Origin of the sequence: Flavobacterium fructosi (assembly GCF_042787335.1) — a bacterium.
Lineage (GTDB): Bacteria > Bacteroidota > Bacteroidia > Flavobacteriales > Flavobacteriaceae > Flavobacterium > Flavobacterium fructosi.
This window is the reverse complement of the sequence record NZ_JBHZQA010000008.1, coordinates 1-167,919: the sequence shown is the minus strand read 5'-3', so window position 1 is coordinate 167,919 and position 167,919 is coordinate 1. Positions and strand designations below refer to the sequence as shown.

Genomic DNA, 167,919 nt, shown 5'->3' with positions numbered 1-167,919 from the left:
GTGACCCTAACGCAACCAACTTGTTCTCTGCCAACTGGAACTATTACGGTTAGCGCTCCAATAGGTACTGGATTGACATACAGCATCAATGGTATTAATTATCAAAGTACCCTTATCTTCGCTGGTCTTGCAACGGGTAGCTATAACGTAACGGTAAAAAATAGCGCAGGTTGTATCTCTACAGCAACAATAGCGGTGATTCTTAGCGTACCGGCAGCACCGGTAGCGGCAATTGTGACCCTAACGCAACCAACTTGTTCTCTGCCAACTGGAACTATTACGGTTAGCGCTCCAATAGGTACTGGATTGACATACAGCATCAATGGTATTAATTATCAAAGTACCCTTATCTTCGCTGGTCTTGCAACGGGTAGCTATAACGTAACTGTAAAAGATAGCGCAGGTTGTATCTCTACAGCAACAGTAGCGGTGATTCTTAGTGCACCAACAGCACCGATAGCGGCAACAGTGACCCTAACGCAACCAACCTGCCTGTTGGCCACGGGAACCATTACGGTTAGCGCTCCAATAGGTACTGGATTGACATACAGCATCGATGGTATTAATTATCAAAGCACTCTTGTCTTCGCTAATCTTGCAGTGGGCAGCTATAACGTAACGGTAAAAAATAGCGCAGGTTGTATCTCTACAGCAACAGTAGCGGTGATTCTTAGCGTACCGGCAGCACCGATAGCGGCAACAGTGACCCTAACGCAACCCACCTGTCTATTGGCTACGGGAACCATTACGGTTAGCGCTCCAACAGGTACTGGATTGACATACAGCATCAATGGTATTAATTACCAAAGCACCCTTATCTTCGCTAATCTTGCAGTGGGCAGCTATAACGTAACGGTAAAAAATAGCGCAGGTTGTATCTCTACAGCAACAGTAGCGGTGATTCTTAGTGCACCAACAGCACCGATAGCGGCAACAGTGACCCTAACGCAACCCACCTGTCTATTGGCTACGGGAACCATTACGGTTACCGCTCCAACAGGTACTGGATTGACTTTTAGCATCAATGGCAGTACCTATCAAAGTAGCAATATCTTCACTGGTCTTGCAGTGGGCAGCTATAGTGTAACGGTAAATAGTGGTGGATGTATTTCCACAGCCACAGTAGCGGTACTTCTTAGTGCACCGGCACCAAGGGCAGCCATTGTTTATGCAGGAGCGTCATTATGTACTATAGAGACTATGGCAGCCGTAACCTTAACTGGAACGGGAGGTGGAACATTTACTTCTTCACCGGCAGGATTGACAATTAATAGCTCAACGGGATTAATAACACCAAGTGCGAGCGTTGTAGGTACGTATCTAGTAACTTATACCATTGCGGCGAGTAGAGGCTGTCCGGCAGCAGTAGCTACCACATCAGTATCAATTGAATCTTGTGGTGTTGCAGAAGGCTGTACTTTGGGATATTGGAAAAATCACACCGATAGATGGTGTTCAACCTATACCCCTTCAATGTTGTTTGGTAATGTGTTTGTAAATGCACCATCTAGTCTTGCTAATTTAACTTTATTACAGGCTCTAAATTCACGTGGTGGAGGTATTTATAATTTAGCTCGTCAAGGGGTAGCCGCTTTGTTGAATGCTTGTAGTGAAGAGGTTGATTATCCAGCACCTTATTCTAGTAATCCTCAATTAGTGGTAAATGCTGTTAATGTGGCATTTGTAACTGGAAATAATGCACCAGGAACGTTAGCAACTCAATTGGATATTCTTAATAATTCAGGTTGTCCTTTAGGTGGAACTAGTGCAACAACGAAATCTCCTGACATGAAAGTTACTTTAGCTCCAAATCCATCTTCAACTGACTTTGGATTGTATATTAAATCTTTGAGCGATGAACCCATCACTATAAGAATAGTAGATATACACGGAAGACTCATACGTCAATTTAAATCAACTCCTAAACAAACTATTCGTTTTGGAAGTGAGTTAGCTAAAGGATTATATTTTATTGAAGTTATTCAAGGAGATAAACGAGAAGTAGTCAAAGCACAAAAAATATAAAACGATAATTAATTTTTTTTTAGAAAGGGTAACGAGATAAAATCTTGTTACCCTTTTTTATTTAACCTGAATTCAACCATAAACATAATATTTGATAACATTACGAGGACTAAATATTTTAAAAAAAATGATAATAAATCATTCGCTTCTGTCCTCCTATTCTTAGGATAATCACAGAGATTTCTTTATTATAAAACCCGTTTCGAAGCTACTGGTGGTCACATTGGTAGAAGTCTGTCTTTGTATTTACGCTGTATTTTATTCTGCTAAAGTGTTCTTTTCCAATTTTTAACATTCGAAAAACCATAAGGTATTAATGTTTATGAATCACCAGACGGGTAGTTCGAAAGAAGCGGTTTTTTTGTTTTTATCACCCTCCCGAAGCCTGGACTCTCCAAAGGAAAGGAGGGTCGAAAAGGGAAATGAATGAGTTGTATGATTCTTGAATCCATATGGGTTTTGTCTTGCAATTAGACTTCGTAGAGTTGCATTGCGGGGTGTCTCTGCAATAACCATCCAAATTGCTAAAAAATAATTTTTCTGATGAGGAATTTTCAATCGCTTCTTTGGGACTAATTTAAATCAATAATTTTCGACCGTAGCAACTTCACGCCAGGCATCAATATGAATTTTTCCTTTGGCTTCAGGCCAAAAATTTTTCATCTGTGGGATCAAATTCTCCAAGGAAGTTCCAATTCCAAAAAAAATATCGCGCTGTTCTGTAAATCAGCCTTTCGGTTTATAGCCTAGTATTACCATGTATAATTTTAGTTTTTTTTCCATCTTTCAAAGCTACATTTTTTTTAAAATAAACTTTGGCACAGTTCATGAATATATTAAAAAAATAAACTATTAAAATATTTAAATCATGAAAAAGATAATTACCTTTTTAGCCATTGCAGGATTATTCACCTTGCAATCTTGTACTACTTCTGGCAGTTTTGAAATTGATCCTCTTCCAGTTGCGACAAGCGAAGTATTTGAAGTAAACGCTTCATTTAATTCAACTAATAATTATAGTCGATTGGTAACTTTAAATCCGCGCATATATTCTTCGGATGTGGTTTTAGTGTACCGCTTGACTGGTATAACATCACAAGGAAGTGACATTTGGAAATTGTTGCCAGAAACGCATTATTTTGCTGACGGAACATTAGACTTTGGTTTTGACTATGATTATACCACTACTGATGTAAGTATTTTTATGGTGGGTAATAATTTACAAACGGTTTCTACGAATTATAGATTGAATCAGGTTTTAAGGATTGTAATTACTCCAGCTGGTTTTTCTACAACAATAGATAAAAATAACATAAACGCAGTAATGTCGGCTTTAAATGTTGATAAAAGCCAAATTAAGAAAATTGATTTGTAGTTTACATTCTTAAATAAAAAAAGGGAATCGAAAGATTCCCTTTTTTTATGCTTTTTGATCAGTGAAATTTAAAATTTTTACAGCTCAATTATCTTCCTCATTAGTTTCCTTTTTATTTATTTTCAAGGATACTATGATTCCTGCTATTAGTGAAACCGCAATAAAAGCAAGTGATATCCATTCCGGCAATTCGATAAAATCATGAATCAACATTTTTAGACCTACAAAACTTAAGATAGCAATAAGGCTATATTCTAAATAGCTGAATCTTTCCAGCATATTGGCTAAAAAGAAATACATGGAACGCAAACCTAGTATAGCAAAAATATTAGAGCTAAAAACTAAAAAAGGATCACTGGTTATTGCTAAAATTGCAGGAACACTATCGAGTGCAAATACAACATCCATTACTTCAATAACTACTAATGCTACAAAAAGGGGTGTTGCCGCTGTAATATGTCGTCTTTTTACAAAAAAATGTTCTTTGTCTATATGATTGGAAACTGGAACAACTTTCTTTAAACTTTTATAAACGAATGATTTTTTAGGTTCAAATTTTTCATCTTCATTGTCAAACAGCATTCTCATTGCGGTGTAAATTAAAAATGCACCAAAAAGATACGTGGTCCATGCAAATTTATTGATCAACAAAACGCCAAAATAAATCATGGCACCTCTAAAAATGATTGCTCCCAATATTCCCCAAAACAAAACCCGGTGTTGGTATTTTTTTGGTATTTTAAAAGCGGAGAATATAACAGCAATAACAAATATATTATCCACACTCAGCGATAATTCAATAAGATAACCAGTAATGAATTTTATAGCTGCCGTTGCTGGTTTCAAATGATCTGGATTTGCAATGTAATCTGTACCGTAAAGCCAGTAAATAACTCCAGAAAACATAAAAGATAATGCCACCCAAACGGCAGTCCATTTTCCTGCTTCTTTGGAACTAATAATGTGTGGTGTTTTATTGAAAACGCCTAAGTCGAGTGCAAGAAATAGCAGAATAGCAATTAAGAATAATATCCAGACAATCATAAATTAAGTTATTTATTAAAGGTTAAACAAAGATACTTTTTGATTTTTAAGTTCGACCCTTATTTTAAACAAAGTTGGAGTTGGAAATTCATTACTGTCTATTTCTAAAAAAAAAAGTGCCTCCGTTTACGAAGACACTTTTAAAATATAAACAAATCGAGTTGTGAAAAGAGAAACTTATGCTAAAACAGAATCTTCAATTAAAACAGATTTTACAGTTTTTACAATTCGTGCAGCAATTTTGTATGGATCACCATTAGATGCCGGTCTTCTGTCTTCCAACCATCCTTTCCATCCTTTTTGAACGGTAATTAATGGGATTCTGATTGAAGCTCCTCTATCAGAAATCCCATAAGAGAAATCATGGATAGAAGCAGTTTCGTGCTTACCTGTTAAACGTTGGTCATTATACGCACCGTAGACTGCAATGTGTTCTGCAGTTACCGGTCTGAATGCCTCACATATTTTTTCATATATTTCTTGAGAACCACATGTTCTTAATACTTCATTAGAGAAGTTAGCATGCATTCCTGACCCGTTCCAATCGGTATCACCTAATGGTTTTGGGTGGTAATCAATATAGTAACCGTATTTTTCAGTCAAACGATCTAATAAATATCTGGCAATCCAAATTTCGTCACCTGCTTTTTTAGCACCCTGTGCGAATAATTGAAATTCCCATTGTCCACAAGCTACTTCTTGGTTAATTCCTTCAAAGTTAATTCCTGCAGCAATACATAAATCAGCATGTTCTTCTACTAAACTTCTTCCGTGCGTGTTTTTACCACCTACTGAACAATAGTACATACCTTGTGGGGCAGGGTAGCCCCCTATTGGAAATCCTAAAGGCAATAAAGTTTTAGTATCCATAATAAAATATTCTTGTTCGAAACCAAACCAGAAATCACCATCATCATCAATAGTAGCTCTACCATTAGAAGAGTGAGCAGTACCATCAGCATTCATAACTTCAGTCATGACTAAATATCCATTGATACGGGTTGGATCAGGATATATAGCAACAGGAACTAATAGACAATCAGACGAACCACCTTCTGCTTGTTTTGTAGAGGAACCGTCAAAAGACCAGTTCCCTATTTCTTCTATAGTACCTTTAAAATTTTCGTGTTCTTCAACTTTGGTTTTACTTCTTAAGTTTTGAGTTGGTTCATATCCGTCTAACCAAATGTACTCTAATTTTATTTTAGCCATAATAGTATAAATTATTTCGTTTTTCTTATTTGGATGCAAATATAAAATAAATTATTTAGGTGTTATAATTAGGGGGTGTTTTTCATTGTGTCGTATGTTATTTTTCACAGAAGTGTATTTTAGCCGGGGGTAAAAATTCAAAATGATAATTTTAAATAGGAATAAAAACTAATTTCACAATTGCAATAAGCAGCGTTTTTGTTTAATATTGATTATATTTGTCTGTTTATTAAATCTATTATAATAACTTAAAAATTGTAAACATGTCAACATTACGTTTTCAAGCTTTGAGAGAAGCGTCGAACAGAAAACCTGTTCATTTTGAAGAAACTGATAGAAAATCAACTCTTTTTGGTTCAAATGTTTTTAATGATAAAGCAATGAAGCAATTTCTAACTTCGGATGCTTTCAAAGGAGTGCAAGGAGCTGTTCAATATGGAACTAAAATAGACAGAAAATTAGCGGATTATATTGCAATGGGTATGAAGGAGTGGGCCTTGTCTAAAGGAGTTACGCATTATACGCACTGGTTTCAGCCACTTACAGGAACAACCGCTGAAAAACATGATGCTTTTTTTGAAACATCTTATGACGGCAGTGATCCCGTAGAAAAATTTGGAGGTACTCAACTAGTACAACAAGAACCAGATGCTTCCAGTTTCCCAAATGGTGGAATCAGAAACACATTTGAAGCAAGAGGGTATACGGCTTGGGATCCAACATCTCCTGCATTTATATATGGAACTACTTTATGTATTCCAACTGTTTTTATCTCCTACACAGGAGAAGCTTTAGATAATAAAATTCCCTTATTAAGAGCTTTATCTGCAATGGATACTGCTGCAACTGAAGTCTGTAAATATTTTGATAAAAATGTTAAGAAAGTAACGGCAACTTTAGGGTGGGAGCAAGAATATTTCTTAATCGATAAATCATTGGCTGACTCTCGTCCGGATCTTATCATGACTGGAAGAACTTTACTGGGACATACTTCTGCAAAAGGGCAACAATTAGATGACCATTATTTTGGTTCTATTCCAACTCGTGCTTTAACGTACATGAGAGATTTAGAGCAAGAATGTATGTTGCTTGGAATACCGGTAAAAACGCGTCACAATGAAGTAGCTCCAAATCAATTTGAATTGGCGCCTATTTTTGAAGAAACAAATTTAGCCGTAGATCATAACTGTTTGTTGATGGATGTAATGCAAAAAGTGGCGGAACGTCATGATTTGAAAGTATTGTTCCATGAAAAACCTTTCAAAGGTGTAAACGGTTCAGGAAAACACAACAACTGGTCATTGGCAACAGATACCGGAGTTAACTTATTAAGTCCAAGTAAAACGCCAATGAGCAATTTGCAGTTTTTGACTTTCTTTATCAATACTATTAAAGCGGTCAATGATTACGAAGCATTGCTTAGAGGAGCAATTGCAACAGCAAGTAATGACCACAGATTAGGAGCTAATGAAGCGCCACCTGCAATTATCTCTGTCTTTATTGGAGAGCAATTGACTAAAGTGTTGGCGGAATTAGAAGGTGTAACGGCCGGAAAATTATCACCGGAAGAAAAAACCGATTTAAAATTAAACGTAGTTGGGAAAATTCCAGATGTACTTTTAGATAATACAGACAGAAACAGGACTTCACCGTTTGCTTTTACAGGAAATAAATTTGAATTCAGAGCGGTGGGTTCTTCTGCTAACTGTTCTAATTCAATGACCACTTTGAATACTATTGTTGCAAAACAATTGAAAGATTTTAAAATTGAAGTAGATTCATTAATTGAATCTAAAGACATGAAGAAAGATGACGCTATCTTCAACGTATTAAGAGAATATATCAAAGTTTCTAAAAATATACTTTTCGAAGGAGACGGTTACAGTGAAGCTTGGGAAATTGAAGCAGGAAAAAGAGGTTTGAGTAACTTCAAAACAACTCCCGAAGCATTAAAAGCGAGAGCTTCTAAACAAGCATTAGATTTGTTTTCTGAAATGGGTATCATGAACCACATTGAAGTTGAAGCACGTTACGAAATTGAATTGGAGGAGTATACTAAGAAAATTCAAATTGAAGGTCGAGTTTTAGGTGATATTTCTAAAAATCACGTAATTCCTACGGCTATCCGTTATCAAAATACTTTGATTGAAAACGTTAAAGGATTGAAAGATATTTTTGGAGCTGAATTTGAATCAATTGCAAAAGAGCAAATTGTTTTAATCAAAGAAATTTCCGGACATATTGAAGGAATCAATTCTAAAGTGGAAGAGATGACCAATGAAAGAAAGAAAGCAAACATTCTTACTGATGCGCAAGAAATGGCTGAAGCTTACTGTAATGAAGTGAAACCTTATTTTGAAATAATCCGTGAGCACTGCGATAAACTGGAATTATTAGTTGATAATGAGCTTTGGACATTAACTAAATACAGAGAATTGTTGTTTACAAAATAATATTAAAATCTCTTAAATTTTACACCCGATCGGTTTCGAAGCTTGTCGGGTTTTTTTTTACGGTTTTATTTTCTGCCATAATGGATTCGGAATTTTATAATGACAAATGGCCTTTCATAAGACCGAATAACGAACGTGCTATTTTAGAAAGTAAATAATTCCAAAGAAATAAAAATTTTGAATTGAAAGGTTCGGAGCCGATTTTTAACAATAAAATAGGCCTTGCGATAAACACTCAAAGCAAAAAAGAAGTAGAAAAATTCGCTTCTACTCCTTTTGTTTTAATAATTTATTCTTACAAGATTATTTTCAGTGACTTTGCGGTGGCTGATGGACTTTTTTTGTTATTATATTAAAATTAATTTCTATAAATGGGATTTTACAATTATAATTCTCTGCGAAAGGTGCATCTTCTTTTATGGACAACGGTATTAAAATGTTTCCATAAGTTATGAATAGCTAAATTGTCAGCTAATTCGGGAGTTCTGAAGCAATTTATAATTCCTTTTTCTCTGAAAGTTTCGTAATATTCCTTAAAAATAATTGCTGTAACTGCTTTGTTTTGATATTCTGGGAGAACACCAATAAGATAGAAGAGCACATCTTTACTTTGTTTTTTTGCTTTCAGCAAATGCAGGAATCCAAAAGGGAATAATTTTCCTTTCGATTTTTGCAAAGCTTCCGAAAAAGAAGGCATCACGATACTGAAAGCAACAATATTATGGTCTTTATCTTCCACAAATTTGATGAATTCTGGATTGATAAAACTAATATATTTTTTCTTAAAATACTCTTTTTCTGTATCTGAAATAGCTACGAAGGAAGATAAGGAAGCATAAGATTTATTGAATAAATCGAACATTTTATCTACATGAGGCATTACTTCTTTGGTGGTTTTGAAATTGAGCGGACTTAACTGGTATCTTCTTTTTACCAATTCATTCGCTTTTTCAAAAAATTCCGGTTTTACATTTGAAAAAGGAAATTTACTTTCAATATATTCTTTCTCTTTAAAGTAACCCAACTGTTCAAAATGAGTGGCATAATACAGATGATTGTACCACGTAATCATCGTGCCCATTTCTTCAAAACCTTCAGTAAGAACTCCTACCTTATCCAAGTTAGAAAATCCCATTGGACCCTCAACGTATTCTAATTTATTTTTTCGTCCTAATTCGTTGACTTTTTCAAGTAATGCCTTGGTCACTTCAATATCATCTATAACATCAAACCAACCGAAACGCACTTTCTTTTTTTGTTGGTCATTTACTTCCTTCCAATTAATGATAGCAGCAATCCTTCCTACAATTTTGTAGTCTTTGTAAGCGATGTAAAAATAGGCTTCGGCATTTTCGAAAGCAGGGTTTTTTGTTTTGTCAAAACTTTCCAGTTCATCTGCGATTAATGGAGGAACCCAGTTTTTATTATTTTTATATAAAGAAAAAGGGAATTTAATGAAATCCGTTAATTCATTTTTTGTTTTAGCTTCTTTTATTGTAATCATTATAGGATTTTATAGTGTATTTTCTATTTCGTCTTTGCGTTTTTTATTTTTTTTCTCTGCTTTTTTTATTGACTTAGATTTTTTGTTTCCGCCTTTATCAAGGTCCATTCTTACTTCTTGATAATTAGCATCATAGCGCCAAGAAAAGCCAACGCCTCCATAAAGTACTGTTGGTGTATCCTTGAAATTTGTACTTACAGATGCGTCAATTTGCATGTCTTTATTCAATAAATAAGCAGCACCTCCTCTGAGGATTGCATCGCTGTAAAAATCGCTTTTGAATCCTTGATTTTCTATGAACCCAGACCATTTATCATTGAATCCTTTTGTAAAAGTTATCACATAACCATAACTTGGATAGTCAGTTGTTACGTAATCAGCAATGATATTGGTTACGAAAACCCATGTTCCGTCGCCCAAATGATTTTGGGTAATCAACATGATTTTTGGAGAAATATTTGCATCTCGAGAAAAAGAGTATGGATTGTCAGCCATGGTAAAATTGGCACCTGCAAAAACAGAAACTGCAGGAATCAATTGGTGCCAATTGAACGAATGATTCGCTTTCCAGCTGTATACATTTACCTTTTTCTCATAATTTTTGAATGGATCATAGATCAAATATTTTGCTCCCAAAACAGTTTGTTTTAAAGCTGATTTTTTGACACTGCTTAATGGAGTTGTGAATTTTTCATTTTGGTATTGTAAATCGGCTACTAATTCTAATTTTTCAAGAAAGAAGCCATACCTTAAAGTCAAATCCATTCCAATTCCATTCGCATCATAATTCAGTAAACGATGATTTTCTTTTATTCCATATATCCCTGTTTCAACTTGAATTACTTTTTTTCCTACCGCAAAAGCGGACATCGTTTCTCCAGGTCTATTTGAATTAATTTGGTCAGTATGTTGGCCATATTGAACAAACGGAATCATAAAAATAGCAGCGACAAATAAGATTTTGATTTTCATGATATTATTTTTTTGAAGTTAAAAGTAATAACGCATTTCAAATGTACTATATTTTATCATTTATTTAAGAATGATATTTCACTTTTGTCCCGAAGGTTCGGGATGAATTTATTAATTTTGGAAAAAAATATTTTGATTATGCAAACAGCCTCTTTTACAGGTTTTATAGAAACCATCTTTTACATAATAGCTTTCTATTATATTTTTAAATTTTTGGCGAAATTATTTTTGCCTTTATTGGTTAAAAAAGTAGTGCAGAAAGCAGGAGAGAACTTCCAGAAACAGCAACAATACTCGCAAGACAACTCTTGGAACAAAACTAAAAGTAAGGATGAAGTCATTTACGACAATGCAAATTCTAAAAATCCTCGCGAAACCAAAAAAGTAGGAGATTATGTGGATTATGAAGAAATTGATTAAGTTTGCACCAGATAGTTTACTTGGTTGACCAAAATCTGATTTTATTCGGGTTTTCCAAATCAAATGATAAACTTTAAAACTCTAAACTTTTTTAATGAAAATTCTTAATAAGTTCTATCCGCACGCCTTAGCCATACTTGGTTTTGTACTCATTTCTCTTATTTATTTTTATCCTGTTTTACAAGGAAAACAAATTTTTCAGTCGGATATTGTTCAATATACCGGAATGGCTAAAGAGCAGAATGATTTTAGAGCCTCGGATCACATAGAACCCTATTGGACAAACGCTGCTTTTGGAGGAATGCCTACCTATCAATTGGGAGCGAAATACCCACACGATTATATTGGAGTGATTGATGACGCATTGCGTTTTTTGCCGCGTCCTGCCGATTATTTATTCCTCTACTTTCTTGGCTTTTACGGATTGTTACTAGTGATGAAGATTGATCCTTTGAAAGCCTTTTTTGGTGCATTAGCTTTTGGTTTCTCTACCTATTTGATTGTGATTTTGGGTGTAGGACACAATGCCAAAGCGCATGCGATTGCTTATATGCCACTTGTTATTGCAGGATTTATATTGGTTTTTCGAAAAAAGTATGTTTTGGGTGGTTTAATCACCATGTTTGCTGTGGCATTAGAAGTTAATGCCAACCACTTTCAAATGACGTATTATCTGCTAATTTTCTCATTGATACTTTCCGGTTATTTTATTTATCAGGATGTCAAAGAAAAGCAGTATAAATCTATGCTTTACTCTTTTGGCGTTTTAGCGGTGGCAGGTATTTTTGCTATTGGAGCCAATGCTACGAATTTATTGGCAACTACTGAATATGCCAATTTTAGCATACGTGGAAAAAGTGAATTGACCTTCAATCCTGACGGATCAAAAATCATCGGCAATAGCGCCATGAGCAAAGAATATATTACAGAATACAGTTACGGAATAGCCGAAAGTTTTAATCTTATTGCGCCAAGAATTTTTGGAGGTTCTAATAATGAAGCGCTAGGAAAAGACAGTAAGATGTACGATTTCATGATTGGTCAAGGGGTGCCAGAAGGACAGGCAAACGATTTTGTCTCTGGAATGCCAACGTATTGGGGCGATCAGCCTATTGTGGCAGCACCTGCTTACATTGGAGCCGTTGTTTTCTTCTTGGGGATTTTAGCCTTATTTATTGATAAACGAAAAATTAAATATGTATTTCTTTCGGGGGCAGTACTTGCTTTAGTACTTTCTTGGGGTAAAAATTTCCCGACGTTGACGGACTTTTTTATAGATTATATTCCGATGTACGATAAGTTTAGAGCAGTTTCATCTATTCAGGTAGTTTTAGAATTATGTTTTCCAGTTTTAGCGATAATGGGATTGCAATCTTTTATGAAATCTGAAAAAGAAGAACAATTACAAGCTTTATGGCAAACTGCTGCAATAGGTGTTGGAACACTTGTTATTTTGTTTTTATTAAAAGGGATGCTCAGTTTTTCTGGAGGCAGTGACAGCTATTTTCTTAAAAGCTACGGTCCCGGTTTTGTAGATGCGCTTAAAGAAGACAGAAAGAGTTTGTTTAGCGCTGATTTATTGCGTTCTGGTTTCTTTATCTTACTTTCAGCGGGTATTTTATGGATGTTTATAAAGCAAAAATTAGCTCAAAATACAACTGTAATTCTAGTTGGTTTATTGATGATTTTCGACTTGTTTTTTGTCGATAAAAAATATGTTTCAGCTAAAGATTTTGTTTCTGGACGTGAGGTCGAAGTACCTTTTCAGGAAAGCCCTTCGGATACACAAATTCTAAAAGACACTACCAATTATCGCGTTTTTGAAGTAAACGGATTATTAAACGCCAGATCTTCCTATTTTCATAAATCTATTGGAGGGTATAGTGCGGTTCGACCTCGAAGAATGCAACAATTATTCGATTACCAAATTGCCAAAAATAACATGGAAATTCTTAATATGTTGGATGTGAAGTACGTTATTCAAACGGATAAAGAAGGAAAAGAATTTCCAACGTCGAATCCTAATGCCAATGGAAGCGCATGGTTTGTGAGCCAAGTAAAATTAGTGAATTCTGCTGATGAAGAAATGAAAGCTTTGGATAGTTTGGATTCTAAAAATGTAGCGATCGTAAATAGTAAAGACTTTACAGTTAAAAATAAGGCTTTCGCCAAAGATAGTCTGGCTACCATAACTTTGGATTCATACAAACCCAATCATTTAAAATACACTTCCAATAATACCAATGAAGGTTTAGCTGTTTTCTCCGAAATGTATTATGGAAAAGGTTGGAATGCTTCTATCGATGGAAAAAAGATAGATCACATTCGTGTGGATTATGTTTTAAGAGGATTGCAAATTCCAGCAGGAAAACATTTGGTAGAATTCAAATTCGAGCCTCAAGTTATCAAAACAGGAAGTACGATTACTTTAATTAGTTCGATAGGAATGTTGTTGCTTTTGATTGGAGGAATTTATTTTGAAAGGAAGAAAAAGACGTTAACTGTCTAATATTTATTTGTAATTTTGATATGATTTCAAACGGATTCTAAATTTATAAATGTAATGGGCAAAGTCAAATTAAATCACGCACCTCCAATACTAATGGAAGCAAGATATATTGAAGAAATAAGACATTTGACCTATCAACAACGTTTTGAAAAATTGATGGCAATAATAGAACTTTCATGCATACTAAAATCGGCAAAAAAATATTCAAAATCAAAATAATTTGAAATGGATATACACAAACAAATAATAGATGTTTGGAAGTACTTGTCAGAAAATAATGTAAACTATCTTACCATCGGTGGATTTGCAGTCAATATTTATGGCTACGGAAGAAATACAGGAGATATTATTATTTTTATAGAAGATACAATTGCTAATCGTGAAAATTTAAGAAAAGCCATTACACAAATGGGATTAGGCGATTTTGAAAGTATAAAAACGATGCGATTTATTCCAGGTTGGACAGATTTTACTCTAAATATTAATTTTAGATTGGATATTATGACTTCTGTTAAAGGTTTAGAAAATCAGCCTTTTGCAACACTTTTAGAAAAAGCAAATATCATAGAAATAGATGGAATTCCAGTCTTTTTTATTGATTATGATAATTTAATTATTGCGAAAAAAGCAGCCAACAGACTTAAGGACCAACTTGATATTGAAGAGTTGGAGAAACTAAACAATAAAAACATTTAATAGAATTATGAAGGAGTTCTTTCGTTTAAAATCATTTCAAAATATAGTACCTTGGCTTTTTCTTTTAGGGATTATTCTTGGAACTATGAGTGCTTCACATGAAGCTACGATCATTAAATTTAAGATAACTAATTTTATGCTTGTTTTTATGGTGCCTTTATTTTTTACGTTAAGAGGCGTATATAAAAATAGTAGATTGTTTTTAAATGATTTAAAATCAATTAAAACAAATCCTTAAACTTGGAACAAAAACAAATCCTAATCATTACCTACTATTGGCCACCGGCTGGAGGACCTGGCGTGCAACGTTGGCTTAAATTTGTCAAGTACTTGCCGGATTTTGGTATTCAACCTATTGTTTATATTCCAGAGAATCCAACGTATCCTATTGTGGATGAAAATTTAATAAAAGAAGTTTCGAATAAAGCAATTATTCTGAGACATAAAATTTTTGAACCGTATCAACTGGCGTCTTTTCTTTCGAAAAATAAAACGAAGAAAATCAGTTCAGGAATTATTCCAAATCAGAAAAAGCAATCTTTTCTGGACAAAACTTTTCTTTGGATTCGCGGGAATCTTTTTATTCCTGATGCCCGTGTCTTCTGGGTAAAACCATCGGTTTCTTATTTAGAAAAATATATTCAAGAAAATAATATTGATACCATTATCACTTCCGGTCCGCCGCACAGTTTACATCTCATTGGATTAGAATTAAAACAAAAATTAAACGTAAAATGGTTTGCTGATTTCCGCGATCCTTGGACAACTATTGGATATCATAAATCATTACGATTGTCTAATTATGCGGCCAAAAAGCACAAAACGTTAGAGCATCAAGTTTTAAATATTGCTGACACAATTATCGTGACGAGCAAAACCACTAAAACAGAGTTTGAAGCGATCACAGACAAGCCCATTGCGGTAATTACTAATGGTTATGATGATGAGAATGTAGAAAAGCAAATTTTGGATACGAAATTTAGTTTGGCGCACATTGGTTCTTTTCTTTCCGAAAGAAATCCTTGTGTTTTATGGGAAAGTTTAGTCGAATTAATTAATGAAATTCCTGATTTCAAATCGCATTTGGAAATCAAATTGATTGGCGCTGTAAGCCAAGAAGTTTTAGAAACCCTTTCCCAATTTGGATTAAATTCCTATTTGAGTAATCTGGGTTATGTTTCGCATTCTGAAGCAATTGCATATCAAAGAAAATCACAAGTTTTGTTGCTTATTGAAATCGATTCTGAAGTTACGAAAAGCATAATTCCAGGAAAATTATTCGAATACATGGTTTCTAACAGACCTATTATTGCCATTGGGCCAAAGGATTCTGATTTTGCCGACATCATAACGACTACCAATACGGGTGTGTTCTTTAAGTATTCTGAAAAAATGAGATTGAAAAGTGTAATTTTGGACTTTTACAATCAGTTTTTGCAAGGCAAACTTCAGTCAAACGGAGTTGGTTTACAGCGCTATTCCAGAAGAAACCTTACGAAAGAGTTAGCACAATTGATAAATTAAAAGAGTCCGAGTTATTACAACTTTAAACATAAAAACATTAAACTCCTAAAATGGGAATAGTATTAAATCAGTCCTTAAAGAATACCGTAATAACCTATATTGGATTTGGAATTGGCGGAATAAACACTATTTATTTGTATCCTGTTTTTCTTGGAGCAACTTTTTATGGTTTAACTAATTACGTAACTTCTTGCGCGAATGTCATTATGCCATTATTTGCAATTGGAATGCAAAATACCTTAGTAAAATTTTATTCTCAATATCAAACTGAAGAGGAAAAATCCCGTTTTTTATCCTTTACTGTTTTATTCCCTTTATTACTAATAATTCCAATGTTGCTAATTGGTCTTATCTTTTATGATGAGATTTTATTCTTTTTATCCAAAAAGAATGCCATTGTCAAAAGTTATATCTGGTTGATACCATTTATTGGATTATGTATGGCCTACTTTGAAATCTTTTATGCCTGGTTACGAGTACACATGCATTCGGTTTTTGGTAATTTTATTAAGGAAGTAGGTTTGCGATTGTTTTCGTTATTCCTATTGATTGGAGTTTATTACAATTGGCTCACTGTAGAAGGGTTTGTTTATGCAACAGCTGGATTGTATTTTTTGGCATTTCTGGTAACAATGTTCTATGCATTTAGCATCCAAAAACCCACTTTTCAGTTTACAATACCCGTAAACACGAAAGAAATATTGACCTATACTTTTTATATTATATTGTCAGGAAGTGTTGCTAATTTACTTTTGGATGGAGATAAAATGATTCTTAATCAATATATGCATATCGAAAATATTGCTTTTTATTCTGTTGCAACCTATATTGCATTAGTAATATCTGTTCCCAGTAGAGCAATGCATCAAATCGTTTATCCTATTACTGCACGATTAATGCACGAAAATAAGCAAGAGGAACTTAATGATCTTTACAAAAAAACCTCAATTAATCTGCAAGTAGTTGGCGGTTTGGTGATGTTGGGTATTTTTGTTAATATCAATCAATTGTATGAAATGGTTCCCAAGGAGTACAGTGGAGGTATTTTGGTCGTTTTTATGATTGGGATTTCTAAATATTTTGATTTGATATTGGGGAATAATAATGCGATAATTTTTAATACGAAATATTACCGAACGGTTTTGTTTTTGGGCGTAGGTTTAGTAGTGCTAACCGTAGGACTGAATATGATTTTTATCCCAATATATGGTATTATGGGTTCTGCTTTTGCGACTTTGTTATCAATTACTTTATATAGTTTAGCGAAACTGCTTTTTGTGGTGAAGCGCTTGCATTTGTATCCTTTTACCAATCAAACGTTATATTCTATTGTGATTACTTTTATTTTGTTTCTATTATTTTATTTCTGGCAGTTCCCTTTTCATCCTATTATTTCTATTGCAATGAAATCAATTTTAGTAACCATTTTATACGTGTATGTCAATTATAAAATTGCCATTTCCGTCGAAATAAATCAAGTAATAGATAATCTTTTGAAACGATTAAAAATAAAGTAATCTAGGGTTGCTATAACTCAAAATAGACAGAAACAAATCAAAATATAATTTTTTAACTGCAAAACGACTGGGATCTATTTTCTTGAATTAGAAAGTAGATACCAGTCGTTTTTATGTTGTTTTAGTAATTATCTAAAAAGTGTGAATTTTGTAAATCTGTCGGACTATTATGTAATATGTAAGAGCGATTTTAAAAATATATTTGTAATCTAATTTAGTATTAGAAATATTAAATTATTAGACATAATTGAAAAATCACTAAAAGTGGGTATTGTATGAATTATATCGAACCCTTAATTTTGTAATTAATTATTTGTCTAAGTTGATTAAAAAAAATAATTAGCCAATATAAAAATAATAGTTATGAATATTTCCCAAATCACAAGTGAAGATAATTTACAAAAATATTCAAATATTATTGCTAATAAAATTAGCAATGGATTTGTAATTGAAGAAAGGAATGATAAATTACCGTTTGCCGTTTTATCAAAAGATGCTAAAGCAGTAGATCATGGTTTCAATTTTCTAATATGCTGCGTTACGTTAGGATTGTGGACTATACCGTGGATATATCAGACTTATGTTTCTTCGAAAGAACAAAAGATATTAGTTGCTATCGATGAGGATGGAAATACCTTTGAAGAAAACTGTTATATCGGATAGGTTTTTATATTTTTTCTTTAAGGTATTGTCCGGTTACAGATTCCTTTATTTTTACAATTTGTTCAGGAGTTCCCACAGCCAATAATTTCCCACCATTTTCGCCACCTTCTGGGCCTAAATCAATAATCCAATCTGCACATTTTATCAGATCAAGGTTGTGTTCAATTACTATTATTGAATGACCTTTTTCTATCAAAGCATCAAATGAAGCTAATAGTTTCTTGATGTCGTGAAAATGCAATCCTGTTGTAGGTTCGTCAAAAACAAAAAGTGCTTTATCCTTTGTCGCTCCTTTCACCAAGAACGAAGCTAGTTTTATACGCTGGGCTTCTCCACCAGAAAGAGTTGAAGAGGATTGTCCTAATTGCACATATCCCAAGCCAACATCCTGAAGCGGTTGCAATTTTTGAATGATTTTATTTTGCTTATGAGCTGTAAAAAACGCAATAGAATCATCGACAGTCATAGTTAGAATATCGTGTATGTTTTTACCTTCAAAAGCAACTTCCAAAACTTCCTTTTTAAATCGTTTTCCATTACAAGTTTCACAAGGCAGTTGTACATCGGCCATAAAAACCATTTCTACATTTATAGAGCCCTCCCCTTTGCAGGTTTCGCATCTGCCGCCATCAACATTAAAAGAAAAATGTTTCGCTTGATACCCTCTTATTTTCGACAATTTTTCTTTGGCATATAATTCCCTAATATCATCATAAGCCTTGATATAAGTCACTGGATTAGAACGGGAACTTCGTCCTATAGGATTTTGGTCGACATATTCAATATGCTTAATTTGTGAAAATGAACCTGTCATTTCAGTAAATTGTCCTGCTTTTTCTCCTGCATTCTCCAGTTTTTTTTGCATTGCCGGAAACAAAATTTTCTTAACAAGTGTACTTTTTCCGCTTCCTGAAACACCAGTGATTACAGTTAATACATCCAGAGGAAAAGTAACATCTATATTTTGTAGATTATGCTCTCTGGCGCCTTTTATTTTGACAAAATTCTTGAAAGATCTTCGTTTTTTGGGAACGGTAATTTCTAGATCTCCATTTAAATATTTTGCTGTAAGTGAAGTCAACTTTAGGATTTCCTCATAAGTTCCTTGAGCGACTAAATGACCACCTAAAGTTCCCGCTTCCGGGCCAATATCGATAATCATATCAGCTGCTTTCATGATATCTTCATCGTGTTCTACCACAATAACAGTATTGCCTAAATCACGAAGAGATAACAATACTTTTATCAAGCGTTCTGTATCTTTTGGGTGTAAACCAATACTTGGTTCATCCAGGATATACATTGATCCCACTAAACTGCTTCCCAGTGAAGTCGCTAAATTAATGCGTTGTGATTCCCCTCCTGATAGTGTTGCTGAATTTCTGTTTAAAGTAAGGTAATCCAAACCAACTTCCGTTAAAAACGATAAGCGATTATTTATTTCTACCAATAAACGTTTTGCAATTTGCTTCTCGTAAAGATCTAAATCGATGCTATCAAAGAAACGAACGAGATGCTTAATAGGTAAATCAACTAAATCAGAAACCGTTTTAGAATTAATTTTTACGTAAGAGGCCTCTATTCGCAGGCGTTTTCCCTTACAGGAGTAGCATTTGGTTTTTCCTCTATAGCGAGAAAGCATCACTCGGTTTTGTATTTTATAATTTTTTTCTTCCAGTTCTTTAAAGAAACTATTCAGTCCTTGAAAATATTCATTTCCATTCCAAATCAATTCTTTTTGATCTTCTGATAACTGATAGAAAGGCTTGTGAATTGGAAAATCAAACTTGTAAGCATTGTTAACGAATTCATCTCGAAACCAACTCATACTCTCGCCACGCCAAGGAAAAATGGCATTTTCGAATACTGATAAAGTGGTGTTTGGGACTACTAATTCAGCGTCAATTCCTATTATATTTCCGTAACCTTCACATACTGGGCAGGCACCATAAGGATTATTGAAACTAAATAGATGCACATTTGGTTCCAGAAAGGTAATACCATCGAGTTCAAAATTATTGGAATAAGAATATCTTTTATCCGAATTTAATTCCTGTAAATGACAAATTCCCTTTCCTTCAAAAAAGGCAGTCTGTACCGCATCGGCAAGACGATTGTAGAACTCTTCTTCTCCGGAAGTTTCGGGATTGACTACAATTCGGTCAATAATTAAAAAGATTTCTTTTTTATTTAATGCATCTGGCAAATCGTCTAGACGAACCATTTCATTATTAACTAAGATTCGGGAAAATCCTTGTTGTAAAAGCACTTTTAGTTTGTCTTCCAGTTTTCTTCCTTCTTCAAGATGAATAGGAGCGAGGAGTAGCCATTTGCTATCGATTTTGAAGCTCTTTACTTCTGTGACAACATCAGTAACCGTATTTTTTTTGACTTCCTGCCCAGAAACGGGTGAATAGGTTCTGCCAATTCTGGCAAACAACAATTTTATATAATCATAAATTTCAGTCGAAGTTCCTACCGTAGAGCGGGCATTTGTCGTATTTACTTTTTGTTCGATTGCAATGGCTGGAGCAATTCCTTTGATATATTCAACTTTTGGTTTGTCTAATCTTCCAAGGAATTGTCGTGCATAGGAAGATAAACTTTCAACATAACGGCGTTGCCCTTCTGCATATAAAGTATCAAATGCTAAACTTGATTTTCCAGAACCCGAAAGCCCAGTTATAACCACTAATTTATTTCTGGGAATCGCAACATCTACATTCTTTAAGTTATGTACTTGTGCGCCTTTTATGATGATATTTTTTTTTGGATCTAAGGTAGAAAGGTCAACTTGCATAAAATCAATAATTTTACACAAAAGTAATCAATTTTCAACTGAGAAAAGGGATTGAACAAATCACAAATTTTATTTAATAAAAGCATTTTTAGGAATGAAAATAGCATTAAAATGTTCATTTTTTTAAATTGTATGGTTTAAATATTCGCTTTAAAAATAAAAACAATATTTTTAAGATTATTTTTGAAATAAATTAATATCTCTATTCAATTGAAAACGAAATTATATATTTTATTCATTTTACTTTCTACTTCTCTTTTTTCTCAGGAGTTGCCGCCCATTGTAAAATATGCTCCAACAACTTATGCTGCAGGTAATCAAAACTGGATGATTTCGCAAGATCAGCAACACTATGTTTATTTTGCTAATAATGATGGTCTTTTAGAATTCAATGGCTCTACTTGGGAATTGTATGCATCGCCAAACGAAACTATTGTTCGTTCTGTGAAAGTCATAGGTAACAAAGTTTATACTGGCAGTTACATGGAATTTGGTTTTTGGAAAAGACAAACCAATGGGAAATTAAAATATACTTCCTTGAGTAATACCATAAAAAATAAAATTCTTGATGATGAGCAGTTTTGGAACATATTAAGTTACGATCAATGGGTTATTTTCCAATCATTAAACAGAATTTATATTTATGATTCAAAAACTGGAAATTTCAAAATAATTGAAGCTAGCAATAGTATTACCAAGTCTTTTAGGACTAAAAACTCCATTTATTTTCAAACTACTAACGAAGGACTTTTTGAAATTGAAAGCGGAAAAGGAAGATTAGTTTCGAATAATCCTGTGTTAAAAAATAACAGGGTAGTCAATGTTTTTTCTATCGATGAAGGACTGCTAATTCAAACCCAGTTAAACGGTTTTTATAAATTGGTGGGAAATGATTTGTCAAAATTTTCAACAGAGGCGGATTCTCAATTAAATGACAGCAGTGTTTATAGCAGTCAGTTGCTTTCTGATGGGAGTTACGCGCTGGGGACAATTTCTAACGGAATTTTTATTTTAACGAAGGAAGGAAAAATTAAATATCATATTTACCAGAGTAAAGGATTGAGCAACAATACCGCATTGTCCTTGTTTGAGGACGTTGATAAAAATCTGTGGGTTGGTTTAGACAATGGTATTAACTGCCTTAATCTTCAGTCTCCTATTCAAAATTTTGTTGATAACACAGGAAATTTAGGTACAATATATACCTCAAAGTTGTACAATGGGAAATTATATATAGGAACCAATCAAGGATTGTTTTATAAAGAGTATCAGACGGATAATGAATTTAAATTCATCAATGGCACAAAGGGCCAAGTTTGGTCTTTATTTGAATATGACGGAACTTTGTTTTGTGGCCATGACTCTGGAACATTTATTGTTGATAATGGGGCTGCAAGAAATATATTTCTGAAATCAGGGACCTGGAAACTTGAAACTGTACCTAATCAAAAAGACTTGTTGCTTCAAGGAAATTATTATGGAATTTCAGTATTGGAAAAAGTTGATAATCTGTGGCGTTTTAGAAATAAAATAAAAGGATTTGATTATTCCGCCAGATATCTGGAAATTACCAATTCGCTTGAAGTCTATGTAAGCCATGAATACAAAGGAGTTTTTAGATTGCAACTAGATAATAAATTGCTAAAAACGGATGGTTTTACAACTTATGTAACCCCACAAAAAGGGAAAAATGCGAGCTTAACAAAGTTTAATAATGCAATTTATTATGCTTATAAAGAGGGCATTTTTAAATTGAATGCAAAAACGAAACAATTTGAAAAAGATAAATTATTGAGTTCCGTTTTTGAAAAAGATGAATATACATCAGGGAAATTAATAGTTGATAATTCCAATAAAATCTGGTTATTCTCAAAAAATTATATTCATTATTTCTCCTTGAGTAAATTGAGTAATCAGCTTAAGCAAAATGTGATTCCAATTCCTGCATCACTAACGAATTCTATGTTGGGATTTGAAAATATTTCTCAAATTTCAAATTCTGATTACCTGATAGGTACAACCGATGGGTACTATACAATGAATATTAATGACTTGAGTTTTAAAAATTACAATGTTTCAATATCTAATATTGCCACTAATAAGTTGAATGAAACTGTAGAAAATAGATCCATTCAAGAGAATGGAAGCTTTAAATACGATGATAATAATATCACATTCAGTTACACAGTGCCTGAATATAATAAGTATATCAATGCTGAATATCAGTTTCTTTTAGAAGGATTTCAAGACGAATGGAGTGAATGGAGTGCAAAACCCACAGTGAATTTCAAAAATTTACCTTCTGGCGACTATGTGTTTAAAGTAAGAGCAAAATTTGCCAATTCAAGTCTAGAAAATACGGCAATATATTCCTTTAGCATACGTAAACCATGGTATGCAACGACTTTGGCTATTTTTATTTATCTGATTTTGAGTCTCGTTTTAGCACGATTCATTCATAAAACTTATAAAACTTATTACCAAAAGCAAAAAGAAAAACTGATAGAAGAAAATAATCTTTTATTGGAAATTAAAGAGCTTGAAAATGAGCAGGAGATAATGAGAGTGAGGAACGAACAGCTCTCACAAGATGTTGACACCAAAAGCAGAGAATTGGCTGTCTCTACGATGAGTCTAAATAGTAAAAATGAATTGTTAGCTTTTATAAAAGACGATTTGAAAAAAACGACTGATGATGGAAACAGAAGTATTAAATCTGTAATATCTACTATCAATAAAAACATCACGGAGGACGATACTTGGAGCGTTTTTAAAGAAGCTTTTGATAATGCGGATAAAGACTTTTTGAAAAAAATTAAATTAGCACATCCGTTGTTAACACCAAATGACTTAAGATTATGCGCGTACCTTAGATTGAATCTTTCTTCTAAAGAAGTTGCTCCTTTATTAAATATTTCAGTACGTAGCGTCGAAATAAAAAGATACCGTTTACGCAAAAAAATGGATTTATCACACAAACAAGGACTTGTTGAGTACATTTTGGCTGTATAGTTTTCAATTTATTCCATGGTAAGAACTATACATTACCACAACATTAACGTTAATGTTGTGTTTTTTTTTTGTTATGCAAAATTTTGTCGATCTTAATTTCTTCTTAATTTCTTCGTTTTTTTTAAAGTATCCTGAATTAATTGTAGTTTTTTTTGAATTGTATGTTTTTTGTTGTGGTTCTTTTTAATTTATTATTAAGAGTTGCTTCTAAATTTATAATTCACAAAAAACATAAATTATGAAGTCAAACTTTCTATTAATTATTTTTCTATTCCTCTCGGCTTTTGGGTATGCCCAAGGATATGATATTGGAGGAGTTGTAAAAGAGACGGGTTCTGGTTTACCGATAACTAGCGTAAACATACAAATCAAAAACGCAAATAAAGGAACAATATCTGACATTGATGGTAGGTTCACCTTAAAAGGAGTTGCATCAGGATCAATACTTGTTTTCTCTTATTTAGGATTTAAAAATTTTGAATATAAAGTTACTTTTACCACAATGAATCTTAGTATTTCCTTGCAGCAGGATTCTAAAACTTTAGATGAAGTTGTTGTAATTGGTTACGGTAGTCAGAAAAAAAGACAGGTTACCGGGGCGGTTTCAGTGGTGGATAGCAAAACATTAGAAATTCTTAAACCAGTAAAAATAGAACAAGCCTTGCAAGGAACTGTTTCTGGTGTCAATGTGACAACAACATCAGGTGCTCCAGGTGCAGCTTTGGACATACGTATTCGTGGAATTGCTACAAATGGACAAAATGGACCTACAACAATTATAGATGGATATGTTGGTGAATTAGGTTTGTTAAATCCAAATGATGTAGAATCTATTACTGTTTTGAAAGATGCACAAGCTGCTATATATGGAACTATAGGTGCAAACGGAATTATTTTGGTGACAACTAAAACCGGTAAAAAAAATGCTAAAACAAAAATTTCTTTAAATACTTATACGGGATTTCAAGAAACTTCGAGAACGCTGCCAACATTAAACGCAACAGAATACGCGTTGTTATTAAATGAAAGCTATGCTAATGGAGGAAAAGCACTTCCTTATCCAAATGTTAGTGGTTTAGGGAAAGGAACAAATTGGCAAAACGAAGTTTTTAAAACAGGTGTTCCAATAATAAGTCATGATTTGTCCATTTCAGGCGGATCGGATAAAGTTACTTATGCTGTAAGTGGTTCTCACTTGGATCAGGAAGGAATTATTGGTGGAGGTAAATCTGGTTTTTTAAGAAATACAGCAAGAGTATCTTTAGGAGCTGATTTATCAGATAAATTGAAATTAAAAACCAATGTTATTTATACTTCTTTGAATAGAAAGTCATTAAATGAGAATGGATTAGCTTCAGTACTTTTTAATGCACTAAATATCCCTTCAACTTTAACTCCTTATAATAGCAATGGCGATTTTACTTTGGCACCTACAACTGGTTTAGGTATCGAAATTATAAATCCGTTAGCTCAGATTGCTACTACTTACAATGATTATAATTTCAAAAAGCTAAACGGAAATTTTGGTTTAGATTATAAACTTTTCAAAGATTTTGTTTTATCCAGTTCTATGGGTTTTAACACTTCTAACAGCAAATCAAGAAGTTTCGCCAAGCAAGTTAATTATGGTGGAAAAGTATTTGATGTCGCTAGAAGCTCTGTTTCTCAAAATGCAATAAACGATAATGATTATTCTTTTGATATTTACGGTACATATACCAAAAAAGTAGGTGAGGATCACAATTTTGCTGCAACTGTTGGAAATACTATTTACAAACAATGGGGAAATGGTTTGTTTGCAACAGGATATGACGTTCCTAATAATTCATGGGATTTTGCAGATATTTCTTTAACAACAGGAATTTTGAATGCTAAAACTAACGGATCCTACAGTTATGACGAAAGAAGACTTTCTTATTTTGGAAGAGCACAATATGATTACAAAGGAAAATATCTTTTGTCTGCTATGGTAAGACGTGACGCATCGACAAAATTTGGACCAGGAAATAAAATAGGTTATTTCCCTTCTTTTACTGCAGGTTGGGTTATTTCTGATGAAGGATTTTATGGAGAATATAAGTTTATTAATTTCATGAAATTAAGAGGGAGCTACGGAACTTTAGGAAACGACCAAATCCCTAACAATGGTTATATTTCTCAATTAACAGGAGAAGCAACCTATGTTTTTGATGGGGCCTTAGTTAATGGTTCAGCGTCAGGACAAATCCCTAATCCAGATTTGAAATGGGAAGAGGCGAGAAAGTTTGATGTAGGTTTAGATTTGAAATTATTCAACGATAAGATATCAATTGTATCGGATTATTTTATTGATACCAGAGCTGATTTATTAATTCCTAATATACCAGTTTCAGGAATCATTGGCATAAGTGCTCCTGGTGCAAGTGCTCCAACGATCAATGCCGGAACGGTTAGAAATTCGGGACTTGAATTTTCTATTGAGTACAAAAATAAATTTTCTGATAATTTTTCAATGAGTGCAGGGTATAATGTTACTTTCCTTAAAAATAAAGTTTTAGAAGTAAACAATGGAACAGGATTTATTGAAGGAGGTTCTTTTGGTGTGGGACAACCCGCCCCTTCAAGAATGGAAGTAGGGCAACCACTAGGTTATTTCTACGGCTATAAAACAGCTGGTATTTTTCAAAATCAAGCAGAAGTTGACGCGCATCCTTCGCAACTTGCTTTAGGAGCTAATGCCGCTCCTGGTGATATTCGTTATGTAGATGTAAATGGAGATAATGTAATCGACGTTAAGGACAGAACAAATATTGGAGATCCAATTCCAAATGCAACGATGGGTTTCAACTTGCAGTTAAATTATAAAAACCTTGATTTTTCAGCTTATACTTTTGCATCTGTTGGAAATGACATGGTTAGAAATTATGAAAGAGATGTTACAGATGCTAACCATTTTAGATATGTTTTGGACAGATGGACAGGTGAGGGGACAAGTAATTCAGTTCCAAGAGTAACGACAAGCTCAACTGCTAACACTGTTTTTTCTGATTACTTTGTGGAAGACGCTTCTTATTTAAGAATCCAAAATATACAATTAGGATATTCATTGAATCCAAGATTTGCTGAAAAAGCAGGATTAACTAAACTGAGATTATATGCGGGAGTAAATAACCTATACACCTTCACAAAATATAAAGGATATGATCCGGGAGCATCTAACGGAGCGCCAATCGGGGGCGGAATCGATTATGGTTTCTATCCTATTCCGAGAACCTACATGGTGGGTTTAAATATTAATTTTTAATTTATATAACAATGAAAAAGTATATACTTATAACTATAGCAACGATAGCCATTTTCTCGACAACGATTATTTCTTGTTCTGATGAATTTGTGAATCGTGACCCTGTTTATTCTGTGGGTTCTGAAAATTATTTTAATTCAAAAACGGATTATGATAATGCATTAATTGGAGCCTATGATTTGCTGCAATCGACTTTTGTAAATGTTTTGATGGGAGAAATTGCATCCGATAACACACTCGCCGGAGGAGGTAACGCCACTGATGTGCCCGGTTATCAACAAATTGACGATATGATTCATACCCCAGTAAACGCTCAGCTAAAAAGTTTGTGGGATTATATGTTTGCAGGAGTTCAACGATGCAATTATATCCTTGAATTTAAAGATAAAACGGATTTTGTAGGAAAGAATCAAGTAATTGCCGAAGCTCGTTTTCTTAGAGCTTATTACCACTTTGAATTGGTAAAATGGTTTGGAGATATTCCTTTGAATGGTGATAAGAGATTTGCTGTTGGAGACGAAAAATCAATTCCACGTTCTTCAGTTAGGGATGTTTATGCCTCAATCGAAGCAGATCTAATTTTTGCCAAAGATAATTTGTCGTCTACAGCATCGCAAAAAGGAAGAGCGACTAAAGGAGCAGCTTTGGCATTACTAGGGAAAGCATATTTATATCAAAATAAGTTTTCACAGGCAGCAACTACTCTTGAAAGTTTGATTTCGACATCTTCTTATTCCCTCGTGAGCGATTATAATTCAATATTTGAAGATGCAGGAGAAAATGGAACGGAATCTGTTTTTGAAGTACAATACACAGATATTGAAGGCGCAGGTTTTGGTTGTTTCCAATGCAGCGAAGGTAACATTGCAGTAGGATTTAATGGACCAAGAGATTATACGGGGTCTTTATTTACATCTGGTTTTAGTTTTAATGTTCCAACACAAAAAATAGTGAATGCTTTTGAAGCAGGTGATAGAAGAAAAGCAGTGGCAATTTTAGATATCGAAGCATGGGCAGCAAGCACTGGAGCAACATTTAGCAAAGGCAATGAGCATACCGGGTTTTTTAATAGAAAATACATTCCAAGAAAAAGAAGCGCCAATGCACAAGGAGATTTAAACCTGACAAATCCTAATAATTACAGAGCCATACGTTATGCGGATGTTTTACTAATGGCTGCAGAAGCCTACAGTAGAGGTGGAATTGACGATAGCAAAGCAAAAAATTATCTGAATCAAGTACGCAGACGTGCTTTTGGAGATCTGAACCACGATATTACCGCTTCTGGTGCTGCTTTAACTGATTTTATTTTGGCAGAAAGAAGAATAGAATTAGTTGGTGAAGGTCATCGTTTTTTCGATTTAGTACGAACAGGAAAAGCAGCTCAAGAAATTGAGGGATTTAAAGCTGGGAAAAATGAATTATTCCCAATTCCAATCGAAGAAATTCAATTTGCAAACGGAAATTGGCAACAAAACCCTGGATATTAAAAAAAAAACAGCATTATGAAAAAATTAAAATTAATAATAAGTCTTTTTGTTTTAACATTCCTTTTAGGATGCTCTAACGATAGTGGTGATACTAATGTAGATGCAGTAAATGCTCCCACAAATATTTCTGCTCTGACAACCGTAACACAAGATAATTCAGGTAAAGTAACTTTTGTGCCACGTGGAGAAGGAGTAACTCGTTACGAAATTTATTTTGGAGATGTTACCGCTGCTCCAGCATACGTAAATCCGGGCGAAACAACCACGCACAAATATGCTGAAGGAGTGTATAAGGTAAAAATAGTGGGAACCACAATCAATGGCAAGAGAACTGAAGTTGTCCAAGAGGTTGTAGTTTCTTTCAGAGCGCCGGAGAATTTAGTTGCTCTTATTGAAAACGACTTGATAACATCAAAAAAAGTAAATGTTAAAGCAACCGCTGATTTTGCATTATTTTATGATGTTTATTTTGGAGAAGCAGGTAAAATAGACCCGATCTCCGTAAATAATGGGGAATCAATATCTTATGTTTATAAAGAGGCTGGTACGTATACGATCCGAATAGTTTTCAAAAGTGCTGCAATTAAAACGACTCAATATACCGTTGATTTTAAAGTTACTGCAATTAATAAACCCACTACATCTGCACCGGAACCAGGAAATAGAATTGCATCAGATGTGATTTCGATATATAGTGCCAAGTATACCAATGTAGCAGGAACAAATTATTTTCCAGATTGGGGTCAAGGAAGTCAAGGCAGTAGCTGGGCTGAAGCTGATGTAAATGGGGATAAAATGCTGCAATACATTAAATTGAGCTACCAAGGAATTCAGTTGGCTGATGGCGTTACGATAAATGTTTCTGGTATGAAATATCTTCATATGGATGTTTGGACTGCTGATGTAACAAAAATTGAAACTTCTTTGATCAGTAAATCAAATGGTGAAAAACCAGTTACTAAAGATCTTACTTCTAACCAGTGGACTAGTATTGATATTCCAATTTCGGCATTTACAAGTCAAGGATTAACAGTAGCTGATATCATCCAATTAAAATTTGTAGGTAAGCCTTGGGCGGCAGGTACAGTATTTATTGATAATATTTATTTTTATAAAGATCCAACGCAATCAACTGTATTGCCACTTGATTTTGAATCTAGTTTGCTGACCTATCCTTGGATTGGTTTTGGGGACGCAAATTATGCGGGAATTCCTGTAGCTGTAGTTAATAATCCTAAAAAAATGGGAATTAATTTATCTAATAAAGTAGTTGAAATTACAAAAACGGCAGGTGCTCAAGTTTGGGCAGGTGCCAGTTTAAATTTAGATAGCGCGATTGACTTTTCAAAGGGTACAAAAGTCTCTATTAATGTCTGGTCGCTTAAAGTGGGTTCAAAAATAGTTTTGAAAATCGAAAATTCTAAATCACCAAAAGACGGTAACGGAAATCCAACAGTTTTTGTTGAAGTTCAGGCTCTTACAGCCGTGGCTAATGCTTGGCAAACCTTGACATTCGACCTAACCACTTATGGTGCATTCAGTACAAGTATTCCTTATGATAGAGTAATCCTTTTCCCTGATTTTGGTGTTAATGGTACAGGTGAAACTTATTACTTTGATGACATTAAACAATTCAATTAAAAAAACTGAAAATGAAAAAAATAATATTAAATATAGTATCCATTTTTGCCCTTCTTTTGATGGTAAATTGTCAGGAAGATAATTTCTCCTTTGGTACAATAGATACACCTTCAAATCTTAAAGTCACGGCTGAAATTTCAGGCAAAACAGCCCTTGATCCAAACGGTGACGGTTCTGGGAAAATAAAATTCACTACGGTTGCGGATAATGCTATCTCGTACAAATATGTTTTTAGTGACGGAACTTCTGCAAGTGCTCCAAGCGGAATTTTTTTGAAAACATTTACTAAACCAGGTGTAAACATCTATACCGTTACCGTTTTGGCCTCTGGTAAAGGGGGGGTGACTTCTAATACAACTCTTGAAGTTACAGTTTTCAGCAGTTTCAAAGATGAAGAAGCGGTAAAATTTTTAACTGGAGGAACTTCTAAAAAGTGGTATTGGGCACAAACAGAAAAAGGACATTTAGGAGTTGGTCCAAATGTACCTTGGTCTGATCCTGTTTTTGGAACAAAAAATTATTACCCAGATTTTTATGGAGCTGCCGCTAACGAAAAATCGGCTACTTGCTTATACAATAGTGTTATGACTTTTTCTTTGGCAGGTGACCAAATTAAATTTAATTTAGACAATCAAGGCTCTACATTTTATAATGGCTCTATTAAAGGTGGCGATGACGCTTGTTACGCCTTAAATACTGCAGGAGATAAAGTTGTTACATTAAGCCCTTCAGAGTCTTTTGTAACTATGAATCCAGATCATCTGACCCAAACCAGAGGTACAATGATAAATATTACTGATGGTGGTTTTATGGGCTATTTTATAGGAGCAAGTTCGTATGAAATATTATCGATTACGGAGAATCGAATGGTAGTAAGAGCAGTTATGCCTGGAAATACGTTCTTAGCCTGGTACCATATATTTACGACTACTCCGCCAAATCAAGTGCCAGCAACAAATTATACAAAACTAGTTTTTGAAGATAATTTTGATACAGCTGGCGCTCCCGATCCTACAAAGTGGGCATATGACCTAGGTGCTGGAGGCTGGGGTAATGGAGAAGCACAAACCTATACTAATGCAGAAGAAAATATCATTGTCCAAGGTGGGAATTTGAAAATAACTGCTAAAAAAGCGGGTTCGGGTTATACTTCTACGAGATTGAAATCGGAAAATAAATTTGAATTTACTTATGGTAAAATTGAGGTTCGTGCTAAATTACCTACTGGAGGAGGCACATGGCCAGCCATCTGGATGTTGGGTCAGGATTATGCGACAAATACATGGCCAGGTTGCGGGGAAATAGATATTATGGAACATAAAGGGAATCAGCCTAATGTTATTTATGGAACGCTTCACTATCCTGGACATTCTGGAGGAAGTGGTGATGGAAAGACCACAACAATTACGAACGCTTCTGCTGATTTCCATGTGTATAAAGCCATTTGGAGTCCAGCAGCGGTTCAACTATTTGTAGATGACAAACTGTTTCATACTGTCGTAAACAGTAGTTCTTTGCCGTTTAATAAAGATTTCTTTTTAATTTTAAATGTGGCAATGGGAGGGACTTTTGGAGGAGCCATTGACACCGCCTTTACGCAATCCTCTATGGAGATTGATTATGTGAGAGTGTATCAATAGAAAGAATATATAATGTTTTAAATCTAAAAAGGCCGGTTCTTTATCCGGCCTTTATAATTTATTCAAAGAAGACAAATGAGAAATAATTCCCTGTTAGCATTATTCGCTATTGCAACTTTAATTATATCTGGTTGCAGTAAAAAAATCACACAATCTTCTACTGCTTTTTCAAAAGAAAACATATTAGAAAGAAAAGTGGACTCTGTTCTGAAGCTAATGACATTAGCCGAAAAAGTGGGTCAACTTAACCAATACAATGGCTTTTGCGACATAACCGGACCAACTCCTAAAGAAGGTCAAGCTGCAAAAAAATACGACGATCTTAAAAAGGGATTAGTGGGATCTATGCTAAACGTAAAAGGAGTTAAAGATGTAAAGGCATTGCAAAAAATTGCTGTCGAAGAAACGCGATTGGGAATCCCGTTACTCTTTGGGTTTGATGTCATTCATGGATATAAGACCATTAGCCCGATTCCATTAGCTGAATCTGCTAGTTGGGATATGGAAGCCATTAGGAAATCTGCTGCTATTGCAGCCGAGGAGGCAGCATCAGTAGGACTTAATTGGACTTTTGCGCCTATGGTTGATATAGCACGCGATGCCCGTTGGGGTAGAGTTATGGAGGGTGCAGGTGAAGATCCGTATTTAGGAAGTAAAATTGCAGTAGCCCGTGTCAAAGGTTTTCAAGGAGATGATTTAGCCGCTACAAATACTATTTTAGCTTGCGCCAAACATTTCGCTGGTTATGCTTTTGCGGAAGCGGGAAGAGATTACAATTCAGTTGATGTAAGTGAAACTACGTTGCAGAATACTATTTTTCCTCCTTTTAAGGCAGCTGTTGATGCAGGAGTAAGAACATTTATGAATTCCTTTAATGAATTGAACGGAATTCCCGCAACAGGAAACCCATTTTTGCAAAGGCAAATATTAAAAGGTGATTGGAAATTTGACGGTTTTGTAGTTTCGGATTGGGGTTCTATAAACGAAATGATTTCACACGGTTATGCTAAAGATAATAAACAAGCAGCTGAAATAGCAATCAACGCTGGTTCCGATATGGATATGGAATCCAGTGCTTATGTAGAGCACTTGGTAACATTGGTTAGGGAAGACAAAGTAAAAGAAAGTCTAATTGATGATGCCACAAAAAGGATTCTGAAAGTGAAATTCGAGTTGGGTTTATTTGATGATCCTTATAAATACTGTGATGAAACCCGCGAAAAAGAAACAGTTGGAAAAGCTGAATTCCAACAAGGGGTTTTAGATATAGCCAAAAAATCGATTGTGCTTTTGAAAAATGAAAAAGAAGTATTGCCTCTAAAAAAATCAGGACAAAAAATCGCGTTGATTGGTGCATTGGCTAACGATAAAACAAGTCCTTTAGGGAGTTGGAGAATCGCCGCTGATGATAATTCTGCCGTTTCAGTACTGGAAGGATTGCAAAATTATAAAGGAAACCAATTGACTTATGCAAAAGGTGCCGATGTAGCAGTTGGAAGAACGCAATTTATTTGGGAGACTAAAATCAACATGACGGACAAGAGCGGATTTGCAGAAGCAATTGCCGTTGCAAAACAAGCTGATGTGGTGGTTATGGTTTTGGGAGAACATGGATTGCAATCCGGTGAAGGTAGAAGCAGAGCTGATTTAGGTTTGCCTGGAGTACAACAAGAATTGCTTGAAGCCATTTTTAAAGTCAATCCTAATATTGTCTTGGTTTTAAATAATGGTCGTCCATTAGCAATTCCGTGGGCAGAGGAACATATTCCAGGGATTGTTGAAGCTTGGCAATTAGGAACACAAAGTGGTAATGCTATTGCACAAGTGTTGTACGGCGATTATAATCCAAGCGGGAAATTACCAATGACTTTTCCTAGAAATGTGGGACAAGTGCCTATTTATTATAATTATAAAAATACCGGAAGACCAATAACGAATGAACCAGAAAGCGTTTTTTGGTCGCACTATATTGATGAAAAAAATACGCCTCTATATCCATTTGGTTACGGATTGAGTTATTCAAAATTTGAATATTTTGATTTACAATTAAGCAATAGCTCTTTTTCTAAAAGCGGAAAAATTGAAGTTTCAATTAAAGTAAAAAACTCAGGGAGAGTTACAGGGAAAGAAGTGGTTCAATTGTATATAAGAGATTTGATAGGAAGTATAACCAGACCAGTTCAAGAACTTAAAGGTTTTGAAATGATCGAATTGCAACCTAATGAAACAAAAAAAGTTACTTTTACTATTGATGAAAAAACAATTGAGTTCTTTACAGCCAAATTAAAGTGGGAAGCGGAACCAGGCGATTTTAAAGTTTTTATCGGCGGAAGTTCGGCAAAGACTATTCAGGGTAATTTTCAATATTCTAACTAAAGCAAAATGAAGAAAATTTTAATGCTATTATTTATCGGGCATTTATGTTTGGCACAACAAACAAAAAGAAAACTAGTTTGGGAGGAGAATTTCAGTGGAAACACTTTAAACGAAGAAAGCTGGAATATTGAGATTGGTGATGGCTGCCCTAATTGTGGTTGGGGAAATAACGAACGACAATTGTACACGGATACAAATCATAAACTGCTAAACGGAAAACTTGTTATCATAGCCAAAAAGGAAGGAAACATATATACATCAACTCGAATAACGACAAAAAATAAGAAAGAGTTTCAATACGGTCGTTTTGAGGCACGAGCTAAATTACCTGTTGGTCATGGTATTTGGCCAGCTTTTTGGATGTTAGGCTCAAATATTAGTGAAGTTGGTTGGCCTAAATCTGGTGAAATTGATATATTAGAATATATAGGAAGGGAACCTCAGATGGTATTTACAACCTTGCATACGCAAGAAAGTCATGGAAATAGTATTAATACTAAGAAAACAAAAATCTCGGATATTGAAAAAGGTTTTCATGTTTACGCTTTGGATTGGTCAAAAAACAAAATGGATTTTTTTATAGATGATTTAATAGTTTATACTTTTAATCCGGCGATTAAAGACGGGAATACTTGGCCATTTGATCAGCCCTTTTATTTTCTTATTAATTTGGCTATTGGAGGAAATTTTGGTGGGCCAAAAGTCGATGATACTATTTTTCCGCAAAAGTTTTACATTGACTATGTAAGGGTTTATCAATAAGATTTTTAAGAGTTTTTGTTGATGATAAGACTTCATTCTATATTATCATTATATTTCTTGTTAAATAGGTTTTTCCGATATGTTTTTTTACAACTTTTAAATGTTACTTTTAAGAAAAGACATTAATGAGTTCGTAATAACGGTTATAACAACTGTTTAACTTAAAGTAATACTTTAAATTTTAACATATTTATCCTTTAAATGTTAATTTTTCTTAATTTTATTTGCTTCCTAAAAAAAATATTTGCTAAATTTGATGCATACAATAACACTAAACAATATTAGCCTATACTATAACACTACTTTTTAGAGAAATTTCTCCAATTTTAATTAACAACTAAAAGGTATAACTATGGCTAATACACAACTTCCCGATGCTTTATTGGTTCAGGATTATGTTTCCGGTAATGAAAATGCCTTGGCTGCATTAATCAAAAGACACGAATCAAAAATTTATGGTTTTATATATTCTAAAATCTCTGATAGAGATATTTCGAATGATATTTTTCAAGATACTTTTATTAAAGTAATCAGAACTTTAAAATCAAATTCTTATAATGAAGAGGGGAAATTCCTACCTTGGGTAATGCGTATTTCACATAATCTTATAGTTGATCATTATCGAAAAACTAAAAAAATGCCAATGTTTAGAGAAACAGAGGAATTTTCTATTTTTTCAATAATGTCTGATGATTCACTTTCGATAGAAAATAAAATAATTTCAGAACAAGTCGAGATGGATATAAAGCGATTGATTGAAGAATTGCCTGTCGATCAAAAAGAAGTTTTGGTAATGAGGATGTATCAGGATATGAGTTTTAAAGAAATTTCCGAGATAACTGGCGTAAGTATAAATACGGCTTTAGGGAGAATGCGTTATGCATTAATGAATATGAGAAAAGTTATCGATAAGCATCAAATTGTTTTGACTAATTGACAATAAATAGAAACTTGCTCCGTTGTAATATAAAAATAAATTTATTACAATATGGCAAAAATTTACTCTAAAAAATCATTAGTTACGAAGACGATGAAACCTAGTAAAGAAAATATTTCTTTTTTATTGAGTTATTCAAAAGCGTTAAGCATAATAAAAATTAAAGATACAAGTTTCGAAATAATAGCTAATTAAAAACAAACCCACAAATGCGGTGGATAATATTGCATAGAAAAAATTCAAGATTCCTTTTTTTAGGATTTGAATAACCAGATTCCACTAGTTTTATTTTGAAATTAGTGGAATCTCCTATTTAGATGAGGTGTATTTTTTGGTGTAATCTTCTAAAACGGTCTTCCTCCCTATTGTTTTAGTTATAATATCCTTTTCTAAATCCCAGCCGCGAGCTTGCGAATATTCCCTTCCGTACCAAATAATTTGTAGGTGTAAATCATTCCATATTTCCTCTGGAAAAATACGTTTGGCATCTTTTTCTGTTTGAACCACATTTTTCCCATTCGTTAAATTCCATCGATACATCAGTCGGTGTATGTGTGTGTCAACCGGAAAAGCTGGAACTCCAAAAGCCTGAGACATGACGACGCTTGCGGTTTTATGCCCCACAGCGGGTAATTCTTCCAGATATTCAAAACTCTGAGGTACTTCCCCACCATGTTTGTCAATTAAAATATGGGACAAGCCAAGAATTCCTTTCGATTTCATTGGTGATAAGCCACAAGGACGTATGATTTCCTTTATTTCTTCTACCGCCATTTTTATCATATCATACGGATTATCGGCTTTGGCAAAAAGTAAAGGTGTAATTTGGTTGACCCGAACATCCGTACATTGTGCCGAAAGCAAAACTGCAATCAGTAATGTATAAGGATCTTTATGATTAAGGGGGATAGGAATCGTTGGGTATAATTCATTTAACGTATTTATAACAAACGTTACGCGCTCTTGTTTATTCATTATTCATTAAATTTGATCTGTAAAGAAAACAAATTTCAGTCTCATTTGCAAAATTCAAAATTATTCTATTCAAATAAATCAAAAAAAAATGACAACATTAAAAAAAGGAGATAAAGCTCCCGACTTTTCTGGTCCAGACCAAGACGGAAAATTACATCAATTAGCAGATTATAAAGGAAAAAAATTAGTTGTTTTCTTTTATCCAAAGGCAAATACGCCGGGTTGTACCGCCGAGGCATGTGATCTTAGAGATAATTTTGAGCGTTTCAATGCCAATAATTTTGAACTTCTGGGTGTAAGTGCTGATGCACAAAAGGCTCAGGCTAAGTTCAAAGAAAAATATGACTTTCCGTTTCCATTATTGGCTGATGAAGATAAATCTGTAATTCAGGCTTTTGGTGTCTGGGGTCCCAGAAAATTCATGGGAAAGGAATATGACGGAATCCATAGAACTACTTTTGTAATAGATGAAAATGGAATTATTGATGAGGTAATTTCGGATGTAAAAACTAAAGTACATGCTGCTCAAATACTCAAGTAAGTGATAAAAAGCAGTTTTTAGTTTTAAAATTTTAGAATGAAATGACACAAAAAATGCCCAGAAAGGATAGTTTAGTATCATTTTTCTGAGCATTTTTATTAGTATCTGAATTTGGTTTTCCAGTTATTTCCGCACTATCTATCTGATAACTGCGAGTGAGTACGGATAACTATACATTAATTGCTGATTTTTAATAGTTTATTTGGATCATACCCAAAAAGTTGATGTTCCTTTATGATTTCTGCAATTCCAGAAGGAAGCATAGTTTCCCAGCCTGGTTTTCCATGGTTTATCATGTTTAGCACTTCTCGCGAGAATACTTCTAGGATGTCTGGATCATAATCAACAATATCAACAACTTTTCCATTGAACTTGAAGAATTTGTATAGTTCTTTCATTCTAGGATGTACTTTCAAATTGTCTGAGGTAATAATTTCGCCGTTTTCACCAATCATAGGATATAAGAAAACTTTCATATCACGATAAAATAATTTTCCAAAAGCTTCCAGAATTCCACCGCTTAAATGACGATAGTATTTTTCATCAAAAATATCAACCAAGTTATTTACACCCATGGCTAATCCCATTCGTGCTTTGGTATAATTGGCAAAATATTCGACTACTTTATAATATTCCTGGAAATTAGAAATCATTACTGTTTGTCCTAACGAGCAGAGTAATTCAGCTCTATCCATAAAATCTCTCTCATCGATTTCACCGTCTGAACGTAAATTTGATAAGGTGATTTCGAAAATTACAAGCGTATTTTCTTCATCAACTTTATTCTCGTTTAGAAACATTTTTAATGATTTCTCATACATGTCCATGTTCACTTTCGTAACGGGACGAAAGCTACCTCTAAAAGCGAGAATATTTTTTTTATACAATATGGCAGCAGGAAGGATATTTTTCCCATCGGGATTAAACATCACCGCATCCGTCATCCCATTTTTTACTAGCTGTAAACTCATCAAGCGATTGTCTACTTCTGCAAAACGCGGCCCTGAGAAATTGATGGTATCTATTTCCAATTGATCCTTGTCTAGATGGTCATATAAATAACGCAACAATCGTTTTGGGTCGTTGTATTTGTAATAGGCTCCGTAAATAAGATTTACACCAAGAATACCGAGGGTCTCCTGTTGCAATCGAACATCGGTTTCTTTAAAGCGAATATGAATTATAATTTCATTATAATCTTCATCTGGTTCAATTTGATATCGAATACCAACCCATCCGTGTCCTTTAAATTGTTTTGCAAAATCGATAGTTGCTACAGTGTTAGCATAGCTGAAAAACATTTTATTTGGATGTTTCTCTCTACTTAATCGTTCTTCAATTAATTGACCTTCGAAGGTTAACATTTTTTTTAGTCGGCTTTCCGTAACATAACGGCCATCTTTCTCTATTCCGTAAACGGCATCACTAAAATCTTTGTCGTATGCTGACATTGCTTTTGCGATTGTACCCGATGAACCTCCAGCTCTAAAAAAATGTCTGACAGTTTCTTGTCCGGCACCAATTTCGGCAAAAGTTCCGTAGATGTTTTCATTCAGGTTAATACGAAGTGCCTTGTCTTTTGTAGAAGGAATTTGCTCGATGACTTTGTCACCTTTTAGTTTTATTTCAGTACCCATTTTATTTTAAATATGGCTAATATGTTACAAAGTTAGTTAAAATGGTTTTTAATGAAGGAGAAATAAACCTATTTTTGTAAAAAATTATGATACCGTTGAAGATATATTTTTTAGGCACAGGAACATCACAAGGAATACCTGTTATTGGCAGTAATCATTCGGTATGTAAAAGTACTGATTTTAAGGATAAAAGGTTAAGAGTTTCCGTTTGGATTTCTTGGGCCGATCATTCTTTCGTAATCGATTGCGGACCTGATTTCAGACAACAAATGCTTTCGTCAAACTGCCACAAAGTAGACGGAATCCTGTTTACTCATGAACATGCAGACCATACTGCAGGTATAGATGACATTCGTCCTTTTAATTTTAAGCAAGGCGAGATACCTATTTATGCGCATCAACGCGTAATTGAAAACTTGAAAAGACGTTTCGATTATATTTTTGAAACCAAAAATAGATACCCGGGAGCACCTTCTGTGAAAACGATTGAAGTAGTCAATAATCACCCATTTTCTATTGGAGACAAAAAGGCAATTCCTGTAAATGTCATGCATGGAGATCTTCAGGTTTTTGGCTATCGAATTGATGATTTTGCTTATTTGACAGATGTGAAAACAGTTGAAGAAAGTGAAATCCAAAAACTAAAAGGTTTAAAAGTTTTGGTTGTAAATGCTTTACGGGAAGAACCACATAATACACATTTCAATTTGCAGGAAGCCTTAGATTTTATTGCTTTGGTTCAACCTCATAAAACGTATATCACTCATATTAGCCATATTCTTGGGTTTCATGAAGAAGTACAAAAAAAACTGCCTGAAAACGTTTTCTTGGCTTACGATAATTTACAAATTACGATTTAATACCACTCAAAATGAAAAGATCATTAATGCTCTATCTTATTATTCTTATTATCCTGATGAATATCTATACGTATATGTTTCTCAGTAAGGAAGTAGCTTTCGAACAGGATAGATATACAAAATTCACTACGAAGTTGAAAGACAGTTTGAATTCTGTTACCAATAAACTGGCTGATGCTAACTATTTCTCTTTAGCAAAAAATGAAAATGCTCAAAATTATTTTGATACCGGAAGCGGTGAAAAAACGATTCAATATGAAAAATTAATTCCAGTTGTAACGGAGAAATTACTGGACTATAATTCAAATCCAAAAGGGAATCCTTATACCGGTCAAGATCAAATTGGGGCCAATAAATTTATTATCAATAAAGTTAGAATTCTAAATCACCGATGGATTATTGCTGATTTTAGTGATGGAGAAATATGGGGAGAAGTTTTATTGAAATACTTTGTCAATGATGATGAAAGTATTGCTTTTGAAGTAAATCAATCGTTGCTGTATCAAAAGTAAATCTAGTATTTCGTTGCAGTTTTCAGTGTTCAAAAATACCGAAAACTGCAATTCAATTCTGAATGCTAATTTTCAAGAAGCCAATTTTTAAAGTCATAAAAATTTTGTGGTGCTACACCATGACCTACTGGATATTCTTTGTAGGTAGAATTTACTCCTAATTTCTCCAAAAATGGTTTCGTTTTTCGTGCCCATTCGACTGGAATAACCTGATCAACCGTTCCATGTGAATGAAATATTTTTAGTTTCGAAAGATCATTTATCAAGTAATTTTCTTCTAAAATTGGTTCACTTACATAACCGCTTAACGCAACAACTCTTTGTACTTTATCAGGATGCGATAAGGCTATTGCATAACTTAAAATGGAACCTTGGCTGAAGCCAACCAAGGTAACGTTTTTAGAGTCTATGGGATAAGTTTGAATTAATTCATCAATAAATTGAGCTATTAAATCTCTTGAAATTTTTGCCTGTTCATGATCTGAAAATTTATTTTCATCAGCATCAAAATTGATGGAGTACCAAGCATACGCACCATATTGCATGTTGTACGGAGCTCTCGCTGAAACTATATAATATTCATCTGGAAGTTCTGTAGCAAATGAAAATAAATCTTCCTCATTGCTGCCGTAACCGTGAAGTAAAAGCAAAAGAGGATTTTTGTCTAATTTTATTTTTGGTTCTCGTATTTTATATTCTAAAGATAATTTCATTTTATTATGATATGTTTGAAAACCATTTTTGAAAATAAGCCCCTAATAATGGCATTGGTTTTGTCTCTCCTTTTATAGCACTAAAAATTCCGTATGACCATAAAACAGAAACAAAAACCCACATTGGTGCAGAAATTAATAAACTGTCAAAATTGCTGATAATCAATCCTAATGAGATAAATGTTAGTGTAATTCCTAATCCTTGACGAATATGAAAAGAAGCAAAAGTATTTTTGTCTTCTGAGTTCATTGACATTGCTATAAAAACACCAATACCTAAAATATAACTTGTTATGGCTGCTGTTTTTCCTGCCTCGATCGTGTTGTTCATTTTTTTTATGCTAAAATTATTTTTTTTTGATTCACAATTCCATAGACTTTTCCTTTGATTTCCATTCCAAGAAAAGCAGAATTTTTTGATTTTGATAAGATGTTCGATTTGGTAAAAATACTTTTCGGTTCCGGATTGAATAAAGTTAGATTCGCTTGTAAACCTTCGTCGATGGAGTTACTTTCTATACTGAAAATAGCTTTTCCTGCAGTCAATTTTTCGATTATAGTTTCTAATGAGATAACCGTCATTAAAGCGCCAAAAGCACTTTCTAATCCTATTGTTCCATTTTTTGCGGTATCAAATTCCATTTTTTTATGCTCAATATCTATCGGGTTATGGTCTGATGTGATCATGTCAATGGTTTCGTTTTTTATTCCTTCTAGTAATGCATTTCTATCCGTTTCTGTTCGTAATGGTGGCGAAACTTTGTATCTGGTATCAAATCCTTTTAATGTTGAATCGGTTAAAACCAAATGATGCACAGCTACACTACAAGTTACATTCAATCCTTTGGCTTTAGCTTCTTTGATTAATTGCACTGATTTTGCAGTTGAAATGGTTGGGATATGTAATTTTCCTCCCGTATATTCTAGTAAGAACAGATTTCTTGCTATTTGTAATTCTTCGGCAAGATTAGGAATTCCTTTTAGTCCTAATTGAGTAGAAACAATACCTTCGTTAGCGACTCCGCTTCCTTTTATTTTCTCGTCTTGAGCAAATGCGATCACCAATCCATCAAAATCCTGCACATATTGCAACGCTATTTTAAGCAAATTGGCATTGTCCAAGCTTTTCGTATAATCGCCAAAAGCAACAGCACCCGCTTTTTTCATGTCGTATAATTCCGCCATGTCTTTCCCTTCGCTTCCTTTGGTCAAAGCACCAATTGGGAAAAGTTGAGTGGCGAATCCATACGCTTTGTTCAATACAAAATTGACTTGTGACTGGTTGTCAATAATAGGGGAAGAGTTGGGTTGCAATGCAATTGCAGTAAAACCACTTTTTGAAGCGGTATTAAGCCCGTTTTCAATAGTTTCTCTGTCTTCGTAACCAGGTTCTCCAAAGGAAACGCTGCTGTCAAACCAGCCTTGCGAGACATGTAAATTATATAGTTTTATCTCTTCAGCATTTTCTGAATTTGGAAGAGATTTTCCAATTTTTTTTATAAAACCATCAACAATTAAAATATCTAAAGTCTGGTTATGAAAAGGACTTTTTGAATCAATAATTTTTGCTTCTCTGATGATTATTTTCATAAGTATTTTTTAATTATTTGAACTTCGTTTCTATTTTACGAATCTTATAATTGCCATTTCCGCTAGTAGAAATAACAGCGCAAAGATAACAAACCATTTCCAAATTTGATTATCGGTTTTGTTAGTTTGTAAAGTATCAAAAAAGGTTGATGTAGAATCGATTATTTTGTAATCGGAAAGAAGGTTTTCATTGGCTTCAGCCAAATCACTTTCTGTTCTATTGAAATTGAAACTGATGTTTTCCAGCCACTCTTTTTTGTTATATATTTCAAAGTTTCCAGCCTGCTCCGGATAGTCATTGAAATTTATTTTAATCTTATTATTGAGGATTTGTTGAACCGGTATAAATTGTTCTTCGATACCTTTGACGGTCAAAATATCGTCTTTGTTTAATGAAGCGTTAGTTAGATGTGGATTGTTATTTCCTATTATCAAAGCATTTATACTGTTGTTTTGATTGTTTAATGCCATCTTGTAAAAAGTAGGAACAATTAATGGAGATTGCTGGAAATTTGAATTTGTAGTATTAATTGGAGCCGAGAAAATATAAACGCATGAAATAGGATTCTGTATTGCTGTCAAGAAAATACTGAGGTCTTCATAAGACAATGCAGCAGGGCTTGAGCTGGATAATACAAATGATTTTTTTGTTTTTGGATATTGAAAATTGTTTACCTTATTCTCAAAAACGGAGTTGAATAACGGATGACTGAAATTAATTTTAGTGATTAATTTTTCTGTGTTTTCTAAAGAATTGAATTTTACGTTGCCAAAATTCATCAAAAATGCATTCATATTTGCACTTGTGGATGAAGTCGATGGAATTACAATAAGATTACCTCCTTTTTCTACAAATGATTTTAATGTGGTTTGCAATGCTTGCGGGATTTCATCCAATTCATTTAAAACAATGGCATCTTGATCTTGCAGTTTATTGTAATCCAATGAGCCAACAGTGAAGTTGTTATAGACGAATTCGTTATTGGTATATATTCTGGATAAAAAAGTACTTTTTTCAGCTTCTCCAATACTGATGACGTTAATTTTTTTGGTTTTGGAAATGCTGAAATAATACGTGTTGTCATACGCTAAACCATTGTCAACTATTGAAACATAACCGTGAAAAGTTTGTTTGGGTATTGTGAAAAAGATACTTTTTTTCTTAGTTTCAAAGTTTACTGTGGTCTTCGCAATGAGTTTGTTTTGATTGTATAATGCAATTGGAATAGCATTAATGTCTTCACCGTAAGCCTTTAATTCAATGCTAATTTCGTAAAAATCATCAGATGCTCCCTTGATGAAAACACTGTCAATAGAAACATTGTTTTTTTGCTCTGCTTTTGGAATTATAAATTTCAGAGAATTGATTGCGTCACTATTTTTAAGTTGTTTTTGGTTTAAACCAATGGCATCCGTAATTATTACAACATCTTTTTTGAAAGCCGATTTACGAGCTTTTAGCTGTGCCATTATGTTGTCTAATTGAAATGGTATGGCGCTGTATTTAAGTTTCTGTAAGCTATTGTGAATAGATTTTATATCTGTGTTCCAATAATTTCCAGAATTGGTAAGTAAAGAAAAATGCAGATTTTCAGGAGTTTCTTCCAGTAGTTCCTGGACGGCACGTTTTAGTAATTCTCCCTTTTTTCCTTTGGCTTGCATGCTAAAGGAATTGTCCAGAATAATATACATTTCATTGGTGGCATTTTCCTTTTCTTTTGCCTTAAAAGTGGGTTGTGCAAAAGCTATGATGACACAAGAGAGAAGTAATAAACGAGTGCTGAGAAGTAACCATTTTTTTATTTTGGAACTTTTTCTGGTTTGTATGGACAGTTCTTTTAAGAAACGAACATTGGTAAAATATTCTTTTTTGTAACGACGTAATTGAAATAAGTGAACCAAAATTGGTACAATCAATAGCAATAGAAAGTATAAAATTTCGGGATTTTTAAAATACATTCGGATGTTGAGTTTACGTCACTTTATTCGGTTTTTCAATGTGTTTCATTGAATGCTATTAGTCAAAAATACGAATTTGATAACAGTTTTTGGTCAAGTTGTTGTATTTTTTCAAAGGAACATATAAATGAGATTCTTTATAAATAATATTTTGTATTTTTAGCATTCAAATATAATATGTAAACATGAAAAAATATTTTTGCTCTATTCTTTTAATTTTAATAACAGCAACAATTCAAGGCCAAAAAAGCAAAAACAATTTGATTATTGGAACCTATACAAATAGCTGCGAAAGCAAAGGAATGTATGTTTATGATTTTGATTCGAATACTGGAGATTTTAAGTTAAAAAATGCTACGGATAAGGTTAAAAACCCTAGCTATTTAACCGTTTCAAAGGATAATAATTTCGTTTATTCCGTAAATGAAAATGGTGCCGAAAGTTCGGTGAGCTCTTTTGGTTATAATCCGTCCAGCGGAAAATTGAACTTGATCAATAAGCAAAGTTCAAAAGGAGCTGATCCTTGTTATATTATCAATGACGAAAAAAATGTAATTGTAGCTAATTATTCGGGTGGGAATATTGCTGTTTTTGGAAAAAATCCCAACGGAAGTATTACAGAAGCGAAACAGTTAATACAACATTACGGAAAAGGAACAAACGCTAAAAGGCAAGAAGGACCTCATGTACACATGGTTCATTTTTCTCCGGATAAAAAGTTTGTTTTATCGAATGATTTAGGGAATGATAAAGTGTATTCGTATCAATACAATCCCAATTCTCCTACTGAAATATTGAAAATAAAAGATAGTATTTCTGTTAAGTCGGGTAGTGGTCCTAGACATTTGACTTTTAGCAAAGACGGAAGATTTGTTTACCTGTTGCAGGAATTAGATGGGGCATTAACTGTTTTTAGCTATTCCAACGGAATATTGAAAAAAATTGATGAGACGACCATTTTGGCGAAAGATTTCAAAGGAATTTTCAGCTCTGCAGATATCCATATTTCGCCTGACGGGAAATTTTTATATGCAACAAATAGAGGTGAAGCAAATAACATTTCGATTTTTAAAATTCTAAAAAACGGAAAATTACTATCGAAAGGGCAAGTAAGTACTTTAGGAAAAGGACCTAGAAATTTCACGATTGATCCTTCTGGTAAATTTCTTTTGGTGGCACACCAATATACGAATGATGTAGTGATTTTTAAAAGAAATATTAATACGGGATCGCTAACGGACACTGGAAAAAGAATTAATTTATGTTCGCCAGTTTGTTTGGTTTTTACAAAGAATTAGGTCTGCAGGACTAACTAAAAAAGGCTAAAAATGATTGTCATTTTTAGCCTTTTTTAGTTATTTATTTTTATCTTTTCTTTTTTTGTCTCTGGTTTTTAGCATGTTTCTATTTACCGATCCATGTGTTTTCTTCTTGGTGACACCAGGACCGCCTAAATTGACTTTCTTATTCTTTTTGCTTTTCTCTTGAAAAGCACCGTCTCCGTCAAGCTTCTGTTTTTTCATCATAAACTTAATCGGTTGTCTGTCTTTTTCAGGTTCGATTAATTTAGAGGAAACTTCAACGGTTTCTGGAAAAGCTTCGATTGCTAATTCCATGTTCATCAAGACTTCAATTTCGATTTTGGATTCTTCCTCACGAGGCGCGATAAGGCTAATTGCCGTTCCTTTTGCATCGGCACGACCGGTTCTACCAATTCGGTGCATATACAATTCAGGCATTTCGGGCATTTCAAAATTGACAACATGGGTGATACTGGAAATGTCCAAACCCCTCGCCATAATATCAGTAGTGATTAAACCACGTAAATTTCCTTCTTGAAACGAAGCCATTGTACTCAAACGATAATTTTGAGATTTATTCGAGTGAATTACTCCAAATTCTCCTTCAAAATCTTCCTCGATTCTTTCATGAACCATATCAGAAATCTTTTTATTATTCACAAATACCAAAACACGACTCATGTCTTCGTTATTTTGTAATAAATGTTTTAGAAGGTTTATTTTAGTGTTAAAATTGGGAACTTGATAGCTGATTTGTTTGATGTTTTCCAATGGAGTTCCTGATGCAGATAAGGTAACTTCTTCCGGATAATCGAAATAATCATTCAAAATAGCATCTACTTCATCTGTCATGGTTGCCGAAAACAAAATGTTTTGACGTTTTTTTGGCATCATGGCTAAAATAGATGTCAATTGGGTACGGAAACCTAAATTAAGCATCTCATCAAACTCATCGATTACCAATTTTTGCATTTCTTCAAAACGAATCACATTATCCAGCGTTAAATCCATGATTCTTCCTGGAGTTCCCACAAGTATGTCACAACCTTGATAAACGGTTGTTTTTTGAGTATTAATGTTGACACCTCCAAAAATACCAACGGTACGAACCGACATATATTTTGTCAATTTTTCTACCTCTTCCACCACTTGTACTACAAGTTCACGCGTAGGAACCAGAATTACTATTTTAGGAGTATGTCCCGGAGTAAATTTATATAATTTCAATAAAGGCAACAGGTAAGCAAATGTTTTACCAGTACCGGTTTGAGCTATACCCATCATGTCTCTTCCTGACATTATCACAGAAAAAGTTTTTTCCTGAATAGGAGTAGGTGTTGTAAATCCTAAATCGTCTATTGCTTTTTGTACAGATTTAGGAAGATTGAATTGCTCAAAAGTAGTCATTTGCTTAAATTTTTTGCAAAGATAGTCTTTTTGAATGTAATGACAGAATAAGATTTTAAACTAATGATTTATAGTGATTTACGATGTTGAGTCAGTAAATTACAATTACTATTTAATTTTTCAGTATTTTTTACTTGAACTTTAATTCCCAAGATAAATTAAGTGAATAAATCCAAAAGTAATTCCCTGGGTCAAATATTATTTCTTGGTGGGTAACCGCAAATTGTGTTCCCCAAGCATTTTGCTTATTTGACGTAGTGAAATAATATCCAAAATTAAATTTTTGCGACTTTAAATTTAGGATTGAAGCTTCGTTACCACTGAAATTAAACTGATTTATTTCTGGTGAAAATCCAATTCCTAACGCAAGACCTAAATAATTATCAGCATCACTACGGTATTTACGGTACGATAAGGTTCCAGAAGTACTTGTTCCGGCTCCACCAGGCGTAACATAAGGACGAAATGACCAATAACTATTACCAGTGTACCAGCCAATGGAACCTGTATATATGTTAGTTGTTGTGCTGTACTTCAAAGTTCGGAATCCTAAGGAAACTTCAAAACTTTTCGGTAAGGATTTGTACAATTCAGCACCATATCTGACATCTGGAAAAAGAAATGAATTGGACAATCCAATATTAAGATAAGCGTAGAATCCTTTTGAAATTTTTGGATAGACATCTACTTCGTATTGTAAACCATTTTCCTGGAATCTTCTATTGAAATTTACTTTACCTATGATACTTCCGTATTTTGTTTGACGGCTATATTTGAATGTATGATACTGCATAGGGTCAAATAGTGAGGAATATAGATCAACCGTTGAATTAATACCAATGGTATTATGACGTGCGTTTATATTTAAACTTACTTTATAATCTGTGGCTTTTTGGTCTTCTGGATTTTTATCCAATATAAATTGAACTGTATTTAATGCTTCTATTGGGTTGTTTGTGCTTTCTTGCGCCCTAGCTTTTAAATACAAAATTTCAGCATCACCAGGAAAATTTTTCAAAGCTTCGGTTGTCATTTCTAAAGCTGCAAATGACATATCTGCCCATGATTCATTCTTAATTGCGGCTATCCATATGTCTTTACTTTTCGAATTTTTTTCTAAAATATAAGCAAACTCTTTTCTTGCTTTTTTATACTCAGAATCCCAAGAATAGGTGGTCGCCAAAAAAGAACGGATTTCGTGATAATCTGGATATTTAGTCAGGATAGAAAGTAAGGTATCCTGTGCCTGTTTGCGTTGGTTATTAAAAGCTAAAGTACGGGCTGTTTCAAAGGACGTATCTGGATCTCCATTATATTTCTTCTCTTGCCCCGACATTTGTAAGACACCTAAAAATGTACCGATACAAATCAGTTTCATCACTATTTTTGACATCATTTTTTCAAGGATTTTTTAAAAGTTACGTAATTATTATTTTCAGGATAAATTTTTAATATACTGTCAATTGTTTTATTTGTATCCTTAGAATTATTCATCCTTTTGTAAGCCTGAGCTAATTTATAAGCCAATTCAGGATCATTTATTTGATTACTTATTGCTTTTTTGCCAATTTCGACCGCTTTCTTATTTTGGCCTGACCACCAATATACATCCATTAAAGCTAAATAAGAGTCGACATAAAATGGGGTTCTGTTTACCACTTCAAGCAATTCTATTTCAGCATTTTTGTAATCGCCATCCCAGGCTAATGTTCTGCCTTTCAATGTTCTTACATCGCCGTAATTAGGGAGTTTATTCAAAATATAATTACATAGTAAACGTGCTTTTTCACGCTCTTTTTTGAATGCTAAATCCCTGGCCACAAAGAAAATATGATCAGGATCCAATCCTTTTGTTAATTTTTTGATTAGCGCATGTTGCTCGGGTGTAAATGCATACGTAGGTTTTATAAAGCTGGTAGCAACATTGGTAATTTTATTCTTTGTGGTTAAGTAAACATTCAATTTTTTATAATCGTTAAAAGAAGCGGTTATCGTTTCCATCATATCATCGTCCGTCTCATTAATATTAAAATTTTCATCAATTTTAAACAGGCTTCCATCTGAATAAAAATAGTCTTTATAAATATAATCATTGATGCTGCCTTTGTATCTCATCAACGGAATGGTGTGAATATTTCTAAATTCCTTAACGGTGTCCAAACCTTGACCTACCCAAGTGGTTTTTTCCAATTTGTTGAACTTGTAATTGTTCGTCAAAAAAGATACTAAACTTGGCGTTACATCCGTATGTGCAGAAACGGATTTGAATTTAGCGGTTTTCTTCAACATTGGGCTGTAAATGTACAACGGCACGTGAAAGCGGGATAAATTGTCTTTTTGAGGAATCGGAATCAATCGGTGATCTCCTGTAATTACAAAAATGGTATTTGCATAATCCGGTCTTTTAGAATAGGCTTCCATGAACTTTTGGATAGAATTATCAGTGTAAAGAAGAGATGCAAATATGTCCTTGTATTCACTCATCTTATTTTTTTCAAAATAAGATTTTTTGTCTATGATACGCTGCGCCTTTTCTAAGTACACTTTTTTGGAAGGGAATTCAAATGGTTCGTGATTGCTAAGTGTCATTATGATATCCAATCGAGGCTCTTTTTTAGCTTTTAATTCAGATAATGTTTTTCTGAATATCTCAGAATCGGGATATCCCCACGAGAAACCAGCGGCGTTTTTTTTGGTTACAACATATTCAGGGCCAAAGTTATTGATGTCTATTAGGTTATCAATACCATTATATTCTAAAAAACTTCTTTTTCTGTCAAAATTTGAGTCTGCTCCACAGTAATAAGAAGTAGTATAGCCGTTTGATTTTAGAATGCTGATCAATGAATTATGTTTGGGTAGCGGATCCATTTCCATGAAGCCATTTTCTCCAAGCGGTAACGAGCCGAGCAATGAAGGCAATACACCGAATGTTCGACCGGCATTACTTACGAAATTTTCCCAGTAAAGTGATTTCGTAGTCAAGGAGTCTAAGTAAGGGGTGAAGCCTTTATATTCACCATCATCGATAAAATCACTACCGAGCCCTTCAACAATAATAAAAACCACATTTGGTTTCTCCTTGTGAATGTTAAAAAATGGAGCCAATACATCTTTCGTGTTTTCTGATGCTTTTTCCAAAGGGAATTCTTTCTTGAAAGTAAGGTTGCCTTCAGAAGCCATAGCTTTGTCATTTTGAGTTCTTATGATATCACTCAACAAGAAATTTAATTTGTTTAGGGAAGCGGGTTTATTGCTGCGGGCAATTAAATTTAAACTCCCAAAAAAGAATACAACTATAAGTAGAATTTTTGGATTGATTTTATGTCCAAATAAATGGAAAAGCCAATTCAGCCCTAAGTAAAGAAGTACGATAACTATAAATGGCAAGAATAATGTGAAAGAGATAGATACAGAGCTTGTAACGGTATGGTAAATGTCGTCATAAGAATAGCCAACAAGGTCAGCTCCAAGATTGACGTGAGTGGTCAGACTATACCCTATTAAGGCAAGCTGAATGATAACTATAATAGAGAACAGCATCTTAATGACAATTATTCCGAACGAATTTTTTATGTATTTTAATATTAAATACAGTGGGAAAAATACTAATCCAATTAGTATTCCGGTAAAAAAGTCGTTTACCACTTTATAGGCAAATAATTGTATTTCAAAATTTTTGAATACTTCAATCAAACTTAATAAGCAAAAAATAATCATCAATGAAACAGTTGCATAAATATATTCTAAACTGTTTTGGTAAGTAAATTTAATCTTCATTTAAATGTGTTTTTTAACATAGTTTTAAGCTTTGGTTATTCCTTTTCGAGTCATAGCTCCCCATTTCTTTTTTTTGTTGAAATAGTAATCTTTATTTCCAGCTATAGCTGCATACAATATAAAAGGATGTATCACAAAAGGTTCAAGAAAAGCAATCATTATCATTTTGAAACCGGTACCTTTTTTCTTATATTGATGATAGGTAAGCTCTTCAGAAATGATCGCTGTAATAGAAAATAATACTGTAAATAAATACGCTAAAAGAATAAACGCAATGGTATAATCCCATCTTACTTGATTGCGAAAAATAAGATAGGAGAAATATATTACACCTAAAACTTCTACAATAGGCGCCATTCTTTCAAACAAAAACCAATAAGGATAACTTAGCGTCCCCATAGAACTATATTTTCGATTGAATCCAATTTTTCTATGTTTCCGAAGTGTTTCAATAGTTCCTCGCGTCCATCTGTTTCTTTGAGAAATAAATATTTTGTAATTGTCAGGAGCTTCTGTCCAGCAAAGTGGATCTGGAATATAGGCGACTTTATATTTGAGTTTCTTTTCCTCCATATAGCGTCTCATGCGAACAATGATTTCCATATCCTCGCCAACAGTATTTGTGTCATATCCTCCCACTTCAATGGCTATTTTTTTATCAAATAAACCAAAGGCACCAGATATAACTAATAATCCATTTAACCTGCTCCATGCCATTCTACCAAGTAAAAAAGCTCTTAAGTATTCTAGAATTTGCCCTTTTTCCAGCATTTTTTCGGGAAGGTTAACATCAAGTAATTTACCTTGTTTAATGACACAGGAATTGGCAATTCGAATCACACCGCCTGCGGCAATAACATCTCTGTCAGTTGTTTCTAAAAATGGCTTTACTAATTTTAGCAGTGCATCTTCTATTAATAAACAATCTACATCAATACAAGCAACATATTTGTTAGTGCTTATATTAAGACCCATATTCAAGGCATCTGCTTTTCCTCCGTTTTCTTTATCAACAACAATTAATTTTTCGAAGGCAGGGTTTGTTGACTTGTAAATCCCCTTTCTTAGTGGCTGCGTTGGAATTTGTGCATTAATAAGAAAATCTACTGGAATTAAACTATAGGCTAAAATCAGTTTTTCCAGACTGTCATCTTTACTTCCGTCATTTACAATAATTACATCATAATTTGCGTAATGTGAAGAAAGCAATGATCTTACGTTTTCAATAATATTTAAGCTTTCATTATAGGCAGGGGCAATAATTGAAATAGAAGGAGATATATTTGAAGACAGTATTTTATTGTAGTTAACGAATTTATTTTTTTTCATATACTCAACAGTTTCAAATACAGATATAATACCTAATATAATATAGGAACTTATAATCATAAAACTGTACAGAAAAAATAAAAAATGAATAATAAACGTCATGTTCGGTATTTTAGAAGGAGTTAATTTGATTCTATATATTTTACAATTCTAACAAATTCAGGTTCTACTGTCAAATTCTTAAAACGGTTAAACTCTTCAATATTTAAGTTTCTTAAAATTTTAAGTGCTGAGAATTTGATTTCAAAATTTGTATTGTGAATATGTTCTATGACAAAGGGTTTGTCTGTCATTTCATATAGATTTTCCATCATTTCAAAAAAAGCAATTTGTTCTTCTAAAAAAATAATTTTAAAATTATTTTTTAAAATTATTTTTGCATCAATAATATTTAAATAGCTTAAAAGATGAATAACATCAATTCTTATTTTTATATTCTTATGGTCCAAAAGTGCTATTAACTCATCCTTTACGCCATATTGATTGTAGATTTTTGCAAGTTTTAATGCAAAAAACACAACCGATTCATTTGATGATTTTAACCATAAATTGATGCTTGTAACCCGTTGATTAGTGTGTAATTGAAGTACTTCTAATAATTGAATCTGATCCCATTCAGATATTGGGGTTGTAATATTATTTAAAAAATCAAGACCTTCAAAATAAAATAGATTGACTAAGTACAATTGCATGGCACTACGTACTTCTGTTTTGGGATGGTTTATATGGATTTTAACTTGGTCCTGAACTTCTTTTACATGAAAAAGTGTAAGTTCTCTAATTCCGTCTGCTATAATATTCCATTTTCTACTTTTTAATTTAGATAAAGAATAATCTAAAAGTCCGATGTGAATGTATAATTTATGAAGAGATTCAGCCATTTCTCCGGAGATTTCATAACTTAATTTTAGTAATGTTGAGATTAAAATGGTTCTGCTGAAAGTTTCAGATATATTTGATTTTAATTGGTCAATAATTGATTGTTGCTCGGAACTGATTTCAACTGTTTCATCTCCAGCGTACAAATAATTTATTACCAAAGTTTCATATTCTTTTTCTATTTTATTTTTTAATTTTTCATTTGCTCTTAAAAAGTTCCTTAAATATTTCAGATATATAGTTATGATTATAATAAAAAAAATTATTATCACAATAAAGGCCCAAACCGCTTGGATTATTAAAGGTGATTTTTCAATAAAATAATTATATTCTAACATACTATTTAAGAGGACTTTTATATTTAAAAATTAACGTAAAATCTTTTTTACCCTATTGACTAATTCATTAGGACTAAAAGGTTTGCTCATGAAATCTGTAGCTCCTAATTTGAAAGCTTTAAGTACTATTTCTTCCTGTCCAGACGCTGAAAACACAATAATAGGCGTTTGATTGTTTAACTTGTTTCTAACATGACTTATGACTTCTAATCCACTTATATAAGGCATCATAATGTCAGTTAATATTAATTCTGGATTATGTTCTTCAATTAATTCAATAGTTTCTTTTCCATTTTCTGCTATAAGAAGTGTATATCCCTCTTTTTCTAATCTAAATTTAAGTAACATCGAAAGCATTGAATTATCTTCTGCGAGTACAATTTTTTTCATATTACTTATTGTGTAATGATATTCTTTCTATAGGTGCTAACATAAAAATTGTTATTCGAGTTAGACGATGCAAACTGTACACGTACTTTTTTTTCGTAATTTTTTCAATTGTAATGCTATGGATATTGATTGAATTTATATTTTTTTTAATTACTAAAATTTAAAATGGAGCACTTTTTAGGTTCGTTTTTTGCCTAAATTTCGATTTTAATTTTTTTAAATTGCTCCATCTATATTAACTACGTAATAGCATTCATATTGGTTTTGCAAAAATATTTTTTTTAAAATTAGGATGATGTGCAAACCTTTCGAGAGCTATTGATCCGGAAAAATAAATTCCTTTTATGAAATTATAGCTGTTTAAATTATTTTCTTGATAGATGTTTTTTTTTAAAGATCTAATTTGTAAAATAATAATTTGAATGTATTGGTTGTTTTTTTGTTTTGCATTGTTAATAGGGAATGCCATAGTTTCTTTTCCAGTTTTGAAGCTGTTAATTAGCAATTGAAGCTGACTACGCAGAATTGCGATAAAAAGAAAGGGTGCTGTGAAAAAAATATATAGTGCTATTATATTTTTGGTATGAACAGCCTTGTTAAATAGAATAATCCACTGATTATTACTATTTATTTTTGACGTTATTTCATATGTAAAATAAGTACTGTTTCTGTTAGAAATACTTAAGTAGGTTCTCATTATTTAGGGGGCATTTATTTTAATAGTCAAATAATAACTTTAAGATCTTTAAAATCATAAATTCTCATTCAATTAGTAGGGGGGCGAAGGTATACATAATTAGAGACATTACCTATTATTAAGTGTTAAAACCCTTCAAAAACGCCTAGTCCAAAAAGAGCGAAATCGTATTTAACAGGATCGGAAGAATCTAAAATACGTAATTGTAAGTCCAATTCTGCTAGTGCTTTACCATCATTTTGTTTTCTGTTCAGCAGACCTAATTTTCGAGCCACATTGCCGGAATGGACGTCCAAGGGGCAGGATAAGGCTGCAGGTGAAATACCTTTCCAGATTCCTAAATCAACGCCTTTATTATCTTGTCGAATCATCCATCTTAAGAACATGTTGATACGTTTAGCAGCTGAATTATTAAAAGGATCTGAAATATGTTTTTGTGTTCTATACTGATGAGGGATTTCAAAGAATATTTTTTTGAATTGATGAATACTACTTTGGGTTGATGCTGTCTCAATTCCTTGAGATTGATCTTGGGTAAAAATAGTTTCTAGACCACCATGATTTTTATAAATATGTTTTAAACTTCTAATAAAACTGGCAAAATCTTGTCCGTTAAAAGTTCTGTGAACGAAAGTTTCTAGTCGTTGTAAATCATTTTCGGTATGTGACATAACAAAATCATAAGGTGCATTTCCCATCAAATCCATCATTCGATGTGAATTTTTGATAATCATTTTACGATTTCCCCAAGCAATAGTTGCGCTGAGAAAGCCCGCGATTTCAATATCTTCCTTTATAGAAAATAAATGCGGAATTTGTACTGGATCACTTTCTATAAAATCAAAATTATTATATTGAATTACTTTTTCGTCTAGAAAATCTTTTAGTTCAGAAGTATTCATCTTTTTTGTGTCAAGTTTAAGGTTTAAAACGGTTCTTATTTCAAATAAACTTTAAACCTGAAATTTTAAACTTTCTAGTTACTAATCAATCCGTCCACCATTATTAGTTTCCGGTCTGCCATATTTGCTAATTCCTCATTGTGAGTCACGATGACAAAAGTTTGTCCAAATTCATCTCTTAATTTGAAAAATAGCTGATGCAAATTTTCCGCGGATGCAGTATCTAAATTTCCGGAAGGTTCATCGGCGAAAATGATTGCTGGTTTGTTGATCAGTGCTCTTGCAACAGCAACACGTTGTTGTTCTCCTCCCGAAAGCTCGTTAGGCTTGTGATTCATTCGATGGGAAAGGCCAAGATAGGTTAATAGCTTTTCAGCTTCAATCTCCGTTTCTTGTTTGGATTTATTGGCAATGAAAGCAGGAATACAAACATTTTCGAGCGCCGTAAATTCAGGAAGTAATTGATGAAATTGGAAAATAAACCCTAAATTTAAATTTCTGAATTTAGACAAAGTCTTGTCATTCATCGTCAGAATATCTTTATCATTAATTCGTAATTCTATTTCATTTTCAACTGTAGGTTTATCGAGCGTTCCAAGAATTTGCAATAGTGTCGTTTTTCCTGCTCCCGAAGCACCCACGATAGAAACAATTTCTCCTTTTTTTATGTGTAAGTCAACCCCTTTCAAGACATGAAGTTGATCGTAATATTTATGTAAATTTTTGGCATGTATCATTTTGAAACTATTTTCACAAAGAAACAAAGATTTTAGTGATTATTAAATGGATGCAATAGATATTTCCTTTCGACAAATTATAAACTTTAGTTAATATGGAATAATCAGTTTCAAATATTATATTAAATTTGATTTTCAAACTATTTGTATGCAAAGTGATACAGCCACGTCTTTTTGTGAAAAATTAGAAAAACAATAAATATGGAATTACAAAACGAATTAGAAGTTGCCACTTTTGCCGGCGGTTGTTTTTGGTGTACTGAAGCAGTTTTTTTAGAATTAAATGGAGTGAAAACGGTGGTTTCGGGATATATAGGTGGAGATACAATTAATCCAACTTATGCGGCTATTTGCAATGGAGACACTGGTCACGCTGAAGCGATTCAAATTACTTTTGATCCTAGCAAAATAAGTTTTGGTGAACTGTTGGAAATATTTTTCGCAACGCATGATCCCACTACTTTGAACCGCCAAGGAAATGATGTTGGTACACAATACCGAAGCGAAATTTTCTATAATAATGAAAATCAGAAAGATTTAGCCGAAGCATATATTGCTTTAATGACTAGAGAAAATACGTTTGGGGAACCAATTGTTACCGTAGTTTCACCAGCTACATTATTTTATGAAGCCGAGGATTATCATCAAAATTATTACAATCAAAATAAATTACAAGGATATTGCAGTTATGTAATTACGCCAAAAGTAGAAAAATTGAAGAAGATTTTCAAAGACAAAATCAAAAATTAATTGGCATTAGATTTGTATAAATAGTTCTAAAACAGAATAATGAAAAAAGTACAAATTGGCAAAACAGATAATAAAAAAAGAAATTTTTTCCTAGGGATATTATTTGATGCCATAGGAATGTTATCGTTTACTGTTCCATTTGTCGGAGAATTCTCTGATGTGGTTTGGGCTCCCATTGCCGGTTATTTAATGACAACAATGTATAAAGGAATGGTTGGGAAAGTGGGTGGAGTAGTTACTTTTCTGGAAGAAATCTTGCCATTTTCGGATGTTATTCCCACATTTACCTTGACTTGGATTTATAATTATTGGTTAAAAAACAAAAACGCTTCATAATTGAAGCGTTTTTTTATTCTTTAAAAAAAAATCCGAATCCCATTCGTTTTAGCATCTTTTTTTCGAATGCCCAAAAAAATTTGAATTGTCCGAAAACAAATCCGATTAGTACTAAAAGCACTTGGTATATTGGAAAAATCAATAATAGTCTAACGGGAGTGAACCAATAACCTAAGTCTGATTTTGTAATTCCGAGCCAAAAACAAAATGGCTTTGATAACCAGGCTGAAGCCGAACCAGTAATTGCAAAAACAATAAATATAATTGTGAGTTGGAAATTGGTTTCAATTCCCCAACGTTTTTTTAAATCGCTCATCTTTATTTATAATGATTACAAATATAGTGACATTATCTTGAGGGAACAGTACCAAAGAGTCTTTGTTTGTAGGTGTTTTGAAAATAAATAAAGTAATTATAAATCAAATAGTTCACTTCATAACCATAATCAATGTTAGAATCATAGTTGATAGTCATTTCATAAAGATTAGGGTCATATCGTTGTGGTTGTAAAACGCGGCTGTTCCACTCGCTAACGTAAAATTGATTTTTGTTTTCTAAGTAGTTTTGGGAGTGATACCCTCTGGGAAAAGCTCTTGAATAAAGCCAAGTGCTGAAACCAGGGTCGATGATTATGACTTCATATTGGAGTTTATCGTTGGCAATTCTAACAGTGTCACTTTGAGTAGGAATTGTTTTATCTGTTTTTGAAAAAGGGGATGTTGAAGTTTTACAACTATAAAGGGAAACTAAAATAATTGCTAGTATATAAACGCTATTTTTCATGACAGAAATGATTTATAAAGTTACAAAAATAAATCTTTACTGTTGTTTTTGTACTAAAAAATTAATTATCAATTGGTTGGAATTAAAAAACACAAAATGAATCTGCCAACCAAAAAAATAAAATCTATAAAAAAGGGATTCATTGAACAATGTCAATAAATCCCTTTTTACTATTTAATACAAAAATGCTAGCCCAATATACTGATAATTTGTGAAGCTAATTCAGTACCAATTCTATCTTGTGCTTCTCCTGTTGCAGCTCCAATGTGTGGAGTCATTGAGATTTTATGGTTCATCAAAATAGTCATTTCCGGCGTTGGCTCGTTTTCAAAAACATCCAATCCAGCGAACAATACTTTTCCGCTATCTAATGCTTTTACTAATGCTACTTCATCAATAACACCACCACGCGCACAGTTTACAATACCTACGCCGTCTTTCATGATAGCTAATGCTGCCTCCCCAATGATGTAACCATCTTGAGCAGGAACGTGTAATGTTATGAAATCAGCTTCTTTGAATAAAGATTCCAATGATTGAGAAACGATAGATGTTGTGATAGATTGACCGTCAAAAAATTCAACTTTAACGTCAACTTGTGGGATAAACATATCAGCAGCAATCACTTTCATGCCTAAACCTAATGCGATTTTAGCAGTAGCTTGACCAATGCGTCCAATTCCTACAACACCAAGAGTTTTTCCTCTTAACTCGATTCCGTTAGCATATGCTTTTTTCAAACCTTCAAAGTTTGTATCTCCTTCAAGAGGCATATTTCTGTTCGAGTCATGTAAAAAACGTACGCCAGAAAATAAATGTGCAAAAACTAGTTCTGCTACTGATTCTGATGAAGAAGCAGGAGTATTGATTACGTGAATTCCTTTGCTTTTAGCATAGTCCACATCAATATTATCCATACCTACACCACCACGACCAATAATTTTTAATCCTGGGCATGCGTCGATGATATCTTTACGAACTTTGGTAGCACTACGCACCAAAACAACGCTTACATTGTTTTCATTTACAAAGTTAGCCACTTGTTCTTGTGCTACTTTTGTAGTTATAACTTCAAATCCACCTTTTTCTAAAGCTAGAATTCCACTTTTAGAAATTCCGTCATTGGCTAATACTTTCATTTATGTTTTAATTTAAAGATTGAAAAATTAAATGATTTAAAGATTCAATCAGGATTTTATAATTTTAAAGTGTAATTTTAATTGAAAGATTTACTAATTGATTTTTATAATTATTAAATCTTCAATTCTTAAATTATTACATGTTTTTTTCCAATTCTTTCATTACATCAACTAATACTTGAACACTTTCTAATGGAAGCGCATTGTACATGGAAGCTCTGTAACCACCTACTGAACGGTGACCAGGTAATCCTGATATTCCAGCAGCTTTCCACATGGCATCAAATGTTTCTGCGTGAGCAGCATCATTTAATAAGAAAGTAGCATTCATGTTAGAACGATCTTCAACAGCAGCCGCTCCTTTGAATAATGGGTTTCTGTCAATTTCTCCATAAAGTAATGCTGCTTTCGCATTATTTATTTTTTCAATTGCAGCAACACCTCCAAGGTTTTTCAACCATTGTAAAGTCAATAACGATGCGTAAACTGGGAAAACAGGTGGAGTGTTATACATACTTTCTGCTTTGATATGCTTAGTATAATCCAACATGCTTGGGATTACTCTATTATTTTTACCCAAAATTTCTTCTTTAACAACAACTAAGGTAGTTCCTGCCGGACCCATATTTTTTTGAGCTCCTGCATAAATCAAATCAAATTTAGAAAAATCCAATTCTCTTGAAAATATATCAGAACTCATATCGCATACGATTGGCATATCAAGTGATGGAAATTCCTTCATTTGTGTACCAAAAATGGTATTGTTACTAGTACAATGGAAATAATCAGCATCTGCTGGTACTGTATATCCTTTTGGAATATGATTGTAATTTTCTTCTTTTGATGAAGCGACAACAACCGTATCACCAAATAATTTTGCTTCTTTTATAGCTGCTGTTGCCCAAGTTCCTGAATCTAGATAAGCAGATTTCCCGCCTTCTTTCATCAAGTTATAAGGAGCCATTATAAATTCTAAACTAGCTCCGCCAGCAAGAAATAAAGCTTGATATCCTTTTCCTTCAAGGCCTAAAAGTTCAATAACAAGAGCTCTTGCCTCATCCATAACGGCAACGAAGTCTTTGCTTCTGTGAGAAATTTCTAAAATTGATAACCCAGAATTGTTGAAATTTAAAATAGCTTGTGCTGATTTTTCAAAAACTTCTTGTGGTAAAATACAAGGTCCCGCGCTGTAGTTGTGTTTTTTCATGGTGTAGTTTAAGTCCAAAAAATTAAGATGCAAATTTCGGCAATAGGAGTTTAAAAATCGTTAAATAATTCGCAATAATTAAACAATTTTTGACTATGTTGTTAACAAAAACGATATAGTGTCCACGTTATCCGCATAATCCCATAATGCAGGTTTTTGAGTTTGTCCAAAATTAAGGCTGTTTTCTATAACAGAATCACTTATAATGCATTGTATTTGCTGACTTTCTGATTGTAATCGCAGTTGTAAATCATTTATATTTTCATAGTATTCATAGAAAACACTTGAAATAGGCGACGCGTGACTTTTATCTTCTTTCAAGGTCAAAAATCCATTATCTAATAATTTAAAATTGCTCATCAGGAAAACGGCTTTGTTATAATCGTAATTATTGGCATATTTTTCATAATGAACAACATCTTGATATTCGAAAATCGCTTCAAAAAAAGCAACGAAAGAATAGTCTTTCGGGACAAAAAGTTTAGATACATTACGGCATCCTAAACCAAAATATCTAAAAATATCTTCACCAAGCGCTGTAAGTTGTTCTTTGGTTTCCTTTCCAGTCAAGACAGCAACTGAGTTTCTGCTTTTTCGTATTATGGAAGGTTTATCTTTAAAATAATATTCAAAATAACGTGCAGTGTTATTGCTTCCGGTTGCTATGACTGCATCAAAATTTTCTAGTTTTCCATCTACAAAGTGTATATTATTGGCTAATTCAGGTTCAATAGCTATAATATATTTAGCCAAAAAAGGCAATAAATGTTGATCATTCGAGGAAGTTTTAACCAATACTTTATGGCCTGAAATCAATACCGACAAAAAATCATGAAAACCAACTAACGGAATATTTCCTGCAAGGATTAAAGCAATGTTTTTAGATTTATCGATTTTAAAATCATACGCGGATAGCCATTGGTTTAAATTTTCTTCAGTAAGCGCTTCTGACCAGGAATGAATCGAATAATAGACTTGTTCCGGTGTGTACCAGCCATTATGAGATTGCGATAGTTTTATTAAAGCAATAAAATCATCAAAGAAAAAATCGTTAAGTAAAACGGTATTTTTTTTAATAGTATTATCTTCAGAAAATTGACTTAAGAATTTTCCTAATTCAACAAAAACACTTTTTTTTGTTTCTAATGTCATAATGTTTGCTTATGAATAGTTTTGATTGTAATTTTGCACAAAAATAAGCATAATAATGTCGAAAGTCAAAAGTCCTACCGTCAAAAGAATATTTGACATTCGACTTTCGACAGTATGACTTTAAAACTATAAAACGATGGCAATTATAATAACTGATGAATGTATAAATTGTGGTGCTTGTGAACCCGAGTGCCCAAATACAGCAATATACGAAGGAGCGGACGATTGGAGATATAAAGATGGAACCAAGCTTAAAGGAAAAGTAATTTTGCCTGATGGTACAGAAGTTGATTCTGACGAAGCTCAAACGCCAATTTCAGATGAAGTTTATTACATCGTTCCAGGAAAATGTACCGAGTGTAAAGGATTTCATGATGAACCACAATGTGCTGCTGTTTGTCCAGTAGACTGTTGTATTCCAGATGATAATCATGTAGAAACGGAAGAAACGTTGCTTAACAGACAAGTATTTTTACACAACGAATAAATACAACTTGTATTTAAAATATAAAAAAAATCCTGATTTCACTCAGGATTTTTTTATTGAAGGGTATTGTTTCTTAATTATTTGACAATAACATAAGTAGTCACCGTTACTTTATCGGTTTTATCATCGTATGTTTCTAAAACTAGATTTCCATTGGCGTCAAAATAACCATATGAAGTAGCAGTTTTTGTTCTGAAGATGTAGTTGTTATTTGATGTTTTTCTTAGAACTGCCGCTTTTTTACCATCTGGTAAAAACATAGTATAGCCACTTTTGTCAGTAGTTACCTGATATTTTTTTCCGTCTAAATTGTAATAAGCTGATCTGTCAACTTCAATAACTCTTGTGACGCCGTTTGCAGTGACAGCTGTAGTTGCCGTTACTTGGATCGGGCTTTCTTTAATATCCTTATTTAAAACATTTGAATCAGCATCTTTCAATTCAACATTTTGTACTTCTTTGATTTCCTGACTTTTAATTATTTTTTTAGCGCCTTGAAAATCTTTAGTTGTTGTAGTATTGGTTTTAACCTCTGATTTTACATTTGTATTTTGAGCTTGAATATTTAAGGTAAATAAAAAAGCTGCAACACCTAACATTATAGTTTTCATAGTATCTAATTTTAATAATTTGTAAGCTATAAAGATATAGTGTGTTGACTTTAAGTTTGTTGTATAATTCACATGAAAATTTACAATATTCACACACAAAGAATCCTGAGTGTAAATTCAGGATCTTCACTATTTTTTGCAGGCCACAATAACATAGGTATCGTAAGCATATGTTTTTCGATCAATAGTTTTAATTATTTCGAAACCGTTTAAATATAGAAACAATTGCATTTCATTTAAAGTAAATACACGAACAGTAGAGAAGTCATCTGCTATTATTTCTTGTTCGTCATCCTTAACGGTATAATATTGGGCAGTCCACTCTAACATGAAATTTTCTGCTGAAGTTGTTTTCCAGTTGCTGTTTCTGTGGTAATTGATTCCTTCATATTTTGCCTCATGAATAATACCAGGATTCTCTTTAATATAAGGGATAAATCGATTGGCATCTATAAAGTCAAAAATAACAATTCCGCTGCTTTTTAAATTTTTATAAATGGATTCAAAAGTATTGTTGATATCTTCATTTGTAATCATATAACTGGTAGATCTTCCAGTAATTAGTATTGAATCCACAGGGGTTTCAAGTTGGAAATCTCGCATGTCTCCATGAATAAAATGGCAGTTTTCATTTCTTTCTTTGGCAATAGCAATCATACTTTTACTATAGTCTAGTCCTATATATTGCTGATGATTTTCTTGAAATCGTTTCGCTAAATTTCCTGTTCCACTGCCTATTTCCAGAATAGTTTTACAATTGTTTTCTTTGATCAAACTATTGTAAAAATGATGTTCTTCATCATAATCGATGAAGGTTTGGTACATAGCATCAAAAATTGCCGCCATTTTGCCGTTATATAAATTTATCATGATTTTTATATATAGTATAAAATTAAGCAAAAATAGGATGTGAAAATAGGATATAAAAAAAGGACTGTCATAAGACAGTCCTTTTTGAAACTATTCAAAAGATGAATTAGAATTTATAATTCAAAGATAAATTAAACATAGTTCCTAATTGACTAAAATGAAATCCATCATAACTCATTGTGTTGTAACGACCATCAAAAGTGATGTTCATATCCTGAGCGTGAAGCAATGCAGGGTTATTTACAATTGCATTTGCAGATGCAGAACCGTCAGATGTTATTTTGTATTTTGGTATTACATTAAAAATGTTATTAACGTTTAAAGCTAAAGATAAGCTTTTTGTTGCATTAAAATTAACACCTAAATCAGTAACCATTTTTGTTTCAAATTCTGTAGACAATCCTGGATCTGAATAATCAGCATTTTTGAATTTTGTTGGTCCAAAAACAGTATTGTTCAAAGAGAAATTAAATTTACCAATTTCGTAATCTCCTCCAAAAATATATTTGAATTTTGGTCTAGAGGTAAACATTAATGCATCTTGTGTAGCATTGAAGACAGTTTGGTTTCCAGGAAGTGCTGTTACACTTGCAGGGTTTTTTACAGATCCAACTCTTTCGTTCACTAGGGTGTAGTTTCCGGATAAGTTAAGCGCTAATTTTCCAGTTCCCAACATGATATTTCGATATCCGGCAACAAAGTCAAGTCCGGCAGTTCTTGAATCGATTGCATTAACGAAATAAGCTTGCCCGTTTACTAAGTTTCCTAATACAATTCTGTCTTTTACTTTAATGTTATAATAATCTAGAGTAAAGTTGAAATTTTTTGTAGGTTTAAATCCAAATCCTAAAGTTAAATTGTTTGATTTTTCAGCAGTAAGTTTAGGCACTCCAAGAGATCTAGCAGCTGTCGACACATTGCTTATGATTCCCGTAACAGCAATTGCACCACCAGAAAAAGTTGACTGTGATTTTTCAGTATAAATTTGGTGTAAAGATGGCGCTCTAAATCCGGTAGAAAGCGAACCTCTCAACGTAAATTTGTCATCAGCAAATTTGTATCTAGAACTTAATTTCCAAACATTTGCAGCTCCAAAATCGCTATAATCTTCATGACGAACAGTACCGTTTACAAGGAAGTCTTCCGTAAAATCAACCGCGATATCTAAGTAAGCACCTAGGTTGTAACGGTTAAATTTTCCTGAGTTAGCAGGGTCATTTCCTTGAAAAGAATCTGCTCCCATACCATCATAAGATTGTTTGTCGCCGGCAATAACTTCAAAATTTTCTGTTCTAAACTCCGTTCCAAAACCAATACTTACTTTATCTGTTAAAACTTTTGAAATATCTATATTTCCAACAAGATGATTGAAGGATGTTCCCCCAGGACGGAATGTAGTTTGTCCAGTATAAATGTTTGGATTTTGAGCATAAATGAAATTACCATTAGAATCCTTCGATCTGTTTTGAGAATTAGTAACCGTATAAATTTGTTTGTTACCACCAATAGTAACACTGGCATCTGTGTTCCAGCCATTAGTCACATTCTTGTAACCCAAAGTTGCATTGTAGTCATTTAAGTCACCAATAAAAGTAGGAACATAACCTAAATATGATGCAGCAGTTCCATTTCCAAATAAGCTTGCAAGATATGGCATATCTGCAACTGTTCTCCAATAAGGAGCTCTGTAATTTGCAAATGAATTTACTTTTTTATAAACGTATGCCGCATTGTAATAAATTTTTGAATTTTCACTTAAATCGCTTCCACCGTTAACTTCAAATTTAGCTGCTGCTGTTTCTGGAGAACCATTAACGTTTCCTCCGTCTGGTTTTTTAGCCAGAAATGCTTGAGTTGTAGCCAATGGCACACCCCAATAATCAGATTCATCTTGTGCGTTTAATATACCTGGTCTGTTCGCTAATTGAACTTTAGAAAAATCTACAGTATAATTCACAAAACCTTTGTCTCCTACTGTAGAGCCATTGTTGATGCTTATACCGATCATTTCTCCATCACCTTTTCCAGTGATACCTGTCCTTAGTGTTGCAGAACCTCCATTAGTGCTTTTCTTCAAAATAATATTCATTACCCCAGCAATTGCATCAGATCCATATTGAGCAGATGCACCATCGCGAAGAATCTCTACTCTTTCGATAGCGTCTTGAGGTATCGCCGATATATCAGCTCCTGTTTCACCACGTCCCGGAGAGGTTTGTGTGTAAAGCAATGAGCTCATGTTTTTACGTTTACCATTGATAAGAATAAGCGTTCTACTTGGCCCTAAGTTTCTAATTTCGTATGGATCAAGCAATGAAGTTGCATCATTTACAGGCGTTTGAACCGTGTTAAAAGATGGTATTTTATATTGCAATGCTTTATCAAAAGAAGCTTGCCCGGTTGATGCTAAATCTTTTGCAGAGATTACATCAATAGGAAGAGCCGTTGTAGTGTTACTTCTAGGAGCAGTTCTTGTTCCTGTAACCACAATTTCATCTAAAGCTTGTCCACCTTCTTCAGATAAAACAATATTAATTGTTGAGCTTGTTGCTGCTTTTTCCAATTTAGAAAATCCAACATAACTGAATACCAAAGTGGCTCCGTCTTTAACCTTAATTTTGTATGCGCCATCGATATCTGTTGAGACACCGTTGTTTGTTCCTTTTTCGATAATGTTAACGCCTGGTAGCGCCGAGCCAGAATTATCCTTTACAACACCAGAGATATCTTTTTGTGCAAAAAGAAACGTGACGTTTAATAGAAATAATAATAATGCAATTTTTTTCATAATTAGTTGTTTGGTTTGGTTTTTGTTTGAAATCGGGTGCAATATAATTTTTTTTTAACAAAACATTAGCAAATACGCTATTTTTTTATAAAATAGTTATTAAAAAATGGATTAATAATGCTTTTTGGTTTTACGGCATTTATTAAATCTTATATTTGCAAACTTTTAAAGTAAATAGTAAAAACTTTTAACAGGCGACTGTTATCTGAAACAAAAATATCATGAAAGCAGGAATTGTAGGATTACCAAATGTTGGAAAATCAACATTATTCAATTGTTTATCAAATGCAAAGGCGCAAAGTGCTAACTTTCCTTTTTGTACAATCGAACCTAATATAGGTGTAGTTAATGTGCCAGACGCCAGAATCGAAAAATTGGAGGAATTGGTTAAACCGGAACGTGTGCAAATGGCAACCGTAGATATTGTAGATATTGCAGGTTTAGTTAAAGGAGCAAGTAAGGGAGAAGGGCTAGGAAATCAGTTTTTGGGAAATATCAGAGAATGCAATGCAATTATTCACGTTTTGCGTTGTTTTGACAATGATAACATTGTTCACGTTGATGGCAATGTAAACCCAATTCGTGACAAAGAAACCATTGATATTGAGCTGCAGTTGAAAGATTTAGAAAATGTTGAAAAACGTTTAGAAAAAGTAAATCGTGCTGCCAAAACAGGAAATAAAGAAGCACAAACAGAGAAAGCTCTTTTAGATCGAATTAGAGAAACATTACTTCAGGCAAAATCGGCTAGAATAGTTGTTCCTCAAAACAACGACGAAGAGGTTTTAATGGAAGGTTTTCAGTTGATTACAGCAAAACCAGTTTTGTATGTTTGTAATGTTGATGAAAATTCAGCGGTTAACGGAAATAAATATGTTGATCAGGTTCGCGAATTAGTGAAAGATGAAGACGCGGAAGTAATTATTCTTTCGGTTGGCGCTGAAGCTGATATTACGGAGTTAGAGAGCTACGAAGAACGTCAGGTCTTTCTGGAAGATATGGGATTGACGGAGCCAGGAGCTTCTGTATTGATTCGTGCAGCTTACAAATTATTAAAACAACAAACTTATTTTACCGCGGGAGTTAAAGAAGTTCGTGCCTGGACTATAAATATTGGGGCAACTGCGCCACAAGCTGCAGGAGTTATTCACACTGATTTCGAAAAAGGATTCATCCGCGCCGAAGTTATTGCTTACGAAGATTTCGTTCATTATGGTTCAGAAGCAAAATGTAAAGAAGCAGGAAAATTCAAGGTAGAAGGAAAAGAATATATTGTAAAAGATGGCGATGTAATGCATTTTAGATTTAACGTCTAAAGCAGTCATAAAGTCATAAAGTCGAAAGTTAGCCATAACTTTCGACTTTTTTTGTACCTATTCCAGCTTTACACTTCAAGATTTTTCCATCAATCTCTTTTTTCTAAGACAAAAAAGGAGCTTCCTCTGTTCGCACTTTTTTATCAAGAAAAAATAAGATGGATCTAAAAAATGCTTTTCGTTTCAATCTGGGGTAAAATCGCTTTAGTGGAAAATGAAATTGCGTTTTTTCTTATTTGTTTCGTAATCGGTGAATCAGTGGCTAATAGTTTTGTTGCTATTTTATTTTTACTACTTTTAATAAAAACTAATTATCATGAAAATTATTGCCTTTGGCGCAAGCCCCAGTAAAAACTCCATCAACAAAAAATTAGCTACGTATGCAGCATATCTTTTTGAAAATGCGTTAGTTGAAGTATTGGATTTAAATGATTTTCAAATGCCGATTTTTAGTGTAGATATAGAAAAAGAAATTGGGCAGCATGAATTAGCCAAAATATTCCTGGCTAAAATGGCTTCAGCGGACATTTTAGTAGTTTCGATGGTGGAAAATAACGGTAATTATTCTGCGGCTTTTAAGAATATTTTTGATTGGTGTACCAGAATAAATGCGAAAGTTTTTCAGAAAAAACCAATGTTGCTAATGGCTACTTCAACAGGAGCAAAAGGAGGAGCAAGTGTTTTAGGAATCGCTAAAAATGCTTTTCCTTTTTACGGCGGGAATATAAAAGCAACTTTTTCACTACCTAGTTTTGATGCTAATTTTGATGTCGAAAACGGAAAAATTTCAAATCCGGAATTAGATAATCAATTGAAAGAAATTATTAAGAATTTTTCAATCGTTTAATTTTCAATCTTTAAATCTTTCAATTTAGGAATGTCAATATCATTCTTGATAACTTTGAAGGTTTCCTATTTTAAATTTTATTGAATTACACTACATTAGCACCAAATCCACAAAATTTACAATGTCCGATCAAAATCAATATACCGAAGATAATATTCGGTCACTCGACTGGAAAGAACATATTCGCATGCGTCCCGGAATGTACATCGGGAAATTGGGAGATGGTTCTTCGCCAGATGATGGTATTTACATTCTTTTAAAAGAAGTTCTCGACAACTGTATCGATGAATTTGTCATGGGTGCCGGTAAAACAATCGAGGTGACTATTAAAGACAAAACCGTTACTGTTAGAGATTACGGTCGTGGAATTCCATTGGGAAAGGTCATTGATGTAGTGTCCAAAATGAATACGGGTGGAAAATACGATTCTTTGGCATTTAAGAAATCCGTTGGTTTAAATGGAGTAGGAACAAAAGCGGTAAATGCTTTGTCTAATTATTTCCGTGTAGAATCCGTTCGCGATGAGAAACAAAAAGCGGCTGAATTTTCGGCAGGGAACTTAGTTCTCGAAGAAGATATTATTGATACAAGTAAGCGCAAAGGAACTAAAGTAATTTTTACTCCTGACGAAGCGATTTTCAAAAATTACAAATTCAGATATGAATATGTAATCAAAATGCTCAAAAATTATTGTTACTTAAACAATGGTTTAACTATTTTATTTAATGGCGAAAAATATTTTTCTGAAAATGGTCTGAAAGATTTGTTGGAAGAAACCATTCATGCTGATGATTTGGAATATCCAATCATTCATTTGAAAGGCGAGGATATAGAAATTGCGTTAACTCACAGCAAGACACAGTACAGCGAAGAATACCATTCCTTCGTAAACGGACAAAACACAACGCAAGGAGGAACGCACTTAGCGGCGTATCGTGAAGCGATTGTAAAAACCATTAGAGAGTTTTATAATAAAAGTTTCGAAGCTTCAGATGTTCGAAAATCGATTGTTACAGCGATTAGCATCAAAGTAATGGAACCGGTTTTTGAGTCGCAAACGAAGACCAAATTGGGTTCGACAGATATGGGCTCTGATCCGGGGATGCCATCTGTGCGTACTTTTATAAATGATTTTGTAAAAACGAAATTAGATAATTATTTACATAAGAATCCTCCAACTGCAGAAGCATTGTTGAGAAAAATTCTTCAAGCCGAGCGAGAGCGTAAAGAATTATCCGGTATTCGAAAATTAGCGACAGATCGTGCCAAAAAAGCAAATCTGCATAATAAGAAATTAAGGGATTGCCGTGCTCATCTTCCGGATACTAAAAATCCTAAAAATCTGGAAAGTACGCTTTTTATTACGGAGGGAGATTCGGCTTCCGGGTCGATTACCAAATCGCGGGATGTAAATACTCAAGCCGTATTTAGTTTACGTGGTAAGCCTTTGAATTCGTATGGAATGAGTAAGAAAATTGTTTATGAAAATGAAGAATTTAATTTATTGCAAGCTGCACTTGATATTGAAGATGGATTAGAAAAATTGCGGTACAACAACATCGTAATTGCAACTGATGCCGATGTCGATGGAATGCATATTCGATTGTTATTAATTACTTTTTTCCTGCAGTTTTTTCCGGAGTTAATAAAAGAAGGGCATTTGTATATTTTGCAAACGCCACTTTTCAGAGTTCGAAATAAGAAAGAAACAATATATTGTTATTCTGATGAGGAAAGAAAAGCGGCAATCGAAAAATTAAAACCAAAACCGGAAATCACTCGATTTAAAGGATTGGGAGAAATTTCTCCAGATGAATTCAAAAATTTCATTGGAGAAACCATTCGTTTAGATCCGATTATGATGGATAAAAATACTTCGATTGAGCAATTGTTGTCTTTTTATATGGGTAAAAACACTCCGGACCGACAAGAGTTTATCATCAAGAATTTGAAGGTAGATTTGGATGTAATGGAGAAAGTTTAAATCATTATAAAATGCCTACAAAAAACATAATGATTTTTATCGTTATATTATTCGTGATTAGTTTTTTAGTTATCTTTTTTATTACAAGTAGTAATTACTACAAAGAATGTGATAATGTCGTAAATAAAGAGTTAGATAAAAATGGAATTGAGGCTGCAAAAAAAGAGCATGGTTGTAATGAAAAATATTCTTTTTAGAATTTTTAGAACAAAATTAAAATTAATTAGTATTCAATAGAATATATTTAATGAAAGACGAAGAAAATACAGTTCCAGATAATCTTCAAAATAAAGCTTTATTCGCTCAAGTAGTCGCGCTATTGCAAAATGCCCGTCAACAGGTTTTACGCACCGTAAATTCAACAATGGTTTATACTTATTTTGAAATAGGAAGAATGACTGTTGAAGAAGAGCAAAACGGAAAAGAACGTGCGAAATACGGAAAACAACTACTAAAAGGACTTTCTGAAAAGTTGACTATTAAGTTTGGAAAAGGGTTTTCTGTAGAAAATCTTGATCGAATGAGAAAATTTTATAAAACATATTCAATTTCGTCATCACTGATAACGAAATTGAATCTTGAGAAATCCGATACACTGTTGCGGATTTCTAAAAATTCAATTTCACAGTCACTGACTGGGGTTTCTGAAAATCAAAAAGAGCAGTCGCTGATTTCGTTTTTTAAATTGACTTGGACACATTATGTTCTCTTAATGCGAATTGACGATGAGAGAGAAAGACGTTTTTATGAAATAGAATCCGAAAAATACAATTGGAGTGTTCGGGAATTAAAACGACAATATAATTCAGCTCTTTATACTCGATTGGCTTTAAGTCGAGAAAGAGAAATGCGTTTGGAAGACGAAAATAAAACAATAGGAATTGTTCTTTGCCAAAATAAGAGTGATTTGGCTGTAGAATATACTTTACCAGAAAATAATGAGCAATTTTTTGCTAGCAAATACAAAACAATTCTGCCAAGCAGAGAAGATTTAATACAATTAATTTCGGAATCAAGATAATGAAAGACGAAGAAGACGATAACATATTACCAGAAGGTCAAGAAGAAGAAAATACAGTTGGAGAAGATGCTTTTGAAGATATAATTTCTACAGGAGGACAACATTTTTACGATAATCAAGAAGACGGAAACGATACCATTACCAAAGTTACGGGAATGTACAAGGACTGGTTTCTCGATTATGCTTCTTATGTGATTCTGGAACGTGCAGTTCCGGCGATTGAGGACGGTTTTAAGCCGGTTCAGCGCAGAATTATGCACTCTTTAAAGGAATTAGATGACGGTCGTTATAATAAAGTTGCCAATGTTGTAGGACACACCATGCAGTATCATCCTCACGGTGATCAAAGTATTGGTGATGCCATGGTACAAATTGGACAGAAAGAATTGCTGATTGACTGTCAGGGAAACTGGGGAAATATTCTAACGGGAGATGGAGCTGCGGCTTCTCGTTACATTGAAGCACGTTTATCTAAATTTGCTTTGGAAGTTTTATATTCTCCAAAGATTACGGATTGGGGTGTTTCTTACGATGGTCGTCGTGCCGAGCCCAATAATCTGCCTGTAAAGTTTCCATTATTATTGGCTTCTGGAGCTGAGGGAATCGCTGTGGGTCTTTCGACGAAAGTGTTACCTCATAATTTCAATGAGTTAATTGATTCGTCAATAAAAATTCTGAAAGGTAAACTATTTACCTTATATCCTGATTTCTTGACACAAGGTATTGCTGATGTGTCTAATTATAATGATGGATTGCGTGGCGGACGTGTGCGTGTGCGTGCCAAAATTGCACAACTGGACAAAAATACTTTAGTGATTACCCAAATTCCATTTTCAACCAATACTACGACTTTGATTGACAGTATTTTGAAAGCCAATGATAAAGGGAAAATCAAGATCAAGAAAATTGAGGACAATACTGCCGCTGAAGTTGAGATTTTAATCCATCTTTTTCCGGGTGTTTCACCGGATAAAACCATAGATGCATTATTTGCTTTTACAGCTTGCGAAACCTCGGTAGCGCCATTAGGCTGCGTGATTGAAGATAATAAACCGCTCTTTATCGGGGTTTCTGATATGTTGAAAATTTCAACAAACAGAACTGTCCAACTTTTGAAAAGCGAACTGGAAATACAGTTGACGGAATTAGAAGAACAATGGCATTTTCTTTCTTTGGAACGAATTTTTATCGAAAATAAAATCTATCGTGATATTGAAGAAATGACGACTCGAGAAACGGTAATAATGGCCGTTGATGATGGTTTAAAACCACACATAAAACACTTAAAACGAGCCGTTACCGAAGAAGATATTCTCCGTTTGTTGGATATTCGAATCATGCGTATTTCTAAGTTTGACAGTAATAAAGCGCAAGATAAAATTGAAGCGCTTGAGGGTGATATCGAACAGGTAAAACACAATTTAGAACATCTTATCGATTTTGCAATTGCTTATTTTGCCAAGTTAAAGGAGAAGTACGGTAAAGGAAGAGAACGTCAAACAGAACTTCGTATTTTTGATGATATCGAAGCAACGAAAGTAGTTTTAAGAAATACTAAATTATACGTAAATAAGGAAGAAGGTTTCGTTGGTACAAGTTTGAAAAAAGACGAGTACGTAACGGATTGTTCTGATATTGATGATGTCATCGTGTTTCTTCGTGACGGAAAAATGATGATTACAAAAGTAGATGCCAAAACCTTCGTGGGTAAAGACATTATACATATTGCTATTTTTGACAAAAGCGATAAAAGAACGATTTATAACATGATTTATCGTGACGGAAAATCAGGTCCTTCATACATAAAAAGGTTCAATGTTTCTGGTGTAACTAGAGACAAGGCCTATGATTTAACCAATGAAACAGCGGGTTCACAAGTGCTTTATTTTTCTTGTAATCCAAATGGGGAAGCAGAGGTTATCGCGATTATGTTACGTCAGGTAGGAAGTGTCAAAAAACTGAAATTCGATATTGATTTTGCTAGTTTAACCATTAAGGGAAGAGCTTCTAAAGGGAATTTGGTAACCAAATATCCTATCAAAAAAATCGAATTGAAAGAAAAAGGGATTTCCACTTTATTACCTAGAAAAGTTTGGTTTGATGATACCGTTCAACGATTAAACGTAGACGGACGTGGGAATTTGTTAGGCGAATTCAGACCTAGTGATAAGATTCTGATTGTATCGCAACCCGGAAAAATAAAAGTAATTACACCGGAATTGTCTACGCATTTTGATCAAGATATGGTTGTTTTAGAAAAATGGGTTCCTAAAAAACCGATTTCGGCAATTTATTATGACGGTGAAAAAGAGCGTTATTATATCAAACGTTTCTTGGTAGAAATTGAAAATAAAGAGGAGAGTTTTATCACAGAACATTCTAACTCAAGATTAGAAATTGTATCAACAGATTATCGTCCGGTAGCTGAATTAATTTTTATAAAAGTAAAAGGTGTTCAAAAAGATAATATGACGATAGATATAGAATCCTATATCGGCATAAAAGGATTTAAGGCTCTTGGCAATCAATTGACAACAGATAAATTGAAACAAGTAAATCTTTTGGCCCCTTTGCCTTATGAAATTCCAGAGGAGATCATTGTTAAAGAATTGGAAGTCAAAGGAGAAACTGACGGTGATGATGCGGATATCCAACTGGAAGATGATGGGCAGATAACATTAACTTTAGAATAAATAAAAACCTCCGCAATTGCGGAAGTTTTTATTGACTGATATCATTGCCGTGTTTTGTCTCTATGTAAACAGTTGGTTTAGAGTTTTATCTTTTTTTTCTTTCAATTTTGTTAAAATTTTTAAAAAAGCAATTGCAGTGATGTAAGCGTCCCCCATTGCAGTATGCCTATCTTCTTTTGATATATCAAATTTATCCGCAAGTTCGTCTAAACTATAGGTTTCTTTGCGTTGTATTATGTATGATTTCAGCAATGTTTTTTTATAAAGAAAAGCAGTATCTAATGTCTTATTTGTTAATTTCGGCAATCCATTTCTCTCCAGTGCCTTATTAATCATAGTAATGTCAAATATGGTGTGGTGTGCAATTATTATGGAATCTCCTAAAAAGACTAAAAACTGTTGTAAGGCCTCTAATTCTGTAAGGCGGTCTAACGCAAAATCCTTCAGGATTCCATGAATTTTTGCGGTGGCTTTATCGTAATGATCTTGCTGAATATAAACTTCAAAGCTATCGGGAATGGAAATCGTATTGTTTTGTAAAACGACAGCCCCGATACAAAGGATTCGATCAGCAGTATAATCAAAACCAGTGGTTTCTGTGTCCAAGATTACAAAACGTGTTGCATCAATACCGTTTGATTGTTTGTCATCAGTTGATGTTTCAGATTTGTTCCAAAACTTAAATAAACCATCTTTACTTTTTTTAAATAAATTCATCCTTAAAGTATATTAGAAGGATTAAAACGAATGGTAATGAGTTCTTGTAGATCCTTAATAGTTTTGAAAGTTCTTTTTAGCTTTATTTTTTCTAATTTAGAAAGTGTTTCTAAAGAAATAAACTGACCGGAGTCATTATGTAAAAGTCCTTGCTTAGTTCTAAATTTTAATAATGCTTTAAAGGAATACGAACAGGATAAATATAACTCCTTATTTTGCGGTTCTAATTCCGCCAATTTTTCGAATCGCTCAGGGGTATTACTAATGGATTTGACGGAATGAGAAAGGATAAGAACTCGAGCGGCATCCGACAATGGCATTAAAGCACGTCTTTTGATATCAAAGAAATCTTTATGGGCGCCATCCTGCTCTAAAAGAAATTGTCTGAAGAATCCTGTCGGAGAGGGACTTTGTAATGCCCCACTAACTAAATGAATATAGAAAACAGGGTTGGCCTTGATGTTGTCAAAGATATAGTCGGAGAGGTTGTTGACAAGTTCACTATCTCCGTAGGATAAACTATAATCAAAAAATATAAAGGACAATAATACCTCAGTTTTCCCCGGATTTGTGATCCAGTGAGATACTAGACTTTTCCATTGGCTCAGACTGAGACACCATTTAGGATTAGAGGCCATCATTTCTGCCGGACAGTAGTCATAACCGATATCAAAAAGTCCTTTATTAACATAGGTAGCCAGTTCTAGAAAATACGCATTAGTAGTTTCTTTGAGTTCCTCTGAAACATCTTCATAAACGAGCGCATTGTCTTGATCAGTATGAAGCAGCTGCTCGCTTCTTCCCTGGCTTCCTAATGCCAGCCACGCAAACTTCACAGGTGGAGGGCTTTTCATTTTTTTCAGTGCGATTGCAATGACTTGCTTTATGCAGACATCATTCAATTCTGTAATTATTTTAGAAATTAAGGTCATAGGAATATTTTGATCCAAATATCCTTGCAGTAATTGCATAATGTTTGTCCTAATGGGCTTTATTTCTTTAAATTTTTTAGCTCTTTTTACCGCTTTTATTAACACTGCGGGATTATTACCCAACGCCACCATAACATCATGCTTGGAAAGAATTCCTATCGCTTTTGTATTTACAGTTCCATCTTTCGTAATACAAATATGGCTTATATTACTTTTCATCATTGCCATTTGGGCCTGGGTAATGGTCATTTTTTTTGGATACGTAATAACAGGAGTTGTCATTATTAAAGCAGCTGTAGTTGTGATAGGAAATTCTCCTGTTACTATTTTGTTCCTTAGATCCTTATCTGTAATAATACCAATAGGAAGTTTGTCCTCTATGACAAGAATGGCCCCAACATTCTTTTTAGTCATAGTTTGGGCTATGATTTTTGCAGAAGTTGTTGAGAAACAAGTAATTATTTTTTTTGAATATTTGACAGGTTGTAAGTCAAGGATATTTTTATTAGGATCAGGAATTTCTATGTCCTTTAAATCTCCGTATAATTTTCCGCTGTGACTTTTGGAATACGGATTGCGGGTGTTGGAGGCAAAGCTTTCTATTAAAAAATTACCCACAGCTCTATTTTCTAAAGCGTAAGGTTTGAAAATAGCAATGGGAATAGCATAAAGAATACTTTCTTCATAGGTCATGGCTTCCATCTTATAGTTCTCATTGGCTATCAGTGGCCTCAAACCAAAAATATCTCCCTCATCACACATGTCTAAAATGTCATTACTAAGACTATTTCTTAGAATAACGGCTCCTTTATGAACGATGTAAAAACAGTCATGAGTATCTTCATTTTCAGCAAATACAACACTATCTTTTTCTTTGTAAATAATAGATATTTGTTCCGAAAGGGTTTCAATATCTTTTTGATGTAAAAAGTTAAAAGGAGGAAAATTTTTTAAAAAGTCCGCAACTCTATGGGAAATGGTATTTTTCAAGGGGCTTATTTGTGTATAAGATAATTTATAAAAAATAAAATAAAAAGAAAAAAGACCATGTTAGGGTCTTTTTAGTGTTACCCTAATTAACGGGGGATTATATTTTCAGAATAATAAGCAAGTTCGCATAAAGCAGTTTGTTTATCAAAAAATAATTTCATTATTTCTTTTTTGTCATTTTCATATTCAGCACTTCGACTAAAAGTGAGAATGAAATGGCAAAATATAAATATCCTTTTGGTACCGGTGTAACGTGGTTTCCAAAGATTAAGGCATCAGATAAATGAGCACTCTCCGTAAGCAACATAAAACCAATTAGTATCAAAAATGATAAACCCAATATTTGAATAGATGGATGTTTATTTACAAAATTCCCGACAGGTACAGCAAATTGCATCATTATTAACACCGAAATAACCACTGCAGTTATCATTATGTAAATAGCACCTTCGACTCCGTTTGTCATTCCTACCGCTGTAAGAATACTGTCAAAAGAGAAAACTAAATCAATCATAATAATTTGTAGTAAGACATTTTGAAATGATTTTGTTGCTGCCTTACCTAATTCTTTTTCTTCATGTCCTTTCTCGTCGACTTTCTCCCTAATTTCATTCGTACTCTTGTAAATTAAGAATAATCCTCCACCAAGTAAAATAAGACTCTGACCTGTAACTCCAGCCGAAAACCAACTGAAATCGATGTGAAACCAAGGTTCCTTCATTTGAATTAAAAGATTAATACCAAATAAAAGTCCAATTCTCATAAACATGGCAAGGAACATTCCAACTTTGGTTGCTTTTTTTCGTTGCTCAATTGGTAATTTTCCGGTGGCAATCGATATAAAAATAATATTGTCGATTCCCAATACGATCTCTAGAAACGTTAATGTTAACAAGGCGACCCACGCATCGGGATTTAAAAATACTTCCATTTTATTAAGTTATGAATTATGAATCTGAAAAGTTTAATCTGAAATCTTGGTAACGATACCTTTTTGTTTTGTGTCTAAACCGACCATTCCAAATTCAAAGGTATAAGAATTTTTTGAGGTTGTCAAAATTTTCATATCGATTGCTTTTTCTTCTGCTTTATTTTTAGGATGTATTTTGCGCAAAATATATTCGCAATCATTTACCCATCGTATCGAAGCAGTATCTGTTTTACCGTCAAAAGTTTCGATTTCGATACTGTCATTACGTTCAAAAAAAGTTGTTTTTTTGATGCCATTTACTTTGTATTCAAATTTGAATTTCCCAGTTTTAAATGCTGCGCAGTTGCGCTCCACATTATAACATGATAGTAATAGAAATAGTGGGAGGAGAAGTATTATTTTTTTCATTTTTTTTTGGAGCTATTTCCTGCTATCCGTTTCAATCTTTTTTTTGTTCCTCAAAAAAGGATTTTCACTTCTATCAGGGAAGTTTATAATAGTTATTTTAATCGTTTTAATTCTTCATCAGTAAAATTTTTGATGCTTTTTTCTTGAGAAAATTTATCAGCATTATAACTGTTGGATTTATTTTTTGGAATCGACAAACTTTCCCAATCGCTTTTTTTCAGTTGTTTTGCATAAAATACAATTTGTCCAACATGATACGGATAATGGGCTAGTTGTCTGTTGATGGCTTCTATAACAGAATGTCCTTCATTTCTAATATATATATAATCTGAGAAAGTTGCTCGGGTTGAAATCCGTTTAAAGCAGTAAACAAACATTCCCAGGCTTTGTTCCAAAGTGCTAAAACTTCTTCTTTTGACTGCAAATCATTTTCGAATTCCGCATCTCGATTGCGCCATTCTTTTTCGCCATCTGTAGTCAGAAAATCAGTCCATCTGGAACGCATATTTCCTGAAAGATGTTTTACAATAGTGGCAATGCTATTTGTATCGTCATTTACAGCGAAAAAAAGTTGCTCTGGTTCTAGTTGGTCAATAGCTTTTTCTCCCAAAGTTTTATAATAGAGAAATTGCTTTTTTACACTTTCGACATATTGATTATTGATTTCCATGATTAGAGGATTTTAATATCATATTTGTCTAAAAGTCCCGGAATTCCTTGTGTCGAAAACTTGGCTTTCTTCATGGGATTGAATTCGGGATCAATTTTATAATTGTATGCGGTTGTAAAATCGACTTCCTTGAGTTGGGTTTCATTGAAAACAGCATTGTCTAAATTACAATTTTCAAGTACCGAATTCGAAAGAGTCGCACCTGCAAAATTAACTTCTTTCATAGAACAGGAATTGAATTTTGTCTTTGGCATCTTTTTATTAGCAAAAGAGGAATAATCCAAAACACAATCCTGAAAATGAACGCTAAATAAGAAATCAGTACAAGTGTTAAAATGGATTCCCAGCAATTTACAATTTTTAAAACTAACCGTTTTCAGGCTTGTTCCTGCTAAATTAGTCATGGCCAAATTACAATCGATGAACTCGCAATCCATAAAAGTGTTATTTGAAAAATCACTATTAGAGAAATCACAATTCTTGAAAATACAATCCTCAAATTCTCTATAACTTATTTTCTTGCCGATATAAATAATTTTTTCAAATGTTTTTTGAATGTGAATCAAATCTTCCATTAGTCGTTAAATAAGCTTTTCATAATTGTTTTTAATCCTAAATACATCAGAAACATGGCAGCAAGGCAAGCAATGATTCCGATTGCTAAAACCAAATAATGCCAGGCATTTTGTTGATTCATAAACGCATTATAAATCAATGATGGACCAATAAATAGTAGGGGCAAAGCTCCCGCTAAATATCTGATTCCTTTGGATAATAGTTCTTTGTTAGTTGCCATTGATTTAAAAAGAGATTCGCATACCAATTCCGTTTTGATTGGTAATAACATTAATTTTTTCGAAATTAAAACTAGTTTTATTGATTAACAGAGATTCATTGTATCCATCAATTGCCTTCTTTATTTTTTTTGAATGACCAATTATTACTGGAATAGATATAAGTGTAGATGCCAATCCAACATAAGTTAATGCTGTAGGATAGGTTTTATCTTGTGTTAATCCTGTAACCAAATCAGACCCTAAAATGCCTATTCCAAATCCCAAAAGCAATCCGCCTACTGCAGCTTTCGTTCTGCCTTGTTGGTATTGTTCAAGAAGTTGGGGTTGCGAAGCAAGCAATTCTTTTACCGCGGTGTTCGAAAGTTTTTGGTTGTTGAAATCATATATTCTCCCGCTTGATTTCAAAGTAAGTTGTTGAGAAAATGATAGTGCAGAAAACAGTAAAAAAGCAAAGAGTAGGATTTTTGATTTCATATAATTGTTTAATGTTAAGGTTTTTTGTAAAATTAAATAGAAGCGGTTTACTGCCCCATGTAATTATTAACTGCTTTTCTAACGCTTCCGTAATTTTTTAATAATTCGGAAGCTTGTTCGTAGGAAACAGGAATTTCACCCATAATCATTTTTACACCTCGATCAACCAATTTGTTATTGCTCAATTGCATATCGACCATTTTATTGCCTTTTACTTTACCGAGTTGAATCATAGTTGCTGTTGAAATCATATTGAGCACTAATTTTTGTGCTGTTCCTGCTTTCATGCGGGAGCTTCCTGTTACAAATTCAGGTCCTACAACTACTTCGATTGGGAATTTTGCGATTTGGGAAAGTGGACTTCCCGCATTGCAAGAAATGCTTCCTGTAGTGATATTATTTTCGTTACAAGCTTGTAATCCTCCAATAACATAAGGTGTTGTTCCTGAAGCGGCTATTCCCACAACAACATCATTCTCGTTTATATCGAATGCTTTTAAATCAATCCAAGCCTGAGTAGCATTGTCTTCGGCATTTTCTACGGCTCTGCGAATGGCGGCATCGCCACCGGCAATAATCCCAATTACTAAATCGAAAGGAACACCAAAGGTTGGCGGACATTCCGATGCATCAAGAATTCCTAAACGGCCCGAAGTTCCTGCGCCAATGTAGAATAATCGACCACCTAATTTCATTTTAGCAACGATTTCAGTCACTAAAAGTTCTATTTGCGACAACGCTTTTTCTACGGCAAGCGGAACGGTCTTGTCTTCCGCATTGATATTCAATAACAATTCTTGAACCGACATTTTTTCTAAATGTTGGTATTTTGAAGATTGTTCAGTGGTTTTTGTAAAGGTCATTTTTTTTATTTTTTTTGTACGGACAACTCGCAAATTGTCCGTACAATATTTTTTTTTGCGTGAGGGTTAGCAGCGGAAATCCTTTTTATCATGAAGCGGTAGCGGAATGAAAAAAGATTGCAGCGAATAGCCCGACCCTTGCGGTCACGCCCAAATTGTTTAATTATATAAAATACGCCAAGGCAATTCCTATTACGATCATAGAAACTTTGACGATATTAAATTTGTGACCTTCACTGCTTTCGAAAATGATAGTGGATGAAATATGGAATAATATTCCAATTACAACAGCCGTTATTTCGTCATAATATTCATTTAAAACCGGTAGAGAACCCGATAAAAAGGTCCCTAGTGGTGTCATAATTGCAAAGGTAACCATAAAGATAAAAATTGCCTTATTGCTTAGACTTGAATTAATGAAAAATGTTGTAAGAATAATGGCAATTGGTAAATGATGGATGGCAATTCCTAAGGCTAAATCATGATGATGGCTTACGGGAAATCCTTCTAAAAAGGCATGAATGCAAAGGCTGATGAATAAAAGCCATGGAATATGATTCATGTTTGCGTGCCCGTGAACATGCCCGTGTTCTGCACCTTTGGAGAAAAATTCCAGTATGATTTGGAATAAAATTCCCAACATAATAAAAAGGCCGATGTTGCCATTTTTACTTTCATAAACTTCCGGTAATAGGTGCATCACCGTTAATGAAAGCAAAAACGAACCGCTGAAGGCCAATAATAATTTCAGATTGGTTTTGTCGTTTGGCTTCAAAACCAGAGCAATACCGTACCCTAGTAGTACCGAAAGTAATGGTAAAAGATAATTCATGTTTTTTGCTTAACCGTTTGTTTGTCTAACCCAATAACTATTTAAAAATCATGATAAGTCGTTCACTATCTGTTTTGTGGAATTTTTTTAATTTATAATCTCCAAAAATATCCAACAGGTAAATTCCGGCTTCCTCCATTAATTGTTCAAAATCGGGAAGCGCCAAAGCTTTTACTTTTTCGGTAAAATGAAATTTTTGACCTTTGTCTTCAAAGTCAATTTCTTTAAAAATATGACCGTCTTTTAGATAGCGTTTGATGTAAAATTCGATTTCATCTACGGTTTTAGTTTCTTCAGGAACTAAGGTTTCGAGCACATGAGCGACATTCATAAAGTCAATCACGGCAAATCCATATTCGGATAAGCTGTCTTTGATGGCTTTTAAAGTGGTTAGATTGTCCTCGTCATTCTCGAAATAGCCAAAGCTGGTAAACAAATTGAAAATAGCATCGTATTTTTCTTCAAAAGGTTCACGCATATCATGAACTTTGAAATGTAGTGTTTCATTGGTGTTTTTAGAAGCTTCAGCAATACTATTTTCTGATAAATCAGCACCCAGAACGTCAAATCCCAATTGGTTTAAATAAATAGAATGGCGTCCCTTGCCGCAAGCTAAATCTAGTACTTTTGCGTTTTCGGGAAGATTAAGGTAGTGTGTAATATTATCCATAAAAACCTGAGCTTCTCTATAATTCCTTTCTTTATAAAGAATGTGATAATACGGAGTGTCAAACCAAGACGTGTACCAGTTTTCAGATGATTTCAATTGATTTTCAGTTGGTGGATTTTGTGCTGCAGACATTTATTCTTTTTCAATTAATTCGATTCAGGCAAATTTAGTGTATTTTTGCAACGAATACTTGATTTTACAATGGAAAATAATTTTAAAATGGTTGCCAAAACCTTTTTTGGTTTTGAAGAAATATTAGCGAAAGAATTGCAGATGTTGGGCGCGCAAAACGTTGAACAAGGTGTGAGAATGGTAAGTTTTAAAGGGGATAAAGGGTTTATGTACAAAGCGAATTTATCTTTGCGTACGGCTTTGAAAATCTTAAAACCTATTTATTTTTTCAAGGCTAATAACGAACAGGCTTTATACAAAGGCATTTCGGGAGTAAATTGGTCTAAATTACTTAACGCCAATCAGACTTTTGTGATTGACGCTACGGTACATTCGGAATATTTTAATCACTCAGAATTTGTTTCTCAAAAATGTAAAGATGCGATTGTTGATCAATTTAGAGAAAGAACCGGGCAACGTCCCAGTATTGATAAAGTTTTTCCTGATTTGAGAATTAATATCCACATTGACAAAGATCAGGTTTCGGTTGCATTGGATACTTCTGGAAATTCATTGCATCAACGTGGTTATAGGACAGCTACGAATATTGCCCCTATCAACGAAGTTTTGGCAGCAGGAATCTTGTTGCTGTCGGGTTGGGATGGTCAAGGTGATTTCTTGGATCCAATGTGTGGTTCTGGAACTTTTCTGGCGGAAGCAGCTATGATTGCCTGTAATATTCCAGCAAACATTAACCGTAAAGAATTTGCTTTCGAAAAATGGAACGATTGGGACAATGATTTATTTGATAGTATTTCGGACAGCTTATTGAAAAGAGTCAGAGAGTTTCATTACACTATAAAAGGTTACGATAAGGCACCAAGTGCGGTTCAAAAAGCCAAAGACAATATCAAAAATGCCAATCTTGATGAGTACATCACCATCGAGGAAAAGAACTTTTTTGATACCGAAAAAACGTCAAAGGGTAAGTTACACATGGTTTTCAATCCGCCTTATGATGAGCGTTTGGATATCCATATGGAAGAATTCTACAAAAGCATTGGCGATACTTTAAAGAAAAATTATCCTGGTACAAATGCTTGGTTTATTACAGCAAATCTGGAAGCGCTGAAATACGTTGGATTAAAACCTTCCAGAAAAATCAAACTTTTTAACGCGAGTTTAGAAGCTAGATTAGTGAAATACGAAATGTATGAGGGAAGTAAGAGAACGAAGTTTCAAGTTACGGATGACAGTTCTGAAAATTCAGAAAACGTTAATAAGGATGAAATAGTAGAATAGGCTAGTAGCTTCAGATTAAAAGAAATAACTCATAACTCAGCATTTAGTATGACCAAATTACAAGTACGTGCCTTTTTATATCAATTAGGCTCTTTTGCAATATTTTTTATATCCTTTCGATATGTAATGGACCGATATACAGTGTTAACCGGTTTTTGGATTCCCTTTACCGCTTTTGTAATTGGAACAATTTTAGCTCCAAAATTTCAGGCCGTAAAAACGAAAGACGGAGAGAAATTATTTATGAAATGGATTTTTATAAAGGGCATTAAGGAAATAGGGTAGGTCTTTAGGCTTAAATAAGTATAAAAAAATATCGCAAGGAAAACAGTTTTCTCTACGATATTTTTTTTCAGTGAAATTTGTATTTCTTTTTAATTTACTTTTTCGTATCCGATTTTTTAGAAACTTCTACAGGTTTTACTTTCTTCTTGTAAATAGGAACAAAATACGTAACCGTATAATTGTATCCTACTCCAAAATCACCGTTGTAGGTTCGGTTGAATCCTGGAATGTATAAGTTTTCGAAATTATCAGGCCGTTTGTTACTAACTAATCGTTTCAATTGAAGACTAAAGCCCACAAACACATTATTAAAGACTTTTGCTTTTACTCCCGCTACCACTTCAATCCAGCTGGCTGTTAATCCATTGAATTTTTGCCCTGAAGGAATTGGGGGCATTTCTCCAAAATAAGGATTGGCATTGTAGATTTTGTAAGAATTCAATTGTTGGCTAAAAGTACTAAAACCATAGCGAATTCCTACAGAAATTATATTTTCCATATTGAGCCAGTTTTGATAGGCATTGTAGTCAAAACCTCCTTTTAGATAGGAACCCTTTGTCGTTGAATTCAATCGGCTATCATCCGTAGTTTTATTTTCATTTCCGAGCTCGGCAGCCAAAAAGTATTTTTTTGTTAACCTATAATCGCCTACAAATTCAATTCCTTTATAATCTTTGTCATATAATGCTCTTGTCAATTTATATAAATCAACACCAACTCGTACGCCGTAACGATCCGTTTTAGCAGGAACAAGAATAATAGAATCCTTCTTTTTTGCTGATAAATCAACTTTTTTGAAAGGTTCAGGATTTCCCGGAATTATACCATCTGTTTTTGGTGTAGGTTGCTTCGTCATTACGCCTTTTTGGCTCGTTTCTTGTGCTTTTACCAGAGAAATGGACAAAACGAGGCAAAAACTAAAAAAATATTTTAATGTGTGTTTCATTTTCGTTTTCTATATTACTTTTTTCAACTGAGATGTATTTTATCCATTTATCATCGGCAATAGTATGTTTATAAGGATTTGTTGGGTTTAAGGTGAAAATCGTCTTAAAACCGCAAGCTCTGGATACAAAAATATCTTTTTTGGTGTAATCAAACTGTATGTTATCTACGTTGATTAATGCCGGATTAGAATTTCCAGAATTTAAGGTAAAGGTATAACTAGTGGTATTATCGTTTGTTTTTAACGGAATTGAAATGGTATTGCCGTTAGTCAGGTATTTTGAATCACCGGTTGCTGTTGGGTTAAAAATAATTCCATCTTTCATTCCTGCGCCAACGACTTTAAGATTAGTTACATTTTTTAAAACGGAAGGATTTGCAAAATCATAAAACTGAATAACCAGTCTTGGTGTTGTAGCAGTATTGGCATCACAAATATCGTCTTTCTCACAACTGGAGAAAAAAAACGCTAACGCTAATACCAATAAATATATTTTTCTCATAAATTATGTTTTGAATGATAGATGTCAATTAAAAAATGCTGATTTTAGAGTTATAAAATTAAAAATCAGCATTCCCTAATTTGAAATTAAAAATCAATTATCTTCTTTCCAAAAGTACAACATTTTCAACGTGATGTGTTTGCGGGAACATATCCACAGGACGCACACGAGTTACTTTATATTTTTCATCCATCAAAGCCAGATCACGCGCTTGTGTAGCCGAATTACAGCTTACATAAACCACTTTTTCAGGAGCAATTTTCATAATTTGTTCAATTACGTCTTTATGCATTCCGTCTCTTGGTGGATCAGTAATAATCACGTCAGGATGACCGTGTTGATTGATAAAGCTATCGTTAAAAACGACTTTCATATCTCCTACAAAGAACTCGCAATTTGTAATTTCATTGCGTTCTGCATTCAATTTAGCGTCTTTAATTGCTTCAGGAACACTTTCAACACCAATTACTTTTTTGGCATTTTTAGAGACAAACTGTGCAATAGTTCCTGTTCCGGTATACAAGTCATAAACAACTTCGTTTCCAGTTAACCCAGCAAAATCTCTCGTTATTTTATATAATTCATACGCTTGATCAGAGTTGGTTTGGTAAAAAGATTTCGCATTAATGCTAAATTTCAAACCTTCCATTTCTTCCAGAATGTAATCTCTTCCTTTGTATAATTTAATATCGGTATCGTATAAAGTATCGTTGGCTTTACTATTGATAACATATTGTAACGAAGTAATATGAGGGAATTTTTCGTAAATATGATCTAGAAGTAATTCTCTGTTGGCTTTATCGTTTTCAAAAAACTGAATCAAAACCATAATTTCACCAGTCGAAGCCGTACGCAACATCAAAGTTCTTAACAAACCTTCATGCGCTCTTGGGTTAAAGAAAGTTAAACCATGCTCATTTGCAAAAGCACGAACTTCGTTTCTAATCGCATTCGAAGGATCTTCCTGCAAATGACATTTGTTGATGTCTAAGATTTTGTCCCACATTTTCGGAATGTGAAAACCAAGTGCGTTTCTGTTTCCTAAATCTTCTGTGCTGTCAATTTCTTTTTCGGTCAACCAACGGCTGTTCGAAAACGAAAATTCCATTTTATTTCTGTAAAAAAACTGTTTTTCCGAACCTAAAATCGGTTCAAATTCTGGAAGTTCCACTTTTCCTATGCGTTGCAAATGGTTTTTCACCTCATTTTGCTTGTAGTACAACTGTTGGCTGTATTTCATATTTTGCCATTTACAACCTCCACAAACACCAAAATGTTCGCAAATAGGTTCTACACGATGCTCAGAATATTCGTGAAAATGGATCGCTTTTCCTTCATAATACGCTTTACGTTTCTTGAACGTTTGCACATCAACCACATCGCCGGGAACGACATTCGGGATAAAAACCACTTTACCATCGGGAGCCTTTGCTACCGAAACGCCTTTTGCACCAGCATCAAGGACTTTTATTTGATGAAAGACAACTTTGTCTGTATTTTTCTTTGCCATAGCGCAAAAATAAGCGTTTGAATGGTTTTATAAATTCAAATTGTGAAATATTTTCAAAAAGTATTAATTTTTATTTGAGCCCAATCCCGCTTTCCGCTGCAACCCCGACGCTTCGGGGCTCTTCCGAAAGCAGGAACACTAAGCCCGTAAAGGAGCTTCCTTCCGTCGCTCTTTACGGGCAAGAGTTCCAAAGCTTTCGCAACTACGGGTTTTTCGCTATAATTGGGGACAGGTAGTTCGGGGTAAAAATTGGATTAAGTTCTTCACAAGGATTTAAATAAGCGCAATTGTGGTTTATTTTGTAGAAAATTATGAAACAGAAAAATAGTTATGCTGGTAAGAACCAAATACTCTTTTTAAACGTACATGGGTTAAAGAAAAACACTTATTTTAACATTATATTTGGAAAGATTAAAGTATAAGTACGAAATTAATCACTTCTTTTGTTGTTTGTAATTTCGTGTTGTAAAAGGCGAAAATAAAATTTTCTATGCAATTATATAAAAAATTATCCCACATAGGTTTTCTTAAAAATAGTTATGTTTTCAAATTTTTATTTGTTGCATTTATAGGAATTCATATTCCATTGATTGGGCTTTTGTTTTTTGTGCTTTATGGCCATAAAAGTATCTCTCCAGATACCATTTTAATTTTTGCGCTCATAATGACCTTAGTCGCTACCGGAGCTACCCTATTCTTTTTAAAGCTATTAATTAAGCCAATTGAATGGGCTTCTAAGGCCTTAAATGATTACAGAATCGAAAAAATTGTTCCTTCTTTGCCAACTAATTTCTTTGATGAAGCAGGTTTGTTGATGAGTAATATTCAGGAATCAATCGCTGAAAATGAAAAATTCATTACGGAAAAACAAGATTTAGTCTATTTGCTTTCCCATGATTTAAGGAACTTTGTCGGGAATTCTAAATCGGTGGCATTGCTTATTTTAGAGGATGAACCTTCTGAATCTACAACAGAGTTAGCCCAATTAATACTTCAATCAGCAGAACAACAATACAATTATATTGAAAACTTCATCAAGCTACTGAAAGAGCAGGATCAAATTATAGAAAAAAAATCTGAAAATGATATGGTGCAGTTTTCTTCTATTTTTTCGGTTGTATCGAAGCAATTGGATCAGTTGTTAAGTCATAAAAACATTAAACTTGATTTGTCAATTGAAGTCGAAGAAGCACTTTTGAAAATTGATAAAATTTTGTTGATTCGAGTTTTAGTGAACTTGATTGACAACGCTATAAAATTCTCGTTTCCGGATAGTGAAATCAAAGTTCGTGTTTATGTTCAAGACCGTAAATTGTTTTTTACAATAGCGGATAAAGGTTTGGGTTTTGATCAAAAGAAAAACCAGGAATTGTTTGGTAAATTCACTAAAATGAGTAAATTAGGTACATTAAATGAACCTTCAACAGGAATAGGGTTGTATTTGTGTAAAAAAATAATCGAAAGACACGACGGGCAAATTCTAGCGGAAAGTGATGGAATTAATAAAGGCGCTACTTTCTCTATTATTTTTTAGAATATTATATAGAGTATAACGAACTTTAAATTTTCGTTAAAAAAAACTATTTCTAAAACCGTTTTTTTTACAAATGAACTAAATTTGAGAAAATATAAAATTTATAATTATGAAAAGAAATGCAACCGCAGTCTGGAATGGTTCACTCAAAGAAGGAGCCGGAAAACTTACTACACAAAGTACCACATTAAAAGACACACAATATTCGTTCAAATCCCGTTTTGAAGAAGGCGTAGGAACTAATCCAGAAGAATTGATTGCAGCGGCGCACTCAGGTTGTTTTACGATGCAACTTTCGGCTTACATCACTGAAGCTAGTTTTGAAATCGAAAGTATCGAAACTAAATGTGATATCGACTTGGTAGATGGAACAATTATAACGTCACACTTAACGGTAAACGCAAAAGTAAATGGAATTACAGATGATGTTTTTCAACAATTAGTGACTAAGGCTGAGAAAAATTGTCCTATTTCTAAATTATTGAATGCAGCAATTTCGACTACAGCTACTTTAGCATAAAACAAGAATTTATATAAAAAAGGCTCGATTTAACTAAAATCGAGCTTTTTTATGTGATAAAATAGATTACCAAAGTTGGTGCACTTCGGGTTTTATAAAACGCTCATAAATTTCATTCATCGCTGCAATTTTTTCATAGGTCAATTTAGGTAAATCATAAACCGATAAATTAGACCGCACATGACTTTCATTAGAGGCGCCTGGAATAATGCAAGTTACTTCATCAAAACTCAAAATCCATTGCAAAACAATTGGAGCCAAGTTTGTGCTTTCAGGAAATAATGATTTCAGTTCTTCTACGGCTTTTAAGCCCAGTTCGTAGTTAATACCGGAAAATGTTTCGCCTTTGTCAAAAGCTTCGCCATTTCGATTAAAATTGCGGTGATCTTGGGTGTCAAAAGTAGTTTTGGCATTGAATTTTCCTGTCAGAAGTCCGCTAGCTAATGGAACTCTTGCAATAATACCCACATCGCGTTTTAGCGCTTCTTTAAAAAATAGTTCAGATGGACGCTGGCGAAAAAGATTAAAAATAATCTGAACCGAAGATACATTTGGAAATTCAATCGCTTTTAGCCCTTCTTCCACTTTTTCGACGCTAACGCCAAGATTTAAAATTTTCCCTTGCTCTTTCAAGCGCTCAAACATTTCGAATATTTCAGGACGGTAAAATACTTCAGTGGGTGGACAATGCAGTTGTATTAAATCCAGTGTTTCTAATCCAGTTCTTCTCAGGCTGTCTTCTACAAATTTTTGTAATACTTAAGGTTGGTACCCTTCATTTATGTGCGGGTTAATGTGGCGACCGCATTTTGTAGCCACATAAATTCGTTCAGAACGGGAACGAACCACTCGACCTACCGCAGTTTCACTCCATCCGTTTTCATAAACATCGGCTGTATCAATAAAATTTACGCCATTGTCGATAGCGGTATTGATTAACTCGTCTGCGGTTTTATCATTGAAAGGAGAACCCCATTTTCCGCCTACTTGCCATGTGCCAAGAGATATTTCTGAAATTTCAAAACCTGTTTTTCCTAATCTGCGATAGTTCATTTTTTGTTTTTTTTTACTGTGAGAATTTATTTCTGCGATAAAACCTTGGCAATTGCTTTTTCGGCAAGTGGTGCCATTACTTGATACCCTTTTTTATTGGGATGCACTTCATCATTAGAATACAAAGTAGGCAAACCTTTTCGTTTATCGACCATAGCCGAAAAGTAATCAAGATAGAGAATGTCATTAGCGTCAGCGTAATTTTTTATCATTTCATTTAGAGCTATCACTTTTTCAGCCGGATTTTGATTAGGTTTCCAAGAAAAATCATAAGCCGGCAAAACAGAACAAAGAATTACTTTAATGTGGTTTGCTTTTGCCAATTCAGCCATTGAGAAAATATTATTTGCTATCATCTCCAATGTTGCAGGACCTGTATTGCCAGCAATATCGTTTATTCCAGCCAAAATAACAACCGCAGTGGGTTTTAAAGCAATAACATCGGCTCTAAAACGGATTAGCATCTGAGGAGTGGTTTGGCCACTGATACCGCGATTAACATATGGTTTTCCGGAAAAATATTCAGGGTCTGTTGCACTCCAAAATTCGGTTATGGAATCTCCCATAAATACAATTCTTTTTTGTCCTGATGACACGGGTTTAAGATTTGCATTTTCATTCTGGTATTTATTTAAATTTGGCCAGTCTTGAGCCTGTACTTTTCCTCCCATAACGATTGATAAAAATAGAATGCAGTAAATTAATGTGGTGTTTCTCATTTGTAACCATATTATAAAGTGTGAATCAGTTGAACCGATTTTTGATTAAAATAAAAATTGTTTTTTATTGAAATCGAAAAAACCCTCCTTTTTATATCCGAAAGATACAGAAAAGGAAGGTTGTTTTTATAACGTAACAGTAATTTAGTCAAATAAATCCGAAGACAAATAACGATCACCACGGTCACAGATAATAGCTACGATGACTCCTGATTCTAAAGTATTGGCAATTTTTACAGCTGTAGCTACAGAACCACCGCTGCTCATTCCGGCAAAAATACCTTCTTCAAGCGCTAAACGTTTAGTCATTTCGCGGGCTTCTTGTTCAGTTACTTCGATAATAGAATCTACTTTAGAAGCATCAAAAATTTTTGGCAAGTATTCTTGCGGCCACTTTCTAATTCCAGGGATTTGGGAGCCGTCACTTGGTTGTGTTCCTATGATTTGAATGGCTTGGTTTTTCTCTTTCAAATAAGTGGAAGTTCCAATTATGGTGCCTGTTGTTCCCATTGCAGCAACAAAATGGGTTACGGTTCCCTCGGTATCATTCCATATTTCGGGGCCTGTGGTTTTATAATGTGCTTTCCAGTTGTCCTCATTTGCAAATTGATTGAGCATTATATAACCTCCCTGGGCCACTTTTTTATCCGCATAATCTCTAGAACCTATAATTCCTGTACTTGCTGGAGTTTGAATTACAGTAGCGCCATAAGCAAGCATCGTTTGTGTACGTTCCTTGGTTGAGTCATCAGGAAGAACTAACTCAATTTCTATATTAAATAATTGTGCTATCATCGCCAAAGCAATTCCGGTATTTCCACTGGTAGCCTCTATGAGTTTGTCTCCTTTTTTGATTTCGCCTCTTTCCAGTGCGGATTTAATCATGTTGTAGGCAGCCCTATCCTTTACGCTTCCACCGGGATTATTTCCCTCTAGCTTCAATAAAAGTTTTACATTCTTATTTTGTACCAAATTGACCGTTTCCACTAAAGGAGTATTGCCAATAAGGTCTAATAATTTTCTTGGTTTCATATTATTTTATCTCTTTTATTTTTACTTCAGTCGTGGTGGTATTCATTACGATAGATTTTGCAGGAATTGATTTTGTCACCCATGAATTTCCACCAATGATACTGTTTTTACCAATTACTGTCTCGCCCCCCAAAATAGTTGCATTGGCATAAATACAAACATTTTTCTCCACGGTAGGATGTCTTTTAGAATTTTTCATGTCTTTACTTACACTTAACGCACCGAGAGTTACTCCCTGATAAATTTTTACGTTTTTTTCGATGACGGTAGTTTCTCCAATTACGATTCCGGTGGCATGATCAATAAAGATTGGGGATGCAATAGTTGCGCCTGCATGAATATCAGTTCCGGTGATTCGATGCGCATATTCACTCATCAATCTGGAAAACAATAAAAGATCCAAGAGGTACAATTCATGACTCAATCTATAGATTGCAATGGCGTAAAAACCAGGGTAGGTCAAATACACTTCTTCGATGCTGTTTGAAGCAGGGTCATTTTCTAAAAAATAGCTGGCATCTTGATTCAGTTTTTCAAGAACCAAAGGCAAGGATTCGAAAAATTTATTCCACATGGAGTCGCAAAGCGAATACGGTTTTTTGCAGGCAATCGCTGAAATTTCTTTAAATTGTTTTTCAAGTTCCTCAATGCTTTTATTTATTGGGGCATTGGTGTCAAATAAAGTAAAAAATAAAAGCTCGGTAAAAGCCTCTGTTTTTGTTTTGATGCTATAATTAATGGTAAAACCATTTTTTAAAGCACTAATATTTTTGATAATCAGATCTTTTGTCATGATTATAGAATTGAATTGTTAAATGAAAACCGTAAAAGTAAGGCGTTTTTTAGAAAAAGAAGCAAAAATTTGATAAAGAAATTTTAAAGATGTGGCATAAATACAAGGAAATGAAATTGTATTCGATATTTAAATTTAACAGTTGATTTGAATTTTTGGTTAATGAAAAATAAAAGGTTTTAATATGTAAATTAGCAAGAAAAATAATTTGAATGGATACGAATACTATTTTCATAAGCGATATCTCAAAAAATGAATTCCCTGTCGCGGATAAAGTTTCCGGAAAAACAGTCAGGAATCCAATTTTAGCCTTAATCCAGATAGATTATCCAGATTTTAGCAGTGATAATTTTCTTTCTATCAGTGAGTTGAATCTATATCGGGAAAAGTACATTTCAAATTATTTATTAGTCGAAATAGGAGAACTTTCTAATCTGGAAGCTAAGGTTATTGGTTCTTTAGAGGAAGATAAATCTCTGGTAAGTACTGTAGAAGATGAGGTTGGAGCTCGAACTTTTGGGCAAATAGTGGCTGATAAAGTTGCTGCTTTTGGCGGAAGCTGGAAATTTATAATCTTTTTTGGAGTATTTATTCTTTTGTGGATTTTGGCCAATATTTATATTCTAATGAATAAAGGATTCGACCCTTATCCTTTTATTTTGTTGAATTTAATTTTATCCTGTCTAGCCGCTCTTCAAGCTCCGGTGATTATGATGAGTCAAAATCGTCAGGAAGAGAAAGATAGAGAAAGAGCCAAAAAAGATTACATGATTAATCTGAAATCAGAACTAGAAATAAGAATGCTTCATGAAAAACTGGATCATTTGATTATGCACCAACAGGAAGAGTTAATAGGAATTCAAAAAGTTCAAATCGAAATGATGAATGATATTTTGACTCGAATAAGTAAATAGTATTTATTAAAATAAGAAAAAAGTTCTCGTTCAATAGTGTTTGTGCAGGTAACCGACAATCATAAAAAGACCATTAATAATTGCCACACCAATTAGTAGATTTTTGTAATTTGTCTTTTTGTCGAAAAAGTTTAAACTCACAATTCCTAAAAATAATAGCGTAGTGTAAATAGCAGGATACATCTGAAAAGCAGCGACAAAATTTCCTTTCAAAAGCAAGAATAATCCTCTCTGAAATCCGCATCCCAAGCACTCCACTCCGAAGAATGTTTTGCTCAAACAAGGAATCATATATTTTTCTAAATCCAATGGTTTTTATTTTTACAATTTTACGAAAAAATAAGAAAGGGTGGAGATAATAAATTGATGCAATTTAAATTCATTACTTTTGGAAACTGATAGAGAAAGAGATGAAAAAAATTATAATTCCAATAATGGTTTTGGCCATAATTATTGCTTTGTATGAGCAGGTGAGTGCAGAAAAAAATGTGTATATAATGGTAATTGCGATCGTAATTTTTATGATGGGAATGATGCAATTGAGTGCCAAGATACCAAGTAAAAATAAAGATAAAGAAGATGAAAATGTTTAATAAAGGAGACAAAGTTTCAGTACTTGATGAAGCCATAAATGGAGTAGTGTTATCAGTCGAAGATAAACAGGTTTTGATAGAAACAGAGGATGGGTTTTCGATGACATTTTTTGTCAACGAGTTGATTAAGGTAAACGATTCCAGTAACTTAATGGATTCTATTAGAAGAATAAATGTAGATGAAATCGCAAAGGAAAAAGAGATACCTAAACCAAGAAGTTTCGTTAAAGAACGCAAAGACAAGCACGAAATTTCAGCTCCGGAGTTTGATCTGCACATCGAAAAATTGGTTCCTAATAAGCGTGGCATGTCTAATTATGACATTCTGACTTTGCAAACGGATACTGCAAAACGACACATAGAATTTGCGATTCGCAATCGCATTCCGAAGATCGTTTTTATTCATGGTGTTGGTGAAGGAATCTTAAAAGCGGAGCTGGATTTCTTATTAGGACGTTATGATAATATCGCTTTTCAGGAAGGAAATTATCAAAAATACGGTCAAGGCGCAACAGAAGTTTTTATCAAACAAAGCACTACATAATATTGTTTTAGATTATTTTTAACATTAAAAAAACGTCAGGAAGAGTAATTTTCGAACGAAAATACTCTCTTCAACTGACGTTTTTTTATTCCTAAAAATGAAAATTATTAGGGTTTTATTCTGCCTGATAATTGTGCTTAATTGGTGGTGTAAAGATCACCATAAATGTAACTGTCTCCTAGTTTAAAATCATTGCTTCCTTTCTTCAGGGTGACATTTTTAAGCACTATAGTATGTTTAAATCCGGTTCCAAATGCAGTGGTAGTTACTTCTACAATTCCGCTTATATTCGAAACTCCTGCTACGGCATTCCACTCTTCACTTACGACAGGAGTTGAAGGAATAGTTGTGTTACAAAAATAACTTCCTGTAAGTAAACCGGAGAATAATCGATAGGTGAGCTTGTTGTTAGTATCACCAATAATTCCGGTTCTTGGAGTATTTAATGGAGTTGCTGCACTTGCAATCAAAGTACGGTCTATGTCTAAAGTAAGTGATTCGCTGCTGTTGTAATTATAAATTTGGTTAGATGAACTGCATTTTTCCACTGTTTGGTCAAATCCAAAAGGCAATGCGGTTGCTGAAGTAACGTAATCACCAAAAGGGAATGTTTCGTAAACCTGAGTGCCACTGTTTTTGGCAAAAGTGACATTCTTGAAAACGATGTTGTGATTGTAACCAGTAATTCTGGTGCTGTTATCTTTTGCGTTTGTAGTTTTTACAGCAGTGGTGAATATTTGGATTTTACCAGCGGTAGCTGTCCATTGATCCGTCACAGTTGGAGTTGTTGGAGGTATAGTTTCACAAATATTTGCAGTAGAGATAGTTCCGTTATAAAATCGATACACTAATCTGTTAGCGCTGTTAATATCTATTATTGTTGGTACGCCAACCAAACTTGGCTCATTATTAAATGTACTTCTAGGGATTTCAAGAATTAATGATTCTTTATCTTTTAGTTTGTAAATGATATTATTAGTACTGCAGCTTTGTGTGGCAACAGCTTCAAAACTAATATCTTCTTGAATTAAATTACCGTCATCACAACTATTCAGGAACAATGCAACAAACAATAGGCTTACAACTCTTTTCATTTTTATAATATTTGAAACAAAAATAGAATTTTTAATTTGTTCCAATTACATTCCTATTCAAAAACATGGAATTTAACAACATATTAGTTTATTAAATTTCGACAAAAGACTGTTAAAGCTTTATCGAAATGGATGGATTACGGTAATTTAAAGCGAAAACAATTCATTATCTTTGCCACAATTTGTAGCATATATGAGACTTAATAAATACTATTTAGCCGCTTTTTCTGCCTTTTTTATTTGGGGATTTTTTAGTTTAGCATTAAAACCGTTATATAATTACCCTTCTTTGGATATTTTGTTTTACCGCGTTTTTTTTAGTGTAACGACGATGCTATTGATTAATCTTTGTTTTAGAAAAAAAGTGCTAAAAAAAGACTGGAATCAGTTTAAAAAGATGACTGCAAAACAAAAGCGAAGTGTGATAGTGTTGACACTTGGTGGCGGTGTGTTTTTGTCTTCAAACTGGTTTGTTTTTATATATGTAATGAATCATATAAGTGTAAAAGCCGCTTCGTTAGCGTATTTAATATGTCCCATTTTAACTACGATATTGGCTTTTTTTATATTAAAAGAAAAACTGAGTAAATGGCAGTGGTTTGCAGTTATCATAAGTATTTTTAGTTGTGTTTTATTATCATTGAATCATTTTGAAGATATTTTTTATAGTTTGATCACAGCTGCAACTTATGCAATGTATATTATCAGTCAAAGAAAAAACAGTGAAATGGATAAATTTTTGGTGTTGACTATTCAGTTGGTTTTTACTGCACTGATTTTGATCCCTTTTTATCCACACTACAGTGGAGCGTTACCCACAGAATCGCTATTTTATGGCTGTTTGTTCGTTATAATAGTTTGTTTTACAATTATTCCTTTATTTTTAAATTTGTACGCTTTGCAAGGAATTAATTCTTCAGCGGTTGGGATTATGATTTATATAAATCCAATAATTGGTTTTTTGATTGCTATTTTTTATTATAAAGAGCAGGTTACTGCGCTTCAATTGTTTTCTTATTTTCTGATTTTGGTTTCTATTGTGGTGTTTAATGAGAAACTTATTTTTGCAAGAAAATTGAAAATGGCACCATCTGAAATAGAAGGTTTAAAATAATTTTATAATTTTCAAATAATGAAAAAAGTATACCTCGATAATGCCTCTACTACAGCAGTCCGTACTGAAGTGATTCAGGAAATGACCAAAGTAATGACGGAAGATTTCGGAAATCCATCATCAACGCATAGTTTTGGTCGGAATGCCAAAAGCATTTTAGAACTTTCCAGAAAATCTATCGCAAAGCATTTGAATATTACTGCACAAGAAATTATTTTTACCTCTTGCGGAACCGAAGCCAATAATTGGATTCTTCGTTCGGCAGTCAAAGATTTAAAAGTAAAACGTATAATAACTAGTAAAATAGAGCATCATGCTGTTTTGTATACCCTGATGGCGTTGCAAAGTGAGTATAGTATTCAAGTTGATTATGTTGCGGTTAAACCTAATGGTGAAATTGATATCACTGATTTAGTGCAATTGCTTTCACAGGAAACAAAAACTTTGGTTAGCCTGATGCATGTTAACAATGAAACAGGAACTATTTTGGATTTAGAAAGAGTAGGACGTATTTGTAAGCAATATAGTGTATTGTTTCATTCAGATACCGTGCAATCAATAGGGAAAACAAAAATAGATTTACATGCTATTCCTATTGATTTTATTGTGGCAAGCGCACATAAATTTCATGGGCCTAAAGGTGTTGGATTTGCTTTTGTTCGTAAAAATTCGGGTTTGCAACCTATTTTTTATGGTGGCGAACAAGAAAAAGGATTGAGAGCAGGAACCGAAGCTTTACACCAAATCGCTGGAATGGCAAAAGCTTTAGAATATTCGTATACTAACTTAGAAACGGAAAGAGCTTTTATTTTGGATTTAAAAAACTATTTGGTTACGCAACTTGAATTTGAATTTCCAGGATTTTTAATAAACGGAACTGTCGATGGATTCTATAATATGTTGAATGTTTTATTGCCTTTTTCAGAAGATAAAACGGCAATGATTTTATTTCATCTAGATATGAAAGGAATTGCAGTTTCCCGCGGAAGTGCATGCCAATCAGGTACGATAAAACCATCCCATGTTTTAGCTGAAATGCTTTCTCCTGAAGATTTAAAAAAACCAAGTTTGCGTATTTCTTTGAGTCATTATAATACAAAAGAGGATATTGATTTGCTAGTAGAAGCATTGAAAAGTATATAAGAAAATGGACTGAAAATAAGGTTTTTTTGTTGTTGTGAGTACCATGAGGAATTATTATAGTTTTAGATATATGGCAGTCATAAAAATCTATCAGAATTTCTCGATATTTTTTGGTTAGTACAGTGATTTGATCCGATAAATCAGTTATGGCGTGGACTACTTTCTTTCTTTTTTCATTAGGATTTGTAAGTACGGTATAGAAAACGGTTACAATAGGTTTGTTTAAAGTCAGTTTATAATCGCCATATTTCCCACCAAAAAGACCAAACTCATCTTGGATACAAACTAATCCAATATTACTTCTTTCGTTTATTTTTTCAGCAACCAGTTGTAATCATCTAAAAAGAAGAACGTATAATATATTCAACTTCATCACCATATTGAAAATGATGTTCATTATTTTGTAAAGCGCATACTTCAATTGGTGATGTATTGCTAAACACTGTTTTCATTGCATTTACAATATCATTTGAAAAAATTGCTATTCCAACTCTCGAGGTGGATAGGTACTTACTATTAGCATTTTTATTCCTTTTTCAAATTTCATGGCAATTCTTTTTTTTAAGGTTGTTTTTTCAATTCAAGAAGTAATTCATGAATATTCATTTTAGCAACGGCAATATGTTTGTCAGCCGCACCATAGTATATATAGAGGTCCTCTCCAAATAATGAATGACCCGTTGGGAAAACAATATCGTTGACTTCACCTTCTATTTCCCATTGTTTCGTTGGAGAAAAAAGCGGATAGGGCAATCTGGATATCTCCATTTCAGGTTTTTCTAAATGTAATAAAGCAGCCTTCGCATGGTAGATTCTCCCGGTTGTCGTTTCGTGTACCCCATGATAAATTAACAACCATCCATCAGCAGTTTCGATTGGGGGTACCCCGGCTCCAATGTAGCTCATTTCATAAGCATCTTTTGGGTCTAAAATAATATGATCGGTTAAGTTCGTTAGATAGTCTTCCCAAAAAGATAGCGTTAAGTCTTTCCAGTTATCAAACTTTACAATTTGGATACCCGGCCAAATTCTATGCAAAAGAACAAATTGCCCGTTTATTTTTCTGGGGAACAATACCACATCTTTATCACGTAATAAGCGGGTTTCGTCACCTTTCAGCCCTATTTGCGCAAAAAGATTATAGTATTCATGGTATTTTGGATTTAGTTTCGTTGCATTGCAAAAATTTACATGACTTTCATATTCCTCATAGTTAACTTGGGGAGTAATTATTCCATGTTTTTCAAAATGAATTAAATCTTTTGAAGTGGCAAGCGCTCCCATAGCATTGATACCATCATAAGCGGTATAAGTTATGTAGTACGTATCCTCAATTTTTACAATTCGAGGGTCTTCCACTCCCTGTTTTTCATAATCAAATTGCCGGGTAATAATAGGTTCTTCCATTCGTTCGACTATTTTCAGAGGCCCTTCCATCCTTGCATACCCAATGACGGAATAGTTTCCTTTTTGCGCTGCTCGGTATAAAATATGGACTGTATTGCCCTCTTGATAAATACCAGGATTTAAAACCCCTTTATTTTCAAATTCTTTATCAGTGGGGCTCAGAATTATTCCTAGCTTTTCTATTGTAACCATGGTTTATATTCTTTTCTAATTCAATATTAATTTCATGAATCTATTTTTTTTGCTCTTTCAGTTTTGCTTTTTCCTGTTTTTTAAAATAACCCCGAAATAGAAAATTGTGCTTCAAGGCTTCCATATTTTCGTTTAAACGGAAACTAGCTTCTTTAATATGTGTCATGGTTGAATCTATTTTTAAAACTAATTTGGGATCGTTTGATAGATAATTTATGGCTCCTTTTCCTTCCTTAACATTCGTGATCGTCAAGTTGAGATTGCTTACCACTTTATTTATTTCTGCGCTAGATTTGTCTAAATTGTGTACAATTGTTTTAATATTATTGGCCACAGTCGTATCTTTCAAAACACCAATAACATTATTTTTATTGTCTAATGAGCCAATAAGATTATTCAATTTTGTGACGGACTCGGTGGCTAACTTTCCTGTTATTTTTAAGTAATGCATGGTTTTATTTAAATCCTTTGCTAAAGTAGAGTCTCTAATTAATAGACCAATTGTACCTTTTCCGTTGTTTATTTGTGAAGTGATTTCAAGTAAATCTGCCGTTAGATGAGCTGCATTTTTATTAGTAACTCCCAGAGTATTTAGCATCTCATCTGTGCGAACGCGATTTAGGGATTTTATTTCGTCTCCGGGTTCAACTGGAAGCGCTGTTCCTTTACCGGGTGTAATATTTATAATCATACTTCCCACCAAACCATCAGAACCTATGATGGCAACTGCGTCTTTTTTTATATGACTAAAAAGAGTTTTGTCAATGATCATATCTACTTCTATAACGGAATCATTGACCATATTGATTCCTCGCACCGTTCCTGAGTTTACTCCTGAATACCGGACGTTATTGCCTATTTGTAAACCATTTACGTTATTAAAAATAGCTTTTAAATGGTTTGTTTTACCAAACATTTTTTGCTTATCACCAATAAAATAGACGGCTACAATAAAAATTAGTAACCCACTAATTACAAAGATTCCAAGACGTATTTTTTGTGATGCTGTTTGTTTCATTTCTATCCTTATTTAAAAAATGCTTGTACTTTAGGATCCGTTGAAATTGATAGTTCTTCAAAAGTTCCTTCGATATAATTCTTGCCTTCTACCAATAATATCATTCTATTTGAAATTACTCTCGCACAGTCAACATCATGAGTAATTATTATTGATGATGTATTGTATTTTTCCTGAATGGATTTCATTAGCATCAGAATTTCTTTTGCAGTAATAGGATCTAACCCAGTCGTAGGTTCATCATAAAGAATTATTTTGGGTCGAAGGATTAGCGTTCTTGCCAAAGCAATTCTACGTTTCATTCCTCCCGAAAGTTCTTCCGGCATTAAATTTATCGTATTTGCTAAACCTACACTTTGTAGGGCTTCCATCACCAGTGGTGTCGTGTCTTTGATTACTCCAAATTTTTTGGTGTGACGCCGCAACGGAAATTCTAGATTTTCTCTAACCGTCATAGAATCATAGAGCGCGCTTCCCTGAAAAAGAAATCCAACTTCTGTTCGAAGTTCGTCTAATTCCTCCCGTTGGAGCTCACTGATATCCTTTCCCATCACTTGAATAGAGCCGCTGTCATGTTCTTCCAATGCGATGAGACATTTTATCATTACGGATTTTCCGGAGCCGGATTTTCCCATAATAACCAAGTTTTCACCTTCGTACAAGACCATGTTGAAACCATTTAATACGTGATTTTCACCATAGCTCTTCATCAGATCTTTGATTTCTATAATGGGTTTTAAATTTGGAACTGTTGCATCCATATTAATCTATAAATGATAAAAAATATCAGTAACAAAAACCGCGATAAAATCAATAATAAAGAGAAGCATTGAAGTGAATACCACTGCTGAATTTGCAGCTAAACCTACACCTGCCGTTCCTTTTTTGCAATAATATCCTTTAAAACAACCAACTAATCCTATGGCAAAGCCAAAAAAGAAAGTTTTAATTGTTGAGGGTACTAGATCGCCAAATTCCAGCGCATTAAATACCTGATTGAAATATAATAAAAAAGAGACATTTCCTTTTATGTTCTCTACCAAGTAGGAGCCGATAATTGCGATAGCATCTCCAAAAAAAACTAATACGGGAAGCATAAAAGTGGTAGCCAAAATACGGGTGACCACTAAATATTTAAAGGGATTTGTTCCCGAAACTTCCATTGCATCAATCTGTTCTGTTACTCTCATAGAACCTAATTCGGCACCAATTCCTGAACCAATTCTGCCTGCACAAATTAAAGCGGTAATAATAGGGCCAATTTCTCTAATGATGGAGATACTCACCATAGAGGGCATCCAGGAAACAGCACCAAATTCTTGAAGCGTAGGCCGTGATTGTAAGGTAAAAACTAAACCTATTATAAATCCGGTTACAACAACAAGAAGTAAGGAACGATTTCCCATATTAAAACATTGACGAATAAATTCTTTAAATTCTGAAGGAGGCCTAAATGCTTCCTTGAAAAAACGAGCGGCAAAATAGGAGAGTTCACCTATTTCAAGTAGAAAATTTTTGAATAATTCTATTATTTTAAAAATACTATTCATTAGTCTATGAATTAATTTTCAACAGAAAATCGTCACTCAAATATACGATTATTTGTCTGAATATCAGAGCATTTGAATGTTGTTAATCTATTTTTTTGAGGGTTTTGTCGAAAAAAAGCATTTAGAAAAATAGAGATACTTATAAAACGGTTCTTTTTATTATGAGAGAATTTTCACTCTTCAATGGCTCATTGTCGTGAGGGGAAAATATTCTTTGGGAAAAGGTTATCCATTTATAACTTTTTTTTGCTGAAATTGAATAAATAATTAAAAGACGATTGTCGTTTGTTTATTCCTGTTTTTTATCCATTTCTCCAGTTCACCGACCCAAAATACGATACTTGAAACGGCTAAGGTTAATAACAACTCATATTTAGTTAGCGGTTGTGTTTTAAAAATTTCATTAAAGAAAGGGGTGTAAATAATCATAAACTGTAATGCAACAGTAATTAATAAAGCACCGAGCATGGGTTTATTGGAGAATAATCCAATCTTAAAAATGGATTGCTGGGAACGAATTACCATTACGTGACCCAGCTGACTGAAACAAAGTACCGTAAAAGCCATCGTTTGCCAATGTGAGTTCGCAACGTGTATTGCATAGGCTTCCATCGCAATGGTGACAACACCCATTAAAAATCCCACCCACAAAATATGTACTGCCATACCATTTGAAAAAATATTTTCTTGCGAATTTCTGGGTGGTCGTTTCATGATGTTTGATTCGGATGGTTCTGAAGCTAGTGCTAATCCGGGTAAACCATCGGTAACTAAATTAATCCAAAGAATATGTATGGCTAACAACGGAAGTGGCAATGCGAAAAATGGGGCTAAAAATATAGCCCATATTTCTCCAGAATTTCCAGTCATAATATACTTTATGAATTTTAGGATGTTATCAAATATTTTTCTGCCGTGCTTAACCGCAACTACGATCGTGGCAAAATTATCGTCAAGTAAAATCATATGTGAAGCTTCTTTGGAAACTTCTGTGCCGTTTATTCCCATCGCAATACCTATATCGGCATTTTTAAGTGCAGGCGCATCGTTCACACCATCACCTGTCATAGCTACAAAATGTTTTTTGGATTGCAAGGCATTAATAATTCTTAATTTCTGTTCCGGATTTACACGGGCATATACCTTTACTTTTTCGACGATATTTATAAACTCAATCTGCGTTAATCGGGAAAGTTCTGAACCTGTTAGTACGAGATCTTCATTAATAGAAAAGATTCCCAGTTTTTTGGCAATGGCAATGGCCGTGAGCTTATGATCGCCCGTAATCATCACGGGAATAATACCTGCTTCTTTGCACTCGGTGACAGCCTGCCGGGCTTCGTCACGCGGAGGGTCAATCATCCCGGCAAAACCAATAAGGGTAAGATCCGTTTCAATTGCGTTAGCATCCAAATTTTCAGGCAAAAAAGGAATTGTTTTCATGGCATATCCTAACACTCGATAGCCTTTCTCTGCCATTTCGTTGACTTTGTATTCAAATTCGGTAATATGTGATTTTTGATCGGCACTCAGTTTATCAAACAGCACATCAACTGCGCCTTTTGTAATCACTAGGATTTGAGCGTTAGTATTTTGGGTTTGATGTATTGTGGTCATACATTTTCTTTTGGAGTCAAAAGGTAGTTCTGCAATTCGGGGAAATTTTGATTCTAGATCGGCTCGATTTAAATTTTTTTCAAAAGCATACTGCACTAAGGCTACCTCAGTTGAATCTCCAGTCCATTTACCATCTTGTCCCTCTGAAACATCATTATTTAAGGCTATTGCATGCAGCAACGGATTATTTTCCAGAAAAAGGGAATTGATTTCAGTATCTGCTGTTTCAAAAATTTCTTGTACGGTCATCTTATTTAGGGTAAGAGTTCCCGTTTTATCAGAACAGATGTACGTAACGGAACCCAGAGTTTCCACAGCTGGCAATTTGCGAACAAGTGCATTATTTTTTGCTAATTTTTTGGCACCAAGGGCCAATGCGATGGTCACCAATGCTGGTAGGGCTTCAGGAATAGCGGCAACAGCAAGCGAAATCGAAGTAATCAACATTGTTAAAACGGATTCCCCGCGCAACCATCCAATAAAGAAAATTATAACGCAAATTATCAGAATACCTAATGATAATCGTTTGCCAAAAGCACCTAATCTTTTTTGTAAGGGAGTGGTGATTTCATCCGTTTGAATCATTTTTGCAATTTGCCCCAATTCAGTTTTCATTCCCGTTGCGATCACATAAGCAAGTCCTCGTCCGTTAGTTATAAACGTACCTTTATAGCCCATATTGCTGCGGTTGCCAAGTGGATAATCCCCTCCGATAAGTTGTTCTGGGATTTTTTCCACGTTATTCGATTCTCCTGTAAGTGCTGATTCATCCGCTTTTATTAGGTGTGTTTCAAAAAAACGGACATCAGCAGGAATGATATTTCCGGCTTCTAGTATAACGACATCTCCAGGCACTAGATCAAAAGCAGGAATATTAAACTTCTTTCCTTTACGTAAAATCAGCGCATGGCTAGCGGCCATGTTTTTTAAGGCTTCCATTGCTTTTTCGGCACGGTATTCCTGAATTAATCCTACAAAAGCGTTGATTACTACTATAGCGAGAATAATAACCGTATCCGTTATATCACCTATAATTCCCGAAATTATTGCTGCCGCGATCAGAATCAGAATCATAAAATCAGACAACTGAGAAAGAATCATATGTAAAATAGTTTTCTTTTTCGAGTCTTCAATTTGATTTTTCCCATGTTCGGTCAAAAGATGTGAAGCCGTTGTTTGATCAAGACCTAATGGGGTTGTGTTTAATAAGCTAACTATTTCTGAAAGAGGGAGTAAATGCCAGTTCATAACTTTATTTTTTACTTTTTACGGAACATCAAAAATGTTTTTTTGATATATCCATCTCAACTTTCATACAAGCGCAATCTATTTTTGACAGAAATCAACTCGTTTTGTAAGTTATCTATTTTCTGCAATAGATTAAATACCACATCAATTCCTTCAATATTAACAGCTAGCTCTTGATGCATGCGGATCATTTTTTCGATTTCATAAATTGCGTCAGGGTTAATATATTTGGTTTCATCGATCGTAAGAATCTCGATTAATCCAATTTCATTTAAATTAAAAATGAATGACATTTCTACATTATAATGGTTGTATAACGATGATAGTGGGATGAGGTTTTCTATGTTCATGACGTTCTTAACTTAGCAAGTTCCATAAATAATTCTTTTTCTTTTTCAGAAAGATTGATAGGTATTTGAATTTGATAGGTAATATATAAATCTGCAAATTCTCCTTCTTTTTTATATACCGGAAATCCTTTTCCTTTTAGTTTTACTTTTGTACCGTTTTGAGTTCCGGGTTTTACTGTTAGTTTTGCTTTTCCTTCAAAAGTGTCTGCAGTCACCTCACCTCCTAATATAGCGGTATATAATTCCAGAGGCACTGTGGAGTATAAATTGTGCTTGTCTAGCTTAAAATTGGTGTGGTTCTCCACGGTGAAAGTGATGTATAAATCTCCTTTTGGTCCGCCACCAGAACCTTCACCGCCCATACCACTAATTTTTATCTGCTGACCATTCTCTACTCCGGCAGGAATAGTTATTCGGATGTTTTTGCCATTGATGGTTAATGTTCGCTTGTGAGTGGTATACACATCTTTTAAATCAAGGTGCAATTCAGCATTAAAATCCTGTCCTTTAAACTGGGCACTTCGTCCTCCTTGTCTCCCTGATTGACGACCACCAAACATTGATTCAAAAAAATCTGAATAATCGCCACCCCCGCCAAATCCTGAAAATCCCCCACCTTCATAGCCTGATTGTTGTTCGCCTCGCGAATACTGCCCTTGCTGTTTTGCTTTATCATATTGTTCAGCGTGTTGCCAGTTTTCGCCGTATTCATCATACTTTTTGCGATTTTCAACATGGCTCAGTACCTCATTGGCTTCATTGATTTCCTTGAATTTTCTTTCGGCTTCCTTGTCATTTGGGTTTAAGTCGGGATGGTATTTTCTGGCCATTTTACGGTACGCCTTTTTTATTTCGGCTTCCGTTGCTTTTTTATCCACTTCAAGGATTTTGTAATAGTCTATAAATGCCATCGTAGATTAGTTTAATAATTAGCATTATTGCAATTATGAGATTTTATTGGACTGAATTTTTTAGGTTTATTTTTCCCATTTTTTTTCCTCCCAATTTTGTCGTGAAAAAAATAAGCAAGTGTTTTTTAGCTATTGCTTACAATCATAAAACCAACTGAAATCTTTATATGTCCGGTGAATACTTAAATAAAAATAAAGTCCTAAATCAAATAACCACTATGTAATTAACCGTTTTGACTATTGATCTGCGGATTGTTTCTTCCGCATAGTTTCTATTAGGAAGTAATTTTTCTATCATGACTTACTAGGAATTATGAATACGGGTATTTCCGAATGTCGGACAATTTTTTCAGCTACACTACCCATAATCAAATGCGAAATTCCGGTCCTGCCATGCGTGCCCAAGACAATTAGGTCAGCATCCCATTCTTGGGCTACCTTCAAAATTACTTCATGCGGTATCCCTTTTTCGACAAAAGTCCAAACTTTATAGTCCTTAAATACGGTATCAATAAGCATTTGCTGATTTTTTTTATAGTCGTTTATGGTGATATCGGCAAATTCCTTTGGAGTGACGGCACCTTCTGTTATGAGCATTGTTAGATCAACGACGCTTAGTAATGCAATTTCGGCATTTAGTTGACTAGCAAGTTGAAACCCATTTAAAGCAATTTTTTCTAAAGTGGAGTCATTGTCAACTGCTATTAGTATTTTTTTCATGTTGTCCATGTCCTTTGATTTTTATAATTGCTGTTTTATTAATCTTTTCGGCGCTCGGAAGTAAAATATAATACCCTGCTATCAGACTATTTGGACTATCAAATTGAACAATTTTTTATAGTTAAAGCAGGTGTTAATTTTTTGAATATTAGTAAATTTTAAAGCTTTTTTATGGCAATTTAAGAGAATAAATTTGTTCTTTCTACTTCTGTTTTAACCCATAATGAAAAGATTTTTAAATTCCCCTTAGAAGAAATTTATTGTTTTATAAATTCACTGTCTGCCTTAATTTTTACTTCCTCACTAATCATTGGAGGAGGAAATTTTGAACCAATGTTAAAATCGGAACGTTTTATAATTCCACTAAACTGAAATCCGGCGGTAATTGCTTTAGATTGCGGATTTGTTATAGTTCCTCTATACCACATATTGATGGTTGCAGGTTTTGTTATTCCGTGTAGCGTGAGATTCCCCGTTAGTTTGTATTTGCCTTTTTCTTTTCCGATTTTTTTTATAGATGTACTTTTAAAAGTCATTTTAGGATATTTTTCCACATCAAAGAATTCAGCACTCCGTAAATGATTATCCCGCATCTCCACTTCGGTATTGATCGAGGCCACTTCTGTTGAAAGTTCAAAGGACGCATCGCTGAAATCATCTTTTTTGGCTGTAGTAGTTATTTCAAATATTTTGAATAATCCGGCAATATCAGAAATGCCATGATGCACGGTGCTAAATTGTAGCTTTGAATGCATCGGGTCTGCTTTCCATGTGGTTTGTGCCAGTAGAAAAGTAGCAGAAAATAATGTTGCAATAATGAATGTAATCTTTTTCATGGACTGCTTTTTTTAATTTTTCGATAAAGGTTTTAGAAATTTTGTATTCAACAAAATAAATGGTGTAAATGATTGTAATTTTTAGATATTCGTCTATCAAATTTAATCAATTATTTAATGCTTAAATTAAATTAAAGTATTTTATTTCAGATAGCTATGTAATAAAAAAATGGAGCTTAGGTTTCTTATAGATTTCAATAATTTTCCTTAGTCCAGAAGTCGATAAATTGTTATCAAAAGGATAATAGCCACAATTCCGGAATAGATTAATTTAGTATACTTAGCTAACCAATTGGGAAGGTAAATATCAAAATTGTCTTTTGTAGAATTGGAATATTTACGAGCCAAAATAGTCAGGGGGCAAAAAAATTTAAGTGCTACTAAAATAATCCCTTCTATAATTATTAATCCGTATCCTATCCAAAGCCATTTATCGAGTTTATCAGCTATTACGGCATATAGCACATAGAAAATTACTAAATTGAAAAATAGCCAAATCATAGTGTGTACGATTTTAATAAGTATCAGTTTACCTTTCATTACTTTTAATTTTTAGTCAAAAATATTCTGCCTATATAAATTAGAAAAAAGCCCCAAAACGGAGCTTTATGCAGTACTATTTTTTCACACGGGCAGTACTTCCTGTTACATGAGCAGTGGTTGGATCATTTTTGTTTTCTGCTGTTTCTTTTTTAGAGCAATCAATACTGCTTTATAGCCTATAAATTCTAAATCTTTGGCGTTTATTTGCAGTACAAAATTTACTTTTCCTAACAGATGTTCGAGATAATTACTATGGTTAATTTCTTTGTATTCGCGATGTTCGTCTATGCCAAATTTTTTGATGTAATGCATATCTTGCCTCAATTCATTTCGTTTATGAAATGCGACCTGCGGTTTGTCATTTACTACAATGCCAGTTACGGTTTGTCGCATATTGGGCGTCATGAGTTTTGTTTTAGCAGTATTGATATGAAGATTTAAGTTTTCAACTACAGCGGTGATTTTTGATAACAGTTCTTTTTGGTCAAAATCACCGGAGAAGCTCAAATCATCGGCGTAGCGAGTGTATCTTATTTTTCTTTCTATGCAAAAACGGGAAATGACATCATCAGCATCTTTAAAAATAAGATTTGATAAATACGGGCTGGTGGGTGCTCCTTGCGGTAAGGTTCCATCACGCGTACATAATTTAGAAAGTAGTTTTGATACCATTCGCGAATAGCCTACGGTAAGAAACACTTTTTCAATTGCTTTAATCGAAATAGAGGGGAAAAAATTTTCCAAATCCAAAGTAAATACTTTGGGTTGTTTTTTATGAAATTTTAAGTTTTCGATAAGACCTGAATTAGGTTTATACGCTTTAGCAAAAGCGCTTATAGGTATTTTGTAAAGTATATTTTTTAGAACCCAGATTTGTATTTCTTTCAAGCTGGGAAGCGGTTCGGAAATGGCTCTTTTTGACCCGTTCTTTTTTATGATTTCAAAATCCCGATAAAAGTATTTGGGATAAAGGGATGCTTTTTTGAGATATTCTTTTTTGTAGCCTACAAGTGCAGAAAGATGAGAAGTGTTGTAAATTACAGGGACATTATTTGAAAGCAATACGGCGGCATATTCTAAACATCTCTCAATATTATGTTCTGAGAAGCTATTTTTAGCGGCTTCCTGGATAAAAGCTTCTTTGTAATGTGTAAAATTCATGGATACAAATCGTTAATGGAGTAGGGACTATTTTGTCCCTAACCCCAATTAAGAATACCGGTTTAAAAGTTCGGAGCTCTGCGGAGGATCTTTTAAACCTGGTGCTTGAAAAAGCGTTCAAATACAGAACAGTGACTCACGGTTCCGTCACTAGCCAAGGCTGTGTGAGTTCTTTGATAATTCGATTAAAAGAACAATTCCTTTTGATTTGGAACAAAAAATATTTTTTTGTCCATCTTCGGGATTTTATGCTCGAAATCCTTTCGAATCCATTCCTCTTTTTTTTTGTTTTTTATTTTAGGAGGCTTCATTTATTTAATGTCTAATTTAGATTTTTAAATTTTTTAATTATCTTGTTATTAGTGTTTTGCCTGTTTTAATTATAATCTTAAAGTTACAGAATATTAATTTAGCAACAGTGTTAATAATTATAAATTTTAACATTAATTTTCTCTTTTTGCATAAAAAATGGCTTTTTTAAGGTATTATTTGACGACGTCAATTATAGAATCTTCTGTAGGGGGTAAAAGTGACAATTATTTCTATAATTCGGGTGCTATAATAGGAAATCCAATTGGTGAATTTTGCCAATATTGTATTATTGATTGCAAGTGTTTGGGGAGTTATTTTTTGACATTGAGCTATTATTTGATTGAGGTGTGCCTGATACATCTGAGCAAATATGGGCGAATTTATTTCGACGTTCGTTTCGATACTGCCATATGAGCTTAGATTGTTTAAGTTAAAGGATCCAATTGTTGTCCAATAACTATCTATAACAGCCGTTTTTCCGTGCAATATTGAACTATTCCATTCGTACAATTCTATATCGTAACTAAGAAGTTTAGAATAAAGATAACAAGTTGCTCTTCTTGTCATGGGAAGATCTGATATTCCGGATAAAATTAATCTAATTCTAACCTTGTTTTTGGCCGCTTTTTTCAAGGCTTGAGTTATTCTTCTGCCAGGAAGAAAATAACTTCCCATTATTGTTATTTCTTCTTTGGCATTGCTAATTGATTTTATGTAACCATTACTGATTTCGTTTTTTCTTTTTAACCAGTCATTTTGAAGAATGCGAACTAAGGTATCTTCCTGAAGGTGAAAAACAGATTTTATTTTTTGACTTTGCAGGCGTCTCTTTTTGAGAAAAATTGCTTTACATAGTTCCTGTATGGGTTTTGCAATTTCGCCGTTTAATTGTACTGCATAATCAAGCCAAGGCTTTTCGGTTGGGGTTCCATGATATTTATCAGCAATATTAATTCCGCCTATCAGAGCGACCTTAGAATCTGCAACTACTATTTTTTGATGTAATCTTCGACCCAGATAAAAGGTATAAGCGGAAAATAATGGGGCAAAAAAACGAAAGTTAATACCGCTTTGTTTCAAATCATTCCTAATTTTTAAGGGGAATGAAAAGGAACCCAATCCATCTAATATAAGATATATTTTAACTTGACGGGAAGCGGCTTCTTTTAGTGCATTTATGATCCTGTTTCCTGTTGCATCATTTTCAAAAAGGTAAACTTGGATATGAATTTCATATTCTGAATTGTGGATAATACTTTCCAAACGGGAAAAATAATCTTTACCGCTGCGCACAAGCACAATGTTTTCAGATACAACATTGGAATTTTTATTATGCGGCATGGTCTTTTTTCAAATGTACTTCTTTTATCAAAATAAATTCTAAAATATTCTCTGTGTCCAATGTCCCTATGAGTTTGTTGTTTTCCATGATGAGCATCAGGGTTTCTTTGTTTTTGTACATGTCTTCATAGACATTTTCTAATGCCGAATCAGCATCAATAAAAATCAAATTCGGGTCCATTACATTAGCGATTGTTTCGTTTTCTCCATTTTTAGCTAATGCCATTATGATTTGATCCCGGTTTAGTGTACCTACTGGAATTGTATTATCGGTTACTAAAAAATTCTTGTTTTGACTGTCTAAAAGTAAATAAATGGCTGTTTTTAGTTTTTCATGAGCATCAATTTCAAGATATTGTCGCATCAAGACATCTCTAACTTTATAGCCTGTCAATACGTGTTTTGACTCTATAGAATCAGACTCAACTTGGGCTCCTATAATGACAAATATCCCAATGAACACTAAAAAAGGATTGTATAAAAAACCTAAAATAATAAAACCAACCGCTATGAATTGACCTATTCGAGCAGCGATTTTTGTAGCAACATTTCTTTGTAGTTTAAAGGACAACAATGCACGTAAAACTCTGCCTCCATCCATAGGGAAAGCCGGTATCAAATTAAAAAGTGCCAACCAAAAATTGACAATAAAGAAATTGAGAAAAAAATTATCTGCATTTACCCCTTTTGATAGTTCTGCCATTAATTGATTTGAATCACTTGGAATGGTAATAAAAAATCCGGTGATGAACGCCAAAGTTATATTTACAAGTGGACCTGCAAAAGCAACGACTAATTCTTCGGCGGGTTTTTCAGGAATTCTATCGAGTCTGGCTAACCCGCCAATAGGGAGTAGTGTGATGTATTTTGTAACTATATTATATTTTTTAGCGGCTAAAGCATGTCCTAATTCATGCAAAAAAACAGTAACAAATACACTTAAAATAAAAAGTACGGACCATAGAATTTGCGTTAGATTTTGACCATTTTTATAGTTTATAAAAATAATGAATAGAATAAGCAGTGAAAATGTCCAGTGAAGATACAATCCTATTCCCGCTATTTTTCCGAGTTTTAATGATCCTTTCATTTTTTTTATTTTTTATAAAAATGGTTCTGTAATATATTTGGACAAGCACAGTATAATTGTTTTTTTACACTCAAATTTTGAGACAATAGGTATTGATTGTCAATGAATTATAAACTAATTTACGAAAAAAAAACGAATTATTAATATAAATCAAACAGGAAGATTATGCTTGGATTTAGTGGAGAAAAACTAAAAAAGATAGGATTTTTATTATCTGATTTCATTTTTGCAAACGCTATTATAGGCCCATTCATTTAGATTTGCAATTGTTGTGCTTGCAATTCCATGCAGTGCTTCCGCAGTCAAGAAGGATTGATGACCGGTGATTATGACGTTCGGATGAGCATACAGTTTTAGGAATAAATCGTCGTTGATCGGAGTGCCCGTATGATCTTTGAAAAAGATTTCTTTTTCATGTTCATACACGTCTAAACCTGCGGCAGCAATAACTCCATAATTTAAAGCTTTTAATAAATCTGCTGTATTTACGATGCTGCCATGGGCGGTATTAATCAAAATGACTTCTTTGCGCATCACTGCGAAAGCACTTCCTGTTTTTATGGTTCCAATAATGCCCACTGTTTTTCCATGCAAATTAGAACCTATTAAATGATTCCAGTCGATAATCACCCAATTGCATCATTTTTTGACCTAATATCAGTTTTCTGTTCAAAGCCAATAATAGGGCTGTGGCATGTTCGGCAACAGCATTTGCAGAAGGAATAGCTGGGACATTGGCAACCTTAATTCCCAAGGCATGCACTTTGTACAGATCAATATAATCAAAACTTTTGGAGCGCAAAGCAATATATTTTATGTGTAAAGCATGTAATTTTTCCAGCACTACCGCAGCGGCATCATCGGAATTGAAAATTGAGATGGCATCAAAACCTTCAGCCATTTTTACGGTACTTTCATTTAGCGATAGTTCGGTGTAAGTCAAATCGAGGTTTCCATACAAAGCTATCTCGATAAATGGTTTATCAAAACCAGATATACTGTAAATTAATGTTTTCATCGCATCGTTTTTCGGGTTCTAAATTTAAATTGCGGCATCACATATTTCTCAGGATTTATCACAGTTCTATTTGTTTTTCCAACGACTTAATGATGGTAAAATATTTATGGCTTTTTGAATGGTATATATCGGAAGTTTTAATTTCTTCATTTGTGTAGATACGATATCTTTCATGTCTTCTATAGTCATATTTGGTTTTGTGAACATACCATCTTCGTAGCAATATTTGCAATATAAGTCATTCTTCAAACCGTTTTTCTCTTTTCCTTTTATTTCTTCATTGCCAAGCGGCAATCCACAACTTTGACATAATATTATATTTTCCATAATTATTTATTTTGAAGACTGAACCATTAGGTGTTTTATTATTCTCATTTGCGTTAGCTCTTCTCCTCGCTATAAGCAAATGTCTACAACAGTTTCATAAGTTTTAATATTCTTGCTTCAGCAAAATCGACTCTCCCTAACTCAAAAACTGCGTTGAATTTCGGATACTATAATTTCAGAATCAAGTCTTATTGGAGTTTTAATGGCATTCGAGATCAAACACACATTTTTGCTCATTTCCAGAATCTTTTTGACTCTTTCCGGTTTTTGAGAATAGGGGACCACCACTTTTGGTTTTAACATAATTTCAAGCAAGAGGTGTTTTCCACTGATAATTTCAACAGTGCATATCGATTTGCTTTCATAACTTATAAATTCAAGTTTAGAATTATCAGCAATGGTCAAAAAAGTACTCATTAGACAGCTATTTATTTTTGCGATTAATAAGTGCTCAGGTGTCCACATACCTTCCGTTCCATTCGAATATTCTGGAGGTGACTCCATTTCAATTTCTTTTGGCAAAATAGTGGAACTTAAAATTCCTTTTGTTTTACCCGTCCATTTTAGATTCACTTCGTAAGTATGCATGATCCGATAGTTTTAATAAAAATTCAAACAGATAAAAATTATTGAGCTGTAAATCCGCCATCCACCGTCATGGCATGACCGGTCACGAAAGAGGCTTCATCAGAGCACATCCATACGACGGCATTGGCTATTTCTTCCGGAAGGCCAAAACGTCCCATGGGTTCTAAGCCTGTAAATTGCGCTATAGCTTCTTTTGTTTTTCCGGTAAGGCGATCAATCATTGGGGTTTGTATGACACCGGGACAAACCGCATTAACGCGGATTCCAAGTTTGGCGTATTCTAAAGCGGTAGTTTTTGTTAACCCAACGACACCGTGTTTAGACGCTACATAAGCGGGCAAACCAACAAATCCAACCCTTCCAGCTACTGAAGCGCAGTTGACGATTGCTCCTTTTCCTTGTTTCAGTATTTCGGGGATTTCATATTTCATACAAAGCCATATTCCTTTAAGATTTATATTTATGGTTTTGTCCCAATTTTCTTCAGTACAATCAAATGTATTGGCTTGGGTGCCTTCGATTCCTGCATTATTGTAAGCATAATCTAATCTGCCAAATGCTGCAATCGTTTTGTCAACCATTGCTTTTACGTCGTCGGCTTTTGAAACATCGCATTTTATAAAAATTGCCTCACTTCCCAATTCTTTGATCAGGTCTACCTCTTCGTCGTTTTCTTTCCAATCTACAACGACAACTTTGGCTCCTTTTTTTGCGAAAGCGAGGGCGGTGGCTCTGCCAATTCCGGAAGCGCCTCCCGTCACAATTACCACTTTATCTTTAAATGTTATTTCCATGACTTAGTGTGTTTAGCATTTCATTGCGTTTTTCTTCGTGTTTGGCTTCCGCTTTCAAAATATTTTCTATTCCATTTATAAGTGCATCAGGATTAAAGGATATACTATTGATGCCTTTTTCTACTAAAAACTGAGCAAATTCAGGAATATCGCTTGGAGCCTGACCGCACAATCCCACTTTAATTTTGTTTCGCTTGGCAGCGCGAATCGTTTCTGAGATTAAATGTTTGACTGCGGGGTTTTGTTCGCTGAATAAATAGCTTACCAATGAAGAATCGCGGTCGAGTCCTAGTGTAAGTTGAGTCAAGTCATTAGAACCAATAGAAAATCCATCAAATAGTTTTGCGAATTCATTTGCTAATATCACATTACTTGGAATTTCAATCATCACATATACTTCTAACCCGTTTTCTCCTTGGACTAAACCATTTGTTTTCATTTCGTCTAATACTTTTTTACCTTCTTCAATTGTTCTGCAAAAAGGAATCATCAGTTTTACATTTTTAAGTCCCATTTCATTGCGCACTTTTTTCATTGCTTCACATTCTAACGCAAAACCTTTTCGATAAAAATCGCTGTAATAGCGAGAAGCACCCCGAAAGCCAATCATCGGGTTTTCCTCAACGGGTTCAAAGTATTTTCCTCCTATCAGATTAGCATATTCATTACTTTTAAAATCACTCATTCGTACAATTACCTCTTTGGGATAAAAAGCTGCGGCGACAATAGAGAGCGCTTCTGCCAGTTTATCGACAAAATAATTTTTACCATCATTATAGTCTTTCGTTAGTGCTGCGATTTCAGCCTGAACGGATGGATCAGTAATTTTTTCGGGTTCACAAAGTGCTAATGGATGAATTTTGATGGTATTCGAAATAGCAAATTCCACTCGCATTAAACCAATGCCTTTATTGGGATAGTGACTTAATTCAAAAGCTCTTTCAGGGTCGGCAAGAATGAGCATTGGCTCGGTAATAGGCATTGATATTAGGCTAAAATCATGTTCTTTGATTTCCCATTTTAATTCGCCATCGTACACGTTTCCTTCCTTTCCTTCCGCACAGGATACCGTTATTTGCTGACCATTTTTTATGACTGAAGTTGCATTTCCGGATCCTACAACAGCAACAATTCCCAGTTCGCGGGCTACTATTGCCGCATGACTGGTACGTCCACCTTTGTTGGTTACTATAGCTGAAGCTCTTTTCATTATCGGATCCCAATCAGGATTGGTAAAGTCAGTTATTAAAATTTCACCATCAAGTAACTGATTCCCTTCATGGGCATTATTCAGGATTCTAGCTTTGCCTGTAGCAATCTTATCGCCAAGAGCAATTCCTTTGGTCAACAAAGTACCTTTTTCTTTGAGTTGGTAAATTTCTCTTACCAGCTTATTTTCTTTGGCATGAACAGTTTCCGGGCGTGCCTGAACGATATAAAGTTGATTGTTCACAGCGTCTTTTGCCCATTCGATATCCATTGCCTTATCATAGTGTTTTTCTATTTTGTAACACCATTGCGCAAGCTGAATGACTTCTTTATCGGTTAATGAAAATTGGTTCTGCTTTTCCAGCGCGGTTTCCGTATTAATAATTGTATTTTCTGCCGATTCAGCATTTGATTTTTCAGCATAAATCATCGTAAATTCTTTTCTTCCATAATGTCTTTTTATGATGGGATCCAAATTTGCCTTTTCTAAAGTAGGTTTAAAGACCATCCATTCGTCAGGAGTAACGGTTCCTTGCACAATATTTTCACCAAGCCCCCAAATACTGTTTATTATAATCACATTTTGAAATCCCGTATCTGGGTCGATGGTAAAGGTCACGCCAGAAGCCGCTTTGTCACTTCGAACCATTTGTTGTACTCCTATCGAAATCGCAACATCCAGATTTGCAAATCCCATGTCGTGACGGTATTTTATAGCCCGGTCAGTAAAGAGCGAAGCAAAGCAACGATGTATCGCATCCATGACTTGATTTGCACCTCTTATATTCAGAAATGATTGCATTTGCCCTGCAAAACTAGCCGATGGTAAATCTTCTGAAGTAGCGCTGCTGCGCACTGCGACATCAAGATTATCCATTCCGGATTGTTTACTGAGGGATTGATAAGCTTCGCGGATTTCAGCATATATTTCGCTAGGAATTGGTGCCGATAAAATCAGAGCTCTTGCTTTCTCACCAATTGCCGAAAGATTTGAATATTCCTTTTTATCTAATATAAAAAGTAAATCATTGAGCGGTTTTTCTAACATGTTTTGTTTACGAAATAAACGATAGGCTTTAGCAGTCAAAGCAAATCCGTTAGGAATATTGATCCCTATGGGATTGAGTTGATTGTACATTTCACCCAAAGAGGCATTTTTACCACCTACTTTATCAATGGAGGTAATGCTGATTTCGTTGAAAAATAATATGTATTTATACTTTTCCATTCAGATGATATTAAATAATATGAAACCAATATTTTTGATTATATAAGACAACATAAAAAAGATTGGGGACTTTTTTTTGCTTTTAAAAATTTAAAAACAAGTTGTTCAAGCTTACTTTTATATTAAAAGCCGGTTTTGGAGCTAAGACGGTAGAGTAGTAGGATTTCTCTTTTTGATACATCTTATTCTAGTAAATTTAATCAAATAATGTTTTTGTAGGTACAAAATACGATGTTTTTTTTTGGTATTAACTATTTGTTAAACAATCAATTATGGTTTTATTTAAATTTTTTACCGTTGTCGGATTTTTAGGTTCAGTCATCGATTTTTTTTTAATTTATGAAAAAATAAATTCAGATTCTGCGGGTTTTATTTTTATCGCGAGTAATAATTTAATATGACTGTCCGCTTTATGGACAAATTTTGTTTTTTAGGCCACAGATTTAAAGGATTTTCACTGATTTCCTTAATAAATCTAATTCAATCTTCGCTAATCTGTGGAAATTTTTTAAATCTGTGGCCAAAAGTTTTATTTGGAATTAGTTACGGATAATGTTATAATTTATAAGGTAATTCAACTTTTTCTGAATTGAATTTAATATGGGAATTCTGCGTAGTATTTTTTTGAAAAAAAATTAATGTTAATTTGTAGAGAATATCTTGCGCTGCTTTATGTGCATTACATTTCGATTACAATAATATCAGTACTTGCACCCAGCTCTACTAAGTCTTTGCTAATATTTTTTACGAACTCAGTTGGTCCACAGACATAAAAATGCTGCCCGAAGTCGGATATATGATCAATTAGGTAGGAACGATCAATTCTTAGTCCTCTAAAACCCAAAACGTTTTCACGGGTGAACAGTTTGATAAAATTGTCTTTGAGAATTTCTTGCAACTCGTCTTGCATAATGACATCTTCGGAGGTTTTGTTGCTGTATATTAGGATGTTGTTTTCAATTTTATTTTTTTGATACAAATCACGGAAGATTGAAATAAAGGGAGTAATTCCCGCGCCACCGGCAATAAAAACGCCTGGGCCTTTGTATTGAATTGCCCCAAAAACATCATGCAGAATCAATTCGGCACCTGCATTAGTTCGCCCTAACATATTGGTTACGCCTTCATGATCTCTATAAATCTTGATCATAAATTCGAGATAGTCTTGTTCTTTAAGACAGGTAAAAGTAAAAGGCCGTAATTGATTCTTCCATAATGGAAGATTTATGGAAACTTCGGTTGCCTGACCTGATATAAAATCAAAGCCTGCAGGTTTTTCAACTGTAAAGCATTTTACATCGTGGGTAATGTAAATTGCTTTTATCACTTTAACAATATGAGCCTCCATAAGAATTGGTTTAAATTTTATTATTAACCGTGTTTATGGTATATAAATTTTTGTTTGGGTTAAATATTTATTGTGATAAAAACAACCATATAAATTTACTTAAAAAAAACAGAAAAATGATTGTTTTTTTAAATAAGTATTTGTTTTTTAGTTTTTTGGAAATTTGTTTTTAGTTGCGTTTACGACAGTTTTTATAGTACTAGAAATCTAATTTCAGTACCTCAAAAACATATTTATAAAGTACCTAATAATTGGATAATTTTGTTTTCTAAAAATGTTGGGTTTCATATAATAACAAATTGTTATTTCATTGGAAGAAAAACAAGAATAAGATTTTTGTGTGATAGTTTATTGTTTTATCTAATGTTAATTTTAGAGTCGGTAACCCGTAAATTTAAGTTTGATTTTAGTTTTTATCACATAAAATGGGATTATGACTCTAATTATTCAAAAAAAAAATTATTTTTGTACGTACGTCTACTTAAATCGGGAAGTGCTATAAAGTTGTTAGCTAATAATTAAAAGGTATCTAAATGGACTTAAATTCTTATTTAATGAAATTTAAAAGAAAAAGCACCCAAATTAATGAAAAAAATCCCGTTACCTACAAATGAATCTGACCGACTTACTGCTCTTGAAAGCTATTCAATTATGGATACTTTGCCTGAAAAAGAGTATGACGCAATAACACAACTGGCCTCCTATATTTGCGGAACACCAATAGCTTTAGTCAGTTTGTTGGATAAAGAAAGACAATGGTTTAAATCAAGTGTTGGATTAGAAATATCTGAAACACCTAGAGAGATTTCTTTTTGCCAATATGCCATCATGGGAGAAGAAGTGTATGAAGTTACAAATTCATTAGAGAATAAATTATTTACTGATAATCCTCTGGTTAATGGCAACCCTGACATTCGATTCTATGCAGGAGCACCTCTAAAAGATTCAGATGGCTTTAATTTAGGATCGCTGTGCGTTATTGACACAGTGCCTAGGACCTTGAATACAGAACAAAAAAATGCTTTAAAACTATTGGCAAACCAAGTAGTTTTATTATTGCAATTGCGAAAAAAGAATGCGGATTTAAATACTACCCAAAAAGAATTTCAGAATTTTATAGATTTGTCAAAAGATTTGGTTTTCATTGCTAATGTGAACGGCATATTTTGTAAAGTAAATCCTTCTTTTTCGAAAGTATTAGGATATTCAAAAGAAGAATTAGAAGGAACACCTTTTGTTGATTTTGTTCATCATGATGATTTAGAGGCAACTTTTAAAGAAGTGGCAAAATTAGCATTGGGTCAGCAAACAATCAGTTTTGAAAATCGTTATCGTTGTAAAAATGATGAATATAAAATGTTAAGTTGGAATGCATCTCCGGACCCAGTTTCTGGAAATCTATATTGTATCGGTAGGGACATGACTTTAGAATATCAGCAAAAAAAGGAATTAGTTAAAACAAGCAGCGAATTATCAGCAATACTTAATTCTACTGATTTTTCAATTGTATCTTCTGGTCTGGATGGACTCATAAAAGAATTTAACAGGGGTGCTGAGGAATTACTTGGATATAAATCAGAAGAAGTGGTAGGGAAATGTAGTCCATTTATTTTTCACCTGTGGGATGAAGTAGTTAAACGAACAGAAGATTTATCAAAAGAGTTGGGGAAAAATCTGGCTCCCGGGTATGATACATTAGTCCTAAAAGCAAGAGAATTTGGTATTGCTGATTCTAATGAGTGGACTTATGTTAAGAAAGACGGTAGTTTGATTCCAATTGTCTTATCAGTTACGGCGATAAAGAATAGTGAGGGTGAACTAACAGGTTACTTAGGTATATCTAAGAATATCACTAAAGAAAAAGAAATAGAGTTGAATTTAATCAATAGCAATAAATTATTAGTTGAGTCTCAAAGTATTGCTAAAACGGGAAGCTGGAAATTTGATTTAATCACAAAGGATTTAGTTTGGTCAAAAGGGAATTATAAAATCTTTGAATTTGAAGAATTACCTGCAAATAAGTTATATGATGCCTACAGGAAAACACTTCGTCCAGATGTATTAGTGCAGTTGGATATAGCTATTGAAAAAAGCGTCACGACGGGGCAAGATTTTGAGTTTATGAACAGTATCGATTTTCCTGACAACAGATTAAAATATATTTTAACATTGGGTCAGATTATTAAAAATGAATTCGGTGAAGTAATTGGTGCCCAAGGGAGTACTCAGGATATTACTGAAATAAAGCTTGCCGAACAAAATTTAATAGACAGCAACAAGTTATTAGATGAATCTCAAAGTATTGCTAAAATTGGAAGTTGGAAATTTAATTTAATTACAAAAGATCTTATGCTGTCTAAAGGACATTACAGCATTTTTGAATTAGATGGTGTTCCTGATGATCAATTGTATAAATCGTATCGCAATAGAATACATTATGATGATTTAGCGAGATTAGACGAATTTGATGGAATTACAGTAAAAAAAGGGGAAGAATATAAAACTAATTATAGAATTTTATTTGCTGACAAGAGAATAAAATACATATCAGAAATAGGCCAACCTTTTAAAAATGAAAAAGGAGAAGTGATTGGACTTCAGGGATCTATATTGGATGTTACTGAAAAAACTCTTGCAGAGCAAAAGATTGCTGAAAAAGCAAAAGAAATAAATGATATCAGATCCGCATTAGATGAGTCTACAATTGTAACAATTACAGATCAAAAAGGAGTAATCACTTTTGTAAACGATAAGTTTTGCTCGATTTCTAAATATTCAAAAGAAGAACTTATAGGGCAATATCATTATGTTGACAATCCGGAGTATCAATTGAATAAATTCATAAAAAACATCTGGAAAACCATTGCAAATGGAAAAGTTTGGAAGGGAGATATTAAAAATCGAGCAAAAGACGGTTCCTATTATTGGGTAAATTCAACGATTGTCCCATTTTTAGATAATCAAGGAAAACCGTATCAATATATAGCCATAAGCGCTGATGTTACAGAACAAAAATTAGCTAAAGAAAACTTAAATGATGCCTTAACTAATCTTGAAAAAACGAATAAAGAACTTGATCAGTTTGCTTATATTATTTCTCATGATCTTAAAGCGCCATTAAGAGCAATCAATAACCTTGCAGAATGGATTGTTGAAGACATGCCTGAAATGCCGCAGGACGTCAATACGAATTTTGGATTATTGCGCGGACGAATTTTGCGAATGGAGAATTTAATTAATGCCGTTTTAGACTATTCGCGTATTGGTCGGACAAAAATAGAAAAACAAGCAACTGACTTAAAAATAATGTTAAATCAGATTGTTGATTCAATTGTTCCAACGGAAGGATTTGAAATTTACATCGCTGATAACTTTCCTGAAATAAAAATTGCAAGAATATTATTTCAACAGATATTCAGCAATCTTATTAGCAATTCAGTGAAGTATAATGATAAACCAATAGGGAAAATTGATTGTTTATATGAATCTTTGCCTAATTTTCATAAGTTTACAATAAAAGATAATGGACCTGGAATTGCGGAAGAATACCATAAAAAAGTATTTAAAGTTTTTCAAACCATTGAAGCAAGGGACAAAAAAGAAAGTACTGGAATTGGATTATCAATCGTCCAAAAGATAATTGAAGAAGCGGGAGGAAGTATTTGGATAGAATCTGAGACGGATAAAGGCGCTAGTTTTATTTTTATAATTCCTAAAGAAAGCTAAATGGCACAGTCAGCACAAAAATGTCAGGAAGAGCTCTCAGCTCTTAAAAAAGAATATGAAAATTTTGTTTATCTTGTCTCTCATGATATAAAAACACCCATGAGAGCAATTGCTAATATTGCAACATGGATTGAAGATGATTTAGGGCCCGATATAAACATAGATATTTTAAACAATTTTAGTTTATTAAAAAATAGAGTCGGACGTCTTGAAAACATGTTGAACGCATTGTTGGAGCTTTCTAGAATTAATAGAACTGACATGGAAGAGTATGAGGTGAATATTCCTAAACTTGTGAAGGAATGCATGGTAACTTTGGATAATAAAACAAATGTTAAGTTTCATTTAAATTATAATTTGTACAATGAAAACTGTATTACCTTAGGAAAAAAAATGAACAAAGTTATTTTTAATTTGCTAGACAATGCAGTTCGATTTCACGATAAAGAAATCAAAAATGTGTTTGTAGATGTTAGTGAAAATGAAAGCGATTATGAAATAAAAATAAGTGATGATGGTCCCGGCATAGCTGAAGAAGTGAGAAATAAAATTTTCGCTATTTTTTATACCGTCAATTCAAAAGACTTTTTAGATTCGACAGGAGCAGGGTTAACAATTAGCAGCAAAATTGTAGAAATGGTTGGTGGAAAAATTCAATACACACCAGCGGTAATAAATAATGGTTCAGTTTTTCAAATTAATTGGCCAAAAGTAATAAGCTTAAAAAATTAAATATATGATACAAAAATTGGTGAATATCTTATTAGTGGAAGACGATGAGGTTGATGTAATGAATGTAAAGCGTGCCTTTTCGAAAAATAATATCAAAAATGAACTTTTTGTTGCCGGTAATGGTGTGGAAGCATTAGATATGTTACGTAATTCGATTATTCCTTTGCCCAGAATCATTATTTTGGATATAAATATGCCAAAGATGAATGGAATTGAATTCCTTAAAATCGTAAGAGAAGACGAAAATCTTAAAAATATATCCGTTTTCGTAATGACCACTTCTAATGAAGATAGTGACAAGATTAATGCTTATAATCTAAATGTTGCGGGTTATATTTTAAAGCCGCTATCTTTTGAAAAATTTATTACTTCAGTTGCTACACTAAAGAATTTTTGGTCTTTATGTGAGATGTAATTTTTAAATCAATATGATCGATGGTACCCACTAACATTTTAATTGTAGATAACTGTAAAGTTTTCATTGAAAATACAGTAAATGCTTTTTCTCAAATTGGTATTAAATCAACTTTATGTTTTGCCGAAAATGACAACAAAGCATGGTCAATGCTTCACGGTGAAAATAAATTATTGCCACTTCCAAAAATTATGTTGATTGATATTAATGGTGAAGGTATTAACGGAATTGATTTAATAAATAAAATCAGATTTGATTATGAACTAAAATCAATTTTAATATTTGTGGTTAGCAACGTACATGATGTAGAAAAAAAATATGATGCTTTAAATTTGAATATTGCAGGGTACATGCATAAACCATCTGAAAAAGAAGAAATTGTTGTTTTTTTTTCCATTTTGAATGATTATTGGAATAGTATAGAATTTTCGAAGTAAAACAAATAAAAAACATGGCTGTTACTTTAAAAATATTAATTATTGATGACGACAAAGTTGATACGGTCACAATAATACGTTCAATATCACATTCCGGAATTATTGCAGACGTTGAAAATGCTTTTTCGGCTCGAGATGGAATCGAAAAGATTAAGTCAGTTAATTATGATTTGATCTTTTTAGATTATATGATGCCGGATAGTGACGGAATATCATTTCTGAAAAAACTGAGGGATTTAGGTATTGAAACCCCGGTTATTTTTGTGACTTCTCAAGGAGATGAAAAAATTGCTAGCCAAGCTATTTTAGGAGGCGCCTCTGATTATATTCCAAAAACCTTATTAACTCCTGATGGTATTTCTCAAAGTATTAGAAACGCACTTAAACTACACGAAAGTCTTATTCTTCGTAAAAAGACGGAGTTAGCTTTAAAATTAAATGCGAAAAGACTTTTTGAAGCCCAACAACTAGCTAAAATAGGAAGCTGGGAAATTAATCTCAATGATGGTGAAGTATTTATTTCGGATCAATTCTATACTATTTTTGAAATTGAGAATGATAATTGCCCAACTATTGACCTGTTAAAGTCACGGTTGATTAATTCGACTGATGTTCTACTTTTTGAAAAGAACCTTAACTACGTTAAAGAAAATAATTCAGAAGTACAGTTTACCCACAGTTTAATCAGTAAAAACGGTACAATCAAATATATCAACGAATATATAAAATGCTTGAATGGAGAACATAATGAACCACTCAAAATTTTAGGGACTATTCAAGATGTCAGTGATCAAAAGGAAATAGAAAGAGAATTAATAAAAGCAAGAGATTTAGCAGAACAATCAACTCGCGTAAAAGAGCAGTTTCTAACTAATATGAGTCATGAAATTCGTACGCCAATGAATGGAATTCTTGGATTTGCAAAAATTCTGTACGGCACTAATTTAGATGAACAACAAAAGCAAAGTGTCAATGCAATAAAGAGAGCAGGTAAGAATTTAATGATTGTTATTAATGATATCCTTGATTTTTCTAAAATTGAAGCTGATAAAATGATATTTGAAGAAGTAGATTTTTCTTTATCTCAAAATATAAAAGCAGTAATGGAGCTACTTTCTCCAATTGCAAACGAAAAAAAAATAAAATTAATTTTTAACATTGACAATAAAATAGATGATTTTTTGATTGGAGATCCGACAAGATTATCCCAGATTTTAATTAATTTGATTGGAAATGCCTTGAAATTTACGGATAAAGGGTATGTTGAATTAATCGTTTCTCAAGTGAAAGAATCAGATCAGGAAACTTTTTTGGAATTTGCAATAATTGACACCGGAGTAGGTATTCCTGATGATAAAATTGATTCAATTTTTGAAAGTTTTAATCAGGCGTCAAATGAAACGACAAGAAAATTTGGAGGGACAGGTTTAGGACTTACTATAACTCGCAGACTTATTGAATTGCAGGGAGGTTCAATTACAGTTGAAAGTGAAATTGATAAAGGAAGTAAATTTTTATTTATAATTCAATATAAAAAGGCTCAGAAAGGTATTGTTAAAACGGTGAAATTAAAGACAGAGAAAATATCATCTGATTTCCTGAAAAATATTAATATTCTTTTAGTGGAAGATAATGAACTGAACCAACTTTTAGCGGTTAAAGTTTTTGAGAAATTTGATAAAACAATTGATGTTGCTGATAATGGGAAAATTGCTATTGATAAAATTGCGAATAACAATTATGATATTATTTTGATGGATATTCAAATGCCCGAAATGGACGGTATTGAACTGACAAAGTATATACGAACGAACTTTGGACCGAAATCAAAAACACCAATAATTGCATTAACTGCGCATGCCACTTCAATAGAAAAAAAACGTTGCTTAGATAATGGGATGAATGATTATCTATCTAAGCCATTTGATTTTAATGAATTAATTGAAAAAATATATCATAATTTAATGAATGCTAATAATAACAGTTTTATTGACGAACCAAATCAGGAAATAAATATCCCAAAACTTGTAGATTTTACCTATTTAAATGAATTTGCCGAGGGTGACGCCACTTTTATCCAAAAGATGGTAAATTTGTTTATGCAAAATCTCCCTTTGGCTTTAGAAATAATATTGAATTCAAACCAAATGGATGATATTAAAATTTTAAAAGCGGAGATTCATAAATTAAAATCGTCAATCACTTTGTTAGGAATTGTACCTGCATCTAAAAGTATTGAAATTATTGAAAATGAAATCGAAGTAAATCCTTTTGGAGACAAGCGAAAAGAAGAAGTTGAAAAGTTTAATGAGATCTGCCAGCAGGTTTTTGCAGAATTAGAAATTCTATATGGCAATGCTGATAAATAGAATAGATAAGAGAGTGTAAATTGATATTTAAATATAATTTTCTGAGTTTATAATTAAAATTTTTTCTCTTAAAAAAAGAATTATTTTAGGTTACACCCGTTTAATTTTGCTATTAAAAAATAATAATAAAAAATGAAAATACTAATTGCCGAGGATGATGAGATGATGTTAAAAACCATGGAGTTTAAACTAAGTCGCGAAGGATATGAGGTCATTTCATGTAATGATGGCAAAGAAGCATTAGAGAAAATAGTCTCGGAAAATCCAGATTTAATTATTTCCGACATAGAGATGCCGTTTGCTTCAGGTCTTGATATAGTAAATAAAGTGAAAATCGAATTGAAACTAGATATTCCAATCATTATTTTGTCTGCCGTAGGTTTAGAAAAAACGGTATTGAAAGCTTTTGAATTAGGGACAGATGATTTTATCACCAAGCCATTTAGTCCAAACGAATTGTTAGTACGGATTAAGCGATTGTTGATAAGATAAATAATATTGAAATCTGACCAGAAGTTGCCGGTTTGGATGTTCACTAGTTTTAACAAATACTCATTAATATTGATGTGTTTAATAGTAAATGTCTAAAAGAATATTTCTTTTAGAGTTGTCAATTAATTTTTCAATTCGGGAATAATAGATGTCATTTACCATAGGACAACCAAAACTGTAACCTATTGGTTTATCTTGTTCTTCATAAGGCAATTTTTGATTTTTATGCAACACAATGTTTCTTACTTCTGCATTATTGTTTGTGGCATCTAATCCATATAATTTGTAGGCTTTACCGTATTGTCCATAGTAGCTATTTCCTACAGAATATTTGCCTAATGAAGTGCAAAGGGAATTATTTTCATTACTGAATTTTAATTTCCCCTCCGGATCAATTCTTGAACCAAAACCTTGAGCAACTAAACCCTGATCAATTATTTTATCTTTTTGTAAGTCATAGATGAAAAATCTGTTTTTTCCAGACATGATTTCCATGTCGATAAAAAAAGCAATTTTATTATTATAATTTGGATTGGTACGAACTAAATCCTTTATAATATTTACATGTTTTAAAAGCTTTTCTTCTATTGAATTATCTGATTCAGAAATTGTAGAAGTTTTATTCCCCAAACTTTTTGATGAAATTGTTATGCTCAATAATAATGTTCCAATTAAAATTAAAGCAAAATTGATTCTTCTCATTTCGTTGTTTTTTAGATAGATGTCAAATTTTTGTAGGTTAATGTTAACTTCTTGTGGCTGTGATTATTTTGGGGAATATTGGTCGTGTTTTATTACTTTACAAAGATATAAAAAAAGCAATTAATCCAACAAACATGACTTTTTTGGGATGCTATAATTTCAACTAATTTTCAGTTGTTGCTACTACATAGATTGTGATATTAAGTTTGGAAATCAATAATTTTAGGGTAACTGACAGTTGTTTTCTGGCTTTCTTAAAGTGATCGTACTCCAATTACAATTGATATTGTAAACTGTTAAATTTTTATCAAATAAAAATAAAGTAAGAGGAGTATCATAAAAAAATATATTTAAATAATTTAAGGCAAATAGTTTACAGCGACTAACAGAAAAAAAGGAATGACAGCCAAAATTTTAGAACTATATTTGCGGCCTTGGTATTTACGCTGAGATCGATACGATTTTTTTATGATGAGGATTAGTGAAATAGATACTAAGAGTGCAATTAATTCAGAAGAAATTGATAAGTGCATCGCTATTTTGGCACAATTAAATACAAATACAGACCAAATATTTGATATTCCTACAGCGCAAAGAACAGCGTTAATTAAAGAGGCCGGAATGTTTTCCAGACCGGATCGTGAGGAGTTTTCCCGTAGAGTAAAGGATGGAAAATTAGCAGCAAAACGAAAAATGGAAAAACGGGATAAAACAGCTCGTAAGGAAACAGGAATACGCCATGCGCGTGAAGCGAGTGTTTTTGTTGCACCAAAATTGCTGGCCATGAATGATTTGGCTAATAAAGAACAACTAGAATTAGAGACACCCAGAAATTGTTATGTCTGTAAAACGGAGTTTACTAAAATGCATCACTTTTATGATACTATGTGCATGGATTGTGGCGATTTTAATTATGCAAAACGTTTTCAAACGGCTGATGTAAAAGGACAAATTGCGGTTATCACTGGTTCTCGGTTAAAAATAGGATATCATATCACATTAATGCTTTTGCGAGGAGGAGCAACAGTTATTGCAACAACTCGTTTTCCGGTAGACTCGGCATTGCGCTTCGCTAAGGAAGATGATTTCATGGATTGGGGGCATCGACTGAAGATTCATGGATTGGATTTACGTCATATTCCGAGTGTAGAGATTTTTTGCAATTTTATTGAACAAAAATACGAACGTTTGGATATTTTGATTAATAATGCTGCGCAAACCGTGAGACGTCCAGCGGGTTTCTATACACATTTAATGGAAAATGAGGAGTGTCCAATAGTTTCTTTACCAAAATACGCCCAAGATTTATTACAGGATCATACGGACTGTCTACAGGAATTAAAAGTACTAACAGCAGGGGTTTCGTCAAATCAAAATATGCCGGTCACGTGGCATGGCCCAGAACCGGGAATTGGATTAAGTGCATCTGCCAAATTATCTCAGATTCCATACAGTTTTGATAACACGCTTGTAGCCAATGAAGTTTTTCCGGAAGGGGAGTTAGATGCTGATTTGCAGCAGGTAGATTTAAGGAAGACGAATAGCTGGCGATTAAAGCTAGGGCAAATAGAAACAACTGAAATGATTGAAGTACAGCTCGTTAATTCTGTGGCGCCATTTGTATTGTGTAACCGTCTTTCTGAAGTAATGAAGAAAGACAATACGGGGAAAAAGCACATCATTAATGTGTCGGCGATGGAAGGGAAGTTTCATCGCTTTTTTAAAGAAGCCCGTCATCCCCATACCAATATGGCCAAAGCCGCTTTGAATATGCTTACTCATACCGCTGCAGGAGAACTGGCTAAAGCCGGTATATTTATGAATGCGGTGGATACCGGTTGGGTAACCGATGAAGATCCAGCAGAATTAGCTAAAAAGAAACAAGAATTAGAGGATTTTCAACCGCCATTAGATATTGTTGACGGTGCGGCACGGGTTATGGACCCGTTGTTTGACGGAATTAATACTGGAAAACATTGGTGTGGGAAATTCTTAAAAGATTACAATCCTATACCTTGGTAATAATCAAGATTTCCTATAAAAAAATAATGTAACGCAAATAATCGTTTCAACCAATTCAGGACTAAAGGATCGTTTTTTTATTGTAAATTCGTGAGTTATGGTTTAGATGTAAATGTTAGTTCTTTTTTTAAGTAATATTTTTCGATGACAATAATGATTGTAATTCCGGCAATATAAGTTAGTAAATCAATCCATGAGAATGAAGTTCCAAGAACCGTTTTTAGAATTTGTGATTTTTCTAAGCTTAGCTTTTCGACAATATTTAAAAATTGAAGAAATTCAACAGTAAAGGAGATAATCAAAACAAATAGTGCAACGTTTAAAACGGGAAATTTGAAAAATGATTTTAAAAAAGAATACATTAGAATAACAACCAAAATATCTCCAAAATAAGGCCTAATAAAAGTATCATGGATAAAAAAGGCAATTAAAATTTCAATAAAAAAAAATAAAACAGCGAGAGCAAAGTAATCTTTGTTAAATGTCAGCATGATATTTATTTAGTTTTTAAGACACAAAACCATTTTAAATAAATAAAATGGTTTTTGTTATCTTTAGCTAAATCCCTTTTAATGAATAGTTCAAGGTTTATAATTTGATACTTTTCTCGTTACCCAGTTCGGAATATCGAATTGAAAAATCATGTGTTTTAAGATTTGCTTGCAATTGCGCAAATTCGCCATCATTTGTCCAAATTATATTAATTTCCTCATCAGTAGTTTCCTTAAATGCCACAGTTCCTGAAAATGCCTTTGAAGTATTTCTTAATCGAATAATTTCTAACTGTTTGGTCACCACTTCTTTTTTTAGACCATCTTCAATATCTTTTAAACTTAAAGTGGTTCTATTAATTTCTTTATGTCCATCTTTTCCAGCTTTTTCAACTGATTGGTAATCATTTGCTCCAGCAAAAATATCTAAATACCATATTTGAGGAATTCCAGGCATAAACATTTGAATAGCTCTGGCCAAGAGTAGTTTTTGCTCGTTTTCACCTAAAGCACTAAAATAAGTGGCATTGACTTGATAATAAGAAATTTTTTTACCATCTGCTCCATAAAGATTTTTTACTTGACCACCACGTTCTATAATAAGATCCATCATTTCTGAAATTTCCTCATCTTCTAAAAGTCCCTTATGATAAACGCCGTTTATCTCTTTACCTTTTAAATCCAATACTGGAATACCATCATGACATCCAAGCATATTGACCGTTTTGAATCCTTTAGTAATGATTTCTTTTGCCCAAGTTATTAGCGCTTTATTGGTGCCTTTTTCGATTGCATGAATAGTTAGGCCGGGAAGGAAAAAATCATAAATAGCATAACCTTCGTCAGCAACTTGATCATGAAGATGCAATCCGAACTCCGCATGGATTTCCGGAAGTAGTATTAAATTATTTTTTTTTGCTATTTTATTTATTTTTGCCAAATAGTTCCAAGTCCCCGGCTTGTTGAAAAAGTTGGTTTCTCCTATTTCTTTATGTAAATAGGCAAATGCATCCAATCTCAAAATCTGACCGCCATAGCTCGCTACCTTGGACAAAACTTCTTCATAAAATTCCCAGACTAATGGCGATTTTGCATTTACATCCATTTGACCTAAATAGGTGCGATTTCTATTCAGTATTTGCAGTACATCAGCTTTAAACGCGGATTGATCGCCTAAATCTAAAGACTGTAAATCTTGATTTTCGTCAATAGCTCTGTTTACTTTTTCGCAAATCTGAATTGCGTGTTCTGTACTTAAATTTACTATAGATTTTAATTCCGCTGTCGAAATTTTTTGATAGGTGACTTTTTGGTAAAATGTATTCCAATATGGTTTTTCTTTTCCGTCAGGAAATAAAACTTTTAAAATAGGAAGGCCTGATTTGCGCATAAAAAGCTTGTCCAAAAAATCTTTTTTAGGAACAATTACGCCATCTTCGTTAAGGTCCCCGTTACCTTGCCAGAATTCATTCCAGTCGATAAAAAAGTCTTTAAATTTAGATTGATTACCATTTTTAATTAAATCTTTAAATTGCGGTGAAGCAACAGATAAATGATTTAAAACAATGTCAAACTTTAACATAATATTTAATTCACTTAAAGCTAGCAGATCTTTTTTTGAAACTAATTCTTCATTAATGTCATAATTTATAATCGAAAAGCCTCGGTCTAAGTCACTATTAAAAAAAGTAGGTAAAACATAAAACAGCGAAAATGTATTTTTAAACTGTGGCATTTTTAGCATAGTAACGATATCACTCAAATTGGTTCCAATGCTATCTGGATATGCATTTAGCATTACTCCATTACTAATGTTAGAAGCATTTTTCTGATCGGAATTTAATTTTGTCATTTTTTTGATTATGGTTATGGTTTGAAATTTCAGTTTATTTTTTGATGCTGAAGGGGAACGATCTGGCATTAGAAGACGACAGGACTAAATTAATTTTTTTTTTGGTTTGACACTAATTTTTTAAATATAGATCAGCTTTAAGTTGGCTTTAAGTGAAATCATGCTAAACTTCTGTTGCTCTAAACCTTCGGTTTTGGTAATCGGATTTTAACTACTGTGCTGATATAATTAAAAAACTAAGATTTTGTATAGCCCAATTTCTACTATATGGAGTTTTGAATTTAGAGTGCCGCTAAAAAGTATACTCAAAAAAAATGTCTCGTAAAATATCGGGACGATTTTTTTGTATTCTTAAAAGCAATAATGAATTTCAAATATTCGTTTTTGAAACCAGGTTGTTTTTGGGCTTAATACAATTTGTTATTTTTGCTAAATGTTAAAAAGTCCTTTTGATTGTTGCGTTCTATAACGTCTCTTAATTTGATTTAACTGGCGGATTCATCAATAATTTCCCAATCATCTACTATTCCCACAAAATGAATTGGCGCGGTAAAAGTAATGTCGAATTTAAAATTGGATAAAGAGTCGATATAGGTATCTGTAACTGACCAGGTTCATTCATATGTATTTGTTCCTTGAATGGATGTTAATTCATTATTTGATTCAAAATTAAAATTAAAATAAATCGAAATTAATCGTTTCATTACGATTGAAGTCCCAATAAAAAGCTATTTTAAAGTTCCTGCAGTAACACTGATAATAAGATTATTTTGGTTAGCTATTGGTGTTATACCCCTTAAGTAATTACCTGTATTGAAATCATTTGCTCGTGGTCGCCAAGTTGCATTAATTTTAATAATGATTAGTACGGGTTTTAAACTCAATTGTCGGAGTGTTTTCATAGCAAATAAATTAAAGGATTAAATTTAATATATTTTACATAAAAAACCAGTTGTACAAAAGAAATCATCGTCAATAACTAAATCTTTATAGGTTTTCGGCTTGTCAAAATCAATGATGTTTCGCGTATTTTTTGGATGCTCTATTCCGGTATCTCTTTTTACGAAAGTGATTACTTTTAGATAGTCACTGCGATCTAAAAGAAGATTCAATAGTTGTGAACCTATTAAACCGGAGCTGCCTATAAACAATGCCGTTTTCACAGTTATGATTTTTTATTCTTTCCAAAATTAAATTTCACTTTCTCCACTATTTGAACTTTTGAATTTCCTTTTGGATATTGTTTTTTAGAAGTGTTTTTTGTAGCAGGTCTTGATTTTGAAGGTGCTTCGTCGCCTCTTGATTTTTCTTCGTCTCTTGGTTTTGCCTTAAACTCGGGTCTGTCTTTAGCTCCTTCTTTTGCAGGAATTTGAGCTTTGTGTTTAGCTAAAACATCATTTGGGTTTTTAGGATTTTCTTTCGTTCCACGCAAGTGAATTACTAAAGCGTTTAGGAAATTACGCAACACTTGGTCGCCACATTCCATATAATTTTCATGTTTTTCATCACGGAAAAAAGCACCTAATTCTGATTTAGTGATTCTAAAATCTACTAATTCTAATATTTCAACTATTTGATCGTCACGTAACATTAAAGCCACGCGAAGTTTTTTAAAGATATCGTTGTTTGTCATCATATTCTAATTTTTTACAAAGGTACGGTTAAAAAGCAATTGCACCACAATTTTAGATTTAGAATTGGTTTTGGTTCAGAATGTGAATTATTTTATCCAAATCTTCTTTTTTGTGATTGGCAGTAATTACAATTCGATTTAAATCGGTGGTGTCAGTCGGGTATTTAAAATTGGTTACAATAATTTTATTCGAAGTGAAAATTTCATTTATTCCTTCAATTTCAGGATAAATTAAAGGGTAATTTGGATCAAAATTAATTGCTTTATTTTTAATTAAATGAGCTTCTACATAATTCAAATTGTCTTTTAATTTTTGATGTTGTTGCAAATAAATCGCTGCCGCATCAGCCATGGTTTGTACAAATGCCGCATTCATTCCGGCACTGGAAACAAAAGTATCATGGGTTGCCATCTGATTAATAAATTCAAAGTCGCTTGCAATAATTCCTCCCGTGAGTCCAAAGGCTTTACCTAAAGAGGATACCATAATTTTTCTTTTAATATTGGGAAGATCAATATTTGAATAAATGCCACAACCATTCGTCCCTAAAATTCCAAGCGAATGGGATTCGTCTACAACCAAAGTAATTTCTTTATTGGGAGGAATTAAATTTAGGACTGAAAGATCGATTGGTTTTACATGAAAGGAAGGAACAGCATCGGTTAGAATCGTAATTTTTTCAGTTACGTTATCCAGCAAACGAGGATTTAATTCATTTCCAATAAAAAAAGGAATACTATTTACCGCTTTGATGGCAATGTGTGTATCAGGAAAATGAAAAAATAAATCCGTTTCAGGTGTTACTGCTTCAATAACTAATTTTCCTGCTAACATGCCAGAAGAAAGGGTAAGAGCTGCATCCGCTTTGATGAAACTGGTTAAAAATCGTTCGCCGTTTTCGTAGGCGGTCAGTTGAATATTGGCACTTCTCGAACTTCCATAAGCTGTTCCCCATTGTAAAATATTTTTAATGAGCAGTTTTTGGAATTCAGGATGTGTTGGTAAACCCAAATAGGCCGTTCCACCAAAATATAAATAGTCTGTATTGTCGATTTCTATTATTCGATCTGGAAATTGGTTGACTTTCATTTAGAATTAAATTAAAGTTACACCCGTACCATTTAAGTCTGAATAGATTATTTTTCCAAAATCTATGGTTACACCAGTTGCAATATCTTCTGCCAAAAGCAATGCGCCATCCATATCTACATAATCCAATTGCGGCAATAAATGCGCAATTGCCGATATCCCTACTGTAGATTCGGTCATGCAACCCACCATCGTTTTTAAACCTAATTTCTTGGCTTCGTCAATCATTCGTCTTCCGGGAGTTAGTCCGCCACATTTTACTAATTTGACATTTACGCCATGAAAATGATGGTGACATTTGGCCACATCTTCTTCTGTAATACAACTTTCGTCAGCAATTATTGGTAAAACAGAATGTTTAAAAACTTCCTTGTGTCCTTCCCAATTGTCAGCCTTCATGGGTTGTTCCAAAAATTCTACGCCTAGTTTTTTTAACTCGACTGCATTATTTATGGTTTCTTCCACTCCCCAACCACAATTGGCATCGATTCTAAAAATGGCATTAGTGTGTTTTCGTAACTCTTTTACAATGGTAATATCTTCTTTGGTGCCTAGTTTAATTTTATAAATCGGCCAAGGCAATTCATTCATTTTAGAAACCATTTTTTCTATGGAAGCTATCCCAATAGTATAATCGGTCAATGGATTTTTATCGATGGAATAATTCCATAACTCGTACAATTTCTTTCCTTTTTTGCGAGCATACAAATCAGTATACGCCATGTCCAAAGCGCACAAAGCAAACATATTGTCTTTTAAGTAAGGATGAATTTTTGTCCAAAATTCTTCGGGTGTTTCATTTGTCATAATTTCAATTACAGATCGAATTTTTTCTAAATCCTGCATCATCATTGAAACGGTTGTCTTATAATATGGATTAGATGTCGCTTCGCCAAAACCGGAGCATCCGTCACTTTTTAATGTTACAATCAATGAAGGTTGGAAGTCAATCGATTCTCTTGAAATCGTAAAGGTGTGTTTTAATTTAAGGTTGTATTCTCTTAAGATTAGTTCCATCTGAATCTGATTTAGTACTTAAAATTATTTGTATTTATGTTTTACATGAAGAGGAATTAATAACCAAGCCATAAAACTGCTTTCACAAAACCATCGCGCCATAACTTTTCATTGTGTTGTCCTCCTTTTACTATTTTCTTTTCATTCAAATTTAAGCAATTACATCTTTTAGTATTTATCAAATATTCCATTTTATTGAGGTCGCTCACCATAGAATCATCATCTCCTTCTTTATCTCCACAAAGGAAATAATATTTCGTTTTTTGCTTTTTATTTTTTTCTTCTAATTCGAAAATTTCCTTGCGGTTAATCCAAAAAGCGGGTGAAAAAATTCCTGCTTTACCAAATACTTCAGGATATTTTAAAGTAGCGTAAAAGGAAGTCAAACCACCTAAAGAACTTCCCATGATAGTGGTGTTTTTTTTCTCAGATTTTGTTCTGTAAGTTTTATCAATTTGTGGCTTCAACGTTTTTACGATGAATTCCAAATAATCAGTTGCTTTTCCGTCACCATATTTTGCATTTTTATAAGGCGTTAATTCCTCTAAACGTTTGTCATTTCCATGTTCGATTCCTATGACAATGACTTGTGCATTGAGACTATCCAATTTTTCATCAACATTCCATTCACCAGAATAGGAAGTTTTAGCATCAAATAGATTTTGGGCATCGTGCATGTAGATCACGGAGTATTTCTTTTTTGAAGATAAGTAATTTTTAGGTAGATATACCCAGATTTTCTTTGCAGTTTTAAGTTGTGGCGCCTCTATAGTAAAGGTAGAAACCTGTTTTGATGCGGTGCTTTGTTGAGCGAAATTTTTTACTGTCGCAAAAAGTAGTATGATAAGAATTAACTTGAGCTGTTGAATCATTACTGGTATTTTGTGGTTTTATTTAAAAAAAACAATATTTTAGCTAAAAATAATAATTTCATGGATACTTACGAGGAAAAAAGAAGTTTACTTTTAGAGATGATTGCTTTTTCTACTGTTGACGGAAAATTGCATAAAAGAGAATACGATTTTTTGTTTATTGTTGCCAATGAATTAAACATAGTAAAAGGAGGATTCAATGATTTGTTTCATCAGGAACTACCCCAATTACCAATTAAATCAAATTTTCAACGTATTCAACAATTTTATAGACTCGCTTTGTTAATGCATAGTGATGGAGTTATACATAAAAAAGAAACTATCGCTATCCAACAAATAGCCATAGACATGGGACTCAATCCAGAAGCTACAAAACGTATTCTTCAGTTAATGAAGGAAGCACCAAATGTAATTATTGATGCCGAAGTTTTATTGACTGTTTTTCAGGAAGAACAGAATTAAGTTAATTGTCCTTGCAGCGCTTTTATTTCATCACGTAATTTTGCGGCCTGCATAAAGTCCAATTCCTTTGCCGCTTTTTCCATGTTTTTTCGTTTTTCACGAATGCGTTTTTCTATTTCAACTTTTGATAAATATTCAGTAACAGGTTCGGCTGCAGATGAAAGAGTATACCCTAATTCATAATCTGCTAAAGGATTTTTGGTAAAGGCGCTCTCGATTTTTTTATTCAAAGCTTGAGGAACCAAATTATTTGCAGTATTGTAATTCATTTGTTTGGTTCTGCGATAATTGGTTTCATCAATGGTTTTTTGCATACTATTGGTAATTTTATCGGCATACATAATCGCTTTTCCATTCAAATTTCTCGCAGCGCGACCAATTGTTTGTGTAAGCGAACGATGGCTTCGTAAAAAACCTTCTTTGTCTGCATCGAGAATAGCCACTAATGAAACTTCGGGTAAATCCAAACCTTCACGAAGTAAATTTACACCAATCAACACATCAAAGATTCCTTTTCGTAAATCTTGCATGATTTCTATACGTTCCAGTGTGTCTACTTCAGAGTGAATATAACGGCAACGAATATTGACTTTTGTTAAATATTTGGCTAGCTCTTCTGCCATTCTCTTGGTTAAAGTGGTGACCAAAACACGTTCGTCAATTTCAGCCCGAACCTGAATTTCTTCAATAAGATCATCAATTTGGTTTAAACTAGGTCTGATTTCAATGATGGGATCCAATAGTCCTGTAGGACGAATCAGTTGCTCAACAACGACACCCTCCGTTTTTTGTAATTCATAGTCTGCCGGTGTTGCAGAAACATAAATCACTTGGTTCTGCATGGCTTCAAATTCATCAAACTTTAATGGACGATTGTCCATAGCAGCAGGAAGACGGAAACCGTATTCTACTAAGTTTTCTTTTCGGCTTCTGTCTCCACCATACATAGCGCTAACTTGAGATAGTGTCACATGGCTTTCGTCTACTACCATTAAATAATCTTTTGGGAAATAATCCAATAAACAAAAAGGTCTTGTGCCTGGCAAACGTCCATCCAAGTAACGGGAATAATTTTCAATCCCGGAGCAGTAGCCGAGTTCTCGAATCATTTCTAAGTCAAAATTGGTACGTTCTTCCAATCGTTTTGCTTCCAGATGTTTTCCTATTTCTTTGAAATAATCGACTTGTTTTACTAAATCTTGTTGAATTTCCCAAATAGCATTTTGCAAAACATCTGGAGACGTCACAAACATATTGGCGGGGTAAATCGTCAGTTTTTCAAATTTTTCAATTACTTGAGAATTCTTTGTATCGAAACTTTCGATTTCTTCGATTTCTTCTCCAAAAAAATGAACTCGATACGCTTCATCGGCATAACTGGGATAAATATCTACGGTGTCACCTTTTATTCTAAAACTTCCGGGATTAAAATCGGCTTCAGTTCTGGAATATAAACTTTGTACCAGTTGATGCAATAATTTAGTTCGGGAGATGATTTGTCCTTTCTCAATTGGAATCAAGTTTTTCTGAAATTCGATAGGATTTCCAATACCATACAAACACGAAACCGATGCCACTACTAAAATATCTCTTCGTCCAGAAAGCAACGAAGCGGTTGTTGACATTCGCATTTTTTCCAATTCTTCATTGATAGATAAATCTTTTTCAATGAAAACACCCGTTACAGGCATGAATGCTTCGGGCTGGTAATAATCGTAATAAGAAACGAAATATTCCACGGCATTATTTGGAAAAAACTGTTTGAATTCCGAGTACAATTGTGCCGCTAAGGTTTTATTATGTGCCAAAACCAAAGTGGGTCTTTGCACTTCCTGAATCACATTGGCTACCGTAAATGTTTTTCCAGATCCCGTAACTCCCAATAAAGTTTGGAATTTTTCACCATCAATAATCCCTTGGGTCAATTTTTCAATCGCCTGGGGTTGGTCGCCCTTAGGCTGGTAATCAGATACTACTTGGAAATTCATTTAAAAAATGGACAAAGGTTAAGAGGAACAAAGGTACAAAGTTTGAATTCTTTTTTTACCAAAGTTTAAGCCAAAAAAAAACCATCAACTTTTTGTTGATGGCTTTCCATATTCTAAAAATATTTTTCTAAAAACTGAAGCTCAATCTGGCAAAAACAAAACGACCGTTTTGACCAAATTGAGATGTGTTTCTTGAATATACAAATTGATTTGCATTTGATAAATCGATTGTCGATGGAGCAGCTGTATAATCGATAGCTCCTGACACTAATCTAGGTTTGATTGCAGTTTGCGTTCCAAGATTCATATCTGGATAAATATCAAAAATATTATTAGCTCCAATAACAATTTTTGCAGCATTGGTAATTTTGAAACCAACTGACAAATCAGTAATAATTTTTGCTCCCCAGATTGGGTGCTCAATTTCTACTGGTTGACCGTTTACTACAATACCTTCAACTCTTCCATCTCCATTTACGTCTGCTGTATTTGGATCTGTTACTTTACCAAAATAAACGTTTCTCAAGAAGAAATCGAATTTTCTGTAAGAAAGTGAATTTGTTAAATTAGCTTTAACTCTTGGCACTGCTTCTTGAAGATAAATTCTTGAGGATTCTGAATAGTATCTGTTTATCTGACCTGCTGCTTCAAGTATCGGTGATGCGTGTATTGAACCGACTCTTCTTGTATTAGAAATAGTACCAGATAAATCAGTTTTTAAAGATAACCCTTCACCGAAACTTGTTTTATGGCTAATTACAACATCAATTCCTTTTGACTCCGTGTCAATTGCATTTGCAAAGAAAGTTGCTGCAGTTGCTCCTGCGGCATCAAAGTATTGTTTAGTAACAGCATTCGAAGTAAATTGATCTGTAAGAACGACTCTGTCATTTATTTTAACAACATAGGCATCAGCTGTTAAAGTGATATTAGCATCAGGTATTTTTGCAGTAAATCCAATACTGGCACTTTTAGATTCTTCTTGTTTTAATGTTGGAATTCCTAAAGCTTTTGCAACTGGAGAGTCATTGCTAAAAGTTCCAACTTCAAATGGAACACCGCCTACGAATTGAGTAGCTGTTGAATTAAAATAGATTTGATGTAGCGATGGGGCTCTAAATCCAGTTGAAACAGCACCACGCAAATTGATGTTATCCGTTAGTTTGTAACGAGATGCCACTTTGAAATTAGTTGTATTTCCAAAATCAGAATAATTCTCAAAACGAACAGCTCCATTAACTAACCATTTGTCAGTAAGATCTAATTCTAAATCAGTATAAACGGCTACACTATTACGTCCCTTGTCAATGGCATTTGCAGGTCTGAAACCCGGGAATACTTGTGCTCCACCTGGTCTATTAGCACCGTAAAAATCAGTAACTTTAATATTAGCAGGGGTTGTCCCCGTAACTGCTGTTCCATTGATGTCATATAGGTTATATGAATCTGGTTCACCAGCATTGATATTAAAGTTTTCATGTCTGTATTCAGCACCAAACGCAACGTTCAGTCCTTTCATAACATCAAATTTTCTATTCATATCAAAATTGGTTGTATTTTGATAGAAACCTAAACCTCCAGCATTAAACTGAGTTGCAGATTTTTCTCTTAAGGAAGCATTAACCGTGTTTTCGATGTTATAATCAAAAGTATTTTTTCCAAAAGTATTACTTAAATCAAAATTCCAGTTTTCGAATAAAAGACCTCTAAGACCAGCGGCTACAGATACATCGCCAATTGTAGAATGAATTTCTGGTAAGAAGCCGTTTGGATATAATCCGGTATATGATCTGGCTTGATTTGGTTTTCTGTAAAAACCTGCAGCTTCGCCGGTTCTATAGCTAGTTCCGCCAAAAGCATACACTTCTAATTTATCATTGATTGGATAAGCGGCGTTCAAAAAGAATTGGGCGCTTCTCAAAGAAGATTGTCCAACTCTCATATTGAAATCTTTTCTTTCAAGACTTCTGTACGCTAATTCTCCTGCTGTAGCATCAAAGTTTAATGCGGTTTGCATTTGAGAAATAGTTAGAGCACCTGTTATAGCAGTTTGTTGCGACGCTGTAAAATAACCTACTTGCGGAGCAAACTGTTTTATTGTGGTAAGTATTTGTGTTGTATTAGGTGTATTAGTAATGTTTCCAAACAAGGCATTAATGTTTGTTCCAGCTTCAGCAGCTCTTTGTTCAACGGCATTGTAGGCATTAAATAAATTACCGGTCACATCTTTAGCTCGGCTAGTCGCATCTCTAAGTTGAAAACTGGCAGTTGCATTAATAAAGCTTTTCTCTTTACCAAGACCTGTTCCGTAGTTTAAGTCTAATTGGTAATTGCCACCATCAATACCACCAGTATGGTCATTAGCTCCTTTTGAAAGATTTCCTCCTCCAAAAAGGGCAACATCTAATTTATTGGTGTTTTTCTTGACATTAATATTGATAACCCCAGCTATGGCGTCAGATCCATACTGTGCGGAAGCTCCGTCTCTCAACACTTCGATTTTTTCGATAGCAAAAGCAGGAATCGCATTTAAATCTGTTCCTACAGATCCTCTTCCCGGTGAACCATTAATATTTACTAAAGAAGAAGTATGTCTTCTTTTTCCGTTAACCAATACCAATACTTGATCCGGTCCTAAACCTCTTAATTGAGCCGGGTCAATGTGATCCGTTCCATCAGCTACAGTCGTAGTATTTGATGTAAACGATGGCGCAACCATGTTCAAGATTTGGTTTAAGTTAACTTGTGGACCTTGTGAAGCAATCTCTTTCATGCTGATTACATCAATTGGTACAGCAGATTCTGTGACCGTTCTGGTAGGATTACGTGAACCTATTACAACAACATCCTGTAGTGTTTCTCCGCTTCCCATCAAGGTAACGTTTAATGTAATACCTGTTACAGTTACCGATTTAGTTTCCAGTCCCACATATGAAAATTGTAAAACATTCCCTGTTTTAGCAGTAATTGTAAACTTACCGTCCGCATCTGTAGTTGTACCTTTGGTAGTTCCTTTGACAAGTACGGTTGTACCTGGTAAAGTAGCATTAGAGTCGTCAGTTACAACTCCTGAAACTTTAATTTCCTGAGCAGTTAAGCCTGCCGAAAAAAGAAAGGTCAGAATAAAAAATAATTTTTTCATTTTTGGGTTTTTAAGATTGTGACGGCTAAATTACTACTAAAATAACGTTAATTTTTATAAAATAATCAGAAATAGTCCATAAATAATGGATTATCATTATTTATGGACTATTTTATAGAAAAAGTAAAAGGATTTGTTTTTTTTGAAAATACAATAATTATATTATTGTAGACAATTTTTGACAATTAATAAGAATAAGAAGTAATAAAAGTTATTTTTTAAAATTTCCAGGCTTTCTGTTGTGCTTCGCTCAAAAAAGTCCATGCTACAATTCGGCTTGTTTTTTGGCCTTGAGCCATATCAATTGTCTTTATCTCCGCTGTACTTACCTTGTTTAACGTTTTGTAAATACTGGACAGATTATCTCTTTTGGAAATGAGTGTAGTAAACCAAAGACATTGCATTGGATATTTTGCGCTTTCGTAAATCATTTGGGTAACAAAACCTAGTTCGCCACCTTCACACCATAACTCGGCATTATGGCCACCAAAATTCAAAACGGGTTTTGTAGTTTTTGTCGCGAGGCTTCGGGATTCTAAATTGTTTATTTTTCGCACGGAGCTTTTAGTGGCTTCATCTTGGGAAGCATGAAAAGGAGGATTGCAAATAGTAAATGTAAATTTATCTTCTGGAGTGATTATGTTTTTAAAAATAAAACGGGATTCCGTTTGTAATTGCAAACTAATTGGATCAATTAACTTTGGATTTGCTTCAATAATTTTTTTACAATTTTGAATCGCATTTTCGTCAATATCTGTACCAACAAAACTCCAGCCATAAGAAGCGTTTCCTATTATAGGGTAAATACAGTTCGCACCAATGCCGATATCTAAACCTTGTACTGTTTCTCCTTGTGGAATGATTCCGTTATTGCTTGAAGCTAATAAATCAGCTAAATAATGAATGTAATCAGCTCTTCCCGGGATGGGAGGACAAAGATAGTTTTTAGGGATATCCCAATCTTGTATGTCGTAATGACTGATTAATAAACCTTTGTTTAATGCCTTGACAGCATCTGGATTACTAAAATCGATCGTTTCGATATTGTGCTCATTGACAGCAACAAAATTTTTTAATTCAGGATTGTCTTTGATTAATTGTTCAAAATCGTACCCAAATCTATCAAGATTTCTCGGATGTAAATTAGTTTTTTCGGTAATTGTTTTCGCTTTCATTTTCTATAATTCGGATGCAAAGATAGTCAATCTCTTTTTGGCAAGATATAAGAAGCATTTAATAGATTATGCTTGAGTATAAAATTGTTTTTCAAGATCAATCTATGCATTCCATCATTAATAAATCGCCTTCATTGTGTTCTATTGTAACGATACCATCTTTGGTGACGTGATTGCTGCTTCCGGTTCTATACCCAATAGTTAAACTGTCATCTTTTAACGGATAAAATAAATTATCAGAATGAATTCCGTTAACGTGGCCAATGGGAATTAACGAAATGGGTGTATTTGCAGAGTACCATTTTTCGAATTTGTTGGGTAGCAAAAAAATTTTTGAATGGTCGTCCAGAATAACAATTTTCAATAGATTCCTATATCGAACAATATTTGTCAGATTGGTAATCGTATGATCTGCTCTTCTACCAGTTGCCCAAACTACATTTACCGCCGGGATTTTTCTTTGAATTAAATAATCAAATGCTTTTTCTAAATCCGTTTTATCTTGGTCCGGAGTATGAATAATTTCTATAGGGTATTGGGAAGTTTTATATTGTTCGGGATCAAATCCGCGATCGAAATCACCTAAAAGCACATCGACTTTGATATCTAATTGCATGACTCTTTCCATGGCAGAATCTAATACAATTACTAGGGGAGACCATTCTAGTAATTGTCCTAATAATTCCGGATGGCACGCGGCGCCATTAGCAATTATTAAAGCCGGTTCTTGGTCGTCGCGAACGATGTGATGTGAAGACATGGTTAATTATAAGTTATAAATTACAAATTAAAAATTATGAATACAAATATAGTTATTCAATCTTGTAATTCTTAATGTCAACTTCGCTTAGGGAAAAATAACCCAAAGGATAATCCGCTACATTTGTAGTATTAATGATATTTCCTCGAACTGTTGCGGGAGGAGACTGAAATGGACCTCCGCCATTATTTCCGGCAATGCTGACCAGAACACTCATGTAATTATAATAGGTTTTAGAAATGCCGTAATGGATGACTTCTATCTTGTCTCCTACTTTTAAATCATTATTTTGGGAAATACTGAAGAATCTGTTGCCGTTAAAAAACTCGTCTTGATCTACATAAAAATTTGATTTAATTTGATTGGAATAAATGTATTTATACAAATAATAATTAGGTTCACTAGCTGGATCAGTAAAGTAAGACTTAATTTCTATTGTGTTTCCGGTAAATCCACCATTATTGTTTTGAATGATTTCTGTTATTGGGGCAACTGATTTTAAAGATTCTTTGGCATTGTAAGTTGATCCATTACTAATGATTGTTAACGTATAAACTTCATTTAATACCGGAACAAAATTATAGCAGACATAATCTCCTTTTATTGCCGATTCAGTAAAATCGAAAATAGTGTTAGAGCTATTTTTTATGTAAACAGTAGCTCCGGAAACCTTTGGAATTTGATTGCTGTAAAAATCAGTCGTTGTGGTTAATGTGATTTTTTGTTGATTTCCTGATGTTCCTTTTTTCCAGTTTATTGATGCTTCTATGACTAATTTTGGAGTAGCTGTATTTAAATTTACTGGAATAACATCTTCACAGCTATATATAAAGAGTGCCAGAATAATAACTAATAGTGATTTTATTTTGTTCATGATAATTAAAATTTGAAGTTATAACTAACGGCTGGAACTATTCCGAAAATGGAAGTTTTTACCGCCTCATTATTACCGGTATCTGTGTTTTGTCGGAAATTGATGGAAGCCGCATTTTTCCGGTTATACAAATTATAAATGCTGAAAACCCATTCTCCTTTCCAGTTTCTATAGGCATTTTTTCTAGGTGTCAATGTTGCAACAATGTCGAGATGATGATAAGCCGGAAGACGATTTTCATTCCTCAAGCCATAACTTGGTACGTTTATTCCCAAGTATTCATATTGCCCGTTTGGATAAGTTACGGGTTGTCCGGTTTGTAAAGCAAAATTGGCTCCAAAAGACCATTTTTCATTCAAATTATAAGAACTGGTAATAGCAATATTGTGCAATTTATCGTACACTGAATTGTACCATGCTCCATTGTTTATTCCTTTTTCAACAGCTGTTCTTCCCGGAGTTTGCTGCGCAGATTTAGATAATGTATAGGAAATCCAACCGTTAAATCTGCCTTCGTTTTTTCGGAACATTACTTCTAATCCGTACGATCTTAATTGTCCGTTGAGTATCACTTGTTCAATGGCTTTGTTAGCTATCAAATTTGCTCCGTCTATATAATCCAATCTGTTTTTTACTTTCTTGTAATACGTTTCCACTTCAAGTGAATACATTCCGTCTTTAAAATTTTTGAAATAACCCAAAGCCACCTGATCAGCAATTTGTGGTTTTATAAAATTATCACTTGGCGTCCAAACATCAAGCGGAGTAGGAGATGAGGTATTTGAAATTAATTGTAGATATTGAACCATTCTGTTGTAGCTGGCTTTTACAGATTGGTCGTCATTGATTTGATAGGCAAATGAAAAACGGGGTTCCATATTATTAAAGCTTTTCATAACTTTATTCTTCTTATAGAATTTTGTTCCTATGGGCGTCGCTTTTTCATAAATCTGTAAATCCGGATTGAATGTTACCGGATTGTCATTTTCATAAATATTTATGGTTGATTGTCCTAAACGGTAAAACATGCTGTAACGAATTCCGTAAGAAAGTGATATTTTATCCGAAATTTCATGATCAGCATTAATGTATAAGGCAGGTTCGAAAGCGTATTTTTTATCTAATTGGTCAAAATTAATCCCGGAGTCAGCGTCAGACGGTTTGATGGTTCCCGGATTAAAATCGTAGTAAATAGCATTTACACCATAATTTAATTTGAAAGAATCTGAAATGTAATTTTTAAAATCGTATTTAATATTGTAATTTTTGATTCCAGAATCCCATTTAAAACCAACAAAATCAAGATCTAAACCATAATAGTAGTCACTGTAAATCAGCGATAAATTCGAAAATAATTTATCTGAAAATAAATGATTCCAGCGCAGATTTAAAGTGGAGTTTCCATAAATATTGGTAAAACTTTTGTTTAAGCTAAAGACATCTCTCCCGAAATATCCCGATAAATACAAGTTGTTATTTGGATTCACTTTGTAACTCAGTTTGGTATTCAAATCATAGAAATAGGCAGCGTTGTTTTTTTGTTCTTTGGATAGTTTCAAGAATAAATGCGCATAAGAACTTCTGCCACCAATAAGAAAAGAACCCTTGTCTTTTACTAATGGTCCTTCGACCAAAATCCTACTCGAGATTAATCCTATTCCTCCATTAATATGAAATCCTTTGCTGTTGCCATCCTTTTGATAAATGTCTAAAACTGACGAAGCTCTTCCTCCAAAACGAGCTGGAATTCCTCCTTTGTATAATTTTAAATCTTTAATGGCATCCGGATTAAAAACGGAAAAAAAACCAAAAACGTGGGAGGAGTTAAAGATGGTTGCTTCGTCCAATAGAATCAAATTTTGGTCTGCGCCACCACCGCGAACATTGAATCCTGAAGCGCCTTCGCCAGCATTGGTAACACCGGGAAGCATTAAAATAGATTTAAGAACATCAACCTCTCCAAGTACAACTGGCATTTTCTTAATGGTCGAAATAGAGAGTTTATTGACGCTCATTTCCGGTTTTCGAATATCAGTTTTGGTTTTATTATCGGTAATAATAACTTCTTTTAAAGCTGTTTCATTACTGAATAGCTTGAAATTATTTTTTATGTTTTGGTTTAAATTTATGGATTCTTCAATGTTTTGGTATCCCAAATAAGTGATTTGAATTGCATAAATTCCTTGTGGTAAAGTAATGGAGTAAAACCCATATTCATTGGTAGTAACGCCCGTTTTTAACCCCGAGATTACAATGTTTACTCCAATTAAAGTTTCGTTACTGTTAGTATCGGTTATGATTCCGCTTAGCGTAAATTTTTGCTTCGTCAGGTCGCGTATGTTTGTATCTTGTGAAAAAGTAGCCAGAGAAGATAATAAAAGAATAAAAAAGACAATATTTTTCTTAGTAATCATTTCTTAGATTTTGATTTTGCAAATTTGAACTAATGGAAGTTAATTCTTGTTTAACAATTGTTAATGTATTGCTAAGATAAAAAAAAAGACAACCGTTTTGGGTTGTCTTTTGTAAAGTATGGAAAAGATAGATTATGCTAATTTAGCATCTAAATTTTCTTTTATAGCTGCTAAGAAATTCTCAGTAGTCAAGTAATCAGCTTCAGTCAATCCTTCTGGTTTAACTAGCATTGCTAAATCTTTAGTCATTTTACCGCTTTCAACAGTGTCAATACAAACTTGTTCTAAGGCATGACAGAAATCAATTAATGGTTGATTTTCGTCTAATTTACCTCTGTGTTCCAATCCTCTTGTCCAGGCAAAGATAGATGCAATTGGATTGGTAGAAGTTGCTCTTCCTTGTTGGTGTTGTCTAAAGTGTCTTGTAACAGTTCCGTGAGCTGCTTCCGCTTCTACCGTTTTTCCGTCAGGTGTAACTAATACAGAAGCCATTAATCCTAATGAACCAAATCCTTGTGCAACAGTATCGGATTGTACATCACCATCATAATTTTTACAAGCCCAAACAAAACCACCACTCCATTTCATTACCGAAGCAACCATGTCATCGATTAAACGGTGCTCATAAGTAATTCCTGCTTCAACGAATTGAGTTTTGTACTCTTTTTGATAAACTTCTTCAAAAATATCTTTGAAACGCCCATCATAAGCTTTCAAGATTGTGTTTTTTGTAGAAAGGTATAATGGCCATTTTTTTGTCAAAGCCATTTGGAAAGATGAATGCGCAAAACCATAAATGCTTTCGTCCGTATTGTACATTGCCATAGCAACTCCATCACCTTCATAATCGTAAACTTCCCAAGTTTTTGTTTCTCCTTCTTCAGGAACAAAGGTCATGGTTAATTTTCCTTTTCCTTTTATAACGGTATCGGTTGCTTTATATTGATCTCCAAAAGCGTGGCGACCAATAACAATTGGTTGTGTCCAACCTTGTACGTAACGAGGAACATTTTTCATGATAATTGGTTCACGGAAAACAGTACCACCTACAATGTTACGGATCGTTCCGTTTGGTGATTTCCACATTTTCTTTAAACCAAATTCTTTTACACGATCTTCATCAGGAGTAATGGTAGCACATTTAATCCCTACATTGTATTTTTTAATTGCTTCTGCAGAATCAATAGTGATTTGATCATTGGTTGCATCTCTATTTTCAATCCCTAAATCGTAATATTTAATGTCTAAATCTAAATAAGGAAGAATTAGTTTTTCTTTAATAAAAGACCAAATAATTCGTGTCATTTCATCTCCATCCAATTCAACCACTGGATTGGCTACTTTAATTTTTGTCATAATGTATTGATGTGTAATTTATTTATTTTAAAAACGTGGCTACAAATATAATAAAACGGTATCGTAAAAGGAAATACGTTTGTGTTAAGTTTAATATGGAATAAATTGAATTACGTAATTATTGTTTTTGTACGTTTTAAAAGAGAATATGAAAAATTTAATATTCTTTTTTTGTCAAATAAAAACTCAAGAAAACGCGTAAATAATGTAAATGGAAATATTTGAATTTATATCAAAAAAAAATCCCCAATAATGTTGGGGATTTTTATGGTAAAGAGATAGCGGACTATCTTCTTTTGTCTTTAATTTTAGCTTTTTTACCAGTAAGTTCTCTGAAGTAGAAAATTCTAGCTCTACGAACTGCACCTTTTTTGTTGATTTCAATTTTTTGCAAAGCAGGCAAGTTAACTGGAAAGATACGCTCTACTCCAACAGCACCTGACATTTTACGAATAGTAAAAGTTTCTGTGTTAGCAGAACCTCTTCTTTGAATAACAACTCCTTTAAAAAACTGTGTTCTAGTTTTTTCACCCTCTCTAATTTCGTAGTAAACGGTAATAGTGTCTCCAGCTGCAAAAACTGGGAAATCTTTTCTTGTTACGAATTCGTCTTGAACGAATTTCATTAAATCTGCCATGATATATTTAATTATGGTTTTTATATCAAATCAACATTCGCGGATCTCGCCAGAGGTTAATCTGAATTTGGGTGCAAAGATAAAAAAAATGTTTAAAGTTTAAAGTTTTTCTTGTTTAAAGTTTAGAAGTTGTTTAACACTAACTTTAAACCTGAAAATTTAAACTCTTTACTCCTCCAGCAAATCCGGTCTTCTATTTTTTGTATGTTCATACGCCATATCTTCTCGCCATTTATCAATTTTGGCAAAATTCCCGCTTGTTAAAACTTCAGGAACTTTCCAACCGTTGTAATCGGCAGGGCGGGTGTAAATTGGACCGGATAATAATCCATCCTGAAAACTATCCGTCAATGCTGAGGTTTCATCACTCAAAACACCCGGAATCAATCGGATTAATGCATCAGATAATACTAAAGCTCCTAATTCACCTCCGCTCAATACATAATCACCAATTGATATTTCTTTGGTAATAAAATGATCGCGCACGCGTTGATCTACGCCTTTATAATGGCCGCAAAGGATAATAATGTTTTCGTACATCGACATGGTATTCGCTATTTTTTGGTTCAAAGTTTCCCCGTCCGGTGACATATAAATGATTTCGTCGTAGGTTCTTTCGCTTTTCAAATGCGTGATACAAGCATCAATAGGTTGTACCGTCATTACCATTCCTGCACCACCACCATAAGGATAATCATCTACACTTTTTTGTCTGTTCGTGGTGTAATCCCGTAAGTTGTGAAAATGAACTTCTACCAATCCTTTATCGATGGCACGTTTCATAATCGAGGCCTCAAAAGGACTTCGCAATAATTCAGGTAAAACGGTAACAATATCAATACGCATAATTTTACATCTTAATTTTAAAGGTGCAAAGGTACAAAGTTTTAAAGAGTCAAAATTTAAAGATTTAAAGATTGAAATTAAATTATTCAATTGTACTATTTAACTATAAGCTTATTTCAACTACTTTTATCGCTACAAATAATTTAATCTTAAACAATGATTTCAAAAATAACCAAAGCTAGTATAATACTTGTTTTTATTGCTTCCCTGCAAAATCAAGCGCTTCACGCTCAAAATAATTCTATTAAAATGACTAACCCACTTTTGCAAAAAAGCGCGTTGCAGTATCAAGCACCGCCTTTTAATTTAATTAAAGACGAGAATTTTAAGCCTGCTTTCGAATATGCCTTAAAAAGCCATGATCAGGAAATAAACAAAATAGCAACTAATCCTGCTAAACCAACGTTCAAAAATACGGTGTTGGCACTCGAAATTTGCGGGGTCGATTTAGTTAGGGCTACAGGAGTTTTTTATAATCTAACGGGTTCAAATACTAATCCCACTTTGCAAGCGATTGAAGCAGAATATGCTCCGATTTTTTCCGCTCACAATGACAAAATATATTTGAACAGCCAGTTATACAAACGTTTCAAAGCGTTAAACTTGGCTACTCTAAAAGGAGAAGACAAGAGATTGACGCAATATTACTTGCAATTGTTTGAATTGGCGGGTGCAAATTTATCGCCTGCTGATAAAGAAAAGATGAAGAAAATAAACGAAGAGTTGGCCAGTTTGGGTACACTCTTTGGCAACAAATTATTGATTGCCCGTAAAAACGGCGCTGTTTTATTTGATAACGTAAACGATTTAACCGGTTTGAGTTCAGATGAAATAGCCGCTGCAAAGGCAAAAGCTACGGAGGCGGGTCAAGATGGTAAATATTTGATCGGATTATTGAATACAACACAACAACCCTTGTTGTCCAGTCTTAAAAATAGAGCTACAAGAGAAAAAATATTCAAGTCTTCTTGGACTCGTGCCGAGAAAAATGACGATGGTGATACTCGCGAAGTATTAGAAAAAATGGCTAAATTACGTTTGAAAAAAGCGAATTTAATGGGTAAGAAAAGTTTTGCTGAATGGAGATTACAAGACCAAATGGCAAAATTACCAAGTACTGCGATGGATCTTTTAGCAAAAATTGCAAAACCAGCTGTCGCAAAAGCGAAGGTGGAAGCCAAGGAAATTCAAGACCTAATCGATGCTCAAAACGGAGGATTTAAACTCGAGCCTTGGGATTGGGATTTTTATTCAGAACAAGTGCGTAAAGCGAAATATGATTTAGACGAAAGTCAGGTAAAACCTTATTTTGAGTTAACGACTGTTTTAGAAAAAGGAGTATTTTTTGCAGCAAAACAAATGTATGGCATCAACTTCAAAGAAAGAAAAGATTTGCCAGTCTACAATCCAGATGTCGTGGCTTACGAAGTATTTGACAATGATGGGAAATCAATGGCGATTTATTATTTGGATTTTTACACCAGAGATAATAAAAACGGAGGTGCCTGGATGAATAATTTTGTGACTCAGTCTCATTATTTAAAACAAAAACCCGTTATTGTCAATGTTTATAATTTTTCTAAACCTGTCAAAGGAAATCCGTCATTAATCAGCTTTGATGATGTGACAACACTGTTCCATGAGTTCGGACATACGTTGCATGGTTTGTTTGCCAATCAAAATTATCCAAGTATTTCAGGAACAGCTGTACCGCGTGATTACGTGGAATTCCCATCTCAAATTAACGAGCATGCCGCATTGGATCCTGCCGTTTTAAAAAATTATGCCATTCATTACCAAACAAAAGAAGTGATTCCGCAAGCGTTAATTGATAAAATTAAAAAAGCAGAGACATTCAACAAAGGATATGTAGTGACCGAATTATTAGCCGCTTCAACGCTTGATATGGCTTGGCACAGTGTAGAAAAGGAAGCAGATTTCAAACCAACTTTGGTTTTTGAGAAAGAAGCACTTCAAAAATATGGTTTGTTGGTTAATGAAGTTCCAACTAGGTATCACACACCTTATTTTGCTCATATTTGGAGTGGCGGTTATTCAGCGGGTTATTACGCATACACATGGTCAAAAACCCTGGATTATAATGCTTTCGATTGGATGCAAGCCAATGGCGGTATGACCAGAGCGAATTGTGAACGTTTTAGAAAATATATTTTATCAGTAGGGAATAGTGTCGATTTAAATAAAGCTTTCAAAGATTTTATCGGACATGACATGCAAATAGAACCGTATTTGAAAAACGCGGGACTTTTAGAGAAATAATCCTTTTTTAATTCACTGCAAAAAATGGCATTCGTTAAGGTTGCCATTTTTTTTTGAAGCTATTTCCAGCTATTCTTTGCAATCTTTTTATCCACCGAAAAGGTGGATAAAAAGGATTTCCACTGCAAACGAAGTTCACTGAACTCCTATGAAAATAGAAATCAAGTGAGGTAATCTGGGCTAGGATTTTGTGGGATTAGTGAGGTTTTTAGAGCTGAATCTGTAGGAAAAGTATTTAAAAGAAAAAGAAGAATACCTTTATTTGTAATATTTTTTTATATATATTTGAAATGCTAACACTCCCTTATTTGTCAGACAAAGCCAGCCAGATTTGGGGAGATAGGTCTGATTTTGACAGACCTATATAGTTGTTGGCAAACACAAAAAACTCATTAGAAATCATAATAAAATATGGCATTAGACTTTTCAAAAATATTAGTAGTTGGAGTTTCTTCTAGGGCTCTTTTCAATTTAGAAGTAGAAAATGAGATTTTCAAAAATGAAAATATAGAAGGATTTAGAAAATATCAATTAGAGCACGAAAACGAATTATTATCAGAAGGAACAGCTTTGCCACTAATTAAAAGTCTATTAAAGTTAAACGAAATTGCTTCTAAACAAATTATTGAAGTTGTCGTAATGTCTAGAAATAGTCCAGAAACAGGAGTCAGAGTTTTAAAATCAATGAAACACTTTAATCTTCCCATTACTAGATGGGCATTTTCGGGAGGTGAACCCCTTTCTCCATTTATTGATGCTTTTGATATTGACCTATTTCTATCAAAAGGCGAAGTTGAAGTTCAAAAAATAAGTGATACCTCAAATTGTGCCACAGCATTAATATATGACCCACCTACAGATTATCTTCCAGAAATTGACAGAGTAAAATTTGCTTTTGATGCTGATGCTGTTGTTTTCTCCGACGAATCCGAACAAATTTATAAAGAAAAAGGTATTGAGGCTTTCCACCAACACGAAGCCGAAAATGAAGATGTTCCACTAAGTGATGGACCGTTTGCTGAATTGTTGAGAAAATTATCCAAAATCCAAGAATTTTTACCAACCACAATAGAATTGACACCTTTAAGAATTGCTATTGTAACTGCTCGTAACGCTCCAAGTCATATGAGAGTAATTAAGACACTTCGTCATTGGGGTGTTTATGTCGATGAAGCATATTTTTTGGGTGGATTATCAAAGGACAAAGTTTTAAAAGCATTTGGAGCTCATATTTTTTTCGACGACCAAGAAACTCATCTTGAGGGTTCAAGTAAAGTCGTACCTTCTGGAAAAGTACTATACAGAACTGACTCCCCATTAAAAAAATATGAAAAAAAGAAAATCAAAGAATAATACAACGGATTTGCTAAACTGAAAGTTTACGAATTCACATTCATCTCAAAGTAGTAAAACGTTAACAGTATTGTTAAAACATCTATTATTAACAAAAAATATCAATTATAATGAATACTAATATTACATCATAAAAAGAAAACATTTAGAGAAGAATACCTTGATTTTCTTGAAAAATTTGAAATCGATTATGATGAAAAATTTATTTTCAAAGAATTGATTTAAGGCTGTATAGTCGCTTCCGGGACAAAAATAAGAAGTGAAATGTGTGTTTCTACCAATATTTAGTCCCTAACGGGACAAATGAAACGATTAGTTTTTTCTTCCGATATTTAGTTCCTACGGAACAAATAAAGCAAATTAAAGAAATGGTCAAATAGATATTAACAAATCTTTTCTATTGCTAAAAAAATAATTTTAGATAATCTGCAAATTCCCAAATTCCCAAATTCCCAAATTCTCAAATTCTCAAATTCTCAAATCAACGAATAACTAAATCAACCAATCCCGCAATTCCCTTTTTAAAATTAATTTCGTAAATTTGCCTTTCAATAAAAATTAAACACAATGGAAAACGGAATATACGCTAAATTCAACACCGCAAAAGGTGCTATTTTAGTAAAGCTAACACACGATTTAACACCGGGAACAGTAGGGAACTTCGTAGCTCTTGCTGAAGGAAATATGGAAAACAAAATAAAACCTCAAGGACAAAAATTCTATGATGGTTTAAATTTTCATAGAGTTATTCCTGATTTTATGATTCAAGGAGGATGTCCTCAAGGAACGGGAACTGGAGATCCAGGTTACAAATTTGAGGATGAATTCCACAAAGATTTACGTCACGATGCACCTGGTGTTTTGTCGATGGCAAATTCAGGTCCAGGCTCAAATGGGTCACAGTTTTTTATCACGCATGTGGCTACACCATGGCTAGATGATAAACATACTATTTTCGGAAATGTTATAGAAGGCCAAGATGTTGTAGATGCTATTGCACAAGGAGATGCTTTAGAGTCAGTTGAAATCATCAGAGTAGGAGACGAAGCTAAAAAGTGGAATGCTATTGAAGCATTTGTAGGTTTAAAAGGTGCCCGTAACAAACGTGACGCTTCTTTGAAAGCAGATGCAGAAGCTGAAATGGATAAATTAGCAGCTGGTTTTGAAAAAACAGAAAGCGGTTTGCGTTACCAATTTATCCAAAGAGGTGAAGGTAAAAAAGCAGCAAACGGTAAAATAGTTTCGGTGCATTATACAGGACAACTTCCAGACGGAAAAGTTTTTGACAGTTCCTACCCAAGAAAAAAACCAATTGAATTTCCATTAGGAGAAGGTAATGTAATCGAAGGATGGGACGAAGGTATTGCCTTATTACGTGTAGGTGATAAAGCACGTTTTGTAATTCCATCACATTTGGGTTACGGATCTCGTGGTGCTGGAGGAGCAATTCCACCAAATGCTACTTTGATTTTTGACGTCGAATTAATGGATGTGAAGTAATAGTATTCAGTGTTCAGTCACAGTTTACAGTATTGAACAATCCAATTCATTTAGAATCCCAAAGCGAGAGTTTTGGGATTTTTTTATGTTCATTTATAAATATAATTTATTATTTCCACTTAATATTACAACCTAAACTCGGTTTTTGATCGGGATTAATAGTTCTATTGTAGATTACGCTATCAATTGCACCGCGCAAATCGTTTCCACTTAGTGGAATTCCGTTTCCCGGTCGGCTGTCGTCTAATTGTCCATGATAGACTAATTTATCTTGATTGTCAAATAAGAAAAAATCGGGTGTACAAACTGCATCATACTCTTTTGCCACTTCCTGTGTATCATCATAAAGATAGGGAAACTCAAATTTATTTTGGAACGCAAACTCGGTCATCAATTCCGGTGCATCTTCCGGGAATTTTATCACATCATTACTGGAAATGGCAACGATACCAATGCCTTGTACCCTATAATCATTGGCAATCATAACAATTTCATCAATTACATGATGAACAAATGGGCAATGATTAGAAATGAATACTACTAAAGTCCCCTTTTCTTTTTTTAAATCCTGAAAAGAAAACCATTCGCTCGAATTGGTGTCTTTTAAATTAAAATTTGGAGCCAAAGTTCCCAGTGCTACTGTATGTGAAGTTGTTCGTGTCATTGAAGTTGATATTGCTTTTACCAAATTACAATAAAAAATGCAGTATTAAAAAAGATTCGCCTTTTTACTAAAATATTTTAGAATTCAAATGAGAAAAAGTACGCTTTGAAGTGCTTTGTCTGCAGACAGCGAACACTTCAGGTCGTACTTTTTGAATGATTCAATTTAAATTTAAGAGTTTAAAAATTTAATTAAATCTCTATTTAATTTTTCTTTTTCTACATAAAACAATCCGTGTGGGGCACCATCGTAAGTAATAAAAATATTATCAGGAATTAATTTTGTTGCAATTTCGGAAGTGATTTCTATAGGTACAGTTTTATCTTCATCGCCATGAATGATTAGTGTAGGTACATTCACAGCGGCCATTTCACGACTAAAATCAGTAGTGGAAAAAGATTTTGCACACTCCAAGGTCGCACGTGGTGAAGAAAGAGAAGCAAGCATTCTATAATAATCTAACAATGGCGTACTTATAGGCTTACTGATAAAACTCACTCCGAAAAATGTTTTTCCGAAACCATCAAGAAAACCAATTCGGTCCTCTTTAATTTGTTCCGCCACGGCATCATATTTTTCTTGAGGAATTCCTTCAGGATTAGAATCGGTTCTTAATAAATGAGGGGTTATAGAAGAGATAAGCACTGCCTTGGCAATATTTTTCCCTGCATAACGACTGAAATAGCGTACAACCTCTCCGCCACCCATGGAGAATCCAACGAGAGTAACTTCTTTCAATTCTAATTGATCGATAATTGCTTTTAAATCATCTGCCAAAGTATCGTAATCGTATCCGTTCCAAGGTTGTGAAGATTTTCCAAAACCACGGCGGTCATAAGCAATTACTCTAAAGTTATTTTCGACCAAAGCCTCGATTTGATATTCCCACATTTCGCTAGATAGGGGCCAGCCATGGATAAGAATTACCGGTTTTCCTTGACCATAATCCTTTACATATAATTTTACGTTTGTTTCCGTCTCAAGATATTTATCAGTTGCCATTTTTGATTTAGAAAAGCTACCATTTCTTAATGATTCAATTCCATTTGTTTGATTATCTTCCATCTTACTACTAGTATTTATAGTTTTTAAATAGTATTCCTAATTTGTAAATTTAAAGAGGTAGGGAAAAAAATGTCTTATGAAATTAGTGTAAATAGTTGTAAAATTGATAGGTTTGTTAGAAATTAACATTTAATTAAAAACCATTAATACAATATAACCATGGAATTGACTTGGCAAGATTTTGAAAAAGTAGAAATGCGAGTTGGAACTATTTTGGAAGTCAATGATTTTCCTGAAGCACGAAAACCGGCTTACCAACTGACAATAGATTTTGGTTCCGCAATTGGAATTAGAAAAACATCGGCACAAATTACCAGACGATATCAAAAAGAAGATTTGGTTAACAGACAAATGGTAGCTGTAGTTAATTTCCCTAAAAAACAAATTGGTAAATTCATGAGCGAATGTCTAGTATTGGGAGCAGTAGGGGAGGAAGGTGATGTTATTTTATTAGCACCTGATTTTAAGATTGAAAATGGGTTGAGAATTGGATAACTTCAATAAAAGGATTTCCTTAACTTCTTCAGTGTAAATAGGTTATTAAAATGTTAATAATCTACTTATCAATCCTTTAAAATAATAAATATTGTAAATTTACTTTTCTATATCGGAGTTTTTTTACATACAATACCTTACTGAATGCGTGCTACAAATTCTTTTTTAAATTTTTAGGATTACAGTTAGTGTAAAGTTTCTCCAAAGCTATTTGCAGTACAATACGGTATTGTTAATGATGCATCAGCAGGTGCAGCCGTCATATTGTGAACCAGATGGAAATCAAATGCCGTAGCGTTTCCTTTTGGTGTTTTAAAATAGATTTTTAATTTAAATATACCTAAAAAATGGAAAAGCAAGGAATTATTGACGTATTGCATCTTTGTGCTGCACAATGCACACATTGTTATGATGCATGCCATTTAGAAAAAGAAATGGATATGGCTCGATGTATGATGAACGATCAGGATTGTGCAGATATATGCCGCTTAACAGCCCAGCTAATGGAACGAAATTCTGAAAACACAGCTATTTTCTTAAAATTATGTGCTGAAATGTGCGAAATATGTGCCGCTGAATGTGAAAAATATCCACAAATGGAACATTGTAAAAAATGTGCAGAAGCATGTCGTAAATGTGCAGAAATGTGTCATGAACAACAAATGGCACATTAATAATGAATCTTATTTATACTATTTATCATGTCAGTAACAGCCGGTACCACATTAGTTATAAAAAGTCCTAAATTTCTGGATAATGAATTTATTTCTTCGAAATATACATGTGACGGGCTAAATGTAAACCCAGAGATTAGTATAGACGAAATTCCTAAAAATACAAAGAGCCTAGCTATTATACTGGATGATCCAGATGCTCCAAATGGATCTTTTTGTCATTGGATAATGTGGAATATTACACCAAAAAACAGTATAAAAGAAAATTCTGCACCAGGAATTCAAGGCAGGAATAGTTTTGGGGAAAATAAATATGATGGGCCTTGCCCTCCAAGTGGCAAACATCATTATCATTTTAAAGTATACGCTTTAAATACTAAACTAAATTTACTTGTAAGTACTGATAAAAATGAACTTGAAAAGGCAATGAAAGAGCATATTATTGCCAGGGGAGAATTAGTCGGTTTGTATAAAAGATAATTAACCTTTTTAATCAAAATAAGAAGCTGCTTTTTTAATGAAGCAGTTTTTTTATGTCAAAATCAACAAAAACAAATCCATGAAGATCCAATTAGTATGAATTGTTGGTTCAGCTTAACCAATATCAATTTTAGTTATTAATTGTTCCAAAATCAATTGGCCTTCTTCCCAAAATTCAAGATTTGAATCGGAGTTGATATGGCCTTTTTTACCAATATTTATAAAATCGCTTCCCCACATTTTAGCAAAATATTCGGCTTTTATCGGAGAAATATAGGGGTCATTAGCACTGGTGACAACAACGGATGGGAATTTTAATTTTTTAGTTGGCATTGGAGAAAAATTCCAAATGGTTTCAGGGGTCTGATCTTGAGAATCAACATCGGCAGGAGCGACCAATAATGCGCCAATTATGTTGGAATTATTATTAGCTTCAGCCCAATGCAAAACCATAGAAACCGCAAGACTGTGTGCCACTAAAATAGTTGGAGAATCTATTTTTGAAATAGCTTCCGTTAAATTACTAAGCCAATCCTCAAGTATAGGTTGTTCCCAATTCGTATGAATTAACTTAGAGCTGCTTTCAAATTTTCGTAACCAATAGCTTTGCCAGTGTTTTTCTCCGGAATTGCCAAGTCCTGCAAGTATTAATAGTTTCGTTTCCATGAAACAAAAATACTTTTTAGAAATTAATTTCAAATATTTTAAGGACTAAATTATTTACTGAAGTTAAAAAAAAGGTATTCGAACCAAAGCATAACAACTACGAATACAGGTGTTTTTTGAAAAACCAAACTTTTAACAAATCCGCCGTCAGAATATAAATAGCGACAATTATTAGCATTATTATCATATTAAGGAATGGAAGAGGAGATATTCCCACTTTGTCAGCAAAGGGAAGATAGGGGAGAATTAAGGTTAGTACTAATCCAATTAAACTCAAGATAAAAAGGTATTTGCCGGGTCTGCTTTTAAAGAAGTTTTTGTGAGTTCGAATAATAAATAGAATGAACAATTCGGAAAGGATTGATTCTACAAACCAAGCAGTCTGAAACGCTGATTCTTTTACTTTTAATAGGTAATAAAGGATTAGGAAAGTAATTACATCAAAGATGGAACTATGCAAGCCAAAAATGATCATATAATTCCGTATTAATTTTAAATTCCATTTGCCTGGTCTGTTTAGTTGCTCCTGGTCCACATTATCTGAAGCGATGGTAAGATATGGAAAATCAGTAATAAAGTTAGTTAACAGAATTTGCTTCGGAAGCATGGGCAAAAAAGGTAATAATAAGGACGCTATTGCTACGCTAAACATATTTCCAAAAGTTGATCCAGTGTTGATAAATATGTATTTCAAGGTATTTGCAAAAGTTTTTCGACCTTCTTTTATACCATCAATTATGACTTTCAAATCTTTTTCCATTAGTACAAAATCAGCTGCTTCCCTGGCAACATCGACTGCATTTTCGACAGAAATTCCGATGTCGGCAGCACTTAAAGCCGAAACATCATTAATGCCGTCACCCACATAGGCAACCGTATATGTTTTTCGTAAAACTTGGATAAGGTGTTCTTTTTGCTGCGGTTCCACTTCCGCGAAAATGTGTGTTTTTCTTACCAGATGTTTCAGTGCTTCCGGACTTGCACTAAAAAGATCTTGGCCTGTCATAACTATAGGGTTTTTGATTCCAATTTTTAATGCTGTTGAAAGTGCTACATTTTTGTTGTCGCCAGAAATTATTTTTAAATTTACTTGCAGTTTTTTTAGTTCTTCAATTATTTCTATGATTCCAGCTTTTATTGGATCCTCAAGTAATATAAAACCTGCGAAAATTAAGTCTGTTTCGTCTTCTTTTGAAATATGGTCGTTATTAATATTTTTGTAACTAACCGCTATTGTTCGCAAACCGTTAATTCCAAATTGATTGAATTTATCCTCAATTTCAGTTTTGTGGGATTCAATGTTTTCAATGCTCCCATTACTTAATCTTACGAATGTGCAAATGCTGATTATTTGTTTAAAAGCTCCTTTGCTAATCAATACTTTATCAGTGCCGGTAGTAATAGCGATGCTTAATCTTTTGCGAATAAAATCATAAGGAATCTCGCCAGTTTTCAAGGACATTACTTTTGTTTCCAATTTTATCTTTTTTATGGCTTCATCAATTGGATTGGCGTAACCATTTTCAAAATAAGCGTTCCAATACGCAAGTTCTTTAACATATTCGTTTTCGATGCCAAGACCATCCACGGCACCTGAAATTATTATTGCACCTTCAGTAATGGTTCCTGTTTTATCTGTACATAATAAATTAACTTCTCCTAGATTTTGAATAGAAGAAAGTTTTTTTACGATAACTTTTTTATCTAACATTCTTTTTGCTCCGGCACTCATTGCAATTGTTGTAATGGCAGGTAATAATTCAGGTGCCATTCCTACAGCTAAAGCCAAAGCAAAGAAAGCCGAGTCAATAACATTTTTGTGGTATAATAAATTGACCACTAAAATAAAAATCGAAAGAATCAATGTGATTCTCATCAAAAAATAGCCAAAGTCTTTAATTCCTTTTTCAAATTTAGTTTCTATAATCGTGGTCGCACTTTTTGCAATATTGCCAAAAATGGTGTTTTTTCCTGTATTAATAACTACTGCTTTTGCAGTACCGCTTACTATATTTGTACCTTCCCAAAGAGAATTGGTTCTTTTAGCTAATGCAGTATTTTCGTCTAAAATTCCAACTAGTTTTGCTGTAGGATAAGATTCTCCAGTAAGACTTGCTTCGTTTGAATGCAATTCATTGGATTCAATAATCAGGCAGTCTGCCGGAAGCATGTCGCCAGCCTTCAATGTAATAATGTCGCCTGGTACGACTTCATAGGAAAAAACTTCTTGTGCTTTTCCATCTCTTAAAACGGTGCTCTTTAATGCGATCAATGATTGCAACTTTTCTACAAATCGTCCCGCATTTCTTTCCTGAAAAAAACTGAGTAATCCTGTTGACAATACAATAAACAGAATAATAAATACATCCGAGGTATCTCCAAGAAAAGCCGAAAGCAGAACTGCTCCTATAAGTAATAGCATCAATGGGCTTTTGAATTGTCCGATAAAAAGAGTTGCTTCTTTTCTAAAAGCCGACTTGCTTTTTTTTATATGTCCGGATTCTGATAGTATTTTAGCAGCTTCAGTTTTAGATAATCCCAATGCAGAACTGTTTAGTTTTTTAAACCAATAGTCGGGGTTAAATTGCCAAAAAATATTTATTGGTGTAGTTTGCATAAATTGAAGTTCTTAAGAGTTTGAACTGTAAATTAATAAAAGCAACAACCTGATTTTTAGAATTATAATCGAAATAAAAACAACTACTTATCTAGCTTATTCTGAAATATAAAGTAAATTATTGTACTGATACTAAGTTGATTAGTAAATCTAATCAATTCTGAAATATAACTGGTAAAGACTTGTTATATTATAACTCGAAAAAATTTTTTAAATACAAAAAAGTCCAAAAATCAAATGACTTTTGGACTTTTTAGGTGTGTAAGTAGGTAATTAACAATTAAATATCATCAAATTCAATATCAGTAAAAGAGGATGTTTTTGGTATAAATTCGTCTTCAACTTTATCAGAAGCATATTCTTTTTTAAAATCTTTTTGGTGTCTTTCAGAGATTACTTCTTCACCTTTATGGTTCAATACATAAGAAGTCATTTCGCCTAAAATTTCTGCGAAAGCAGCAAAATCTTCTTTGTATAAATAAATTTTGTGTTTCTTGAAATGGAACGAACCATCTTCCTCAGTGAATTTTTTACTTTCGGTAATCGTAATATAGTAATCATCTGCTTTTGTCGCTCTCACATCAAAGAAATAAGTTCTTCTTCCAGCTCGTAGAACTTTAGAAAATATCTCTTCTTTTTCTAACATGTCATTTTCTCTCATAATCCTTTCTGTCAATTTATGGTTGTTAAGTAGTACTCAAAAATCTAAAAAATATATGTATTACACAACAATTAAAGCAATTCTTTTTCTGAAAGTTGTTTTAAATATAAGGAAGCATAGTATCCTTCTTGATTTATCAATTGATTATGAGAACCTTGTTGGATAATTTTTCCGTCTTCAAGAATGATAATATTGTCTGCATTTTTGGCTGATGAAACTCTATGACTTACGATAATGGTAGTTTTATCCTTGCAAATTTCAGATAAATTATTCAAAATTGCTTCTTCGGTCTCTGTATCTACAGCTGACAAACAATCGTCAAAAAGTAATATAGGAGGGTTTTTAATAATTGCTCTGGCGATAGAAACGCGTTGCTTTTGCCCCCCGGATAAGGTAATCCCTCGTTCACCTAATATGGTGTCATATTGTTTATTAAAACCAACAATATTATCATGAACCACAGCATTTTTTGCCGCTGATTCTACTTCTTTGTCGCTTGCGTTTTCTTTACCAAACTTTATATTATTTTTTATGCTATCCGAAAATAAGAAGGCATCTTGCGGTACAATTCCAATGCTGTTTCGTAAATCATAAAGGTTTACCGTGCTTATTTCGTTTCCGTCAATGTTTATTTTTCCACCTGTTACATCGTACAATCTAGATATTAAAGAAGAGATTGTTGATTTACCGGATCCTGTTTTTCCTAAAATCGCTAGTGTTTCTCCCTTTTTGACTCTAAAAGTGACATTTTTTAATGCTTCTATATTGGTGTCTTCGTAAGTGTAACTTACATTTTCGAAAGAAATAGTACCCTCGATAATAGATTTATTAGGATTGTTGTTTTTTATTTCAGGTTCAATTTTAAGGAATTCATTAAGACGTTTTTGAGAGGCTTCAGCTTCTTGAACCATAGAAGAAACCCATCCTAAAGAAGCTACTGGCCAAGTAAGCATATTGACATACAGGATAAATTCGGCTATTGTTCCAATGCTTTTTATGGTACCATCAATGTACATTAATCCTCCAAAGTAAATAACAACTAAGTTACTTATTCCTATCAGTGCCAGCATCAACGGTCCAAATAAAGACTGAACTTTGGCTAAGTTTAAACTTTTACTTTTACTCTCATTCGCAAGATCCACCATGTTGTTTTGATGCTGTTCTTCTAATGAATAGGCTTTTATCACACGGATTCCAGAAAATATTTCTTGCGAGAAACTAGAAACTTTAGATAAATATTGTTGGAATATGGTACTTCGTTTATTGATTTCGGAGCTTAATTTGAAAATGCAATATGATAATAGTGGTAAAGGAAGAATGGTGTATAGAGTCAATCGAGGCGAGACATTATACATGTATACAATTACAATTGTAAAACGAATAAAGGTGTTTATCGTGTACATAACGGCAGGACCTACATACATTCTGACTTTTGAAACATCTTCACTAATGCGGTTCATTAAATCACCCGTACGGTTTTTTTTGTAAAAGTTCTGTGATAAGTTTTCGTATTGTCGGAAAACTTCATTTTTCAAATCGAATTCAATGTGTCTCGACATAACAATAAGTGTTTGCCGCATCAAAAAGGTAAGAAAACCCGCTATGATAGTAGTGGCGATGATCAATAAAATATTCGAAATTAGTTCTTCGCGAATTACTGAAATGGCTACATTTTTGTCTTTCGAAAAGGACTCTATTGCTTTGAATGATCTGCTAATTAATTTTGGTGTAAACAAAGAAAATATTTGGGCAATGATCGTAAATACAATACCGAGGGAAAAGCTGTATTTATATTTGACAAAGTATTTATTTAAATAGCGTAATTCTTTCATTTTTTTAAGATATTCTTTATTGAAATAGTTTTTTTTTTTGATTTTTAATCAATTTTTGATAAAGTTTAAAATTATAGTTTATTCGTAATAATTGCCATATTGATAAATTCAGGCTAAAATATTAGTGTATATCTGTTTTTTATGTAAATTTGATTTGTCTTTTTGGCAAATTCGTAATTTTATCACTATAAAAATCAATACTATGAATGCAGCTTTCACAACTGGAAAGGAACTTCAAAAAATGGATCCCGTTTTTGGTCAACTATCATTTAATGATCACGAACAAATTGTATTTTGCAACGACAAAGATACAGGTTTAAAAGCAATTATTGGTATTCATAATTCGGATATGGGTCCTGCTTTAGGTGGTACTCGCATGTTTAATTACGCTAACGAATGGGAAGCTTTAAATGATGTATTGCGACTTTCTCGCGGTATGACTTATAAAGCTGCCATTACAGGATTGAATATTGGTGGAGGTAAGGCAGTTATCATTGGCGATGCCAAAACCCAAAAAACTCCTGAATTGATGCGTAAGTTTGGTGCGTTTGTACATTCATTAAGCGGAAGATATATCACTGCCGAAGATGTTGGGATGGAAACTGCAGATATGGATATCGTTAGAGACGTGACGCCTTACGTGACAGGAATTTCTGAATCTAGAGGGGGTTCTGGAAATCCATCACCTGTAACAGCTTACGGGGTATATCTCGGTATGAAAGCAGCTGCAAAACAGCAATTTGGTTCAAATGCACTTAGCGGAAAAAAAGTGTTGGTACAAGGAATTGGTCACGTTGGAGAAACTTTGGTTGATTATCTGACAAAAGAAGGTGCAATTGTAACCATCGCAGACATCAATGAAGAAAAATTGTACGAAGTTGGGTCTAAATACGGTGCTGCAATTTTTACCGGTGATGATTTATATTCTGCCGAAGTCGATATTTATGCGCCTTGTGCTATGGGTGCGACTATAAATGATGCCACTGTGCATAAAATTAAAGCTAAAGTAATTGCTGGTGCAGCCAATAACCAATTAGCAAATGAGGATATTCATGGTGCAATTTTGCAAGAAAGAGGTATTCTTTATGCCCCGGATTTTTTGATTAATGCTGGTGGTATTATCAATGTTTATGCGGAATTAGCACATTATGATAAAGCAGAGATTATGCGTAAAACTGAGAATATTTACAATACAACTTTAGAGATTTTTGCATTTGCTATCGCTAACGGAATTACGACGCATCATGCGGCTTTGACTATTGCTCAAAAGCGTATTGCTCAAAGAAAGATAGAAAATAAAAAGTAGGCTAATAGAGGGTATTTAGTGTTCAGTCGCAGTGTTCAGATAGAACTGGAAACCAAGACTGAATACTGATTACTTTTAAAAAAAGGTGTTTTAATTTTATTTACAAGGATGAAATTCTTATTTTTGCAAGCTAATTTATAAAAGTTCTTACAAGGTGGTAAATAGAAGACACATACGCGTTAAAGTTATGCAATCCATTTATGCGATGCATCAAAACGGTTCTGATAATCTGGAAAAAGAAGAAAAATTTCTTTTCTATAGTATCGATAATATTCAAGATTTATACCTTATAATGCTTTCTTCCCTGATTGAAATTTGTAAAAAAGAAACCATCTTTTTACATAAATCATCTCTGAAACATCTTGCTACTGCTGAGGAGCGTAAGCCAAACGAAAAATTTATTAAAAATAGTATTTTTCAAATTCTTTCAGAAAACAATTCGCTTAGTATTGCTCTTGAAAATCGTAAAATTGACAATTGGACAAAAAACGATGATTATATCTTGTTACTTCTTAATGATATAAAAGCAAGCACGCTGTATGAAAAATACATGAGTAATTCAATCAATTCATTCGAAGAAGATAAACAATTTATTGTTGATTTATTTATGGATGTAATTGTTCCTAATGAAAAACTTTATGAATATTTAGAAGATGATAAATTAACTTGGGTAGACGATATTCCATTAGTTAACACGCATATCATCAAGCAATTAAAGGTGATTAAAGCAGGTGAAGATGATAATTTTAGAGTGCCAAAATTGTATAAAGACAACGAGGACAAGGATTTTGTAAAAGATTTGTTTAGAAAAACAGTCTTGAACGAAGCGGAATTTGCTAAAGAATATGTTGATAAAACGCCTAATTGGGACAGCGATAGAATAGCCGAAATTGATACCATTATTCTTAAAATGGCTATTTGTGAATTTCTGAAGTTTCCATCAATTCCAGTAAAAGTTACCCTTAACGAATATTTAGAAGTTGCCAAAGAGTATTCTACACCAAAAAGTAGTATTTTTATCAACGGAATTTTAGATAATTTAGTAAAAGAACTGCAGGCTAGTAAAAAGATGATTAAAGCTGGTCGTGGTTTAATGTAATATTAATAAACAAAAAAAGAGATTTTAAAATTATGGGACAATTAACTCAATTTGCGCCGTTTCTATTAATGTTTGTGGTAATCTATTTCTTTATGATTAGACCGCAGCAAAAGAAGGCTAAAAGCGAAAAAGAATTTGAAAGCAGCTTGAAAGTAGGGGACAAAATTATTACAAAAAGTGGACTTCACGGGAAAGTTTCGGAATTAGCTGATACTACAGTTATTGTTGAAACGATGTCAGGAAAATTAAAAATGGAGCGTTCCGCTATCTCTATGGAAATGAGCGCAGCATTAAATACTCCAGCTGTAAAAAAATAATAGTAGTTTTCGAACTAGAAAAAAATGCCCTGAATTTCAGGGCATTTTTTTATGTAGCGATTTAACTATTTTTTATTCTTCTTATTATTTTTATTCTTTTTTGGGTACCGTCTCATAAAGTGTGTAAGTTAAAAAGTTATTCTGAAAATTTGAGCTAATTCAAAAGCTCAAAAATTTTCGGAAATAACTTTTTAACGTATATTTATAAACACACTTTAA

147 protein-coding genes and 3 pseudogenes are annotated in these 167,919 nt (G+C 33.6%); 58 read left to right on the top strand and 92 right to left on the bottom strand.

Going from position 1 to position 167,919, the window contains the following annotated elements:
* On the top strand, positions 1–2,025 hold a 2,025-nt coding region (locus ACFX5D_RS12815; protein ID WP_379858574.1), incomplete at its 5' end, for a T9SS type A sorting domain-containing protein.
* Between the two features lie 582 nt (positions 2,026–2,607).
* Here the strand turns inward: ACFX5D_RS12815 and ACFX5D_RS12810 are convergent.
* Positions 2,608–2,688, bottom strand: a complete 81-nt coding sequence (locus tag ACFX5D_RS12810; RefSeq protein ID WP_379858580.1) for a DUF1543 domain-containing protein — start codon at positions 2,686–2,688, stop codon at positions 2,608–2,610.
* Between the two features lie 205 nt (positions 2,689–2,893).
* Here ACFX5D_RS12810 and ACFX5D_RS12805 point away from each other — a divergent pair, with 205 nt between their 5' ends.
* A complete protein-coding gene (locus tag ACFX5D_RS12805) occupies positions 2,894–3,400 on the top strand; it encodes a hypothetical protein (protein WP_379858573.1) in 507 nt (168 codons plus the stop codon).
* A gap of 84 nt (positions 3,401–3,484) precedes the next feature.
* On the opposite strand, the gene ACFX5D_RS12800 is transcribed toward ACFX5D_RS12805, so the two are convergent.
* Both ACFX5D_RS12800 and ACFX5D_RS12795 read right to left on the bottom strand, forming a co-directional pair.
* Complete coding sequence (locus tag ACFX5D_RS12800) at positions 3,485–4,444, bottom strand: TerC family protein (RefSeq protein WP_379858572.1); 960 nt, start codon at positions 4,442–4,444, stop codon at positions 3,485–3,487.
* Between the two features lie 177 nt (positions 4,445–4,621).
* Positions 4,622–5,656: a glutamine synthetase beta-grasp domain-containing protein gene (locus tag ACFX5D_RS12795; protein WP_379858571.1), complete on the bottom strand. Its 1,035-nt coding sequence runs from the start codon at positions 5,654–5,656 to the stop codon at positions 4,622–4,624.
* A 263-nt stretch (positions 5,657–5,919) separates the two neighbouring features.
* On the opposite strand from ACFX5D_RS12795, the gene ACFX5D_RS12790 reads away from it, so the two are divergent.
* Positions 5,920–8,109: a glutamine synthetase III family protein gene (locus tag ACFX5D_RS12790; protein ID WP_379858570.1), complete on the top strand. Its 2,190-nt coding sequence runs from the start codon at positions 5,920–5,922 to the stop codon at positions 8,107–8,109.
* Between the two features lie 385 nt (positions 8,110–8,494).
* Here the strand turns inward: ACFX5D_RS12790 and ACFX5D_RS12785 are convergent, their stop codons facing one another.
* Both ACFX5D_RS12785 and ACFX5D_RS12780 read right to left on the bottom strand, forming a co-directional pair.
* Positions 8,495–9,613: a GTP cyclohydrolase gene (locus ACFX5D_RS12785; protein WP_379858569.1), complete on the bottom strand. Its 1,119-nt coding sequence runs from the start codon at positions 9,611–9,613 to the stop codon at positions 8,495–8,497.
* 9 nt (positions 9,614–9,622) lie between these two features.
* On the bottom strand, positions 9,623–10,588 hold the full coding sequence (locus ACFX5D_RS12780) for a transporter (RefSeq protein WP_379858579.1): 966 nt from the start codon (positions 10,586–10,588) through the stop codon (positions 9,623–9,625).
* 135 nt (positions 10,589–10,723) lie between these two features.
* Between ACFX5D_RS12780 and ACFX5D_RS12775 the strand changes: the two genes are divergently transcribed.
* From ACFX5D_RS12775 to ACFX5D_RS12745, 7 genes are all read left to right on the top strand, one after another.
* The gene (locus ACFX5D_RS12775) at positions 10,724–11,005 is read left to right on the top strand and encodes a DUF4834 family protein (protein ID WP_379858568.1); all 282 of its coding nucleotides are present in this window, start codon (positions 10,724–10,726) and stop codon (positions 11,003–11,005) included.
* Between the two features lie 94 nt (positions 11,006–11,099).
* Positions 11,100–13,514 carry a YfhO family protein gene (locus tag ACFX5D_RS12770; RefSeq protein WP_379858567.1) on the top strand — a complete coding sequence of 805 codons (2,415 nt, stop codon included), beginning with the start codon at positions 11,100–11,102 and terminating at the stop codon, positions 13,512–13,514.
* 54 nt (positions 13,515–13,568) lie between these two features.
* Positions 13,569–13,733: a hypothetical protein gene (locus tag ACFX5D_RS12765; RefSeq protein WP_379858566.1), complete on the top strand. Its 165-nt coding sequence runs from the start codon at positions 13,569–13,571 to the stop codon at positions 13,731–13,733.
* 6 nt (positions 13,734–13,739) lie between these two features.
* The gene (locus ACFX5D_RS12760; RefSeq protein ID WP_379858565.1) at positions 13,740–14,210 is read left to right on the top strand and encodes a nucleotidyltransferase; all 471 of its coding nucleotides are present in this window, start codon (positions 13,740–13,742) and stop codon (positions 14,208–14,210) included.
* A gap of 240 nt (positions 14,211–14,450) precedes the next feature.
* The gene (locus tag ACFX5D_RS12755) at positions 14,451–15,734 is read left to right on the top strand and encodes a glycosyltransferase family 4 protein (RefSeq protein WP_379858564.1); all 1,284 of its coding nucleotides are present in this window, start codon (positions 14,451–14,453) and stop codon (positions 15,732–15,734) included.
* A gap of 50 nt (positions 15,735–15,784) precedes the next feature.
* On the top strand, positions 15,785–17,251 hold the full coding sequence (locus ACFX5D_RS12750) for an oligosaccharide flippase family protein (protein ID WP_379858563.1): 1,467 nt from the start codon (positions 15,785–15,787) through the stop codon (positions 17,249–17,251).
* 363 nt (positions 17,252–17,614) lie between these two features.
* Positions 17,615–17,914 carry a hypothetical protein gene (locus ACFX5D_RS12745; protein ID WP_379858562.1) on the top strand — a complete coding sequence of 100 codons (300 nt, stop codon included), beginning with the start codon at positions 17,615–17,617 and terminating at the stop codon, positions 17,912–17,914.
* Positions 17,915–17,918: 4 nt separating this feature from the next.
* Here ACFX5D_RS12745 and uvrA read toward each other — a convergent pair whose 3' ends face one another.
* Complete coding sequence (uvrA, locus tag ACFX5D_RS12740) at positions 17,919–20,714, bottom strand: excinuclease ABC subunit UvrA (protein WP_379858561.1); 2,796 nt, start codon at positions 20,712–20,714, stop codon at positions 17,919–17,921.
* Between the two features lie 210 nt (positions 20,715–20,924).
* Between uvrA and ACFX5D_RS12735 the strand changes: the two genes are divergently transcribed.
* The 8 genes from ACFX5D_RS12735 (at position 20,925) to ACFX5D_RS12700 (ending at position 35,855) form a co-directional block, all read left to right on the top strand.
* Positions 20,925–23,726 (top strand): triple tyrosine motif-containing protein, encoded by a 2,802-nt coding sequence (locus tag ACFX5D_RS12735; RefSeq protein ID WP_379858560.1) that lies wholly within the window; start codon positions 20,925–20,927, stop codon positions 23,724–23,726.
* Positions 23,727–23,964: 238 nt separating this feature from the next.
* Positions 23,965–27,009 carry a SusC/RagA family TonB-linked outer membrane protein gene (locus ACFX5D_RS12730; RefSeq protein WP_379858559.1) on the top strand — a complete coding sequence of 1,015 codons (3,045 nt, stop codon included), beginning with the start codon at positions 23,965–23,967 and terminating at the stop codon, positions 27,007–27,009.
* Positions 27,010–27,020: 11 nt separating this feature from the next.
* Positions 27,021–28,499: a RagB/SusD family nutrient uptake outer membrane protein gene (locus ACFX5D_RS12725; protein WP_379858558.1), complete on the top strand. Its 1,479-nt coding sequence runs from the start codon at positions 27,021–27,023 to the stop codon at positions 28,497–28,499.
* 15 nt (positions 28,500–28,514) lie between these two features.
* Positions 28,515–30,140: a hypothetical protein gene (locus ACFX5D_RS12720; RefSeq protein WP_379858557.1), complete on the top strand. Its 1,626-nt coding sequence runs from the start codon at positions 28,515–28,517 to the stop codon at positions 30,138–30,140.
* A gap of 11 nt (positions 30,141–30,151) precedes the next feature.
* Entirely contained in the window at positions 30,152–31,780 is a 1,629-nt protein-coding gene (locus ACFX5D_RS12715; RefSeq protein ID WP_379858556.1) for a family 16 glycosylhydrolase, read from the top strand.
* 75 nt (positions 31,781–31,855) lie between these two features.
* Positions 31,856–34,156: a beta-glucosidase BglX gene (gene bglX, locus ACFX5D_RS12710; protein WP_379858555.1), complete on the top strand. Its 2,301-nt coding sequence runs from the start codon at positions 31,856–31,858 to the stop codon at positions 34,154–34,156.
* Between the two features lie 6 nt (positions 34,157–34,162).
* A complete protein-coding gene (locus ACFX5D_RS12705) occupies positions 34,163–34,918 on the top strand; it encodes a glycoside hydrolase family 16 protein (RefSeq protein WP_379858554.1) in 756 nt (251 codons plus the stop codon).
* A 352-nt stretch (positions 34,919–35,270) separates the two neighbouring features.
* Entirely contained in the window at positions 35,271–35,855 is a 585-nt protein-coding gene (locus ACFX5D_RS12700; protein WP_379858553.1) for an RNA polymerase sigma factor, read from the top strand.
* Positions 35,856–36,164: 309 nt separating this feature from the next.
* Here ACFX5D_RS12700 and ACFX5D_RS12695 read toward each other — a convergent pair whose 3' ends face one another.
* A complete protein-coding gene (locus ACFX5D_RS12695) occupies positions 36,165–36,830 on the bottom strand; it encodes an endonuclease III domain-containing protein (protein ID WP_379858552.1) in 666 nt (221 codons plus the stop codon).
* 88 nt (positions 36,831–36,918) lie between these two features.
* Here ACFX5D_RS12695 and bcp point away from each other — a divergent pair, with 88 nt between their 5' ends.
* Complete coding sequence (bcp, locus tag ACFX5D_RS12690; protein WP_379858551.1) at positions 36,919–37,371, top strand: thioredoxin-dependent thiol peroxidase; 453 nt, start codon at positions 36,919–36,921, stop codon at positions 37,369–37,371.
* Positions 37,372–37,547: 176 nt separating this feature from the next.
* On the opposite strand, the gene ACFX5D_RS12685 is transcribed toward bcp, so the two are convergent.
* Positions 37,548–39,008 (bottom strand): TonB-dependent receptor, encoded by a 1,461-nt coding sequence (locus tag ACFX5D_RS12685; RefSeq protein ID WP_379851583.1) that lies wholly within the window; start codon positions 39,006–39,008, stop codon positions 37,548–37,550.
* A gap of 95 nt (positions 39,009–39,103) precedes the next feature.
* Here ACFX5D_RS12685 and ACFX5D_RS12680 point away from each other — a divergent pair, with 95 nt between their 5' ends.
* Positions 39,104–39,868 (top strand): MBL fold metallo-hydrolase, encoded by a 765-nt coding sequence (locus tag ACFX5D_RS12680; RefSeq protein WP_379858550.1) that lies wholly within the window; start codon positions 39,104–39,106, stop codon positions 39,866–39,868.
* 11 nt (positions 39,869–39,879) lie between these two features.
* The gene (locus ACFX5D_RS12675) at positions 39,880–40,380 is read left to right on the top strand and encodes a hypothetical protein (RefSeq protein WP_379858549.1); all 501 of its coding nucleotides are present in this window, start codon (positions 39,880–39,882) and stop codon (positions 40,378–40,380) included.
* 65 nt (positions 40,381–40,445) lie between these two features.
* Here the strand turns inward: ACFX5D_RS12675 and ACFX5D_RS12670 are convergent, their stop codons facing one another.
* Genes ACFX5D_RS12670 through ACFX5D_RS12655 form a run of 4 tightly spaced genes read right to left on the bottom strand, consistent with a single transcriptional unit; the run spans position 40,446 to position 44,642 of the window.
* Complete coding sequence (locus ACFX5D_RS12670) at positions 40,446–41,093, bottom strand: alpha/beta hydrolase (RefSeq protein ID WP_379858548.1); 648 nt, start codon at positions 41,091–41,093, stop codon at positions 40,446–40,448.
* 4 nt (positions 41,094–41,097) lie between these two features.
* On the bottom strand, positions 41,098–41,424 hold the full coding sequence (locus ACFX5D_RS12665; protein WP_379858547.1) for a hypothetical protein: 327 nt from the start codon (positions 41,422–41,424) through the stop codon (positions 41,098–41,100).
* A 5-nt stretch (positions 41,425–41,429) separates the two neighbouring features.
* Complete coding sequence (locus ACFX5D_RS12660; protein ID WP_379858545.1) at positions 41,430–42,683, bottom strand: dihydroorotase; 1,254 nt, start codon at positions 42,681–42,683, stop codon at positions 41,430–41,432.
* Between the two features lie 30 nt (positions 42,684–42,713).
* Positions 42,714–44,642, bottom strand: coding sequence for a vWA domain-containing protein (locus ACFX5D_RS12655; protein WP_379858544.1), 1,929 nt, complete (start codon positions 44,640–44,642; stop codon positions 42,714–42,716).
* 185 nt (positions 44,643–44,827) lie between these two features.
* Between ACFX5D_RS12655 and ACFX5D_RS12650 the strand changes: the two genes are divergently transcribed.
* Positions 44,828–45,940 carry a lactonase family protein gene (locus ACFX5D_RS12650; RefSeq protein ID WP_379858543.1) on the top strand — a complete coding sequence of 371 codons (1,113 nt, stop codon included), beginning with the start codon at positions 44,828–44,830 and terminating at the stop codon, positions 45,938–45,940.
* Positions 45,941–45,997: 57 nt separating this feature from the next.
* On the opposite strand, the gene ACFX5D_RS12645 is transcribed toward ACFX5D_RS12650, so the two are convergent.
* The 8 genes from ACFX5D_RS12645 to ACFX5D_RS12610 all read right to left on the bottom strand — a co-directional run bounded on the left by ACFX5D_RS12645 (position 45,998) and on the right by ACFX5D_RS12610 (position 56,402).
* Entirely contained in the window at positions 45,998–47,350 is a 1,353-nt protein-coding gene (locus ACFX5D_RS12645; protein ID WP_379858542.1) for a DEAD/DEAH box helicase, read from the bottom strand.
* Between the two features lie 130 nt (positions 47,351–47,480).
* Positions 47,481–48,746, bottom strand: coding sequence for a YaiO family outer membrane beta-barrel protein (locus ACFX5D_RS12640; protein WP_379858541.1), 1,266 nt, complete (start codon positions 48,744–48,746; stop codon positions 47,481–47,483).
* Positions 48,743–51,130, bottom strand: coding sequence for a sulfatase-like hydrolase/transferase (locus tag ACFX5D_RS12635; RefSeq protein WP_379858540.1), 2,388 nt, complete (start codon positions 51,128–51,130; stop codon positions 48,743–48,745). Before ACFX5D_RS12635 ends, ACFX5D_RS12640 begins: the two co-directional genes overlap by 4 nt.
* 24 nt (positions 51,131–51,154) lie before the next feature.
* Positions 51,155–52,459 (bottom strand): glycosyltransferase family 2 protein, encoded by a 1,305-nt coding sequence (locus ACFX5D_RS12630; protein WP_379858539.1) that lies wholly within the window; start codon positions 52,457–52,459, stop codon positions 51,155–51,157.
* 122 nt (positions 52,460–52,581) lie between these two features.
* Positions 52,582–53,676, bottom strand: coding sequence for a hypothetical protein (locus ACFX5D_RS12625; protein WP_379858538.1), 1,095 nt, complete (start codon positions 53,674–53,676; stop codon positions 52,582–52,584).
* A 30-nt stretch (positions 53,677–53,706) separates the two neighbouring features.
* Positions 53,707–54,066, bottom strand: coding sequence for a response regulator transcription factor (locus ACFX5D_RS12620; RefSeq protein WP_073207859.1), 360 nt, complete (start codon positions 54,064–54,066; stop codon positions 53,707–53,709).
* Between the two features lie 822 nt (positions 54,067–54,888).
* Positions 54,889–55,665 (bottom strand): TIGR02757 family protein, encoded by a 777-nt coding sequence (locus ACFX5D_RS12615; protein ID WP_379858537.1) that lies wholly within the window; start codon positions 55,663–55,665, stop codon positions 54,889–54,891.
* 74 nt (positions 55,666–55,739) lie between these two features.
* The gene (locus ACFX5D_RS12610) at positions 55,740–56,402 is read right to left on the bottom strand and encodes an ABC transporter ATP-binding protein (protein WP_379858536.1); all 663 of its coding nucleotides are present in this window, start codon (positions 56,400–56,402) and stop codon (positions 55,740–55,742) included.
* A gap of 201 nt (positions 56,403–56,603) precedes the next feature.
* Between ACFX5D_RS12610 and msrA the strand changes: the two genes are divergently transcribed.
* Together msrA and ACFX5D_RS12600 are read left to right on the top strand one after the other, a co-directional pair.
* The gene (gene msrA / locus ACFX5D_RS12605; RefSeq protein ID WP_379858535.1) at positions 56,604–57,152 is read left to right on the top strand and encodes a peptide-methionine (S)-S-oxide reductase MsrA; all 549 of its coding nucleotides are present in this window, start codon (positions 56,604–56,606) and stop codon (positions 57,150–57,152) included.
* Positions 57,153–57,191: 39 nt separating this feature from the next.
* On the top strand, positions 57,192–57,488 hold the full coding sequence (locus tag ACFX5D_RS12600; RefSeq protein ID WP_379858534.1) for a hypothetical protein: 297 nt from the start codon (positions 57,192–57,194) through the stop codon (positions 57,486–57,488).
* Positions 57,489–57,501: 13 nt separating this feature from the next.
* Here the strand turns inward: ACFX5D_RS12600 and ACFX5D_RS12595 are convergent, their stop codons facing one another.
* The 5 genes from ACFX5D_RS12595 to ACFX5D_RS12575 all read right to left on the bottom strand — a co-directional run bounded on the left by ACFX5D_RS12595 (position 57,502) and on the right by ACFX5D_RS12575 (position 61,769).
* Positions 57,502–57,804 carry a DUF6787 family protein gene (locus tag ACFX5D_RS12595; protein ID WP_379858533.1) on the bottom strand — a complete coding sequence of 101 codons (303 nt, stop codon included), beginning with the start codon at positions 57,802–57,804 and terminating at the stop codon, positions 57,502–57,504.
* Between the two features lie 32 nt (positions 57,805–57,836).
* Positions 57,837–58,271, bottom strand: a complete 435-nt coding sequence (locus ACFX5D_RS12590; RefSeq protein WP_379858532.1) for a DUF6146 family protein — start codon at positions 58,269–58,271, stop codon at positions 57,837–57,839.
* A gap of 188 nt (positions 58,272–58,459) precedes the next feature.
* Positions 58,460–59,410 (bottom strand): D-2-hydroxyacid dehydrogenase, encoded by a 951-nt coding sequence (locus tag ACFX5D_RS12585; protein ID WP_379858531.1) that lies wholly within the window; start codon positions 59,408–59,410, stop codon positions 58,460–58,462.
* 136 nt (positions 59,411–59,546) lie between these two features.
* On the bottom strand, positions 59,547–60,617 hold the full coding sequence (gene serC, locus ACFX5D_RS12580; RefSeq protein WP_379858530.1) for a 3-phosphoserine/phosphohydroxythreonine transaminase: 1,071 nt from the start codon (positions 60,615–60,617) through the stop codon (positions 59,547–59,549).
* Between the two features lie 93 nt (positions 60,618–60,710).
* Complete coding sequence (locus ACFX5D_RS12575; RefSeq protein WP_379858529.1) at positions 60,711–61,769, bottom strand: acyl-CoA reductase; 1,059 nt, start codon at positions 61,767–61,769, stop codon at positions 60,711–60,713.
* A 136-nt stretch (positions 61,770–61,905) separates the two neighbouring features.
* Here ACFX5D_RS12575 and ACFX5D_RS12570 point away from each other — a divergent pair, with 136 nt between their 5' ends.
* Positions 61,906–62,256: a 4Fe-4S dicluster domain-containing protein gene (locus ACFX5D_RS12570; RefSeq protein WP_379858528.1), complete on the top strand. Its 351-nt coding sequence runs from the start codon at positions 61,906–61,908 to the stop codon at positions 62,254–62,256.
* Between the two features lie 77 nt (positions 62,257–62,333).
* Here ACFX5D_RS12570 and ACFX5D_RS12565 read toward each other — a convergent pair whose 3' ends face one another.
* The 3 genes from ACFX5D_RS12565 to ACFX5D_RS12555 all read right to left on the bottom strand — a co-directional run bounded on the left by ACFX5D_RS12565 (position 62,334) and on the right by ACFX5D_RS12555 (position 66,525).
* Positions 62,334–62,867 carry a hypothetical protein gene (locus tag ACFX5D_RS12565; protein WP_379858527.1) on the bottom strand — a complete coding sequence of 178 codons (534 nt, stop codon included), beginning with the start codon at positions 62,865–62,867 and terminating at the stop codon, positions 62,334–62,336.
* 129 nt (positions 62,868–62,996) lie between these two features.
* Positions 62,997–63,737, bottom strand: a complete 741-nt coding sequence (locus tag ACFX5D_RS12560; RefSeq protein WP_379858526.1) for a class I SAM-dependent DNA methyltransferase — start codon at positions 63,735–63,737, stop codon at positions 62,997–62,999.
* Between the two features lie 106 nt (positions 63,738–63,843).
* On the bottom strand, positions 63,844–66,525 hold the full coding sequence (locus ACFX5D_RS12555) for a TonB-dependent receptor (RefSeq protein ID WP_379858525.1): 2,682 nt from the start codon (positions 66,523–66,525) through the stop codon (positions 63,844–63,846).
* Between the two features lie 221 nt (positions 66,526–66,746).
* Between ACFX5D_RS12555 and ychF the strand changes: the two genes are divergently transcribed.
* The 6 genes from ychF (at position 66,747) to ACFX5D_RS12525 (ending at position 74,386) form a co-directional block, all read left to right on the top strand.
* A complete protein-coding gene (ychF, locus tag ACFX5D_RS12550; protein WP_379858524.1) occupies positions 66,747–67,841 on the top strand; it encodes a redox-regulated ATPase YchF in 1,095 nt (364 codons plus the stop codon).
* Between the two features lie 316 nt (positions 67,842–68,157).
* Complete coding sequence (locus tag ACFX5D_RS12545) at positions 68,158–68,688, top strand: NADPH-dependent FMN reductase (RefSeq protein ID WP_379858523.1); 531 nt, start codon at positions 68,158–68,160, stop codon at positions 68,686–68,688.
* 121 nt (positions 68,689–68,809) lie between these two features.
* Positions 68,810–70,672, top strand: a complete 1,863-nt coding sequence (locus tag ACFX5D_RS12540; RefSeq protein WP_379858522.1) for a DNA topoisomerase IV subunit B — start codon at positions 68,810–68,812, stop codon at positions 70,670–70,672.
* 11 nt (positions 70,673–70,683) lie between these two features.
* Positions 70,684–70,869, top strand: a complete 186-nt coding sequence (locus tag ACFX5D_RS12535) for a hypothetical protein (RefSeq protein WP_379858521.1) — start codon at positions 70,684–70,686, stop codon at positions 70,867–70,869.
* Positions 70,870–70,919: 50 nt separating this feature from the next.
* Positions 70,920–71,693, top strand: a complete 774-nt coding sequence (locus tag ACFX5D_RS12530) for a PDDEXK nuclease domain-containing protein (protein WP_379858520.1) — start codon at positions 70,920–70,922, stop codon at positions 71,691–71,693.
* Positions 71,693–74,386 (top strand): DNA gyrase/topoisomerase IV subunit A, encoded by a 2,694-nt coding sequence (locus tag ACFX5D_RS12525; RefSeq protein ID WP_379858519.1) that lies wholly within the window; start codon positions 71,693–71,695, stop codon positions 74,384–74,386. The genes ACFX5D_RS12530 and ACFX5D_RS12525 overlap by 1 nt, the downstream gene beginning before the upstream one ends.
* A 60-nt stretch (positions 74,387–74,446) precedes the next feature.
* On the opposite strand, the gene ACFX5D_RS12520 is transcribed toward ACFX5D_RS12525, so the two are convergent.
* The 11 genes and pseudogenes from ACFX5D_RS12520 to ACFX5D_RS12470 form a co-directional block, all read right to left on the bottom strand.
* Positions 74,447–75,103 (bottom strand): 3'-5' exonuclease, encoded by a 657-nt coding sequence (locus tag ACFX5D_RS12520; protein WP_379858518.1) that lies wholly within the window; start codon positions 75,101–75,103, stop codon positions 74,447–74,449.
* A gap of 2 nt (positions 75,104–75,105) precedes the next feature.
* Entirely contained in the window at positions 75,106–77,025 is a 1,920-nt protein-coding gene (locus tag ACFX5D_RS12515) for a DUF294 nucleotidyltransferase-like domain-containing protein (protein ID WP_379858517.1), read from the bottom strand.
* Positions 77,026–77,185: 160 nt separating this feature from the next.
* A complete protein-coding gene (locus tag ACFX5D_RS12510; protein WP_379858516.1) occupies positions 77,186–77,956 on the bottom strand; it encodes a TerC family protein in 771 nt (256 codons plus the stop codon).
* Positions 77,957–77,989: 33 nt separating this feature from the next.
* Positions 77,990–78,364, bottom strand: a complete 375-nt coding sequence (locus ACFX5D_RS12505) for a DNA topoisomerase IV (RefSeq protein ID WP_379851550.1) — start codon at positions 78,362–78,364, stop codon at positions 77,990–77,992.
* A 92-nt stretch (positions 78,365–78,456) separates the two neighbouring features.
* Positions 78,457–79,034: pseudogene (locus ACFX5D_RS12500) on the bottom strand (DUF1572 family protein).
* 2 nt (positions 79,035–79,036) lie between these two features.
* On the bottom strand, positions 79,037–79,609 hold the full coding sequence (locus ACFX5D_RS12495) for a pentapeptide repeat-containing protein (RefSeq protein ID WP_379858515.1): 573 nt from the start codon (positions 79,607–79,609) through the stop codon (positions 79,037–79,039).
* Positions 79,609–79,830: a DUF6095 family protein gene (locus tag ACFX5D_RS12490; protein WP_379851547.1), complete on the bottom strand. Its 222-nt coding sequence runs from the start codon at positions 79,828–79,830 to the stop codon at positions 79,609–79,611. Before ACFX5D_RS12490 ends, ACFX5D_RS12495 begins: the two co-directional genes overlap by 1 nt.
* A gap of 4 nt (positions 79,831–79,834) precedes the next feature.
* Entirely contained in the window at positions 79,835–80,305 is a 471-nt protein-coding gene (locus ACFX5D_RS12485; protein ID WP_379858514.1) for a hypothetical protein, read from the bottom strand.
* Positions 80,306–80,352: 47 nt separating this feature from the next.
* Positions 80,353–81,168, bottom strand: a complete 816-nt coding sequence (gene murQ, locus ACFX5D_RS12480; protein ID WP_379858513.1) for an N-acetylmuramic acid 6-phosphate etherase — start codon at positions 81,166–81,168, stop codon at positions 80,353–80,355.
* Between the two features lie 163 nt (positions 81,169–81,331).
* Positions 81,332–82,000 carry a ZIP family metal transporter gene (locus ACFX5D_RS12475; protein ID WP_379858512.1) on the bottom strand — a complete coding sequence of 223 codons (669 nt, stop codon included), beginning with the start codon at positions 81,998–82,000 and terminating at the stop codon, positions 81,332–81,334.
* Between the two features lie 37 nt (positions 82,001–82,037).
* Positions 82,038–82,802, bottom strand: coding sequence for a class I SAM-dependent methyltransferase (locus ACFX5D_RS12470; RefSeq protein WP_379858511.1), 765 nt, complete (start codon positions 82,800–82,802; stop codon positions 82,038–82,040).
* Between the two features lie 69 nt (positions 82,803–82,871).
* On the opposite strand from ACFX5D_RS12470, the gene ACFX5D_RS12465 reads away from it, so the two are divergent.
* Both ACFX5D_RS12465 and ACFX5D_RS12460 read left to right on the top strand, forming a co-directional pair.
* The gene (locus ACFX5D_RS12465; protein WP_379858510.1) at positions 82,872–84,083 is read left to right on the top strand and encodes a THUMP domain-containing class I SAM-dependent RNA methyltransferase; all 1,212 of its coding nucleotides are present in this window, start codon (positions 82,872–82,874) and stop codon (positions 84,081–84,083) included.
* A 48-nt stretch (positions 84,084–84,131) separates the two neighbouring features.
* Entirely contained in the window at positions 84,132–84,368 is a 237-nt protein-coding gene (locus tag ACFX5D_RS12460) for a hypothetical protein (RefSeq protein WP_379858509.1), read from the top strand.
* Positions 84,369–84,462: 94 nt separating this feature from the next.
* Here the strand turns inward: ACFX5D_RS12460 and ACFX5D_RS12455 are convergent, their stop codons facing one another.
* From ACFX5D_RS12455 to rlmD, 3 genes are all read right to left on the bottom strand, one after another.
* Entirely contained in the window at positions 84,463–85,314 is an 852-nt protein-coding gene (locus ACFX5D_RS12455; RefSeq protein ID WP_379858508.1) for a DUF6048 family protein, read from the bottom strand.
* Positions 85,286–85,816 carry a DUF6452 family protein gene (locus ACFX5D_RS12450; RefSeq protein WP_379858507.1) on the bottom strand — a complete coding sequence of 177 codons (531 nt, stop codon included), beginning with the start codon at positions 85,814–85,816 and terminating at the stop codon, positions 85,286–85,288. Before ACFX5D_RS12450 ends, ACFX5D_RS12455 begins: the two co-directional genes overlap by 29 nt.
* A 97-nt stretch (positions 85,817–85,913) precedes the next feature.
* The gene (gene rlmD, locus ACFX5D_RS12445) at positions 85,914–87,326 is read right to left on the bottom strand and encodes a 23S rRNA (uracil(1939)-C(5))-methyltransferase RlmD (protein ID WP_379858506.1); all 1,413 of its coding nucleotides are present in this window, start codon (positions 87,324–87,326) and stop codon (positions 85,914–85,916) included.
* Between the two features lie 490 nt (positions 87,327–87,816).
* On the opposite strand from rlmD, the gene ACFX5D_RS12440 reads away from it, so the two are divergent.
* Positions 87,817–88,860 carry a sensor histidine kinase gene (locus tag ACFX5D_RS12440; protein WP_379858505.1) on the top strand — a complete coding sequence of 348 codons (1,044 nt, stop codon included), beginning with the start codon at positions 87,817–87,819 and terminating at the stop codon, positions 88,858–88,860.
* Between the two features lie 109 nt (positions 88,861–88,969).
* Entirely contained in the window at positions 88,970–89,380 is a 411-nt protein-coding gene (locus ACFX5D_RS12435) for an OsmC family protein (RefSeq protein WP_379858504.1), read from the top strand.
* A gap of 66 nt (positions 89,381–89,446) precedes the next feature.
* Here ACFX5D_RS12435 and ACFX5D_RS12430 read toward each other — a convergent pair.
* From ACFX5D_RS12430 to epsC, 4 genes and pseudogenes are all read right to left on the bottom strand, one after another.
* Positions 89,447–90,433, bottom strand: a pseudogene (locus tag ACFX5D_RS12430) (aldo/keto reductase).
* Positions 90,434–90,459: 26 nt separating this feature from the next.
* Positions 90,460–91,152 carry an SGNH/GDSL hydrolase family protein gene (locus ACFX5D_RS12425; protein WP_379858503.1) on the bottom strand — a complete coding sequence of 231 codons (693 nt, stop codon included), beginning with the start codon at positions 91,150–91,152 and terminating at the stop codon, positions 90,460–90,462.
* A gap of 144 nt (positions 91,153–91,296) precedes the next feature.
* On the bottom strand, positions 91,297–92,184 hold the full coding sequence (gene cysM / locus ACFX5D_RS12420) for a cysteine synthase CysM (protein ID WP_379858502.1): 888 nt from the start codon (positions 92,182–92,184) through the stop codon (positions 91,297–91,299).
* Position 92,185: 1 nt separating this feature from the next.
* Positions 92,186–92,977, bottom strand: coding sequence for a serine O-acetyltransferase EpsC (gene epsC / locus ACFX5D_RS12415; protein ID WP_379858501.1), 792 nt, complete (start codon positions 92,975–92,977; stop codon positions 92,186–92,188).
* 212 nt (positions 92,978–93,189) lie between these two features.
* Here epsC and ACFX5D_RS12410 point away from each other — a divergent pair, with 212 nt between their 5' ends.
* A complete protein-coding gene (locus tag ACFX5D_RS12410) occupies positions 93,190–93,891 on the top strand; it encodes a DUF1003 domain-containing protein (protein WP_379858500.1) in 702 nt (233 codons plus the stop codon).
* 30 nt (positions 93,892–93,921) lie between these two features.
* Here the strand turns inward: ACFX5D_RS12410 and ACFX5D_RS12405 are convergent, their stop codons facing one another.
* The gene (locus tag ACFX5D_RS12405; RefSeq protein ID WP_379858499.1) at positions 93,922–94,200 is read right to left on the bottom strand and encodes a DUF2752 domain-containing protein; all 279 of its coding nucleotides are present in this window, start codon (positions 94,198–94,200) and stop codon (positions 93,922–93,924) included.
* Between the two features lie 101 nt (positions 94,201–94,301).
* On the opposite strand from ACFX5D_RS12405, the gene ACFX5D_RS12400 reads away from it, so the two are divergent.
* Both ACFX5D_RS12400 and ACFX5D_RS12395 read left to right on the top strand, forming a co-directional pair.
* The gene (locus ACFX5D_RS12400) at positions 94,302–94,484 is read left to right on the top strand and encodes a hypothetical protein (protein WP_379858498.1); all 183 of its coding nucleotides are present in this window, start codon (positions 94,302–94,304) and stop codon (positions 94,482–94,484) included.
* Positions 94,477–95,028 carry a Smr/MutS family protein gene (locus ACFX5D_RS12395; RefSeq protein WP_379858578.1) on the top strand — a complete coding sequence of 184 codons (552 nt, stop codon included), beginning with the start codon at positions 94,477–94,479 and terminating at the stop codon, positions 95,026–95,028. Before ACFX5D_RS12400 ends, ACFX5D_RS12395 begins: the two co-directional genes overlap by 8 nt.
* Positions 95,029–95,165: 137 nt before the next feature.
* On the opposite strand, the gene ACFX5D_RS12390 is transcribed toward ACFX5D_RS12395, so the two are convergent.
* Positions 95,166–96,122 carry a hypothetical protein gene (locus ACFX5D_RS12390; RefSeq protein ID WP_379858497.1) on the bottom strand — a complete coding sequence of 319 codons (957 nt, stop codon included), beginning with the start codon at positions 96,120–96,122 and terminating at the stop codon, positions 95,166–95,168.
* A 193-nt stretch (positions 96,123–96,315) separates the two neighbouring features.
* Here ACFX5D_RS12390 and ACFX5D_RS12385 point away from each other — a divergent pair, with 193 nt between their 5' ends.
* Positions 96,316–97,236 carry an EamA family transporter gene (locus ACFX5D_RS12385; protein WP_379858496.1) on the top strand — a complete coding sequence of 307 codons (921 nt, stop codon included), beginning with the start codon at positions 96,316–96,318 and terminating at the stop codon, positions 97,234–97,236.
* 18 nt (positions 97,237–97,254) lie between these two features.
* Positions 97,255–98,379, top strand: coding sequence for a cysteine desulfurase family protein (locus tag ACFX5D_RS12380; RefSeq protein WP_379858494.1), 1,125 nt, complete (start codon positions 97,255–97,257; stop codon positions 98,377–98,379).
* Between the two features lie 561 nt (positions 98,380–98,940).
* On the opposite strand, the gene ACFX5D_RS12375 is transcribed toward ACFX5D_RS12380, so the two are convergent.
* The 20 genes from ACFX5D_RS12375 to ACFX5D_RS12280 all read right to left on the bottom strand — a co-directional run bounded on the left by ACFX5D_RS12375 (position 98,941) and on the right by ACFX5D_RS12280 (position 119,187).
* Positions 98,941–99,978, bottom strand: coding sequence for a glycoside hydrolase family 130 protein (locus ACFX5D_RS12375; RefSeq protein ID WP_379858493.1), 1,038 nt, complete (start codon positions 99,976–99,978; stop codon positions 98,941–98,943).
* Positions 99,979–100,018: 40 nt separating this feature from the next.
* Positions 100,019–100,996 carry an MlaD family protein gene (locus tag ACFX5D_RS12370; RefSeq protein WP_379858492.1) on the bottom strand — a complete coding sequence of 326 codons (978 nt, stop codon included), beginning with the start codon at positions 100,994–100,996 and terminating at the stop codon, positions 100,019–100,021.
* A gap of 8 nt (positions 100,997–101,004) precedes the next feature.
* Positions 101,005–101,757: an ABC transporter ATP-binding protein gene (locus tag ACFX5D_RS12365; protein WP_379858491.1), complete on the bottom strand. Its 753-nt coding sequence runs from the start codon at positions 101,755–101,757 to the stop codon at positions 101,005–101,007.
* Between the two features lie 6 nt (positions 101,758–101,763).
* Positions 101,764–102,546: an MlaE family ABC transporter permease gene (locus ACFX5D_RS12360; protein ID WP_379858490.1), complete on the bottom strand. Its 783-nt coding sequence runs from the start codon at positions 102,544–102,546 to the stop codon at positions 101,764–101,766.
* A 267-nt stretch (positions 102,547–102,813) separates the two neighbouring features.
* A complete protein-coding gene (locus tag ACFX5D_RS12355; protein ID WP_379858489.1) occupies positions 102,814–105,411 on the bottom strand; it encodes a cation-translocating P-type ATPase in 2,598 nt (865 codons plus the stop codon).
* Positions 105,412–105,467: 56 nt separating this feature from the next.
* Positions 105,468–105,761 carry a chaperone modulator CbpM gene (locus tag ACFX5D_RS12350; protein ID WP_379858488.1) on the bottom strand — a complete coding sequence of 98 codons (294 nt, stop codon included), beginning with the start codon at positions 105,759–105,761 and terminating at the stop codon, positions 105,468–105,470.
* A complete protein-coding gene (locus ACFX5D_RS12345; protein WP_379858487.1) occupies positions 105,758–106,672 on the bottom strand; it encodes a DnaJ C-terminal domain-containing protein in 915 nt (304 codons plus the stop codon). Before ACFX5D_RS12345 ends, ACFX5D_RS12350 begins: the two co-directional genes overlap by 4 nt.
* A 294-nt stretch (positions 106,673–106,966) precedes the next feature.
* Positions 106,967–107,392, bottom strand: a complete 426-nt coding sequence (locus tag ACFX5D_RS12340; RefSeq protein ID WP_379858486.1) for a universal stress protein — start codon at positions 107,390–107,392, stop codon at positions 106,967–106,969.
* 257 nt (positions 107,393–107,649) lie between these two features.
* The gene (locus ACFX5D_RS12335) at positions 107,650–108,228 is read right to left on the bottom strand and encodes a YceI family protein (RefSeq protein ID WP_379858485.1); all 579 of its coding nucleotides are present in this window, start codon (positions 108,226–108,228) and stop codon (positions 107,650–107,652) included.
* Between the two features lie 207 nt (positions 108,229–108,435).
* Positions 108,436–108,768 carry a hypothetical protein gene (locus tag ACFX5D_RS12330; protein ID WP_379858484.1) on the bottom strand — a complete coding sequence of 111 codons (333 nt, stop codon included), beginning with the start codon at positions 108,766–108,768 and terminating at the stop codon, positions 108,436–108,438.
* Between the two features lie 105 nt (positions 108,769–108,873).
* Complete coding sequence (locus ACFX5D_RS12325; protein ID WP_379858483.1) at positions 108,874–109,932, bottom strand: reverse transcriptase family protein; 1,059 nt, start codon at positions 109,930–109,932, stop codon at positions 108,874–108,876.
* A gap of 498 nt (positions 109,933–110,430) precedes the next feature.
* A complete protein-coding gene (locus ACFX5D_RS12320; RefSeq protein WP_379858482.1) occupies positions 110,431–111,585 on the bottom strand; it encodes a phospholipase D-like domain-containing protein in 1,155 nt (384 codons plus the stop codon).
* The gene (locus tag ACFX5D_RS12315) at positions 111,575–112,675 is read right to left on the bottom strand and encodes a site-2 protease family protein (protein WP_379858481.1); all 1,101 of its coding nucleotides are present in this window, start codon (positions 112,673–112,675) and stop codon (positions 111,575–111,577) included. Before ACFX5D_RS12315 ends, ACFX5D_RS12320 begins: the two co-directional genes overlap by 11 nt.
* A 210-nt stretch (positions 112,676–112,885) precedes the next feature.
* Positions 112,886–113,305 carry an NAD(P)-dependent oxidoreductase gene (locus tag ACFX5D_RS12310; protein WP_379858480.1) on the bottom strand — a complete coding sequence of 140 codons (420 nt, stop codon included), beginning with the start codon at positions 113,303–113,305 and terminating at the stop codon, positions 112,886–112,888.
* On the bottom strand, positions 113,271–113,693 hold the full coding sequence (locus ACFX5D_RS12305) for a Rossmann-fold NAD(P)-binding domain-containing protein (RefSeq protein ID WP_379858479.1): 423 nt from the start codon (positions 113,691–113,693) through the stop codon (positions 113,271–113,273). The genes ACFX5D_RS12310 and ACFX5D_RS12305 overlap by 35 nt, the downstream gene beginning before the upstream one ends.
* A gap of 66 nt (positions 113,694–113,759) precedes the next feature.
* Entirely contained in the window at positions 113,760–114,020 is a 261-nt protein-coding gene (locus tag ACFX5D_RS12300) for a zinc ribbon domain-containing protein (protein ID WP_379858478.1), read from the bottom strand.
* Positions 114,021–114,161: 141 nt separating this feature from the next.
* On the bottom strand, positions 114,162–114,608 hold the full coding sequence (locus ACFX5D_RS12295) for an OsmC family protein (RefSeq protein ID WP_379858477.1): 447 nt from the start codon (positions 114,606–114,608) through the stop codon (positions 114,162–114,164).
* A 38-nt stretch (positions 114,609–114,646) separates the two neighbouring features.
* Positions 114,647–115,402 (bottom strand): SDR family oxidoreductase, encoded by a 756-nt coding sequence (locus ACFX5D_RS12290; RefSeq protein WP_379858476.1) that lies wholly within the window; start codon positions 115,400–115,402, stop codon positions 114,647–114,649.
* Complete coding sequence (gene ppsA, locus ACFX5D_RS12285; protein WP_379858475.1) at positions 115,386–117,839, bottom strand: phosphoenolpyruvate synthase; 2,454 nt, start codon at positions 117,837–117,839, stop codon at positions 115,386–115,388. The genes ACFX5D_RS12290 and ppsA overlap by 17 nt, the downstream gene beginning before the upstream one ends.
* Positions 117,840–118,518: 679 nt before the next feature.
* Entirely contained in the window at positions 118,519–119,187 is a 669-nt protein-coding gene (locus ACFX5D_RS12280; RefSeq protein WP_379858474.1) for a ferredoxin reductase domain-containing protein, read from the bottom strand.
* Between the two features lie 585 nt (positions 119,188–119,772).
* Here ACFX5D_RS12280 and ACFX5D_RS12275 point away from each other — a divergent pair.
* From ACFX5D_RS12275 to ACFX5D_RS12250, 6 genes are all read left to right on the top strand, one after another.
* Positions 119,773–122,913: a PAS domain S-box protein gene (locus ACFX5D_RS12275; protein ID WP_379858472.1), complete on the top strand. Its 3,141-nt coding sequence runs from the start codon at positions 119,773–119,775 to the stop codon at positions 122,911–122,913.
* Positions 122,914–123,645 (top strand): sensor histidine kinase, encoded by a 732-nt coding sequence (locus ACFX5D_RS12270; protein ID WP_379858471.1) that lies wholly within the window; start codon positions 122,914–122,916, stop codon positions 123,643–123,645.
* A gap of 4 nt (positions 123,646–123,649) precedes the next feature.
* Entirely contained in the window at positions 123,650–124,060 is a 411-nt protein-coding gene (locus ACFX5D_RS12265; protein ID WP_379858470.1) for a response regulator, read from the top strand.
* Positions 124,061–124,080: 20 nt separating this feature from the next.
* The gene (locus ACFX5D_RS12260) at positions 124,081–124,497 is read left to right on the top strand and encodes a response regulator (RefSeq protein ID WP_379858469.1); all 417 of its coding nucleotides are present in this window, start codon (positions 124,081–124,083) and stop codon (positions 124,495–124,497) included.
* Positions 124,498–124,511: 14 nt separating this feature from the next.
* Positions 124,512–126,866 carry a response regulator gene (locus ACFX5D_RS12255; RefSeq protein WP_379858468.1) on the top strand — a complete coding sequence of 785 codons (2,355 nt, stop codon included), beginning with the start codon at positions 124,512–124,514 and terminating at the stop codon, positions 126,864–126,866.
* A 132-nt stretch (positions 126,867–126,998) separates the two neighbouring features.
* Positions 126,999–127,358, top strand: coding sequence for a response regulator transcription factor (locus ACFX5D_RS12250; RefSeq protein WP_379858467.1), 360 nt, complete (start codon positions 126,999–127,001; stop codon positions 127,356–127,358).
* Positions 127,359–127,436: 78 nt separating this feature from the next.
* On the opposite strand, the gene ACFX5D_RS12245 is transcribed toward ACFX5D_RS12250, so the two are convergent.
* Positions 127,437–128,060: a murein L,D-transpeptidase catalytic domain-containing protein gene (locus tag ACFX5D_RS12245; protein ID WP_379858466.1), complete on the bottom strand. Its 624-nt coding sequence runs from the start codon at positions 128,058–128,060 to the stop codon at positions 127,437–127,439.
* A gap of 471 nt (positions 128,061–128,531) precedes the next feature.
* Between ACFX5D_RS12245 and ACFX5D_RS12240 the strand changes: the two genes are divergently transcribed.
* The gene (locus ACFX5D_RS12240; RefSeq protein ID WP_379858577.1) at positions 128,532–130,082 is read left to right on the top strand and encodes an SDR family oxidoreductase; all 1,551 of its coding nucleotides are present in this window, start codon (positions 128,532–128,534) and stop codon (positions 130,080–130,082) included.
* Positions 130,083–130,177: 95 nt separating this feature from the next.
* On the opposite strand, the gene ACFX5D_RS12235 is transcribed toward ACFX5D_RS12240, so the two are convergent.
* The 8 genes from ACFX5D_RS12235 to ACFX5D_RS12200 all read right to left on the bottom strand — a co-directional run bounded on the left by ACFX5D_RS12235 (position 130,178) and on the right by ACFX5D_RS12200 (position 137,037).
* The gene (locus tag ACFX5D_RS12235) at positions 130,178–130,573 is read right to left on the bottom strand and encodes a ribosomal maturation YjgA family protein (protein WP_379858465.1); all 396 of its coding nucleotides are present in this window, start codon (positions 130,571–130,573) and stop codon (positions 130,178–130,180) included.
* A 97-nt stretch (positions 130,574–130,670) separates the two neighbouring features.
* Positions 130,671–132,425: an alpha-amylase family protein gene (locus ACFX5D_RS12230; RefSeq protein WP_379858464.1), complete on the bottom strand. Its 1,755-nt coding sequence runs from the start codon at positions 132,423–132,425 to the stop codon at positions 130,671–130,673.
* A 728-nt stretch (positions 132,426–133,153) separates the two neighbouring features.
* A complete protein-coding gene (locus ACFX5D_RS12225; protein ID WP_379858463.1) occupies positions 133,154–133,327 on the bottom strand; it encodes a hypothetical protein in 174 nt (57 codons plus the stop codon).
* Between the two features lie 24 nt (positions 133,328–133,351).
* Positions 133,352–133,588: a Rossmann-fold NAD(P)-binding domain-containing protein gene (locus ACFX5D_RS12220; protein ID WP_379858462.1), complete on the bottom strand. Its 237-nt coding sequence runs from the start codon at positions 133,586–133,588 to the stop codon at positions 133,352–133,354.
* A 2-nt stretch (positions 133,589–133,590) separates the two neighbouring features.
* Positions 133,591–134,058 (bottom strand): DUF1456 family protein, encoded by a 468-nt coding sequence (locus tag ACFX5D_RS12215; protein ID WP_379858576.1) that lies wholly within the window; start codon positions 134,056–134,058, stop codon positions 133,591–133,593.
* A 58-nt stretch (positions 134,059–134,116) separates the two neighbouring features.
* A complete protein-coding gene (locus ACFX5D_RS12210) occupies positions 134,117–135,148 on the bottom strand; it encodes an aminotransferase class I/II-fold pyridoxal phosphate-dependent enzyme (protein ID WP_379858461.1) in 1,032 nt (343 codons plus the stop codon).
* A 6-nt stretch (positions 135,149–135,154) separates the two neighbouring features.
* Positions 135,155–136,165, bottom strand: coding sequence for a dipeptide epimerase (locus ACFX5D_RS12205; protein ID WP_379858460.1), 1,011 nt, complete (start codon positions 136,163–136,165; stop codon positions 135,155–135,157).
* A gap of 56 nt (positions 136,166–136,221) precedes the next feature.
* Entirely contained in the window at positions 136,222–137,037 is an 816-nt protein-coding gene (locus ACFX5D_RS12200; RefSeq protein ID WP_379858459.1) for an alpha/beta hydrolase, read from the bottom strand.
* A 60-nt stretch (positions 137,038–137,097) separates the two neighbouring features.
* Here ACFX5D_RS12200 and ACFX5D_RS12195 point away from each other — a divergent pair, with 60 nt between their 5' ends.
* On the top strand, positions 137,098–137,499 hold the full coding sequence (locus ACFX5D_RS12195) for an excinuclease ABC subunit B (RefSeq protein ID WP_379858458.1): 402 nt from the start codon (positions 137,098–137,100) through the stop codon (positions 137,497–137,499).
* Here ACFX5D_RS12195 and uvrB read toward each other — a convergent pair.
* The 9 genes from uvrB to trmD all read right to left on the bottom strand — a co-directional run bounded on the left by uvrB (position 137,496) and on the right by trmD (position 150,691).
* A complete protein-coding gene (uvrB, locus tag ACFX5D_RS12190) occupies positions 137,496–139,487 on the bottom strand; it encodes an excinuclease ABC subunit UvrB (protein ID WP_379858457.1) in 1,992 nt (663 codons plus the stop codon). The genes ACFX5D_RS12195 and uvrB overlap by 4 nt on opposite strands.
* Before the next feature lie 127 nt (positions 139,488–139,614).
* Complete coding sequence (locus ACFX5D_RS12185; RefSeq protein WP_379858456.1) at positions 139,615–142,629, bottom strand: TonB-dependent receptor; 3,015 nt, start codon at positions 142,627–142,629, stop codon at positions 139,615–139,617.
* 218 nt (positions 142,630–142,847) lie between these two features.
* Entirely contained in the window at positions 142,848–143,804 is a 957-nt protein-coding gene (gene rlmF / locus ACFX5D_RS12180) for a 23S rRNA (adenine(1618)-N(6))-methyltransferase RlmF (RefSeq protein ID WP_379858455.1), read from the bottom strand.
* Between the two features lie 97 nt (positions 143,805–143,901).
* Positions 143,902–144,564, bottom strand: a complete 663-nt coding sequence (locus tag ACFX5D_RS12175; protein ID WP_379858454.1) for a thiamine diphosphokinase — start codon at positions 144,562–144,564, stop codon at positions 143,902–143,904.
* Positions 144,565–144,616: 52 nt separating this feature from the next.
* Positions 144,617–145,438, bottom strand: coding sequence for a DUF4249 family protein (locus ACFX5D_RS12170; RefSeq protein ID WP_379858453.1), 822 nt, complete (start codon positions 145,436–145,438; stop codon positions 144,617–144,619).
* A 5-nt stretch (positions 145,439–145,443) separates the two neighbouring features.
* Positions 145,444–147,852: a TonB-dependent receptor gene (locus ACFX5D_RS12165; RefSeq protein ID WP_379858452.1), complete on the bottom strand. Its 2,409-nt coding sequence runs from the start codon at positions 147,850–147,852 to the stop codon at positions 145,444–145,446.
* Positions 147,853–147,984: 132 nt separating this feature from the next.
* Positions 147,985–149,208 carry an NADP-dependent isocitrate dehydrogenase gene (locus ACFX5D_RS12160; RefSeq protein WP_379849828.1) on the bottom strand — a complete coding sequence of 408 codons (1,224 nt, stop codon included), beginning with the start codon at positions 149,206–149,208 and terminating at the stop codon, positions 147,985–147,987.
* Positions 149,209–149,494: 286 nt separating this feature from the next.
* A complete protein-coding gene (gene rplS / locus ACFX5D_RS12155) occupies positions 149,495–149,845 on the bottom strand; it encodes a 50S ribosomal protein L19 (RefSeq protein ID WP_131916212.1) in 351 nt (116 codons plus the stop codon).
* Positions 149,846–150,013: 168 nt separating this feature from the next.
* Entirely contained in the window at positions 150,014–150,691 is a 678-nt protein-coding gene (gene trmD, locus ACFX5D_RS12150; RefSeq protein ID WP_379858451.1) for a tRNA (guanosine(37)-N1)-methyltransferase TrmD, read from the bottom strand.
* Positions 150,692–150,847: 156 nt separating this feature from the next.
* Between trmD and ACFX5D_RS12145 the strand changes: the two genes are divergently transcribed.
* The 4 genes and pseudogenes from ACFX5D_RS12145 (at position 150,848) to ACFX5D_RS12135 (ending at position 155,824) form a co-directional block, all read left to right on the top strand.
* Positions 150,848–152,971: a M3 family metallopeptidase gene (locus tag ACFX5D_RS12145; RefSeq protein WP_379858450.1), complete on the top strand. Its 2,124-nt coding sequence runs from the start codon at positions 150,848–150,850 to the stop codon at positions 152,969–152,971.
* 411 nt (positions 152,972–153,382) lie between these two features.
* Positions 153,383–154,324 carry a 5'-nucleotidase gene (locus ACFX5D_RS12140; RefSeq protein WP_379858449.1) on the top strand — a complete coding sequence of 314 codons (942 nt, stop codon included), beginning with the start codon at positions 153,383–153,385 and terminating at the stop codon, positions 154,322–154,324.
* 126 nt (positions 154,325–154,450) lie between these two features.
* Positions 154,451–154,549: pseudogene (locus ACFX5D_RS16270) on the top strand (IS200/IS605 family transposase); the annotation flags it as partial.
* A 342-nt stretch (positions 154,550–154,891) separates the two neighbouring features.
* Positions 154,892–155,824 carry a peptidylprolyl isomerase gene (locus ACFX5D_RS12135; RefSeq protein WP_379858448.1) on the top strand — a complete coding sequence of 311 codons (933 nt, stop codon included), beginning with the start codon at positions 154,892–154,894 and terminating at the stop codon, positions 155,822–155,824.
* Between the two features lie 109 nt (positions 155,825–155,933).
* Here ACFX5D_RS12135 and ACFX5D_RS12130 read toward each other — a convergent pair whose 3' ends face one another.
* The gene (locus ACFX5D_RS12130; RefSeq protein WP_379858447.1) at positions 155,934–156,488 is read right to left on the bottom strand and encodes a thioredoxin family protein; all 555 of its coding nucleotides are present in this window, start codon (positions 156,486–156,488) and stop codon (positions 155,934–155,936) included.
* Positions 156,489–156,659: 171 nt separating this feature from the next.
* Positions 156,660–157,553, bottom strand: a complete 894-nt coding sequence (locus tag ACFX5D_RS12125; RefSeq protein WP_379858446.1) for an alpha/beta fold hydrolase — start codon at positions 157,551–157,553, stop codon at positions 156,660–156,662.
* A gap of 159 nt (positions 157,554–157,712) precedes the next feature.
* Between ACFX5D_RS12125 and ACFX5D_RS12120 the strand changes: the two genes are divergently transcribed.
* The 3 genes from ACFX5D_RS12120 to ACFX5D_RS12110 all read left to right on the top strand — a co-directional run bounded on the left by ACFX5D_RS12120 (position 157,713) and on the right by ACFX5D_RS12110 (position 159,202).
* The gene (locus ACFX5D_RS12120; RefSeq protein WP_379858445.1) at positions 157,713–158,048 is read left to right on the top strand and encodes a tRNA-binding protein; all 336 of its coding nucleotides are present in this window, start codon (positions 157,713–157,715) and stop codon (positions 158,046–158,048) included.
* Between the two features lie 347 nt (positions 158,049–158,395).
* Complete coding sequence (locus tag ACFX5D_RS12115) at positions 158,396–158,722, top strand: four-helix bundle copper-binding protein (protein ID WP_379849848.1); 327 nt, start codon at positions 158,396–158,398, stop codon at positions 158,720–158,722.
* 27 nt (positions 158,723–158,749) lie between these two features.
* On the top strand, positions 158,750–159,202 hold the full coding sequence (locus ACFX5D_RS12110) for a YbhB/YbcL family Raf kinase inhibitor-like protein (protein ID WP_379858444.1): 453 nt from the start codon (positions 158,750–158,752) through the stop codon (positions 159,200–159,202).
* A gap of 114 nt (positions 159,203–159,316) precedes the next feature.
* On the opposite strand, the gene ACFX5D_RS12105 is transcribed toward ACFX5D_RS12110, so the two are convergent.
* The 4 genes from ACFX5D_RS12105 to ACFX5D_RS12090 form a co-directional block, all read right to left on the bottom strand.
* Positions 159,317–159,868: an RBBP9/YdeN family alpha/beta hydrolase gene (locus ACFX5D_RS12105; protein WP_379858443.1), complete on the bottom strand. Its 552-nt coding sequence runs from the start codon at positions 159,866–159,868 to the stop codon at positions 159,317–159,319.
* 97 nt (positions 159,869–159,965) lie between these two features.
* Positions 159,966–162,485 (bottom strand): magnesium-translocating P-type ATPase, encoded by a 2,520-nt coding sequence (mgtA, locus tag ACFX5D_RS12100; protein ID WP_379858442.1) that lies wholly within the window; start codon positions 162,483–162,485, stop codon positions 159,966–159,968.
* 280 nt (positions 162,486–162,765) lie between these two features.
* Complete coding sequence (locus ACFX5D_RS12095; protein ID WP_073207609.1) at positions 162,766–163,146, bottom strand: PUR family DNA/RNA-binding protein; 381 nt, start codon at positions 163,144–163,146, stop codon at positions 162,766–162,768.
* A 71-nt stretch (positions 163,147–163,217) separates the two neighbouring features.
* Positions 163,218–164,978 carry an ABC transporter ATP-binding protein gene (locus ACFX5D_RS12090; protein WP_379858441.1) on the bottom strand — a complete coding sequence of 587 codons (1,761 nt, stop codon included), beginning with the start codon at positions 164,976–164,978 and terminating at the stop codon, positions 163,218–163,220.
* Positions 164,979–165,180: 202 nt separating this feature from the next.
* Between ACFX5D_RS12090 and ACFX5D_RS12085 the strand changes: the two genes are divergently transcribed.
* The 3 genes from ACFX5D_RS12085 to yajC all read left to right on the top strand — a co-directional run bounded on the left by ACFX5D_RS12085 (position 165,181) and on the right by yajC (position 167,700).
* Entirely contained in the window at positions 165,181–166,284 is a 1,104-nt protein-coding gene (locus tag ACFX5D_RS12085) for a Glu/Leu/Phe/Val family dehydrogenase (protein WP_379858440.1), read from the top strand.
* A gap of 187 nt (positions 166,285–166,471) precedes the next feature.
* Positions 166,472–167,383, top strand: a complete 912-nt coding sequence (gene nusB / locus ACFX5D_RS12080; RefSeq protein WP_379858575.1) for a transcription antitermination factor NusB — start codon at positions 166,472–166,474, stop codon at positions 167,381–167,383.
* Between the two features lie 32 nt (positions 167,384–167,415).
* Positions 167,416–167,700 (top strand): preprotein translocase subunit YajC, encoded by a 285-nt coding sequence (yajC, locus tag ACFX5D_RS12075; RefSeq protein ID WP_379849862.1) that lies wholly within the window; start codon positions 167,416–167,418, stop codon positions 167,698–167,700.
* The last annotated feature ends 219 nt before the right edge of the window (positions 167,701–167,919 follow it).

Bases quoted from the DNA above. Each gene is read 5' to 3' on its own strand.
- ACFX5D_RS12760 (WP_379858565.1), top strand. From the start codon at position 13,740: ATGGATATACACAAACAAATAATAGATGTTTGGAAGTACTTGTCAGAA.
- ACFX5D_RS12615 (WP_379858537.1), bottom strand. From the start codon at position 55,665: ATGAATACTTCTGAACTAAAAGATTTTCTAGACGAAAAAGTAATTCAA.
- ACFX5D_RS12365 (WP_379858491.1), bottom strand. From the start codon at position 101,757: ATGGATGCAACAGTTCCAAATTTAAAACCCATTATAGAAATCAAAGAT.
- ACFX5D_RS12240 (WP_379858577.1), top strand. From the start codon at position 128,532: ATGAGGATTAGTGAAATAGATACTAAGAGTGCAATTAATTCAGAAGAA.
- ACFX5D_RS12175 (WP_379858454.1), bottom strand. From the start codon at position 144,564: ATGTCTTCACATCACATCGTTCGCGACGACCAAGAACCGGCTTTAATA.
- rplS (WP_131916212.1), bottom strand. From the start codon at position 149,845: ATGGCAGATTTAATGAAATTCGTTCAAGACGAATTCGTAACAAGAAAA.
- ACFX5D_RS12635 (WP_379858540.1), bottom strand. From the start codon at position 51,130: ATGAAGATTAAATTTACTTACCAAAACAGTTTAGAATATATTTATGCA.
- ACFX5D_RS12135 (WP_379858448.1), top strand. From the start codon at position 154,892: ATGGAAAACGGAATATACGCTAAATTCAACACCGCAAAAGGTGCTATT.
- ACFX5D_RS12650 (WP_379858543.1), top strand. From the start codon at position 44,828: ATGAAAAAATATTTTTGCTCTATTCTTTTAATTTTAATAACAGCAACA.
- ACFX5D_RS12355 (WP_379858489.1), bottom strand. From the start codon at position 105,411: ATGAACTGGCATTTACTCCCTCTTTCAGAAATAGTTAGCTTATTAAAC.
- ACFX5D_RS12165 (WP_379858452.1), bottom strand. From the start codon at position 147,852: ATGATTACTAAGAAAAATATTGTCTTTTTTATTCTTTTATTATCTTCT.
- ACFX5D_RS12130 (WP_379858447.1), bottom strand. From the start codon at position 156,488: ATGACACGAACAACTTCACATACAGTAGCACTGGGAACTTTGGCTCCA.
- ACFX5D_RS12385 (WP_379858496.1), top strand. From the start codon at position 96,316: ATGAGACTTAATAAATACTATTTAGCCGCTTTTTCTGCCTTTTTTATT.
- ACFX5D_RS12795 (WP_379858571.1), bottom strand. From the start codon at position 5,656: ATGGCTAAAATAAAATTAGAGTACATTTGGTTAGACGGATATGAACCA.
- ACFX5D_RS12495 (WP_379858515.1), bottom strand. From the start codon at position 79,609: ATGGAAGATTTGATTCACATTCAAAAAACATTTGAAAAAATTATTTAT.
- ACFX5D_RS12640 (WP_379858541.1), bottom strand. From the start codon at position 48,746: ATGATGTCAAAAATAGTGATGAAACTGATTTGTATCGGTACATTTTTA.
- ACFX5D_RS12340 (WP_379858486.1), bottom strand. From the start codon at position 107,392: ATGAAAAAAATACTAATAGCAGTTGACAATGACTCCACTTTAGAAAAA.
- ACFX5D_RS12400 (WP_379858498.1), top strand. From the start codon at position 94,302: ATGAAAAAAATTATAATTCCAATAATGGTTTTGGCCATAATTATTGCT.
- ACFX5D_RS12560 (WP_379858526.1), bottom strand. From the start codon at position 63,737: ATGATAAATTTATATAACGGCAAAATGGCGGCAATTTTTGATGCTATG.
- ACFX5D_RS12645 (WP_379858542.1), bottom strand. From the start codon at position 47,350: ATGACTACTTTTGAGCAATTCAATCTTCCTAAATCTGTACAAAAAGCA.
- ACFX5D_RS12745 (WP_379858562.1), top strand. From the start codon at position 17,615: ATGAATATTTCCCAAATCACAAGTGAAGATAATTTACAAAAATATTCA.
- ACFX5D_RS12505 (WP_379851550.1), bottom strand. From the start codon at position 78,364: ATGAAAAAAATAATACTTCTCCTCCCACTATTTCTATTACTATCATGT.
- bcp (WP_379858551.1), top strand. From the start codon at position 36,919: ATGACAACATTAAAAAAAGGAGATAAAGCTCCCGACTTTTCTGGTCCA.
- ACFX5D_RS12625 (WP_379858538.1), bottom strand. From the start codon at position 53,676: ATGTTAGAATATAATTATTTTATTGAAAAATCACCTTTAATAATCCAA.
- ACFX5D_RS12595 (WP_379858533.1), bottom strand. From the start codon at position 57,804: ATGAGCGATTTAAAAAAACGTTGGGGAATTGAAACCAATTTCCAACTC.
- ACFX5D_RS12535 (WP_379858521.1), top strand. From the start codon at position 70,684: ATGCCTACAAAAAACATAATGATTTTTATCGTTATATTATTCGTGATT.
- ACFX5D_RS12785 (WP_379858569.1), bottom strand. From the start codon at position 9,613: ATGATTACAATAAAAGAAGCTAAAACAAAAAATGAATTAACGGATTTC.
- ACFX5D_RS12185 (WP_379858456.1), bottom strand. From the start codon at position 142,629: ATGAAAAAATTATTTTTTATTCTGACCTTTCTTTTTTCGGCAGGCTTA.
- bglX (WP_379858555.1), top strand. From the start codon at position 31,856: ATGAGAAATAATTCCCTGTTAGCATTATTCGCTATTGCAACTTTAATT.
- ACFX5D_RS12775 (WP_379858568.1), top strand. From the start codon at position 10,724: ATGCAAACAGCCTCTTTTACAGGTTTTATAGAAACCATCTTTTACATA.
- ACFX5D_RS12140 (WP_379858449.1), top strand. From the start codon at position 153,383: ATGGCATTAGACTTTTCAAAAATATTAGTAGTTGGAGTTTCTTCTAGG.
- ACFX5D_RS12540 (WP_379858522.1), top strand. From the start codon at position 68,810: ATGTCCGATCAAAATCAATATACCGAAGATAATATTCGGTCACTCGAC.
- ACFX5D_RS12610 (WP_379858536.1), bottom strand. From the start codon at position 56,402: ATGATACATGCCAAAAATTTACATAAATATTACGATCAACTTCATGTC.
- ACFX5D_RS12395 (WP_379858578.1), top strand. From the start codon at position 94,477: ATGTTTAATAAAGGAGACAAAGTTTCAGTACTTGATGAAGCCATAAAT.
- ACFX5D_RS12450 (WP_379858507.1), bottom strand. From the start codon at position 85,816: ATGAGAAAAATATATTTATTGGTATTAGCGTTAGCGTTTTTTTTCTCC.
- ACFX5D_RS12215 (WP_379858576.1), bottom strand. From the start codon at position 134,058: ATGACAAACAACGATATCTTTAAAAAACTTCGCGTGGCTTTAATGTTA.
- mgtA (WP_379858442.1), bottom strand. From the start codon at position 162,485: ATGCAAACTACACCAATAAATATTTTTTGGCAATTTAACCCCGACTAT.
- ACFX5D_RS12770 (WP_379858567.1), top strand. From the start codon at position 11,100: ATGAAAATTCTTAATAAGTTCTATCCGCACGCCTTAGCCATACTTGGT.
- ACFX5D_RS12325 (WP_379858483.1), bottom strand. From the start codon at position 109,932: ATGAATTTTACACATTACAAAGAAGCTTTTATCCAGGAAGCCGCTAAA.
- ACFX5D_RS12525 (WP_379858519.1), top strand. From the start codon at position 71,693: ATGAAAGACGAAGAAGACGATAACATATTACCAGAAGGTCAAGAAGAA.
- ACFX5D_RS12090 (WP_379858441.1), bottom strand. From the start codon at position 164,978: ATGAAAGAATTACGCTATTTAAATAAATACTTTGTCAAATATAAATAC.
- ACFX5D_RS12255 (WP_379858468.1), top strand. From the start codon at position 124,512: ATGGCTGTTACTTTAAAAATATTAATTATTGATGACGACAAAGTTGAT.
- ACFX5D_RS12545 (WP_379858523.1), top strand. From the start codon at position 68,158: ATGAAAATTATTGCCTTTGGCGCAAGCCCCAGTAAAAACTCCATCAAC.
- murQ (WP_379858513.1), bottom strand. From the start codon at position 81,168: ATGACCTTTACAAAAACCACTGAACAATCTTCAAAATACCAACATTTA.
- uvrB (WP_379858457.1), bottom strand. From the start codon at position 139,487: ATGAATTTCCAAGTAGTATCTGATTACCAGCCTAAGGGCGACCAACCC.
- ACFX5D_RS12300 (WP_379858478.1), bottom strand. From the start codon at position 114,020: ATGGAAAATATAATATTATGTCAAAGTTGTGGATTGCCGCTTGGCAAT.
- ACFX5D_RS12360 (WP_379858490.1), bottom strand. From the start codon at position 102,546: ATGAATAGTATTTTTAAAATAATAGAATTATTCAAAAATTTTCTACTT.
- rlmD (WP_379858506.1), bottom strand. From the start codon at position 87,326: ATGGCAAAGAAAAATACAGACAAAGTTGTCTTTCATCAAATAAAAGTC.
- ACFX5D_RS12250 (WP_379858467.1), top strand. From the start codon at position 126,999: ATGAAAATACTAATTGCCGAGGATGATGAGATGATGTTAAAAACCATG.
- ACFX5D_RS12555 (WP_379858525.1), bottom strand. From the start codon at position 66,525: ATGAAAAAAATTGCATTATTATTATTTCTATTAAACGTCACGTTTCTT.
- nusB (WP_379858575.1), top strand. From the start codon at position 166,472: ATGCAATCCATTTATGCGATGCATCAAAACGGTTCTGATAATCTGGAA.
- ACFX5D_RS12630 (WP_379858539.1), bottom strand. From the start codon at position 52,459: ATGAAAAAAAATAAATTCGTTAACTACAATAAAATACTGTCTTCAAAT.
- cysM (WP_379858502.1), bottom strand. From the start codon at position 92,184: ATGAAACCAAGAAAATTATTAGACCTTATTGGCAATACTCCTTTAGTG.
- ACFX5D_RS12460 (WP_379858509.1), top strand. From the start codon at position 84,132: ATGACCAAATTACAAGTACGTGCCTTTTTATATCAATTAGGCTCTTTT.
- ACFX5D_RS12110 (WP_379858444.1), top strand. From the start codon at position 158,750: ATGTCAGTAACAGCCGGTACCACATTAGTTATAAAAAGTCCTAAATTT.
- ACFX5D_RS12370 (WP_379858492.1), bottom strand. From the start codon at position 100,996: ATGAAACAAACAGCATCACAAAAAATACGTCTTGGAATCTTTGTAATT.
- ACFX5D_RS12720 (WP_379858557.1), top strand. From the start codon at position 28,515: ATGAAAAAATTAAAATTAATAATAAGTCTTTTTGTTTTAACATTCCTT.
- ACFX5D_RS12350 (WP_379858488.1), bottom strand. From the start codon at position 105,761: ATGAACATAGAAAACCTCATCCCACTATCATCGTTATACAACCATTAT.
- ACFX5D_RS12390 (WP_379858497.1), bottom strand. From the start codon at position 96,122: ATGAAAAGAGTTGTAAGCCTATTGTTTGTTGCATTGTTCCTGAATAGT.
- ACFX5D_RS12730 (WP_379858559.1), top strand. From the start codon at position 23,965: ATGAAGTCAAACTTTCTATTAATTATTTTTCTATTCCTCTCGGCTTTT.
- ACFX5D_RS12320 (WP_379858482.1), bottom strand. From the start codon at position 111,585: ATGCCGCATAATAAAAATTCCAATGTTGTATCTGAAAACATTGTGCTT.
- ACFX5D_RS12510 (WP_379858516.1), bottom strand. From the start codon at position 77,956: ATGGAAGTATTTTTAAATCCCGATGCGTGGGTCGCCTTGTTAACATTA.
- ACFX5D_RS12440 (WP_379858505.1), top strand. From the start codon at position 87,817: ATGCAATTATATAAAAAATTATCCCACATAGGTTTTCTTAAAAATAGT.
- ACFX5D_RS12345 (WP_379858487.1), bottom strand. From the start codon at position 106,672: ATGGCATTTATAGACTATTACAAAATCCTTGAAGTGGATAAAAAAGCA.
- ACFX5D_RS12270 (WP_379858471.1), top strand. From the start codon at position 122,914: ATGGCACAGTCAGCACAAAAATGTCAGGAAGAGCTCTCAGCTCTTAAA.
- ACFX5D_RS12145 (WP_379858450.1), top strand. From the start codon at position 150,848: ATGATTTCAAAAATAACCAAAGCTAGTATAATACTTGTTTTTATTGCT.
- ACFX5D_RS12275 (WP_379858472.1), top strand. From the start codon at position 119,773: ATGAAAAAAATCCCGTTACCTACAAATGAATCTGACCGACTTACTGCT.
- ACFX5D_RS12715 (WP_379858556.1), top strand. From the start codon at position 30,152: ATGAAAAAAATAATATTAAATATAGTATCCATTTTTGCCCTTCTTTTG.
- epsC (WP_379858501.1), bottom strand. From the start codon at position 92,977: ATGACAAAAGATCTGATTATCAAAAATATTAGTGCTTTAAAAAATGGT.
- ACFX5D_RS12665 (WP_379858547.1), bottom strand. From the start codon at position 41,424: ATGAACAACACGATCGAGGCAGGAAAAACAGCAGCCATAACAAGTTAT.
- ACFX5D_RS12200 (WP_379858459.1), bottom strand. From the start codon at position 137,037: ATGATTCAACAGCTCAAGTTAATTCTTATCATACTACTTTTTGCGACA.
- ACFX5D_RS12725 (WP_379858558.1), top strand. From the start codon at position 27,021: ATGAAAAAGTATATACTTATAACTATAGCAACGATAGCCATTTTCTCG.
- ACFX5D_RS12565 (WP_379858527.1), bottom strand. From the start codon at position 62,867: ATGAAAACTATAATGTTAGGTGTTGCAGCTTTTTTATTTACCTTAAAT.
- ACFX5D_RS12455 (WP_379858508.1), bottom strand. From the start codon at position 85,314: ATGAAACACACATTAAAATATTTTTTTAGTTTTTGCCTCGTTTTGTCC.
- ACFX5D_RS12245 (WP_379858466.1), bottom strand. From the start codon at position 128,060: ATGAGAAGAATCAATTTTGCTTTAATTTTAATTGGAACATTATTATTG.
- ACFX5D_RS12235 (WP_379858465.1), bottom strand. From the start codon at position 130,573: ATGCTGACATTTAACAAAGATTACTTTGCTCTCGCTGTTTTATTTTTT.
- ACFX5D_RS12260 (WP_379858469.1), top strand. From the start codon at position 124,081: ATGGTACCCACTAACATTTTAATTGTAGATAACTGTAAAGTTTTCATT.
- ACFX5D_RS12125 (WP_379858446.1), bottom strand. From the start codon at position 157,553: ATGGAAGATAATCAAACAAATGGAATTGAATCATTAAGAAATGGTAGC.
- msrA (WP_379858535.1), top strand. From the start codon at position 56,604: ATGGAATTACAAAACGAATTAGAAGTTGCCACTTTTGCCGGCGGTTGT.
- ACFX5D_RS12570 (WP_379858528.1), top strand. From the start codon at position 61,906: ATGGCAATTATAATAACTGATGAATGTATAAATTGTGGTGCTTGTGAA.
- yajC (WP_379849862.1), top strand. From the start codon at position 167,416: ATGGGACAATTAACTCAATTTGCGCCGTTTCTATTAATGTTTGTGGTA.
- ACFX5D_RS12280 (WP_379858474.1), bottom strand. From the start codon at position 119,187: ATGGAGGCTCATATTGTTAAAGTGATAAAAGCAATTTACATTACCCAC.
- ACFX5D_RS12670 (WP_379858548.1), bottom strand. From the start codon at position 41,093: ATGAAATTATCTTTAGAATATAAAATACGAGAACCAAAAATAAAATTA.
- ACFX5D_RS12600 (WP_379858534.1), top strand. From the start codon at position 57,192: ATGAAAAAAGTACAAATTGGCAAAACAGATAATAAAAAAAGAAATTTT.
- ACFX5D_RS12330 (WP_379858484.1), bottom strand. From the start codon at position 108,768: ATGAAAGGTAAACTGATACTTATTAAAATCGTACACACTATGATTTGG.
- ACFX5D_RS12435 (WP_379858504.1), top strand. From the start codon at position 88,970: ATGAAAAGAAATGCAACCGCAGTCTGGAATGGTTCACTCAAAGAAGGA.
- ACFX5D_RS12750 (WP_379858563.1), top strand. From the start codon at position 15,785: ATGGGAATAGTATTAAATCAGTCCTTAAAGAATACCGTAATAACCTAT.
- ACFX5D_RS12335 (WP_379858485.1), bottom strand. From the start codon at position 108,228: ATGAAAAAGATTACATTCATTATTGCAACATTATTTTCTGCTACTTTT.
- ACFX5D_RS12295 (WP_379858477.1), bottom strand. From the start codon at position 114,608: ATGCATACTTACGAAGTGAATCTAAAATGGACGGGTAAAACAAAAGGA.
- ACFX5D_RS12410 (WP_379858500.1), top strand. From the start codon at position 93,190: ATGGATACGAATACTATTTTCATAAGCGATATCTCAAAAAATGAATTC.
- ACFX5D_RS12120 (WP_379858445.1), top strand. From the start codon at position 157,713: ATGGAATTGACTTGGCAAGATTTTGAAAAAGTAGAAATGCGAGTTGGA.
- ACFX5D_RS12700 (WP_379858553.1), top strand. From the start codon at position 35,271: ATGGCTAATACACAACTTCCCGATGCTTTATTGGTTCAGGATTATGTT.
- ACFX5D_RS12470 (WP_379858511.1), bottom strand. From the start codon at position 82,802: ATGTCTGCAGCACAAAATCCACCAACTGAAAATCAATTGAAATCATCT.
- ACFX5D_RS12160 (WP_379849828.1), bottom strand. From the start codon at position 149,208: ATGACAAAAATTAAAGTAGCCAATCCAGTGGTTGAATTGGATGGAGAT.
- ACFX5D_RS12800 (WP_379858572.1), bottom strand. From the start codon at position 4,444: ATGATTGTCTGGATATTATTCTTAATTGCTATTCTGCTATTTCTTGCA.
- ACFX5D_RS12810 (WP_379858580.1), bottom strand. From the start codon at position 2,688: ATGAAAAATTTTTGGCCTGAAGCCAAAGGAAAAATTCATATTGATGCC.
- ACFX5D_RS12105 (WP_379858443.1), bottom strand. From the start codon at position 159,868: ATGGAAACGAAACTATTAATACTTGCAGGACTTGGCAATTCCGGAGAA.
- ACFX5D_RS12520 (WP_379858518.1), bottom strand. From the start codon at position 75,103: ATGAATTTATTTAAAAAAAGTAAAGATGGTTTATTTAAGTTTTGGAAC.
- ACFX5D_RS12585 (WP_379858531.1), bottom strand. From the start codon at position 59,410: ATGAAAGTATTAGCCAATGACGGAATTTCTAAAAGTGGAATTCTAGCT.
- ACFX5D_RS12490 (WP_379851547.1), bottom strand. From the start codon at position 79,830: ATGGCAACTAACAAAGAACTATTATCCAAAGGAATCAGATATTTAGCG.
- ACFX5D_RS12695 (WP_379858552.1), bottom strand. From the start codon at position 36,830: ATGAATAAACAAGAGCGCGTAACGTTTGTTATAAATACGTTAAATGAA.
- ACFX5D_RS12485 (WP_379858514.1), bottom strand. From the start codon at position 80,305: ATGAAATCAAAAATCCTACTCTTTGCTTTTTTACTGTTTTCTGCACTA.
- serC (WP_379858530.1), bottom strand. From the start codon at position 60,617: ATGAAAAAACACAACTACAGCGCGGGACCTTGTATTTTACCACAAGAA.
- ACFX5D_RS12380 (WP_379858494.1), top strand. From the start codon at position 97,255: ATGAAAAAAGTATACCTCGATAATGCCTCTACTACAGCAGTCCGTACT.
- uvrA (WP_379858561.1), bottom strand. From the start codon at position 20,714: ATGCAAGTTGACCTTTCTACCTTAGATCCAAAAAAAAATATCATCATA.
- ACFX5D_RS12230 (WP_379858464.1), bottom strand. From the start codon at position 132,425: ATGACAAAATTAAATTCCGATCAGAAAAATGCTTCTAACATTAGTAAT.
- trmD (WP_379858451.1), bottom strand. From the start codon at position 150,691: ATGCGTATTGATATTGTTACCGTTTTACCTGAATTATTGCGAAGTCCT.
- ACFX5D_RS12170 (WP_379858453.1), bottom strand. From the start codon at position 145,438: ATGAACAAAATAAAATCACTATTAGTTATTATTCTGGCACTCTTTATA.
- ACFX5D_RS12425 (WP_379858503.1), bottom strand. From the start codon at position 91,152: ATGAGAAACACCACATTAATTTACTGCATTCTATTTTTATCAATCGTT.
- ACFX5D_RS12465 (WP_379858510.1), top strand. From the start codon at position 82,872: ATGGAAAATAATTTTAAAATGGTTGCCAAAACCTTTTTTGGTTTTGAA.
- ACFX5D_RS12660 (WP_379858545.1), bottom strand. From the start codon at position 42,683: ATGAAAATAATCATCAGAGAAGCAAAAATTATTGATTCAAAAAGTCCT.
- ACFX5D_RS12675 (WP_379858549.1), top strand. From the start codon at position 39,880: ATGAAAAGATCATTAATGCTCTATCTTATTATTCTTATTATCCTGATG.
- ACFX5D_RS12265 (WP_379858470.1), top strand. From the start codon at position 123,650: ATGATACAAAAATTGGTGAATATCTTATTAGTGGAAGACGATGAGGTT.
- ACFX5D_RS12590 (WP_379858532.1), bottom strand. From the start codon at position 58,271: ATGAAAAATAGCGTTTATATACTAGCAATTATTTTAGTTTCCCTTTAT.
- ACFX5D_RS12620 (WP_073207859.1), bottom strand. From the start codon at position 54,066: ATGAAAAAAATTGTACTCGCAGAAGATAATTCAATGCTTTCGATGTTA.
- ACFX5D_RS12205 (WP_379858460.1), bottom strand. From the start codon at position 136,165: ATGGAACTAATCTTAAGAGAATACAACCTTAAATTAAAACACACCTTT.
- ACFX5D_RS12115 (WP_379849848.1), top strand. From the start codon at position 158,396: ATGGAAAAGCAAGGAATTATTGACGTATTGCATCTTTGTGCTGCACAA.
- ACFX5D_RS12095 (WP_073207609.1), bottom strand. From the start codon at position 163,146: ATGAGAGAAAATGACATGTTAGAAAAAGAAGAGATATTTTCTAAAGTT.
- ppsA (WP_379858475.1), bottom strand. From the start codon at position 117,839: ATGGAAAAGTATAAATACATATTATTTTTCAACGAAATCAGCATTACC.
- ACFX5D_RS12305 (WP_379858479.1), bottom strand. From the start codon at position 113,693: ATGAAAACATTAATTTACAGTATATCTGGTTTTGATAAACCATTTATC.
- ACFX5D_RS12705 (WP_379858554.1), top strand. From the start codon at position 34,163: ATGAAGAAAATTTTAATGCTATTATTTATCGGGCATTTATGTTTGGCA.
- ACFX5D_RS12475 (WP_379858512.1), bottom strand. From the start codon at position 82,000: ATGAATTATCTTTTACCATTACTTTCGGTACTACTAGGGTACGGTATT.
- ychF (WP_379858524.1), top strand. From the start codon at position 66,747: ATGAAAGCAGGAATTGTAGGATTACCAAATGTTGGAAAATCAACATTA.
- ACFX5D_RS12210 (WP_379858461.1), bottom strand. From the start codon at position 135,148: ATGAAAGTCAACCAATTTCCAGATCGAATAATAGAAATCGACAATACA.
- ACFX5D_RS12530 (WP_379858520.1), top strand. From the start codon at position 70,920: ATGAAAGACGAAGAAAATACAGTTCCAGATAATCTTCAAAATAAAGCT.
- ACFX5D_RS12685 (WP_379851583.1), bottom strand. From the start codon at position 39,008: ATGGGTACTGAAATAAAACTAAAAGGTGACAAAGTCATCGAGCAAATT.
- ACFX5D_RS12375 (WP_379858493.1), bottom strand. From the start codon at position 99,978: ATGGTTACAATAGAAAAGCTAGGAATAATTCTGAGCCCCACTGATAAA.
- ACFX5D_RS12765 (WP_379858566.1), top strand. From the start codon at position 13,569: ATGGGCAAAGTCAAATTAAATCACGCACCTCCAATACTAATGGAAGCA.
- ACFX5D_RS12655 (WP_379858544.1), bottom strand. From the start codon at position 44,642: ATGTATTTTAAAAATCCCGAAATTTTATACTTTCTATTGCTATTGATT.
- ACFX5D_RS12315 (WP_379858481.1), bottom strand. From the start codon at position 112,675: ATGAAAGGATCATTAAAACTCGGAAAAATAGCGGGAATAGGATTGTAT.
- ACFX5D_RS12290 (WP_379858476.1), bottom strand. From the start codon at position 115,402: ATGGAAATAACATTTAAAGATAAAGTGGTAATTGTGACGGGAGGCGCT.
- ACFX5D_RS12805 (WP_379858573.1), top strand. From the start codon at position 2,894: ATGAAAAAGATAATTACCTTTTTAGCCATTGCAGGATTATTCACCTTG.
- ACFX5D_RS12085 (WP_379858440.1), top strand. From the start codon at position 165,181: ATGAATGCAGCTTTCACAACTGGAAAGGAACTTCAAAAAATGGATCCC.
- ACFX5D_RS12575 (WP_379858529.1), bottom strand. From the start codon at position 61,769: ATGACATTAGAAACAAAAAAAAGTGTTTTTGTTGAATTAGGAAAATTC.
- ACFX5D_RS12225 (WP_379858463.1), bottom strand. From the start codon at position 133,327: ATGAAAACACTCCGACAATTGAGTTTAAAACCCGTACTAATCATTATT.
- ACFX5D_RS12790 (WP_379858570.1), top strand. From the start codon at position 5,920: ATGTCAACATTACGTTTTCAAGCTTTGAGAGAAGCGTCGAACAGAAAA.
- rlmF (WP_379858455.1), bottom strand. From the start codon at position 143,804: ATGAAAGCGAAAACAATTACCGAAAAAACTAATTTACATCCGAGAAAT.
- ACFX5D_RS12195 (WP_379858458.1), top strand. From the start codon at position 137,098: ATGGATACTTACGAGGAAAAAAGAAGTTTACTTTTAGAGATGATTGCT.